The organism is Pseudomonas sp. 32A, assembly GCF_052682255.1.
Genome location: NZ_JBQYLY010000001.1, coordinates 4571074 through 4793976, shown reverse-complemented (window position 1 = coordinate 4793976; position 222903 = coordinate 4571074). Strand labels below are relative to the sequence as shown.

The 222903-nt window shown below is 61.0% G+C and carries 231 protein-coding genes, 2 tRNA genes and 1 pseudogene (1 of these 234 only partly in view); 67 read left to right on the top strand and 167 right to left on the bottom strand.

The genetic code is table 11. From position 1 onward, the window contains the following. Together ACUN0G_RS22230 and ACUN0G_RS22225 are read right to left on the bottom strand one after the other, a co-directional pair. A protein-coding gene (locus ACUN0G_RS22230; RefSeq protein ID WP_445574276.1) for an efflux RND transporter permease subunit crosses the window boundary here: on the bottom strand, positions 1–183 show its 5' portion. It extends 2880 nt beyond the left edge of the window; the window shows 183 of its 3063 coding nt (coding positions 1–183); its start codon is at positions 181–183; its stop codon lies beyond the left edge, outside the window. Positions 184–196: 13 nt separating this feature from the next. Further along, positions 197–1324, bottom strand: coding sequence for an efflux RND transporter periplasmic adaptor subunit (locus tag ACUN0G_RS22225; RefSeq protein ID WP_445575583.1), 1128 nt, complete (start codon positions 1322–1324; stop codon positions 197–199). Between the two features lie 240 nt (positions 1325–1564). Here ACUN0G_RS22225 and ACUN0G_RS22220 point away from each other — a divergent pair, with 240 nt between their 5' ends. Next, on the top strand, positions 1565–2170 hold the full coding sequence (locus ACUN0G_RS22220; protein WP_258347121.1) for a TetR/AcrR family transcriptional regulator: 606 nt from the start codon (positions 1565–1567) through the stop codon (positions 2168–2170). A 206-nt stretch (positions 2171–2376) separates the two neighbouring features. After that, positions 2377–2835: an REP-associated tyrosine transposase gene (locus ACUN0G_RS22215; protein WP_445574275.1), complete on the top strand. Its 459-nt coding sequence runs from the start codon at positions 2377–2379 to the stop codon at positions 2833–2835. 115 nt (positions 2836–2950) lie between these two features. Here the strand turns inward: ACUN0G_RS22215 and ACUN0G_RS22210 are convergent, their stop codons facing one another. Continuing rightward, positions 2951–3391, bottom strand: coding sequence for a GlcG/HbpS family heme-binding protein (locus ACUN0G_RS22210; RefSeq protein ID WP_258347122.1), 441 nt, complete (start codon positions 3389–3391; stop codon positions 2951–2953). Between the two features lie 267 nt (positions 3392–3658). Between ACUN0G_RS22210 and gcl the strand changes: the two genes are divergently transcribed. The 8 genes from gcl to ACUN0G_RS22170 all read left to right on the top strand — a co-directional run bounded on the left by gcl (position 3659) and on the right by ACUN0G_RS22170 (position 13107). Continuing rightward, entirely contained in the window at positions 3659–5434 is a 1776-nt protein-coding gene (gcl, locus tag ACUN0G_RS22205; protein ID WP_063028181.1) for a glyoxylate carboligase, read from the top strand. A gap of 10 nt (positions 5435–5444) precedes the next feature. Beyond that, on the top strand, positions 5445–6227 hold the full coding sequence (gene hyi / locus ACUN0G_RS22200; protein ID WP_093207565.1) for a hydroxypyruvate isomerase: 783 nt from the start codon (positions 5445–5447) through the stop codon (positions 6225–6227). Positions 6228–6390: 163 nt separating this feature from the next. After that, positions 6391–7281, top strand: coding sequence for a 2-hydroxy-3-oxopropionate reductase (locus ACUN0G_RS22195; RefSeq protein WP_017477510.1), 891 nt, complete (start codon positions 6391–6393; stop codon positions 7279–7281). 152 nt (positions 7282–7433) lie between these two features. Then, positions 7434–8729, top strand: coding sequence for a glycerate kinase type-2 family protein (locus ACUN0G_RS22190; protein ID WP_258347124.1), 1296 nt, complete (start codon positions 7434–7436; stop codon positions 8727–8729). Continuing rightward, positions 8719–10134 (top strand): pyruvate kinase, encoded by a 1416-nt coding sequence (gene pyk, locus ACUN0G_RS22185; RefSeq protein WP_445574274.1) that lies wholly within the window; start codon positions 8719–8721, stop codon positions 10132–10134. Before ACUN0G_RS22190 ends, pyk begins: the two co-directional genes overlap by 11 nt. Positions 10135–10265: 131 nt before the next feature. Beyond that, positions 10266–11141, top strand: coding sequence for an urea transporter (locus ACUN0G_RS22180; RefSeq protein ID WP_445574273.1), 876 nt, complete (start codon positions 10266–10268; stop codon positions 11139–11141). Positions 11142–11172: 31 nt separating this feature from the next. Beyond that, the gene (locus ACUN0G_RS22175) at positions 11173–11997 is read left to right on the top strand and encodes an ion transporter (protein ID WP_258347126.1); all 825 of its coding nucleotides are present in this window, start codon (positions 11173–11175) and stop codon (positions 11995–11997) included. Positions 11998–12102: 105 nt separating this feature from the next. Next, entirely contained in the window at positions 12103–13107 is a 1005-nt protein-coding gene (locus tag ACUN0G_RS22170) for a sulfate ABC transporter substrate-binding protein (RefSeq protein WP_445574272.1), read from the top strand. Between the two features lie 157 nt (positions 13108–13264). Here the strand turns inward: ACUN0G_RS22170 and ACUN0G_RS22165 are convergent, their stop codons facing one another. Continuing rightward, positions 13265–13879: a hypothetical protein gene (locus ACUN0G_RS22165; protein WP_445574271.1), complete on the bottom strand. Its 615-nt coding sequence runs from the start codon at positions 13877–13879 to the stop codon at positions 13265–13267. Positions 13880–14057: 178 nt separating this feature from the next. Between ACUN0G_RS22165 and ACUN0G_RS22160 the strand changes: the two genes are divergently transcribed. Then, positions 14058–15254: an MFS transporter gene (locus ACUN0G_RS22160; protein WP_167663625.1), complete on the top strand. Its 1197-nt coding sequence runs from the start codon at positions 14058–14060 to the stop codon at positions 15252–15254. Here the strand turns inward: ACUN0G_RS22160 and ACUN0G_RS22155 are convergent, their stop codons facing one another. Continuing rightward, complete coding sequence (locus tag ACUN0G_RS22155) at positions 15255–15659, bottom strand: type II toxin-antitoxin system HicB family antitoxin (RefSeq protein ID WP_258347129.1); 405 nt, start codon at positions 15657–15659, stop codon at positions 15255–15257. A 21-nt stretch (positions 15660–15680) separates the two neighbouring features. After that, a complete protein-coding gene (locus ACUN0G_RS22150; RefSeq protein WP_026077965.1) occupies positions 15681–15869 on the bottom strand; it encodes a type II toxin-antitoxin system HicA family toxin in 189 nt (62 codons plus the stop codon). Positions 15870–16084: 215 nt separating this feature from the next. Here ACUN0G_RS22150 and ACUN0G_RS22145 point away from each other — a divergent pair, with 215 nt between their 5' ends. Continuing rightward, positions 16085–16966 (top strand): LysR family transcriptional regulator, encoded by an 882-nt coding sequence (locus tag ACUN0G_RS22145; RefSeq protein ID WP_445574270.1) that lies wholly within the window; start codon positions 16085–16087, stop codon positions 16964–16966. Here ACUN0G_RS22145 and phnP read toward each other — a convergent pair. From phnP to phnC, 13 genes are all read right to left on the bottom strand, one after another. Next, a complete protein-coding gene (gene phnP / locus ACUN0G_RS22140; RefSeq protein WP_445574269.1) occupies positions 16963–17712 on the bottom strand; it encodes a phosphonate metabolism protein PhnP in 750 nt (249 codons plus the stop codon). The genes ACUN0G_RS22145 and phnP overlap by 4 nt on opposite strands. Next, positions 17703–18266 carry a phosphonate metabolism protein/1,5-bisphosphokinase (PRPP-forming) PhnN gene (gene phnN, locus ACUN0G_RS22135; RefSeq protein ID WP_445574268.1) on the bottom strand — a complete coding sequence of 188 codons (564 nt, stop codon included), beginning with the start codon at positions 18264–18266 and terminating at the stop codon, positions 17703–17705. The genes phnP and phnN overlap by 10 nt, the downstream gene beginning before the upstream one ends. Continuing rightward, on the bottom strand, positions 18266–19414 hold the full coding sequence (locus ACUN0G_RS22130) for an alpha-D-ribose 1-methylphosphonate 5-triphosphate diphosphatase (RefSeq protein WP_445574267.1): 1149 nt from the start codon (positions 19412–19414) through the stop codon (positions 18266–18268). Before ACUN0G_RS22130 ends, phnN begins: the two co-directional genes overlap by 1 nt. Beyond that, positions 19404–20123 (bottom strand): phosphonate C-P lyase system protein PhnL, encoded by a 720-nt coding sequence (phnL, locus tag ACUN0G_RS22125; RefSeq protein WP_063028155.1) that lies wholly within the window; start codon positions 20121–20123, stop codon positions 19404–19406. Before phnL ends, ACUN0G_RS22130 begins: the two co-directional genes overlap by 11 nt. Then, a complete protein-coding gene (gene phnK, locus ACUN0G_RS22120; RefSeq protein WP_445575582.1) occupies positions 20123–20932 on the bottom strand; it encodes a phosphonate C-P lyase system protein PhnK in 810 nt (269 codons plus the stop codon). The genes phnL and phnK overlap by 1 nt, the downstream gene beginning before the upstream one ends. Continuing rightward, positions 20893–21759 carry an alpha-D-ribose 1-methylphosphonate 5-phosphate C-P-lyase PhnJ gene (locus ACUN0G_RS22115; protein ID WP_445574266.1) on the bottom strand — a complete coding sequence of 289 codons (867 nt, stop codon included), beginning with the start codon at positions 21757–21759 and terminating at the stop codon, positions 20893–20895. The genes phnK and ACUN0G_RS22115 overlap by 40 nt, the downstream gene beginning before the upstream one ends. Next, complete coding sequence (locus ACUN0G_RS22110) at positions 21752–22828, bottom strand: carbon-phosphorus lyase complex subunit PhnI (protein WP_421524299.1); 1077 nt, start codon at positions 22826–22828, stop codon at positions 21752–21754. The genes ACUN0G_RS22115 and ACUN0G_RS22110 overlap by 8 nt, the downstream gene beginning before the upstream one ends. Next, positions 22828–23418, bottom strand: a complete 591-nt coding sequence (gene phnH / locus ACUN0G_RS22105) for a phosphonate C-P lyase system protein PhnH (protein WP_063028147.1) — start codon at positions 23416–23418, stop codon at positions 22828–22830. The genes ACUN0G_RS22110 and phnH overlap by 1 nt, the downstream gene beginning before the upstream one ends. Then, positions 23418–23855 carry a phosphonate C-P lyase system protein PhnG gene (phnG, locus tag ACUN0G_RS22100; RefSeq protein ID WP_167663631.1) on the bottom strand — a complete coding sequence of 146 codons (438 nt, stop codon included), beginning with the start codon at positions 23853–23855 and terminating at the stop codon, positions 23418–23420. The genes phnH and phnG overlap by 1 nt, the downstream gene beginning before the upstream one ends. Before the next feature lie 11 nt (positions 23856–23866). After that, the gene (gene phnF, locus ACUN0G_RS22095) at positions 23867–24571 is read right to left on the bottom strand and encodes a phosphonate metabolism transcriptional regulator PhnF (RefSeq protein ID WP_445574265.1); all 705 of its coding nucleotides are present in this window, start codon (positions 24569–24571) and stop codon (positions 23867–23869) included. A 35-nt stretch (positions 24572–24606) separates the two neighbouring features. After that, positions 24607–25389: a phosphonate ABC transporter, permease protein PhnE gene (gene phnE / locus ACUN0G_RS22090; RefSeq protein ID WP_445574264.1), complete on the bottom strand. Its 783-nt coding sequence runs from the start codon at positions 25387–25389 to the stop codon at positions 24607–24609. 148 nt (positions 25390–25537) lie between these two features. Continuing rightward, positions 25538–26539, bottom strand: coding sequence for a phosphonate ABC transporter substrate-binding protein (gene phnD / locus ACUN0G_RS22085; protein WP_421524301.1), 1002 nt, complete (start codon positions 26537–26539; stop codon positions 25538–25540). 31 nt (positions 26540–26570) lie between these two features. Then, positions 26571–27404 (bottom strand): phosphonate ABC transporter ATP-binding protein, encoded by an 834-nt coding sequence (gene phnC / locus ACUN0G_RS22080; protein WP_258347140.1) that lies wholly within the window; start codon positions 27402–27404, stop codon positions 26571–26573. 795 nt (positions 27405–28199) lie between these two features. Here phnC and ACUN0G_RS22075 point away from each other — a divergent pair. Together ACUN0G_RS22075 and ACUN0G_RS22070 are read left to right on the top strand one after the other, a co-directional pair. Continuing rightward, positions 28200–28535, top strand: a complete 336-nt coding sequence (locus tag ACUN0G_RS22075) for a DUF6124 family protein (protein WP_187601635.1) — start codon at positions 28200–28202, stop codon at positions 28533–28535. Between the two features lie 404 nt (positions 28536–28939). Continuing rightward, on the top strand, positions 28940–29398 hold the full coding sequence (locus ACUN0G_RS22070; protein ID WP_445574263.1) for an HIT family protein: 459 nt from the start codon (positions 28940–28942) through the stop codon (positions 29396–29398). A gap of 37 nt (positions 29399–29435) precedes the next feature. Here ACUN0G_RS22070 and ACUN0G_RS22065 read toward each other — a convergent pair whose 3' ends face one another. The 10 genes from ACUN0G_RS22065 to ccmA all read right to left on the bottom strand — a co-directional run bounded on the left by ACUN0G_RS22065 (position 29436) and on the right by ccmA (position 36749). Then, complete coding sequence (locus tag ACUN0G_RS22065) at positions 29436–29840, bottom strand: hypothetical protein (RefSeq protein ID WP_167663638.1); 405 nt, start codon at positions 29838–29840, stop codon at positions 29436–29438. Positions 29841–29855: 15 nt separating this feature from the next. Continuing rightward, complete coding sequence (gene ccmI, locus ACUN0G_RS22060) at positions 29856–31049, bottom strand: c-type cytochrome biogenesis protein CcmI (RefSeq protein ID WP_445574262.1); 1194 nt, start codon at positions 31047–31049, stop codon at positions 29856–29858. Then, positions 31042–31515: a cytochrome c-type biogenesis protein gene (locus ACUN0G_RS22055; protein ID WP_010166149.1), complete on the bottom strand. Its 474-nt coding sequence runs from the start codon at positions 31513–31515 to the stop codon at positions 31042–31044. The genes ccmI and ACUN0G_RS22055 overlap by 8 nt, the downstream gene beginning before the upstream one ends. Continuing rightward, positions 31512–32048, bottom strand: a complete 537-nt coding sequence (locus ACUN0G_RS22050; protein ID WP_008434782.1) for a DsbE family thiol:disulfide interchange protein — start codon at positions 32046–32048, stop codon at positions 31512–31514. Before ACUN0G_RS22050 ends, ACUN0G_RS22055 begins: the two co-directional genes overlap by 4 nt. After that, positions 32045–34033, bottom strand: coding sequence for a heme lyase CcmF/NrfE family subunit (locus tag ACUN0G_RS22045; RefSeq protein WP_445574261.1), 1989 nt, complete (start codon positions 34031–34033; stop codon positions 32045–32047). The genes ACUN0G_RS22050 and ACUN0G_RS22045 overlap by 4 nt, the downstream gene beginning before the upstream one ends. A gap of 3 nt (positions 34034–34036) precedes the next feature. Continuing rightward, positions 34037–34492, bottom strand: a complete 456-nt coding sequence (ccmE, locus tag ACUN0G_RS22040) for a cytochrome c maturation protein CcmE (protein ID WP_008434786.1) — start codon at positions 34490–34492, stop codon at positions 34037–34039. Continuing rightward, complete coding sequence (gene ccmD / locus ACUN0G_RS22035) at positions 34489–34665, bottom strand: heme exporter protein CcmD (RefSeq protein WP_008434788.1); 177 nt, start codon at positions 34663–34665, stop codon at positions 34489–34491. The genes ccmE and ccmD overlap by 4 nt, the downstream gene beginning before the upstream one ends. Continuing rightward, a complete protein-coding gene (locus tag ACUN0G_RS22030) occupies positions 34662–35417 on the bottom strand; it encodes a heme ABC transporter permease (protein WP_003210634.1) in 756 nt (251 codons plus the stop codon). Before ACUN0G_RS22030 ends, ccmD begins: the two co-directional genes overlap by 4 nt. 85 nt (positions 35418–35502) lie before the next feature. Beyond that, positions 35503–36171, bottom strand: coding sequence for a heme exporter protein CcmB (ccmB, locus tag ACUN0G_RS22025; RefSeq protein WP_093207517.1), 669 nt, complete (start codon positions 36169–36171; stop codon positions 35503–35505). Further along, a complete protein-coding gene (gene ccmA / locus ACUN0G_RS22020; RefSeq protein ID WP_003210636.1) occupies positions 36168–36749 on the bottom strand; it encodes a cytochrome c biogenesis heme-transporting ATPase CcmA in 582 nt (193 codons plus the stop codon). The genes ccmB and ccmA overlap by 4 nt, the downstream gene beginning before the upstream one ends. 252 nt (positions 36750–37001) lie before the next feature. On the opposite strand from ccmA, the gene fliK reads away from it, so the two are divergent. The 3 genes from fliK (at position 37002) to ACUN0G_RS22005 (ending at position 40303) form a co-directional block, all read left to right on the top strand. Continuing rightward, the gene (fliK, locus tag ACUN0G_RS22015; RefSeq protein ID WP_445574260.1) at positions 37002–38585 is read left to right on the top strand and encodes a flagellar hook-length control protein FliK; all 1584 of its coding nucleotides are present in this window, start codon (positions 37002–37004) and stop codon (positions 38583–38585) included. Then, entirely contained in the window at positions 38582–38911 is a 330-nt protein-coding gene (locus ACUN0G_RS22010; protein ID WP_003210638.1) for an EscU/YscU/HrcU family type III secretion system export apparatus switch protein, read from the top strand. The genes fliK and ACUN0G_RS22010 overlap by 4 nt, the downstream gene beginning before the upstream one ends. A 228-nt stretch (positions 38912–39139) precedes the next feature. Further along, on the top strand, positions 39140–40303 hold the full coding sequence (locus ACUN0G_RS22005) for a hypothetical protein (RefSeq protein WP_258347148.1): 1164 nt from the start codon (positions 39140–39142) through the stop codon (positions 40301–40303). Between the two features lie 33 nt (positions 40304–40336). Here ACUN0G_RS22005 and ACUN0G_RS22000 read toward each other — a convergent pair whose 3' ends face one another. The 14 genes from ACUN0G_RS22000 to flhA all read right to left on the bottom strand — a co-directional run bounded on the left by ACUN0G_RS22000 (position 40337) and on the right by flhA (position 54723). Next, a complete protein-coding gene (locus tag ACUN0G_RS22000) occupies positions 40337–40732 on the bottom strand; it encodes a DUF2802 domain-containing protein (RefSeq protein WP_076015167.1) in 396 nt (131 codons plus the stop codon). After that, positions 40733–41218, bottom strand: a complete 486-nt coding sequence (locus tag ACUN0G_RS21995) for a chemotaxis protein CheW (protein WP_003210641.1) — start codon at positions 41216–41218, stop codon at positions 40733–40735. Positions 41219–41291: 73 nt separating this feature from the next. Continuing rightward, the gene (locus ACUN0G_RS21990; RefSeq protein ID WP_258347149.1) at positions 41292–42086 is read right to left on the bottom strand and encodes a CheW domain-containing protein; all 795 of its coding nucleotides are present in this window, start codon (positions 42084–42086) and stop codon (positions 41292–41294) included. Positions 42087–42228: 142 nt separating this feature from the next. Next, a complete protein-coding gene (locus ACUN0G_RS21985) occupies positions 42229–43017 on the bottom strand; it encodes a ParA family protein (RefSeq protein ID WP_076015165.1) in 789 nt (262 codons plus the stop codon). Positions 43018–43068: 51 nt separating this feature from the next. After that, on the bottom strand, positions 43069–43956 hold the full coding sequence (motD, locus tag ACUN0G_RS21980) for a flagellar motor protein MotD (protein WP_003210644.1): 888 nt from the start codon (positions 43954–43956) through the stop codon (positions 43069–43071). 142 nt (positions 43957–44098) lie between these two features. Beyond that, positions 44099–44839: a flagellar motor protein gene (locus tag ACUN0G_RS21975; protein WP_010166125.1), complete on the bottom strand. Its 741-nt coding sequence runs from the start codon at positions 44837–44839 to the stop codon at positions 44099–44101. Continuing rightward, on the bottom strand, positions 44839–45960 hold the full coding sequence (locus ACUN0G_RS21970) for a protein-glutamate methylesterase/protein-glutamine glutaminase (protein WP_258347150.1): 1122 nt from the start codon (positions 45958–45960) through the stop codon (positions 44839–44841). Before ACUN0G_RS21970 ends, ACUN0G_RS21975 begins: the two co-directional genes overlap by 1 nt. A gap of 49 nt (positions 45961–46009) precedes the next feature. Further along, the gene (locus ACUN0G_RS21965; protein WP_445574259.1) at positions 46010–48241 is read right to left on the bottom strand and encodes a chemotaxis protein CheA; all 2232 of its coding nucleotides are present in this window, start codon (positions 48239–48241) and stop codon (positions 46010–46012) included. A gap of 11 nt (positions 48242–48252) precedes the next feature. Next, positions 48253–49041, bottom strand: coding sequence for a protein phosphatase CheZ (locus tag ACUN0G_RS21960; protein ID WP_017477471.1), 789 nt, complete (start codon positions 49039–49041; stop codon positions 48253–48255). A gap of 18 nt (positions 49042–49059) precedes the next feature. Continuing rightward, a complete protein-coding gene (locus tag ACUN0G_RS21955; protein WP_005790040.1) occupies positions 49060–49434 on the bottom strand; it encodes a chemotaxis response regulator CheY in 375 nt (124 codons plus the stop codon). A gap of 170 nt (positions 49435–49604) precedes the next feature. Beyond that, complete coding sequence (gene fliA, locus ACUN0G_RS21950) at positions 49605–50345, bottom strand: RNA polymerase sigma factor FliA (protein WP_003214541.1); 741 nt, start codon at positions 50343–50345, stop codon at positions 49605–49607. Next, the gene (gene fleN, locus ACUN0G_RS21945; RefSeq protein ID WP_003192912.1) at positions 50342–51175 is read right to left on the bottom strand and encodes a flagellar synthesis regulator FleN; all 834 of its coding nucleotides are present in this window, start codon (positions 51173–51175) and stop codon (positions 50342–50344) included. Before fleN ends, fliA begins: the two co-directional genes overlap by 4 nt. Before the next feature lie 105 nt (positions 51176–51280). Next, positions 51281–52597, bottom strand: coding sequence for a flagellar biosynthesis protein FlhF (gene flhF, locus ACUN0G_RS21940; protein WP_017477470.1), 1317 nt, complete (start codon positions 52595–52597; stop codon positions 51281–51283). Between the two features lie 11 nt (positions 52598–52608). Further along, positions 52609–54723, bottom strand: a complete 2115-nt coding sequence (flhA, locus tag ACUN0G_RS21935) for a flagellar biosynthesis protein FlhA (protein ID WP_375378941.1) — start codon at positions 54721–54723, stop codon at positions 52609–52611. 608 nt (positions 54724–55331) lie between these two features. Between flhA and ACUN0G_RS21930 the strand changes: the two genes are divergently transcribed. Beyond that, positions 55332–55604 (top strand): DUF6124 family protein, encoded by a 273-nt coding sequence (locus ACUN0G_RS21930; RefSeq protein WP_445574258.1) that lies wholly within the window; start codon positions 55332–55334, stop codon positions 55602–55604. Positions 55605–55771: 167 nt separating this feature from the next. Here ACUN0G_RS21930 and flhB read toward each other — a convergent pair whose 3' ends face one another. The 9 genes from flhB to ACUN0G_RS21885 form a co-directional block, all read right to left on the bottom strand. Next, complete coding sequence (flhB, locus tag ACUN0G_RS21925) at positions 55772–56908, bottom strand: flagellar biosynthesis protein FlhB (protein WP_258347156.1); 1137 nt, start codon at positions 56906–56908, stop codon at positions 55772–55774. Positions 56909–56911: 3 nt separating this feature from the next. Then, positions 56912–57688 (bottom strand): flagellar biosynthetic protein FliR, encoded by a 777-nt coding sequence (fliR, locus tag ACUN0G_RS21920; RefSeq protein WP_258348578.1) that lies wholly within the window; start codon positions 57686–57688, stop codon positions 56912–56914. Between the two features lie 13 nt (positions 57689–57701). Next, a complete protein-coding gene (fliQ, locus tag ACUN0G_RS21915; RefSeq protein ID WP_003214552.1) occupies positions 57702–57971 on the bottom strand; it encodes a flagellar biosynthesis protein FliQ in 270 nt (89 codons plus the stop codon). Positions 57972–57974: 3 nt separating this feature from the next. Beyond that, positions 57975–58718: a flagellar type III secretion system pore protein FliP gene (fliP, locus tag ACUN0G_RS21910; RefSeq protein WP_003214554.1), complete on the bottom strand. Its 744-nt coding sequence runs from the start codon at positions 58716–58718 to the stop codon at positions 57975–57977. After that, the gene (gene fliO / locus ACUN0G_RS21905; RefSeq protein ID WP_177070635.1) at positions 58718–59152 is read right to left on the bottom strand and encodes a flagellar biosynthetic protein FliO; all 435 of its coding nucleotides are present in this window, start codon (positions 59150–59152) and stop codon (positions 58718–58720) included. The genes fliP and fliO overlap by 1 nt, the downstream gene beginning before the upstream one ends. Position 59153: 1 nt before the next feature. Continuing rightward, the gene (gene fliN, locus ACUN0G_RS21900) at positions 59154–59621 is read right to left on the bottom strand and encodes a flagellar motor switch protein FliN (RefSeq protein ID WP_063028102.1); all 468 of its coding nucleotides are present in this window, start codon (positions 59619–59621) and stop codon (positions 59154–59156) included. A 34-nt stretch (positions 59622–59655) separates the two neighbouring features. Beyond that, positions 59656–60624 (bottom strand): flagellar motor switch protein FliM, encoded by a 969-nt coding sequence (fliM, locus tag ACUN0G_RS21895; protein ID WP_017477464.1) that lies wholly within the window; start codon positions 60622–60624, stop codon positions 59656–59658. Between the two features lie 9 nt (positions 60625–60633). After that, complete coding sequence (gene fliL, locus ACUN0G_RS21890; RefSeq protein WP_258347157.1) at positions 60634–61134, bottom strand: flagellar basal body-associated protein FliL; 501 nt, start codon at positions 61132–61134, stop codon at positions 60634–60636. A 223-nt stretch (positions 61135–61357) separates the two neighbouring features. Then, on the bottom strand, positions 61358–62728 hold the full coding sequence (locus ACUN0G_RS21885; protein ID WP_445574257.1) for a flagellar hook-length control protein FliK: 1371 nt from the start codon (positions 62726–62728) through the stop codon (positions 61358–61360). Between the two features lie 236 nt (positions 62729–62964). Here ACUN0G_RS21885 and ACUN0G_RS21880 point away from each other — a divergent pair. Further along, positions 62965–64076: pseudogene (locus ACUN0G_RS21880) on the top strand (IS481 family transposase). A 303-nt stretch (positions 64077–64379) separates the two neighbouring features. Beyond that, positions 64380–64745, top strand: a complete 366-nt coding sequence (locus tag ACUN0G_RS21875; RefSeq protein WP_445574256.1) for a hypothetical protein — start codon at positions 64380–64382, stop codon at positions 64743–64745. A gap of 150 nt (positions 64746–64895) precedes the next feature. Here the strand turns inward: ACUN0G_RS21875 and ACUN0G_RS21870 are convergent, their stop codons facing one another. The 26 genes from ACUN0G_RS21870 to ACUN0G_RS21745 form a co-directional block, all read right to left on the bottom strand. Beyond that, positions 64896–65243, bottom strand: coding sequence for an Hpt domain-containing protein (locus tag ACUN0G_RS21870; RefSeq protein ID WP_421525340.1), 348 nt, complete (start codon positions 65241–65243; stop codon positions 64896–64898). A gap of 30 nt (positions 65244–65273) precedes the next feature. Beyond that, positions 65274–66992 (bottom strand): ATP-binding SpoIIE family protein phosphatase, encoded by a 1719-nt coding sequence (locus tag ACUN0G_RS21865; RefSeq protein WP_445574255.1) that lies wholly within the window; start codon positions 66990–66992, stop codon positions 65274–65276. Then, the gene (locus ACUN0G_RS21860) at positions 66989–67294 is read right to left on the bottom strand and encodes an STAS domain-containing protein (protein WP_017477460.1); all 306 of its coding nucleotides are present in this window, start codon (positions 67292–67294) and stop codon (positions 66989–66991) included. The genes ACUN0G_RS21865 and ACUN0G_RS21860 overlap by 4 nt, the downstream gene beginning before the upstream one ends. A gap of 186 nt (positions 67295–67480) precedes the next feature. Further along, positions 67481–67930 carry a flagellar export protein FliJ gene (gene fliJ, locus ACUN0G_RS21855; protein ID WP_008434833.1) on the bottom strand — a complete coding sequence of 150 codons (450 nt, stop codon included), beginning with the start codon at positions 67928–67930 and terminating at the stop codon, positions 67481–67483. Positions 67931–67933: 3 nt separating this feature from the next. Then, positions 67934–69292: a flagellar protein export ATPase FliI gene (gene fliI / locus ACUN0G_RS21850; RefSeq protein WP_421553617.1), complete on the bottom strand. Its 1359-nt coding sequence runs from the start codon at positions 69290–69292 to the stop codon at positions 67934–67936. Then, the gene (gene fliH / locus ACUN0G_RS21845) at positions 69282–70046 is read right to left on the bottom strand and encodes a flagellar assembly protein FliH (RefSeq protein ID WP_445574254.1); all 765 of its coding nucleotides are present in this window, start codon (positions 70044–70046) and stop codon (positions 69282–69284) included. The genes fliI and fliH overlap by 11 nt, the downstream gene beginning before the upstream one ends. Positions 70047–70056: 10 nt before the next feature. Continuing rightward, positions 70057–71076, bottom strand: a complete 1020-nt coding sequence (gene fliG / locus ACUN0G_RS21840) for a flagellar motor switch protein FliG (protein WP_017477457.1) — start codon at positions 71074–71076, stop codon at positions 70057–70059. Continuing rightward, positions 71069–72844, bottom strand: coding sequence for a flagellar basal-body MS-ring/collar protein FliF (fliF, locus tag ACUN0G_RS21835; RefSeq protein ID WP_076015147.1), 1776 nt, complete (start codon positions 72842–72844; stop codon positions 71069–71071). The genes fliG and fliF overlap by 8 nt, the downstream gene beginning before the upstream one ends. A gap of 14 nt (positions 72845–72858) precedes the next feature. After that, the gene (fliE, locus tag ACUN0G_RS21830; RefSeq protein ID WP_076015146.1) at positions 72859–73191 is read right to left on the bottom strand and encodes a flagellar hook-basal body complex protein FliE; all 333 of its coding nucleotides are present in this window, start codon (positions 73189–73191) and stop codon (positions 72859–72861) included. A gap of 130 nt (positions 73192–73321) precedes the next feature. Continuing rightward, positions 73322–74704: a sigma-54-dependent transcriptional regulator gene (locus ACUN0G_RS21825; protein WP_076015145.1), complete on the bottom strand. Its 1383-nt coding sequence runs from the start codon at positions 74702–74704 to the stop codon at positions 73322–73324. A gap of 6 nt (positions 74705–74710) precedes the next feature. Further along, complete coding sequence (locus ACUN0G_RS21820; protein WP_421553626.1) at positions 74711–75922, bottom strand: sensor histidine kinase; 1212 nt, start codon at positions 75920–75922, stop codon at positions 74711–74713. A gap of 110 nt (positions 75923–76032) precedes the next feature. Next, a complete protein-coding gene (locus tag ACUN0G_RS21815) occupies positions 76033–77508 on the bottom strand; it encodes a sigma-54 dependent transcriptional regulator (protein WP_258347164.1) in 1476 nt (491 codons plus the stop codon). A gap of 171 nt (positions 77509–77679) precedes the next feature. Beyond that, on the bottom strand, positions 77680–77976 hold the full coding sequence (locus ACUN0G_RS21810; RefSeq protein ID WP_258347165.1) for a flagellar protein FliT: 297 nt from the start codon (positions 77974–77976) through the stop codon (positions 77680–77682). A 24-nt stretch (positions 77977–78000) separates the two neighbouring features. Further along, a complete protein-coding gene (gene fliS / locus ACUN0G_RS21805) occupies positions 78001–78390 on the bottom strand; it encodes a flagellar export chaperone FliS (RefSeq protein WP_076015142.1) in 390 nt (129 codons plus the stop codon). Between the two features lie 143 nt (positions 78391–78533). Continuing rightward, positions 78534–79934: a flagellar filament capping protein FliD gene (gene fliD / locus ACUN0G_RS21800; protein ID WP_445574253.1), complete on the bottom strand. Its 1401-nt coding sequence runs from the start codon at positions 79932–79934 to the stop codon at positions 78534–78536. Positions 79935–80014: 80 nt separating this feature from the next. Next, positions 80015–80377 carry a flagellar protein FlaG gene (locus ACUN0G_RS21795; RefSeq protein WP_445574252.1) on the bottom strand — a complete coding sequence of 121 codons (363 nt, stop codon included), beginning with the start codon at positions 80375–80377 and terminating at the stop codon, positions 80015–80017. Between the two features lie 75 nt (positions 80378–80452). Beyond that, positions 80453–81898, bottom strand: a complete 1446-nt coding sequence (locus ACUN0G_RS21790; RefSeq protein ID WP_445574251.1) for a flagellin N-terminal helical domain-containing protein — start codon at positions 81896–81898, stop codon at positions 80453–80455. 266 nt (positions 81899–82164) lie between these two features. Further along, positions 82165–83094 carry a ketoacyl-ACP synthase III gene (locus tag ACUN0G_RS21785; protein ID WP_063028079.1) on the bottom strand — a complete coding sequence of 310 codons (930 nt, stop codon included), beginning with the start codon at positions 83092–83094 and terminating at the stop codon, positions 82165–82167. 301 nt (positions 83095–83395) lie between these two features. Continuing rightward, on the bottom strand, positions 83396–84979 hold the full coding sequence (locus tag ACUN0G_RS21780) for a flagellar hook-associated protein 3 (protein WP_445574250.1): 1584 nt from the start codon (positions 84977–84979) through the stop codon (positions 83396–83398). 14 nt (positions 84980–84993) lie between these two features. Beyond that, the gene (gene flgK / locus ACUN0G_RS21775; RefSeq protein ID WP_421525348.1) at positions 84994–87027 is read right to left on the bottom strand and encodes a flagellar hook-associated protein FlgK; all 2034 of its coding nucleotides are present in this window, start codon (positions 87025–87027) and stop codon (positions 84994–84996) included. Positions 87028–87037: 10 nt separating this feature from the next. Next, positions 87038–88303 (bottom strand): flagellar assembly peptidoglycan hydrolase FlgJ, encoded by a 1266-nt coding sequence (gene flgJ / locus ACUN0G_RS21770; RefSeq protein WP_445574249.1) that lies wholly within the window; start codon positions 88301–88303, stop codon positions 87038–87040. Positions 88304–88307: 4 nt separating this feature from the next. After that, positions 88308–89396, bottom strand: a complete 1089-nt coding sequence (locus ACUN0G_RS21765) for a flagellar basal body P-ring protein FlgI (protein ID WP_258348581.1) — start codon at positions 89394–89396, stop codon at positions 88308–88310. Positions 89397–89423: 27 nt separating this feature from the next. Then, the gene (flgH, locus tag ACUN0G_RS21760) at positions 89424–90119 is read right to left on the bottom strand and encodes a flagellar basal body L-ring protein FlgH (protein WP_421525350.1); all 696 of its coding nucleotides are present in this window, start codon (positions 90117–90119) and stop codon (positions 89424–89426) included. Between the two features lie 53 nt (positions 90120–90172). Then, on the bottom strand, positions 90173–90958 hold the full coding sequence (flgG, locus tag ACUN0G_RS21755; RefSeq protein ID WP_017477441.1) for a flagellar basal-body rod protein FlgG: 786 nt from the start codon (positions 90956–90958) through the stop codon (positions 90173–90175). 62 nt (positions 90959–91020) lie between these two features. Next, the gene (locus ACUN0G_RS21750) at positions 91021–91761 is read right to left on the bottom strand and encodes a flagellar basal body rod protein FlgF (protein WP_421525351.1); all 741 of its coding nucleotides are present in this window, start codon (positions 91759–91761) and stop codon (positions 91021–91023) included. 307 nt (positions 91762–92068) lie between these two features. Continuing rightward, positions 92069–93634, bottom strand: coding sequence for a sigma-54-dependent transcriptional regulator (locus tag ACUN0G_RS21745; protein ID WP_445574248.1), 1566 nt, complete (start codon positions 93632–93634; stop codon positions 92069–92071). Between the two features lie 266 nt (positions 93635–93900). Between ACUN0G_RS21745 and phhA the strand changes: the two genes are divergently transcribed. From phhA to ACUN0G_RS21730, 3 genes are all read left to right on the top strand, one after another. Further along, positions 93901–94692 (top strand): phenylalanine 4-monooxygenase, encoded by a 792-nt coding sequence (phhA, locus tag ACUN0G_RS21740; RefSeq protein WP_063028067.1) that lies wholly within the window; start codon positions 93901–93903, stop codon positions 94690–94692. A gap of 105 nt (positions 94693–94797) precedes the next feature. Further along, positions 94798–95154 (top strand): 4a-hydroxytetrahydrobiopterin dehydratase, encoded by a 357-nt coding sequence (locus ACUN0G_RS21735; RefSeq protein ID WP_003214616.1) that lies wholly within the window; start codon positions 94798–94800, stop codon positions 95152–95154. Continuing rightward, positions 95154–96350: an amino acid aminotransferase gene (locus ACUN0G_RS21730; protein ID WP_445574247.1), complete on the top strand. Its 1197-nt coding sequence runs from the start codon at positions 95154–95156 to the stop codon at positions 96348–96350. Before ACUN0G_RS21735 ends, ACUN0G_RS21730 begins: the two co-directional genes overlap by 1 nt. 149 nt (positions 96351–96499) lie before the next feature. Here the strand turns inward: ACUN0G_RS21730 and ACUN0G_RS21725 are convergent, their stop codons facing one another. After that, complete coding sequence (locus tag ACUN0G_RS21725) at positions 96500–97309, bottom strand: UDP-2,3-diacylglucosamine diphosphatase (RefSeq protein ID WP_258347175.1); 810 nt, start codon at positions 97307–97309, stop codon at positions 96500–96502. A 133-nt stretch (positions 97310–97442) separates the two neighbouring features. Here ACUN0G_RS21725 and ACUN0G_RS21720 point away from each other — a divergent pair, with 133 nt between their 5' ends. Together ACUN0G_RS21720 and ACUN0G_RS21715 are read left to right on the top strand one after the other, a co-directional pair. Beyond that, positions 97443–98234 carry an AraC family transcriptional regulator gene (locus ACUN0G_RS21720; RefSeq protein WP_445574246.1) on the top strand — a complete coding sequence of 264 codons (792 nt, stop codon included), beginning with the start codon at positions 97443–97445 and terminating at the stop codon, positions 98232–98234. A gap of 154 nt (positions 98235–98388) precedes the next feature. Then, positions 98389–99279 (top strand): DMT family transporter, encoded by an 891-nt coding sequence (locus ACUN0G_RS21715; protein ID WP_421553081.1) that lies wholly within the window; start codon positions 98389–98391, stop codon positions 99277–99279. Here the strand turns inward: ACUN0G_RS21715 and ACUN0G_RS21710 are convergent. Further along, positions 99273–99560 carry a SelT/SelW/SelH family protein gene (locus tag ACUN0G_RS21710; protein WP_003214624.1) on the bottom strand — a complete coding sequence of 96 codons (288 nt, stop codon included), beginning with the start codon at positions 99558–99560 and terminating at the stop codon, positions 99273–99275. The genes ACUN0G_RS21715 and ACUN0G_RS21710 overlap by 7 nt on opposite strands. 83 nt (positions 99561–99643) lie before the next feature. Here ACUN0G_RS21710 and ACUN0G_RS21705 point away from each other — a divergent pair, with 83 nt between their 5' ends. Continuing rightward, entirely contained in the window at positions 99644–101833 is a 2190-nt protein-coding gene (locus ACUN0G_RS21705; RefSeq protein WP_445574245.1) for a patatin-like phospholipase family protein, read from the top strand. 132 nt (positions 101834–101965) lie between these two features. Here ACUN0G_RS21705 and ACUN0G_RS21700 read toward each other — a convergent pair whose 3' ends face one another. Both ACUN0G_RS21700 and recQ read right to left on the bottom strand, forming a co-directional pair. After that, positions 101966–102400, bottom strand: a complete 435-nt coding sequence (locus ACUN0G_RS21700) for a MarR family transcriptional regulator (RefSeq protein WP_017477432.1) — start codon at positions 102398–102400, stop codon at positions 101966–101968. Positions 102401–102521: 121 nt separating this feature from the next. Then, a complete protein-coding gene (recQ, locus tag ACUN0G_RS21695) occupies positions 102522–104648 on the bottom strand; it encodes a DNA helicase RecQ (protein WP_421526235.1) in 2127 nt (708 codons plus the stop codon). Between the two features lie 330 nt (positions 104649–104978). On the opposite strand from recQ, the gene ACUN0G_RS21690 reads away from it, so the two are divergent. Continuing rightward, positions 104979–105566, top strand: a complete 588-nt coding sequence (locus ACUN0G_RS21690; RefSeq protein ID WP_017477430.1) for a UPF0149 family protein — start codon at positions 104979–104981, stop codon at positions 105564–105566. A gap of 20 nt (positions 105567–105586) precedes the next feature. Beyond that, entirely contained in the window at positions 105587–105979 is a 393-nt protein-coding gene (locus ACUN0G_RS21685; protein ID WP_445574244.1) for a YbaN family protein, read from the top strand. 117 nt (positions 105980–106096) lie between these two features. Here the strand turns inward: ACUN0G_RS21685 and ACUN0G_RS21680 are convergent, their stop codons facing one another. Next, positions 106097–106783, bottom strand: a complete 687-nt coding sequence (locus tag ACUN0G_RS21680) for an HAD-IA family hydrolase (RefSeq protein ID WP_177043010.1) — start codon at positions 106781–106783, stop codon at positions 106097–106099. A gap of 104 nt (positions 106784–106887) precedes the next feature. Next, positions 106888–107736, bottom strand: coding sequence for an oxidoreductase (locus tag ACUN0G_RS21675; protein WP_063028048.1), 849 nt, complete (start codon positions 107734–107736; stop codon positions 106888–106890). Positions 107737–107833: 97 nt separating this feature from the next. On the opposite strand from ACUN0G_RS21675, the gene ACUN0G_RS21670 reads away from it, so the two are divergent. Together ACUN0G_RS21670 and ACUN0G_RS21665 are read left to right on the top strand one after the other, a co-directional pair. Further along, positions 107834–108730 carry a LysR family transcriptional regulator gene (locus ACUN0G_RS21670; protein WP_201139731.1) on the top strand — a complete coding sequence of 299 codons (897 nt, stop codon included), beginning with the start codon at positions 107834–107836 and terminating at the stop codon, positions 108728–108730. A gap of 24 nt (positions 108731–108754) precedes the next feature. Next, a complete protein-coding gene (locus ACUN0G_RS21665) occupies positions 108755–109111 on the top strand; it encodes a DUF2784 domain-containing protein (RefSeq protein ID WP_445574243.1) in 357 nt (118 codons plus the stop codon). Here ACUN0G_RS21665 and ACUN0G_RS21660 read toward each other — a convergent pair. Next, positions 109098–110066, bottom strand: coding sequence for an SDR family oxidoreductase (locus tag ACUN0G_RS21660; RefSeq protein ID WP_445574242.1), 969 nt, complete (start codon positions 110064–110066; stop codon positions 109098–109100). The genes ACUN0G_RS21665 and ACUN0G_RS21660 overlap by 14 nt on opposite strands. Before the next feature lie 96 nt (positions 110067–110162). On the opposite strand from ACUN0G_RS21660, the gene ACUN0G_RS21655 reads away from it, so the two are divergent. The 6 genes from ACUN0G_RS21655 to ACUN0G_RS21630 all read left to right on the top strand — a co-directional run bounded on the left by ACUN0G_RS21655 (position 110163) and on the right by ACUN0G_RS21630 (position 114413). Then, entirely contained in the window at positions 110163–111047 is an 885-nt protein-coding gene (locus ACUN0G_RS21655) for a LysR family transcriptional regulator (RefSeq protein ID WP_445574241.1), read from the top strand. A gap of 54 nt (positions 111048–111101) precedes the next feature. Then, positions 111102–111680 carry a DUF4337 domain-containing protein gene (locus ACUN0G_RS21650; RefSeq protein ID WP_102369684.1) on the top strand — a complete coding sequence of 193 codons (579 nt, stop codon included), beginning with the start codon at positions 111102–111104 and terminating at the stop codon, positions 111678–111680. A gap of 186 nt (positions 111681–111866) precedes the next feature. Then, complete coding sequence (locus ACUN0G_RS21645; RefSeq protein ID WP_158660303.1) at positions 111867–112709, top strand: hypothetical protein; 843 nt, start codon at positions 111867–111869, stop codon at positions 112707–112709. 158 nt (positions 112710–112867) lie between these two features. Further along, positions 112868–113530 (top strand): M24 family metallopeptidase, encoded by a 663-nt coding sequence (locus tag ACUN0G_RS21640; RefSeq protein ID WP_445574240.1) that lies wholly within the window; start codon positions 112868–112870, stop codon positions 113528–113530. Between the two features lie 17 nt (positions 113531–113547). Beyond that, positions 113548–113901 carry a gamma-glutamylcyclotransferase family protein gene (locus tag ACUN0G_RS21635; RefSeq protein WP_445574239.1) on the top strand — a complete coding sequence of 118 codons (354 nt, stop codon included), beginning with the start codon at positions 113548–113550 and terminating at the stop codon, positions 113899–113901. Positions 113902–114143: 242 nt separating this feature from the next. Then, entirely contained in the window at positions 114144–114413 is a 270-nt protein-coding gene (locus ACUN0G_RS21630; protein WP_445574238.1) for a short-chain dehydrogenase, read from the top strand. Positions 114414–114488: 75 nt separating this feature from the next. Here the strand turns inward: ACUN0G_RS21630 and ACUN0G_RS21625 are convergent, their stop codons facing one another. The 3 genes from ACUN0G_RS21625 to ACUN0G_RS21615 form a co-directional block, all read right to left on the bottom strand. Beyond that, positions 114489–114947 (bottom strand): DUF2442 domain-containing protein, encoded by a 459-nt coding sequence (locus tag ACUN0G_RS21625; RefSeq protein ID WP_445574237.1) that lies wholly within the window; start codon positions 114945–114947, stop codon positions 114489–114491. 3 nt (positions 114948–114950) lie between these two features. Then, on the bottom strand, positions 114951–115184 hold the full coding sequence (locus ACUN0G_RS21620) for a DUF4160 domain-containing protein (RefSeq protein WP_445574236.1): 234 nt from the start codon (positions 115182–115184) through the stop codon (positions 114951–114953). Positions 115185–115295: 111 nt separating this feature from the next. Beyond that, a tRNA-Ser gene (locus tag ACUN0G_RS21615) sits at positions 115296–115385 on the bottom strand. A gap of 333 nt (positions 115386–115718) precedes the next feature. Here ACUN0G_RS21615 and ACUN0G_RS21610 point away from each other — a divergent pair. The 3 genes from ACUN0G_RS21610 (at position 115719) to ACUN0G_RS21600 (ending at position 118479) form a co-directional block, all read left to right on the top strand. Beyond that, the gene (locus tag ACUN0G_RS21610) at positions 115719–116408 is read left to right on the top strand and encodes a crotonase/enoyl-CoA hydratase family protein (protein WP_445574235.1); all 690 of its coding nucleotides are present in this window, start codon (positions 115719–115721) and stop codon (positions 116406–116408) included. A gap of 215 nt (positions 116409–116623) precedes the next feature. Then, positions 116624–117379, top strand: a complete 756-nt coding sequence (locus ACUN0G_RS21605; RefSeq protein ID WP_445574234.1) for a lysophospholipid acyltransferase family protein — start codon at positions 116624–116626, stop codon at positions 117377–117379. Between the two features lie 128 nt (positions 117380–117507). Beyond that, entirely contained in the window at positions 117508–118479 is a 972-nt protein-coding gene (locus tag ACUN0G_RS21600; RefSeq protein ID WP_017475769.1) for a magnesium and cobalt transport protein CorA, read from the top strand. A 165-nt stretch (positions 118480–118644) separates the two neighbouring features. On the opposite strand, the gene ACUN0G_RS21595 is transcribed toward ACUN0G_RS21600, so the two are convergent. The 3 genes from ACUN0G_RS21595 to ACUN0G_RS21585 all read right to left on the bottom strand — a co-directional run bounded on the left by ACUN0G_RS21595 (position 118645) and on the right by ACUN0G_RS21585 (position 122946). Further along, on the bottom strand, positions 118645–119373 hold the full coding sequence (locus ACUN0G_RS21595; protein WP_445574233.1) for an amidotransferase: 729 nt from the start codon (positions 119371–119373) through the stop codon (positions 118645–118647). A gap of 203 nt (positions 119374–119576) precedes the next feature. Then, positions 119577–121724: a 3-hydroxyacyl-CoA dehydrogenase NAD-binding domain-containing protein gene (locus ACUN0G_RS21590; protein WP_445574232.1), complete on the bottom strand. Its 2148-nt coding sequence runs from the start codon at positions 121722–121724 to the stop codon at positions 119577–119579. A 16-nt stretch (positions 121725–121740) separates the two neighbouring features. Beyond that, positions 121741–122946 carry an acetyl-CoA C-acetyltransferase gene (locus ACUN0G_RS21585; RefSeq protein WP_445574231.1) on the bottom strand — a complete coding sequence of 402 codons (1206 nt, stop codon included), beginning with the start codon at positions 122944–122946 and terminating at the stop codon, positions 121741–121743. Between the two features lie 680 nt (positions 122947–123626). On the opposite strand from ACUN0G_RS21585, the gene ACUN0G_RS21580 reads away from it, so the two are divergent. Beyond that, positions 123627–124430 (top strand): c-type cytochrome, encoded by an 804-nt coding sequence (locus ACUN0G_RS21580; protein WP_445574230.1) that lies wholly within the window; start codon positions 123627–123629, stop codon positions 124428–124430. Positions 124431–124536: 106 nt separating this feature from the next. Here ACUN0G_RS21580 and ACUN0G_RS21575 read toward each other — a convergent pair whose 3' ends face one another. From ACUN0G_RS21575 to ACUN0G_RS21510, 14 genes are all read right to left on the bottom strand, one after another. Beyond that, a complete protein-coding gene (locus ACUN0G_RS21575) occupies positions 124537–125340 on the bottom strand; it encodes a transglutaminase family protein (RefSeq protein ID WP_010165966.1) in 804 nt (267 codons plus the stop codon). Further along, entirely contained in the window at positions 125337–126287 is a 951-nt protein-coding gene (locus ACUN0G_RS21570) for an alpha-E domain-containing protein (protein ID WP_177071199.1), read from the bottom strand. The genes ACUN0G_RS21575 and ACUN0G_RS21570 overlap by 4 nt, the downstream gene beginning before the upstream one ends. Positions 126288–126290: 3 nt before the next feature. Beyond that, positions 126291–127700, bottom strand: coding sequence for a circularly permuted type 2 ATP-grasp protein (locus ACUN0G_RS21565; protein ID WP_017475776.1), 1410 nt, complete (start codon positions 127698–127700; stop codon positions 126291–126293). 436 nt (positions 127701–128136) lie between these two features. After that, a complete protein-coding gene (locus ACUN0G_RS21560) occupies positions 128137–128478 on the bottom strand; it encodes a ribonuclease E inhibitor RraB (protein WP_003193463.1) in 342 nt (113 codons plus the stop codon). Between the two features lie 213 nt (positions 128479–128691). Next, positions 128692–128952 carry a hypothetical protein gene (locus ACUN0G_RS21555; protein ID WP_017475778.1) on the bottom strand — a complete coding sequence of 87 codons (261 nt, stop codon included), beginning with the start codon at positions 128950–128952 and terminating at the stop codon, positions 128692–128694. A gap of 79 nt (positions 128953–129031) precedes the next feature. Beyond that, positions 129032–129637: an START domain-containing protein gene (locus ACUN0G_RS21550; protein ID WP_445574229.1), complete on the bottom strand. Its 606-nt coding sequence runs from the start codon at positions 129635–129637 to the stop codon at positions 129032–129034. Between the two features lie 44 nt (positions 129638–129681). Further along, positions 129682–129936: a YkgJ family cysteine cluster protein gene (locus ACUN0G_RS21545; protein ID WP_445574228.1), complete on the bottom strand. Its 255-nt coding sequence runs from the start codon at positions 129934–129936 to the stop codon at positions 129682–129684. A gap of 162 nt (positions 129937–130098) precedes the next feature. Next, positions 130099–130581, bottom strand: coding sequence for a translation initiation factor 2 (locus ACUN0G_RS21540; RefSeq protein WP_258347192.1), 483 nt, complete (start codon positions 130579–130581; stop codon positions 130099–130101). Between the two features lie 104 nt (positions 130582–130685). After that, positions 130686–132125, bottom strand: a complete 1440-nt coding sequence (locus ACUN0G_RS21535; protein WP_076015100.1) for an aminotransferase-like domain-containing protein — start codon at positions 132123–132125, stop codon at positions 130686–130688. Between the two features lie 314 nt (positions 132126–132439). Next, complete coding sequence (locus ACUN0G_RS21530) at positions 132440–133252, bottom strand: OmpA family protein (RefSeq protein ID WP_258347193.1); 813 nt, start codon at positions 133250–133252, stop codon at positions 132440–132442. Then, complete coding sequence (locus ACUN0G_RS21525) at positions 133249–133611, bottom strand: DUF4398 domain-containing protein (protein ID WP_258347194.1); 363 nt, start codon at positions 133609–133611, stop codon at positions 133249–133251. The genes ACUN0G_RS21530 and ACUN0G_RS21525 overlap by 4 nt, the downstream gene beginning before the upstream one ends. Positions 133612–133620: 9 nt before the next feature. Then, the gene (locus ACUN0G_RS21520; RefSeq protein WP_445574227.1) at positions 133621–134436 is read right to left on the bottom strand and encodes a substrate-binding periplasmic protein; all 816 of its coding nucleotides are present in this window, start codon (positions 134434–134436) and stop codon (positions 133621–133623) included. Positions 134437–134519: 83 nt separating this feature from the next. Then, complete coding sequence (locus ACUN0G_RS21515; protein WP_004371223.1) at positions 134520–135449, bottom strand: electron transfer flavoprotein subunit alpha/FixB family protein; 930 nt, start codon at positions 135447–135449, stop codon at positions 134520–134522. A 2-nt stretch (positions 135450–135451) separates the two neighbouring features. Further along, positions 135452–136201 (bottom strand): electron transfer flavoprotein subunit beta/FixA family protein, encoded by a 750-nt coding sequence (locus ACUN0G_RS21510; RefSeq protein ID WP_004371224.1) that lies wholly within the window; start codon positions 136199–136201, stop codon positions 135452–135454. Between the two features lie 554 nt (positions 136202–136755). Between ACUN0G_RS21510 and ACUN0G_RS21505 the strand changes: the two genes are divergently transcribed. Beyond that, complete coding sequence (locus ACUN0G_RS21505; RefSeq protein ID WP_445574226.1) at positions 136756–138420, top strand: electron transfer flavoprotein-ubiquinone oxidoreductase; 1665 nt, start codon at positions 136756–136758, stop codon at positions 138418–138420. A gap of 173 nt (positions 138421–138593) precedes the next feature. Here the strand turns inward: ACUN0G_RS21505 and ACUN0G_RS21500 are convergent, their stop codons facing one another. Further along, complete coding sequence (locus ACUN0G_RS21500; RefSeq protein ID WP_445574225.1) at positions 138594–139484, bottom strand: AraC family transcriptional regulator N-terminal domain-containing protein; 891 nt, start codon at positions 139482–139484, stop codon at positions 138594–138596. Positions 139485–139665: 181 nt separating this feature from the next. On the opposite strand from ACUN0G_RS21500, the gene ACUN0G_RS21495 reads away from it, so the two are divergent. Then, complete coding sequence (locus ACUN0G_RS21495) at positions 139666–140718, top strand: NAD(P)-dependent alcohol dehydrogenase (protein ID WP_445575581.1); 1053 nt, start codon at positions 139666–139668, stop codon at positions 140716–140718. 153 nt (positions 140719–140871) lie between these two features. Here the strand turns inward: ACUN0G_RS21495 and ACUN0G_RS21490 are convergent, their stop codons facing one another. The 6 genes from ACUN0G_RS21490 to ACUN0G_RS21465 all read right to left on the bottom strand — a co-directional run bounded on the left by ACUN0G_RS21490 (position 140872) and on the right by ACUN0G_RS21465 (position 146870). Next, positions 140872–141675: an IclR family transcriptional regulator gene (locus tag ACUN0G_RS21490; RefSeq protein WP_258347197.1), complete on the bottom strand. Its 804-nt coding sequence runs from the start codon at positions 141673–141675 to the stop codon at positions 140872–140874. 243 nt (positions 141676–141918) lie between these two features. Beyond that, the gene (gene araH / locus ACUN0G_RS21485; RefSeq protein ID WP_026077769.1) at positions 141919–142884 is read right to left on the bottom strand and encodes an L-arabinose ABC transporter permease AraH; all 966 of its coding nucleotides are present in this window, start codon (positions 142882–142884) and stop codon (positions 141919–141921) included. A gap of 18 nt (positions 142885–142902) precedes the next feature. Further along, positions 142903–144411, bottom strand: a complete 1509-nt coding sequence (gene araG / locus ACUN0G_RS21480; RefSeq protein ID WP_445574224.1) for an L-arabinose ABC transporter ATP-binding protein AraG — start codon at positions 144409–144411, stop codon at positions 142903–142905. Next, on the bottom strand, positions 144408–145388 hold the full coding sequence (locus ACUN0G_RS21475; protein ID WP_445574223.1) for a substrate-binding domain-containing protein: 981 nt from the start codon (positions 145386–145388) through the stop codon (positions 144408–144410). Before ACUN0G_RS21475 ends, araG begins: the two co-directional genes overlap by 4 nt. Positions 145389–145419: 31 nt before the next feature. Beyond that, entirely contained in the window at positions 145420–146241 is an 822-nt protein-coding gene (locus ACUN0G_RS21470) for an SDR family oxidoreductase (protein WP_258347199.1), read from the bottom strand. Positions 146242–146390: 149 nt separating this feature from the next. Beyond that, positions 146391–146870, bottom strand: coding sequence for a GNAT family N-acetyltransferase (locus tag ACUN0G_RS21465; protein ID WP_004371239.1), 480 nt, complete (start codon positions 146868–146870; stop codon positions 146391–146393). A 112-nt stretch (positions 146871–146982) separates the two neighbouring features. On the opposite strand from ACUN0G_RS21465, the gene ACUN0G_RS21460 reads away from it, so the two are divergent. The 5 genes from ACUN0G_RS21460 to ACUN0G_RS21440 all read left to right on the top strand — a co-directional run bounded on the left by ACUN0G_RS21460 (position 146983) and on the right by ACUN0G_RS21440 (position 150107). After that, entirely contained in the window at positions 146983–147642 is a 660-nt protein-coding gene (locus tag ACUN0G_RS21460; protein WP_445574222.1) for an HD domain-containing protein, read from the top strand. Between the two features lie 86 nt (positions 147643–147728). Further along, positions 147729–148922 (top strand): MFS transporter, encoded by a 1194-nt coding sequence (locus ACUN0G_RS21455; RefSeq protein ID WP_445574221.1) that lies wholly within the window; start codon positions 147729–147731, stop codon positions 148920–148922. 85 nt (positions 148923–149007) lie between these two features. Then, entirely contained in the window at positions 149008–149355 is a 348-nt protein-coding gene (locus tag ACUN0G_RS21450; RefSeq protein ID WP_063027966.1) for a hypothetical protein, read from the top strand. Positions 149356–149403: 48 nt separating this feature from the next. After that, entirely contained in the window at positions 149404–149670 is a 267-nt protein-coding gene (locus ACUN0G_RS21445; RefSeq protein ID WP_017475797.1) for a hypothetical protein, read from the top strand. 56 nt (positions 149671–149726) lie between these two features. Continuing rightward, a complete protein-coding gene (locus tag ACUN0G_RS21440) occupies positions 149727–150107 on the top strand; it encodes a Rho termination factor N-terminal domain-containing protein (protein ID WP_004371251.1) in 381 nt (126 codons plus the stop codon). A gap of 129 nt (positions 150108–150236) precedes the next feature. On the opposite strand, the gene ACUN0G_RS21435 is transcribed toward ACUN0G_RS21440, so the two are convergent. From ACUN0G_RS21435 to ACUN0G_RS21335, 21 genes are all read right to left on the bottom strand, one after another. Next, on the bottom strand, positions 150237–150965 hold the full coding sequence (locus tag ACUN0G_RS21435; protein WP_445574220.1) for a class I SAM-dependent methyltransferase: 729 nt from the start codon (positions 150963–150965) through the stop codon (positions 150237–150239). 38 nt (positions 150966–151003) lie between these two features. Further along, positions 151004–151924, bottom strand: coding sequence for a PfkB family carbohydrate kinase (locus tag ACUN0G_RS21430; protein WP_445574219.1), 921 nt, complete (start codon positions 151922–151924; stop codon positions 151004–151006). Then, the gene (locus tag ACUN0G_RS21425) at positions 151917–153383 is read right to left on the bottom strand and encodes a purine-cytosine permease family protein (RefSeq protein ID WP_063027958.1); all 1467 of its coding nucleotides are present in this window, start codon (positions 153381–153383) and stop codon (positions 151917–151919) included. Before ACUN0G_RS21425 ends, ACUN0G_RS21430 begins: the two co-directional genes overlap by 8 nt. A 197-nt stretch (positions 153384–153580) precedes the next feature. Further along, a complete protein-coding gene (locus tag ACUN0G_RS21420) occupies positions 153581–154582 on the bottom strand; it encodes an ADP-ribosylglycohydrolase family protein (protein WP_445574218.1) in 1002 nt (333 codons plus the stop codon). After that, positions 154579–155292 carry a GntR family transcriptional regulator gene (locus ACUN0G_RS21415; RefSeq protein ID WP_080673275.1) on the bottom strand — a complete coding sequence of 238 codons (714 nt, stop codon included), beginning with the start codon at positions 155290–155292 and terminating at the stop codon, positions 154579–154581. Before ACUN0G_RS21415 ends, ACUN0G_RS21420 begins: the two co-directional genes overlap by 4 nt. Positions 155293–155362: 70 nt before the next feature. Beyond that, a complete protein-coding gene (locus ACUN0G_RS21410; RefSeq protein ID WP_445574217.1) occupies positions 155363–155923 on the bottom strand; it encodes a DUF1285 domain-containing protein in 561 nt (186 codons plus the stop codon). A gap of 17 nt (positions 155924–155940) precedes the next feature. Next, entirely contained in the window at positions 155941–156546 is a 606-nt protein-coding gene (locus ACUN0G_RS21405) for a DUF4823 domain-containing protein (protein ID WP_063027950.1), read from the bottom strand. 75 nt (positions 156547–156621) lie between these two features. Then, the gene (locus tag ACUN0G_RS21400) at positions 156622–157590 is read right to left on the bottom strand and encodes a GTP 3',8-cyclase MoaA (RefSeq protein ID WP_076015080.1); all 969 of its coding nucleotides are present in this window, start codon (positions 157588–157590) and stop codon (positions 156622–156624) included. Between the two features lie 139 nt (positions 157591–157729). Beyond that, complete coding sequence (locus tag ACUN0G_RS21395) at positions 157730–158383, bottom strand: TetR/AcrR family transcriptional regulator (protein ID WP_004371278.1); 654 nt, start codon at positions 158381–158383, stop codon at positions 157730–157732. Positions 158384–158820: 437 nt separating this feature from the next. Continuing rightward, positions 158821–159606: a TatD family hydrolase gene (locus ACUN0G_RS21390; protein ID WP_445574216.1), complete on the bottom strand. Its 786-nt coding sequence runs from the start codon at positions 159604–159606 to the stop codon at positions 158821–158823. 63 nt (positions 159607–159669) lie between these two features. Further along, positions 159670–160659, bottom strand: coding sequence for a DNA polymerase III subunit delta' (locus ACUN0G_RS21385; protein WP_445574215.1), 990 nt, complete (start codon positions 160657–160659; stop codon positions 159670–159672). After that, a complete protein-coding gene (tmk, locus tag ACUN0G_RS21380; protein ID WP_177027694.1) occupies positions 160652–161284 on the bottom strand; it encodes a dTMP kinase in 633 nt (210 codons plus the stop codon). The genes ACUN0G_RS21385 and tmk overlap by 8 nt, the downstream gene beginning before the upstream one ends. 19 nt (positions 161285–161303) lie before the next feature. Continuing rightward, positions 161304–162434: an endolytic transglycosylase MltG gene (gene mltG / locus ACUN0G_RS21375; protein WP_445574214.1), complete on the bottom strand. Its 1131-nt coding sequence runs from the start codon at positions 162432–162434 to the stop codon at positions 161304–161306. Between the two features lies 1 nt (position 162435). Beyond that, positions 162436–163251, bottom strand: a complete 816-nt coding sequence (gene pabC, locus ACUN0G_RS21370) for an aminodeoxychorismate lyase (RefSeq protein ID WP_445574213.1) — start codon at positions 163249–163251, stop codon at positions 162436–162438. Next, positions 163251–164495, bottom strand: a complete 1245-nt coding sequence (fabF, locus tag ACUN0G_RS21365) for a beta-ketoacyl-ACP synthase II (protein ID WP_258347213.1) — start codon at positions 164493–164495, stop codon at positions 163251–163253. The genes pabC and fabF overlap by 1 nt, the downstream gene beginning before the upstream one ends. A gap of 110 nt (positions 164496–164605) precedes the next feature. Beyond that, positions 164606–164842: an acyl carrier protein gene (acpP, locus tag ACUN0G_RS21360; protein ID WP_010165887.1), complete on the bottom strand. Its 237-nt coding sequence runs from the start codon at positions 164840–164842 to the stop codon at positions 164606–164608. A 192-nt stretch (positions 164843–165034) separates the two neighbouring features. Next, positions 165035–165778 (bottom strand): 3-oxoacyl-ACP reductase FabG, encoded by a 744-nt coding sequence (gene fabG / locus ACUN0G_RS21355; RefSeq protein WP_445574212.1) that lies wholly within the window; start codon positions 165776–165778, stop codon positions 165035–165037. Positions 165779–165809: 31 nt separating this feature from the next. Next, on the bottom strand, positions 165810–166748 hold the full coding sequence (gene fabD / locus ACUN0G_RS21350) for an ACP S-malonyltransferase (RefSeq protein WP_258347214.1): 939 nt from the start codon (positions 166746–166748) through the stop codon (positions 165810–165812). A 126-nt stretch (positions 166749–166874) separates the two neighbouring features. After that, entirely contained in the window at positions 166875–167885 is a 1011-nt protein-coding gene (gene plsX / locus ACUN0G_RS21345) for a phosphate acyltransferase PlsX (protein WP_256124531.1), read from the bottom strand. Positions 167886–167889: 4 nt separating this feature from the next. After that, on the bottom strand, positions 167890–168072 hold the full coding sequence (gene rpmF / locus ACUN0G_RS21340; protein WP_004371305.1) for a 50S ribosomal protein L32: 183 nt from the start codon (positions 168070–168072) through the stop codon (positions 167890–167892). Between the two features lie 13 nt (positions 168073–168085). Beyond that, positions 168086–168613 carry a YceD family protein gene (locus tag ACUN0G_RS21335; RefSeq protein ID WP_017475815.1) on the bottom strand — a complete coding sequence of 176 codons (528 nt, stop codon included), beginning with the start codon at positions 168611–168613 and terminating at the stop codon, positions 168086–168088. Between the two features lie 105 nt (positions 168614–168718). On the opposite strand from ACUN0G_RS21335, the gene ACUN0G_RS21330 reads away from it, so the two are divergent. Beyond that, the gene (locus ACUN0G_RS21330) at positions 168719–169297 is read left to right on the top strand and encodes a Maf family protein (RefSeq protein ID WP_445574211.1); all 579 of its coding nucleotides are present in this window, start codon (positions 168719–168721) and stop codon (positions 169295–169297) included. 129 nt (positions 169298–169426) lie between these two features. Here ACUN0G_RS21330 and ACUN0G_RS21325 read toward each other — a convergent pair whose 3' ends face one another. From ACUN0G_RS21325 to rluC, 3 genes are read right to left on the bottom strand one after another with little or no spacing between them, the layout of a single operon-like run. Beyond that, entirely contained in the window at positions 169427–170419 is a 993-nt protein-coding gene (locus ACUN0G_RS21325; protein ID WP_258347217.1) for a S49 family peptidase, read from the bottom strand. Positions 170420–170440: 21 nt separating this feature from the next. After that, positions 170441–171103 (bottom strand): HAD-IA family hydrolase, encoded by a 663-nt coding sequence (locus tag ACUN0G_RS21320; protein WP_445574210.1) that lies wholly within the window; start codon positions 171101–171103, stop codon positions 170441–170443. After that, the gene (gene rluC / locus ACUN0G_RS21315; RefSeq protein WP_063027926.1) at positions 171090–172049 is read right to left on the bottom strand and encodes a 23S rRNA pseudouridine(955/2504/2580) synthase RluC; all 960 of its coding nucleotides are present in this window, start codon (positions 172047–172049) and stop codon (positions 171090–171092) included. The genes ACUN0G_RS21320 and rluC overlap by 14 nt, the downstream gene beginning before the upstream one ends. A gap of 738 nt (positions 172050–172787) precedes the next feature. Between rluC and rne the strand changes: the two genes are divergently transcribed. After that, positions 172788–176045, top strand: coding sequence for a ribonuclease E (rne, locus tag ACUN0G_RS21310; RefSeq protein ID WP_445574209.1), 3258 nt, complete (start codon positions 172788–172790; stop codon positions 176043–176045). 67 nt (positions 176046–176112) lie between these two features. On the opposite strand, the gene ACUN0G_RS21305 is transcribed toward rne, so the two are convergent. From ACUN0G_RS21305 to ACUN0G_RS21260, 10 genes are all read right to left on the bottom strand, one after another. After that, positions 176113–176700 carry a nucleotidyltransferase family protein gene (locus tag ACUN0G_RS21305; protein ID WP_445574208.1) on the bottom strand — a complete coding sequence of 196 codons (588 nt, stop codon included), beginning with the start codon at positions 176698–176700 and terminating at the stop codon, positions 176113–176115. After that, positions 176697–177683 carry an XdhC family protein gene (locus ACUN0G_RS21300; RefSeq protein ID WP_445574207.1) on the bottom strand — a complete coding sequence of 329 codons (987 nt, stop codon included), beginning with the start codon at positions 177681–177683 and terminating at the stop codon, positions 176697–176699. The genes ACUN0G_RS21305 and ACUN0G_RS21300 overlap by 4 nt, the downstream gene beginning before the upstream one ends. A 150-nt stretch (positions 177684–177833) precedes the next feature. Next, the gene (murB, locus tag ACUN0G_RS21295) at positions 177834–178853 is read right to left on the bottom strand and encodes a UDP-N-acetylmuramate dehydrogenase (protein WP_445574206.1); all 1020 of its coding nucleotides are present in this window, start codon (positions 178851–178853) and stop codon (positions 177834–177836) included. Further along, positions 178850–179314: a low molecular weight protein-tyrosine-phosphatase gene (locus ACUN0G_RS21290; protein WP_421525365.1), complete on the bottom strand. Its 465-nt coding sequence runs from the start codon at positions 179312–179314 to the stop codon at positions 178850–178852. Before ACUN0G_RS21290 ends, murB begins: the two co-directional genes overlap by 4 nt. Beyond that, entirely contained in the window at positions 179314–180078 is a 765-nt protein-coding gene (gene kdsB / locus ACUN0G_RS21285) for a 3-deoxy-manno-octulosonate cytidylyltransferase (protein ID WP_445574205.1), read from the bottom strand. The genes ACUN0G_RS21290 and kdsB overlap by 1 nt, the downstream gene beginning before the upstream one ends. Further along, a complete protein-coding gene (locus ACUN0G_RS21280; RefSeq protein ID WP_003174668.1) occupies positions 180075–180260 on the bottom strand; it encodes a Trm112 family protein in 186 nt (61 codons plus the stop codon). The genes kdsB and ACUN0G_RS21280 overlap by 4 nt, the downstream gene beginning before the upstream one ends. Positions 180261–180284: 24 nt before the next feature. Further along, positions 180285–181295: a tetraacyldisaccharide 4'-kinase gene (gene lpxK / locus ACUN0G_RS21275; protein WP_445574204.1), complete on the bottom strand. Its 1011-nt coding sequence runs from the start codon at positions 181293–181295 to the stop codon at positions 180285–180287. Then, positions 181295–181723, bottom strand: coding sequence for an ExbD/TolR family protein (locus tag ACUN0G_RS21270; protein ID WP_258347225.1), 429 nt, complete (start codon positions 181721–181723; stop codon positions 181295–181297). Before ACUN0G_RS21270 ends, lpxK begins: the two co-directional genes overlap by 1 nt. Next, positions 181720–182355 carry a MotA/TolQ/ExbB proton channel family protein gene (locus ACUN0G_RS21265; protein ID WP_445574203.1) on the bottom strand — a complete coding sequence of 212 codons (636 nt, stop codon included), beginning with the start codon at positions 182353–182355 and terminating at the stop codon, positions 181720–181722. The genes ACUN0G_RS21270 and ACUN0G_RS21265 overlap by 4 nt, the downstream gene beginning before the upstream one ends. A gap of 109 nt (positions 182356–182464) precedes the next feature. Continuing rightward, a complete protein-coding gene (locus ACUN0G_RS21260) occupies positions 182465–184690 on the bottom strand; it encodes a DNA internalization-related competence protein ComEC/Rec2 (RefSeq protein WP_445574202.1) in 2226 nt (741 codons plus the stop codon). Positions 184691–184825: 135 nt separating this feature from the next. Between ACUN0G_RS21260 and ACUN0G_RS21255 the strand changes: the two genes are divergently transcribed. Next, on the top strand, positions 184826–185341 hold the full coding sequence (locus ACUN0G_RS21255) for a DUF2062 domain-containing protein (RefSeq protein WP_258347227.1): 516 nt from the start codon (positions 184826–184828) through the stop codon (positions 185339–185341). Positions 185342–185344: 3 nt separating this feature from the next. Here the strand turns inward: ACUN0G_RS21255 and ACUN0G_RS21250 are convergent, their stop codons facing one another. Together ACUN0G_RS21250 and ACUN0G_RS21245 are read right to left on the bottom strand one after the other, a co-directional pair. Next, positions 185345–186715 carry a histidine kinase sensor domain-containing protein gene (locus ACUN0G_RS21250; protein ID WP_445574201.1) on the bottom strand — a complete coding sequence of 457 codons (1371 nt, stop codon included), beginning with the start codon at positions 186713–186715 and terminating at the stop codon, positions 185345–185347. After that, the gene (locus ACUN0G_RS21245; RefSeq protein WP_421553048.1) at positions 186702–187430 is read right to left on the bottom strand and encodes a response regulator transcription factor; all 729 of its coding nucleotides are present in this window, start codon (positions 187428–187430) and stop codon (positions 186702–186704) included. Before ACUN0G_RS21245 ends, ACUN0G_RS21250 begins: the two co-directional genes overlap by 14 nt. Before the next feature lie 204 nt (positions 187431–187634). On the opposite strand from ACUN0G_RS21245, the gene ACUN0G_RS21240 reads away from it, so the two are divergent. The 4 genes from ACUN0G_RS21240 (at position 187635) to ACUN0G_RS21225 (ending at position 192486) form a co-directional block, all read left to right on the top strand. Then, positions 187635–190388, top strand: coding sequence for a response regulator (locus ACUN0G_RS21240; protein WP_258347230.1), 2754 nt, complete (start codon positions 187635–187637; stop codon positions 190386–190388). A 195-nt stretch (positions 190389–190583) separates the two neighbouring features. Further along, positions 190584–191573, top strand: coding sequence for a 2-hydroxyacid dehydrogenase (locus tag ACUN0G_RS21235; RefSeq protein ID WP_445574200.1), 990 nt, complete (start codon positions 190584–190586; stop codon positions 191571–191573). Positions 191574–191644: 71 nt separating this feature from the next. Continuing rightward, on the top strand, positions 191645–192085 hold the full coding sequence (locus ACUN0G_RS21230; RefSeq protein WP_445574199.1) for a hypothetical protein: 441 nt from the start codon (positions 191645–191647) through the stop codon (positions 192083–192085). Beyond that, the gene (locus tag ACUN0G_RS21225; RefSeq protein WP_445574198.1) at positions 192082–192486 is read left to right on the top strand and encodes an META domain-containing protein; all 405 of its coding nucleotides are present in this window, start codon (positions 192082–192084) and stop codon (positions 192484–192486) included. Before ACUN0G_RS21230 ends, ACUN0G_RS21225 begins: the two co-directional genes overlap by 4 nt. A gap of 115 nt (positions 192487–192601) precedes the next feature. Here ACUN0G_RS21225 and ACUN0G_RS21220 read toward each other — a convergent pair whose 3' ends face one another. Then, positions 192602–193063, bottom strand: coding sequence for a TlpA disulfide reductase family protein (locus ACUN0G_RS21220; protein WP_004371382.1), 462 nt, complete (start codon positions 193061–193063; stop codon positions 192602–192604). Positions 193064–193178: 115 nt separating this feature from the next. Here ACUN0G_RS21220 and arsC point away from each other — a divergent pair, with 115 nt between their 5' ends. The 3 genes from arsC to ACUN0G_RS21205 are packed head-to-tail and all read left to right on the top strand — an operon-like array spanning position 193179 to position 194546. Further along, complete coding sequence (gene arsC, locus ACUN0G_RS21215; protein WP_445574197.1) at positions 193179–193532, top strand: arsenate reductase (glutaredoxin); 354 nt, start codon at positions 193179–193181, stop codon at positions 193530–193532. Continuing rightward, positions 193529–194143, top strand: coding sequence for an NAD(P)H:quinone oxidoreductase (gene wrbA / locus ACUN0G_RS21210; RefSeq protein WP_017475837.1), 615 nt, complete (start codon positions 193529–193531; stop codon positions 194141–194143). The genes arsC and wrbA overlap by 4 nt, the downstream gene beginning before the upstream one ends. After that, on the top strand, positions 194127–194546 hold the full coding sequence (locus tag ACUN0G_RS21205) for a DUF2069 domain-containing protein (protein WP_445574196.1): 420 nt from the start codon (positions 194127–194129) through the stop codon (positions 194544–194546). Before wrbA ends, ACUN0G_RS21205 begins: the two co-directional genes overlap by 17 nt. A 107-nt stretch (positions 194547–194653) precedes the next feature. Here the strand turns inward: ACUN0G_RS21205 and ACUN0G_RS21200 are convergent, their stop codons facing one another. Both ACUN0G_RS21200 and ttcA read right to left on the bottom strand, forming a co-directional pair. After that, complete coding sequence (locus tag ACUN0G_RS21200; RefSeq protein WP_258347234.1) at positions 194654–195325, bottom strand: DNA-3-methyladenine glycosylase I; 672 nt, start codon at positions 195323–195325, stop codon at positions 194654–194656. A gap of 67 nt (positions 195326–195392) precedes the next feature. Then, a complete protein-coding gene (gene ttcA / locus ACUN0G_RS21195; RefSeq protein WP_010165804.1) occupies positions 195393–196217 on the bottom strand; it encodes a tRNA 2-thiocytidine(32) synthetase TtcA in 825 nt (274 codons plus the stop codon). Positions 196218–196579: 362 nt separating this feature from the next. On the opposite strand from ttcA, the gene ACUN0G_RS21190 reads away from it, so the two are divergent. Together ACUN0G_RS21190 and ACUN0G_RS21185 are read left to right on the top strand one after the other, a co-directional pair. After that, positions 196580–197182, top strand: a complete 603-nt coding sequence (locus tag ACUN0G_RS21190; protein WP_445574195.1) for a Yip1 family protein — start codon at positions 196580–196582, stop codon at positions 197180–197182. A gap of 128 nt (positions 197183–197310) precedes the next feature. Then, a complete protein-coding gene (locus ACUN0G_RS21185) occupies positions 197311–197805 on the top strand; it encodes a SprT family zinc-dependent metalloprotease (protein WP_026077778.1) in 495 nt (164 codons plus the stop codon). Between the two features lie 123 nt (positions 197806–197928). Here ACUN0G_RS21185 and ACUN0G_RS21180 read toward each other — a convergent pair whose 3' ends face one another. Then, positions 197929–199110, bottom strand: a complete 1182-nt coding sequence (locus tag ACUN0G_RS21180) for a CaiB/BaiF CoA transferase family protein (protein ID WP_445574194.1) — start codon at positions 199108–199110, stop codon at positions 197929–197931. Between the two features lie 150 nt (positions 199111–199260). Beyond that, positions 199261–200595, bottom strand: coding sequence for a dicarboxylate/amino acid:cation symporter (locus ACUN0G_RS21175; protein ID WP_258347237.1), 1335 nt, complete (start codon positions 200593–200595; stop codon positions 199261–199263). A gap of 338 nt (positions 200596–200933) precedes the next feature. Between ACUN0G_RS21175 and ACUN0G_RS21170 the strand changes: the two genes are divergently transcribed. Then, positions 200934–201932, top strand: a complete 999-nt coding sequence (locus ACUN0G_RS21170; RefSeq protein ID WP_445574193.1) for an AraC family transcriptional regulator — start codon at positions 200934–200936, stop codon at positions 201930–201932. A 129-nt stretch (positions 201933–202061) separates the two neighbouring features. Here ACUN0G_RS21170 and ACUN0G_RS21165 read toward each other — a convergent pair whose 3' ends face one another. The 3 genes from ACUN0G_RS21165 to ACUN0G_RS21155 are packed head-to-tail and all read right to left on the bottom strand — an operon-like array spanning position 202062 to position 204409. Then, entirely contained in the window at positions 202062–203408 is a 1347-nt protein-coding gene (locus ACUN0G_RS21165; protein WP_258347239.1) for an ATP-binding protein, read from the bottom strand. Continuing rightward, the gene (locus ACUN0G_RS21160; RefSeq protein WP_003214228.1) at positions 203405–204082 is read right to left on the bottom strand and encodes a response regulator transcription factor; all 678 of its coding nucleotides are present in this window, start codon (positions 204080–204082) and stop codon (positions 203405–203407) included. Before ACUN0G_RS21160 ends, ACUN0G_RS21165 begins: the two co-directional genes overlap by 4 nt. Positions 204083–204100: 18 nt before the next feature. After that, the gene (locus ACUN0G_RS21155) at positions 204101–204409 is read right to left on the bottom strand and encodes a hypothetical protein (RefSeq protein ID WP_017475848.1); all 309 of its coding nucleotides are present in this window, start codon (positions 204407–204409) and stop codon (positions 204101–204103) included. 179 nt (positions 204410–204588) lie between these two features. Here ACUN0G_RS21155 and ACUN0G_RS21150 point away from each other — a divergent pair, with 179 nt between their 5' ends. Further along, entirely contained in the window at positions 204589–205314 is a 726-nt protein-coding gene (locus tag ACUN0G_RS21150) for a 4'-phosphopantetheinyl transferase family protein (protein WP_445574192.1), read from the top strand. An 87-nt stretch (positions 205315–205401) separates the two neighbouring features. On the opposite strand, the gene ACUN0G_RS21145 is transcribed toward ACUN0G_RS21150, so the two are convergent. Then, the gene (locus ACUN0G_RS21145) at positions 205402–207018 is read right to left on the bottom strand and encodes an ATP-binding protein (protein WP_258347241.1); all 1617 of its coding nucleotides are present in this window, start codon (positions 207016–207018) and stop codon (positions 205402–205404) included. After that, positions 207015–207740 carry a response regulator gene (locus tag ACUN0G_RS21140; RefSeq protein ID WP_445574191.1) on the bottom strand — a complete coding sequence of 242 codons (726 nt, stop codon included), beginning with the start codon at positions 207738–207740 and terminating at the stop codon, positions 207015–207017. The genes ACUN0G_RS21145 and ACUN0G_RS21140 overlap by 4 nt, the downstream gene beginning before the upstream one ends. 805 nt (positions 207741–208545) lie before the next feature. Between ACUN0G_RS21140 and ACUN0G_RS21135 the strand changes: the two genes are divergently transcribed. Beyond that, complete coding sequence (locus tag ACUN0G_RS21135; RefSeq protein ID WP_258347243.1) at positions 208546–211443, top strand: ribonucleoside-diphosphate reductase subunit alpha; 2898 nt, start codon at positions 208546–208548, stop codon at positions 211441–211443. 91 nt (positions 211444–211534) lie between these two features. Here ACUN0G_RS21135 and ACUN0G_RS21130 read toward each other — a convergent pair whose 3' ends face one another. From ACUN0G_RS21130 to ACUN0G_RS21100, 7 genes are all read right to left on the bottom strand, one after another. Next, entirely contained in the window at positions 211535–212629 is a 1095-nt protein-coding gene (locus tag ACUN0G_RS21130) for a hypothetical protein (RefSeq protein WP_445574190.1), read from the bottom strand. A gap of 173 nt (positions 212630–212802) precedes the next feature. Further along, entirely contained in the window at positions 212803–214125 is a 1323-nt protein-coding gene (gene flgE / locus ACUN0G_RS21125) for a flagellar hook protein FlgE (protein ID WP_258347245.1), read from the bottom strand. A 31-nt stretch (positions 214126–214156) separates the two neighbouring features. After that, positions 214157–214885, bottom strand: a complete 729-nt coding sequence (gene flgD, locus ACUN0G_RS21120; RefSeq protein WP_445574189.1) for a flagellar hook assembly protein FlgD — start codon at positions 214883–214885, stop codon at positions 214157–214159. A 16-nt stretch (positions 214886–214901) separates the two neighbouring features. Further along, positions 214902–215354 (bottom strand): flagellar basal body rod protein FlgC, encoded by a 453-nt coding sequence (flgC, locus tag ACUN0G_RS21115; protein WP_003214244.1) that lies wholly within the window; start codon positions 215352–215354, stop codon positions 214902–214904. Between the two features lie 3 nt (positions 215355–215357). After that, on the bottom strand, positions 215358–215765 hold the full coding sequence (gene flgB, locus ACUN0G_RS21110) for a flagellar basal body rod protein FlgB (RefSeq protein WP_003214246.1): 408 nt from the start codon (positions 215763–215765) through the stop codon (positions 215358–215360). 235 nt (positions 215766–216000) lie between these two features. After that, the gene (gene cheR, locus ACUN0G_RS21105; RefSeq protein WP_258347247.1) at positions 216001–216828 is read right to left on the bottom strand and encodes a protein-glutamate O-methyltransferase CheR; all 828 of its coding nucleotides are present in this window, start codon (positions 216826–216828) and stop codon (positions 216001–216003) included. A gap of 43 nt (positions 216829–216871) precedes the next feature. Beyond that, positions 216872–217804 (bottom strand): chemotaxis protein CheV, encoded by a 933-nt coding sequence (locus ACUN0G_RS21100; protein ID WP_063027876.1) that lies wholly within the window; start codon positions 217802–217804, stop codon positions 216872–216874. Positions 217805–217884: 80 nt separating this feature from the next. Between ACUN0G_RS21100 and flgA the strand changes: the two genes are divergently transcribed. The 4 genes from flgA to ACUN0G_RS21080 all read left to right on the top strand — a co-directional run bounded on the left by flgA (position 217885) and on the right by ACUN0G_RS21080 (position 220475). After that, positions 217885–218649, top strand: a complete 765-nt coding sequence (gene flgA / locus ACUN0G_RS21095; protein WP_258347249.1) for a flagellar basal body P-ring formation chaperone FlgA — start codon at positions 217885–217887, stop codon at positions 218647–218649. Positions 218650–218790: 141 nt separating this feature from the next. Beyond that, positions 218791–219114 (top strand): flagellar biosynthesis anti-sigma factor FlgM, encoded by a 324-nt coding sequence (flgM, locus tag ACUN0G_RS21090; RefSeq protein WP_003214254.1) that lies wholly within the window; start codon positions 218791–218793, stop codon positions 219112–219114. Positions 219115–219162: 48 nt separating this feature from the next. Then, positions 219163–219630 carry a flagellar protein FlgN gene (flgN, locus tag ACUN0G_RS21085; RefSeq protein ID WP_258347250.1) on the top strand — a complete coding sequence of 156 codons (468 nt, stop codon included), beginning with the start codon at positions 219163–219165 and terminating at the stop codon, positions 219628–219630. Positions 219631–219725: 95 nt separating this feature from the next. Next, a complete protein-coding gene (locus tag ACUN0G_RS21080; protein ID WP_445574188.1) occupies positions 219726–220475 on the top strand; it encodes a flagellar brake protein in 750 nt (249 codons plus the stop codon). A gap of 61 nt (positions 220476–220536) precedes the next feature. On the opposite strand, the gene ACUN0G_RS21075 is transcribed toward ACUN0G_RS21080, so the two are convergent. Then, complete coding sequence (locus ACUN0G_RS21075; protein WP_258347252.1) at positions 220537–221919, bottom strand: MFS transporter; 1383 nt, start codon at positions 221917–221919, stop codon at positions 220537–220539. 342 nt (positions 221920–222261) lie between these two features. Continuing rightward, positions 222262–222338: transfer RNA gene (locus tag ACUN0G_RS21070), tRNA-Arg, on the bottom strand. A 337-nt stretch (positions 222339–222675) separates the two neighbouring features. On the opposite strand from ACUN0G_RS21070, the gene ACUN0G_RS21065 reads away from it, so the two are divergent. After that, positions 222676–222903 carry a hypothetical protein gene (locus ACUN0G_RS21065; protein ID WP_063027868.1) on the top strand — a complete coding sequence of 76 codons (228 nt, stop codon included), beginning with the start codon at positions 222676–222678 and terminating at the stop codon, positions 222901–222903.

The window sequence follows — 222903 nt, the reverse complement described above, 5'->3', positions numbered from 1 at the left end:
CGAGCTGACCACGTCCGGGCTCGCGCCGGGGTATTGGGTGAAGACCTGGATGGTCGGGTAATCGACTTCGGGCAAGGCCGACACCGACAGCAAGTGATACCCCAACAGGCCGAGCAACAGCACCGCCACCATCATCAAGGTGGTGGCGACGGGTCGTTCGATAAAGGGCCGCGAAATGTTCATGCTCGGCAGCTCCTCACTGGGCGACGACCTTCACAGCCGAACCGTCATCCAGTTTGTCGGCGCCCTCGGTGATCACCTGCTCCCCCGGCTTGACCCCGTTCTCGAGCACCGCCGACACATCGCCCATGGACGGGCCGGTCTTGATAGTACGCAGGCTGGCCTTGTCGCCATTTACCACGAACACGAAATCCCCCTTGCTGCCATGCTGGATCGCCCGGGAGGGCACCACGGCGACCTGGGTCAAGGTATCGGCCTTCAGGCGCGCATTGACGAACTGGTTGGGGAACAGCGCATTGCCCGAATCATCGAACTGCGCCTTGACCTTGATGGTGCCGGTGGTGGTGTCCACCTGGTTATCCAGGGCCAACAGGCTGCCGGTGGCCAGCAAGACTTTCTTGTTGCGGTCGTAGGCCAGCACCGTCACGGCGCCATGGCCCAGGGCCTGGTTGATAGCGCCCAGGTCGTCCTCGGGCACCGCGAACACCACGGTGGCCGGGTTCATCTGGGTTATTACCACTATGCCGGTGGTGCTGGTGGTGGTGACGTAGTTGCCCGGGTCTACCAGGCGCAGGCCCACCACGCCGTCGACCGGCGAGGTGATGGTGCAGTAGCCGACCTGCACTTCAAGGTTCTGCACATTGCCCTGGTCGGCGGCCACGGTGCCCAGCTGTTGCTGGACCAACGAGGCCTGGGTATCGACGGTTTGCTGGCTGGTGGAGCCGGCCTTGACCAGTTCGCGGTAGCGCACCAGATCGCGCTGGGCATTGCTCAATACGGCCTGGTCGTGGGCCAGGTTGCCCTTGGCCACGGCCAGTTGGGCCCTGAGGGCGCGATCATCGATCCGCGCAATCACCTGGCCCTTGCTGACGTGCTGACCTTCCTTGAATTCCACGCTGCTGAGGATGCCATCGACCTGGGTGACCACCGTCACACTGCGGGTGGGGGTGACGGTGCCGAGGGCATCGATGTAGACCGGCACGTCCTGCAAGGCGACCGGCACCACGGCGACCGGTTCGCCGGGTGCGGGTGGCTTGCCTTTGTGCCCACCTGCAAAGAAGTGCAAACCCAGGGCAATCAACAACGCTAGCAGTAACAACGTGCCAACTGCCCAGGCGAACGTACGTCGTCTGCTGTTCTCCACGGTTTCTCTCTCGAACGCCGAAATCAGGATGGGACGAGCCACCTGATCGGCCGCTCGCTGCCCTGAACTCTAGCAGCGCGCCCGGCCTGTGCCTGTACGACCGTGAATGCGTTCAGCATCAAGACAGACAAAGTCAGCTGAGCGCCCGCAGAGCAAGGGCTACAGCGGGATTCTTGAGCCCTGCGCAAAGCCGGTGCTACCATGCCCGACCGCCTGTCTTGGCAAGGAACCTCCTGGTCTATGAGCACCATTCGCGAGCGCAACAAAGAACTGATCCTGCGGGCTGCCAGTGAGGAGTTTGCCGACAAGGGCTTCGCCGCGACCAAAACCAGCGACATCGCCGCCAAGGCCGGGCTGCCCAAGCCCAACGTCTATTACTACTTCAAGTCCAAGGACAACCTCTACCGCGAGGTGCTCGAAAGCATCATCGAGCCGATCCTGGCGGCCTCCACCCCGTTCAATCCCGACGGCGACCCCAAGGAAGTGCTGAGCGGGTACATCCGCTCGAAAATCTGCATTTCCCGGGATCTGCCGTTTGCCTCCAAAGTGTTCGCCAGCGAAATCATGCACGGCGCCCCGCACCTGAGCGCCGAACAGGTGGAACAGCTGAATGCCCAGGCCAAGCACAACATCGACTGCATCCAGAGCTGGGTGGACCGGGGGCTGATTGCAGAGATTGACCCGCATCATTTGATGTTCAGTATCTGGGCGGCGACGCAGACGTATGCGGATTTTGACTGGCAGATTTCAGCGGTGACCGGGAAGGCGAAGCTGGATGAAGCGGATTATGAGGCGGCGGCGCAGACGATTATTCGGTTGGTGCTTAAAGGGTGTGAGCCGGGCTGATAGACCGCGGCGTAGCCATCGCAGGCAAGCCAGCTCCCACACTGGATGTGTGCCAGACACAGAATGTATGAACGACGGAAGTCCCCTGTGGGAGCGGGCTTGCCCGCGATAGCGATCTCCCGGACACATCCCGCCAAAACCTGGAACACCCCTTAAAACATTCCCATCTAGCCTTTCAGAACTCACTTCTGCAAAGGGGCAACGGAATGCCTGATCTACCCGCATCATGTCGTCTACGCACTGGCCGCTATAACGAACCCAACCGAATTTATCTTCTGACCAGCAACACACTGCATCGCGAACCAATATTCAGCGACTTCAAGCTAGGCAGACTGGTTGTTCAGGAATTCAGAATTGCGCAAAACCAGCGACTGGCAACCTCACTCGCCTGGGTAGTGATGCCCGACCATTTCCACTGGTTGATTTCGCTGGAAAGCGGTTCGTTGGCTGACCTGATGCGCCAAGTCAAATCCAAAAGTACTCGAGTCGTGAATGCTGTTTCCGGGCGAAAAGGGCGTCTTTGGCAACCAGGTTTCCATGATCATGCCGTGCGGCGCGAAGAAAACCTTGAGGGCATCGCTCGGTACATCGTGGCCAATCCCTTGAGGGCGGGGCTCGTGAAAAAATATGGCGACTACCCCCTGTGGGATGCAATCTGGCTTTGACTGGAGACCGAGTCGCCGCCATCGCGGGCAAGCCCGCTCCCACATTTTGATTTGTGAATACATTCAACTGTGGGAGCTGGCTTGCCTGCGATGACTATCCATCAGTCACCTCAAATCAAGCACTAACCCCCGCATCCGCCCACAACCCCTGCCCCTCGATCGCACTGATCGCACACTGCTCATCAATATCCGACGTATCCCCGCTGATCCCGATGGCCCCCAGCACCACGCCCGCCTGATCCCGAATCAACACCCCGCCCGGTGCTGGCACCACGCTGCCCTGCCCCAAACTATTCAACGCCGCAATAAACGCCGGCCGCTGCTGCGCATCCAGCGCCAGCAGCCGCGAGCCCTTGCCCAGGGCAATCGCGCCCCAGGCCTTGCCAATCGCAATCTGCGGGCGCAGCAGGCTCGCGCCATCCTCGCGCTGCAACGTAATCAAATGCCCGCCGCTGTCGAGCACCGCAATGGTCAGCGGCGCTGACGAAATAGTTCGGCCTGCCGCGATGGCATGACTGGCCAGGTTGACTGCGACTTTCAAGGTTAAAGCGCTCATGGGTGCCGTCCTTATCTTGTTATGGGAAAGCCGTGGGGCTCTGTTTGATCAGAAGCCGGATCAAACAAATAGAACACAATAGATTTATTTTTTGTATACAATATTTCGAAACATACGCACCACGCGTCGAAATATTCCTGTCCAGAAGCCTTCCGACGAACGCAAAGGCCACCCAAGAAAATGGATTGACCTGCCACGCTCGCCGTGAATACACTTCGGACCAACACCACTTGTATACAATTACAAAACGCAAGAGGCACCAAAACCATGAGCAAAATGAGAGCAATCGAAGCCGCTGTCCTGGTGATGCGCCGTGAAGGGGTCGACACCGCCTTCGGTATCCCGGGCGCCGCGATCAACCCGCTGTATTCGGCCTTGCAGAAGGTCGGTGGCATCGATCACGTCCTTGCTCGCCACGTTGAAGGCGCCTCGCACATGGCCGAGGGCTACACCCGCACCAAGGCCGGCAATATCGGCGTGTGCATCGGCACATCGGGCCCGGCGGGCACCGACATGGTCACCGGCCTGTACAGCGCTTCGGCCGACTCGATCCCGATCCTGTGCATCACCGGCCAGGCGCCCCGTGCACGGATGCACAAGGAAGACTTCCAGGCCGTCGACATCACCAGCATCGTCAAGCCGGTGACCAAGTGGGCCACCACCGTCCTGGAGCCGGGCCAGGTGCCGTATGCCTTCCAGAAAGCCTTCTATGAAATGCGCTCCGGCCGCCCTGGCCCAGTGCTGATCGACCTGCCATTCGACGTACAAATGGCCGAGATCGAATTCGACATCGACGCCTACCAGCCGCTGCCCCTGGCCAAACCGTTGGCAACCCGCATCCAGGTGGAAAAAGCCCTGGCCCTGCTGGACCAGGCCGAACGCCCATTGCTGGTGAGCGGTGGTGGCGTGATCAACGCCGACGCCAGCGAGTTGCTGGTGGAGTTCGCCGAATTGACCGGCATCCCGGTGATCCCGACCCTGATGGGCTGGGGCACAATCCCGGACGATCACCCGCAGATGGTGGGCATGGTCGGCCTGCAAACCTCCCACCGTTATGGCAACGCGACGATGCTGAAATCGGACGTGGTGCTGGGCATCGGTAACCGCTGGGCCAACCGCCACACCGGTTCGGTAGAGGTGTACACCGAGGGCCGAAAATTCATTCACGTGGATATCGAGCCGACGCAAATCGGCCGCGTATTCACCCCGGACCTGGGCATCGTTTCCGACGCTGGTTCTGCCCTGACGATGTTCATAGAAGTGGCCCGTGAGTGGAAAGCCGCCGGCAAGCTCAAGGACCGCAGCGCCTGGCTGCACGACTGCCAGCAACGCAAGGCCACCCTGCACCGCAAGACCCACTTCGACAACGTGCCGGTGAAACCACAACGGGTATACGAAGAGATGAACCAGGTGTTCGGCAAAGACACCTGCTACGTCAGCACCATCGGCCTGTCGCAGATTGCCGGCGCGCAGTTCCTGCACGTCTACAAACCCCGCCATTGGATCAACTGCGGCCAGGCCGGCCCGCTCGGCTGGACCATTCCGGCGGCGCTGGGTGTGGTCAAGGCTGATCCGACCCGCAAAGTCGTGGCGCTGTCGGGCGACTATGACTTCCAGTTCATGATCGAAGAACTGGCGGTGGGTGCGCAGTTCAAGCTGCCGTACATCCACGTGGTGGTGAACAACTCCTACCTGGGGCTGATCCGTCAGGCCCAGCGCGGGTTTGAAATGGACTACTGCGTGCAGCTGTCCTTCGACAACCTCAATGCCCCGGAACTCAACGGTTATGGCGTGGACCACGTGGCCGTGGCCGAAGGCCTGGGTTGCAAGGCCCTGCGCGTGTTCGAACCGGGTCAGATCCAGCCTGCACTGCGCAAGGCTCAGGAGATGATCGAGGAGTTCAAGGTGCCGGTGATCGTTGAAATCATTCTGGAGCGGGTGACCAATATTTCCATGGGCACCGAGATCAACGCCGTCAACGAATTCGAAGATCTGGCACTGGTGGGCAACGACGCACCGACTGCCATTTCACTGCTCGATTAAGGAGAACCCCATGCCGCGTTTTGCCGCCAACCTGTCCATGCTGTTTACCGAACAGGATTTTCTTGCCCGTTTCAAAGCCGCCGCCGACGCGGGGTTCAGTGGTGTGGAATACCTGTTTCCCTATGAATTCAGCTCGGCTGAAATCAAGGCGCAACTCGATGCCCACGGCCTGACCCAAGTGCTGTTCAACCTGCCGGCCGGTGACTGGGCCAAGGGCGAACGCGGACTGGCGTGCCACCCGGACCGGGTCGAGGAATTCCGTGCTGGGGTCAACCTGGCCATCGCCTACGCCCAGGTGCTGGGCAATACCCAGATCAACTGCCTGGCGGGAATTCGTCCTGCCGGTGTGGATGACGCCACGCTGGAAAAAACCTTCGTCGCCAACCTCAAGTACGCCGCCGACAAGCTGCAAGCGGTGGGCATCCGGCTGGTGATGGAGATGATCAACACCCGCGACATTCCGGGCTTCTACCTGAACAACACGGCCCAGGCCCTGTCGATTCGGGAGCAGGTGGGCAGTGCCAACCTGTTCCTGCAATACGACATCTATCACATGCAAATCATGGAAGGCGACCTGGCCCGCACCATGGCCGCGCACCTGGGTGAGATCAACCACATCCAGCTGGCGGACAACCCGGGCCGCAACGAGCCGGGCACCGGTGAGATCAACTACCGCTTCCTGTTCGAACATTTGGACCGCATTGGTTACCAGGGTTGGGTCGGCTGTGAGTACAAGCCGTTGACCACCACTGAAGCCGGGCTGGGATGGCTCAAAAGCCACAACGCGATCTAACCCACAACACAGAACCCAATGTGAAAGCAGGGCTTGTGTGGGAGCTGGCTTGCCTGCGATGCAGGCAACTCGGTCTCTCAGTTAAACCGAGGTGATGCCATCGCAGGCAAGCCAGCTCCCACAAAAAGCAGCTCTCACATCGAATAAAGAGAGGATTTTCGTCATGGCTAAAATCGGATTTATCGGCACCGGCATCATGGGCCAACCCATGGCCGCCAACCTGCAAAAGGCCGGTCACCAACTGTTCCTGTCCGAGCACCACGGCAAGGCGCCGGCTGAATTGATCGACGCTGGCGCGGTGGCCCTGGCCAACCCGCAGCAAGTGGCTCAGGAAGCCGAGTTCATCATCGTCATGGTGCCCGACACCCCGCAGGTCGATGACGTGCTGTTCCGCGCCGACGGCGTTGCCGCAGGCCTGGGCCCGAACAAAGTAGTGATCGACATGAGCTCGATCTCGCCCACTGCCACCAAAGCCTTCGCCGCGAAGATCAACGAGACCGGCGCGCGCTACCTCGATGCTCCAGTGTCCGGTGGTGAAGTCGGGGCCAAGGCCGGCACCCTGAGCATCATGATCGGCGGCGACCCGCACACCTTCGAACGCGCCCTGCCGCTGTTCCAGGCCATGGGCAAGAACATCACCCTGGTGGGCGGCAATGGCGATGGCCAGACCGCCAAAGTGGCGAACCAGATCATCGTTGCCCTGAACATCCAGGCGGTGGCCGAAGCGCTGCTGTTCGCCTCGAAGAACGGCGCCGACCCGGCCAAGGTGCGTGAAGCGCTGATGGGTGGCTTTGCCTCCTCGAAAATCCTCGAAGTGCATGGCGAGCGGATGATCAAGGGCACCTTCGACCCAGGCTTCCGCATCAGCCTGCACCAGAAGGATTTGAACCTGGCGCTGGCCGGTGCCAAGGAGCTGGGGATCAACCTGCCAAACACCGCCGGCACCCAGCAGGTGTTCAGCACCTGCACCGCCATCGGTGGCGGCAACTGGGACCACTCGGCGCTGATCAAGGGCCTGGAACATATGGCGAATTTTTCGATTCGCGATAAATAACGCCCTGATCGTTCCCACGCTCTGCGTGGGAATGCAGCCCGTGACGCTCCGCGTCACACAGCGGACGCAGAGCGTCCAGTGATTCATTCCCACGCGGAGCGTGGGAACGATCTGATGCATACCTAATAACAAGAATCCCCGGGAGCCCGCTTATGTCGGTCGATCCGCAACACCTGCTTCGCGAGCTGTTTGCCACAGCCATCGACGCCGCCCACCCCCGGCAAGTCCTCGAACCTTATCTGCCCGCCGACCGCAGCGGCCGCGTCATCGTAATCGGCGCCGGCAAAGCCGCCGCGGCCATGGCGCTGGTGGTGGAAAACTGCTGGCAAGGCGAAGTCACTGGCCTGGTGGTGACCCGTTACGGCCACGGCGCGCCCTGCAAGAAAATCGAAGTGGTCGAAGCCGCGCACCCGGTGCCGGATGCCGCAGGCCAGGCCGTCGCCAAGCGTGTGCTGGAGCTGATCAGCAACCTCAGCGAAGACGACCGCGTGATCTTCCTGCTCTCCGGCGGCGGCTCTGCGCTGCTCGCCCTTCCGGCCGCCGGCATCACCCTGGCGGACAAGCAAGCGATCAACAAAGCCCTGCTCAAATCCGGCGCCGCCATTGACGAGATGAACTGCGTACGCAAGCACCTCTCGGCGATCAAGGGCGGTCGCCTGGCCAAGGCCAGCTGGCCGGCCACCGTCTACACCTATGCAATTTCCGATGTGCCGGGTGACCAGGCCACCGTCATCGCTTCCGGCCCCACTGTTGGCGATCCGAGCACCTCGCAACAGGCGTTGGCGATCCTCAAGCGCTACCAGATTGAAATCCCGGCGTCCGTACGCACCTGGCTGCAAAGCCCGGAGTCGGAAACCGTCAAGCCCGGCGACCCGGTGCTCGCCCGCAGCCATTTCCAGCTGATCGCGCGCCCGCAGCAATCTCTGGAAGCGGTGGCGGTGAAAGTCCGCCAGGCCGGTTTCAGCCCGCTGATCCTCGGCGACCTGGAAGGCGAAGCCCGAGACGTGGCCAAGGTGCACGCCGGCATAGCCCGGCAGATCATCCAGCACGGCCAACCGCTCGCGGCGCCTTGCGTGATCCTTTCCGGCGGTGAAACCACCGTGACCGTGCGCGGCAATGGCCGTGGCGGGCGCAATGCCGAATTCCTGCTGAGCCTCACCGACAGCCTCAAGGGCCTGCCCGGCGTCTACGCCCTGGCGGGTGACACCGACGGCATCGACGGTTCCGAAGACAACGCCGGCGCAATCATGACACCCACCAGCTACGCCCGCGCCGAAGCGCTGGGCTTGAGCGCCCGTGATGAGCTGGACAACAACAATGGCTACGGCTATTTCGCGGCCCTCGACGGCTTGATCATCACTGAGCCGACCCGCACCAACGTCAACGATTTTCGCGCCATTCTGATTCTTGAGAGCCCTGAAAGAGAGTCCCCTGAACATGACGCCTGACAAGAAGGTCAAGATCCTCGCCACGCTGGGCCCGGCCACCGACAGCATCGACGACATCCGCGAGCTGGTGGAAGCCGGGGTGAACATCTTCCGGCTGAACTTCAGCCATGGCGATCATGCCGACCACGCCCAGCGCTACCAATGGATTCGCCAGGTGGAGCGCCAGCTCAACTATCCCCTCGGCATCCTCATGGACCTGCAAGGCCCGAAGCTGCGGGTCGGGCGTTTCGCCGAAGGCAAGGTGCAACTGATTCGCGGCCAGGCCCTGCGCCTGGACCTCGACCCCACGCCCGGTGACCAGCGGCGGGTCAACCTGCCGCACCCGGAAATCATCGCCGCCCTCAAGCCCGGCATGGACCTGCTGCTGGACGACGGCAAACTGCGCCTGCGGGTGATCACCAAGCACGCCGATGCCATCGACACCACCGTGCTCAATGGCGGCGAACTGTCGGACCGCAAAGGCGTGAACGTGCCCCAGGCGTTGCTGGAACTCAGCCCGCTGACCAACAAGGATCGCCGCGACCTCAGCTTCGGCCTGGAACTGGGCGTGGACTGGGTGGCGCTGTCGTTTGTGCAACGCCCGGAAGATATTCGCGAAGCCCGCGAATTGATCGGCGACAAGGCGTTCCTGATGGCCAAGATCGAGAAACCGTCGGCGGTGCAGCGCCTGCAGGAAATCGCCGAGTTGAGCGACGCGATCATGGTCGCCAGAGGGGACCTGGGGGTGGAAGTGCCGGCGGAGAGCGTGCCGCAAATCCAGAAGGGCATCATTGGCGTCTGCCGTCAGTTGGGTAAACCGGTGGTGGTGGCCACGCAGATGCTCGAGTCCATGCGCTTCTCCCCGGCGCCGACCCGTGCCGAGGTCACTGACGTGGCCAATGCGGTGGCTGAAGGCGCGGATGCGGTGATGCTCTCGGCGGAAACCGCTTCCGGTGAATACCCGCTGGAAGCGGTGTTGATGATGAGCAAGATCATCCGCCAGGTGGAAAACGGCCCGGATTACCAGACGCAACTGGACGTCAGCCGGCCCAAGGCAGATGCCACGGTGTCGGACGCCATCAGCTGCGCGATTCGCCGTATCAGCAGCATATTGCCGGTGGCGGTGCTGGTGAACTACAGCGAGTCGGGCAGCTCCAGCCTGCGGGCGGCGCGGGAACGGCCGGCGGTGCCGATTCTCAACCTGACGCCGAACCTGTCGACGGCACGGCGCTTGAGCGTGGCGTGGGGCGTGCATTCGGTGGTGAATGATCGGCTGCGGCAGGTGGACGAGGTGTGTTCCACGGCGCTGGAAATTGCCCAGGCACAGGGTATGGCACAGCGTGGGGATACATTGGTGATTACTGCGGGGGTGCCGTTTGGGCAGCCGGGGTCGACCAATTCGTTGCGGATCGAGACATTGATCTAGCGCCTGTAAGGGCCCCTTCGCGAGCAAGCCCGCTCCCACATTTTGGTCACTGTTCGACATGACAACTCGGTCGAATGTGGGAGCGGGCTTGCTCGCGAAGGGGGCAACTCGGTCCCTCAGACTCACTCACCATGCCCAACCAATCCTGCCCCGACTGGGCCGAAGCCCTGCTCAACGGTTTCAGCCAGATTTTCCTCCAGCGCCACCCGCTGTGTGGCCTGCTCTGCCTGCTGGCGATCCTGATCGGCGCCCCGACCCTGCTCGGCGGCGCACTGCTGGGCGGTGTCGCCGGTTTGCTGACCGCCCAACGCCGCGGCTATCCCAAGGCCGAACGCCAGGCTGGCCTTTATAGCTATAACGGTGTGCTACTCGGCTTGCTGATCAGCCAGCATTTCACTTGGTCCGCACTGTTGCCGCCGCTGATCCTCGCCTGCGGTGGCCTCAGCGCAATCCTCACCCGCCAGTGGCTCAAACGTGCCGCCAACCCCGACGACCTGCCCGCCTACACCGCACCGTTTGTGGTACTCGGCTGGCTGCTGCTGGGCACCACCGCGCCCGCCGCATTTGCCGTCAGCGAACCCGGCACCTGGGCGCTACTCTGCGCGCCGTTCAGAGGCCTGGCCCAAGTCATCCTGATGGACCAACCCCTTGCCGGCCTGTTGATCGCCCTCGGCCTTTTAACAGCCAGCCGCCGCGCGGCCTCGTGGGCGCTGACCGGTGCGAGCCTCGGCGTGCTGGTCGCCCTGCTGCTGGACGAGCCCGCCAGCGCCCTGCTCGGCCTGCACAGCTACAACCCGGCACTGGCGGCATTAGCCCTCAGCCAGCATAGCCGCCAACCCTGGCTGCCGCTGATCGGCATCCTGCTGGCGATCATCCTCACGCCTGGCTTCACCGGCCTGAACCTGCCCGCGCTGACTGCGCCGTTTATCCTCGCCACCTGGCTGGTGCGCGCCAGCCATCGGGTGATGCACAAAGCCCGCATGGACAGCCCCTTCGAATCCCCCTAGGCTTGCTCGACATTCGATTCAGGCGGGTTTTATGGACAGCAACAACGACTGGCGTCAGCGGCTCTACGTCATGGTATTCCAAAGCGACACCGTCGCCGGGCGGCGCTTCGATGGCATCCTGCTGCTGATCATTCTCGCCAGCCTGGTGATCGTGATGCTCGACAGCATCGATCAGATACACCAGAACTACGCTGATGTGCTGGCCTATATCGAGTGGGGCTTCACGCTGATCTTTCTGATCGAGTACGGGTTGCGTCTGTACTGCTCACCCAAACCCTTGCGCTATGCCTTCAGCTTCTATGGGCTGGTGGACTTGCTGGCCATTGTCCCCGGCATCCTGGCGCTGTATTACAGCGACGCGCAGTACCTGCTGATCATCCGGATCATTCGGATGCTGCGAATTTTCCGCGTGCTCAAGCTCAGCCCGTACCTCAAGCAAGCCAACTACCTGATGGCGGCGCTGCGGGGCAGCAAGCAGAAGATCGTGGTGTTCCTGGTCAGCGTCTGCACCCTGGTCACGGTGTTCGGCACCTTGATGTACGTGATCGAAGGCCCGGAACACGGCTTTACCAGTATTCCCAAGGGCATCTATTGGGCGATCGTCACCCTGACCACCGTGGGGTTTGGCGATATCGTGCCGAAGACCCCGCTGGGCCAGGTGATTTCGTCATTGGTGATGATCACCGGTTACTCGATCATCGCCGTGCCCACCGGGATCTTCACCGCCGAACTGGCCACTGCCATGCGGGGTGAAGTGCTGCAAACCGATTGCCCGGTGTGCAAGAAAAACAGCCACGAGCCAAACGCCGCGTTTTGCTCACGCTGTGGTAACGGGCTTTTCAAAAAACTGGAATAAGCAAAGTTCTTTTTAATCTTTAAGCGACTATGCGCCCCCCGTTATAGTCGCTGGCATATTGCCCCTACATCGTCGACAACCTTCTCGAACAACAAGGAATGAGCAGTGAAAAAACTCGTTAGCGCCTCTCTCCTGGCCGCCGGCCTTGCACTGGCTGGCGTCGTCCAGGCCGCCCCGGTCACCCTGCTCAACGTCTCCTACGACGTGATGCGCGACTTCTACAAAGACTACAACGCCGCCTTCCAGAAGCACTGGGCCGCCGAGCACCCGGACGACAAGCTGACGCTGCAGATGTCTTTCGGTGGTTCGAGCAAACAGGCGCGCTCGGTGATCGACGGCCTGCCGGCTGACGTGATCACCATGAACATGGCCACCGACATCAACGCCCTGGCCGACAACGGCAAGCTGGTGCCGGACAACTGGGTTACCCGCCTGCCGAACAACAGCGCGCCCTTCACCTCGGCCACGGTGTTCATCGTGCGCAAAGGCAACCCGAAAGCCCTGAAAGACTGGCCGGACCTGGTCAAGGACGGCGTACAAGTCATCGTGCCGAACCCGAAGACTTCCGGTAACGGCCGCTACACCTACCTGTCGGCCTGGGGTTATGTGCTGAAGAACGGCGGCGACGAAGAGAAGGCCAAGAAGTTCGTGGGCGACCTGTTCAAACACGCCCCCGTGCTGGACACCGGTGGCCGTGCCGCTACCACCACGTTCATGACCAACCAGATCGGCGACGTGCTGGTGACCTTTGAGAACGAAGCAGAAATGATCGCCCGTGAATTTGGCCGTGATCAGTTCGAAGTGATCTACCCGAGCGTTTCCGCAGAAGCTGAGCCGCCGGTGTCGATCGTCGACAAAGTGGTCGAGAAAAAAGGCACCAAAGAGGCTGCCGAGGAATACCTGAAGTACCTGTGGTCGCCAGAAGGCCAGGAAATTGCCGCCAACAACTACCTGCGTCCACGTGACCCGAAAGTGCTGGCCAAGTACACCGACCGCTTCCCGAAAGTCGACTTCCTGTCGGTCGAGAAGACCTTTGGTGACTGGCGCACCGTGCAGAAGACCCACTTCAATGATGGTGGGGTTTTTGACCAGATCTACTCCGGCCAATAATCCGCACCCTGATCGTTCCCACGCTCCGCGTGGGAATGCCTCATAGGACGCTCCGCGTCCAGGCCGCGCCGCAAGACCTGGACCGTGCGCATTGGTGACGCAGAGCGTCACTGGATGTATTCCCACGCGGAGCGTGGGAACGATCTATCTACAGCGGTTACATCGGCGGTGTCACGCCATCCTTGCCCGCAGAAATCGCCTGGGCCGTCACGCTCCCATCCTCGCCCTCCGCCGCAAACATCACCACTTTCACCCCAGGCTTCAGCAAGCTGCGATCACCCGGCTCCAGGTTGACGATCGGCACATCATCCGGCACCACGATCTTCTGCTCGCCACCCTTGTACTTGACGGTCAACGTCCGGCCCTTGCTCACCACCAGGTCACCCACGGTGCCGTTGGTCATGCTGCTGCCTTCCTTCAGGTCGAACGCCCGATGCCCGTCGCCGGTACCCGCCATGGCCGGTGGAAACACATGCACTTCCAGTGCCGTCAGGGTGCCATCCGCGTTCGGCATGGCCGCCGAGCCGATGTAACTGCCCGGCTTGATGTCTTCGATCTTGGCCAAAGTGACTGCACGCACCAGCGTGTCCTTGGTCAGGTGCACGATGACGTCTTCACCGCTGTTGACCTTGACCTGCATCGCGTCGCCGTCCATCGCGGTAATTGAACCCCGTACGCCGACACGCGGGGCATCGGCGGCCTGGGCGATGCCCACGGTCATCAGCGCGGCCAGGCTTGAGGCCAGGAGCATCTGGTTGAATGTCATCTTCATGGCAGTGGATTTCCTGTTTATGCAGTTGTGACTGAATGTATCATCGACCTCCAGCCCGAAAGTTAACGTTTCAGTCATTAATTCCCGGCATGAGTGTTATCACCGCAGACGGGCTACTCCCGCTCCGGCTCAATCATTATTCTCGCTCGCCTCTTTCCTTCGCTTTTATGAGAACACCATGAACGCCACGCCCCACGCTACAAACACCATGACCCGAGGCATGGTGATGCTGTTTGCGTTCTGTTGCGGCGCCATCGTCGCCAACATCTACTACGCCCAACCGATCATCGAACTGATCGCCCCGGACATCGGCCTCACGCCGGCCATGGCCAGCCTGATCGTATCCCTGACCCAGATCGGCTATGCCCTGGGCCTGTTCTTCCTGGTGCCGTTGGGCGACCTGCTGGAAAACCGCCGGCTGATGATCACCACCACCGTGGTGGCCATCGCCAGCCTGCTGGGTGCGGCGTTCACCGAACAGCCGAATCTGTTCCTGCTGGTGTCGCTGCTGATCGGCTTCAGTTCGGTGTCGGTACAAATCCTGATTCCGCTGGCGGCACACCTGGCACCGGCTGAATCCCGTGGCCGGGTGGTCGGCAGCATCATGGGCGGTTTGCTGCTGGGTATCCTGCTGGCCCGGCCGGTGTCCAGCGTGGTGGCCGACCACTTCGGCTGGCGCGCCATGTTCATGGCCGCCGCGGCCCTGATGGCGTTTATCAGCGTGGTGCTGATGCTCACCATCCCCAAGCGCCAACCCGATCACGCCGCCAGCTATGGCCAGTTGCTGGGCTCGCTGGGCACCCTGCTGCGCCGCCAACCGGTGCTGCGCCAGCGGGCGTTTTACCAGGGCTGCATGTTCGCTACCTTCAGCCTGTTCTGGACCGCCGCCCCGCTGGAACTGTCCCGCAACCATGGCCTGAGCCAGAGCCAGATTGCCCTGTTTGCCCTGGTCGGTGCCCTCGGCGCCATCGCCGCCCCCATCGCCGGGCGCCTGGCGGATGCCGGCCACACCCACCGCGCTTCACTGCTGGCGATGCTGTTTGCCGCGCTGAGTTTCCTGCCGGCCTTCGTGCACCCGTTGTACAGCGTGATTGGCCTGGCGGTGACCGGCGTGGTCCTGGACTTCTGCGTGCAGATGAACATGGTCCTCGGCCAACGTGCCATCTACGCCCTCGACGCCAACAGCCGCAGCCGCCTGAACGCGCTGTACATGACCAGCATCTTCATCGGCGGCGCCTTCGGCTCGGCGATTGCCAGCAGCGTGTACGAACACGGCGGCTGGCTGGGGGTGATGCTGGTGGGCAGCGCCTTCCCGCTGGTGGCGTTGCTGCGGTTCCTGAGTGCATCGCGGCAAGGCGCGGTAGCGACTGCCTAGTTACAACCGCACCAACTTCTCCAAAGCCGCATCGGCCAGAAATGACGAGCGGCTTTTCACTTTGTGCTCCCGCACATAACGGTCGATACGCTGGATCACGTAGCCGGGCAAGGTCACATTGACCTTCTCGGTCTTGCCCAGATACGGCGAGATGTCGAGTTCCAACATTCCCCAGCCCATGCCGGCGTAATCCTCATTATCGTGATGGGCCGCCACCGACGTTGGCATCGGAATCGCCCGGCCTTCTGCGGCGATCTCTTGCAGCATGATGTGCGCCACTTCGACCGCCGCGTTGTAAGCCTCTTCAAAACTGTCCCCGGCGGTTACCGCACCTGGAATGTCGGGGATCTGGATACCGGTGGCGACAAAGTCATCGCCCCATTCGATACAGATTGGGTATTGCATGGAAAATCTCCTTAAACCGTCCTAAAACGAAAACAGCCCGGCACGTTTCCTGATACTTCGCACGGTGCCCATCGGCAGATCCTTCTTGGGATGGGGCACCGGTATCGTGTACGGGTTATAGCGATGGGTGAAAAGATGATGGCTGCCCGTCACCCGATCCAGCACCCAACCTGCCTCTTGCAGCTCTTTGATCAATAGCCTGCTTTGCACCACAGCCTCCTTGCTCAGGCTCGAATAAAGGTAACTCCAGAGTTATCTTTACTCAAGCACAGAATTGATCAGGCTGACTGGCGGCTGTTTTACCGGATGTTGGAAAAACACCGAATCTATTCCCTTAAGGAATAAGTTCTATGCCCCCGAATTGACTTCCACGCATTTCCTAAAGGCCCCATGATTCCCGAAATGCCACGCCACAAGGACACCCGATGGACCGCCTCACTGCCATGGAAACCTTCGTCCACGTCGTCGAGACAGGCTCGTTTTCCGCTGCCGCAAAACGCATGGGAATCGGCCAGCCCGCCGTTTCCAAAGGCATTGCGCAACTGGAAGCCCGGTTGGCGGTCAGCTTGCTGATGCGCTCCACCCGGGGCCTGACGCCCACCGAGGCCGGGCTGGTATTTTTTGAAAAGGCCAAACGCGCGGTCGACGAAGTCAACGGTGCCGACGACGCCGCGCGGGGCGCCGGCAACGGCCTGTCGGGCAACTTGCGTATCAGCGCCGGCGTGACCTTGTCCCGCTTGCACATCATTCCCAACCTGGGCCCGTTCCTTGATCAGCACCCCGGTTTGAATGTGGACGTTGTACTCGACGACCGCCTCCTCAACCTGGTGGAAGAAGGTATCGACGTCGCCCTGCGCATCGGCAACCTGAATGACTCCGGCCTGACTGCCCGCAAGATCGGCCAAAGCCCCAGCCGGGTGTTCGGTACCCCGGCCTACTTCGAACGTTGCGGCGAGCCCCACACTCCGGCAGATCTGCTGCACCACCAGGCGGTGATCTATAGCTTGAGCGAAAGCACCTGCTGGCCGTTCAGCCAAGGTGCTCATCAATACCCCATCGTCGCCGACGGACGCCTGCGCGTTACGTCATCCGAGGGCATTCGCGCAGGCGTCCTCGCCCACCATGGAGTGGCCATGACCGCCGAATGGATGTTCGCCCCGGAGATCGCCAGTGGCGAGGTCAAGGCGGTGCTGACCGACTGGGAACTACCGCCCCGGGACTTGTGGGCAGTAACGCCGACAGGCCGGCTGTCCAGTGCCAAGGCCCGGGCGTTTATCGAGTATGTGGAGGGCGTGTTCAGCCGCTAAACCACCCGCCCATCCCAGCCTACCGTCACATGGCGCGGCAACTCCCGCCGATGCTGCAACAACCACGCATCCAGCGTATGCCCCACATGGGTCAGCACACCCAACTGCGCCTTCACCTCGTCAATGCACTGCAACGCCAACGTCAGGTCATTGTGATTACGCGGTGCCTGGGGTTGCGGCGGCATGGAGCAGTCGAGCACCAGCACATCCAGCGGTTCACGCTGCAGCCAGTCGCGGGTAGCCGGTGGCAGGCCAACGGTGTCGGTGAGGTAAGCGATGCGCCTGCCCTCGCCTTCCAGCAGATAACCCAAGGTGGGTTTGGAATGCACCAACGGCAACGCAGTGACACTCAGCTCACCAAAGCGGCGGGTTTCAAACTCGGCAAACGGCTGGCTGAAATCGAGGATGCCGGGGTGCTTGTACAGGTCGGACAACCCTTCCGGATCCACCGGACCATGCACCGGAATCACCAGCCCTTGCCCCCACCGCAAATGCAGCAGGCCTTGGGCGTGATCGGCATGGTAGTGGGTCTGGAGAATCCCGTTGAAACTGCGGGGCGGGAAGCGTTCAGTGAGGTCGGGCAAACCGCTGTCGATCAACCAACGCTGGTCGCCGCACTCGATCAACGCACTGCATGGGCGACGCCGCAGGCTCTCATCACGGCGGGCCAAATCACAGGCCGCGCACTCACAGCCATACACCGGGACTTGCCGCGCATCGCCGGTGCCCAGCAGGGTCAGGCGCATGCCGGTTGCCCGTCGAGGCAGCCCAGCAGGCGCTCGACCGTGTGCGCCAGTTGGCCGGAGTTGTCGAGCAGGAATACATCCGGTGCCGTGCTCAAACCTTCGGCGAATCGTGCATTGCGTGCCAGCCGCTGATCAATCTCCGCCACGGATTCGCGGCCCCGTGCCAGCAAACGCTGGCGCAAAACGCCTTGATCCACCGTCAGCAATACCACCAGCAGGTTCGGGTAACGCAAGCGGGTTTGCGCCAGGTGGCCGCGAGAGCCGTTGACCAGCACGTCATCTCCCGCCGCCAACCACCCATCGATTTCCCGGGGGATACCGTAGGACAAGCCGTTGGCGTGCCAACTAAGGGCAAAGGCGCCCTCGGCCTCCATCGCGGCGAACTGCGCGGGTCTCACGCCTTGCGCGGCTTCGCCCACCGCTTCCGCCGAGCGGGTGATGACCCGCCGCACAATGCGGCAGCCACGCTCGGCCAAACGCGGTCGTGCGGCATCCAGCAGGCTGTCCTTGCCCGAACCCGATGGTCCGATGAGATAGATCAACCTGCCTGCCATCAAAACACCCTCTTCGCTTGTCGCCAGACTTGTTGGACCACGGGCAGTCCGTCTTGGCTTTTTTTGGCTTGCACCAGGTCGGCCCGCAGACCGATAGCGATTTCACCGCGATCACTCAGGCCCGCCGCGTGTGCGGGCGCCAGGCTGATCATCTTGACCGCCCGGGAAAGGTCGCCGCCGTCCTGTTGATCGGCCAGCACGAACGCCGCCTGCAGCAGGCTGGCCGGGTAGTAGTCACTGGAAAGTATATCCAGCAATCCTTGGGCAGCCAGGCCGGCGGCGGCCACATTACCCGAGTGGGACCCGCCACGCACCACGTTCGGCGCGCCCATCAGAACTTTCATGTTCAGTTGCTGGCAGCCACGCGCCGCTTCCAGGGTGGTGGGGAATTCGGCGATGGTCATGCCATAGCGCGCCGACTCCTCCACATGCGCCAACGTCGCATCGTCATGGCTGGCCACCGACAGCCCGCGCGCCAGGCAATGCTCGACGATCGCGGCGCGGTAGCGGTCGCTGTATTCCTTCGAGTTGGCCATCTGCAGCTTGATGAACGCGTCCATGGTCTCGTCGTTCAGGTGGTACTTGCCCATGTAGTACTCACGGTACTTGGATTCGAGCACGAACTGGCGCTGGCCCGGCGAGTGGTCCATCACCGACACCAACTGCACCAGCGGGTTTTCCACCAGGTCACGGAACACGCTCAAGGTGTCGGGGTGGCACAGCTCGCAGCGCAGGTGCAGGCGGTGTTCGGCGCGGGTCAGGCCGGCGCTTTCTGCCGAGGCGATGGCGTTAAGCATCGCCGGCAGTTTCTGCATGCGGTTGCCCTTGGGGTTCACATCGCCGATGGACACCGCATCGAACACCGTGGTGATGCCGGCCGCGATGATTTGCGCGTCATGGCTGAGCACCGCCGAAGTCGACGGCCAGTCCACGCCGGGGCGCGGGGTCATGTGTTTTTCCAAATTGTCGGTGTGCAGTTCCACCAGCCCCGGCAGCAGGAAATCACCGTCCAGATCCTGGGCCTGGGGCAACCGGCTGCGGCCTTCGGCGATGTCGACGATCAGTCCGTCCCGCAGCACTACGCTGCCAAGGAACATGCGATCAGCCGTCACCAGCCGGGCATTACTGAGGATCTGTTCAGCGGGCATGGGCGTATTCCTCTTGGGCAACAGGCGCGGGGGTCATGTCGAAATGGCGGTCGGCAACCGCTTCACGGGCGGCGCGGTCGTGGAAGATGCCGATCAGTGCGGCACCGCCGGCCTTGGCTTCGTTCATCAGCTCCAGCACCACCTGGCGGTTGCTGTCGTCGAGGGACGCGGTGGGTTCGTCCAGCAGCATCACCGGCCAGTCCACCATGAAACCACGGGCGATGTTGACCCGCTGCTGCTCGCCACCGGAGAACGTGCCGGGTGCCAACTGCCACAGGCGCTGGGGAATATTCAGGCGGGTCAGCAGATGCTCGGCGCGGGACTGTGCATTGGCCTTCGACCAGCCACGGGCCAGGGCCGGTTCCATCACCACATCCAGGCAGGCCACACGCGGAATTACCCGCAGAAACTGGCTGACGTAGCCCAGGGTCTGCTGGCGCACTTGCAGCACCTCCCGAGGCTCGGCACCGACCAGCTCCAGCCATTCGCCGAGATGCTGTACCCGAATGCTGCCGCCTGCCGGTAAATAGTTGCCGTACAAGGTGCGCAGCAACGTACTTTTACCGGCGCCGGACTGGCCATGCAGCACCAGGCACTCACCGCCTTTCACGCTGAACTCCACCCCGCGCAGCACGTTCAGTACCACGCCGTTCTGCTGGTGCAAGGTGAAGGTTTTCGAGAGGTCACGGACCTCGATCAAGGCATTCATCATGGCTGCAATACCGAAGACACCAGCAGTTGAGAGTAAGGGTGCTGTGGATCGTCGAGGATCTGGTCCGTCAGCCCGGTTTCCACCACGCGGGAACGGCGCATCACCATCAGGCGGTCGGCCAGCAGGCGCGCCACGGCGAGGTCGTGGGTCACGATCACCACCGCCAGATCCAGCTCGCGAACGAGGCCGCGCAGCAGGTCGAGCAAGCGCGCCTGTACCGATACATCCAGGCCGCCGGTGGGTTCGTCCATAAACACAAGGCGCGGGCTGGAGACCAGGTTGCGGGCGATTTGCAGGCGCTGTTGCATGCCGCCGGAGAAGGTTCGGGGCAAGTCATCAATGCGCTGCGGGTCGATTTCCACCTGGCCGAGCCAGTCGAGGCCGGCGCCGCGCAGTTGCTGATAATTGCGCACGCCCTGGGCCATCAGGCGCTCGCCGATGTTGGCGCCGGCAGAGACGCCCATGCGCAAACCGTCCCGAGGGTTCTGCTCGACGAAACCCCACTCGGTGCGCAGCAAGGTGCGGCGTTCGGCTTCGCTGGCGCTGTACAAATCCAGCCACTCGCCGTCCTTGCCGCGATAGCCGATGTTCCCGGCCTGTGGCGGCAAACGTCCACTGAGCAACGAGAGCAAGGTGGACTTGCCCGAGCCGGATTCGCCGACAATCCCCAGCACTTCGCCGGGGTACAAATCAAAGCTGACGTCCTGGCAGCCCTTCTCTTCGCCGTATAACAACGACAGATCACGCACTTGCAAAAGAGGCTGGCTCACTGGTTGTTCTCCTTCACCCGTTGGGCGCAGTACCAGGTGTCGGAACACACAAAACTCTGGGTACCGGCATCGTCGAGAATCAGCTCATCGAGGAACGATTCATGGCTGCCGCAGATCGCGCAGTTGTGTGCCCACTTCTGCACTTCGAACGGGTGGTCTTCAAAGTCCAGGCTGGTGACCTGGGTGTACGGCGGCACCGCGTACAAGCGCTTTTCGCGACCGGCACCGAACAGCATCAGCGCCGGGCTCAGGTCGAGTTTCGGGTTGTCGAATTTGGGGATCGGCGACGGGTCCATCACGTAGCGTTCATCCACCATCACCGGGTAGGCATAGCTGGTGGCGATATGGCCGAAGGTCGCGATGTCCTCGTAGAGTTTGACGTGCATCACCCCATAATCATTGAGGGCGTGCATGGTGCGGGTCTCGGTTTCCGACGGTTCGATAAAGCGCAGCGGCTCGGGAATTGGCACCTGGTAGACCATGATCTGATCGGCGTGCAACGGGGTTTCCGGGATGCGGTGGCGGGTCTGGATCACCGTGGCGCCCGGGGTGCTTTCGGTGGTGGCGACGCCGGCGGTGCGCGCGAAAAAGCGCCGGATCGAGACGGCGTTGGTAGTGTCGTCGGCGCCCTGGTCAATGACCTTGAGCACGTCATCGGCCCCCAGAATCGCGGCGGTCAGTTGCATGCCGCCGGTGCCCCAACCGTAAGGCAGCGGCATCTCGCGGCCACCGAATGGCACCTGGTAACCGGGGATCGCCACGGCCTTGAGCAAGGCCCGGCGGATCATGCGTTTGGTCTGCTCGTCGAGGTAGGCGAAGTTGTACGCCGGGTCACGCGCAGGGGTTTGGGTCAGGTCATTCATGGCGCGTGCCCTCGGCCGGTTGGCGCAGTTTGCGGATCAGTTCCAGCTCGGACTGGAAGTCCACGTAGTGAGGCAACTTGAGGTGGGAAACGAAGCCCGCCGCCTCGACGTTGTCGCAGTGGGACAGCACGAATTCTTCCTGCTGGGCCGGCGAGACGATTTCTTCGTTGAACTCATTGGCGCGCAACGAGCGGTCCACCAGCGCCATGCCCATCGCCTTGCGCTCGGCATGCCCGAATGCCAGGCCGTAGCCCCGGGTGAACTGCGCCAGCTCGGTGGCCGAGCCGACGAACTGGTTGACCATCTCGCACTCGGTGACTTCGATGCTGCCCAGGCAGATCGGGAAACCCAGCTCTTGCGGGTCGATCCACACCTCGACGTCGCCGATGCGAATCTCACCAGCAAACGGGTGGTTGCGGCCGTAGCCGCGCTGGGTCGAGTAACCCAGTGCCAGCAGGAAACCTTCATCGCCACGGGCCAGGGCTTGCAGGCGCTGGGCGCGGTTAGCCGGGTATTCCAGCGGGTCGCGGGTGATGTCGGCGACGCTGCCGGTGTCGTCGGATTCGTTCTTGATCAAGCCTTCTTTAGCCAGCAAACCCAAGACTCTCGGGCATGCTTCCAGGGTCGCCTCCGCTGTGGTTTGCGGGCCTGGGTATTCACCTTCGGCCAGCAGCGCGAAGTCCAACAGACGGTGGGTGTAATCGAAGGTCGGGCCCAGCAGTTGCCCGCCCGGCACGTCCTTGAAGGTGGCCGACAACCGCCGGCTCAGTGACATCTGCGCGGTATCGATCGGCAGGCTCGGGCTGAAGCGCGGCAACGTGGTGCGGTAAGCCCGCAGCAGGAAGATCGCTTCCACCAGATCCCCCGCCGCTTGCTTGATCGCCAGCGCGGCCAGCTCCGTGTCGTACAGCGAGCCTTCGCTCATCACTCGCGCGACCGCCAACGGCAGTTGCTCGCGAATCTGCTCCACGCTCAGTTCCGGAATGGAGGTATCGCCCCGGCGTTTTTTCGCCAGCAGACGGTGGGCATTGTCGATGGCCTGTTCGCCACCCTTGACGGCTACGTACATCAGGCATGCTCCTGTGCAATTCGGGTGCTGCGTGGCAAGCCGATCAGGTGATGGCCGGCGGCGAACAACACGTCCAGGCCACGGGGAAACGTCTCGCGGCGTTGACGTTCGAGCCAGAATGCTTGAGGCACCGGCAGGTTGACCTGACGCTGGGTCTTGATCCCCGGACCGCGCCAGTTCAAGGCACGACCGGCTTCCAGGTCGGTCAACTGGACCAGCAAGGTGCAGGACTGATCGGGGTAGCGGTCATTGCCGTGGTCGAAGCCGCTGAGGTCGAGCAAGTCCTGCTCACCGAGCAAGGCGAATGCGGCCTCTTCACGGTTGGCGGTCAGCGGGCAGCCGCAGTGGAACGCCAGGTTGGCGCGAATCAGCGGTGTGTCGAAGCACGGTGCGAGCCACAGCGGCGTGTCCATATCCAGCAGCGCGAGGCACAGCGCGTAGGTGGCCGGCGCCAGGCCTTCAAGGCTGGGGGCGGCGGGCAAGGACTGGATCAGGCCGGGCTCGGCGAGAGCCTTGAGGGCGCCGCGAAAACCGCGCTGGGCATCCAGCACCGGGTCTACAAAGGCCGGTTGCAAGCGTTGGGCATTCATCAGTTTTCTCCTCGAACCAGGGTGAAGAACTCGACCTTGGTGGCGGCGGTGTCGGCCTCTTTGTGCGCCCGGCGTTCGGCCTGGGCGTTGGCCAGTGAGCCGATCAGGTCGCTGAGCCAGGGGCTCGGGTGCGCGCCCTGCAAATGCGCATCCGCCAGGGCCGCCAGTTCGGCATGGACCTTGTCGCGCCCGGCCAGGTAGCTATAGCCGGTGCGCCCGTCCGCCAGGCGCACCACGCAGCGGGTCACGCTCATTTCACCAACGTTGAACGGCGCGCCGTTGCCGCCCATACGGCCGCGTACCAGGGTCATGCCGATTTCCGGGGCGCGGATCAATTGGTAATCCACGTCGCGCAGGGCGTCTTCATGGGGCAGCAATTCACTGCGAAAGGCGCGGGCGAGCACGCCGATCCAGTGTTGACGCGGGGACAGGTTCATCGAGGTATCCATCAGGTCACCACTTGGTACTGGAAGCGATCCGAACGGCTGGTGGACTGCGCCAGCTCCACCGGGCGGCCGTCGCGATCGCGGGAAAGAGTGAATACGGTCAGCGCCGGCAAGTGCCGGGGCATCATCAGCAGTGCGGCTTCCTCGCGGTTGGGCAAACGCGCGCCGATCAGGCTTTGGGTGCGGGTCAACGGCAGGTCGCGTTCACGCAGGTACTGGCGCAGGGAGCCGCCGTTGTAATCCGCCAGCAACGGTGCATGGCTGGCGCAGTAACGATGGCGGATCAGGCTGACCGGCTGGTGGTCGAGCTTGCGCAAGGTCTGCAGCTCGATCATTGGCGCCATCTCGGCGATGCCCAATTGCTGCGCCTCTTCGTGGCTCGCGAAGCAGTAGCGGCGCTTGAGCAGCAACGCTTCCACGCCCACGCCTTGGGCCGACAACGACTGGCTATAGGAGGTCTCGGCGCCCATCGGGTAAATCAGCGGGCGGTCCAGCACTTGGGTGCCCTTGCCCTGGCGGCGCAACAGGCTGCCTTCGAACACCAGCTCATCGATGGCGCGGCGCAGGGTGTGGCGGTTGACACCAAAGCGTTCAGCCAACTGCACCTCGCCCGGCAGGAACTCACCGGCCTGGTAGCTGCTCAGTTCGCGGCGCAGGATATCGGCGAGTTCGCGGTACACCGGCTCATCTTGTCTAGACAACTGCATGCTTAAAAAAAGCGCCCTGGGGCACCCCTCCGACGTCAGATGAACTGCTTGCGCAGGCGTTGGGACAGCACGTCGATACAGCTCACCACCACGATGATCACCAGCAGCACCGCGCAGGTCTGCACGAACTGGAAGGCGCGGATGTTCTCCCAGAGGATCACGCCGATCCCGCCGGCACCGACCATCCCCACCACCGTCGCCGAGCGCACGTTGGCTTCGAAGCGGTAGAGCGCGTAGGACACCCACAGCGGCATCACTTGCGGGATCACGCCGTAGATCACTTCCTGCAAGGCACTCGCGCCGGTGGCTCGCACACCTTCAACGGGGCCCGGGTCGATGGCTTCGACGGCTTCGGCAAACAGCTTGGCGAGGACGCCGGTGGTGCTGATCCACAAGGCCAGGACACCGGCAAAAGGACCGAGGCCGACGGCGACCACGAACAACATGGCGAACACCATTTCGTTGATCGAGCGGAAGGCATCCATCACCCGGCGCAGTGGCTGGTGAATCCACCACGGCGTGATGTTGTCGGCGCACAGAATGCCCAGCGGCACCGAGCAGACAATCGCCAGCACCGTGCCCCAGAGGGCGATTTGCACGGTGACGATCATCTCCTTGAGGTAGGAGCGCCATTCGTGGAAGTCCGGCGGGAAGAAGTCGGCGGCGAAGGTCGCCATGTTTCCGGAATCGCGGTACAGCGCCAGCGGGTTCATCTCGGCGCCGTGCCAGGCCCAGGCCAGCAGGATCAGGAACAGGCCCCAGCCCAGGTATTGCGGCCAAGTCCTTTTGCCTACGGCTTCAGCATGAAAGGTAGTCATGGGTCACTCTCGGTGTAGGGTTGGAACTGGGCTTAATGTGGGAGCGGGCTTGCTCGCGAATGCGGTGACTCAGTCGCCGGATGCGTTGAATGACACACCGTATTCGCGAGCAAGCCCGCTCCCACATGAACCCGATTCCTACAGGGGGTCAGCCGTTGGCTGCGGTCTTCTTGTCCAGTTCGGTGATGCGCTCTTGCAGCTTGGCCAGGTCGGCGTCGATATCCGCGAGCTTCCTGGCCTTGTCAGCCGCTTCCAGCTTGTCGTCGGCGCTGATGGTGGTGCGCTGCTTGAACAGCTCCAGTTGGCGGATCGGCAACAGCTGGTCGTCGCTGGACTTGAGGAACTTGCCCAGTTGCATGTTCTTCAGCACGGCCTTCTCTTCGTCGGTGTCACCGTAGTTGGCGAAGAAGTCGCGGATCTTGGTCTTCTCGCTGTCGCTCAGGGCCTTGCTCCACACCATCGGGTCGGCCGGGATCAGCGGCGACTTCCAGATCACCTTGAGCATCGCGGCTTTGTCCGGCTGGGTAACTTCCAGGCGGTCCCAGCTTTCGGTGTTGAAGGTGGCAACGTCCAACTGCCCTTTGGCCACGCTCAGTGCGTTGACTTCATGGCTGGAGTTGAGGGTGCGCTTGAAGGCGGTGGCGGCGTCGACGTGGTTCTTGGCGAACACGTAGTAGCCGGGTACCAGGTAGCCCGAGGTGGAGTTCGGGTCACCGTTGCCGAAGGTCAGGTTCTTGGCGTTCTTGAGCATGTCTTCAACGTTGTTGATCGGGCTGTCTTTGCGCACGATCAGCACGCTCCAGTAACCGGCAGCCCCGTTGGCAGCGGCGGTCTGGGCGAAGATTTCGCCGTTGGAACGGTCCACCGCTTCCATCGCCGCCTTGTTGCCCAACCAGGCCACGTCGACCTTGTTGAAGCGCATGCCCTGGATCAGGCCGGCGTAGTCGGAGGCGAAGGTGGCGTTGATGGTCAGGCCGGTCTTCTTGTGCATGTCATCCAGAAAGGGCTGCCAGATGCTCTTGAGGTTCTGCGAAGACTCGGTGGACATGATGCCGAAATTGATCGCCTTGTCGGCGGCCTGGGCATTGCCCATGGCCACGCTGGCTAACAGCACGGCGGACAGAAACACATGACCGATACGGTTCAACATGGAGAGGATTCCTGTGGGTCGTTGGAGGGTTTCAAGCGCGGGCCAGGGCCAACCGTGCGGGGACGACGGGTGTGCGGGTCTGGTCGGAAAACATCAGGCTGGTGTCGACATCGGCACCGTACAAATCGTTGAGGAACTGGCTGCTCAGCTCGCTGGCGTGGCCATCGAAGTGAATCCGCCCGCCCTTGAGCGCCACGGCTCGGGGGCAATAACGCATGGCGTAATCCACCTGGTGCAGGGTGACCACCACGGTCTTGCCGTCGCGGCCGTTGATGTCGGCGAGGATCTCCATGACCTTGCGTGCCGACTCCGGGTCCAGGGAGGCGATGGGTTCATCGGCCAGGATCACTTCGGCGCGTTGCGTCAAAGCGCGGGCAATGGCTACGCGTTGCTGCTGGCCGCCGGACAAGGTAGAGGCGCGTTGCGCGGCCAAGTCAGCCAGGCCGACGCGGGCCAGGGATTCCATGGCGAATTGTTTTTCCTCGGCATTGAACAAACCGAGGTTGCCACGCCAGCGCGGCATGCGGCCCAGGCAACCGAGCAGTACGTTGTCGAGCACGCTCAAGCGGTTGACCAGGTTGAACTGCTGGAAGATGTAGCCGATATCGGCGCGCAGGCGCCGCACCTTGCCATTCAACCGCCCGCTGGCCTGCACTTCCCGGCCCAGCACCTTGACGCTGCCGCCGTTGCTCTTGTCGCAACAGGCCAGGCCCGCGAGGTGGCGCAGCAAGGTGGACTTGCCGGAGCCGGAAGCGCCAATCAGCGCGACCATCTCACCGGTGGCGACGGTGAGTTCGAGGTCGACCAATGCGGATTTTTTCGCAAAGGTCTTGTTCAGATGATCGACATGGATAGCTGGAGTCATGGGCTTCTCTGTCTGGTTGAACAGCCGTCCGTGGCTGCGTTTGAGTTCAAACGACAGTAGGCGCGGGCTGTGTCAGCCCTATGACTTGCACATGACTGGAGTAAAACCGTTTGATGAAGGTTTGATGAAAGGTTGGAAGTAGCTGTAGGACGTTGATCGTTCCCACGCTCTGCGTGGGAACGCCGCCTCGGACGCTCTGCGTCCAGCTGGGGATGCAAGGTTGAAGTCTTGCCCAGTGGTGACGCGGAGCGTCACGGGATGCATTCCCACGCAGAGCGTGGGAACGATCCAATGAAAGGTTGGAGCCGGATGCAGGACTTGATCGAGGCAGAAAACCAGCAGGCGACGTAGATCCAGTGTGGGAGCGGGCTTGCTCGCGAAGGCGGTGTATCAGTGCCGGATTTGTTGGCTGACACGCCGCTTTCGCGAGCAAGCCCGCTCCCACATTTTGATCTCGGTTGGTCAGGAGGGTCTGTTTGTGAGCAGGCTTGCGATCTAAAAGGTGGAACTGACCTAAGGACCGTTCCCACAAAGATTTAGGGTTGCTTGTGTCGTATGTCGTCGCTAACCTTCGCGGGTCGCTGCAAATTCAGCGAACGGGTGTGGTAGCCCGGCGATTTCATAGATCCCAAAACGCTCAAGGGCGTTTTTTTGTGCGGGCTGCTTTGTGGCGGCTGTGCATGGGAGGCTTCGGCCTGCCGGGTTTCTATGACCGGTCTACCACCCCGTGTACAGTCGCCTCCCTGATCGTGTGGTAGCGAAAGTGGAGGTGCTTACTCATAGAGGAGCTTCACCATGAAAAAGGTCACGCCCAACCCGCCGTATTACTTGAACGACCAGAAATTCCACGACGCTGCCCAGCGCGCATTCAAGCACTACGACCTGAATTCAGAACCTGCCGCTTCGCCCCCGCCCTCCGACAAACTCTTCTCCGTACGTGCGGGTCTCAGCACTGAAGTCGCGTTGTGCAACGCCAGCGAGATTCTTGAGTCGGCGGCTGTCAGCGCCTATGACTGTGCCGAGCATCTTGATGGGGCCAGCCGCAAGCAGGTGTTGGCAGTGGTGCAACTGGTGGAGATGGCGCAGTTATTGGTGGATGAGGCGCTTAACCGAGAGTGTCCGGTGGCCTGATCAACACCGAAATCCAACTGGCAACATAAATCCAATGTGGGAGCGGGCTTGCTCGCGAATGCAGAGGGTCAGTCAATACATCGGGTGACTGATCCACCGCTTTCGCGAGCAAGCCCGCTCCCACATTTTTGATCCTGTCACCTTGGCATTCCTGCTGCTGGGGTGATCGCCGGGGTAATCCATTGGCTCAGTGCCCCGCACCGCGCAAGGGAACGGGCCTGACGCTATCGCGGGAATAATCCGATAACGACGCATGAAAAACCGCGAACAACAGTAAACACCCGACTTATCCGGTGCCCGTCCTAGGAAACTTCGGAAATTTTCTGTTTATTTTGCCTGGCTAGAACAACCGGGCTATATCTCATCACGAAGTACTATTCCGACCCATGAGAGAGATAGACAGAATGAGCTGTATTTTTTGCGACATCGTTCAAGGAGTATCCCCTTCGCACGTCATATGGGAAGACGACAGGCACATGTCGTTCCTATCAATCTTCCCAAACACGCCGGGCTTTACGGTAGTTATCCCCAAAATTCATCATGACAGTTACGCATTCAAGCAGTCGGACTCGACGCTGTGCGAACTCATTGTCGCAGCCAAGAAAACCGCGCTACTGATAGATAAATCCCTACCAGATGTCGCCCGTACCGGGTTGATGCTGGAGGGATACGGGGTTGACCACCTACACGCGAAGTTATTTCCAATGCATGGCACCGGCCAAAACAGCACATTCAAAAAGATCAGCTCACGGGTGGACAAGTTCTATGAGGTGTATGAGGGTTATATTTCCTCACACGACTCAAACAGGGCAGATGACGGTGAACTCGCTGAACTCGCCGCACATATAAGGTCGTTTAAATAAACGACCTTATAGGATCAGTCCCGATAAACAGCCAAAGTCATTGCGCGTACTGCTTGCTCAACCCCGGCGGTACGCCATGGACATCGGTCTCTTCCCAAGGCCCGTTCGGGCTGATGGAGCGGCTCCAGCCGTTGCTCCAGCGGTAGTAGGTGCGCTGGCGGTAGAACGTATCGGCCTGCTCATCCAGCACGTACACCTGCATCTTGCCGTCCCAGTGGCTGGCCGCACCCGGTGGCGGTGCGAAGGTCGGCGAGGAGCTCGGCACCGGCTTCGACGGTTTGATCACCGGGCCCGAGGGTTGGGTGCCCGGCTGTGTGCTCGGCTGGGTCGACGGCCCTGTCGGTGGAATGGTCGGCCCGGTGGGCGACGGAGGCCGATGGACCGCACAAGCACTCAACCCCAATACCAGGCTGAGCAGGGTGATACGTGCGATAGCGGTCATGGGCATTTCCTCGAATTATTTATCCGGACTGTCGATGGTCAGCTGCTGCAGCGCAGTGGTGCTGCTGGCCAAGGGTTGGCTGCGGCCGATCCACTCGCCAGCTGTCGGAACACCTGCCCGGGATATGCGCGCAACCAGTTGGACTTCGGGAAAGTTGGACAGTTTCAACTGCGGCATCATCGCGTCGGCATCGCCCAGTTCGACGGTGATCGGCAGGTCGGCCACGGTCACGCGCTTGGCCGCCAATGGCGCCGGCGGGCCTTTGACGGCACGGGCGAAGATAAACACGCTGTCGGTCGGCAAGGCCTTGGCCTTCACATCCGCCGCCAGGTCCACACGCACTTGCATCTGCTTTTGTGCTTTCACGGGCGCCACGCTACCGCCGCCCTCTCTGAGCTTCTCGGCCGCCCGGTCAATCCCGCCTTGCAGTGCGACACGGGAGTTGTCTTCCGGCGGCAGTTGCGCCAGCAGGCGGTTCCAGTAGTCGATCGCTTCCTGGTAACGCTGGCCTTCAAAGGCGGCGATGCCCAGCAGGCCGAGGCTGGTGACTTCTTTCGGGTCGAGTTTCAGTGCTTCGTCGGTCAGGGCCTGAACCTTGGGCGACCACTGTTTGTTGTCGGCAAAGTACTGGGCCTGGGCCCACTGGCCGAGCAATTCCGGCTGGCGGCCGGCCAAAGCCACGGTGCGCTCGAAGACTTTGGCCGCATCGGCGGAACGGTCCTGGGCCATGTAGGCGCGACCGAGGAAGTACAGGCCTTCCGGCGAATCCGGTTGGGCGGCAGCGGCGCGCTCCAGGCGGCGGGTCATGTCTTCCATGGACACCGGCGGCTGGGAGAATTCGCGGGTCAGTTCGACCTTGTCGCTGGCCCCGTAATGCAGGTACAGCGCAACGCCCAGCACCGGCACCAGAAAGGCCGCGAGCAACGGCAAGGGTTTGCCGAGGCGCGACTCCCGAGGCTTTTCCACACCTTCGGTATCCGCCAGCAACTCACGGGCCGCTTCAGCGCGCCCGCTGTCCAGTTGGGCCGCATCCAGCACGCCTTCGGACTGCTGGGTTTGCAGTTCCGCCACACGTTCTTGATACAGCGCCACGTTCAGCGCGGTGCGATCCTCTTCACGCTGGGCACGGCGGCCGCGTAACACCGGGATCAGCAGAAAACTCAGGGCAATCAGAAGCAGCAGACCGGCTGCGAGCCAGAAATCAATCATCAGTTTTTTTGTCCAGCAGTTGGTCGAGGCGTTGACGCTCATCGACGGAAAGCGAGTCCGAGCCATCGGCCGGGGCGACACGACGGCGGCGCACAATCACAGCCATCACCACGACACCGGCGAGCAACAAACCGGCCGGGCCGAACCACAGCAACGCGGTCTTGCCGGTGAGCGCCGGCTTGTAGCGCACGAAGTCACCGTAGCGGTCGACCATGAAGTCGATGATCTGCTGATTGTCCTTGCCCTCGCCGAGCATGCGGAAAATCTCTTTGCGCAGGTCGGCAGCGATCGGTGCGTTGGAGTCGGCGATGTCCTGGTTCTGGCACTTGGGGCAGCGCAGTTCCTTGGTCAGTTCGCGAAAACGCTCGCGGTCACCGTCCTTGGCAAATTCGTAAGTGTCGATGGCCGCGTGAGCCACGCCGACCATGCTCAAGCCCAATACAGCGGCGGCTAACCAACGCTTCATGGCTTGGCCTCGTCCACCAGCGCCTGGTACTTGGCGGCCAGTTGCTCGCGCCACACCACTTCGTCGATCACGCCTACGTACTTGTCGCGGATCACGCCCTTGGCGTCGATGAAGAAGGTTTCCGGGGCGCCGTATACGCCGAGGTTCAGGCCGAGGTTGCCGTCTTCGTCGCGGATATCCAGCTGGTATGGGTTGTGGAATTCCGCCAGCCACTTCAGGGCGGCAGCGTTGTCGTCCTTGTAGTTGATGCCGTAGATCACCACGCCCTTCTCCGCCAGCTTGTTCAGCACCGGATGCTCCACGCGGCAGGAAATGCACCAGGTGCCCCACACATTGACCAATGCCGGTTTGCCCAGCAAGTCAGCCTGGGTCAGGGTTTTGTCGCCCTGCACCGTCGGCAGCGAGAACGCCGGGAATGGCTTGCCGATCATGGCCGACGGCAACTCGGCCGGGTCCAGGTACAGCCCGCGATACAGGAACACCGCCACCACCAAAAACGCCGCCAGCGGTAACACCATCAACCAACGCTTCATACCACCGCTCCTTGCAGACCGAGGGCTTCACGCACCCGGCTCTTGACCTTGACCCGGTAGCGCCGGTCCATCGCTGCCAGCAAACCACCGAACCCGGTGAGCAGGCCGCCGAACCAGATCCAGCGAACAAACGGTTTGACGTGGACCCGCACGGCCCAGGCGCCATCGCCCAGTGGTTCACCCAGAGCGACGTAAAGGTCGCGGGTGAAACCGGCGTCGATCCCGGCTTCGGTCATCATCGAGCTTTGCACGGTGTACAAGCGTTTTTCCGGGTGCAACACCGCGATTTCCTTACCGTTGCGCACGACGCGTACAGTGCCTTTGTCGGAGGTGAAGTTCGGCCCTTCGAAGTGCTTGGCGCCTTCGAAAATGAAGTGGTAACCGGCCAGGTCCATGGACTCGCCGGGTGCCAGGCGCAGGTCGCGCTCGGCACTGTTCTGGCTGGACAACACCACGCCCAACGCACACACGGCGATGCCGATGTGGGCGACCTGCATGCCCCAGTAGCTGCGGGTCATGGTCGGCAGGCCTTTGATCAAACCTTTGTGGCGGGTCTTGTCGATCAGGTCACGCACGCCGGCCAGCAATACCCAGGCAGCCAGCATGAAGGTGGCGAGCACGGCCCAGTTGAAGTCGCCGTAGGCAATACCGGCGATCACGGCCAGCGCGGCGCTGCCGAGCAGTACCGGGGTGAGCATGCCCACCAGCCATTTCACCGGGGTGTCTTTCCAGCGCACCAGGACGCCGACCGCCATCACCACCATCAACAGCGCCATCAACGGGATGAACAGTGCGTTGAAGTACGGCGGGCCGACGGACAGTTTGGCGCCGCTCAGGGCATCCAGCACCAGCGGGTACAGGGTGCCGAGCAGGATCATCGAAGCCGCCACCACCAACACCAGGTTATTGCCCAGCAACAGGGTTTCCCGAGACCAGAGGTTGAAGCCCACGTGGCTCTTGACCACTGGCGCGCGCAACGCAAACAACGTCAACGAGCCGCCGACCACGAACAGCAGGAAGATCAGGATGAACACGCCGCGCTCCGGGTCGGAGGCAAACGCGTGAACCGATGTCAGCACGCCGGAACGCACGAGGAACGTACCCAGCAGGCTCAGGGAAAACGCGGCGATGGCCAGCAACACGGTCCAGCTTTTGAACACGCCGCGTTTTTCCGTGACTGCCAGCGAGTGAATCAGCGCCGTGCCCACCAGCCAGGGCATGAAGGAGGCGTTTTCCACCGGGTCCCAGAACCACCAGCCGCCCCAGCCGAGTTCGTAGTAGGCCCACCAAGAGCCCAGGGTGATGCCGATGCCGAGGAACGCCCAGGCGACGATGGTCCACGGCCGCGACCAGCGCGCCCAGGCGGCATCGAGACGCCCGCCGAGCAAGGCGGCGATGGCGAAGGCGAAGGCGACCGAGAAACCGACATACCCCATGTAGAGCATCGGCGGGTGCACGATCAGGCCGATGTCTTGCAGCAGCGGGTTGAGGTCATGGCCGTCTACCGGGATCTGCGGCAGGATGCGGGTGAACGGGTTGGAGGTCATGATCAGGAACAGCAGGAAGCCGATGCTGATCATGCCCATCACCGCCAGCACCCGGGCCAGCATGACTTGCGGCAGTTGGCGGGAGAAGATCGAGACAGCAAAGGTCCAGCCACCGAGGATCAACGCCCACAGCAGCAATGAACCTTCGTGGGCACCCCACACGGCGCTGAACTTGTAGTACCAGGGCAAGGCGCTGTTGGAGTTGTTGGCGACGTAGGCGACGGAAAAGTCGTCGGTCATGAAGGCGTAGGTCAGGCAACCGAAGGCGAACACCAGAAAGGCGAACTGGCCCCAGGCGGCCGGCTGAGCCAGGCTCATCCACAAACGGTCACCACGCCAGGCACCCAATAACGGGACCACAGCCTGGACGATGGCAAAGCACAGGGCGAGGATCATCGCCAACTGGCCCAGCTCTGGAATAAACAATGCGGACGTCATGACTTAGCCCTCCTTGGCGGGGGTCGGGGCGGATTGGCCGCTGTCTTTGAGGGCCTTGGTGACTTCCGGCGGCATGTATTTTTCATCGTGCTTGGCCAGCACTTCGTCGGCCACTACCACGCCGTCGGCGTTGAGCTTGCCGAGGGCGACGATGCCCTGCCCTTCGCGGAACAGGTCCGGGAGGATGCCGCGGTAGGTGATGGTCACGGATTTGTTGAAGTCGGTGACGATGAATTTCACGTCCAGGGAGTCGCCGGAACGTTGCAGCGAGCCCTTCTCGACCATGCCACCGGCGCGGATTCGCGTGTCCAGCGGCGCTTCGCCGTTGGCGATCTGGGTCGGGGTGTAGAACAGGTTGATGTTCTCCCGCAGGGCGCTCAGGGCCAGGGTCACGGCAATGCCGACACCGGCCATGATGGCCAGGATGATCAACAGACGCTTTCTACGCAGCGGATTCACTTTTCGGTCTCCCGGCGCAAACGACGCGCCTCTTGTTGCAGGTAACGCTTGCGGGCCAGGATCGGCGCGGCGACGTTGAGGGCCAGCACCGCCAGGCAGATGCCATAGGCCGTCCAGACATACAGGGCGTGATGGCCCATGGCGAGAAAATCACTGAAAGAGTTGAAGCTCATCCACGGGCTCCCAGGCTGTTTTGCACTTCGGCCTTGACCCAACTGGTGCGGGCTTCACGCTTGAGCACTTCGAGGCGCATGCGCAGCAGCAGCACGGCGCCAAAGAAGCAGTAGAACCCCAGCACCATCAGCAGCAGCGGCGCCCACATTTCCACGGGCATTGCCGGCTTTTCGGTGAGGGTGAAGGTGGCGCCCTGGTGCAGGGTGTTCCACCACTCCACCGAGTATTTGATGATCGGGATGTTGATCACACCGACAATCGCCAGCACCGCGCAGGCCTTGGCGGCGCTGTCGCGGTTGCTGATGGCGTTGCCCAGGGCGATCAGGCCGAAATACAGGAACAGCAGGATCAGCATCGAGGTGAGGCGCGCGTCCCAGACCCACCACGAACCCCAGGTCGGCTTGCCCCAGATCGCGCCGGTGACCAGCGCCACGGCGGTCATCCAGGCACCGATGGGCGCGGCGCATTGCAGGGCGACGTCCGCCAGCTTCATCTTCCACACCAGGCCGACGATGCCGCACACCGCCAGCATCACGTAGCAGGACTGGGCCAGCATCGCGGCAGGCACGTGGATGTAGATGATGCGAAAGCTGTTGCCTTGCTGATAGTCCGGCGGCGCGAAGGCCAGGCCCCAGACCAGGCCGATGCCGATCAGCAATACCGCGGCGATGCTCAACCACGGCAGCAGTTTGCCACTGATGCCGTAAAACCATTTGGGCGAGCCGAGCTTGTGAAACCAGGTCCAGTTCATGCTGTTTCCATCACGGTTGCTTCCCGTCGTTGCGAGAAGCTTAGGGTCTTTACTGGTTAAGGTTCTATCGCTTAACCAGACCTCATTATTCGCCGACGCTGATCTTCAGGCCAGCCGCTATAGCAAAGGGTGTCAGGGTTACCGCCAGGGCGGCCAGGCTGCCAAGCCACAGGAGGTAACCGGTCGCCGGCATGCCCTGGAGCGCGGCTTGCAAAGCACCGCTGCCCAGGATCAACACCGGGATATACAAAGGCAAAATCAGCAGGGCCAACAACAGGCCGCCGCGTTTCAAACCGACCGTCAGCGCCGCACCCACGGCGCCCAGTAGACTGAGTACCGGCGTGCCAAGCAACAAGGAAAGGAGCAACACCGGCAGGCACTCGGTGGGCAATCCCAGCATCATCGCCAGCAACGGCGCGAGCAATACCAGCGCCAGGCCGGAAAACACCCAGTGTGCCAGTACCTTGGCCAATACCAGAAGTGGCAGGGGGTGCGACGAAAGGACCCACTGCTCAAGGGAACCATCTTCAAAATCACTGCGAAACAGCCCGTCCAGCGAGAGCAGGACCGACAAAAGCGCCGCCACCCAGACCAGTCCCGGAGACAAGGTTTGCAACAGTTTAGTCTCGGGGCCCACCGCCAACGGGAACAGCGCGATCACAATTGCGAAGAACACCAGCGGGTTGGCCAGTTCGGCCGGACGGCGACAGAGTAACCGCGCTTCGCGGGCGACCAACAGGGCAAAAACACTCATACCGCCCACCGGCCCAGGTCCAGGTCGCGGTAACCGGCGGGCATGCGCGTCAACGTGTGGTGGGTGGTCAGAACCACCATGCCGCCCTGCTCGCAGTGCGCGGCCAGGTGTTCTTCCAGCTGGGCGACGCCTTGTTTGTCGAGGGCGGTGAAAGGTTCGTCGAGAATCCACAACGGCGGGCCGTCCAGATACAAACGGGCCAGCGCCACGCGGCGCTGCTGGCCGGCGGACAGGGTGTGGCAGGGAACGTCTTCGAAACCTTTCAGGCCAACGGCGGCGAGGGCCTGCCAGATCGCCTCGCGGCTTGCGGGATGATGCAGGGCGCTGAGCCAGCTGAGGTTTTCTTCGGCGGTGAGCACATCCTTGATCCCGGCCGCGTGGCCGATCCAGATCAGGTTGCGCGCCAGCTCGGTGCGTTGCTCGTGCAATGGTTTGCCATTGAGCCGCACTTCCCCCGCCGTCGGCTGCATCAGGCCGGCCAGCAGGCGCAACAGGCTGGTCTTGCCGCTGCCGTTGGGGCCGCTGACCTGCACCATGTCGCCGCCCGCCAGACGCAGTTCGAGGTGTTCGAACAGCATCCGCAGGTCACGTTCACAGGCGAGCGCTACGGCTTCTAGAAGAGGGCTGGTCAAGAGATCGCGGGCCTTTACGGTTCAAGTCGGCGGTGGAACGGCCGTTAAAGAGATGCACATTAACTGCTTTGGCGACCGTTTTTAGAGAGCTGGATCAATCAGTTGTGTTGTTTTTAACGCTCTCTTTGAAGACGGGCGGCATTATACATGTGATGCCCTACTCTAAAGAGGGCAATTTCCCTTGAGACGGCGCGCACGATGACCGGTGAGATCAATCTTCCCACGCTTCCCCCGACGCTGCCGGCCGGGCCTGCGCCCGCGCCTGCGACGGGGGAGTTGCTGAAACTGCTGGAGCCGCAGACCGGCCTGATTGACCCCGGAAAAACCGTGAATGCCGAGGTGCTGGCGCTGAAACAAGGCGGCGATGCCTTTCAGTTGCTGCTCAAGCTGACCCTGGAAGGCGGCCGGCAAACCCTGGTGCAGGCCAGCAGCAGCCAGCCGCTGCCGTTGGGCGCCCAGGTGGAAGTCAGCCAGACGTCGTCGGGCAACTTGTCCATCAGCCTTCAGCAGGCGTTGAGTTCCAGCGTGGCCGCGCTGACACGCATCGACACCGCCCAATTGCCGGTGGGCACGCTGCTGCAAGGCAAGGTGTTGACCACCCAGGCGCTGCCCCAGGGCGCCAACCAGCCGGTGGTGTATCGCTCGCTGGTGTCGGTGCTCAATAACGTCCTCAGCGGCGCGACCCTGACCGTCGAAAGCCCGCAGCCGCTGCGCATCGGCAGCCTGCTCAGCGCCGTGGTGCAAAGTGCCCAGACCTTGAGCTTTGTACCTCTGAGCGGGCGCCAGGACCAACTGGTCGTGGCCCAGCAACTCTCCACCCAACAAAGCCGCCAGGGTTCGCTGGACGTGGTGTTCACCGCGCTGCAAAGCCTGCCGGCGACCAGCAGCGACAGCACCTCGGTCGATTTGCGTGCCGCCGCCGAGCGATTGCTGGCGAGCCTGCCCGACCTGGCCCAAGCCAGTAATCCGAAGGTACTGGCGCAGCTGATCCAGAACAGCGGCACATTCCTCGAAGCCAAGCTGCTCGCCGGGCAAAACCCGCAGATACCGCCGCTGGACATGAAAGGCGCCCTGCTGCGCTTCGTCGCCGACCTGCTGCCGGCCCTGCCCGCCAACACCAATCTCAATGCGATCCTGGCGTCCAACACCCTGGCGCAACTGTTGCCCAGCTTCGTGCGCAGCCCGTTGGGCACCCTCGGCCAGGTCGGCGCCCGCCAAGCGCCCGCAGGCTTTCCGCTGCCGGATCGGCTGATGCAACGCCTGGAAGGTGAGAGCGACCTGGAAAACCTGCTGCGCCTGGCCGCCGGCGCGATTTCCCGCTTGCAAAGCCATCAGCTGTCGAGCCTGGAACAAACCGGCACCACCGCCGATGGCAAGCTCTTGACCACCTGGCAGTTGGAAATCCCGATGCGTACCTTGCAGGACATCGTGCCGTTGCAGGTCAAGTTCCAGCGTGAAGAACCCGCCCCCGACAAGGATCAGCCGGAACGCAAGGACACCAAGGACCCCAAGCAAATGCTCTGGCGCGTGGAGATGGCCCTCGACATGGAGCCCCTGGGCCCGTTGCAGGTCCAGGCGCAACTGAGCCAGGGCAAACTGTCGAGCCAGCTGTGGGCGACCCGTCCGTTCACCGCCAGCCTGATCGAAAGCCACTTGGGCAGCCTGCGCGAGCGCCTGGTGTCGTCGGGGCTCAACGTCGGCGACCTGGACTGCCACCTCGGCACCCCGCCGCGCGGCCCGAAAACCGGACTGGAACAACGCTGGGTGGATGAAACCGCATGAAAAACCCCAACCCACCGCGCCAGGCCATTGCCCTCAAATACGACGGGCAACAAGCACCGACCCTGACAGCCAAGGGCGACGACGCCCTGGCCGAAGCCATCCTCAAGCTGGCCCGGGAAAACGAAGTGCCGATCTACGAAAATGCCGAACTGGTCAAATTACTGGCGCGCATGGAGTTGGGCGATAGCATCCCGGAAGAGCTGTACCGCACCGTCGCCGAAATCATCGCGTTTGCCTGGACGTTGAAGGGCAAGTTCCCGGTGGGATATGACCCGGATGCAGGGCCGGTGGAGCGGGATGTGACGGAAAGAGGCGACGATTATTAAAGTGGGCGCGGGCTGATCGTTCCCACGCTCTGCGTGGGAACGCCGCCTAGGACGCTCCGCGTCCAACTGGCGCTGCAACGTTCAAGTCTTGCGCGGTGGTGACGCGGAGCGTCACGGGATGCATTCCCACCCAGAGCGTGGGAATGATCAGTTGCAGCGGGTGGTGTATAGCAATTATATCTTTCAAGGTATAGATTATCCCGAACTCGATAGTTCAGGATAAAACCCATGAGCCCTACCCGCCCGATCCTCAGTCGAAAGCTACTCGCCGAAGCGCTCGCCCGTGATTTGGCGGGCGAGTCATTTGCCGATTACAGCTCCGGGATGTTCCTCGCGGCCCCTCGTCGTACGGGCAAGAGTACGTTCCTGCGCAACGACCTCATTCCCGAATGCAAGGCCCGAGGCTGGCTGCCGGTGTACGTGGACCTCTGGATGAACCGCGAAATCGACCCCGCCGAGCTGATCTCCGGTGCCATCGGCAAAGCCCTGGGCGAGTTCGAAAGCGCGGTGAGCAAGGCGGCCAAGAAAGCTGGTATCGAGAAGATCAGCCTGCTGCGCACCTTGAGTTGGGATTTCACCAAGCCTCAATTGCCCGCCGGCACCACGCTTACCCATGCGCTGGACGTGCTGCATCAGGTCTCGGGGCAAATGATCGTGCTGATCGTCGACGAAGCCCAGCACGCCCTCAACAGCGAGGGTGGCGTGAACGCAATGTTCGCCCTCAAGGCTGCACGAGACCATCTCAACGGCAGCAGCACCACAGATGGCCTGCGCCTGGTATTCACCGGGTCCAGCCGGGACAAACTGGCCAACCTGGTCCTCAAGAGCAAACAACCGTTTTTCGGCGCCCACATCACGCCATTCCCGTTGCTGAGCCGCGACTTTGTGGAGTTCGTGACGGACCTGTGGAATCAGCGCCTGGCCGCGACCAACCAGTTCAACCTTGAGGATATGGACTACGCGTTCCAGCTCGTCGGCCGTCGCCCGGAAATGCTCAACAAACTGTTGACCGAAGTGAGCGTGGGTCTTGGCGAGGCCAGCAACCTTGGCGAGTTGCTGAGGACCGGAGCACTCAATCACCAGGCCGGAATCTGGAGTGACTACGAGAGCGCCTACAACGACCTGTCACCCTTGCAACAAGCGGTGCTGGAAGTGATGGGCGAACGAACCCTGAGCAAGCAAGCGTTCTCGCCGTTTGCGGAAAAAACCTTCCAGGATGTGAACCGCAAGCTGGAGCAGGCCCAGGTCGAGCCGAATGCGAGCACGCCAAACGTTCAGAAAGCGCTGGAAGTACTGCGGGAGAAGGAGTTGGTCTGGAAAGCCAACCGTGGTGAATATGCGCTCGAAGACTCGACCATGGCCGAATGGCTGAGCAACCGGCACCAGCTATAAGCGGCAAGCCAACCCGCTTGCCGCTCGTAGCCGTCAACTGTCCTTGTGCAACCGGCTCATCAACTGCGCTTCAGCCTGGGTCAACCCACAGGACTGGGTCAACTCATCCACCGTTGCGCCCATGCCCACCAGCTTCGCCGCCTGGGCGAATGACAGGCTCGACGGGTCACGCTGCTCCAGTGCCGACAGCTTGTCCGGCAACGGCGCCAGCACCGAACGCAACTCGTGCACTTCATCCCCTACACGCACCGCGCTCTGCTGGAAGTGGTCGACGCGCTTGACCAGTTCCAGGATGCGCCGGTCGCGCACGGCGTCGCGCTCGGCCTGTTGCATGGCCAATTCCCGTTGCTGGCGCACGTAGCGCAGCAGGAAGCCCAAGGTCCCGGCCCACAAGATGGCCAGGACGATCACCGCTACCTCAAGGAACAATCAGATATTCTCCAGATCCTGCCATTCTTCTTCGCTCATCATCTTGTCCAGCTCAACCAGAATCAGCAGCTCGCCGTTCTTGTTGCAGACACCCTGGATGAACTTGGCCGACTCTTCGTTGCCGACGTTCGGCGCGGTCTCGACTTCAGATTGGCGCAGGTAAACCACTTCCGCCACGCTGTCGACCATGATCCCGACCACTTGCTTGTCGGCTTCGATGATCACGATGCGGGTGTTGTCGTTGACTTCGGTCGGCACCAGGCCAAAACGCTGGCGAGTGTCGATCACGGTCACCACGTTGCCGCGCAGGTTGATGATGCCCAGCACGTAGCTTGGGGCACCCGGCACCGGAGCGATTTCGGTGTAGCGCAGCACTTCCTGCACGCGCATCACGTTGATGCCGTAGGACTCGTTGTCCAGCTTGAAGGTGACCCATTGCAGGATTGGATCATCCACCAGACCTTGTGCGGACACTGACTTGTTCATACTCCAGACCCCTTCAAATACCGTTGGTTACGGTGTGTGTTCTTGGGCAGCGCCGTAGCGCTGCTGCTTGTTATCAAGTGCGTTTGTTGAGCGGCATCGCTTTTACCGCGCCGCTGGCAATCAACTCCGCCAGTTCGGCGACGTCCAGCAATGCGCACATGTGTTCGATCACAGTGCCCGCCAGCCATGGCCGCTGGCCCCGGTGGCTGCGCCATTTGATTTCGTTCGGGTCCAGGCGCAATGAGCGACTGACCTGATGCACTGCCAGCCCCCACTCGTAGCCCTGGACCGAAATAACGTATTGCAGGCCCTGGCGGAAATCATCCCGATAGCGGTCGGGCATCACCCAACGCGCGGTGTCCAATACCTTCAAGTTGCCCTGCTGGCTCGGCAGGATCCCGAGGAACCATTCCGGCTGGCCGAACAGCGGCGTCAACTCCTGGCCTTCCAGGGAGTAGATCGAGCCCAGGCACACCAGCGGCACCGCCAGGGTCAGCCCGGCGACGTCGAACAGCAAACATTCGAACGGCTCGGCGGCCCACGCCGGCCGACCATCGCCCTGTACCGGCGGCGGGGTAATGCTCGGCGGGAGGTGAACCTCAACCACCGGCGCGATCACCACAGGCGCAACTGGCTCCGGCACAGCCACCGGTTCCGGCACCGCTACGGGAACCACCAACGCATCACGGGCCTGCTCTTCCAGGACCGCCAGTTGAAACTCGTCCAGGGCCGCGGGTGTTGGCTCGATGACTTCATCGAGGATCAGAATCGGCTCCGGCATTTCCTCGGTCGCTTCCTGGAGCAAGGCGTCCAGGTAGGACTCCAGCGCCAGTTGCGGCCGGGTCTTGAAATCAACGGGACGGTTCATCTGTATGCCCACGCGCAAGCCCCACCAACCCTGTACTCAAAGGTTATCGGCCTGTAAGTGTCCGGACTTGAATCGAGAGCCGGTTTTGTCGCGAAAACTGCGGCGTCTGCATCGCTGGCAAGCCAGGCTCCTACAATGATCATCACGCCACCTGCGCCACAAGTTGCTGGGACAACAGGTGCTTGAGCAACGCCCGATACGCCAGCACGCCACGGCTCTTGCCGTCGAATTGCGAAGGCGTCAGCCCTGCCCGGCTCGCATCCCGCAGGCGCGTGTCCACCGGGATGTAGCCTTGCCAGATAGTGTCTGGATAAGCGTCGCGCAATACCCGCAAGGTGCCGAGAGACGCCTGGGTACGGCGGTCAAACAGGGTCGGCACGATGCTGAACGGCAACGCCTGTTTGCGCGAGCGGTTGATCATCGCCAGGGTGCTGACCATGCGTTCCAGGCCTTTGACGGCCAGGTGCTCGGTCTGCACCGGAATCACCAGCTGTTGGCTGGCGGCCAGGGCGTTGACCATCAGCACACCCAGCAACGGCGGGCTGTCGATGATCGCGTAGTCGAAGTCCTGCCAGAGCTGCGCCAGGGTCTTGGCAATCACCAGGCCCAGGCCGCTCTGCCCCGGCGACTGGCGCTCAAGGGTGGCCAGGGCGGTGCTCGACGGCAGCAACGAGATCTTTTCATTGCTGGTAGGCAGCATCAGCTGGCCCGGCAAATCCGCCGGCACACTGCCCTTGTGCAGGAACAGGTCGTAGCAACTGTGCTCCAGGGCATCCGGGTCGTAGCCGAAATAGCTGGTCATGGAGCCGTGGGGGTCCAGGTCGACCACGACCACACGCTTGCCGGCCTCGGCCAGCAAGCCGGCCAAGGCGATGGACGTGGTGGTTTTACCGACACCACCCTTTTGATTGGCAACTGCCCAGACTCTCATTCGGATTGTTCCTCCCGGCAGGCACAGGCTCGACCGAGAAATGGCATAGGGTTATAGAGCCGGTGACGGAGAATTGACGGCACTCCCGCGAACCGGCGCCTTTACGGGCGCTGGTGCAGTTTGTGTGCCAGCCCGCTTCAACGCGGCATCCGGTGTTGCATTGGCGGTGCCGGTACCGGTCAGGCTGCGGCGCACATCCAGGTTGCGCGACACCACCAGCACCACCCGACGGTTACGGGCACGGCCTTCCGCCGTGGCGTTATTGGCCACCGGCTGGAACTCGCCATACCCCACCGACGCCAGGCGCCCGGGGTTCACACCCTGCATCGCCAGCATCCGCACAATACTCGCCGCGCGGGCCGAAGACAGCTCCCAGTTGGTCGGATACTGCGCCGTGCTGATCGGCAGGTTATCGGTGAACCCTTCAACGTGGACCGGGTTTTCAAACGGCTTCAGGATCGCCGCCACCTTGTCGATGATGGTGAACGCCTGGTCGCTGGGCATCGCATCGGCGCTGGCGAACAGCAGGCTGGAATTCAGCTCGATTTCCACCCACAACTCATTGCCGCGCACGGTCATCTGGTTGGAGCTGATCAGGTCGCCAAAGGCTGCACTGATGTTATCGGCGATGCTTTTCAGCGGGTCACTGGTGCCACCGATACCGGCGGCGGTTTCATCGCTGTCGTTGACCAGCGGCTTGGCCGGGGTCACGGTCTTGGGGCGTTCTTCGCCGATGGGAATCGGCTTGAGGGCGCGGTCAGCGTCGTTGAACACGCCGATCAGCGCCTGGGAAATGACTTTGTACTTGCCTTCGTTGATCGAGGAAATGGAGTACATCACCACAAAAAACGCGAACAACAGCGTAATGAAGTCGGCGTAGGACACCAGCCAGCGTTCATGGTTGACGTGTTCTTCAGGCTCGCGGCGGCGACGGCTCACAGGCGATTACCTCCGCAAAACAAATCAACTGTAGGAGCGAGCTTGCTCGCGAAAAACCCAAGAGCAACGCGTTCCTCCAGGAAGCCCGCGGTATCGTTGACGATTTTCGCGAGCAAGCTCGCTCCTACACGGTTCATGTACATCAATCCATGAAGCCCTGGAGCTTCAATTCGATGGAGCGCGGGTTTTCACCCTCGGCAATCGAGAGGATGCCTTCCAGCAACATCTCGCGATAACGCGACTGGCGCATGGCGATCGACTTGAGCTTGCTGGCCACCGGCAACAACACCAGGTTGGCACTGGCCACGCCGTAGATGGTGGCGACGAACGCCACGGCGATCCCGCTGCCCAGTTGCGACGGATCGGCCAGGTTGCCCATCACGTGGATCAAGCCCATCACCGCACCGATGATGCCGATGGTCGGCGCGTAGCCGCCCATGCTTTCAAAGACTTTGGCGGCGTTGATGTCGCGGCTTTCCTGGGTGTAGAAATCCACTTCCAGGATGCTGCGAATCGCTTCCGGCTCGGCGCCGTCCACCAGCAATTGCAAGCCTTTGCGCGCGTAGCTGTCGGGCTCGGCATCGGCCACGCCTTCCAGGCCCAGCAGGCCTTCCTTGCGCGCCGTGAGGCTCCAGTTGACCACCCGGTCGATGCCGCCCGGCAAGTCGACACGTGGCGGGAAGATGATCCAGATCAGGATCTGCATCGCGCGTTTGAACGAACTCATGGGCGACTGCAGCAGGGCTGCGCCCACGGTGCCGCCGATCACAATCAACGCTGCCGGGCCGTTGGCCAGGGCACCCAGGTGGCCGCCTTCGAGGTAGTTGCCGCCGATAATCGCGACAAACGCCATGATGATGCCAATCAGGCTCAATACATCCATTACAGGCAGGCCTCCACCAGGTGCTTGCCGATGTCGTCGAGGCTGTAGACGGCGTCGGCCAGGTCGGCTTTGACGATGGCCATGGGCATGCCATAGATCACGCAGCTGGCTTCATCCTGGGCCCAGATCGCGCTGCCGCCCTGCTTGAGCAGGCGTGCGCCTTCGCGGCCGTCGGCGCCCATGCCGGTCAACACCACCGCCAGAACTTTGTCGCCGTAGGACTTGGCCGCTGAACCGAAGGTGATATCCACACACGGTTTGTAGTTCAGGCGCTCGTCACCCGGCAGGATTTTGATCGCACCACGGCCATCGACCATCATCTGCTTGCCGCCAGGGGCCAGCAGCGCGAGGCCCGGGCGCAGGATGTCGCCATCCTCGGCTTCCTTGACGCTGATGCGGCACAGCTTGTCCAGGCGCTCGGCGAAGGCCTTGGTGAACGCGGCCGGCATGTGCTGGATCAACACGATCGGCGCCGGGAAGTTGGCCGGCAACTGGGTCAACACCCGCTGCAAGGCAACCGGGCCGCCGGTGGAGGTACCGATGGCCACCAGCTTGTAGGCTTTGCGCTTGGGTGCTGGCGAATGCGCGGTGGGCGCAGCCGTACGCACAGGCGCAGCGGCCGGGCGCGCAACCGGCGCAGGCGCCGGGCGACCAAAGGTGCTCGGGGCGGCCGGTGGCGGTGTAACAGGTGCCGGTGCCGGCGCACTGAACAGGCTGCGACGGTTACTGCGGGAGATGCTGTGCACCTTCTCGCAGAGCATCTGCTTGACCTTCTCGGGATTGCGCGAGATGTCTTCGAAATTTTTCGGCAGGAAGTCCACCGCGCCGGCGTCCAGCGCATCCAGGGTGACCCGGGCGCCTTCGTGGGTCAGCGAGGAGAACATCAACACCGGAGTCGGGCAGCGCTGCATGATGTGCCGCACCGCCGTGATGCCGTCCATCATCGGCATCTCGTAGTCCATGGTGATCACGTCTGGCTTGAGGGCCATGGCCTGATCGATCGCCTCTTTGCCGTTGGTGGCCGTGCCGACCACCTGGATATTGGAATCCGATGAAAGAATTTCCGAGACGCGGCGGCGGAAGAAACCTGAATCGTCCACCACCAGGACCTTGACTACCATAAACACTCCGTTAGGCCGGGCGAGGGACAACCGCCCTGCCCGGGCCGAATCAAATACGCCGTGCGGCGTAACGCTTGAGCATGCTCGGAACATCCAGAATCAGCGCGATCCGACCGTCACCGGTAATGGTCGCACCCGACATGCCCGGGGTTCCCTGCAGCATTTTGCCCAAAGGCTTGATGACCACTTCCTCCTGGCCCACCAGTTGATCGACCACAAAGCCGATACGCTGGGTGCCCACGGAAAGAATCACCACATGGCCTTCGCGCTGCTCTTCATGCTTGGCCGAAGCCACCAGCCAGCGCTTGAGGTAGAACAGTGGCAGCGCCTTGTCGCGCACGATCACCACTTCCTGGCCGTCCACCACGTTGGTGCGCGACAGGTCGAGGTGGAAGATTTCGTTGACGTTGACCAGCGGGAAGGCAAACGCCTGGTTGCCCAGCATCACCATCAGGGTCGGCATGATCGCCAGGGTCAACGGCACCTTGATGACGATCTTCGAGCCCTGGCCCTTGGTCGAGTAGATGTTGATCGAGCCGTTGAGCTGGCTGATCTTGGTCTTCACCACGTCCATGCCCACGCCACGGCCCGACACGTCGGAAATCTCGGTCTTGGTGGAGAAGCCCGGGGCGAAGATCAGGTTGTAGCACTCGGTGTCGGTGAGACGGTCGGCGGCGTCCTTGTCCATCACACCGCGCTTGACCGCGATGCCCCGCAGGATATTCGGGTCCATGCCTTTGCCGTCATCGGTGATCGACAGCAGGATATGGTCGCCTTCCTGTTCGGCCGCCAGGATCACTTTGCCCAGGCGGTTCTTGCCCGAGGCTTCACGTTCTTCCGGGGACTCGATGCCGTGGTCGACTGCGTTGCGCACCAAGTGGACCAGCGGGTCGGCCAGGGCCTCGACAAGGTTTTTGTCGAGGTCGGTTTCTTCACCCACCAGTTCCAGGTTGATCTCTTTCTTGAGCTGGCGTGCCAGGTCGCGAACCAGACGCGGGAAGCGGCCGAAGACTTTCTTGATCGGCTGCATCCGGGTCTTCATGACAGCGGTTTGCAGGTCGGCGGTGACCACGTCGAGGTTCGACACGGCCTTTTGCATGGCCTCATCGCCGCTGTTCAGGCCCAGGCGCACCAGGCGGTTACGCACCAGCACCAGTTCGCCGACCATGTTCATGATGTCGTCCAGGCGCGCGGTATCAACCCGCACGGTGGTTTCGGCTTCACTGGCCGGTTGCTTGTCTGCGGCCGGAGCAGCAGCGGCACGCGCAGGTGCTGGGGCCGGTGCAGGTTTGGCAGCCACTGGCGCAGCGGCCTTGGCGGCCACCGGGGCTGGCGTTGCCACCGCAGCGGCAGCTGTAGCAGCCGGTGCAGCAGCGCCGACCACTTCGGTGAACTTGCCCTTGCCGTGCAGTTCATCCAGCAGGGCTTCGAATTCGTGATCGGAGATCAGTCCATCGGCAGCCGGTGCAGCGGCAGCAGCAGCAGCGGGTGCTGCAGGGGTGGCAGCGGTTGCGGCGGTCGCGGCGACTTCCGGCAGTGCATCGGCAGCAAACGAGCCTTTGCCATGCAACTGGTCCAGCAGCGCTTCAAATTCGTCGTCGGTGATTTCGTTGCTGGCAGGCGCCGCGGCTTCCGTAGGCGCTGGCGCTGCGGCCACCGCGTCCGGGGCAAACTGGCCCTTGCCGTGCAACTGGTCGAGCAATGACTCGAACTCGGCGTCGGTGATGTCTTCAGTGGTCGGCACCATGGCCGGCGTACTGGCCGCCGGAGCCTCGGCTTCGGCCTTGACGGCGTTCAGCGAGTCCAGCAGTTGTTCAAATTCGCTGTCGGTCACGTCGCCCGCGGGCTCGGCGACAGGCTCAGCCACCGCTTCGACCACCGGCGCATTGGCCGCAGGTTCCGCCAGGCGCGCCAGGGCGGCCAGCAGTTCCGGAGTGGCGGCCGTGATCGGTGCACGTTCGCGCACTTCACTGAACATGCCGTTGACCGCGTCCAGCGCTTCCAGGATCACGTCCATCAGTTCCGAGTCGACGTGTCGCTCACCCTTGCGCAGGATGTCGAACACGTTCTCGGCGATGTGACAGCACTCCACCAGCTCGTGGAGCTGGAGGAAGCCGGCGCCCCCTTTTACAGTGTGAAAACCGCGAAAAATTGCATTGAGCAGGTTCGCATCATCCGGTCGGCTTTCCAGCTCGACCAGTTGTTCCGACAGTTGCTCTAAAATTTCGCCGGCCTCTACAAGGAAATCCTGAAGGATTTCTTCATCGGCGCCGAAGCTCATGGGTGTGCTCCTTAGAAGCCTAAACTGGACAGCAAATCGTCTACGTCGTCTTGCCCGGATACAACGTCTTCACGTTTATCGGCATGAATCTGCGGACCTTCACCCTTGGCGAGGTGTTTTTGTGGATCTTTTTCAGAAAGGATCGCTTCGCGGTCATGTTCGATGCCGGCAAACCGGTCAACTTGACCCGCCATCAACACCAGTTTGAGCAGGTTGCTCTCCACTTCGGTGACCAGTTGGGTCACGCGTTTGATCACCTGACCGGTGAGATCCTGGTAGTCCTGGGCCAGCAGAATGTCATTCAGGTTGCTGGAAACCGTACGGTTTTCCTGCTCGCTGCGGGACAAAAAGCCTTCAACCCGACGCGCCAGTTCACGAAACTCTTCAGCGCCCACTTCCCGACGCATGAACCGGCCCCAGTCAGTGCTCAGGGCCTTGGCTTCACTGGCCATACCGTTGACCAGAGGCGTGGCGTTTTCCACCAGGTCCATGGTGCGGTTGGCCGCCGCCTCAGTCAGCCTGACCACATAGGACAGGCGTTCGGTGGCATCCGTGATCTGCGAGATTTCTTCGGCCTGGGGCATGTGCGGGTCAATCTGAAAATTGACAATCGCACTGTGCAACTCACGCGTGAGCTTGCCCACTTCCTGGTACAGGCCGCGGTCACGGGTCTGGTTGAGCTCATGGATCAACTGCACCGCGTCACCGAAATGGCCTTTTTCAAGGCTTTCGACAAGTTGGTGAGCATGTTTTTTCAGGGTCGACTCAAAGTCGGCCTGCGATGATTCTTTATGCTCCATAGCTCCCCCGTGGCAGCATCAATGACCGATGCGTTCGAAGATCTTTTCGATCTTCTCTTTCAAGGCCAGTGCAGTGAATGGCTTGACCACGTAGCCGTTAACCCCGGCTTGGGCGGCTTCGATGATCTGTTCACGCTTGGCTTCAGCGGTCACCATCAGCACAGGCAGGCTGCGCAGTTTTTCATCAGCGCGCACGTGGCGCAGCAGATCGATACCGGTCATGCCCGGCATGTTCCAGTCTGTTACCAGAAAGTCGATGCTCCCGCTGTTGAGGATCGGAATCGCCGTAATGCCGTCATCCGCCTCGACCGTGTTAGTGAACCCAAGGTCACGCAACAGGTTTTTTATGATCCGCCGCATCGTTGAGAAGTCATCAACGATGAGGATTTTCATGTTCTTGTCCAATTCGACCTCCAAGCAGTCTTAAACGCGCCCAGCACCTGGGCGCGCCATATCAATCAACAGGCGTTACACAAAAAGGACTACCGGGGGCGCACCACGGGCCAAGCCCGTCCGGGCGCAGAGCCCGGACGGTATCGTTCGCAGTGTCCCCACACTGCCTGTCAGCGCGCTCGCCACTCTCCCAAACGCCCCCGCAAGCGGGCCGCGCACTGGCTGTGTAACTGGCTGACTCGCGATTCGCTGACCCCCAGGACCTCACCGATTTCCTTGAGGTTCAGCTCTTCGTCGTAGTACAGCGCCAACACCAGTCGCTCACGCTCCGGCAAATTGGCAATCGCGTCCGCCAGCGCACGCTGGAAGCGTTCATCTTCCAGATCGCGTGACGGTTCGAGATGAGCACTCGCGCCGTCCTCGTGCAGCCCTTCATGTTCGCCGTCCTGCAAAAGGTCGTCGAAACTGAACAGGCGGCTGCCCAAGGTGTCGTTCAAAATCCCGTAATAATCGTCGAGACTCAATTGGAGTTCGGCCGCAACTTCGTGATCTTTAGCGTCGCGACCGGTTTTTGCTTCAATTGAGCGAATCGCGTCACTCACCATCCGCGTATTGCGGTGTACCGAACGCGGCGCCCAATCACCTTTACGCACTTCATCGAGCATGGCTCCACGGATACGAATCCCCGCGTAGGTCTCGAAACTCGCGCCCTTGCTCGCGTCGTATTTGGTCGACACTTCGAGCAAGCCGATCATCCCGGCCTGGATCAAGTCTTCGACCTGGACACTGGCGGGCAAGCGCGCCAGCAAGTGATAGGCAATGCGCTTGACCAGGGGCGCATAGCGCTCGATCAATTCGACCTGACTGTCACGTGCCGACTTCTTGTAAAGGTTGTAGCCGCTGGCTGTCATAGCACCGGTCCTGCGCTCGTCTGATGCACCAATCGCTCGACGAAAAACTCCAGATGCCCCCGAGGGTTGGCGGGCAACGGCCAGGTATCGACCTTCTGGGCAATAGCCTTGAACGCCAATGCGCACTTCGAACGAGGGAACGCTTCATAGACCGCACGCTGCTTTTGCACGGCCTTGCGTACGCACTCGTCGTAGGGAACTGCACCAACGTATTGTAAGGCGACATCGAGGAAGCGATCTGTGACCTTGGTCAACTTGGCGAACAGATTGCGCCCTTCCTGTGGGCTTTGGGCCATGTTGGCCAGCACGCGGAAGCGGTTCATGCCGTAGTCGCGGTTGAGCAGCTTGATCAGGGCGTAGGCGTCGGTGATCGAGGTCGGTTCATCGCACACCACCAGCAATACTTCCTGAGCTGCGCGCACGAAGCTGACCACGGATTCGCCGATCCCGGCGGCGGTGTCGATCACCAGCACGTCGAGGTTGTCGCCGATGTCGCTGAACGCCTGAATCAGGCCGGCATGCTGCGCCGGGCTCAGGTGCACCATGCTCTGGGTGCCGGAAGCGGCCGGCACGATGCGAATCCCGCCAGGGCCTTGCAACAGTACGTCGCGCAGCTCACAGCGGCCTTCGATCACATCGGCCAGGGTATGTTTGGGCGTCAGTCCCAGCAGAACGTCAACGTTCGCCAGACCCAGGTCAGCATCCAGCAGCATGACGCGACGGCCAAGCTCTGCCAGAGCCAGGGACAAATTCACTGACACGTTAGTTTTCCCGACGCCACCTTTGCCGCCGGTCACCGCGATCACCTGTACGGGATGCATGCTGCCCATTTTATTTCTTTACCTTGTCTTGCTTAGACGCAGGCTACATAAGTTGGCCGCGTGAACTGCTGGCAGGCCATCGATGTAGATACTTTGCAATGTGTTCATACTGCCTCAGCCGACACGCTTGTTCGGGCTGTGGTAGAGGTCAGCAAACATGTCAGCCATCGCTTCCTCACTCGGTTCTTCCTGCATTTGCACGCTGACAGCCCGGCTGACCAACTGATGACGGCGCGGCAGATGTAAATCATCCGGGATCCGCGGCCCATCGGTCAGGTAAGCAACCGGTAATTCATGACTGATGGCCAGGCTCAATACTTCGCCCAGGCTCGCCGTCTCATCCAGTTTAGTCAGGATGCAGCCCGCCAGCCCACAGCGCTTGTAGCTGTGATAGGCGGCGGTCAATACCTGCTTCTGGCTGGTAGTGGCCAGTACCAAATAGTTTCGGGATTTGATCCCGCGCCCCGCCAGGCTTTCCAGCTGCATGCGCAGGGCCGGGTCGCTGGCTTGCAGGCCGGCGGTGTCAATCAGCACTACGCGCTTGCGCAGCAGCGGGTCGAGGGCGTTGGCCAGGGACTGGCCCGGGTCGACGTGGGTCACCGGCACATTGAGGATGCGGCCCAGGGTCTTGAGTTGCTCCTGGGCGCCAATGCGGTAGCTGTCCATGCTCACCAGCGCGATGTTCTGTGCGCCGTACTTGAGCACGTAACGTGCGGCCAGCTTGGCCAGGGTGGTGGTCTTGCCCATGCCGGCAGGGCCGACCATGGCAATCACGCCGCCTTCTTCCAGGGGTTCGATTTCCGGGGTGACGATCATCCGCGCCAGGTGAGCCAGGAGCATGCGCCAGGCCTGGCGAGGTTCTTCAATTTGCGTGGTCAGCTGCAGCAGGTCGCGGGACAACGGGCCAGACAGGCCGATGCGTTGCAGGCGACGCCACAGGTTGGCCTGTTGCGGCTGGCTGCCCTGCAACTGGTTCCAGGCCAGCGAGCCCAACTGCACTTCCAGCAGTTCACGCAGGCCGTTGAGTTCGAAACGCATCGAGTCGAATACCCGCTGGTCTACCGCTGCCGCCGGGGCGGGCGCAGCAGGACGCGGCGGTTCAACAAAAGTCGGCTCTACCAGAGGCTCGGACGCCGTCAGCGGCAACCCGGCAAACAGCTGGCGATTGGTGGAGGCGTCGCTGTCGCCACGCATGCTCAGTTCAGCCTGGGCCGAGACAATGCGCGAAGCGGTCTTGCGCAGCTCGTCTTCCAGTTCCATGTTCGGCACACGCGGCGCCAGGGCCGAGGGCTTGTAATCCAGGGCAGCCGTCAGCTCGACACCGCCGGCAATACGACGGTTACCGATAATCGCAGCGTCGGCGCCCAACTCATCACGTACCAGTTTCATGGCCTGACGCATATCGGCGGCGAAAAAACGCTTCACTTGCATATCCCACTACCTCAGCCGTTGGGCCCTACTGTCGCGACGATAGTCACTTGCTTATTGTCAGGAATTTCCTGGTAAGCCAATACATGCAAATTCGGTATAGCCAGGCGTCCAAACCGCGACAACATCGCCCGGACGGGGCCAGCCACCAGCAGGATCACCGGATGGCCTTCCATTTCCTGGCGCTGCGCGGCTTCAATCAACGAACGCTGCAGCTTCTCAGCCATGCTTGGCTCCAGCAACACGCCTTCATCAGCGCCCTGCCCAGCCTTCTGAATACTATTGAGCAATATTTGTTCCAACCTTGGTTCCAAGGTGATCACAGGCAGCTCGGAGTCAAGCCCTACAATGCTTTGGACGATTGCACGCGACAATCCGACGCGCACCGCAGCCACCAGAGCGGCAGTATCTTGACTCTTGGCGGCATTGTTGGCGATAGCTTCGGCAATGCTGCGAATGTCCCGTACCGGCACCTGCTCGGCCAACAGCGCCTGCAGCACCTTGAGCAGTTGCGAAGTAGACAGCACGCCCGGCACCAGCTCTTCGGCCAGCTTTGGCGAGGCTTTGGCCAGCAATTGCAAGAGTTGCTGGACTTCTTCGTGGCCAATCAGCTCGTGGGAGTGCTTGTACAGAATCTGGTTGAGGTGCGTCGCGACCACGGTGCTGGCGTCTACCACGGTGTAGCCGAGCGACTGCGCCTGGCTGCGCTGACTGATTTCGATCCAGACCGCTTCCAGGCCAAAAGCCGGATCTTTGGCGGTAATCCCGTTGAGGGTACCGAACACCTGGCCCGGGTTGATCGCCAGTTCGCGGTCCGGGTAGATCTCGGCTTCGGCCAGGATCACCCCCATCAGGGTCAAGCGGTAGGCGCTGGGCGCCAGGTCGAGGTTGTCGCGGATGTGCACGGTAGGCATCAGGAAGCCCAGGTCCTGGGACAGCTTCTTGCGCACACCCTTGATCCGCGCCAGCAATTGGCCGCCCTGGTTGCGATCCACCAGGGGAATCAGGCGGTAGCCGACTTCCAGGCCGATCATGTCGATCGGGGTCACGTCGTCCCAGCCCAACTCCTTGGTTTCCTGGGCCCGGGCCGGGGATGGCAGCAGTTCCTGCTGGCGTGCCACTTCCTGTTGGGCAATCACTTTGATGTTGTTTTGCTTTTTCCAGAACAGGTAGGCACCACCGGCGGCCATGGCGGCCATGCTCAGGAACGAGACGTGAGGCATGCCCGGCACAATGCCCATGATGGCCATGATGCCCGCCGCCACGGCCAGCGCCTTGGGCGAGGCAAACATCTGCCGGCTGATCTGCTTGCCCATGTCTTCGGAGCCCGAAGCACGGGTCACCATGATCGCCGCTGCTGTAGATAACAACAGTGATGGCAATTGCGCCACTAAACCGTCACCGATGGTCAGCAGGGCGTAAACCTTGCCGGCGTCGCCGAAGGTCATGCCGTGCTGGAAGATGCCGACTGCCATGCCGCCGATCAGGTTGATAAACAGAATCAACAGGCCGGCGATGGCGTCACCGCGCACGAATTTGCTGGCACCGTCCATGGAACCGTAGAACTCGGCTTCCTGGGCGACTTCAAGACGACGGGATTTGGCCTGGTTCTGATCGATGAGTCCGGCGTTGAGGTCGGCGTCGATGGCCATCTGTTTGCCGGGCATCGCGTCGAGGGTGAAACGTGCGCTCACCTCGGAAATCCGCCCGGCGCCCTTGGTCACTACCACGAAGTTGATGATCATCAAGATCGCAAAAACCACGATACCGACCACGTAGTTACCGCCGATCACCACCTCACCGAAGGCCTGGATCACCTTGCCCGCGGCGGCGTGGCCGTCCTGGCCGTGGAGCATCACCACCCGGGTGGAGGCCACGTTAAGCGCCAGCCGCAGCAGCGTGGCGATCAGCAGAATCGTCGGGAATACCGCAAAATCCAGCGGCCGCAGGGCGTACACACACACCAGCAGCACGACCACGGACAGCGCGATGTTGAAAGTGAAGAACACGTCCAGCAGGAACGGCGGCATTGGCAACATCATCATTGCCAGCATCACCAGCAACAACAACGGCACACCCAGATTGCCTCGCGAGAGGTCAGTCAGGGTGCCACGGGCCGTGCTGAGCATTTGAGAACGATCCACCGGTATTCCTCGTTTCCTTGAAGCAAACTTTTGACGCCGGGAGGCGTCCTGGAGGCGGTATTGCAAGAAGCCTTCCAACTTTTGCTTGAGGGAGCAGATCGGTCTCACGGACAGCGAAGGGCTAGCGCCGCACACACATCACCTGTGGCGAGGGAGCTTGCTCCCGTTGGGCTGCGCAGCAGCCCCGGAACGGCTGACGCGTTTTTGCCTGAATAACCGCGATAGCTTCATTGGGGTGCTTCGCACCCCAGCGGGAGCAAGCTCCCTCGCCACACAAGCTCGTTCGCGGGAGATGACTAAACGTCCGACAGGTATTTAGGGTTGCTGGTGGGAAAGTCGATCTCTAGTCTTCGGGCACCGCTGCAAACGCAGCGGGCGGGCGTCGCGGCCCGAGTGAATTCAGGCGCAAAGCGCCATTGTCCGCTTTCAGTTGACGCCTTTTTATCGTCTACTGTGCGGCGCCATGGTGGCTGTGCGCGGGATACCTTCGGGTATGCCGGTTTCCTGATCCCGGTCCGCGAACCTGCGTACAGCTACCACCCCATCGCGTCGCGGCGATAAGTGGCAGCTCCACTTAATTCAGGAGCTTCACCATGATTAAACCCACACCAAACCCTCCACTCGCTTCGGAAACCAACAACGCCCCCGCCGTGCTACTCAGCGTCATCGACGGCATCAGTACCGAAGACCTGCTGGTCAACCTCACCGAAACACTGGCTTCAGCCCATGCGCTGACCTGCGACTTTGCCTTTGAGCTGGAAGGATCGCGACGGGAAGGCGCGCTGGGGATTGCACAGTTAATCGAGGTGGGGCGGTTGCTGGCTGATCGGGTGCTGGATGACATAGCGCCCTTGCCGGCGACTTAAACGTTGCCATAGGCAATTGCGGGAACGCTCAGGAGATTTTTGTTGCCTGGGCGGACGCCATCGCGGGCAAGCCCGGCTCCCACAGTTGACCGAGTTGGCCGGGAGAATGCGATCAAATGTGGGAGCCGGGCTTGCCCGCGACGAGGCCAGGAGAGGCGCTACAACACTCAGGAATCCCGACGCAAATCCGGCGGAATCGGCAGGTCTTTGAGCGGATCCGGACGCTTGCCCTTGCCCGCGCGGTACTGGCGGATCTGATACACGTACGCCAACACCTGCGCCACCGCCAGGTACAGCCCGGCCGGAATCTCCTGGTCCAGGTCGGTGGAGTAAAAGATCGACCGCGCCAACTCCGGCGATTCCAGCAGCAGGATGTCGTTGGCCACGGCAATCTCACGGATTTTCAACGCGGTGAAATCACTGCCCTTGGCCAGCAACATAGGCGCTCCACCCTTCTCCGGGTCGTACTTGAGCGCCACGGCATAGTGAGTCGGGTTGGTGATAACCACGTCGGCGTCGGGAACGGCAGCCATCATCTTGCGCTGGGACATCTCGCGCTGCAGCTGGCGAATCCGCTGTTTGACCTCGGGCCGGCCTTCCTGGTCCTTGTGTTCGTCGCGCACTTCCTGCTTGGTCATCAGCAGTTTCTTGTGGCTTTCCCACAGCTGGATCGGCGCATCCACCGCAGCAATGATGATCAACCCACACGCCATCCACAGCGAACTCCAGCCCACCACTTGCACGCTGTGGATGATCGCCAGTTCGATCGGCTCGTGGGCGATACGCAGCAGGTCGTCGATGTCGGACGACAACACCGTCAACGCCACAAACAGGATCAGGATGAACTTGGCCAAGGCCTTGAGCAGTTCCACCAGGGCCTTGGTGGAAAACATCCGCTTGAGCCCAGGGCCCGGGTTCATCCGGCTGAACTTGGGCGCCATGCTGCCGGCGGCAAACAGCCAGCCACCGAGGGAAATCGGGCCGATCAGTGCGGCCAGCAGCAAGGTAATCAGGATCGGCTGCACCGCCAGGATCGCGATCTTGCCGGAGTGCAGCAGGTACAAGCCCATGGCGCCCGGACTGAGCAGCACCTCACGGGGCAGGGAGAAATTCAGGCGCATCAACTCCATCAGGTCCAGGGCCAGGCCACCGCCGTAGATCAGCAGGGCACCGGAGCCGGCGAGCATGATGGCCAGGGTGTTGAGCTCTTTGGAGCGGGCAATCTCGCCCTTTTCCCGGGAGTCCTTTTTACGTTTCTCCGTGGGGTCTTCTGTTTTGTCCTGGCCACTCTCGCTCTCGGCCATGGCTTACCGCGCCCGCGCCAAGTCACGTAAGAACTGCAAGGCGTCAGTCGCCAGCGGTTGATACTGATTGAGAATGTCAGCCATGCCGACCCAGAAAATCCCCATGCCCAGCACCAGGGTCAACGGGAAACCGATAGAGAAGATGTTCAACTGCGGCGCCGCCCGGGTCATCACGCCAAAGGCGATGTTGACCACCAGCAGCGCGGTGATCGCCGGCAATACCAGCAGCAACGAGGCACCGAGCACCCAGCTCAGGCGCCCCACCAGCTCCCAGAAATGATTGACCACCAACCCGCTGCCCACCGGCAAGGTGGTAAAGCTTTCGGTCATGACCTCGAACACCACCAGGTGGCCGTTCATGGCCAGGAACACCAAGGTCACCAGCATCGTCAGGAACTGCCCGATCACCGCCACCGAGACGCCATTGGTGGGGTCGACCATGGACGCGAAGCCCATGCCCATCTGGATCGAGATGATTTGCCCGGCAATCACGAAGGCCTGGAAGAACAGCGTCAGGGAGAAGCCCATCAAGGCGCCGATGATGATTTGCTCGGCGATCAGCAGCAGCGCACTGAGGTCCAGGGCATTCACCGGCGGCATCGGCGGCAACGCCGGCACAATCACCACGGTAATTGCCACCGCGAAATACAGGCGAATGCGCCGCGGCACCAGGGTGGTACCGAACACCGGCATGGTCATCAGCACCGCCGTGACCCGGAACAACGGCAGGATGAACGAGGCCACCCAGGTGCTGATCTGGGTGTCGGTCAACGCCAGCATCGAATTCACGGGGTCAGCCGATCAACTGCGGAATACTGCCGTACAGCTGCAGGATGTATTCCATGAAGGTTTGCACCAGCCACGGGCCGGCAACGATCAAGGTGATCAGCATCACCAGCAGGCGCGGCAGGAAGCTCAGGGTCTGTTCGTTGATCTGGGTCGCAGCCTGGAACATCGCCACCAGCAGGCCCACCAACAGGCTCGGCACCACCAGCACGGCGACCATCATGGTGGTCAGCCACAGGGCTTCACGAAACAGGTCGACCGCTACTTCTGGCGTCATCGTCTACACCCCACCGAAACTGCCGGCCAGGGTGCCGATAATCAGCGCCCACCCGTCCACCAACACAAACAGCATGATCTTGAACGGCAACGAAATAATCAGCGGCGACAGCATCATCATACCCATGGCCATCAGCACACTCGCCACAACGAGGTCGATGATCAGGAACGGAATGAAGATCATGAAACCGATCTGGAACGCGGTCTTCAGCTCCGAGGTCACGAACGCCGGCACCAGGATGGTCAGCGGCGCCATGTCGGGGCTGGCGATGTCGGTACGCTTGGACAGCCGCACGAACAACTCAAGGTCGCTGGAACGGGTCTGCGACAGCATGAAATCCTTGATCGGGCCCTGGGCTTTGTCGATCGCATCCTGGGCGGTCATTTTCTCCGCCAGGTACGGTTGCAGGGCTTGCTGGTTCACCTTGTCGAACACCGGCGCCATGATGAACAGCGTCAGGAACAGCGCCATGCCGGTCAGGATCTGGTTCGACGGCGTCTGTTGCAGGCCGAGGGCCTGACGCAGGATCGAGAACACGATGATGATCCGGGTGAAACTGGTCATCAGCATCACGAACGCGGGGATGAAGCTCAGCGCGGTCATGATCAGCAGGATCTGCAGACTGACCGAATACTCCTGCGCGCCCGCTGCGTTGGTGCCCAGGGTGATCGCCGGGATCGACAACGGGTCTGCCGCGTACGCCAGCGGCGCTGCCAGCAACAGCATGAGCGTCAATAAAACGCGCATTACTTCTTATCCTTCTGATCCTTGCCCAGCAACTCCATGAGGCGCTGGGCGAATTCCGGCGTGGCCGCTTGGGTCTGGGCCACTTCCACAGGCTGCTTGAGCACGTGCAATGGGGTGATGCGGCCGGGGGTGATGCCCAGCAGAATCTGCTCGTCGCCCACCTGCACCAGCACCAGCCGGTCCCGCGGGCCAAGGGCGCGCGAACCCACCAGCTCAATCACCTGGGCATTGCCCGGGCCAATGCGCTGTACACGGCGCAACACCCAGGCGAGCACGAAGATCAGCCCCACCACCAGCAACAAACCCAACACCAGCTGGGTCAACTGCCCACCCACACCACTGCCGAGCGCCGGTGCGGCCGCCTGGGCGACCGGTTCTGCTGCCATTACGCTCAAGGGCAGCGTCGATAACAGTCCTACCAATGAGCGCTTCATATCAACGCAACTTCTTGATGCGTTCGCTTGGGCTGATCACGTCGGTCAGGCGGATGCCGAACTTCTCGTTGACCACCACCACTTCGCCGTGGGCGATCAGCGTGCCGTTGACCAGCACGTCCAGCGGCTCACCGGCCAGACGGTCCAGCTCGATCACCGAACCCTGGTTGAGTTGCAGCAGGTTGCGGATGTTGATTTCGGTGCTGCCGACTTCCATGGAGATCGACACCGGGATGTCGAGGATCACGTCCAGGTTCGGACCGTCCAGGGTCACCGGCTCGTTGTTCTTCGGCACGCTGCCGAACTCTTCCATGGGAAGGCGGTTGCCCACCGGGGCGGTGGCCGCATCAGCCGCCAGCAGCGCGTCGATATCGTCCTGGCCGACATCGCCGGTTTCTTCCAGGGCAGCCGCCCACTCGTCAGCCAGGGCCTGGTCTTCGGCGGAAGTGTTTTCGTGTTCGGTAGCCATTACATGTCCTCGGCGGAGCAGAAATTAAGGTGGATCAGCGGCGGTTGATCGGTTCAATCACTTGCAACGCGAGGTTGCCTTTGTGAGAACCCAGCTTGACCTTGAACGACGGCACGCCGTTGGCGCGCATGATCAGTTCTTCCGGCAGCTCGACGGGAATCACATCCCCCGGCTGCATGTGCAAAATATCCCGCAAACGCAACTGGCGACGGGCCACGGTGGCGGTCAGGGGTACGTCGACGTCCAGCAGGTCTTCGCGCAGGGCCTTGACCCAGCGTTCGTCCTGGTCGTCGAGGTCGGACTGGAAGCCGGCATCGAGCATTTCGCGCACCGGCTCGATCATCGAGTACGGCATGGTTACGTGCAGGTCGCCGCCACCGCCATCGAGTTCGATGTGGAAGGTGGAGACCACAATGGCTTCGCTGGGGCCGACGATGTTGGCCATGGCCGGGTTCACTTCCGAGTTGATGTACTCGAAATTGACTTCCATGATCGCCTGCCAGGCTTCCTTCAAGTCGATGAAGGCCTGTTCCAGCACCATGCGCACCACGCGCAATTCGGTCGGGGTGAATTCACGGCCTTCGATCTTGGCGTGACGGCCGTCCCCGCCGAAGAAGTTGTCCACCAGCTTGAACACCAGCTTGGCGTCGAGGATGAACAACGCGGTGCCGCGCAGCGGCTTGATCTTCACCAGGTTGAGGCTGGTGGGCACGTACAGCGAGTGCACGTATTCACCGAACTTCATCACCTGCACACCGCCCACCGCCACGTCCGCCGAGCGACGCAGCATGTTGAACATGCTGATACGGGTGTAACGGGCGAAACGCTCGTTGATCATCTCCAGGGTCGGCATACGTCCACGGACGATGCGATCCTGGCTGGTCAGGTCGTAGCTTTTGACGCTGCCGGGCTCGGCAGCCATTTCGGTCTGTACCAGACCATCGTCGACGCCGTGGAGCAGCGCATCGATTTCATCCTGGGACAGCAGGTCCTGCACGGCCATGTCGTGATCCTACTGCAATACGAAATTAGTGAAGAGCACCTGCTCGATCACCGGTTTGCCGACTTCCTTCTGGGCCACTTCCTGCACGCTGGCAGTGACCTTCTGGCGCAGCATTTCCTGGCCCACCGGGGTGGCGAGGGTGTCGAAGGGCTGGGCGGAAAACAGCATCACCAGGTTGTTGCGGATCACTGGCATGTGCACCTTGAGGGCATCCAGGTCTGCCTGGTTACGCGCCAGCAGGGTAATGCTCACCTGCAGGTAGCGTTGACGGCCGTTCTGATTGAAGTTGGCGACAAACGCCGGCAGCATCGGCTCGAAGATTGCCGGTTGCTTGACGTTCGGGTTGACCTCGGCCGTCGCGGCCGGTTTGCTCTGGGCACTGTGCATGAAGTACCAGGTAGCCCCCACGGACAAGCCGATCGCCAGGAACAAGGCCAGGACAATCACCAGGATAAGCTTGAGCTTGCCCTTGCCTGCGGGTGGTGTTGCTACGTCGTCGCTCTTCGCCATGCCAATAATCCGTCACTATTCAGGGATTCATAGTTCTGGGGAAAGGCAAGAGCAAGTGTTATGCCAGAGTTGTCAGTTCAGTCACGGTTTCGCCGACACCGCAAAACCAATGTGGGAGCGGGCTTGCTCGCGAAAGCGGTGGATCAGCACCTGTAACGGTGACTGACACTCCGTATTCGCGAGCAAGCCCGCTCCCACATTTTGATCATCGCCAGGCCTTGGATCAGGCGTAGTAGTCCACGGCACTGGAACCAATGATGGACTGCACCACCGGCGCGGCAACTTCAGCCACCTCACCGATACCGCCGCCATCAACCCCATCACCCCGCCCGCCACTGCCACTGACGCCGCGTGCCTGGTTCTGCTGTTGTGGGTCCTGGCCCTGCTGACCCTGCCAGCCACGGGACTGGTCCGACACGTTGACGTCGACCTGGCCCATGCCCTGCTGGGCAAACATCTCCCGCAGACGGCCCGACTGGCTTTCCAACGCTTCACGAACCACCGCGTGGCCGCTCATGAAGGTGACCTGCGCCTGTTGGTCAGCGGACATTTTCACGCTGATATCCAGGCGGCCCAGTTCAGCGGGTTGCAGCTGGATCTCTGCCGATTTGAGGTTGGCGCTGGACAAGTACATGACCCGGTTCACCACTTCGTCGGTCCAGCCGCTCTGGTGCATGGCCAGTGGTGCGTTGGCCACCGGTGGCAGGGCGTTCGCGGTTTTCGGTGTGGCGGCCTGGGTCAGCGCGGCGAGGCGGTTGGCGAAATCGTCGACACGGGTGTCGCTGCGGGCGTCTTTCAGGTCCTTGAGGCCGCCATCGATCAGGCCGCTGAAAGCTTTGTCGCCGCCCTGGTCGGTGCTGTCTTTGGACGCTTGCTGATCGACCATGCTGGCCAGGCCAGTGGCAAAGTTTTGCGCAGCCGTTGGCTGATCCTGGGTCGGGGCCGGCGTGCCTTTGGCTGGAGTCTGGCTGCTGGCGGACACGTGACCGCCCTGCTCCATGGCCAGGCGTACGGCGGGCATTGCGTCCAGCGGGTCGGCTTCGGGGTCGAAGGCGGGCTTGGCATCGTCGGTGGCAGCCACGGGTGGCGCTACCACGGGCTGGGCCTTGTCGTCTTTCGCCGCGACCGGTGCCGGTGTTTCGACGGGAGCTGGCGTTGCAGGGACGGGAACGGGGACTACCGCGGCCACCAGCGCCGGGTCGACGGCGGGGTCGACCGGGGGTTGCTGGGCCAGGGTGGGGTCGTCTACCGGGGCCGGGTCGTCGGTCTTGGCGGTGGTGTCCGGGGTGTCGGGCTTGGCCGGCGGGGTGGCAGGCAAAGTCTTGCCGTTATCGGCAACCGATGGAGTGCCGGCGGCAGGCTTGTCGTTGTTGGCGGCGGGCTTGGTGCTGGCGTCCGCAGGCTTGTCGCGGGTCGACCGGGTGGTGGTTTCGGAGGGTTTTGCCGCGGGCGCGGGGGCTTGCTTGGCGAACACCTGAGCGAAGCCCGGGGCCTTGTCCCGCGGGTCCGCAGCCACTGCCGGTGGATTGGCAGCGGGCGCTTGAGGCTTGGCCGCGGGGGCCGCCTGAAGAAGCGAATTCGGGGTGATTGCCATAGATAAGAGTCTCCGCCGCACAGGGGTCGAGGGTGCGGTTACAGGAGGTAGAGCAAGAGTTGGGCCAGGTTTTGGTTTTGGGTGTATATCCGTTATTTGGGTGATGGCTTCTATTGGTTCCGCTCTTACAGCGGGTCACTTTTGAAAGGAGCCTGTACGGACCGGACACATGGTTGACGGGTGTGCGGGGACATGGTGGACACTTTTCGGCGAGCTAACTTCGCCGGAAAACCATCATGCCCTGGGACACGAGAGATGCCATGAGCCTGAAAGAAGAGTTTGTCGCCTTGGCGCGGCAACCCGGCAGTAATAAACGAGAACTGTGTCGACGATTCGGTATCAGCCCCCAAACGGCGTACAAGTGGCTCGATCGCTACGAGACGCAAGGCCGGTCGGGGCTGCAAGAGAAGTCCCGCAAACCTGTCACCAGCCCCAAGCTGACCAACACCACTCTAGAGACGGCGGTCATAGCGCTCAGGCAAGAGCATCCAGCGTGGGGTGGGCGCACGATCAGCAGCATTTTGAAAAAACAAATCGCTCCCAGCACCGTTACTAATGTTCTGCACCGACACGGGCTAATTCAGCCTGCTCAGAAGGAACAAGCGGCAAAGTTGAGATTTGAACACGATGCGCCTAACGATCTTTGGCAGATGGACTTCAAAGGGCATTTCCCGACGCAACAAGGCCGATGCCATCCCCTGACCCTGCTGGACGACCACTGGCGATTCAGGCCTGTGATAACGAGCGTGGGACCACGGTGAAAGAGAAAATGATCGAAGTGTTCCAGCGCTTCGGATTACCGGCTCGCATCAACGTCGATAACGGCCCGCCCTGGGGCTCGCCACGCAACCCTGGCGAAATCACAGAGCTGAGTATCTGGTTGATTCGCTTAGGAATTCGGATCAGCTTTAGCCGTCCTTACCACCCCCAAACCAATGGAAAGATTGAGCGTTTCCATCGGTCACTCAAGGCCGAAGTGCTTGATGGGCGTCAGTTTTCCACGATCAAGGAAGCTCAAACAGCATTTGATCAATGGCGTGAGGTTTATAACTTGCAACGGCCTCATCAAGCGTTGGACTACAAGGTGCCGATGGACCGGTATCGAGCCAGCCCATGGGCTTATCCGCAGCAGTTATCGGAGTTTGAATACGGACCGGACGACGTATTGGCCAAGGCTTATCACAGCCGATTCCGCTTTCAGAAACGCTATTTCAGCATCGCTAAGGGTCTGGCTGGGCATCACCTCGCCATACGTCCTAATCCTGAAAGTGATGGGCTTTTTGACGTCTACTTTTGCCATCACTTCCTACGAACAATCGACGTGAGCAAGCCAGACTATGGTCCATAATGTGTCAACCATGTCCCCGCACATGTGTCCACCATGTGTCCGGTCCGTACAAAAGGAGCCCAAAAGTAACCAAAAGGCTCTTGCCCCACCACTCGGCTCCTCGCCTAGGCTCGGAGTGCCCTCACTCCGGCTTTGGACCGTGGGCCGCCGTCATGGGCCATCCCTGGCCCAGGACGGCTAACCTGGCGTCCTGCCAGGTTACCCACGCTCCAAAGCCTGCGTTCGGCCAGCGTGGTTTAACGGGGCGCCTAAGATCAAGATCAAAAGCAGATCAAGAGCACAGCGGCCTCCCGGCCGGCTTGAGTGTTAAAAGCAAAAGCAAAAACCAGAGCGAAAACAAATCTGCTTTTCTGTGGGAGCGGGCTTGCTCGCGAAAAACCTGAGGGCGCCGCGTTCATCCAGAATGCCCGCGTCATCGTTAACGACCTTCGCGAGCAAGCCCGCTCCCACATTTGGACCGTGCCCGCTTTAGCTTTTGATTTTGCTCTTCAACACTCAAGCCGGCCGGGAGGCCGCTGTGCTTTTGCTTTTGATTTTGATCTGACTGCCCCAATAAGCCCGAGGCCGAACGCAGGCAGTGCGGAGCGGGTAAACCGGCAGGACGCCGGTTTAGCCGCGCCGGGCCATGGATGGCCCGTCGCGGCGGCCCGCTTCGCGGTGCCGGAGTGAGGGAACACCGAGCCTAGGCGAGGTGCCGACAGGCGGGGCAGAGCCCTTTGCTTACTTTGGGGCTTTTCCAAAGTGAGCCGCTGTAAGAGCGGAACCATAAGCCGCCGTTACCTAAATAACGGATATACACACCACCTCAGAGCCAAAACGTCAGAGCTGAAACCGCTCCCGCTCATGCTCATACAACGGCCGCACCAGCGCGAATTCATGGTCAATCTCATCCACCAGTCGCCCCAAATCCGTAAAAGCGTGCTTCGCGGACTTATCCTCGAGCAACTGACAAAGCTCAGCCAACCGCACCGCCCCAAGGTTACCGCTACTCCCCTTAAAACTATGCGCAATCCGCCCCAACGCCTTGGCATCATCCCGAGCCCGGCGCAGCGCCTCCACCCGCTTCTGCGAGTCATCAAGAAAAGTGTCGAGCAACTTCGGATACTCGCCCTCCATGACCTCCTGCAAGCCAGTCAGCACATCGGGGTCCAGATGAATCTCTGCCACTTGTTCGCTCCTTGATCAAGAATCGGCGGATTATGCCAGAGCCTTCCATGAAAACTCCACGCGCGCACACCGCCCGCCGTCAGACCAGCCTACATCGCTGCTCAACTGCCGCACCAGGCTCAACCCCCGACCAGACAGACGGTCAACATCCAGCGGCCTGGCCAGCACCTTCTCCACATCAAATCCCGACCCACTGTCCTCGATCCGCAAAGTCAGACACCCACCCTCCCCGGTCGGCACCACATCCAGATGCACCCGCACAAACCCACTGTCCAACCGCGCCAGCCGCTCATTACGCTCGCGGTAATACGCCGCAAACCCCTGGGCATCACGCTTGAGCCGCGAATCCAACCCCAGCACCCCATGCTCCAGGGCGTTGGAATACAACTCCGCCATCACGCTATACAACGCCCCGCTATGCTCCCGCAGCCCATGAACCTCCAACAGCAATTGCAACAAATACGGCAACGGGTTGTAGGACTTGAGCGTCTCGGCACGAAACTCAAAGCTCACCGACCAATCCAGCGGCGACGACTGGCCGCTGTCGGAATACACCATCGACGGCGAACGCAACGCCTCCCCCGCCTGCAAGCTGATCTCCACCATGCTGACGTCATCACGCACTTCGCCGCGAAAAGCCGCCAGGGCCTGCTCGATCTCCTCGAACAACCGGTCCGGCTCGCGGTTGGCCGCAAACACCTGCTGCAAACGCTCGGCGCCAAACAGCTGCTCCTGAGCATCCGCAGTATCCAGCACACCATCCGACAGCAAAAACACCCGGTCGCCCAGCGCCATCGGCCAGACTTCAGTGCGGTCATCAAACGCCTCGGCCGTCAGCACGCCCAATGGCAAATGCCGCGACACCAGCGGCGTGCGCTTGCCGGTGGCGAGGTCATGCACATAACCCTCGGGCATGCCGCCGTTCCACACTTCCACCACCCGGCGTTGGGCGCTGAGGCACAGCAAGGTGGCGCAGCAGAACATGTCCACCGGCAGGATGCGCTTGAGCTTGGCGTTCATCACCCGCAGGGTCTGCGCCAGGCCGTAGCCCTTGGCCGTCATGCCGTAGAACACTTCCGCCAGCGGCATCGCGCCGACCGCCGCCGGCAAACCGTGGCCGGTAAAGTCCCCCAGCAGCACATGCATATCGCCCGATGGCGTGTAGGCCGCCAGCAGCAGGTCACCGTTGAACAGCGCGTAGGGCGATTGCACGTAGCGAATATTCGGCGCGGCGTTGATGCAGCCGGAATGCGCGACCTTGTCGAATACCGCCTTGGCCACCCGCTGCTCCTGCAGCAGGTAGTCGTGGTGCCGGGCGATCAGGTCGCGCTGCTGCAACACCGTGGCCTGCAAGCGGCGCAGGCGGTCCATGGCGTTAATCTTCGCCGCGAGGATCACCTGGTTATAGGGTTTGGCCAGGAAGTCGTCGCCGCCGGCATCCAGGCACTGGGCCAGGGCTTCGCTCTCGCGCAGGGAGGTGAGGAAGATGATCGGCACCAGCGCCTCCCCCGCCAGTTGCTTGATCTGCCGGGCCGCCTCGAAGCCGTCCATGACCGGCATCAGGGCGTCCATCAACACCAATTGCGGCCGCTCGCGGATGAACACGTCCACAGCTTCCTCACCGTTGCTGGCGGTCAGTACCTGGTGGCCCTGACGGCGCACGATGCTCGACAGCAACAAAAGGTCGGCAGCGCTGTCTTCGGCGATCAATACCGTCAGCGCTTCGAGGACCGGGGCCAGGACGCTCAACTGAGGTCGAACAGTTTGTCGAAGTTGGAGATGGCGAGGATCTTGCGCACGTCGGAGTTGCTGTTGACCACCTGCACTTCGGCATCGTCGCCGCCGGCATGGTCCCGCAGCAGCAGGAGCATGCCCAATGCCGAGCTGTCCATGTAGGTGGTTTCCTTCAAGTCCACCACGTAGATCTCGGGCACCTTGTAGAACTTTTCGTAGGCATCACGAAAAGCCTGGTGACTACCGAAATCGAATCGACCCTTGACGGTGATCGTCGCTTTCTTCCCATCCAGGGACACTTCTGATTCGACTGACATTCGACTGCTTCCTTGTCATTGGCAATGTGCAACAAGGTTTAGCAGGTGATGGGCAAGTGGGCAAATCCACGTAGGAGCGAGCTTGCTCGCGAAAAACGCAAGACCAGCGCGTAAATCCTGATTGCCCCGCGTTATCGTTGACGACCTTCGCGAGCAAGCTCGCTCCTACAGGGGGCTGCGGCGTGCTTAATAGGGGTTTTGGCGGGGCAGACGCTGAGACAATTCATCGAGCAACTTCTGCTCGCGCTTGTCTTCCAGTGCCCGGGCTTCGTCGATGTAGCGTTGCACCAGCTTGCGCAGGCCTTCGACCCGGGCGTAGGCCTGTTGCCAGCTGTCGCGGGCCTTGTCGACATTCGCCTGGTGCCAGGCCAGGCTCTGGCGCTGCTGGCCGACGGCGGTTTCCAACTGGTTGAGAAAGCCCTGGTAGCCCATCAGCCATTGGCCGGAGACGCCCTTGCTGCCGCGCTCGATCCACTGTTGCTGGTACTCGCCGCGAAAGCGTTCCAGGTCGCCCAGTTTGCTTTCCGCCAGGCGAACCTGGCCCTGGAAGTAACCCAGGCGCTGGACGGCGGTCTTTTCAGCTTTTTCGGCCATGTCCACCACCGGGGCAAGGCGTGCGGCTCGGGTATTGGCCATGGTTTATCCGCCGGGTGCCGGAGCGAAGATACTACCCAAGTGCGCCTCGCTCTCACCCATGCTGATCTTGTCGTTGAGGCCTTGGCGCAGGTAGGTCACCAGTTGCGGTTGCAGGGCGATCGCCAGGTCGGTCTCGCGATCACCGCCGGCCACGTAGGCGCCCACGCTGATCAGGTCGCGGCTCTGTTGATAACGCGACCACAACTGCTTGAAGTGCTGCGCCCGCATCATGTGCTCGGGCGTGACCACCGAAGGCATCACCCGGCTGATGGAGGCTTCAATGTCGATGGCCGGGTAATGCCCTTCCTCGGCCAAGCGCCGGGACAGCACGATGTGCCCGTCGAGCACGCCCCGCGCCGAGTCGGCAATCGGGTCTTGCTGATCATCGCCCTCGGAAAGCACGGTATAGAACGCGGTGATCGACCCCCCACCGGCTTCAGCGTTACCGGCACGCTCCACCAGCTTGGGCAGCTTGGCGAATACCGACGGCGGATAGCCCTTGGTGGCCGGCGGCTCGCCGATGGCCAGGGCGATTTCCCGCTGGGCCTGGGCGAAACGGGTCAGGGAGTCCATCAGCAACAGGACGTTCTTGCCCTTGTCGCGAAAATATTCGGCGATACGTGTGCAGTACATCGCGGCACGCAGGCGCATCAGCGGCGCGTCATCCGCCGGAGAGGCGACCACCACTGAACGCTTGAGGCCTTCTTCGCCGAGGCTGTGCTCGATGAATTCCTTCACCTCGCGACCCCGCTCGCCGATCAGCCCCACCACAATAATGTCGGCCTCGGTAAAGCGGGTCATCATGCCCAGCAGCACCGACTTACCCACGCCGGTACCGGCGAACAGGCCCAGGCGCTGGCCGCGGCCCACCGTCAATAAACCGTTGATGCTGCGAATGCCCACGTCCAGCGGCACGCTGATGGGGTTGCGCTTGAGCGGGTTGATGGTCGGGCCGTCCATCGGCACCCAGTCTTCGGCCTTCATCCCGCCCTTGCCGTCGAGGGCGCGACCGGCACCATCCAGCACCCGGCCGAGCATGCTCATGCCCATGGGAAGGCGACCGGTATCCGCCAGCGGCACCACTCGGGCGCCGGGGGCGATGCCGGCAACGCTGCCGACGGGCATCAGAAATACTTTGCTGCCGGAAAAGCCCATCACTTCGGCTTCGACCTGCACAGGGTGGTAGCTGTCGTCGTTGATCACCATGCAGCGGCTGCCCATGGCAGCGCGCAGGCCTTCGGCTTCCAGGGTCAGGCCGACCATGCGCAGCAGGCGGCCCTCCAGGATCGGCTGGCCCGGCAACTCGGTGGCTTCGGCATAGGCACCCAGGCGCTTGGCGAAGCTGGTGCGATCAAGGCGCATCGGGGGTGTCCAGCTTGACGCTCAAGTCCGGCTCGGCCGGGTGCAGCGCCTGCTCGTGCAACTGGTCAAACAGCTTGGCCATGATCTGGGTGATGCGCGTCTCCACCGTGGCGTCGATGCGGCTGTGTTCGGTCTCGACCCGGCAACCACCGGGCAGCAGCGCAGCGTCTTCGACGATGCGCCAGGTTTCTTCATGGCGCTCGCGCAGGGCTTTGACCTGTTCGAAATCCTGGGGGTTGATGTACAGCCGCACGTTGCCGACGCCCAGGGGCAGCAGCTTGAGGGCTTCGCGCATCACGCTTTCGATTTGCGTGGAATCCAGGGCCAGTTCGCGCTGAATCACCTGGCGGGTGATGTGCTCCACCAGCCCGACCATGGCTTTTTCGATCTGCGAATCCTGCTCGGCGATGGGCTCGAACAGGCTGCCCATCAGGGTTTCCAGGCTGGCCAGCTTGACGCTCAGCGCCGCCTCGGCTTCCTGACGGACCTTGAGGGTGGTGCTGCGAAAACCGTCTTTCTCACCGGTGGAAAAACCTTCGTTGTAGGCTTCCTGACGAATGCTTTCGAGCTCTTCCAGGGTCAGTGGCTGGACTTCTTCCAGCGGCACTTCTTCCATCTCGGCCGGAGCTTCTTCTACCGGCTCGGGTTCTGGCTCCGGGCGATGCGGGTCGAAACTGGGCAGCGACCAGACGTCGAACCCTCCGACGTCCCGTGCGCGAATCAGATCGCTGGGCGTCTCATCTTTGTTCGACATGCGTGGCGCCTTAAATCATTTCTTCGCCGCCCTTCCCACCGAGAACGATTTCTCCGGCTTCGGCCATACGGCGGGCAATGGTGAGGATTTCTTTCTGCGCTGTTTCCACGTCGCTGACGCGCACTGGGCCCTTGGCCTCGAGGTCGTCGCGCAACAGTTCGGAAGCCCGCTTGGACATGTTCTTGAAGATCTTTTCCTTGACGCCTTCGTCCGAACCCTTGAGGGCCAGCACCAGCACGTCGGAGGAGACTTCACGCAGCAACGCCTGGATGCCACGGTCGTCGACATCGGAGAGGTTGTTGAACACGAACATGAGGTCTTCGATCTGCACCGACAGGGTATCGTCGATCTCGCGGATCGAGTCCATCAACTGGCCTTCCACCGAGCTGTCGAGGAAGTTCATGATGTCGGCCGCACGCTTGATGCCACCCAGGGTGGTACGCGAAGCGTTGGAGTTACCCGAGAACTGCTTCTCGAGAATCGTGTTCAATTCTTTCAGGGCCGCCGGCTGTACGGTGTTCAACGACGAGACGCGCAGGATGATGTCCAGGCGCACCTTGTGGTCGAAATGGCCGAGCACTTCGCCGGCCTGGTCGGGGTCGAGATACGCCACCACGATCGCCTGGATCTGCGGGTGTTCGTAGCGGATCACGTCGGCCACGGCCCGCGGTTCCATCCACTTCAGGCTGTCGAGGCCGCTGGTGTTGCCCCCCAGCAGGATGCGGTCGATCAGGCCGTTGGCCTTGTCTTCGCCCAGGGCCGAGGTGAGCATCTTGCGAATGTAGCTGTCGGAGCCGACGCCCAGGCTGGTCTGGTCGCCGACGATCTCGACGAACTCGCTCATCACCTGCTCGACTTGCTCGCGGTGCACATTGCGCATTTGCGCCATGGCCACGCCGACGCGCTGAACCTCTTTGGGCCCCATGTGGCGCAGCACTTGGGCGGCGTCGGTTTCTCCGAGGGACAGCAACAGCACGGCGGCTTTGTCGACCCGGGAGAGTTTGGCTACTGCAGCTCGGCTATCACTCATCTGCGTTAATCCACTCTTTCACGACCTGGGCCACACGACCCGGGTCTTCGGCCACCAGGCTCTTGATTGCGTTCAACTGAGCGTCATAACCCTCGCTCGGGCTCGGCAACAGAATGCTTTGCGGGCCACCAAGGCTCACGCGGTCGTTGGCCAGTTCGCCATCCAGGCCGCCCATGCCACCCAACTCGACGTCGCCACCGGCCAGGGCCAGTTGTTTTTTGCCGTGGCCGGTGATGTTGTTGAGCACCGGACGCAGCACGCCAAACACCAGCACCAGGATGAACAACACACCCAGCACTTGCTTGACGATGTCCCAGAACCACGGCTGAGTATAGAACGCGGCCTCGGCAATCACCTCGCCCCGCTCGGCGGAAAACGGCATGTTGATCACGCTGACGCTGTCGCCACGGCTGGCATCGAAGCCCACTGCGTCCTGTACCAGGCGGGTGAAGCGCGCCAATTCGTCGGCGCTCCACGGGGCACGGGTGACGGCGCCGTCGGCGGCGTTGATCTTGACCTGGTCATCCACGACCACCGACACCGACAGGCGATTGATCCGGCCCTGCTGCTGCTTGGTGTGGCTGATGGAGCGGTCGAGCTCAAAGTTCTTGGTGGACTGGTTGCGCTTGTCGGCCGGGTACGGCGCGAGCATTGGCTGGCCGGTGGCCGGGTCCATGATCTGCTGACCGTTGGCGTCCAGCAGCGGCTGGCCAGGTTGCACCGCGCCTGCGGTAGCAGCGGCGCCACCGGTGGTTTGCGGAGCGGTGGCCGGGGTTGGCGGCTGGTTGCTCAGGGCACCCGGCACGCCTTGCGGGCCATTGCTGGCGGTGCGTTGTTCAGTGGTCGATTGCTCGCTGCGCAGGGCCGGCTGGTCCGGGTTGAACTGCTCGGAAGTCGATTCGACGGCGCTGAAGTCCACGTCGGCAGACACTTCAGCCTTGTAGCGATCATTGCCCAACACCGGTTGCAGGATGTTGTGCACGCGTTGGGTCAGCATGCTTTCCATGCGACGGCTGTAGTCGAACTGCTTGCCGGCCATGGTCAGCGAAGAGTTTTCCGCGAGGTCCGACAGCAGGTTGCCCTTCTGGTCGACCACGGTGATTTGCGACTTGCTCAATTCGGGAACGCTGGTGGCCACCAGGTTGATGATCGCCAACACCTGGCCAGGCTCCAGGGAGCGGCCAGCAAACAACTCGACCAGCACCGAGGCGCTGGGCTTGCGTTCATCGCGCACAAACACCGAGCTTTTCGGAATCGCCAGGTGCACCCGGGCGCCCTTGACGTTGTTCAACGCGGAAATGGTGCGCGCCAGTTCGCCTTCCAGGCCACGACGGTAGCGGGTGGCTTCCATGAACTGGCTGGTACCCAGGCCTTGGTCCTTGTCGAGGATTTCAAAGCCGATATTGGCGTCGGACGGGGTGACGCCGGCTGCCGCCAGCTTCATCCGTGCACGGGCTACATCATCGGCCTTGACCAACAGGGCGCCGGAATTCGGTTCGACGGTGTAGGCAATGTCTGCCGCCGCCAGGGTTTCCATGATCTGCTTGGAATCCATGCCCGCGAGGCTGCCGTACAGCGGGCGGTAATCCGGTTGCTGGGACCACAGCACCACGGCAAAACCAATCGCCACGCTGGCAGCCAGGCCGACCATCAGGCCCACCTGACGCAGCATGGTCATCTCGGAGAGGTTTTCCAGGAACGACAGGCCGAACAGCGGCGGCTTGCCGTCTGCCTTGGCGGGTGCGTTATCCACGACTGCTTCTGCCATGACTCAAATCGTCCTTAAACCGGCATCTGCATGATGTCTTGATAGGCTTGAACCAGCTTGTTGCGTACCTGAGTCAAGGCCTGGAATGAAACGCTGGCTTTTTGCGAGGCGACCATCACGTCGGTGAGGTCCACGCCGCTTTTGCCGATCTCGAAAGCAGTCGCCAACTGACTGGATGCCTGCTGGGTATCGCTGACTTTGTTGATGGCCTGGCCGAGCATGTCGGCAAAGCTGCTCTGGCCCAATTCCGGCACGGCTTGCGCGGCGGATTTCGGTTGAGCCATGGCATCCATTTGCATGGACCGCATATCCAACATCAACCGATTGAACTCAACACCTTGGCTCATGACCTTCTCTCTCCGACGACCCGCAATTTTTTGACACTACACAGCGATTACAGGGGTGGTAGCAACAAGGGTGCCAGCTCCGTGGCATTCTGTAAGAAAAGGCGACTGGCCCTGTCGGCTTTGAGAATTTTCAGGTGGCGTAGAGGTAGGCTTCCACGTCCATCCCGGCATCGCGCATCTGCGCCAGCTTGTAGCGCAGGGTGCGCGGGCTGATGCCCAAGCGCTCGGCGGCCTCTTTGCGGCGGCCGCGCTCGGAACGCAAGGTGTCGATGATCATCTGGAATTCGCGGCGGCGCAGGTCGTCGCCCAAGGCACCGGCCGACTCGGCAGGCGCCGCTTCGATCTGTGGGGCGGCCGCCAGGCTCGGCAACGGCGCTGCGCCGGTGCCCATGGCCAGGCAGAAGTCCTGGGGCTGGATCAAGCCACCCTGCTGCAAAATCAACGCACGCTGGATCGCATTGTCCAGTTCCCGCACGTTGCCGGGCCATGGGTAGCTGATCAGGCAGGCCTGGGCGTCGGCCGACAGGCGCGCCTGGGCATGCTTCATTTTATTGACGTGCTTGCTCAGCAGGCGCTCGGCCAGCGGGATGATGTCTGCCGGTCGCTCGCGCAACGGGCGCCAGGCCAACGGGAACACCGAGAGGCGGTAGAACAGATCCTCACGGAAGCGCCCCGCCGCCACTTCGCCCGCCAGGTCGCGGTTGGTGGTGGCCACCACGCGGATGTCCAGCTGGATCGGCTTGCGTGCGCCCACCCGCTCCACTTCGCGCTCCTGCAATACCCGCAGCAATTTGGCTTGCAGGCCCAGGGGCATTTCGGAGATTTCGTCCAGCAGGATGGTGCCGCCGTCTGCCTGTTCGAACTTGCCGGCCTGAGCGGCGATGGCGCCGGTGAACGAGCCTTTCTCATGGCCGAACAAGGTGGCTTCGAGCATGTTGTCGGGGATGGCCGCGCAGTTGATCGCAATGAACGGCTGGCTGGCACGATGGGATTGCTGGTGGATGTAGCGCGCCAGTACTTCCTTGCCGGTGCCGGACTCGCCGGAGATCAATACGGTGGAGTCGCTGCGGGCGACCCGGGCCGCCAGTTCCAGCAATTGCGCACTGGCCGGCTCGAAGGCAATCGGGCCTTCGCCGTCGGCGGCGCCCAGAGTGCCGAGGGCATGGCGCGCGACCAATTCGATCAAGGCTTTGGGTTCGAAGGGTTTGACCAGGTAATCCGCAGCGCCCTGGCGCATGGCGTCAACCGCGCGCTCCACCGCACCGTGGGCGGTCATCAACAGCACCGGCAATTGCGGCTGGCGCGCACGCAACAGGCCGAGTAACTGATGGCCGTCCATGCCCGGCATGTTCACGTCGCTGACCACCAGGCTGAAGGACTCCTGCTCCACGGCCTCCAAGGCTTCTTCGGCAGAACCGACCGCACGGTAGTCATGGCCCGCCAGCAACAGCGTGTCAGCCAATGCTTCACGCAGGGCACGATCGTCTTCAACCAATAAAACCTTGATAGCCATGACCTTTTACTCCGCGCTGACGGCGCATGAAAACAGCGGCAGCGTCATCAACGCGCACGTGCCGCGACCCAACCGGGAACGCAGCTGCAATTCTCCCTGATGGGCACGGGCAACTGCCTTGACCACGGTCAGGCCCAGGCCGGTACCGTTGGTTTTGGTGGTGAAAAAAGGTTCGCCGAGGCGTTGCAGCACCACCGGGTCAATCCCGCTGCCGCTGTCGCTGATGCTCAGGCGCAGGGTGTCGCCACGGTTGTACAGGTGAACCTTGAGCCGCGCCCCGGGGCCGCTGGCCTGGGTCGCGTTTTCGATCAGGTTGAGCAGCGCGCCCACCAGCGTGTCGCGGTTGCACAGCAACTCGCCGTGATGGCTGTCGCACTGCCAACGGACTGACGCTTCCTGGATGTGGGTGGCGGCGGCGGCTTGCAGGGACTGCATCAATACCGCCGGGGTGACGCGATCGGTCAGCGGCAATTCGCCGCGGGCGAACACCAGCATGTCGCGCACTTGATGCTCCAGCTCGTGCAAACGCTCCTTGAGCCGCCCGGCAAAACGCTGGTGAGTGGCTGCCGGCAACTGTTCATCAGTCAAATGACTGGCGTAAATCAGCGCAGCGGACAACGGCGTACGAATCTGATGCGCCAGGGAAGCGACCATCCGCCCCAGGGACGACAGGCGCTCGTGGCGTGCCAATTGGTCTTGCAGGTGACGGGTTTCAGTCAGGTCGTTGAGCAACACCAACTGGCCGGGTTCGGCATCCAGGGAACGGGTGGCGATGGACAAGCGGCGCCCGTCCTTGAGAGAGATTTCGTGGCCATCGTCTTCCCGCGGCGCGAAGCAGCGGGTGATGACCTCGCGCCACAGCTCGCCTTCCAGCGGCAGGCCGAGCATGTCGCAGGCCGCCGGGTTGGCTTCGCGCACGCGGCCCTGGTCGTCGATGACGATCACGCCACCGGGCAACAGGTCGAGGAGGTTTTGCAGACGGTTGGCCAGGCGCTCTTTCTCGGCCAGCTCTTCCATGCGCTGGGCGCTGACCACCGCCAACTCGCCTTTAAGCTCGGAAACCCGTGCTTCCAACAGGCTGTAGGAGTCAGTCAATTGGCTCGACATCTGGCTGAACAGGGAAAAGGCCTGTTCAAGCCCGAGACGGCTGATCTGCTCTACGGAGGGGGCAGGCCCCTGAGTGTCAGGGACCGAAGATAATTGGGCGGCGTGGGGCATCATGCTCTCTCGCTTGGCTGACCGTCAGTTAAACGGAACGTTGCGAGTGCTGTAGCAATACCCGTGCCGAAAAAAAACCGCTGATAAATCAGCGGTTTGAAAAACAGGCGTCAATCATCCGCCTGTTCATCACCTTCTTTGCGGCTCATGCCGTACTTGCGCATCTTCTCCACCAGGGTGGTGCGGCGAATGCGCAGGCGTTCGGCGGCACGGGCGACGATGCCGTTGGCGTCGTCGAGGGCCTGCTGGATCAGGCCTTGCTCCAGGCTACCGAGGTAGTCTTTCAAGTCCAGGCCTTCCGGTGGCAGCATGGCCGTGGAACCGAGGTCCGGCGCATGGCCGTTGATGGCCACACGCTCTTCCAGGTCGCTGCGCAGACTGTCTACCAGTTGCTCGTCTTCATCGTCGACGTAGCGGAATTTCTTCGGCAACTCGACCACGCCGATCACCCCGTACGGGTGCATGATCGCCATGCGCTCCACCAGGTTGGCCAGCTCGCGGACGTTGCCCGGCCAGCCGTGGCGGCACAGGGACATGATCGCCGCCGAGTTGAAACGGATCGAACCACGCTTTTCGTGCTCCATGCGCGAGATCAGTTCGTTCATCAGCAACGGGATGTCTTCGACGCGCTCACGCAGGGGCGCCATTTCGATCGGGAATACATTGAGGCGGTAGTACAGGTCTTCGCGGAAGCTGCCGACCTCGATCATGCTTTCGAGGTTCTTGTGGGTGGCGGCAATGATGCGCACGTCGACGCTTTGGGTCTTGTTGCTGCCCACGCGCTCGAAGGTGCGCTCCTGCAGAACCCGCAGCAGCTTGACCTGCATCGGCAGCGGCATGTCGCCGATTTCGTCGAGGAACAGGGTGCCGCCGTTGGCCAGTTCAAAACGCCCGGCACGGCTTGTGATCGCCCCGGTAAAGGCGCCCTTTTCGTGGCCGAACAGTTCGCTTTCCAGCAGCTCTGCCGGGATCGCCCCGCAGTTGACCGGCACAAATGGCCCGTCGCGGCGCTTGGAGTGGTAATGCAGGTTGCGCGCGACCACTTCCTTGCCGGTGCCGGATTCGCCAAGGATCAGTACGCTGGCGTCGGTGTCGGCGACTTGCTGCATCATCTGGCGCACGTGCTGAATCGCACGGCTGGTGCCGACGAGGCTGCGAAACAGGTTGGGTTCGCGGTGACGGCCGCGCTCGCGGGCCTGGTCGTACATCTCGCGGTAAACCTGGGCACGGTGCAGGGAGTCGAGCAATTTGCTGTAGCTGGGTGGCATTTCGAGGGTGGAAAGGACGCGACGGCGCTGGTCTTCCGGAAGGTCCACAGAAGAAATATCGCCCATCAGCAACACAGGAAGGAACTCATCCCAGGTTGACAGTGTCTTTAACAAGCCCAAAACGGCACCAGGAGCATTTACCGTACCGATCAGCACACAAATGACTTCACGGCTCGACGACAAAGAGCTGACCGCCTGCTGCCAGTCGTGGCTGCCGCAGGGTAGATTTTCTTCCCCAAGAAAATTCAGGATCACCGCCAGATCGCGGCGCCGAACGCTATCGTCATCGATCAGCAGGATTTTGGTTTCACGCCACATGCAATAGCAACTTCCCTAGTAAAACTCTAATGCCCTCGAGTTGGGGCAATCTAGATAGCTGTAGGCATTTTCTGCGCTACAGCTTTCTGACGTCTGAAAATAGCACTAGTTAAGTCAAAAATATGTGCACGGTCAAATTAATGACGCGCCTTGTTCGGATTAACTGAGCCTTCAGCCGAACAGATGGTAAACCTTTGACGCACTTTCCGCTCGGTTGATCTGCGACATCTCCTCGAAAATCGCCTGACGCTCCCCGGTCGTCACCTCAAGCAACTGCTGATACACCTCCAGCAAACTCTCCAGTTTTTCCCGCAGGGCATCCTCGTCCACCGGCGCATTGCTCAACGCGTCGTCAATTACCGCACGACATCCCAGGTCCAGTTCGCCAATGGCATCCCAGTTGCGGGCAACCAATGCGTCCATCAAGGCTTCGCGGGTTTCGTCAATCCGTTGCAGGGCGTGACTCATGACATCTTCCTCAGGCCAGCGGGCCTACAGTGTTGCAATACCGTCCCAGCCTTCCTTGAGCGTAATCATCAAGCCTGCCACTTCGTCGATCATCTCGACATCGTTCTTGGTATTGGCTTCAAGCAAACGCGTGGTCATGTAGGCGTACAGGTTATCCAATTGTTGCAAGGCGGCCGGATCATCGGTTTTTTCCGGGTTCAGGCCGTCGCGCAGACCAATCAGGATATCGATCGCCTTGCCCAGCAACAGGCCCTTTTGCGCGATGTCACCACGAGCCATGGCGCCCTTGGCCTGGGCCATGCGGTCCAGCGCGCCTTCCATCAACATCTGGACCAGGCGATGGGGGCTGGCCTCGGAGACCTGGGCATGGGAATTGACCTTCTGGTATTGGCGAAGGGCTCTCATGGGATTCATGTTTCTACCTCGTGACAGGCAACAGCTAAAAAGAATGGGCTCTGACTATTATGTCGACGGTGTCGCAAAAAACTTTAAGCCGGCGGTCTGCTGAAGGGGCGCCCGGGGAAAGTTTTCACGTCACCGGGCGGCTTCATTGAGGATCAATCGGTCTTCGGATTGTTCAGCGCATTGAGCGTAGTCATTACGCTCGACCGTTGAGCGGTGAGCTGTGCCACCAAGCTGTTCATCGTAGTGTACTTGGCAGTCAGGCTCGTCTTGAGTGCAGCCATGCGCGCGGTCAGGCTGTCCTGCTGCACTTGCAGGTCCTTGATGTTCGCCGTCAGCGTCGACGAACGCGAGGCCAGAACCCCGGTACCGCTCAACGCATAGCTGTCGGTCGCCGTTTTCATACGCGCAAGCAGGCCATTATCGCCGTTGAAAATGCCGCCGATGTCAGTGGGGTTGGTGGCAATGGCCGCACCGAACACCTTGTCATCGATGCTCAACTTACCGGTTGTCTGGTCAGTGTTTACACCAAACTGAGCCAGGGACTTCAACGTACCCGAGCCCGCCAATGAGTTCAGCTCGTTACGCAGGGCCGACTGCAAGGAACGCATCGTGGCATCGCCCGTCAGCGCCGCAGACGTGATAGAACCATCGGCGTTAGTGGTGACTTTGGTCTCAGTGCCGATCGCTGTCATCAAGGCGTTATAGGTGTCGACAAACCCCTTTACCGAACTCTTCAGGGTGTCGTTACTGCGGGTGACCGTAATGGTCGAGGCGACTCGCGCAGCACTAGTGTCGGTGACACCCGAGGGCAGTGGCGATACGGCGGTCAACTTGATAGTCACGCCGCTGATCGCATCGCTCAGGGTATTGCTCTTGGACTCCTGAGCGGTACCGTCAATGGTGTATTTCGCATTCACCGGCGGGCCGCCGACAACGGTAGTACCGGTTTCCAGCCCGGTGTTACCACCCAGGGTAATGTCTGTACCGGCGCCGGTATTGGTCGACGTCACCACCAGCCGGGAACCGGTTGCGTCAGTCAGGATGTTGGCACTCAGGCCTGCGCTGCTGTATTGCGCGTTGATCGAGTCGCGCACTTGCTGCAACGTCGCGCCCGGCGCGACGCTGACACCATAGCTCTTACCTGACTGGGAAATCTCCAGGGTCGTAGCCGTAGAGCCACTATTGACGACGCTCTTCGCCCCACCCGGGAAGTTCTGGGTAGCAATCTTCGAGGCGGTCGCCAATTGGTTGACCACCAACAGGTAGCTCCCCGCAGAAGCACCGGAACCGAGGGTGACGGTGGACACGTTGGCATCGGTGGTCGCCGCCGTCAGGCCGCCGATACTGGCGTCCTTGGTCATCGTGTCCATCGCGCCGCGGAACGCATCGAGTGCCGCTTGAATCTTGCCGATCGAGGACAACTGGGCGGTCTGCGTCTGCGACTGCTTGTTGATCTGCGACTGCTTGGGCGCCTGCTCAGCGTTCACCAAGGCCGTAACGATAGACTGGGTATCAATGCCCGTTACCGGGCCGCTGACGGATATATCACCCATGATGTTTCTCCTGATACGGGGCTGGCGCTTTCTTGACGGACGGCGCCTCAAGCAGCTACAGCAACAAAATTCATGCCAGCTCAGACTTTAGCGTCAAACAACACGTTGCTGGCGTCGTGAAGACTTTGTGCGAGTTTCAATGCGGTTTCCGACGGGATCTGACGAATCACCTCGCCACTGTCGGTCGCAATGACCTTGACCACCACCTGATGGGTTGAGTCATCAATGGAAAAATCCAGGTTGCGCTGGGCAGCCTGGACGAATTTGCGAATATCGTTGACGGCCTTTTCCAGGTCGTCGGGTTTCGTTTCTTGCTTGGGTTTTGCTGCTGCGACGGTCGCATCAACCTTGGGGGTCTGCGCGTCGGCAGTCACAGGGGCGGGTGCACTCTGTGGCGCTGGGGCAGCAGGATAAGACAGGTTCAACTTGACGCTCATGTCCATGTCCACTCTCCTCATCACGCAAAAGACAAAAGGGCACGTAAACGCGCCCTTCCGTCAGTCAGCTACCGATGGCTATTACTGAAGCAGCTTCAGTACAGCGGATGGCAGTTGGTTGGCCTGAGACAGGATCGCAGTGGAAGCCTGTTGCAGGGTTTGTTGCTTGGTCAACTGAGCAGTTTCAGCAGCGTAGTCAACGTCCTGGATCTGACCGCGAGCGGCGCTGGAGTTGTCCGAGATGCTCTGCAGGTTGGCAACGGTGTTGTCGAAACGGTTTTGTACAGCACCGAGACCGGCACGCTGGGAGTCGATGTCCGAGATCGCCTGGGTGATCACGTCGATCGAGTTCTGTGCGTTGGCAGCAGTGGTGATGTCAGTGTTGTTGACGGTGGTTTTGGTGGAGTTGGCAGCAGTACCGGTAGCTGCGAACAGACCCGTCACACCAGCGCCGCTCAGCGAGTAGCTGCTGGAGGAGTTCAGGGACACTGCACCCGTGGCGATGATCGCGGTGGCAGCCAGGGCAACGGCAGTGCCGGCAGTACCGGTACCATCCAGGGTGGCAACCTTGACGCCTGCGATAGCACCGGCGTCGCCAGAGTTGAAGGTCAGGTTCTCACCGGTATCGGACTTGACCGACAGCGCTTGAGTGGTCGAATCGTAGTTAACGGTGATGCCCAGCTTGGCAGCGTTGGACTTCAGTTGGTCAGCCAGGTCAGAAGCGCTGGTCACGCCAGTGAACTGGACCGCAGCACCGGAGCCGACTTTCAAGGTGAAGTTGGCGCTGGCAGGGGTTGCAGCAGCGATGGCAGCGGAGTCAATGGTGAACTGGGCAACAGTGCTGGCAGTAGCAGCCAGGCCACCTACAGCGCCGTTCATTTGCGCAGCGATCTGCTGGGCCGAAGCACCGGCAGCGATGGTCAGGCTCTTGGACTGGCCGCCACCGGTAACGGTGAGTGCGCCGCCGGCAACGCCTGTTGCGCTTGGAGCAACGCCTTGGGATTTCAGCTGCTGCGAACCAATGTTGTTGGCTGCAACGTTACCGATGCTCATGTCGATGGTCTGGTTGGCGTTGGCGCCGACCTGGAACGAAGTAGTACCGAAAGAACCGTCCAGCAGGTTCTTGCCACCGAAAGTAGTGGTGGTAGCGATACGGGTCAATTCAGCAGTCAGTGCTGCGTATTGAGCCTGGTTCGACTTACGGTCGTCAGCGCTTGGCGAGCCGTTGGCGGATTGCAGAGCCAGGGTACGCATGCTTTGCAGGATGTTGGTGGACTGCTGCATCGCGCCTTCAGCGGTCTGAGCAATCGAGCTGCCGTCGTTGGCGTTCTTGATTGCAACGCCCAGGCCGTTGATCTGACTGGTCAGACGGTTGGAGATTTGCAGGCCGGCCGCATCGTCTTTGGCGCTGTTGATACGCAGGCCGGAGGACAGACGCTGCATGGAAGTTTGCAGGGCGCCGGAAGCCTTGTTCAGGTTGTTCTGAACGTTCAACGAAGCAAGGTTAGTGTTTACTGTTAATGCCATGACGAAATCCTCGTGGGTTGTTTACTGCGGCTTCCGGCCCTGGCAACCGCCGGGTGTGGCCTAGAGAACCTTCGTAATAGTTATCGTCGTGAAAGCAGGTTGCTTGAGGACTTTTTTGATTTTTTTTACTAGCACGATGCCACCCCTTGTAATTCAAGCATTTACGATAGCCCGAACCCCAGCATTTGCTGGCTTTTTGGCGCCAAATAAAAAACGCCCATGATCTTTCGATCATGGGCGTTTTTTTGTGCAGCGCCTTTAAGGCATCAAGGGCGATGCAAAATCGCCGAGCCCCAGGACAAGCCCACGCCAAAACCACTGATGGCGACGCGCTTCCAGGTGGAGTCGAGCATGTGCTTTTCCAGCAGCAGCGGGATGCTCGAGGACACGGTGTTGCCGGTCTCGACCATGTCCTTGATGAACTTGTCCACCGGCGCATCTTCGAAACGCCGGGCCACGGCGTCGACAATCGCCGCACTGCCCTGGTGAATGCAGAACGCGTCAATCTCGTCAGCCTTGAGGTCCGACTCGTTGAGCAGCTCGTGCAAATGGGCCGGCACCTTGAGCAAGGCGAAGTTGAACACCTGGCGGCCGTTCATGAAGAACACGCCATCGCTGACCTTCAGGTGCGGCGCACCGGAACCGTCAGTGCCGAACTTGGCCTTGCCCAACTGCCAGGGCGCGTCTTCGCCCATCCAGGTGGCCGTCGCGGCATCACCGAACAGCATGGTGGTGTTGCGGTCTTCCGGGTCGACAATCTTCGAGTACGGATCGGCGGTCACCAGCAGGCCGTTTTTCAGGCCGGTGGCTTCCATGAAGCCCTTCATCGCATAGATGCCGTAGACATAGCCCGAGCAGCCCAGGGAAATATCAAAGGCCGCCACGTGAGTCGGCAGGCCCAGTTTGTCCTGGACGATGGCAGCGGTGTGAGGCAAGCCCTCTTCGTCGCCGTTCTGGGTGACGACGATCAGCGCATCAATGGATTCGCGCTTCAAATCCGGGTTGTTGGCAAACAAGGCGTTGACCGCCTCGACGCACAGATCGGAGGTTTCCTGTGCAGCATCCTTGCGCGGCAGGAACGCCGAACCGATCTTGCCAATGATGAATTCTTCATCCTTGGCGAATTTGGCACCCTGGGCGTAGTTATCGATCCCGTCTGCCGGCACGTAACTGGCGATGCTTTTTATGCCAATCATTGTGGCTTCCCAATACTAAATAGCTGGAGAACACCCCGCGGAACACATCGCCGGGTGCTGACAATAATGGGGATAACCCCGCAAAAAACTCGCCGAAAACCGCCTTTAACCCTGGCGGCAGGACCTCGCAGAGACCTGGCGACGACCTATCCTTTTCACACGATACAGTGAAGATGCGCTTTATGACTCACAGGTCACTCAATTTTCTGCGCTTTGTGCGAAACACGGGGACATACAAGCGCCAAAAACAACAACGGCCCACCCCGTTTCCAGGGTGAGCCGCAGGTTTACAGCCGCCGAATCACATCTTGCTGAACAGGCTCAGCTGGGAGATTTTCACGAACGCCAGTTGCGAGGCCTGCAGCATGGTCTGCTGCAAAGTCAGGTCAATCGCCGCCTGCCCCATATCAACGTTGGCCAGGGACGACATGGTGGAGGTATTGGCCAGGCCCAGGCTGGTGTTTTCCGCACTCTGGATATCCATGGCGTTCTGTCGCGCACCAATGGCGCCGCGTACCTGGTCGATCTGCGCCGAAGCGTTGCCCAGGTTGCCAATGCTCGTGGCGACCACGTCCTTGAGGTTATTCAAGGCAACCGTATTGCCTTCCGCCGGGGTTTCCAGGGCCTTGCGCAACTGACCCAAGGTATCCAGGGCATTCATGTTCTTGTTGCTGGTGGCACCAACCGAGAACTGGTCACCGGCTCCGGGTGTACCACTCACACCAAAGGTCAGGCCCGCCGTGGTGATCGACGTCGCGCCGGCGGCCATGGTGCCGCTGGCAATGGCCTTGCTGTCGGCGGAATACGGCTGGGCGAACACCTGGTAATCGGTGCCACTGGTGAACTTGATCACCGCACCCGAATTGGGAAAGGTGCTGGTGTAGGCCGCCGGGTCCGTGACGCTGCCGCCGGTCAACTGCGCGGTGGACGGATTGCTGGCCGTACGGGAAATACTGAAGCTGTCGGGCTTGGTTGCCAGGGAGAATTCCTTGCCCGCCACCAGCGCATCGGATGCCGGGCCCGACGCGACGTCTTTGCCCAGGTTCAGCCGGATGTCGAACGTGACGCCCCGCAGGCTGACGCTGGAGGAGCCTTCCTTGGTGGAGTCAAACGTACCGTTACCGGTGATCTCCGACGTGACGTCATTGCCGTCCTTGTCGGTCACGCTGTATTGGGTGCTGCTGGCGAAGGTCAGCTTGTACGGCTGACCATCGGAAAAGCTGTTGGCAAACTTCGTGCTCGACGTGACCAGGCCCGCCGAGATCCCCACCTTGCCGTCATTCACGGATGGCGGCAGCAACGTGGCCTGAGTGCGACCGGTATTGGACGAGCTTTCCAGCAGCGCCTTGCCGGTGTCACCCATGGAGATGGAAAGGTTGTTCGAAATCTGCAGGCTCAGGGGCGTCTCGTCACCCTGGTAGCTGTAGGTGCCGTCATTGTTGCGGATGTACGGCGGCGTATCGGTCTTGGCACCGGAGAACATGTAGTTGCCGCTGGAGTCCTTGGAGTTGAGCAAGCCCAACACCTGGTCCTCAAGCGCACCCACCTGGGCGGCAATCGCCTTGCGATCGTCATCGCTCTTGGCGATGTTACCGGCCTGCTGCGCCAAGCCCTGGGCCGTCTGCAACGCGGTGTTGATGCTCTGCAGCACGCTCTCTTCGTTGGTCAGGGAGTTTTGCAGGGTGGTGATGTTGGTGTTGTATTGCCCCAACATGTCTTTCTGCTGCTGCAGCATCAGCAACTGGGCAGCGGCCACCGGGTCATCGGAAGCGGTCTGCACCCGGACGCCGGAACTCGCCTGGTCCTGGGCCTTCACCACACCGGAATAGTTGTCCTGGTATTTGGCGGAGCTGGTGTCGAAATACTGCTGTGTAGAAATGCGCATCGTCCCAGACTCCCTTAAAGTGCGTTGATCAGTGTGCTGAAGGTTTCCTGCGCCGCCTTGATGATCTGCGACGACGCGGTGTAGTACTGCTGGAACTTGATCATGTCGCCCGCCTCTTCATCCAGGTTGACCTGGGACACCGAGTTGGCAGCCGCCTTGTTCGCCGTCAGCAGCGCGCCCGTCGCGGTGCTGTCGGTATTGGCCTGGGCGGCCTTGGAACCGACTTGGGACACCAGGCGGCTGTTGGCACTGACCAGGCTCACGCCCCCGTTGCCGTCCGTCACGCCGACGGTTGCCTTGGTTTGCAGCGCCAGCAGCGACTGGGCATTGCGGCCGTCGGAGGTGGCGCCACTGTTGAAGGAGAAGGTGGTGCTGTCGTTGTTGGCCGGCGAGCCGCCAACGGTGGTATCAAAACTGAAGCTCTTGCCGGTGATCACGGCACCGCTGGCATCGCGCATCGGTACATTGATGGTGATCTTGTTGCCCTGGCCCGGAATGATGCTGCCGGTGCCGATCTTGAAGCCTTGGGCGTCGGTGACGGTGTACGGCTGGGTGCCGTCCGCGGCCTTGTCGCCGAATACCATTTTCACTGGCATCGAGTTTTCGATCCCGGTGCGCAATTGGGCGGTATCGGCACCGCCGTGAATATCCAGCGGCACCGTCAATTGCGGCGGCGTGAACGTGCCGGTGCCGGTGTTCTTGCCGGCAACGCCCGCCAATGGGCCGGCGAATGCGAGTTTATTCGGGTCCGTCAGGTCGACGCCGATCCCGCTGGCGCCATTGCTGGTGGGGCTGACCTTGAAGCTGTCGCCGGCCGCCATCGGCCCCTTGCCATCCAGCGCCAGGGTGAAACCGTCAATCACCGGCGGCGGCGTGGTGGTGGTATCGAACGAGCCCATGGCCTTGCCGTCGGAACGCACCACGTTGTACTGGTTGCCGCTGGTGAACGTGACCTTGTAGTCGTAGGTGGTCAGCTTGCTGCTGTCGGCAATCGACACATTCAGGTTGCCGGAGCCGGCGCTGTTACCCGCGGTCCCCTGGCTACGCTGGGAGATCGCCGCCGCACTGTTGATATCACCGAACAGCGAAGAGCCGAAATCACCGTTCAGGTCCAGGCCCTGGCCCAACTGATTGTTGATGGTATCGGCGGTGACAATGGCCAGTCGGCCAAGGTCATTGATTGCGGGCATCAGCACATCACTGCGATAGCGCATCAGGCCGCCGATGCTGCCACCGCTGACCACCGAACCGATGTCCATGGACGTGCTGCCCATGTTGATCTGGATGGTGTACTGGCTGCTGTCGTTCTTGCTCGGCACGGCCGAAATGGTATTGGCGACATCGCCGTCTACCAGCGACTGCCCGGTGCCGGTGGTGATGTTGACCTGGCCGTCCTTTTCAGTGGCCGTGACACCGATCAGCTCATTGAGGGAGCGCACCGCTTCGTTACGCGCATCCAGCAGGTTGGCGGGCGCGTTGCTCGTCGAGCCCTGGACCTGGGAAATCTGCTTGTTCAACGACGCAATCGAGGAGGTCAGCTTGTTGACCTGATCACTCATGGTGCTCAACTGGCCGTTGATGCTTTCTTTCTGTTGGGTCAACTGCGAGGAAATCGCGTTGAACCGGTTGCTCAAAGTCTGGGCACTGGTCACCAGCAATTGCCGGGCGGACACGTCACTGGGGGTGGCCGCCGCCGTCTGCGCTGCCGCGAAAAAAGCGCTGAGCACGGCCGACATGCCGGTGCTCTTGTCCGACAGGGTCTTGTCGATTGCACTGGCCTGGCCCAGGTAAGCGTTGGCGTCGCTATTGAGGGCGGTGCTGTTCTGGTAAGCGGTGTTCAAGAAGTCGTTGTACACCCGGCGCACATCCGCCAGGGTCGTACCGGTGCCGATGAACACGCCGCCGAACGCATTCGACGCACTGGCGTTCTGGGTGGTCTGCTGACGCGAGTATCCCGGGGTGTTGACGTTGGCGATGTTGTTACTTAAGACCGACAACGATCCTTGGGCGGCGTTGAGCCCCGACATCCCGATATTGAGCAAACTCATGATTCAGACCTTATAAATGAGTGGAAGCGCCCGCGGCAGCGTAGTTCTGGTAGCTGTTCATCGTTTTTGCGATCTGCGAAATCTTGCTGGCGTAATCCGGGTCGGTTGCATAACCGGCTTTTTGCAACTCGCGCACAAACTGTTCCGGGTTGTCGGCTGATTTCACAACTTCTTTATAGCGATCATTGCTTTGCAGCAACGTCACCAGGTCATGGAAGCTGTCCTGGTAGGAGTTGTAGGAACGGAACTGCGCCGTCTCCTTGACCATCGCACCATCGCGAAACTCGCTGGTGATCGCCCGGGCCTTTTCGCCCTGCCAACTCTGGCCGGCCTTGATGCCGAACAGGTTGTGGCTGCTGGTGCCGTCTTCGGCACGCATCACCGATTTACCCCAACCGGTTTCCAAAGCGGCCTGGGCCACCAGGTAACGTGGGTCGATGCCAATCCGTGCGGCGGCCTGCTTGGCCATCGGCAACATGGTGGCGACAAATTCGTCCTGCGAGCTGAAGGCTTTTTTCGCTGGCGCCAGCGGCGGTTGGGCCACGGCGCGACCGTAAACCTGCATCTGCCCGCGAGGGGGTAGTGCGGCAAGGCTGCGGGCGGAACTGTTGATCACACCGTCATCGGCGGCGCTGTTACGCAGCGGCGCGGCCTTGGCGACAGTGGTGGAGGCATCGGCACCCGGCACGATGCCGGCCAGCAGACGATCCGTCAGCTTGCTCGGCAACGAGATGCGGCGCTGGTTCATCAGCGCCATGTCGTTGGCGTGGGAATTGGTGCCCTCAGGCACGGCCACGCGGTACGCCCACAATGGCCGCTGACCATTGCTGCGGCCCAGCGGGCCATCGGCCTGGGTGCCGGCGGCAATTTCGGTCGGCACATCCACTTTCTTCGCGGGAGCTGCCGGGCCTTGCAAGGTGGCCGCCTGGGCGTCCACCGGCTTGTTCTTCTGCATCTGGCGCAGCAGCACGTCCGCCAGGCCAATACCACCGCCCTCACGAGACAAGGAGACCGCCAACTGCTGGTCGTACATTTCCTGGTACTGCTTGGCCGCCGGCGTATTCAGCGGGTTGTCCTTGCCCAGGGCTTCGGTGGCCGAGCGCATGGACTTGAGCATCTCGCCGAGAAACAGCGACTCGAATTCCTGCGCGACCTTGCGCATGTTGCCGTCGCTGTTCTTGTCGCCGAACTTCAACTGGTTCAGCCGGTTGAGGTCGGAATAGGAACCCGAGTCCGCCGTGCTGGTCAGGCCGCTTTTGCGCATGTCCATGGCCATGGCGTCAGATCACGATCAGGTCGGCTTGCAAGGCGCCGGCCTGTTTCAATGCTTCGAGGATCGCCATCAAGTCGCCGGGCGCTGCGCCCACCTGGTTCACCGCGCGGACAATCTCGTCCAGGGTGGTACCGGGGCCGAACTTGAACATCGGCTTGGCTTCTTGCTGGGCATTCACCCGCGAACGGGGCACCACGGCAGTCTGGCCGTTGGACAGCGGGCCAGGCTGGCTGACGATCGGGTCTTCGGTGATGGTCACGGTCAGGCTGCCGTGGGTCACGGCCGCTGGCGAAACCTTGACGTTCTGGCCAATCACGATGGTGCCGGTCCGCGAGTTGATGATGACTTTCGCCACCGCCTGGCCCGGGTCAACCTCAAGGTTTTCCAGCAACGACAGGTAGTCCACACGCTGGCTTGGGTCCAGCGGTGCGGTGACACGCACCGAACCGCCGTCGATGGCCTGGGCCACGCCCGGGCCGAGCAGCTCATTGATCTTGTCGACCACGCGCTTGGCAGTGGTGAAGTCGGAACGGTTGAGGTTCAGGGTCAGGCTGTTGCCCTGGTTGAAGCCGCTGGGCACCGTACGCTCCACGGAGGCACCGCCGGGAATCCGGCCGGCCGACGGCACGTTGACGGTGATCTTCGAACCGTCACGGCCTTCGGCGTCAAAGCCGCCCACCACCAGGTTGCCCTGGGCAATCGCGTAGACGTTGCCGTCGATACCTTTGAGCGGGGTCATCAGCAAGGTGCCGCCCCGCAGGCTTTTCGAGTTACCCATGGACGAGACGGTGATGTCGACCACCTGCCCCGGCTTGGCGAACGGCGGCAAGTCAGCACTGATGGACACCGCCGCAACGTTCTTCAACTGCACGTTGCCCGAACCCGGCGGTACCTTGATGCCGAACTGCGAGAGCATGTTGTTGAAGGTCTGCAGGGTGAACGGGGTCTGGGTGGTCTGGTCACCGGTGCCGTTAAGCCCCACCACCAGGCCGTAGCCGATCAACTGGTTGGACCGTACGCCGGAAATGCTCGCGATGTCTTTCAAGCGCTCAGCCTGGGCGCCTGCGCTCAGGGTCAGCAGCAACATCGCAGCCATCAGCTGTTTGAAGTTCAAAGTGATCACCTAGAAAGGGAACAGCGGGCTAAGGAAGAAACGGTCAAACCAGCCCGGCTGACTGGCGTCAGCAAACGAACCCGTACCCGAGTAGGTAATGCGTGCATCGGCAATCCGTGTCGACGGCACGGTGTTGTCGGTGGAGATATCGTCGGCGCGAACCATGCCCGCAATGCGCACCAGTTCGTCACCGGTGTTGAGGGTCATCCACTTCTCGCCACGCACGGCAATGATGCCGTTGGGCAGCACGTCGGCCACGGTCACGGTGATCGAGCCGGTCAGGCTGTTGCCCTGCCCCGCCGCACTTTTGCCGTTGGTGGCGCGGTCGCCGCTGTAGCCGGCGTCGAGGCTCAAGTCACCGCTGCCTACCGGGTTGTTGGTGTTGAGGCCACCGCCAAACAACGAGGTCAGGCCGATGCTGGTCTTGCTGGTCTTGCCGATCTGCGAGTTGGCGTTCTTGCTCGCCTGGGTCCTCTCGTTCAGCGTGATGGTGATGATGTCACCCACCCGGAAGGCCTTGCGGTCGCTGTACAGGTTCTGTTCGAAACCGGCCTGGTAGATCGAGCCATTGTTGGCGGCCGCCGGCAGCGGCGTGCGCGGCAACACCGGCGCATAGTACGGGTCATTGGGTTTTGCCGTCGGGGCGACACAGCCCGCGAGCACAGCAATCCCACTCAATGCCAGAACAGAAACATAGCGATTCATGACCCATACCTCACGGTGTTGCAGGCGCCTTCAAGGAGGCCCCATAGACTTGATTACAGATTCTGCGTTACGAACGAAAGCATCTGGTCGGCGGTGGAAATCACCTTGGAGTTCATCTCGTAGGCGCGTTGAGTGGTGATCATGTTGACCATCTCTTCAACGGTGCTGACGTTGGATGTTTCCAGGGTGCTTTGTAGGGTGGTACCAAAGCCGTTGAGGCCCGGGGTGCCAATTTGCGGCGCGCCGCTGGACGCGGTTTCCAGGAACAGGTTGTTACCAATCGCCTGCAGGCCGGCCGGGTTGATGAAGTCGGCGGTTTGCAGGTTGCCGATCACCTGGGAGGCCGGGTTGCCGGCCACGGTGATCGACACGGTGCCGTCGTTGCCGACGGTGAAGGTCTGGGCGTTGTTCGGCACCACAATCGCCGGCTCCAGCGCGAAGCCGTTGGCCGTCACGACCTGGCCGTTGGCGTCCAGGTGGAACGTACCGTCGCGGGTGTAGGTGGTGGTGCCGTCCGGCTGCAGGATCTGGAAGAAGCCCTTGCCGTTGACCGCCAGGTCCAGTGGCTGACCGGTTTGCTGCAAGTTACCGGCGCTGAAGTTTTTCTGGGTGCCAACAATCGCCACACCGGTACCCAGTTGCAGGCCCGACGGCAATTCGCTGTCCTGGGTGGACTGGGCGCCAGGCTGCTTCTTGATCTGATAGAGCAAGTCCTGGAACTCGGCGCGGTCACGTTTGAAACCCGTGGTCGACACGTTGGCCAGGTTGTTGGAAATGGTGGTCAGGTTGGTGTCCTGGGCGGACAAACCGGTTTTGGCAACGTATAGAGCCGGAAGCATGTTCTTCTCCTTCGTGCGCCTGTTTTATGGCGCCGCGCTACAAAATTAGTGTGTGGCTGCTATCAGCTCATTGCCAGGACGCGGGTCATGGCCTGGTCGTCTTCTTTGGCGCTGTTCATCATCTTGATGTGCAATTCGAACTGCTTGGACAGAGCCAGTACCGCCGTCATTTCTTCAACCGCGTTCACGTTGCTCGCCTGCAGGAAGCCCGACGTCAGCTTGACGTTGGCATTGGCTTGCGCCGGCTGGCCATCCTTGGTGTGGATGGTGCCGTCGAGGCCCTTGGTCATGTTCTTGAGGTCGGGCTGCACCAGCTTGATCCGGTCCACTTCAGCCATCACCCGTGGGCCTTCGCCCATGGCGCGAATGCTGATGGTGCCGTCCTGGCCGACTTCGATCTGTTGCTGGGGCGGCACGGCAATCGGACCGCCGTTGCCCATGATCGGCATCCCGTTGCCGGCCCGCAGCACGCCCAGTGCATCAACGTTCATGCTGGCGCTGCGCACGTAGGACTCACCGCCATCCGGGGTTTGCACGGCCATCCAGCCATCGCCGTTGACGGCCACGTCGAGGTCACGGCCGGTTTCAATCATCGCGCCAGGGGAAAAATCCGTGCCTGGGCGCTCGGTCAAGGCAAAGGCCCGCGCCGGAAAGCTGTCACCGAACACCGGCATCGAACGCGCCTGTTCCAGGTCACGCTGAAAACCATTGGTGGAAACGTTCGCCAAGTTGTTGGCGTGGGCCTTCTGCGCCAGTGCATTCTGGCTGGCGCCGGTCATTGCCACGTAAAGGTACTTATCCACGCTCTTTCCTCTTTCTGACGGACGCTTGCCGTCCACCGCTGTACTGATGAGGCTTAAGCAATTTGCGAACCAACTTTTGCAAATGCGCAAAAGTCCAGGCGGGGCGGGGGTTTGCGGTTTGAGTTGCGCAAATGACGGCTGGAGGAGAGTCGAAAAAACGGCGGACTTATGCCGCTAACGGCAAGTACAGGTATCAAGACCGACAAAGAACCCATGTGGGAGCGGGCTTGCTCGCGAATGCGGTGTGACAGTCACCCTATGTATCGACTGACCTACCGCATTCGCGAGCAAGCCCCCTCCCACAGGTTTAACCGCGTCCGGCTTTGACGACTTCGTAGTCCCGCAACTTGTTGGCGATGGTGGTGTGGGATACACCCAACCGCTTGCCCAACAGTCGGCTGCTGGGATGCTCGGCATACAGCTGCTCCAGCACCGCCTTCTCGAAGCGTCCGACGATCTCCTCCAACCCGCCTTCCAGGGAGAAATCCCCCAGCGGCTGGCGCACGCCATAGTCCGGCAGGCGAATGTGCTCAGCCTTGACGGTGCCGCCCTCACACAGCGAAACCGCCTGGAACAGCACGTTCTCCAACTGCCGCACATTCCCCGGCCAGTGGTAATGGCTGAGGCGATCCATCGCCGCCGGCGCCAGCTTGGGCAGCGGGCAGCCGATCTGCCGGCTGGCCTGATCCAGAAAGTGCTCCACCAGCGGCGGCAAACCATCGAGGCATTCGCGCAGGGGCGGGATATGCAGCGAGAGCACGTTGAGACGATGGTAAAGGTCCTGGCGAAATTCGCCCCGGGCACACAGTTCGGAAAGGTCCACCTGCGTCGCGCAGATCACCCGCACATCCAGGTACACCTCTTCATCACTGCCTACCCGGCGGAAGCAGCCGTCCTGCAGAAAGCGCAGCAACTTCACCTGCAACCGCGCGCTCATTTCGCCGACGCCGTCGAGAAACAACGTGCCGCCCGCCGTCAGCTCCAGCAGCCCCAACTTGCCCTCCGCCCTCGCCCCTTCAAACGCGCCAGGCCCGTAACCAAACAACTCGGTCTCGGCCATGGACTCCGGCAAACCAGCGCAGTTGAGCGCCATCAATGGCGACTGCCCGCGCGGGCTGGCCAGGTGGCAGGCGCGGGCCAGCAACTCTTTACCGGTGCCGGTTTCGCCTTCTATTAATAGAGGGGCATCCAACGGCGCCATACGCCGGGCTTCACGCACCACGGCAGCCATGACTTTGGAGCTTTGGAAAATGCTGTCGAAGCCGCGCAGTTCCTGCTTGCGCACATTGTAGATACGCTCACCCACGCGGTCGGCACGGTGCAAGGTCAGCACGGCGCCGGCCATGGCTTCGCTGTCGTCATGTTCAGAGGATTGCAGCGGGGCGATATCGGCCAGGAACACGTCGCCCTTGACCTTGACCCGCAAGCCATTGATTCGCGACTTGCTGGCCCGTACCAGCTCCGGCAAATCGAAGTCTTCGGCGTAGCGCGACAACGGAATGCCCGGCACCTCATCCACCCGCACCCCGAGCAACTGCGCCGCCGCTCGGTTGGCGGCAACGATGGAGCCGCCCATGTCGATGGACAGCACCGGAAACTCCAGCGCCCCCAGCAGCGCGTTGAGTTCCATATGCCGACGCTCGCTGGGCATCAGCCCTACCCGCTTGACGCCAAACACCCCGGCAATCGCTTCGAACTGCGGGCGCAATGCCTGGAATTGCAGGTTCACCAGATTCGGGCAGAACAGGTAAATGGCGTTGCCGTGTTCGCCACCGACCTCGCCCTTGGCGACGTTCACGCCGTACTCCACCAACAGGTTGAGGATGTCCCGCAAGATGCCGATGCGGTTCTGGCAATGCACTTTGATACGCATGAGAGGGCCCGAAGAGGTGGAGGCGCTGCGTCTATTTGCCGCTGGGCGCAGATAATCGTCAAGATTATGTGACAGTCGCGAGGCGATTCACACCCAAAACACGCCACATACACAACAAGACGCCCCAACCGTAACGAAAACTTTACGAATTCCAGTAACTTTTCCTACAGACCCGTGCCGCAATAGGATGGATTCCTGGCCCAGGCGGCGTATCAATAGGCTCATCCCAGGACATAACAAGAACGAATGCCTAGCAGGAGAGCAGTATGAAGCAGACGCAGTACGTGGCCCGCGAGCCCGACGCGAACGGTTTTATCGACTACCCGCCCGAAGAACATGCGGTGTGGAACACCCTGATCACGCGTCAACTGAAAGTGATCGAGGGCCGCGCCTGCCAGGAATACCTGGACGGCATCGACAAGCTCGGCCTGCCCCATGACCGCATTCCGCAACTGGCGGAAGTCAACAAAGTGTTGGCCGAGACTACCGGCTGGCAAGTCGCCCGGGTGCCGGCGCTGATCCCCTTCCAGACCTTCTTCGAATTGCTCGCCAATAAGCAGTTTCCGGTGGCGACGTTTATTCGTACCCGTGAAGAGCTGGATTACCTGCAGGAACCGGATATTTTTCACGAGATCTTCGGCCACTGCCCACTGCTGACCAACCCCTGGTTCGCGGAATTCACCCACACCTACGGCAAGCTCGGCCTGGCCGCTACCAAGGAACAGCGCGTGTACCTGGCGCGCCTGTACTGGATGACCATCGAGTTCGGCCTGGTGGACACGCCCGAAGGCCGGCGCATCTACGGCGGCGGCATTCTGTCTTCGCCCAAGGAGACCGTGTACTGCCTCTCGGACGAACCCGAGCACCAAGCCTTCGACCCGCTGGAAGCGATGCGCACGCCGTACCGCATCGACATCCTGCAACCGCTGTACTTCGCCCTGCCCAACCTCAAGCGCCTGTTCGAAGTGGCGCAGGAAGACATCATGGGCATGGTTGAACGCGGGATGCAGTTGGGTCTGCACGCACCGAAGTTTCCGCCCAAGCCAAAAGCGGCTTGAGCTGCGGCTTTTCGGGCCAGGTGAGTCTGTTCCCTGGCCCCGCGTTGCTTTAGGGTGACGCCACTGACGACCGTTTTCCAAACACTCGATTTCAGGAATCCCCACATGACCACCTTGAACCAAGCCCACTGCGAAGCCTGCCGCGCCGACGCCCCGCAAGTCAGCGACGAAGAGTTGCCGGTGCTGATCAAACAGATCCCCGACTGGAACATCGAAGTACGCGATGGCGTGATGCAGCTGGAAAAGGTCTTCCTGTTCAAGAATTTCAAATTTGCCCTGGCCTTCACCAACGCCGTGGGCGTGATCTCCGAAGCTGAAGGCCATCACCCGGGCCTGCTCACCGAATGGGGCAAGGTCACCGTGACCTGGTGGAGCCACTCCATCAAGGGCCTGCACCGCAACGACTTCATCATGGCCGCGCGCACCGACGAAGTGGCCAAGGATGCCGAGGGCCGCAAGTAATGCATTTTGACGCGATTGGCCGGGTGCCCGGAGACCCGATCCTCGGGCTGATGGAGTTGTACGCCCAGGATCCAAACCCGAACAAGTTCGACCTCGGCGTGGGCGTGTACAAGGACGACCAGGGCCTGACGCCGATCCCGTACTCGGTGAAACTGGCCGAACAGCGCCTGGTGGAGCAACAAACCACCAAGACTTACATCGGCGGCCATGGCAATGCCGCGTTCGGCACGCTGATCAGTGAGCTGGTGCTGGGCGCCAGTTCGCCGCTGCTGAGTGAACGCCGCGCCGGCGCCACCCAGACACCTGGCGGCACCGGCGCGCTGCGCCTGAGCGCCGACTTTATCGCCCACAGCCTGCCTGGCCGCGGCGTGTGGCTGAGCAACCCGACCTGGCCGATTCACGAAACCATCTTCGCCAAGGCCGGGCTCAAGGTCAGCCATTACCCGTATGTGGGCAGCGACAATCGCCTGGATGTGGCGGCGATGCTGGCCACGCTGTCCACGGTGCCCAAGGGCGATGTGGTGCTGCTGCACGCCTGCTGCCACAACCCCACCGGCTTCGACCTGTCCCAGGATGACTGGCGCCAGGTGCTGAAAATCGTCAAAGAGCGCGAGCTGCTGCCGCTGATCGACTTTGCCTATCAGGGTTTTGGCGATGGCCTGGAACAGGATGCATGGGCGGTGCGGCTGTTTGCCGCTGAGCTGCCTGAAGTGCTGATCACCAGTTCCTGCTCGAAGAACTTCGGCCTGTACAGCGACCGTGTGGGCGCGCTGATTGTGTGCGCCGCGAACGCCGAGAAGCTGACGGATGTGCGCAGCCAACTGGCGTTTATTGCGCGTAACTTGTGGTCGACGCCGCCGGATCATGGTGCGGCAGTCGTGGCGACGATTCTCGGTGATGCTGAGCTGAAAAAGCGCTGGGCTGACGAAGTTGAAGGGATGCGGGCGCGGATTGCGCAGTTGCGTTCCGGGCTGGTGGAGGCGCTGGCGCCCCACGGGTTGTCGGAGCGGTTTGCGCATATTGCGGCGCAACGCGGGATGTTTTCCTATACCGGGTTGAGTGCGGAACAGGTGAAGCAACTGCGGGAAAAGCACAGCGTGTATATGGTCAATTCCGGGCGCGCGAACGTGGCGGGGATTGATGCGACGCGGTTGACGCTGTTGGCCGAAGCCATCGCGGATGTTTCCCACACCTGACTGAAGAAACCGGCTCCAAATGTGGGAGCGGGCTTGCTCGCGAAGGCGGTGGGTCAGTCGAATTATCTGGTGACTGACACTCCGCATTCGCGAGCAAGCCCGCTCCCACATTTAGACTGAGTGAGTCTGTGAGTCTGTGGGTTTGAGGCTCAGCCCGCCACCATTTCGGCCTTTAGTTGCGCCTCTTTCGCTTGGGCATCCGCCAACCGATACAACTCGATATGCCCGTCCCAGTGCTCGATCAGCGCTGTGCACGACTCCACCCAATCCCCGCAATTGAGGTAATCCACCTCGCCCACCTTGCGAATCTCCGCATGGTGAATATGCCCGCACACCACGCCGTGCAATTCGCGCTTGGTCACTTCATGGGCAATTGCTTCTTCAAAATCACTGATAAAGCTGACCGCCGTCTTGACCTTGTGCTTGAGGTACGCCGACAACGACCAATAGCCGTAGCCATATCGCGCCCGCCAGTGGTTCAACCAGCGGTTGAGCGTAAGGGTGAACTCGTAGGCCGAATCGCCGAGGAACGCCAGCCAGCGGTGATAGCGGGTGATCACGTCGAACTGGTCGCCATGGATCACCAGCAGATGCCGGCCATCGGCAGTCACATGCACCGCTTCGTCCACCAGTTGGATATTGCCGAGGATCAGCTTCGAATAGCGCCGCAGAAACTCATCGTGGTTGCCGGTGACGTAGATCACCTCAGTGCCGCGTTTGCTCATGGTCAGCAGTCGGCGGATCACGTTGGTATGGGCCTGGGGCCAATACATGCCGCTACGCAGTTTCCAGCCGTCGATGATATCGCCCACCAGGTAGACCTTGTCGGCGTGGTAGCCCTTGAGGAAGTGCGAGAGGTGTTCCGCCTGACAATCCCGTGTGCCCAAATGCACATCGGAAATCCACAGGGTACGCACGCGTTGCTTGCGGCTGGGTCTGGCGAGTTCGGCGCTGGTCATGGGCATGCCTCACGGGGTTTTCGCGAGCTTGCGCCCACGGGATTAATAGCCCATGACAGTGTTGCGTCAGTCTGATGACAGCGCCCAAGGCGGGCGAAGCGATGTAAACTGCGGGCCTGCCCAGGAGACTGCGATGAGACCCACCCTCACGCTACGCCACTACGTCGAAGAGCCCATCGCCCACAGCCATGACCACGCGCAGCTGGTGTTTGGCCTGTCCGGGCATCTGGACTTCGAGGTGGATGGCCTTGGCAGCCAGGTGCAACACAGCAGCGTGATGGTGCTGCCCTACGCCGCTCATCACGCGTGTATCAGCCGCGATGGCAGCCGCTGCCTGGTGCTGGACGTGCCCGATGAGCACTGGTTGGCGCAGTCCCTGGGGGAGCATGCCGACGCCAGCCGGCGCTTGCTCGACCGATCCGCTCACCTGACCCTCGACAATCGCCAGAGCCAACTGGTGCAGTGGCTGGCGAGCAGCCCGGTGGACGACCCGCTGATCGCCCAGCAAGGCGCCGTATTACTACTGGCCAGCCTGAATTTCGTACAGCCGCTGGCGATCAAGCGCCTGCCGTATGCCGCGTTCGACGCGCACATCCAGCGGCACGCCGCACACCCACTGCAAGTGGCCGACCTGGCGAAGATCGCCGACCTGTCCGTCGCCCGTCTGCATGCGCGGTTTATCGCGGAGTGCGGGCAAACGCCGATGGACTACATCCGTACCCGGCGTTTGCAGATGGCGCGCGGCCTGTTGCGCGACAGCCAATTGCCCATCGGCGAGATTGCCGCGCGGGTTGGCTATGGTTCGCAAAGTGCGTTTGCTGCGGCGATGTTGCGGGAGTTTGGCCTTTCGCCCCGAGCCTTCAGACAAGCACCGTCCAGTGTGGGAGCTGGCTTGCCTGCGATAGCATCATCGCGCGCTATCTGAACGACCGAGTTGTCTGCATCGCAGACAAGCCAGCTCCCACAGGGATCTTCACCAAGCAAGAGCCCTGCGACAAAACCCGCGAGCCCAACGACAGACGCAAATGCCTGCAACCCTCTAGACTGCGATCCTGTAAACCCGTTGTCTAAGGATCGCAATGACTCCCCGCACAGCCCTCGGCGCCCTGCATATCGGCGCATTGATGTTTGGCCTCACTGGCGTGTTCGGCAAGCTGGCGGCCGCCTCGCCGGCAATTATCGTGTTCGGTCGCGCCGCGTTCGCGGTGCTTGCCCTGGCGATCTTTGCGCGTTTCGCCAGCAATACCCCCTGGCAGAAGCTGCAAGCCCGCGACTGGCGCCGCCTGCTGGTCAGCGGCCTGTTGCTGGCCGGGCATTGGGTGAGTTTCTTTATTGCGGTGAAGGTCGCCGGTGTGGCCATCGCCACCTTGGGCTTCGCCACCTTCCCGGCCTTTACGGTGATTCTCGAAGGCCTGATTTTCCGCGAGCGGATTCGCGCCAATGAAATCCTGCTGGTGGTGCTGGTGAGCATCGGTCTGGTGCTGGTCACGCCGGACTTCAATCTCGCCAGCCAGGCCACCAGCGGTCTGTTGTGGGCGGTAGGCTCCGGCTTGCTGTTCTCGCTGCTTTCACTGAACAACCGCGCCAGCGGGCGTATTCCACCGGTGCAGGCGGCCTTGTACCAGAACGTGGTGGTAGCGCTGTGCCTGTTGCCGGTGGCTGCGCCCGGGCTGGCGGAGGTGCGCGCATTGGACTGGCTATGGATCGGCCTGCTGGGTGTGTTTTGCACGGGCCTCGCCCACAGCCTGTTTGTCGCCAGCCTCGCGGTGCTCAAGGCACGCACCGCCGCAGTGGTGTTCGCCATGGAGCCGGTGTACGGCATCACGATGGCCTGGCTGCTGTTTGCCGAAACCCCGACCCTGCGCATGCTGATGGGCGGCGCGCTGATCATCGTCGCCATCGTGGTGTCCGGCCTGATGGGCAGCGCCAAACCGGCCAAGCAGCCGGCCGCCACAGCCGAGGTTCATTGAGTACGGTCGTTGTGCCCCAGGTCCCGCTGCGGGTCGATCTGGTCCCGCACCCGTTGCTTGAGCACCTTGGCTTCCGGGAAGCCGCCGTCCGCTTTGCGCTCCCAGATCTGCACGCCATCGCAAGTGATGCGAAACGCACCGCCAGTGGCTGGCTCCAGGGCCACTTTGCCGAGGTCATCGGCGAAGGTGCTCAACAGCTCCTGGGCCAACCAGGCGGCGCGCAGCAACCACTGACATTGGGTGCAATAAGTGATGACAATCTCGGGTTTGGCCGCTGACATGAATTGACTGGCTCCTGCTTGGCGGATTGAAAGGATCGAGTGGCTATAATACCGGCCTTTATCGTCCAGCCTTGAGATTGATGATGCGCCGCCTGTTGTCCTGCCTGTTGCTGTGCCTGTTCCCTGTCCTCGTCCAAGCCGTCGAAAACCCACGTCCGAAGATCGGCTTGGTGCTCTCCGGCGGCGCCGCCCGTGGCCTGGCGCACATTGGCGTGCTCAAGGCCCTTGAGGAGCAAGGCATCCACATCGATGCGATTGCCGGCACCAGCATGGGCGCGGTGATCGGCGGGCTGTATGCCTCGGGCTACAAGATCGATGAGCTGGAAAAACTCGCACTGAATATCGACTGGAAGCTCGCCCTGTCCGACGCGCCGCCACGGGAAGATGTGCCGTTCCGGCGCAAGCAGGATGACCGGGATTTCCTGGTCAAACAGAAACTCAGCTTCCGCGACGACGGCAGCCTCGGCCTGCCACTGGGGGTGATCCAGGGCCAGAACCTGGCCTTGCTGCTGGAAAGCATGTTTGCCCACACCAGTAACGTACGGGATTTCGACAAGCTGCCCATCCCCTTCCGCGCCGTGGCCACCGACATCACCAGCGGTGAAAAGGTGGTGTTCCGCAAAGGCCACCTGCCCCAGGTGATCCGCGCCAGCATGTCGATCCCGGCGGTATTTGCCCCGGTAGAGCTGGATGGCCGGCTGCTGGTGAACGGCGGCATGACCGATAACATCCCGCTGGATGTGGCGCGGGAAATGGGGGTCGATATTGCCATCGTCGTCGACATCGGCACCCCGCTGCGTTCGCGCAAGCAACTCAACACCGTGGTGGACGTGCTCAACCAGTCCATCACCCTGATGACCCGGCGCAACTCCGAAGAACAACTCAAGGCCCTGGCCCCCCGCGACGTACTGATCCAGCCGTCATTGGCCGCCTACGGGGTGACAGATTTCGGCCGCGCCAAGGACATGATCGACGCCGGCTACCGCGCCACCCGCGCCCTCGACGTCCGCCTGGCACACTTGCGCCCGGCCGAGCCGGTGGATCCGTCACTGGTGGCCGCCCGCACACCCGACGAGCGCAACCCGGTGATCACCGCGATCAAGGTGGAGAACGACTCCAAGGTGGGCGACGAGGTGATCCGCTACTACATCCGCCAGAACCTCGGCGAGCCTCTGGACATGGCCCGCCTGCAGACCGACATGGGCACCCTGTACGGCCTGGATTACTTCGAACAGGTGCAATACCGCGTGGTGAAAAAGGGCAAGGACAACACCCTGGTCATCAGCGCCCGGGGTAAGCGCAGCGGCACCGATTACCTGCGCCTGGGCCTTAACCTGTCGGATGACATGCGCGGCGACAGCGCCTTCAACCTCGGCGCCAGCTACCGCATGAACGGCATCAACCGCCTCGGCGCCGAATGGCTGACGCGGGTGCAGATCGGTGACAAGCAGGAGCTTTACAGCGAGTTCTATCAGCCGATGGACACCGGCTCGCGGTACTTCGTCGCGCCCTATATCAGTGCCCAGGCGCAAAACGTTGAGCTGATCGAAGACAACAACCCGATCTCCGAGTACCGCCTGGAACGCTACGGCTTCGGCTTGAACGTGGGCAGGCAGATAGGCAACAGCGGCGAGATTCGTTTCGGCGTCGGCGAGGCCTGGGGAAAGGCGGATGTGCGCATTGGTGACCGGGATTCGCCGAGCATCAACTTCAGCGAAGGCTTCTATGAGCTGAAGTACTCCTTCGATTCGTTCGACAACGTGTACTTCCCCCACACCGGGGAAGACATCGGCCTGGCCTTCCGGGAGTTCGAACCGGGGCTGGGTTCGGACCAGCGCTATCGCCAGTGGGAATTCAAGCTGGACAAGGCCATGAGCAGCGGGCCGGACACGCTGATCCTCGGCGGGCGTTATGGGCGCACCCTGGATAAGTCGGACGTGGTGATTTCCAGCTTCCTGCTGGGGGGAGCGCGGCAGTTGTCGGGCTTTCGCGAGGATGCGATTGCCGGGCAGAACATCAGCCTGATGAGGGCGGTTTACTACCGCCGGCTGACACCGCGATCTTACTTGCCGCTGGATTTCCCGCTGTACCTGGGCGCGTCACTGGAGCGCGGGCGGGCGTGGAACAACGACAATGAATACGACAGTGGGTACATCAACGCCGCCAGTATTTTCCTGGGGTTTGATACGCCGCTGGGGCCGTTGAATTTCAGTTATGGGTTTAACGATGACAATCAACAGGCGGTGTACCTGAACCTGGGGCAGACGTTCTAACTACGCCGCAAAACCCATGTGGGAGCGGGCTTGCTCGCGAAGGCGGTGTGTCAGTCAGCACATGTATTCACTGACACTCCGCCTTCGCGAGCAAGCCCGCTCCCACATTTTTGATCTTCTGTGTACTGGGGATCAGGACTTCTCGAGATTTCCGAGGATGTGTTCATGCACCCGCATGCACACCCGCAGATCCTCTTCATCGACGCCCACAAACAGCTCATGGCGCAAGGCCGTGGCGATGGTTTCAATCTGTTCGATCAACGGCTTCGCGGTGTCGCACAGCACGATGCGCTTGGCGCGGCGATCTTCCACCACGGCCTGGCGTTGCACCAAGCCTTGGCTTTCCAGGCTATCGAGCAAACGCGCCAATGTGGGCCCTTCTACCCCGACACTTTGCGCCAGCTCACGCTGGGTCGGCGGTTCGGTAAAACGGGCCAGGTGCAGTAGCACCAGCCAGCGTGCCTGGGACAAGCCCAGACCTGCCAGACGACGATCCAGCTCGGCACGCCAACCTCGGGACATCTGCGCCAACTGCATGCCAAAACGGTGTTGATCGGTTAACGGCATAAAAAACTCATGGATTAGACTGAAAATAAAGTGTGGCTAATTATTAGTCAGCTAAGCATGACCCATGCCAGTAGGCAAGACCCGGTATGTACTGATTCGTTACATTGTCGTAATTGGCACATCAAATCTCGAATTCCGACTGCAAAGCGGCCCTGACGCAGTACAAAACGCCTTCAGGCACACGCCCGGTAAACAGCGGCGCAATCTCGGAAACCGGTGGCAATTCGCCTTCTCCATCCAGGAATGCATCCTGGATTTCGCCAAGCAGATCTTCCGGCAAATCAAGGGCCTGCTCCAACGACAACTGCTGCTTGCCGATGGACTCGGCCAGCAAGGTGTAGACGTTTTTTTCCGAGCACTGCAACTGCCCGGCGATCTGGACTGGGGTCATGCCGGCACGGGCCAGGCTGATCAGCTCGTGGCGGATATCGGCGACCTCTTTCGGCGCCTCGACCTGGCCGCCGAGCACTTCGAGGAAGGCCTGGCCGTAACGCTCCAGCTTGCGCGCACCAACGCCGCTGACCCTGGCCATCTCGCCCAAGGTGGTGGGATGCTCGCGGAGCATTTCCAGCAAGGTGGAGTCGGGGAAGATGACGTACGGCGGCACGCTGTGTTCCTGCGCCAGCTTCTTACGCAGCGCACGCAAGGCTTCCCACTGTTCGCGCTCTTCGAAGCGCACCAGTTGGCTGGCCGGGCTGGTGCTGGTTTTGGGGGTGGTTTGCGGCTTGAGGTCGCGGCGCAGCTCCAGGCTGACTTCGCCCTTGAGCAGCGGCCGGCAACTGTCGTTCAAGCGCAGGCCGCCGTAGCCTTCCAGGTCAATGTCCACCAGGCCACGGGCAACCATCTGCCGGAACAGCGAGCGCCATTCGCCTTCGGCGCGGTCCTTGCCCACGCCGTAGACCGAGAGTTTTTCGTGGCCGAAGCTGCGAATCTTTTCGTTGTCCTTGCCCAGCAGCACGTCCACCAGATGGCCGACACCATAACGCTGGCCGGTACGGTAGATCGCCGACAACGCCTGACGCGCCGGTTCGGTGGCGTCCCAGGTCTGCACGCCATCCACGCAGTTGTCGCAGTGGCCGCAAGGTTGGGGCATGTCTTCGTCGAAGTAGGCGAGCAAGGTCTGGCGACGGCAGCGGGTTTCTTCGCACAGCGAGAGCATGGCGTCGAGCTTGTGCTGTTCCAGGCGCTTGTGGCGCTCGTCGCCTTCGGAGTTCTGCAGCATCTGCTTGAGCATCACCACGTCTTGCAGGCCGTAGACCATCCAGGCGTCCGCCGGCAGGCCATCACGGCCGGCACGTCCGGTTTCCTGGTAGTACGCCTCGAGGGATTTGGGCAGGTCCATGTGGGCCACGAAGCGCACGTTGGATTTGTCGATGCCCATGCCGAACGCAATGGTGGCGACCATGATCAAGCCTTCCTCGTTGAGGAAGCGCTTCTGGTGGTACGCCCGCAGTTCGTTGGGCAGGCCCGCGTGATACGGCAGCGCCGGGTAGCCTTGCTCACTGAGGAATGCGGCGACCTCGTCAACCTTCTTGCGCGACAGGCAGTAGACGATGCCGGCGTCACTGCGCCGATCGGAAAGGAACGCCAGCAACTGCTTGCGCGGCTGTTCCTTGGGCACGATGCGGTAAAAAATATTCGGCCGGTCGAAGCTCGAAAGGAACCGTTCGGCGTTTTGCAGGTGCAGGCGTTCGACGATTTCTTCGCGGGTACGTTTGTCGGCGGTGGCGGTCAGGGCGATGCGCGGGACGTTGGGGAACAGCTCCGCCAATTGGCCCAGTTGCAGGTATTCGCGACGGAAATCGTGGCCCCACTGGGACACACAGTGGGCTTCGTCGATGGCGAACAGGGAAATTTCCAGGCTCTGCAGGAACGCCAGCATGCGCGGCTGCACCAGGCGCTCGGGGGCGAGGTAAAGCATCTTCACTTCGCCGCGCTTGATGCGGGCGGCGAGGTCGCGTTGTTGTTCGGCGCTGAGGGTGGAGTTCAACGCGGCGGCCGCCACGCCGAGCTCTTCCAGGGTGGCCACCTGATCGTCCATCAAGGCGATCAACGGCGACACCACCACTGCAAGCCCCTCACGCAGGAGTGCCGGCACCTGGAAACACAGCGACTTGCCGCCGCCGGTAGGCATCAGTACCAGGGCGTCACCGCCGTTGGCCACGCGCTCAATGATTGCACCCTGGCGGCCACGAAAACTGTCGTAGCCGAAGATGTCCTTGAGGACGCGTTGAGCCTGCTCGAGCATGAAAAACTCCAAATATCGCCGAAATCCCTCTGTACAGGCTGGTCGAAAAAGCACGCTTGAGCGGGAAATAATCCGTAAGCGAACTTTTCCCGCGACGGGCGCTTGGCCTGTAGGGGCATCACAAAACGCGGCAGTATACCCGAGGGTCACCCGGCAAAGGGTGCCGTTGGTGAATTGCACAGGCCCATTAAATGGCCCGAAATGCTGGGAATTCATTCCGTCAGGCAGCCCCAATTGTCCCCTTCGCGAGCAAGCCCGCTCCCACAAGCTGGCCTGGGCGCTCAAGAAAGCCTAGAATTGCCCATCGTTTATTCCCAAGGTAGTCCGTCAATGTCCTTCGCTGAGCAACTAACCCGCCTGCAAGCCTTCCTCGATGCCGATGAGCTGCACGACGAGGCGCTGGACTACGTGGCCGCCCACGGCTATCTGACCGCGCTGTCGATCTGCTCCGATGTCGTGCCTGATCGTGAATGGATCGACGCCCTGTTCTCTGAAGAGCCTCACTACAGTGATGCCGCCCAGCGCGAAGAAATCGAATCCACCCTGCTCGCCCTCAAGGCTCACATTGGCCGCCAACTGGCTTCCGATGAAGAGTTCGAACTGCCTTGCGACCTGGACCTCGGTGAAGACCCGGACGACTCCGAACTGCGCGGCTGGTGCATCGGCTTCATGGAAGGCGTGTTCCTGCGTGAAGAGGCCTGGTTCGAAACGGCTGAAGAAGAAGTCAGCGAAATGCTGCTGCCGATCATGGTCGGTTCCGGCCTGTTCGACGAGCAACCTGAGTTCTCCGACATCGCCTCCGACGCCAACCTGATGGACGACATGATCGTTCAGATCCCGGAAGCGCTGACCGCCCTTTACCTGCTGTGCAACGCACCCGACGAAAAGCCGGCGATCCTCAAGCCTCGCCACCACTAAGACCGTTGCCCGTGGCGCCCATGGGCAATCGCTCTGTGATCACGCGCTACGTTCTGCTGGCCATCGGCTGGCTGAGCGTAGTGCTTGGGGTGATCGGCATCTTTTTGCCGGTGCTGCCCACGACCCCCTTCCTTCTGCTGGCTGCCGCCTGCTTCGCCCGTAGCTCCCCGCGCTTCTACCACTGGCTGGTGGAACACCCGCGCCTGGGGCCGTGGATCCGTGACTATCTGGATGGCAACGGGATTCCGCTCAAGGGCAAGGTGTATGCCATTGGGTTGATGTGGGTGAGTATCGGGTTTTCCTGCTACCTGGTGCCACTGATCTGGGCGCGAGGGTTCATGCTGACCAGTGCGGTGTTGGTGACGGTTTATATTTTGCGGCAGAAGACATTGCGCAAGGCACCGCAGGACTAAATGTCGGAGCGGGCTTGCTCGCGAATACGGTGTGTCAGCCGATACATGTGCTGACTGATCCATCGTATTCGCGAGCAAGCCCGCTCCCACATTTTTGATCCAGTGGCTTCAGAGGGATCAACGCATCGGCGGCAACCCATACGCCGCCAGATCAAACTCCGCCAACTTGCGAATAATCTGGTCCGCATGGTGATACTTGCTGTCCGCCATCGCTTCATCCGGCACCGCAATCGCGGTCATGTGCGCAGCCTTGGCCGCCGTCACGCCAAACGGCGAATCCTCAAACACCAGGCAATCCTCCGGTGCCACACCCAAGCGGCGCGCCGCCGTGAGGAAAATATCCGGCGCGGGCTTGGCCGCTCCCACTTCCGGGTCATCCGCGGTCACGATAGTGTCGAACAGCCCAAACCACTCACGGTGCAACGTGGTTTTGTGACCAAACGAATTACGCGACGAACTGGTGCCCACGGCAATCGGAATGTTATGCGCCTTCAAGTGCCGCACCAGCGCTTCAGCACCCGGCATGCCCAAGGCCTTGGGGAAACGCTCGCTCATCAACGGCTCGCGGATCACCAGAAATTCTGCAGGCGTAATCGGCAGGTCCAGGGCCTTGACCACGTAATCCGCCAGGTCCTGGGCGCCGCGACCAATGATGTGCTGCTTGATCCCCCAGTCATAGGTACGGCCGTAGCGTTCGGCGATGATCTGCGTGACTTCGGTGTAGATGCCTTCTGTGTCCAGCAACAACCCGTCCATATCGAAAATGACAGCCTTGATCGGGACAGCGGTACGCGGTGCATTCATCACTACAGATCCGTGGGCAAAAGGACTAAAAGGATTCAGCACAATAACGGCCCGCCTGCGCTGCTAGCAACCGTTACGAGCCTGTCCCGAACCCTGTCAGCGTTTCACTCAGGAAAATCAGCGCCCTCAGTCACCTCAGCCCACGCATCAAAATCAGCGCTCAATGCCTTCACCTTGGTCCGCGCAAAGGTCAACGCCGCCTTGCCCAACAGCAAGCGCAATGGCGGCTGCTCGGCCTCCACCGCCTTGACGATGGCAATCGCTGCACGCACCGGATCACCCGGCTGCTTGCCGCTGTAGTTGCGGACCATGTTGGCACGGGCCACCGCCGTTTCTTTGTAGTCGGCAATCCCGTGAGCCGCCTCGTTGGCCGAACGTCCGGCCCAGTCGGTACGGAACGGGCCCGGCTCGACCAGCAACACCTTGATGCCCAACGGCGCGACTTCCTGGGACAGCGCCTCGGAAAGGCCCTCCACCGCAAACTTGGTCGCATTGTAGAAACTCAGCGACGGGAACGCCGCCACACCGCCCACCGAGGAAATGTTCACGATGCTGCCCGAACGCCGGGCGCGCATGCCGGGCAAGGCCGCGCGAGTCATGGCGCTCAGGCCCCATACGTTGATTTCGAACATGTTGCGCACGTCATCCAGGTCGCTTTCTTCGAAGGAGCCGAAGTAGCCGACACCGGCGTTGTTGACCAGTACGTCAATATGGCCGAAACGTTCTTCAGCCGCTTTGACAGCCGCCTCGACCTGGGCCTGGTCGGTCACGTCCAGCGTCAGAACCAGCGCGTTGTCTTCGTGACCGGCGACGATGTCCTGCACCTGTTGCGTATTACGAGCGGTGACCACGGTCGGGTAGCCGAGGCTCAGGGTGTGCAACGCCAGCTGGCGGCCGAAACCGGTGGAGCAGCCAGTGATGAACCAGACGGGTTTTGCGGTGGAAGTCGTCATAAAGGGCCAATCCTCGTGTATGTAGGAAAAGTATGCGCGCCGCTCTTCTTGCTAAAAAGATGCATAATCTGCAAGGCCCTTTCGGAAATACCACACAATGGAAACGCCCGATTTTCAGCAGTTGCGACTGTTCCTGCAGGTCGCCCGCTCGAAAAGCTTCACCCAGGCGGCCGACGCCAGCAGCCTCTCGGTGTCGACCGTCAGCCATCGCGTGCGCGCCCTGGAGAAACAGTTGGGCGTGCAACTGCTCAACCGCACCACCCGCAGCGTCAGCGTGACCGAGGCCGGCGAGCAATTGATCCAGAAGATCACGCCGCTGCTGGAAGAGCTGCAAACCAGCCTGCACAGCGTAGCAGCGGCTACGGTCGACGCCGCCGGTACCTTGCGCCTGAACATACCCTCCACCGCCAGCCGAATGGTCCTGCAACCGTTGCTCCAGCGCTTCCTGCGCAAATACCCGGGCATCAACCTGGAAGTGGCGGTGGACAACAGCCTCGTGGATATCGTCGCCCAGGGTTTTGACGCGGGCATCCGCTACGACCATGTGCTGGCCGAAGACATGGTGGTGGTGCCGGTGGCGACGCAGTTGCGATTCGTCATCGTCGCCACGCCGGAGTATTTGCAGGGGCGCAAACTGCCCACTCATCCCCACGATTTACTAGAGCATGAGTGCGTCAACTACCGCAGTGCGCAGACCGGCTCGCTGCACCGCTGGGACTTTGAAAAAGCCGGCAAGCAGATGCGGGTTACGGTAAAAGGCCGGCTGGCGACCAACGATGTTGAATTGATGGTGCGCGGTGCGCTGGACGGGTTTGGCTTTGCCTACGTGGCGCGCTCCAGCGTCGAGCAGTACCTGCAACGCGGTGAGTTGGTGGAGGTGCTGGACGACTGGATTGCCCACAGCGCGCTGTATTTGTATTACTTCAACCGTACGAACACGCCGAAGAAATTGCGGGTGTTCATCGAGTTCCTGAAGGAAGAATTCGGGACCTGATCCTTTCAAAAAGCGAACCCAATCATGCTCTACCGCTTCGCCGCCGACGGCCTGGTGCTGTTTCATTTGTCGTTCATTCTGTTCGTGCTGTTTGGCGGTTTGCTCGCCCTCAAATGGCGGCCCGTGATGTGGCTGCATTTGCCCGCTGCTGCCTGGGGCGTTGCGGTGGAAGTATTCCACCTGCCCTGCCCACTGACCCGCTGGGAAAACCTGTTTCGCCACCTTGCCGGGCAGGACGGTTATGGCGGCGGGTTTATCGAGCATTACATCCTGCCCCTGATCTACCCGGCCGGGCTGACGCCGCAGATTCAATTAGGGCTGGGCGCACTGGTGCTGTTGATCAACATCGCGGTGTATGTGCGCCTGATCAGGCGCTCCTAGACAGGCAACCAATACCAACTAACGTCGCCTCAACCGCCTCATCCAACGGTGTGTGGGGTTCGCTGCCCAGCACCTGCACCAGGCGGCGGTTATCCATGCGTACCTCGGTTTGCCACAGGTAGCGCATCTCCTGCATCTCGCGGAAGGTGGTGACAAAGGGCGCGGCCAGTTTCAGCAGCCACCATGGGAAAGCACTGACAGAAGGCTGGCGGCCGGTCCTGCGTGACACCACCCGCTGAATCGCCTGGCTCATCTGCCGACCGTCCGCATCAACATGCCCCGCCATATGAAAGCGTGCGAAGGCATCAAGGCTGTCGCGGCGTGCAATCAACTCGACCATGGTTCTCGCCACGTCAGGCAGGTAAGCCCACTGATGCCCCACGCCTGTCGCCCCTGGATAGCTCACGTTGGCCACCGGCTTTGCGGGTTTGACCAGGCCTTGGGAAAACCAGCTGCTGCCGGCCTTGGCGCCGAAAAAATCGCCTGCCCGCACGATCAACACCCGGGCGCCCTGCTGGGTCGCCTCAAGCAAACGCTGCTCCATCTCCACCCGGATCGCGCCCTTGCGGGTAAGTGGATGCTGCGGCGAATCTTCCTCCAACCGCGCAAATGCATCAGGCCCGAAGTTGTACACCGTGCCTGGCAAGACAATCGTCGCCCCTTCCGCAATTGCCGCCGCGATGCTGTTGTCGATCATCGGCAACACCTGCTCTGCCCAGCGCTGGTAACCAGGCGGGTTGACCGCATGCACGATCACCGAACAGCCCTTGGCCGCCGCGATGACTTCCTCACGGTTCAGCGCATCACCTTTTATCCAGGTGAAATCGGCGCTCTGCTTGTGAGCCTTATCCACGTCCCTCGTCAGGGCGCACACCTGCCAGCCCGCAGCGAACAACTGCCTTGCCACCTCACCACCAATCCCGCCCGTCGCGCCCAATACCAGAACCTTGCTCATGCTTTTTCCCCTGAGGGTTGTTTGATGCAGCGATTCTGTTGGTCGGCGAGCTATAGAGGAATTGCCGAAGATGATCCAGACGCTATACATTTATGCATGGCATCGACTATTGGTTGGGAGCTTTACCGGTCATTCCTCGGGGTACTCAAAGAAGGATCGTTGTCGGGGGCCGCACGGCAGCTCGGCATCACTCAACCCACGGTTGGACGGCACATCGCTGCGCTGGAGAAATCCCTGAACGTGGTGCTGTTCACCCGTTCCGCCAGCGGCCTGCTGCCCACGGCGGTCGCCCTCACCCTGCGCACCCACGCCGAAACCATGGAAACCACCGCCGCCGCCCTCGAGCGCGCCGCCTCTCCACAAGGTCCGGAAGTACGCGGCGTGGTGCGGGTGTCTGCCAGCGAAGTGATCGGCGTGGAAGTCCTGCCGCCGATCATCACCCGCCTGCGCCAGCAGCACCCGCACCTCAAGGTCGAACTGGTGCTGAGCAATCGCCTGCTCGACCTGCTGCAACTGGAGGCCGACATCGCCGTGCGAATGGTCCGACCCAGCCAGGAACAACTGCTGGCAAAGCGCATCGGCGTTATCGAAGTCGGCCTGCACGCACGCAACGACTACCTGCAACAACACGGCACGCCTCAGAGCCTGAATGACCTGACGGTCCACTCAGTCATCGGCTACGACCAGGAAAACGCCTTCATCCGCAGCCTGGCGGTCAAAGGCTTCGAGCGCAGCGCCTTTTCCCTCAGCAGCGACAGCGACCTCGCACAACTGGCCCTGATCCGCGCCGGCGCCGGAATCGGTGGCTGCCAGGTCAAACTGGCCCGGCAAGACACCCGCCTGAGCCGAGTCCTGCCGGACGCCTTTGCCCTGCAACTGGACACCTGGGTCACCATGCACGAAGACCTGCGCAACAGCCCGCGTTGCCGCGTCACCTTTGACGCCCTGGTGGCCGGTTTGCAGCATTACGTACAGGATTGAGACAGCTTCGCTGGTGAAGAATCAGAGTCCCTCAAACCCTTCATAGACGCCCCCATGTCCGAAGCCTTCGAAGTCCCCAGCCCCCACGAAAAACACGTTGAACATGCGACCGAACATGCCCACCGCAGCGGGGACAATTTCGCCAGCCGCATCGCCGTGATGACCGCCATCATGGCCACCGTCGGCGCCATGCTCAGCTACCAGGCCGGCTCCACCGAAAGCGAAGCGGCGATGGACAAAAACAACGCCGCCATCTTCAAGACCGAAGCCGCCAACCAATGGAACTACTACCAGGCCAAATCCAGCCGGCAGAACCTCGCGGAACTGGCGACCCATATTCCGGGCGTTGACGCCAAGCACTACACCGATGAGATCGAGCGTTATAAAACCCAGAAGGAAGACGTGCGCAAACAGGCCGAAAAGCTCGAGGCCACGTCGAAGGAATGGGATGAAAAGTCAGAGCAGGCATTGCATCAACATCACCGCTGGGCACAGGCGATGACCGCGATTCAGATCGCGATTTCGTTGGCGGCGATCACGTTGCTGACAAGGAAGGAATGGTTGAAGCGCATGGCGTATACCGCAGGCAGTGTGAGCGTGGTGCTGGGCGGGATGGCATGGTTGCATATTTGAGAGCTGGATTTTCATCGCCCTTCGGAAGCAGAAATACGGCGTCACGTATCGTCGTATTTCGCTGATAGCTATCACCAAACCAAACCGACTATAAAACTCGCCATCGCTCGCAACCTGGAAAGTTGACTATTGATGGGAGAAAACGAATTCACTCAGTGCGTCCCGGATGCCAGAAGCCCTGTAACGTTGAACACCTCACTGGATGATTACTTCGCGGCAGAATGCCTTCAGATCTTCGCTCAAGTGGAGGACCTGTTTCTCTACCAGACCAGTAGCACCAAATACCTGACTGAGTTAATGCCGGAAGTGAGCCTCGGCACCAAATTTATCGGCTTTGAGGTTGAGAAAATCTATTCCGATACGGAGGTTTATACCTTTCGTACGGAAGGGATGAATGGAAACTACTTCTCCGTGATGGTGAAGCCAAAAAAGGTTTGGATTGATGTAAGTTGGGTTGAGCCAGGCAGAGGTGGTAACGGTATATACGCCGCTGTGGGGGCCTTCGCTGCCAATACAAAGCGCGAGTTTATCGGTGACCCGGACGGACTATCGGACATAGCAACGCGCCGCAGAACCGATGCAATGCTTTCATCCGCCCTCAAACACAAAACAACTGACCATGTCCGACCCCATCTGCGGCAAATTGACGGTGATGAACAGCTGGGCATTCCGTCGCTGAGCTGGGTTGAGGGTGACACGCTTGGCAATATCCAGCGTATGATTAAAACGACCTATGAATCCCTGACCTTCTACGTGCCGGAGGTACGAAATGCTTATTACGACTTCGCAAACAAAACCTTCCGAGACACTGCGGGCCGACAGCTTCTGGATGGAAATCTGGCAAAGTGGAGCTTTGAGCATCCAGGAAGCCGAAAGGCGGGCGCAGGGCTCGCGACGCTTAAAAGAGGCCTACTCGTCGGTACCCTTCTACGCGAAGAAGGCAGCTCGAGACTCTCAATTCTGGAGCAAATTTTACGCGAGCCGCGTGAATTCGTAGAAAAGGGCAATCTTGCGGGAATCTTCTACTGACCATCTGATACCCCCTCCTCCTAGACTCACTTATATTCACCAGCCCCCTCGCGTCAGAAAACATCGGCATATTCCGGCATATCCGCTTGGGGTCCTACACCTACTCGCTATATAGTAAAACGCATAACGCCTGACACTATAAAGCCGAGGAAAAGCCGGTGACCGCACAATCATCCAAGGAAGCTGTGGGCGTCGCCTACAGCATCGAGTCAATGCGTTACGCCCAGGCCATGACCTGGCGCGCCATCGAAGCGCTGTCCAGGCTCATCCGCCCCGGCATGCTCGAATCCGAAGCCCGCGAACTCGGCAAAAAAGTCCTCGCCGACCTCGACATGCAGCGCATCTGGCACCCGCTGCTGGTGCGCTTTGGCGCTAACACCATCAAGACCTTCAAGGAACGCTCCGACGGCGACCCGGTGCTGGGGGAAAACGACATCTACTTCATCGACATGGGCGCCGTGTGGCAAGGCCATGAAGGTGATGCGGGGGCGACATTCAGCACCGGCAACAACCCAGAGATGGCCGCGTGTGCGAGCGCGGCAAAAGCGTTGTTTGATCGGGTTGAGCAGCGCTGGAGGAACGACAAAGTCGTCGGCCTGGAGCTCTATCGTTTTGCCGAAGAACAAGCGAAGGAAATGGGTTGGGTGCTGAACCTGGACATCAAAGGGCACCGCGTCAGCGATTTCCCCCATGCGATTTATCGTGGCGGTGACCTTGGGGATTTTGACCAGTATCCGAATGAAGGGCTGTGGATTCTGGAGATACAGATCGCGCACCCGAGCGGGGCTTATGGTGCGTTTTACGAAGATTTGCTGGCTTAACTTTTCAAGGAATAAAGATGGAACGCTCGACCGAATTTCCCGTGCTGTTGTTTTCCTACGGCACGTTGCAGGACAAGGCTGTGCAGTTGGCCAACTTTGGTCGGGAGTTGGTGGGACAGCAGGATGCGATGCTGGGGTACTCGAAAAGCTGGGTGGAGATTACCGATCCTGAGGTGTTGGCGGCCAGTGGCAAGACCCATCATCCGATTGTTTCGCCGAGCGGGCGGAATGAGGACAGTGTTGAGGGGATGGTGTTTCAGATTACCGAGCAGGAGCTGGCGGCGGCGGATGCGTATGAGGTGTCGGACTATAAGCGGGTTTCGGTGGGGCTGGCTTCGGGGTTGACGGCTTGGGTGTATGTGCAGGCTTGAGGGGGTGCAGTTGGTCAATCGGAGTGTTTTCCTACAGATCAATCGGAAGGCATGCCCTGCCCGCATCGTAATGCCAGGTCTTATAGTCCCTCGGTCGCCGTCATGGCGACCGAGTTTGGCGACTCGAAGACAAATCTGAAAACTAAAACTCTGCGAACCAGTTTTTCAGGCGACGGCATTTTTATGAAGGTCTAACTTGAAAAAGGTTAGCTATTTTCTATTTGTCTCAGATGGACTCCCGTATGAATCAATATATGGCACTCACCAGCAACGACTGCACCACACCCGCCCTTTTCGTAGACACCACAGCACCGCTGGATGTCCTGCTTGATGCTGCAAACTATCGGATTCGCGCCGTAACCCAAGCTCTAGAAAACCTGGCGCGGCGTGCAGAAATCAGTAGTGATACGGTCGTGCTGGGCGACTTTTCCTTGCTCTGCGCAATTCCGTTACGCGATGGATGCGATCTGCTGGATGTCATAGGTCGGAGGATGGCAGCGCAGTATTCCTGAACCCACTGGCTTGACCCCGCAAAAACGAAAAAGGGACGACCTCTCAGTCATCCCTTTTTGCGAACATTACCCAACCTAAACGCAACGTGTGCCACGAGCCTTATGCTCGTACTCCCACCCCTTACACGCCAACCCTACATGCTTGGGAATCAGAGCGGCCCCGCTGCTGTAGGAAGTAATGGTCCTACGAGTGAAGCCCAGTTCCACAGCCGCAGCGGAGAGCGACAGATTGTTGCTGAGCATCCACTTTCTGAAGTCCTGCGTCAGCATGACCTCGCCGGACTGTTCCAGCGCCAAACGATGCAAGGTGACGCAGGACAACTCAAGGTCATTGCCCCAAGTCACGTCAAAGCCCCACTCACCGACTTCAACCCGACCAAATAGAGCCAAGTCCTGAAGGGGTTTTAGAATCGGGAAGGCATTTATGTGATCAGTGAGATCAACGGTATGCCGCTTGCCGTTATTCCACTCAATTTCGATGGCATGCTTGCCGGCAACTGGTTGCACAGCAGAGATGCGAAGCTTGCTGGTCATAAGTCAGTTCCTCCGGTTTTGTTCATTCCATACGCGCCAAAGATCAGTGGTATGGACTCTTGCCCAAAGCAGGGCGGCTTTCAAGGCCTTGGTTTCGGCACCTTTGCCGAGAACCACCAGCCCTTCTATCTGAACCAACGACTCTCCGTCCGGCGTTTGCACGTGAAAGTGCGGCGGCGCGTGGTCGTCGGGGTAGTTTTTTATTTTCCAGTTTCGTTCACTGTGAAGGGTAGCCATGGGGACAGATGCTAGAGAAAATTTTTCTCTAGCACAACCCTGTATTCAAACCCCAGAAACCACAAAACCCCTGACTTCTCTCGAAACCAGGGGTTTTGTTTACATCGAATTTGGCGGTGAAGGAGAGATTCGAACTCTCGATACAATTTCTTGTATACACACTTTCCAGGCGTGCTCCTTAAGCCACTCGGACACTTCACCGTATCTCGTCAAACTGATTCAGTCTGTCGAGGCGCGCTAATGTAGTCGAAAGCTTTTCCGATGGCAAAGGTTTTTTTCAGAATTTTCATGCGCTTAGGCGGTTATGCCGTTCCAGACCTCTCCGGCGCCATGCACACCAAGGCGATTCTGCCATTCTCGGGCACTGGCGGCGCTTGTCTATAGTAGCTGCTGCGCCCTGCCGAAGGCCGCCTGCGGGCGGGCATGGGGGAAAAGTCTGACTGGGTAGTCAGTCACGGCGCTTTACCAGGGCGGGCGCGGTGGGTAACGTCTGCCGTCTGTCCTTCTATTACAAGCATTACAAGGAATCGCGTCATGAGTGAGTTGATTGCCTACCACCTCGAAGACGGTATCGCGACCCTGACCCTGAGCAACGGCAAGGTGAATGCCATTTCGCCGGCAGTGGTCAGTGCGTTTAATGAAGCGCTGGATCAGGCCGAGAAAGATCGGGCGGCGGTGATCATCACGGGCACGCCGGGGATTTTGTCCGGTGGCTATGATTTGAAGGTGATGACCGCCGGCCCCAAAGAAGCGGTGAGCCTGGTGACGTCGGGTTCCACCCTCGCCCGCCGCCTGTTGTCACACCCGTTCCCGGTGATCGTGGCGTGCCCTGGGCACGCGGTGGCCAAGGGCGCATTCCTGTTGCTGTCGGCGGATTACCGGATCGGTGTGGACGGACCTTTCAGCATTGGCCTGAACGAAGTAATGATCGGCATGACCATGCACCACGCCGGGATCGAGCTGGCGCGGGATCGTCTGCGTAAGTCGGCCTTCCACCGTTCGGTGATCAATGCCGAGATGTTTAACCCGCAGGACGCGTTGAGCGCCGGGTTCCTGGATAAGGTGGTCGCGCCGGAAGAATTGCAGGCAGCCGCGCTGGAAGCGGCTCGCCAATTGAAGAAGATCAATATGAACGCCCACAAGCATACCAAGCTGAAGGTGCGTAAGGCGCTGCTGGAAGCCCTGGATGATGCGATCATTCAGGACCAAGGCCACTTGGGTTAATAAAACCTACGCCTGCTGAATCGAAGCCCGACCTTGAGTCGGGCTTTTTCTTACAAAGAATTCCGGTTTGCCTACAACCGCTCTAGACAGTGTCTGTCACGGCACGTTGAAACATGCGCTTAAACATCGCCTATCTTCCGACTCTATAGGGGCAATTGCCGAATACAGTGCACATCCGTACACTGCGCCACCTTTTGTCCCGATGGGCTGTGTCGATGCTTTTTTTGTTACGCATGTTGTTGATGGGCCTGCATTTTATGATCGCCGGCGTGCTGGGCGTGCTACTGGGGATCTGTCGGCCGTTCAATCCGGACAACAGCCGTTACTGCGCGCGCCTGTATGCCGTGCCGGCGATGTGGCTGTTGCGCCTGCGGGTGAAGGCTGAGGTCGACTCGCTGCGCAACAAGCCCAACAGTTGCGTGATCATCGCCAACCATCAGTCCAACTATGACCTGTTTGTGTTCGGCACGGTGGTGCCCTATCGCACGGTGTGTATCGGCAAGAAGAGCCTGAAGTGGGTGCCGTTGTTTGGGCAACTGTTCTGGCTGGCGGGCAATGTGTTGATTGACCGGGGCAATGCGCACAAGGCGCGGCGCTCGATGCTGACCACCACGCATACCTTGCAGCATGCAGACACCTCGATCTGGGTGTTCCCGGAAGGCACGCGCAACTTCGGCGAAACCCTGCTGCCGTTCAAGAAAGGCGCGTTCCAGATGGCTATCGCCGCGGGCGTGCCGATTGTGCAGGTGTGTGTCAGCACTTACGTGAAGCAGATGAAGCTCAACCGCTGGAACAGCGGCAATATTCTGATTCGCTCGCTGCCGCCGATTCCTACGAAGGGGCTGACGATGGATGACATGCCGCTGTTAATGCAGACCTGCCGCGAGCAAATGAAAGATTGTATTGAAGCAATGGACCGAGAGTTGGAGATCGCCTCCTGTAGGAGCGAGCTTGCTCGCGAAGGACGTTAACGATTACGCGCTCATTCTGGATTAACCCGCCGCTCTCAGGTTTTTCGCGAGCAAGCTCGCTCCTACAGAGGGCGCGTTCAGGCTAAGCTGCGCAACAACTGTCATCCAATAAAGAAGCGATCAGCACTATGGGTAGAGTTGTTGCGGCCGCCGTCTATAGCGCCGGAAAGAAAGTCACTGATATCACCCTCGACGAAGGCGCCGCCTGGGCCGCCAAGCCCGACCACTTTGTGTGGATCGGCCTGGAAGAGCCCAGCGCCCTGGAACTGGCCAACCTGCAACGCCAGTTCAACCTGCACGAACTGGCCATCGAAGACGCCCTGGAAAAACACAGCCGCCCCAAGCTTGAAACCTTCGGCGACGCGCTGTTTATCGTGACCTATTCGCCGGTGCGCGATAACGGCAAGCTGGAGTTTATCGAGACCCATATCTTTGCCGGCAGCGGCTATATCATCACCGCCCGCAACGGCCACTCGGCATCCTACGGCTACGTGCGCCAACGTTGTGAGGCGCGGCCACTGTTGCTGGAGCATGGGGAAGATTTCGTACTCTATGCGCTGCTGGACTTTGTTACCGAGAACTACCAGCCGGTGAGCGAGGCGATTCATGCCGAGGTCGATGAGCTGGAACGCAACGTGTTGTGCAACTCCCTGAGTGAAGCGGATATCCAGAAGCTCCACGGCCTGCGCCGCGATGTGCTGCGACTGAAGCGCTACGTGGCGCCGATGGTGGAGATCAGCCAGGAGTTGCAGAAACTGAGCTTCCCGTTTATCGACAAGAACATGCGCCCGTACTTTCGCGATGTGCAGATTCACGTCACGCGGCAGATGGAAGACCTGACCACCCTGCGGGATATCGCCAGCCAGACTATCGAGATAGGGGTGTTGCTGGAAGCGTCGCGCCAGAGCGTGGTGCAACGCAAGTTTGCCGCGTGGGCAGCGATTCTGGCATTCCCGACGGCGGTGGCCGGGATCTACGGGATGAACTTCCAGAACATGCCGGAGCTGCAATGGCACTACGGCTATTTTGCGGTGCTGGGGTTTATTGCGGTGGGGTGTACGAGTTTGTGGGCCAGTTTCAAGCGTTCAGGCTGGCTGTAACAAACCCAGCTCAATTTGCTGGAGATCAACAGTGTGGGAGCTGGCTTGCCTGCGATAGCATCACCTCGGTTTGTCAGTGACACCAAGGTGATGCTATCGCAGGCAAGCCAGCTCCCACATTAATCTGCTTTGCCTTGAAGACCGTGCTTCTTGCCCTGGACGGTTTCAGGCAGCGCCTGCTTCGGGTTTGTGCGCCACAAACCGCATCATCCATTCCGCTACGGTCACACCGTGGTGATCTCGTTCCAGACTGGCCACACCATTGGTGTAGACCTTCTCCCCCAGGGTTGTCTGAAGAATCTCCAGCAGCTCGCGGGAATAGTCGTGGATAAATTCCGGGTGGCCCTGGAAGCACAGCACCTGGTCTTCGATGTGGTACGCCGCAAACGGGCAGAACTCGCTGGAGGCGATCACTGTGGCGTTTTCCGGCAAGGTGGTGACCTGGTCCTGGTGGCTGATTAACAGCGTCAACTCTTCCACCACCGGGCTCATCCAAGGTGCCTTGGCGTTCAGTTTGTAGTCATGGATGCCCATGCCCCAGCCCCTGGTCGCCCGCTCGGTCTTGCCGCCCAACAGCAGCGCCAGCAACTGGTGGCCGAAGCAGATGCCGATCAGTTTGTCGCCGCGGGCATGGCGGTCCAGCAGGTAGGTCTTGAGGGTCTGAATCCACGGATCGGTGCCGAAGGAGTCGGCCTTGCTGCCCGTCACCAGATACGCGTCGAACACCTCTTCATCCGCCGGGTATTCACCCTGCACCACGTTATAGATGACGAATTCGGCGGCAATCGGCTGTTTGGAAAACAGGCGCTTGAACATCTGCCCGTACCCTTGGTACTGATCGATCAGCCCAGGACGCAGGATATCGGTTTCCAGGATGCACACGCGTAACGACATAAAAAATACCTGACACGGCGATGGGAATAATGAACACCCCCAGAGCCTGCCTTGAAATACCCTTCCAAGGCAAGCCCCATCGCCATGTTCAATGTGGGAGCGGGTTTGCTCGCGAATGCGGTGTGTCAGTCACCACACTCATTAGCTGATCCACCGCTTTCGCGAGCAAGTCGAATCGTCGCACCGCCGCTCCCACATTTTGATCACCGAAACGCTTCACCCTGTGCGGCTTTCTCCAACAGCAGCGCCGGTGGTGTGAAGCGCTCACCGTATTGCTCGGCCAGGTAACGGGCGCGGGCGATGAAGTCGTTCAGGCCGTACTGGTTGATGAATTGCAGCGCCCCGCCGCTCCAGGCGGCAAAGCCGATACCGAAGATTGAGCCGACGTTGGCATCCGCCGTCGACATCAGCACGCCCTCCTCCACACAGCGCACGGTTTCAATGGCCTGGATGAACAGCAAGCGGTCACGCACGTCCTGGGCCGAGATCCGTTGCTCAGGCTTTTCAAAGCGGTTTTTCAGCTCCGGCCACAGGTGTTTCGGCCCGCCCGCCGGGTAATCGTAGAAGCCGCCCCCAGCGGCCTTGCCCGGGCGTTTGTATTCGTTGAGCAACAGGTCGATCACGGCAAATGCCGGATGCTGGGGTAACGGCTTGCCCTCGGCCTGTAGGTCTTTGGCCGTCTGCTGGCGGATATGGCTCATCAGGCTAAGGGAAACTTCGTCAGAGACCGCCAGCGGTCCCACAGGCATGCCGGCCTTGCGCGCCTCGGTCTCGATCATCGGCGCCGCCACGCCTTCGCCGAGCATGGCGATGCCTTCGTTGGTGAAGGTGCCGAACACACGCGAGGTGAAGAAGCCGCGGCTGTCGTTGACCACAATCGGGGTTTTCTTGATTTGCAGGACGAAATCGAAGCCCCGGGCCAGGGTTTCGTCGCTGGTACGAGCGCCCTTGATGATTTCCACCAGGGGCATTTTGTCCACCGGGCTGAAGAAATGCAGGCCGATAAACTTGCCCTGGTCGGGCACCGCCGTGGCCAGGCCGCTGATGGGCAAGGTGGAAGTGTTGGAGGCAATGACTGCGTCGGCCCCCACCACGCACTGCGCAGCGGCCGAGACCTTGGCCTTGAGTTCCCGGTCTTCGAAGACGGCTTCGATGATCAGGTCGCAGCCGGCGAGGTCGGCATCGGATTCGCTAGGAATAATCCGCGCGAGGATGGTTTCCCGCTGCTCTGTGGTCAATTGCCCACGGCCGACCTTCTTGTCGAGCAACGCTGCCGAGTGGGCCTTGCCCTTCTCCGCCGCCGCCCGGTTGACGTCCTTCAGCACTACTTCAACGCCCGCCGAGGCGCTGACGTAAGCAATGCCCGCGCCCATCATCCCGGCGCCAAGCACGCCGACCTTGCGTGTCACATACGGCGCAAAGCCCTTGGGTCGCGAGCTACCCGCGTTGATTTCATTGAGCTGGAACCAGAAGGTGCCAATCATGTTTTTCGCCACTTGCCCGGTGACCAGTTCGGTGAAGTAGCGGGTTTCGATCAGGTGCGCAGTGTCGAAATCCACTTGGGCGCCTTCCACGGCGGCGCAGAGGATTTTCTCTGGGGCCGGGAAGCAGCCGTTGGTTTTGGCGCGCAGGATCGATGGCGCAATGGCGAGCATTTGCGCGACCTTAGGATTGGACGGCGTGCCGCCAGGGATCTGATACCCCTTGATGTCCCAACGCTGTTTCGCCTCGGGGTTGGCCAGAATCCACGCCCGGGACTTGGCCAGCAGCTCGTCACGATCTACCGCCAGCTCGTCAATCAATCCAGCTTGCAGCGCCTGTTGCGGCGTAGTCTTTTTGCCTTCCAGCAAGTAAGGCAAGGCCTTTTCCAGCCCGAGCATACGCACCATGCGTACGACACCGCCGCCACCCGGCAGCAGGCCAAGGGTGACTTCCGGCAGGCCGATCTGTACCGACTTGTGGTCCAGCGCCACGCGGTGCTGGCACGCCAGGCAAATCTCCCAGCCACCACCCAATGCCGCGCCGTTGATGGCGGCCACTACCGGTTTGCCGAGGGTTTCCAGGGTGCGCAGTTGCGCCTTCAGCACCAGCACGCTGGCGTAGAAATCCTTGGCGTGGGGCTTGTCGACCTTGATCAATTCATTGAGGTCACCGCCGGCAAAGAAGGTCTTTTTCGCCGAGGTGATGATCACGCCCGCAATCGAATCCTTCTCGGCCTCCAGGCGGGCAACGGTGGCCGCCATGGCCTCGCGGTACACCCCGTTCATGGTGTTGGCGCTCTGGCCGGGCATGTCGATGGTCAGCACCACGATCTGGTCCTGGCCTTTTTCGTAACGAATGGCATCGGTCATGACTGATTCCTTAGGCTCAGAGGCGTTCGATGATGGTGGCGATACCCATGCCGCCGCCGACACACAGGGTGGCCAGGCCATACCGCTGCTGGCGCACCTCCAGTTCGTCGAGCAAGGTGCCGAGAATCGCGCAGCCGGTGGCGCCCAGCGGATGCCCCATGGCGATGGAGCCGCCGTTGACGTTGACCCGGGCGGCGTCGATGCCCATGTCCTTGATGAACTTGAGCACCACCGACGCAAACGCCTCGTTAACCTCGAACAGGTCGATGTCTTCAACCCGCAGGCCAGCCTTGGCCAGGGCCTTGCGGGTGGCCGGTGCGGGGCCGGTGAGCATGATGGTGGGGTCAGTGCTGGTGACCGCCGTGGCGACGATACGCGCCCGGGGTTGCAGGCCGAGTTCGCGGCCTTTTGCTTCAGAACCGATCAGCATCAGCGCCGCGCCATCGACGATCCCGGAACTGTTGCCCGGTGTGTGCACGTGATTGATGCGTTCGACGTGGCTGTAGACCCGCAACGCCGTGGCGTCGAAGCCCATCTGGCCCATCATTTCGAAGCTGGGTTTGAGTTTGCCCAGGCCTTCGAGGGTGGAATCTCCACGGATGAATTCGTCCTGGTCCAGCAGCACGATGCCATTCTGGTCCTGCACTGCGATCAGCGATTTGTTGAAGGAACCGTCTGATCTGGCCCGCGCCGCTTTCTGCTGTGAGTGCAGGGCAAAGGCGTCGACGTCCTGGCGGGTGAAGCCTTCCAGCGTGGCAATCAGGTCGGCGCCGATGCCCTGCGGGGTGAAGTGGCTGTGCATATTGGTTTGCGGGTCCAACACCCAGGCGCCGCCGTCGCTGCCCATGGGCACGCGGGACATGGACTCGACGCCGCCCACCACCACCAGGTCTTCAAAGCCGGAGCGCACTTTCATCGCGCCGAGGTTCACGGCTTCCAGGCCCGACGCGCAAAACCGGTTGATCTGCACACCGGCGACACTGACGTCCCAGTCCGCCACCAATGCGGCGGTCTTGGCGATGTCGGCGCCTTGATCCCCCACCGGCGTGACGCATCCCAGGACGATGTCATCCACTTGCCGGGTATCGAGGTCGGAGCGCTGTTGCAGCGCGGTCAGCAACCCGGCCACCAGGTTCACCGGCTTGACGCTGTGCAAGGCGCCATCCGCCTTGCCTTTGCCACGGGGCGTGCGTATCGCATCAAAGATCAAAGCTTGGGTCATGACGTCCTCGAATCACTGGGCAACGAATCGTGCTCTTACCTTAGGCGCCGGGGCGCCGGATTCAATGACCGAACCGCTCATTGACCTTGACGCACACGCTCAGACGAACGGTAGGAGGCTATGGGATTTGGCTGATTAATCGTTTTAGCTGTCTAGCCCTAGGGCTGGCGTCTGGCTGGCACTTGGCCTCATGCCTTTTTAATAAGTTTTCTTCAGGTAATGAGATGAAATGGATCTAAGCCAAGCAGAACGAGGGCTCTAAGGTTGAATCTGTAGGAGAAGTAAAAGGTTGCTGCCGGGTTTTGCTGGGGCACCTGTAAGAACTGTAAGAAAAGAGTCATGTAGCACCGTCATAGTTGAATCGACCGGCACGCATTTGACGCTCAGGAATAACAACAAAAGGCAGTCAGCCATGTTCAAGCATTCGAAAGTACGTCAGGCGGGACTTATTCTTTTCGCCACCACACTGATTCTGATCTTGCCCAACCTCACCAAGGTTATTGGGTGACCTCTCACACCCCACATTCTGCGCAGACACAGCGCCAGGATCGCAGCCTTTGGCAGCGCCTTTCGGGATATTGCGTACAGCGATCCCGTCAGGGGCTGCCGTTTTGCGCGCCGGTTTCAGGGGATTTTGCGGTATCGTGAACCCGCATTGCCACTCAAACACGGGCCACTCCTTGAAACAGATCATCGTCCTCCTGAGCCTGCTGCTCGCCTTGCCGGCGTCTGCCGCACAGCTGACCATCGAGCTGGACCACACCAGCAAAACCTGGGAAACCGCCGAGCTGCTCAAGCGCCCGGATGCGCAGACGGTGCAGATCGTTGATGACGTTTCCTACAAGCGCAACATGACATATCGCGCGGTACCGTTGGCAGCGCTGTTGCCGGGCATCACGCCGGAAAATCATCTGCAGGCGGTGGCGCTTGACGGCTTTGCCGCAGAACTGACGGCGGCACCGCTGCTATCAAAAAGCGGCGCGCGGGCCTGGCTGGCGGTGGAAGATCCGGCGCATCCGTGGCCGCCACTGGCGGACTGCAAGCCCAGTGCCGGGCCGTTTTATCTGGTGTGGACGGACCCGCAGGCCGGGCCTATCAGCCCTGAGCAGTGGCCGTTTCAGATCTCCGGGATCAAACAAATGAAGACGGTTGCGGAGCGCTTTCCGGCGTTGTTACCAGACCCGAAACTGGCGGCGAATGATCCGGTGAATCAAGGCTTCGCGCTGTTCCAGAAGAACTGCCTGGCGTGTCATCGCCTCAACGGGGCCGGCGATGCGCAGGTGGGGCCGGACCTGAATATTCCTTACAACCCCACTGAATATTTTGCCGGGGATTTCCTCAAGCGCTACATCCGCGACCCGCAAAGCATGCGGCATTGGCCGCAGGCGAAGATGCCAGCGTTTGCCACCAGCGTGCTGCCGGATGCGGACCTGGATCTGCTGGTGGGGTATTTGAAGCATATGGCAGGCAGAAAGCAGCCTTAAGGCTCGGGTAAATCTGTGGAGAGGGAGCTTGCTCCCTCTCCACAAAAAGCTTTCCTGGCACAGAGAGCTTTCCTGCTACACAAAGCTCCCTCTCTCTCCCGGAATCCTACTGCTGCTGCACCGAAATCACCGGTGTCGGCGCCACAAATACCTTGGCATGCATCTGCTCATGCCCTCCCCCACGGCGCATGCCCCGCACCGGGCAGGCGTCGAGATAATCCAGGCCCACCGCCAGCTTCAAATGCCGTTCCGGCCGGGCCAGTTGATTGGTCACGTCAAAGCTGTACCAGGCGTCATCCAGCCAGGCTTCGGCCCAGGCATGACTGGCCAGGTGCTCGCAGTCTTCGCTGTACAAATACCCCGACACATACCGCGCCGGGATACCCAGGCTGCGAGCACAGGCGAGGAAGGCGTGGGTGTGGTCCTGGCACACCCCGGCACGTCCGGCAAATGCCTTGGCCGCACAGGTGTCGACTTCGGTAGAGCCCGGCGAGTAGGTCATGTACTGGTTCAGCGCATGCATTAAATCAATCAACGCACTGCGGTCGCGGCGCTGGTGGCAATGCTTTTCGGCAAAGCTGCGCAGGGCATCGTCCGGCTCGGTCAAACGGGTGCAGCGCAGGAACGGAAACGCCGACTGGCTTTCATGTTCGGCCTCGCGCAACTCATCGATATCCACCTGGCCACGGGCGCCGATGATGATGGCTTCGTGGGGCTCGTCCAGGGTCAGTACGTGCAGGATGTTGCCGAACGGGTCCAGTTGCGCCCGCACCGGCCGGGGCAGGTCCAGTTGCCAGCTAAGGACGTGCTGGCGCTCGCTGTCGTGGGGCGTGAGACGCAGGTACTGGATGCTGGCACGCACCTGGTCTTCGTAGTGGTAGGTGGTTTCGTGGCTGATGGAAAGTCTCATGCCGCCTCCAGGTAGGAACTGTAAATAGCATCGCCCAGCTCGCGTACGAGCGGGATGAAGTCGGTCAGCCAAGCGTGCAGGCCTTCCTCGAGAATTTCGTCGATCGCGGTAAAGCGCAAGCGTGCATCCATTTCAGCCGCCAGGCGCTGGGCCGGGCGACCGTTGATGCCGGGCAGGCTGCCAAGGATCTGGTCGATCTCTTCACTGCACGCCCGCAGCGAACGCGGCACATCGGCGCGGAGCAGCAGCAGCTCGGCGACTTGCCGGGCGCCAGGGGCGTCGCGGTAGATCTCGGTGTAGGCCTCGAAAGAGGACAAGGCCCTTAATAGCGCACTCCACTGATAGTAGGCGTGGGCGGTGCCATCGGTGACCGCTTCGGCCTGGTCACCGGCCATTTCATAGCGGGCATCCAGCAAGCGCAGGGTGTTATCGGCCCGTTCGATAAAGGTACCGAGGCGGATAAAACGGAAAGCGTCGTTACGCATGATGGTGCCGTAGGTGGCGCCACGGAACAGGTGGGAGCGTTCCTTGACCCACTCGCAGAACCGACTCATGCCGTAACGACTCAGGCCTTGCTGGGCGATGTCGCGAATTTCCAGCCAGGTGGCGTTGATGTTTTCCCACATGTCGGCGGTGATTCGCCCACGTACCGCATGAGCACTAGCCCGAGCAGAACCCAGGCAGCTGTAAATGCTCGCCGGGTTGGCCGCATCCAGAGCGAAGAAGTGCAGCAGGCGCTCGGCGTGCAGCTCACCGTGACGCTCGCGGTAATCGTCGAGGGTACCGGTGATCAACAGTGGCATTGCCAGTTCATGCAGGCCGTCGCCGCGTCCGTCCTGGGGCATCAGCGACAGCGAATAACTGACGTCGAGCATCCGTGCAAGGTTTTCCGCACGCTCCAGATAGCGCGACATCCAATACAAATCCGAGGCAGTTCTACTCAACATATTTCAATCCTCGACCACCCAGGTGTCTTTGGTACCGCCGCCCTGGGACGAGTTGACCACCAGCGAACCTTCCCGCAGTGCTACGCGGGTCAGGCCGCCGGGCACCACACGGGTTTCCTTGCCTTGCAGCACAAACGGGCGCAGGTCGATGTGGCGTGGAGCGATGCCGTTTTCGACGAAGGTCGGGCAGGTGGACAGGCACAGGGTTGGCTGCGCGATATAGGCGTGGGGCTTGGCCTTGATGCGTGCGCGGAAGGCTTCGATTTCCGCCGCCGAGGCGGCCGGGCCGACCAACATGCCGTAGCCACCGGAGCCCTGGGTTTCCTTCACCACCAGTTCCGGAAGGTTGGCCAGCACGTGGGACAGTTCACTGGGATTACGGCACTGGAACGTCGGAACATTCTTCAGGATCGGTTCTTCATCCAGGTAAAAACGGATCATCTCGGTGACGAAGGGGTACACCGACTTGTCATCCGCCACCCCGGTGCCGATGGCGTTCGCCAGCACCACATTGCCCGAGCGGTACGCCGCCAGCAGGCCCGGCACGCCGAGCATGGAATCCGGGTTGAAGGCCAGCGGGTCGAGGAACGCGTCGTCGAGGCGGCGGTAAATCACATCCACCGCCTTGGGGCCGTCGGTGGTGCGCATGAACACGCGGTCGTCGCGTACAAACAGGTCGGCACCTTCCACCAGTTCCACGCCCATTTCACGGGCCAGGAACGCATGTTCGAAGAACGCACTGTTAAAACGCCCCGGGGTGAGTACCACCACGCTGGGGTTATCCAGCGGGCTGGAGCTTTTCAGGGTGTCGAGCAACAGGTTGGGGTAATGATCGATGGGCGCGATGCGCTGGGCGGCGAACAGTTCGGGGAACAGGCGCATCATCATCTTGCGGTCTTCGAGCATGTAGCTGACACCGCTGGGGGTGCGCAGGTTGTCTTCGAGGACGTAGTAAGTACCGTCGCCATCGCGTACGAGGTCGACGCCGGAGATGTGGGAATAGATATCGCGGTGCAGGTCCAGGCCCTGCATCGCCAACTGGTATTGCTCGTTGGCCAGCACTTGCTCGGCAGGGATGATCCCGGCCTTGATGATCCGTTGTTCGTGGTACAGGTCGGCGAGAAACATGTTCAGCGCCTTGACCCGCTGGATGCAGCCGCGCTCGACGATCCGCCATTCGCTGGCCGGGATGCTGCGGGGAATCGTGTCGAAGGGAATCAGGCGCTCGGTGCCTTGCTCATCGCCGTACAGCGTGAAGGTGATACCGGCCCGGTGAAACAGCAAATCGGCCTCACGGCGGCGCTGGGCCAGCAGCTCGGCAGGCGTCTCGGCCAACCAGCGGGCGAACTCGCGGTAATGGGGGCGCACCTGCCCTGCCCCGTCGTACATCTCATCATAATAAGTGCGGATCATGCCGTACTCCTTGTCACCCGGACGCCAGAACCTTCGCAAGGCCCGTGCCAGCGGCATAAACACTTAAGTATCAATCAGTTGGAGATAGGCGCAGGTCTCACCGCACCGTCCCGGTGCAGCAAATACCCGCTGTCATGGGCGGCGCCTCATTGCAATGCAGGCCATGACTATCACCAGCATAGTCAGAGTTGATTTCACCGCGCGGCAAACCCTGCGGATAATCACCTCCATCGGCTGAACAGGACATGTCCTACAGCCTGCACCTTTGCTTGATGGGTAACGTGATACGGCATGTACCGATCGGTTCCCCTTCGCTCCGATCTTCCCTTTGGCCACCCTGCTCGGGTGGTTTTTTTTGCGTCGGATTTTTCCTGCACCAGAAACAAAAACGGCCGACCCAAAGGTCAGCCGATACGCTGTGTTATTGCTCATGCCGCTACATGGGTAACCCACGCACCTCCTGTTTCACGCCCCATCCCTCGATGATCCCGCCCAAAGGCTCGACCACCGCCTCAAAGTCCTGCTCGAAGTCTCCTATGCCGTCGTAGGTGGCGAACATGATTTTGCTCAGTTCCAGGTACCAGGCGCCGTCATCCCGCGCGCTGACCTGGGCATTCAGGGATTCCCCACGAAACCGACCCGCAGCCCGGCGCGCACGTTCCTCATCCGGGAAAATGGCGTAGAACTCGATGGGGTGGAAACGTGAGAAGTCAAAGCCGCCCTCTTTCATGCGGCGCAACACGTTGGTGCTGATGTCTTCTTGATAGGCTGTGCTCATGAAACGTCCTCCTCAAACCGATGGATAGACTTTCCGTGCTTCCCAAAGCCCGCACTGTAACGGCGCGGGTGTTACGGCAATGAAGTCGCCGCTGGGAGACAAGCATGTAGCTGACAAGACCAGACCTTAGCGATTCATTCGCTGATCTCGATTGCAGAGTAGCGCGAAGCTTTCAGCTCCACCAGAGTCCATTTAAGGGCATACAGGAAATGTTCAGGCGGCGGGGTCGACCTTGAGGTCTTTAATGCTGTTTTGATCTTTCAGGATCTTCACCGTGGGCTCGGCAACACGCCCTTCAAGATCGTTGAGATCCAATTCCTTCAGCACCGGAGACACGCGAGCGCGAACCAGGCGCGCAGCCTCTTCAAGGGTCGGTTTTTGCTCGCATTCGAATTGCTCGACTACCGACTCACCATGATCATCAGTGAAGGAAACGTTCCACTTTGGCATCAGAGCCTCCTCGATAAAACCCATGAGTGGGCTTACTTCTATCTGGACCTTGAGGGCTTGGAAATCGTTCCACTCAAGGCAGGAGGCACCTGATCAGCTGCAGCTACTTCTCAGCGTGTTCTTTCAGGGCTTTCAAGGTGTTGAACGGCGCGTCCACCACAAACTTGTTGGCCAACCACGACGGCACGCTGCCACCTGGCTCGGTGTGCACCTGGTAGGTCACTTCGGTCAGGTTGTCGCCTTTAGGCACCAGCTTCCAGTAACCGTCAACCTGGGCTACGCGCACATAGCCTTTGACTTCTGGCTGGTAGGTCGGCACTTCCAACAGCTTGCGGGTCACGCTGCCGTCGGCGGCCTTGGTGGTGGTGATTTCCAGGATCGAGTCACGGTCGGAGACCGGGAACGGGGCCTTGAACTGGGTGTAGGTCCAGCTCTTGTCACCTTCTTGCTTAAGCAGCTTTTGCGATTTGCATTCGTGGATCCAGGAACAGGCCCCGGCCACGTCTTCCTGCAATGCCTGGATCTTGGCCAGCGGCGCCTTGATAGTGGTCACACCGCGATAAGCCTTGTATTTGGAGCCGGCAACTTCACTCAACGACACTTTGATGCCGTCTTCATCCTTGGCAGTCTGCCAGTCTTCAGCGTGCGCTGCGGCAGCAAACATCACGGTAAAACCGCACAACGCAGCAATTCGTTTCAGTGAACCCATGGTCTTATTCCTTATTGTTGAAGTTCAGTACTTTGAACAGCCCTCTAAGCTGCGGTCATCTGTTCCCACCAGCCGATCAACTTGATCGCTTCTGCCTGGCTCTCGCCACACACCTCAATATCCGGCTGGAACGAACTGCACACCGCCGGCCGCTCCGGCTGACCAAACAACTGGCACAGTTGTTCGACCGAAAGATGCAGGCAGCGTTCGCCCGCAGGTTTGCCGGCAGGCATTCCCGGCAGCGCAGAACTGATGGAGGGGGCAATGCAGCAAGCGCCACAGCCTTCACGGCATTTCATGACGAACAGATCCTCGACAACTCAGGGTTGATGGCCACGTAAGACTACGCCCTTAAACAGACGTTTTAAATTGGCTTAACAGGGGTTTTTCACCGAAAACAAAGGTGACTGACCAGTCTGCGACAGAAGGTCAGGCGTGCGCGTCACTTTTACTCGTCGGGTTTATTGCTTGAATTCGAAATCCAGCGCTGCGCCTTCCACATCGCGCCGTTCTTCGTTGCGCAGTTGCAGCTGCATTTCATTGCTGAGCAGGCGCCCGTTGATCTGGAACGCACTATTGTCGGTAGGCTTTTCAGCGAACATCGGCGGTAGCAATGGCACGTTCTTCGGCTGCGGCATGGTGCCCAGAGGTTGCAGGTGGCGGACCATGTTAGACGGCAAGCTCAAATCCAGCTGGGCTGGCGGCAGCGGCGTCTTGGCCACTTCATGGGCGGATTTTGATTTGCTCGCGATTGGGGCACGCTTTTTAGCCGGCGCTGCTTTTTTCGCGGGCGCCTTCTTTGCTGGAACCACTTTTTTTGCCGGGGCCTTTTGCTGAGTGCTGGCAGCAGGCGCTGCTCCACCGGCGGGAGCCGCCAGTACAACACCCGCGTTCCCCAGGCTTAACAGGCAAATCAGCAGCGCAGCAGGAAAGGTATAAGTCATATCGCCAGCAGCATTAACGGCAGAAGGCCATATGCTCGCTTGTTGAGGCCTGCATGACAAGCATAGTAATTAGTCAGCTACCCTTCGTGTCCCCTTTCCATGCCTCATAAACCCGCTGCAGTCTCCTGGCATAACTGGCTCGCAAGCATGCCAAGGGTCATCAACGCGCGCTCGGCCTCGCGGTTCCACGGCGTGCCGCAGTTCAGGCGAATACAGTGGTTGAACTGTTCCGTATTACTGAAGATCAGCCCCGGTGCAATGCTGATGCCTTGCTGCAAGGCACGCACGTGCAGTTCCTGGGTATTGACCCTTCCCGGCAAACTGACCCACAGGATAAAGCCGCCGGTCGGCCGGGTCATCTGGGTGCCTTCGGGAAAATACTGCTGCACTGCCAGCTGGAACGCGCTGAGGTTCTTGCGGTATTCCTGGCGGATATAGCGCAAGTGCCGGTCGTAACCGCCGTTTTCCAGGTACGCCGCCGTGCCCATCTGGGTGACGCTGCAGGCCGAATGGGTGCTGAACATTTGCAGGCGCTGGATTTCCTGCTGGTACTTGCCGGCGATCATCCAGCCGATGCGGATGCCCGGTGACAAGGTCTTGGAAAAACTGGAGCAATAGATGACACGGTCCAGGCGATCGTAGGCTTTGAGCGCCTTGGTGCGGCCCAGTTCGAACATCAGTTCGCCGTAGATATCGTCCTCGACCACCTGGATATCGAAATCCGAGGCCAGGCGCAGCAACTGTTTCTGCCGCTCTTCGGGCATGGTGCCGCCCAGCGGATTGCTCAGGCGCGTGGTCAGCACCAGGGCCTTGATCGACCATTGGTTGGCCGCCAGTTGCAGGGCTTCCAGGCTCATGCCGGTGGCCGGGTCGCTGGGGATTTCGATGACCTTCAGGCCGAGCAAATCCGCCAGTTGCAGCAAGCCGTAATAGGTCGGCGATTCGGCGGCGATCAAGTCGCCGGGACGGGTCAGGACCCGCAACGACATCTGCAATGCGTCGACACACCCGTGGGTGATCACCACTTCAGACGGGTCCACCACCACCCCGGCATCCCGCATACGGATTGCCACCTGGCGCCGCAGCGGTTCAAAACCCGGGCTGAACATGTAGCTGAACGCCCGCGGGCTCTGGAAGCGCGTAACCTTGGCCAGTTGCTGATGCAACGCTCGCACCGGCAAGTAGTCGACACTCGGCACGGCGGCCCCCAGCGGGAACACACCTTCGCGGCGGGATTCGACCAACACCTGTTGAATGATGCTGCTGCGGGTGACCAACCCTGGACGCTCGACCCGGGCGATGTCCGGCGTCGGCGCGGTAAGCGCCGGCGTCTGGTGCACGTAATACCCGGACTGCGGCCGCGCGCGAATCAAGCCCTGGTCTTCCAGGTTCGCGTAGGCCTGCAACACGGTGGCGTGGCTGACGTTGAGCTGGGAGCTCATTTTGCGCACCGAAGGCACGCGCTCGCCCGGTTGATAGACACCGCGGCGGATATCCTCAGCCAGTTGCTGGGCGATACGTTGGTAGAGCAACAGATTGGTCATGACGCAGCACTCGATTTCACGGGTATTTTATTTTTGTGTGAAACATACCGGCACAGTTTAGAAGTGTACGGGGACAGTTGCCACAATAGTCGAGCGCGGGCGGCAGTGATAGAAAAAACTGTAAGGGTGGTGAACTGGATGGTGGGTGTAAAAAAGCCCGATCACTGATCGGGCTTTTGTGGGAGCTGTTGAGCTTTAGCGAGGCGGCGATGCAGGCGCTGCGGTCTCGCAGGTCCACCGAGGCGATCCTATCGCAGCCTCGCTGGGGCTCGACAGCTCCTACAGGCATCACCCCTCCATCTACAACAACAGGTTTAGCGAGCAGCGCCCAGTTGGCCTTTCTCGTCGGAGAACACAATCTCTACCCGGCGGTTCTGCGCCCGGCCACGCTCCGAAGCGTTGACGTCAACCGGGTACTGGTCGCCGTAGCCTTCGACCTGGATGCGTTTTTCATCGATACCCAGGTCGCTCAGCACATCCGCCACCGCTTGGGCGCGGTCCCGAGACAGTTTGAGGTTTTCCTGCTCGCCACCGGTATTGTCGGTGTAACCCTCGATACGCACCACGCGCTTGGGGTTCAACTGCAGGAACTGTACGACTTTGAGCACTGTGCGGTTGGCCGAGTTTTGCAGCTCGGCCTCGCCAGTGTCGAACAGCACGTCACCCAGCGTCATCACCAACCCGCGATCAGGCTGGACGGTGGTCAGGCTGGAAATCTGCGCCTCAATCCATTTGCCCTGTTGCTGCACGCTGGCCAGCTTGGCTTCACGCAGGGCCAGTTGCAGGCGCTGGCGCTCCAGCTCCAGCTTGACCCCGCGCTCCTGATTGAGTGCCTGCTCGGTGTGTTCCCGGGCAATCGCGCTGTAGCGCTGGCTCAGGTAGGCGTAATGCGCCACATCGGCGCCGCTGCCCCAGAAGCTGGAGAACCGGTCGGCACGGGCCAGGGACTCACCGGCGCGAATCACGTCCTTGGGCGCGATACGCAGCACGTTCGAGTCTTCCTTGACCTTCTGGAAGTCAGTGCTGGCCTGTTGCAAAGCGAGGTTACTGTCGGGATGGGTCGCACAACCACCGAGCGCACTGCCCAGCAACACCACACAGCTCAACCCACGAATCAACGGGCTCATTGGGCGTCTCCCAACTGCAACTGCTTGCGCAGGCGGGTGATACGGGTGTTGAGCACGTTCAGTTGCTCCTGGCTTTTGCGGGTCAGCACCCGCGCTTCCGCCAGGCGGGCGTCCAGCTCGGCTTCTTCAGCCTGCATCCGGGCGTCCTTGTAGGATTCATCGGCCATGTCGGCCTTGGCCTGGGTGAACTTGTCTTCAGCCAGCTTCAGCTCGGGCGAGTCATCGGCCACGGCGCCCACGGCGTTGGCTTGCTCCAGGGCTTGCTGGGTCAGGCGCATTTGTTCATTCGGCGCAGGATCGGCTGCACATCCCGCCAGAGCTACAACGGCGAGGGCCGCGAAAAGAGGTCGAATAGTCACTGAAAATCCCTACTTTGTTGGGGTGCCGACGGGTTGCTGCAACTGCGCTTTCCAGCGCTCGAGATTGCGCTGCAGCGCGGTTTCCGCCAGACCGGACGCGGGCAATTCTGTCATCTTTTTGGCGAGCTGTCCGCGCAACCACGGATCGTTGCAGGCGGAGTTGTGGGAAATGGCCAGGTACAGGCCCGGTTGGTCGATGGGTATTTCCCGCGCCACCAGGTCGTTGCTCATGCCCAGGGTCTGGGCCATGGCCATGCCGGAATAACGTCCGGCGAGTACGTAGTCCACTTCCCCCAGCAGCAGCTTCTGGAACGCCGGGGTCAGGTTGGGCAAGCGTTGCAAGGTCAGTTGCTCGGCGGCGAAGGTTTCAAAGTCGCGGCTCAGGCGCGCCCTTTCCGACACCGCGCCCTTGTGGCCATGCAGGTCGCTGGGCTGGTGGTAGGCCAGGGTCGAATCCTTGCGGGTCCAGACCAGGTAATCGGTTTGCACCAATGCCGGGTGGATGTAATCGAGGGCGTCCAACGCGTCGAGGGTCAATGGCGCGTCGGCGAGGATGTCCATGCGCCCACTGCGCACTTCGTCCAGGGCCACGGAGCGCTTGCCGCCGTACAGCAGGTCGATTTTCACCCCGATGTCTTTGGCGACTTGCTGCAACATGTCGGCGGTGGCGCCGATCAAGTGCGTGGGGTCCTGGGGATCACGCCACAGATAAGGCGGTGCGTCCGGGCTGCCGGTGATCACCAGGCGATCACATTTGCCAGCCGCCAGCGACACCGTCGGCAGCAGTGACAGGGCCAGCAGTACAGTCCAGGAACGCAATTCCATGGCAGGGTTCTCCCATTCAAAAATTACCGGGCAAAAAAAAGCCCGGTCAAAAGACCGGGCTCTTTATAAGTGAAGCGGCTGGATTAGACCAGCTTCTCCAACTCGGGTACGGCTTCGAACAAGTCCGCCACCAGGCCGTAATCAGCCACCTGGAAGATCGGCGCTTCTTCGTCCTTGTTGATCGCAACGATCACCTTGGAGTCTTTCATACCGGCCAAATGCTGGATTGCGCCGGAGATACCGACGGCGATGTACAGCTGTGGCGCAACGATTTTGCCGGTCTGGCCGACCTGCATGTCGTTCGGTACAAAACCTGCGTCGACGGCAGCGCGGGAAGCGCCGACCGCAGCGCCCAGCTTGTCAGCCAGGGCGTACAGGTGCTTGAAGTTGTCACCGTTCTGCATGCCACGACCGCCGGAAACGACGATCTTGGCAGCGGTCAGTTCCGGACGATCGGACTTGGCCAGCTCTTCGCCAACAAAGCTGGAAGTGCCAGCGTCGTGAGCAGCAGCCACAGCTTCAACCGCAGCCGAACCACCTTCAGCAGCAACCGGGTCGAAACCGGTGGCACGCACGGTGATGACTTTTACCGAGGCAGTGGACTGCACGGTAGCGATGGCGTTACCGGCGTAGATCGGACGCTTGAAGGTGTCGGCGCTTTCAACCGAAACGATCTCGGAGATCTGGTCAACGTCCAGCTGCGCAGCAACGCGCGGCAGGATGTTTTTGCCGTTGGAAGTGGCGGCAGCCAGGATGTGGCTGTAGCCAGCGCCCAGCTCTGCAACCAGCGGGGCAACGTTTTCCGGCAATTGGTGAGCGTAGGCTGCGTTGTCGGCAACCAGTACTTTGCTCACGCCAGCGATTTTTGCAGCGGCTTCAGCCACGGCGCCAACGTTTTGGCCGGCGACCAGCACGTGGATATCACCACCGATTTTGGCGGCGGCGGCAACAGTGTTCAGGGTGGCCGGGGCCACAACCTTGTTGTCGTGTTCTGCGATTACCAAGATAGTCATGGTTAGATTACCTTCGCTTCGTTTTTCAGTTTCTCGACCAGTTCAGCCACCGACTTGACCTTGATGCCCGCGCTGCGTGCAGCCGGCGCTTCGACTTTGACGGTCTTGTTGGTGGAGGCGGTGGAAACGCCCAAAGCGTCCGGAGTCAGCACTTCGAGAGGCTTCTTCTTGGCTTTCATGATGTTTGGCAGGGACGCGTAGCGCGGCTCGTTCAAACGCAGGTCGGTGGTGACGATGGCGGGCAGTTTCAGGGAAACTGTTTGCGCGCCGCCGTCGATTTCGCGGGTCACGGCAACCTTGTCGCCGCTCACTTCGACTTTCGAGGCGAAGGTGCCCTGGCCGTAACCGGTCAGTGCAGCCAGCATCTGGCCAGTCTGGTTGTTGTCGCTGTCGATGGCTTGTTTGCCGAGGATCACCAGCGATGGCTGTTCCTTGTCGACAACAGCTTTCAACAACTTGGCAACGGCCAGGGAAGTCAGCTCTTCAGCGGATTCGACGAGGATGGCGCGATCGGCACCCAGCGCCAGGGCGGTACGCAGCTGCTCTTGAGCAGTGGTCGGACCGATGGAAACGACGACGATTTCAGTCGCAACGCCTTTCTCTTTCAGGCGTACGGCTTCTTCCACGGCGATTTCGCAGAAAGGGTTCATCGACATCTTGACGTTAGCGAGGTCGACGCCGGAATTGTCCGCCTTGACGCGAACTTTCACGTTGTAATCGACAACGCGTTTGACAGCTACAAGAACCTTCATGGATTCCTCGTTACTCTCCGGTGAAAAGAAAGTCGCCTAGGCGAACCTGGCGGTTTGATGCTCATCGGCACACAAGGGCACCTCCAAAAACACCGGCAATCGTCGGCGGGGGACCTTGCTCACGGGAGTGATGACCGTTCGTCAGCGGTGACTGAGAGGTCATTCATTATCGTGGCGTGTAAACTGCGCGCCATCGTGGCTCGCGCGTCACCCTTATTTGCCTTCAGCCTGTCTTTCGAGGTGGCCTTGAAACCCACAGTCTGCCTACGGGATGCGCAAAACCGACCGTATATTGACCGGAACGCCTATTCCGGTCAATACGGCAAAATGGTCAGTTATAAGCCGCGTTGCTTTGATTTACCTAGCTTGCGGGCAATTCAAACAAACGTTTGTATTGGACGCTGAGAGTGGTGTAGATATAATGCGCCACCTAGAGAGAAAGGTGGGTCGTCCCCTGCCCCTTGCATGAGATTGATGCAGGCATTGTGGGACAGATTACCGAACCTCCACCCATTAGAAAAAAAAGCCGTTGAGCCTTGAGTAGGAGATAGCCTGTGGAACGCGAATACATGGAATTCGACGTGGTCATCGTCGGCGCTGGCCCGGCAGGCCTGTCTGCCGCCTGCCGATTGAAGCAGAAGGCCGCCGAAGCCGGTAAGGAAATCAGCGTCTGCGTGGTCGAAAAAGGCTCCGAAGTCGGCGCTCACATCCTGTCCGGTGCCGTGTTTGAACCCCGTGCGCTGAACGAATTGTTCCCGGACTGGAAAGAACTCGGTGCACCGCTCAACACCCCTGTTGTGCGGGATGACATCTATGTACTGCGCTCCAGCGAAGCGGCCACCAAGGTGCCTGACTTCTTTGTGCCCAAGACCATGCACAACGAAGGCAACTACATTATCTCCCTGGGCAACCTGTGCCGCTGGCTCGCCCAGCAGGCCGAGAACCTGGGGGTGGAAGTCTACCCGGGCTTCGCCGCCCAGGAAGCACTGTTCGACGAAAACGGCGTGGTGCGCGGGATCATCACCGGTGACCTCGGCGTCGACCGTGAAGGCCAGCCAAAAGAAGGCGTCTACACCCCTGGCATGGAACTGCGTGGCAAGTACACGCTGTTCGCCGAAGGTTGCCGTGGCCACATCGGCAAGCAACTGATCCAGCGCTTCAACCTGGACAGCGACGCCGACGCCCAGCACTACGGCATCGGCCTGAAAGAAATCTGGGAAATCGACCCGGCCAAACATCAGCCAGGCCTGGTGGTGCACACCGCCGGTTGGCCGCTGGACATCATGAGCAACGAGAACACCGGCGGCTCGTTCCTCTATCACCTGGAAAACAACCAGGTTGTAGTGGGTTTGATCGTCGACCTGTCCTACAGCAACACTTTCCTGTCGCCGTTCGACGAGTTCCAGCGCCTCAAGCATCACCCGGTGCTGGCCCAGTACCTGGAAGGCGGCAAACGCATCAGCTACGGTGCCCGCGCGCTGGCCAAAGGTGGCATCAACTCGCTGCCTAAAATGGTATTCAAGGGTGGCGCCTTGATCGGCTGCGACCTGGGCACCATGAACGTGGCCAAGATCAAGGGCAGCCACACCGCCATGAAGTCGGGCATGCTCGCCGCTGACGCGGTGGCCGAGCGCCTGTTCGCCGAATCCGAAGGCGGCGACGAGCTGACCAACTACGTCGACAGCTTCAAGAACAGCTGGCTCTACGAAGAACTGTTCGCCAGCCGCAACTTCGGCCCGGCGATGCACAAGTTCGGCCCGATCCTGGGTGCCGGCTTCAACTGGTTCGACCAGAACATCCTCGGCGGCAAAATGCCGTTCACCCTGCACGACGCCAAGCCGGACTACGCCTGCCTCAAGCTGGCCAAGGACAGCAAGAAAATCGACTACCCGAAACCCGACGGCAAGCTGAGCTTCGACAAGCTGAGCTCGGTGTTCATCTCCGGTACCAACCACGAAGAAGAACAGCCGTGCCATTTGAAGCTGAAAGACCCGAGCATCCCGATCGGCACCAACCTGCCGCTCTACGATGAGCCGGCGCAGCGCTACTGCCCGGCCGGCGTGTATGAAGTGATCACCAAGGAAGACGGCGAGAAGCGCTTCCAGATCAACGCCCAGAACTGCGTGCACTGCAAGACCTGTGACATCAAGGACCCTTCGCAGAACATTACGTGGGTGACGCCGGAAGGTGCGGGTGGGCCGACTTACCCGAATATGTAAGGCATTGGCTTGAAAAACGAGGCTCCCGAATGGGGGCCTTTTTTGTGGCCCATTGTTCGTAGCAGCTGTCGAGCCCCAGCGAGGCTGCGTCGGGCGCGCCACTGATCTGGAACCGAGTCGCGGCTGACGCAGCCTCGCTAAGGCTCGACAGCTGCTACGGGAATCAACACGAGCTATGCTGCCCGTTCATCACCGGGGCTGCGTTCGAAGTAGCGCTTGTACTCCCGGCTGAACTGCGACGTACTCTGATAGCCCACGCTGTGGGCCGCCTGCGCCACGCTCATGCCCTCCACCAACAGCAACTGCTGCGCCTTGAGCAGCCGCAGACGCTTGAGATACTGCACCGGCGACAACAGCGTGCAGCGCTTGAAGTGTTCGTGGAACGTCGACGCGCTCATGTGCGCATAACCCGCCAGCGTCTCGATATTCAGCGGCTCGGCGTAATGGGCATGCAGGTGATTCAACGAGGTCGCCACTCGGGAAAACTGCCCCTGCTGCTCCACCAGCGCGCGCAACACATCCGCCTGTGGCCCGCGCAACGCGGTGAACAACAATTCCCGAACCCGCGCCGGGCCCATAATCCGACTCTCCAGCGGATCGTGCAGGCACTTCAACAACCGTTCGACGCAGCCACGCATGGCGCCATCCAGCACCACTGAACTCATGGACTCCAACGTCTGCGCCGCCGGCGGTGGCCCGGACTGGATCCCCATCGCCATCACCAACTCACCCAGCACCACCCGATCAATGCCCACCGTCACCCCCAACAGCGGCGCATTGGGCATGGCAAAGGTCTCGCATTCGAACGGCACCGGCATCGCCTGGATCAGGTAATGCCCGGCACCGTACTCCAGGGTTCGCGGGCCCAGATACGCGACCTTGCTGCCCTGGGCGACGATCATCAGGCTCGGCTCATAAATCTGCGGGCCGCGCGCCACATCGCAACTGGCGCGTAATACCTGCACGCCGGGCAGGTTCGTGGGGGAAAAACCATCACGGGGTGTCAGGGGTTCGATCAGGGCAACCAACGTGGCATTGGCGTCGACATGGCGGGTCAACAACATGGCAAAAACTTCGCGAAAAAGGGGATGACACCATCATCGCAGGTCTGGCGCCACAGTGATCCAATCCAGGGGCACTCCCGGACGAATAGGCATGAGACTCGGAGCAATCGCCATGGCCGCCCCAAGCCTCGGCGCGGAGAATGCGCCACCTCACCTGTCACTGCACCTGCGAGGTTTCTCCATGTACACCGCCATCGGTTATGCCGCTCAATCGGCCACCACTCCCCTCGCCCCCATGTCCTTCGAACGCCGCAGCCCGCGCGCCGATGACGTGGCGATTGAAATCCTCTACTGCGGCGTCTGCCACTCCGACATCCACCAGGCACGCAACGAATGGGGCATTGCCGTGTACCCGCTGATGCCGGGCCACGAGATCGTCGGCAAAGTCACCGCCGTCGGCGCCAGCGTCACTGCGCATAAAGTCGGCGACCTGGTGGGTGTTGGCTGCATGGTCGACTCCTGCCGTCACTGCGACGCCTGCCACGCCGACCTCGAGCAATACTGCCTCGAAGGCCCGACCATGACCTACGCCACGCCAGACCGGGTCGATGGCAGCAACACCATGGGCGGCTACTCCGACAGTATCGTGGTCAGCGAGCACTTCGTGGTGAAGATCCCGGCCAAGCTCGACCTGGCCAGCGCCGCGCCGATCCTCTGCGCCGGCATCACCACCTACTCGCCACTCAAGCACTATGGCGTGAAGGCTGGCGACAAGGTTGGCGTTCTGGGCATGGGCGGTCTGGGCCATATGGGCATCAAGTTCGCCAAGGCCATGGGCGCCGAAGTGACGCTGTTCACCCGCTCCGCGAGCAAGGCTGAAGAAGGCCGCCGCCAGGGCGCCGATCACGTGATCGTGTCCACCGACGAAGCACAGATGAAAGCCGCTGCCGGGCATTTCGACTTCCTGCTGGACACCATTCCGGTGCAACACGATCTGAATCCCTACCTCGAAGTGCTGCGCTTTGACGGCGTGCACATCCTGGTAGGTTTGATCGAGCCGGTCGACCCGCCCGTCAATGCCGCCAAGCTGGTGATGGGCCGCAAAGTGCTGGCCGGTTCGTTGATCGGTGGGATTGCCGAAACCCAGGAAGTCCTGGACTTCTGCGCCGAGCACGGCATCACCTGCGACATCGAAATGCTCGACATCCGCCAGATCAACGAAGCCTACACCCGCATGATTGCCGGTGACGTGAAGTACCGCTTCGTGATCGACATGGCGACCCTGAAGGCCTGACAAACCGCCCCCCCCGTGATGATCGTTCCCACGCTCTGCGTGGGAACGCATGCCGTGACGCTCCGCGTCACCGTTGCGCAGGGCTCAAGTCCTGCTGGACGCGGAGCGTCCGAAGCGGCATTCCCACGCGGAGCGCGGGAACGATCACGGCTATCAGGCCTTCGCGCCCAACTCCGCTGACAGCCGCGCTGCGACCTGTTTGATCACAGGGATCAGCTCGGCCATTTTCTCCAGCGGCATGTAGGGCACGGTACTGGCGATGCTGATGCCGGCGACGATTCGCCGGCTGGCATCGCGCACCGGTGCCGCGACACAACGGATCGACGGTTCATTGTCTTCCAGATCAAACGCATAACCGCCCGCCACGTATTCCTGCATGCGCTGTTCAAACTGCGCCCAGGATTGCTCGGGGTGCTGCGGCCACTGCAAGTTTTTCCCGCCCGTGGGCAGGCTGACCTGATACAGGCGCTGCCACTCTTCCACCGTGTCATCCAGCAACAACGCCTTGCCGATCCCGGTGCGCGCCAGCGGCATGCGATGGCCGACGCGCGAGCGCATTTCCGGGCCGTTGCGACCAGGGTTCTTGTGCAGGTACAGCACGTCGTCGTATTCGCGGATTGCCAGATGGATGGTGTCGCCGGTGAGCGCCGACAACTCATCCAGGTACGGCACCGCCAGGCTCACCAGCGGCAATTCCTCGCGCGCCTGAAAACCCAGCTCGATCAACTTGGGACCCAGCAGGTAGCCGACTTGCGGCACCACACGCAGGTAGCGCTCTTCCACCAGGCAACTGGCCAGACGGTGAGTGGTGCTGCGGGTGGTGCCGATGCGCTTGGCGATTTCCTTCAGATCCCGCGCACCGGCCGCCACCGCCTGCACCACGCCCAGGCCACGAAGCAGGGTTTGAGTGCCGGTGGGGGCGGCGTCTTTGACGGGAGTGTGGGCGTTTTCCTGCATATCGGGCCTATTGGGAAGTACGAAAACGGCGAGCATTATGGGCGGTCACGGCTGTTGTGGCGAGGGAGCTCTGTGGCGAGGGGACTTGTCCCCCGTTGGGCTGCGCAGCGGCCCCAAGAGAGTTACCCGATTTCTCCAGACAGATCAGCGTTGCCTGGCTTTGGGGCCGCTTCGCAGCCCAACGGGGGACAAGCCCCCTCGCCACAACAAGCCCGCTCCCACATTAGTCTTGTGGCGCCCTTTTTATCGTTGCTTCATCCTGTCGATGATCACCGCCAACAGCAGGATCGAGCCGCGAATCACGTATTGGTAGAAGGTGTCGATGTTCTTCAGGTTCATCGCGTTCTCGATGATCGCCAGAATCAGCACCCCGGCAATCACATGCCGGATCATCCCGATCCCGCCGCTCAGCGACACCCCGCCCAGCACGCACGCCGAGATCACCGTCAACTCGAACCCCTGGCCAATCATCGGTTGCCCCGAGGTCATCCGCGACGCCAGGATCACCCCGGCCAACGCCCCGATCACCCCGTGCACGGCAAAGATGATGATCTTGGTGCGGTCGACATTCACCCCGGCCAACAGCGCCGCTTCCTGGTTGCCGCCGATGGCCATGGTGTTGCGCCCGTAGGTGGTGTAGTTCAAAAGCCAGCCAAAAAACACAAAGCACAGCACGGTGATGATGATCGGCACCGGCACGCCAAACAGCTGGCCGTTACCAAAGACGAAGAAGTTTTCGTCCATTACGCCCACCGCCTTGCCGTTGGAAAAGATATACGCCAGCCCACGCACGATCTGCATGGTCGCCAGCGTCGTGATCAATGCGTTGATCCGCAGCTTGGCGATCACGATGCCGTTGATCAGCCCCACCACCAGGCCCATAGCCAACGCCGCCGACACGCCGAAGAACACGCTGTCGGTGTCGCGAATCACGATCCCCGCCACCACGCCCGAACAGGCGATTACCGAGCCCACCGACAAGTCGAAGTGCCCCGACGCCAGGCAGAACAGCATGGTGCAGGCTGCAATCCCCACGGTGGAAATCGCCAGCCCCAGGCCGCGCATGTTCAGCGGCGAGAGGAAGTTGTCGATGAAAATGGCACTGAGCACAAAGATGCTCAAGGCCGCCAGCAGCATGACCCAATCATCAAGAAACTTGCGCTGGTTGAACCCCGGCCAGAAGCTTCTTGCAGTTTTTACCTGTGACATACCCACCCCTCGTATTCTTCAGTCCCGCGTACGCGGAAGAGCCAGTTGCAGCAGCCGTGCTTCGTCCGCTTGATCGCGGGTCAATTCGCCGGTCAGGGCGCCTTCGCTCATCACCAGGATGCGGTCGGAGATGCCCATCACTTCCATCAGGTCGCTGGACACCACAATCACCGCAATGCCACTGGCCGCCAGGTTGTGGATGATCTGGTAGATCTCCGACTTGGCACCGATATCGATGCCGCGCGTCGGCTCGTCCAGCAGCAACACTTTCATCGGCATCGACAGCCAGCGACCGAGAATCGCCTTCTGTTGATTGCCGCCCGACAGGAACAAAATCGGTTGGTCGGCAGACGGCGTGCGCACATTCAGCGCGCTGATCTGCCGCTGGGCGTTGGCGCGTTCCCAGCCGCCCTGGATCAGCCAACCGAAGCGTGCATGGTCGCGGCGCGCACTGATGTTGATGTTCTCCGCGACACTGGCGCGGGGCACGATGCCTTCCTTCTTGCGGTCCTCGGGGCAGAGCAACACACCCGCCGCAATCGCATCCCGTGGCGTCTTGAACGTCTGCGCCTGGCCATGCAACACCAATACCCCCTGGGTACTGCGCGACAGCCCGGCGAGCAGGCGCAACAACTCTGTGCGCCCTGCCCCGACCAAACCGAACAGCCCGAGAATCTCGCCCTTGTTCACCTGCAGACTCACCGGTTCCTGCAACCCAGGCCCGAGCAACCCTTCGACTCGCAGCGCTTCACCGGAGTGCTCACGCGGCCGGTAGTCGTAGATGTCCTGGATATCGCGCCCGACCATGCAGTTGACCAACTGGTCGACGTTCAACTGCGCCATGTCCTCGAAGGTGCGCACGAAGCGCCCGTCCTTGAACACCGTGACCGCATCGCAAATCCGGAACACTTCTTCCATGCGGTGCGACACGTAGAGGATCACCCGGCCTTCATCCCGCAGCCGGGCGATGATCACCATCAGCCGCTCGATCTCGCGGGCCGAGAGGCTGCTGGTGGGCTCATCGAACGCAATCACATGGGCATTGCGCGACATGGCCTTGGCGATTTCCACCAGTTGCCGCTGGCCGAGGGACAGGCTGCCCAGGCGCATGTTCGGATCGATTTCATCCGCCAGGCCCTTGAGCAGCTCCCGCGCCTTGCGCACCATCGCGCCGCGATTGACCACGCCAAAGCGCGACGGCATATGCCCCAGCAGCAGGTTCTCGGCGACGGTCATTTCCGGCACCAGTTGCAGCTCCTGGTGAATCACCGCGATGCCGCTGGCGATGCTGTCGGCCGCCGATTTGAAACTCACGCTGCGTTCGCCCAACTGCAAACTGCCGCTGTTGGGCGGATAGAAACCGCCAAGGATTTTCAGCAAGGTCGACTTGCCCGCGCCGTTCTCGCCCATCAGCGCATGCACCGAATGGGGCCGCGCTTCAAAGCTGATCTGCGCCAGGGCCTTCACCCCGGGAAACTCCTTGCCGATGCCGTTGAAGCGCAGGCTCTCTGCGGCAGCGCTGTTCATTTCCACAGACCGATCTTGCTCAACTCTTCCTTGAAGTTGGCGCGGGTGATCAGGGTCACGTTATCCAGGGCGGTGAACTTGGCCGGCTCGGTGCCTTTGGTCACCCACTCGAACATCGCGGTAGCGGTTTTATAGCCGGACGCATCGGGGCTGAGCAGCATCGAGCCGTAGAAACCGGTGTCGGATTTTTTCAGCTCTTCGATGGCGTCGGTGCCGTTGATGCCCACGCCGATGACATTCGGCGCCTTGAAGCCGGCGCTTTCGGTGGCGCGTACGCCGCCCAGTACGGTGCTGTCGTTCATCCCGCCAATCAGCAGGTTTTTCGCGCCGCTGGGCAGTTTCACCAGGGCCGAGTTGGTGGAGTCCATGGCGCCCGGCACGTCGAGGGTTTTCTGCGCGGTGAACAGGATGTGGTCAACCGGCAGGCCGGCGGCCTTGAGGCCTTCTACCGAACCGTCGGTGCGTTTCTTGCCGGTCTCCAGCTCGTCAAACGTATTGATGACGGCGTAGGTGTCCTTCCAGTCCCAGTTGCGATGCTTGGCTTCGGTGGCCATGGCTTCGCCTTGTTTCTGGCCGATTTTGTAGGCGTCCAGGCCGACGTAAGGCACGTCTTCCATGGGCTTGCCCTTGGCGTCGACGAAGCGGTCGTCCACCGCCAGCACTTTCAGGTTATTCAGCTTGGCCTTGGCCATGATCGCCGGGCCCAGGGACACGTCCGGCGGGCAGATGACGAAGCCCTTGGCGCCGTTGGCAGCGAGGGTGTCGATGGCGGAAAGGGTTTTCTCGCCGTCGGGCACGGCGATCTTGATCACGGTGAAACCATGGTCCTTGCCGGCTTTTTCAGCGAACGCCCATTCGGTCTGGAACCAAGGCTCTTCCGCCTGCTTGACCAGAAAGCCGATCTTTACGTCTTCGGCAGAGGCCAGGCCGCTGAGCGCCATCGTCAGTGCAAGGGTGCCTAGTGTCTTCTTGAGCATAAACCACCTCTTCTTGTTATTTGGAAACGTGTTAATCGTGGTACATCACCGACCGCCCGCCATCGATCATCAGGCAGGTGGCATTGATAAAGGGCGCCTCATCGGTCGCAAGAAACAGTGCCGTCATTGCCACTTCAATCGGTTGGCCGATGCGCTTGGGCGGGTGCAGGTCAAAGGCGCGCTGACGCTCGGCGTGGGGGTCGGCAAAGCCGTTCCAGTAATCGACGTTGAGTTGGGTTTCGATATAGCCCGGCGCGATGGCATTTACGCGGATGCCCTTGGGCGCATATTCGATGCCCAGCGCTCGGGTCAGCCCCAGCAGGCCGTGCTTGGCCACCGGGTACGGGAAGCAACCGGGAATGATGTGGCTGGAATGGGTGGAGGCGATGTTGATGATGTTGCCGATGCCCTGCTCGATCATGTGCGGTAACACAGTGCGGCAGCCGTACCAGGCGCCGTCGAGGTCGATGGCGAAACAGCGGCGCCAGTCTTCGTCGGTCATTTCCAGCGGGTCGCGGAACACGTTGACGCCGGCGCAGTTGACCAGCACATCCACGCGGCCAAAGCGTTCGATGGCCACGTCCACCAAGGCGCGCCACTGATCCTTGGACGTGATGTCGACGGCTTGTGCGTAAATCTCGGCGCCGCGTTCACGCCAGTGGGCCGCAACTTTCTCGACCTTCTCACCCTGGATATCACCGATTACCAGGCGCGCCTGCTGGGCCTGGAAGCAAGCGACGATGGCCTCGCCAATGCCTTGGGCGGCGCCGGTAATGACCACGACTTTGTTCTTCAGTCGCTCGCCGTAAGTCGGCTCGGGCACCGGAGGTAAGGACAACGGTTGTGCCTGCATCGCTTCACCTGTTTTGTTTTTGGTAGTGAGTGCTGATGCGCAAGACTATAAACCCAGAAACCAGAACATCTCAATATATAAATTATCATCCCATATAGTGAGAAAACGTATAAAAAAACCGGCCGCGATGGCCGGTTGCTTATGCGCCGTTAACCCTGCGCGAAATCCCTTAACGCATCACCTTCCATACGGTAGCGCACCCACTCTTCCTGGGGCTGGGCGCCGATGGATTTGTAGAACGCAATGGCCGGCTCATTCCAGTCCAGCACGCTCCACTCGAAACGCCCACAGCCATTGTCGCAGGCGATTTTCGCCAGGTGGCGCAGCAACTTCTTGCCCGCCCCGCCGCCGCGTTGCTCGGGGTTGATGTACAGGTCTTCGAGGTACAGGCAGTTGCTGCCGAGCCAGGTGGAGTAGCTGAAAAAGAACACTGCAAAGCCGATCGGCAAACCGTCCCGCAGGCAGATCAAGCCGTGGGCGGTGGCGCCTTCGCTGAACAGGCTGCGCTCGATGTCCACCACGCTGGCGATCACTTCGTGCCGGGCTTTTTCATAGTCGGCCAGCTCGGTGATAAAGGTCAGGATCTGCGCAGCATCGCTGGGCACGGCGGGGCGAATCTCGATGGTCATGGGCAGGCCTTGTCAGGGAAAGAGAGCACACATACTAAGGCGCTTTAATGACCGATTGCAGTGCAATTTCATTCGCGGCTAACCTGCAGGCTATCGACCTTTGAGAATCCCCATGCCCTTCACGCCCTTGACCGACCTCGCCGCGACGTTATTGCCTCACGCCCTTGAGCCCTCGGAAGACGGCGCCCACGACCTGTCCCATTTGCAACGGGTGTGGCACAACGTGCGCTCGATCCAGGCCGAGGAAGGCGGCGAGCTTGAGGTGCTGCTGGCAGCCGTGTTGCTGCATGACTGCGTGGCGGTGGAGAAGAATTCACCGCTGCGGTCCAAGGCGTCGAAACTGGCGGCGGACAAGGCCGGGGAAATTTTGCAGGAGCTGGGCTGGCCGCCCGGAACGATTGCTGCGGTGACCCATGCCATCGAGACCCACAGCTTTTCGGCGGGCCTTACTCCGGTGACGCTTGAAGCAAAGATTATGCAGGATGCCGACCGCCTGGACTCCCTGGGCATGATCGGCGTGGCCCGCACGTTTTATATCGCCGGGCGCATGGGCAGCGGGCTGTATGACCCGGCGGACCCAACGGCTAAGCATCGCGAGTACGACGACAAGCGTTTCTGCCTCGACCATTTCCAGACCAAGCTGCTGCATCTGGCGGGCGGATTTCAGACGCCGACGGGCCAACGCATGGCCCTGGCGCGCCATGAGCGGTTGAAGGGTTTCATGGACCTGCTCATCGAAGAAATAGGCACGCCATACTCCGCTGCGGGCTAACGCAAGCACCGCGAACCACAGAACAATCCCACGTGCCGTGCATGGTAAAAAGTTGGGCATAAATCCAACAGACGCAAGGCTCTTCCATGCACGCCTCACCTGCGGTTGGCGGAAAACTGTTCGCCCTCTTCTGCCTCGCCAGCTATTTGCTTTCCCTGTCCTATGGCTCGACATTCTTGCTGTCGCTGCTGATCCATTCCCGCGGCGGCAACGAACACGACGCCGGCAGCGTGATCTCCATGGCGATGCTCAGCACCTTTGTGGCGGTGCTGGTTTCCGGGCATCTGGCAGACCTGCTGGGAGCCGCCAGATCGATCGCCCTGCTCGGCCTGTTGCTGGTGGTGGCGTGCCTGGGCTTTGCGCTGACACCGGGGTTTGGCGAGGGCTTGATGCTTTTTGGCTTGTCGTTGGGGTTGGGCTGGGGCGTGTTCTATACGCTGGGGCCGATCATCGTCGCGATGCTGGTGGAGCCGGCACAGCGGGCCAAATATTTCGCCCTGCTGTCGGGCAGCATGATGACCGGGATCGGCTCCGGGCCGTTGCTGGGACGGGCGGCAAGTGCGCTGGATTTTTCGCTGACGGCGGCATTTTTTATCGCGGCGCTGGCAAGCCTGGCGGGCGTGTTGATTTTCTGGCGGCTGGGTCGCGCCCTCAGTCAACACACTGCGCCGGCGTCGAAGATTTCCTGGTCGGCCACGCGACAGGTGCTGTCATCGAAAGCGGTGTTCGCGATCATCATGGTGGGCCTCGGCGGTTGCGTGTTTGGCGGGCTGTCGAGTTTCCAGACCAGCTACGCGGCACTGCACGGGCTGGACTATTCGCTGTTCTTCCTGGGCTTCATGAGTGCGGCGATTACCAGCCGCCTGCTGATCGCCGGCATCGTGGTCAAGCGTGATCCGTATTGGGCGGCGTGTGTATTGTCCGGGTTGATGCTGGTGTCGATTTTCCTGTTCGGGTTCAGGGTGAGCGGCAACTACAGCTACCTGCTGGCAGCCGTCACCCTGGGCATCGGTTATGGCCTGACGTATTCGGTGATCAATGGTTTGGCCGCCAACGAGGCACCGGCCGGCACCACCTCCCAGGCGTTGCTGTTGTTCAGCCTGGCGTACTTTATCGGGGTGTTCGGTTTCCCGTTGCTGGCGGGCAAGGTCATCGTCGAATACGGCATGCCGACCCTGTTGATGAGCGTGCTGGCGGTGGCGCTGCTCAATTGGCTGATCACAGTGGCGCGGTTGATCTGGCGCCGAATCGCGTCACACAAAATCTTACAAGCGACCTAAGACCGTTCGTCGGTATCGAGGCACGAATCGCAAACGGGGGCGGACCAATATCAGGTAAGGACATTAATCATATGGAGACACCATCATGACGACTTCCAAATTTGCCGCCCTCGCCCTCACTGGTTTGCTGTCTGCGGTTTCACTGAGCAGCTTTGCCGCCTCCACAGGTTCCAGCACCGGTCCGACCGACCCTGTCGGCAGCCCGCCCAACCCGGCCACTCAAGAGTCGAAAGACTCAATGGGCACCGGCATGGACACCAACGGCGGCGCCATCATCGACAACAGCAGAGACCCACGCACCCAGGGCGACGACACCAATCGCAACAGCGGTGCGGTGCCTAACGGCAAAATGGGCCCTGGCGCCACTTCGCCTTCGATCAATAAAGGCGATGACTCCAACATCCCTGGTGCGCCAAAACAGCCAGCGCCTTAATCCGCAAGAAAGACGAACACCCAACCATTTCCCAGTGAAGAGGTATGCATGAACGTCGATCACAACCTTGAAAAAGAAGTCCTCACCCGTCTGCTCCACGCTCATCCCAGTGGGTTGGGCAAAGAAGTGCTGGACAACTACCGAGGTGAAAAAGTGGTGGCCAGCGCCTTGGCCACCTTGCAGGACCGCGGGTGGATCAAGGAAGGCCATGTGACCTGCAACGATGCCGGGGAACACGCGCTGAACCTGCCGATCAAGCTCACCGCGTCCGGCGTGGAAGCGGCTCGCAAGCTGGAAAGCGAAGCGGGCCAGTAACGCACTTTGTCTGGCCTGGCCCTTCGCGAAGGGCCAGAACCAGGAGGAGTATCGCAATGCCTCGTGGAAGCAAAGCCAAATACACCACCGAACAAAAACGCAAGGCCGCTCATATCGAAGCGAGTTATGAGCACCAGGGCTTGTCGAAAGAAGAAGCCGAGGCCCGGGCCTGGGCCACCGTCAACAAGCAGTCCGGTGGCGGCGAAAAGGCTGGCGGTTCTGGCCAGCGCAAGGCCCCGGCGAAGAAGTCCCAGGACCGGCATGAGTCGGCCAAGCGAGCGGCGGCCAGTCGTGAAGGGCATCCGCGTAACAGCAGGGTTTCGCTGGGTACGCAGACCAAGGAAAGCTTGCTGAAGGAAGCGCGCGCCAGGGACATTCCCGGCCGCTCGACCATGCGCAAGGATGAGTTGATTGAGGCGCTGAAAAAGGCCGGTTAACGCGAATCAAAATGTGGGAGCGGGCTTGCTCGCGAAGGCGGTGTATCAGGGCCAGATTCATTGGCTGACCCACCGCATTCGCGAGCAAGCCCGCTCCCACATTTTTTGATCGGGTTTTCAACCTCGGGATCAGCGGTGGGCGGCCACCAGTAGCATCATTGGGCGCTCAAGCTCTTCTGCCAGTGCGGGACGGGCCTTGAGGTCCGCTTCGCTCGGCCCCCACTCGTCGACATGGCTCAGGGTGAACCCCGCCTGGATCAACAGCGTCAGCAACGTGCCCACGGTGCGATGTTGCTTGATCACACCCTCCGCCAACCAGTTTGTCACCCGTGGTCCTTCCAACTGGTAGCTGTCCACCGGCCAGCTCTTGCGCCCTTGCTCATCAATCAGCCAGCCCGGTTGCCGGGGCGCCATGAAGATCGGGTGCTCGATGGAAAACACCAACCGCCCGCCCGGGACCAATGCTTGATGGATGCGCGCAAACAGGCCTTTCAGATCGACGATGTAATGAAACGCCAATGAGCTGTAGGCCAGGTCGAAAGCGGCATTCGGAAGGTCGAGTTTTTCCAGGTCGGCGATGCCGTAGGTGATGGCCGAAGAGGACGTCATCTCCTTCGCCCGCGCCAGCATCTTTTGCGAGACATCCAGCCCCAGCACCTGTTCGGCGCCCTGCTCCTGGGCCCAGCGACTGAACCAGCCGTAGCCGCAACCCAGGTCCACCACTTTCAACCCCGGCACCGGCGGTAGCATGGCTTGCAAAGCCGGCCACTCCGGAGCGCCGGCGAGGCCTTCCACCGAGCGGCCCATTTTGCTGTAGCCCTCGAAGAAAACCTCGGTGTCGTAGATGTTCTGGGTCATGACGCTGCTCCGTGCTGAATGGCGACTATTCTGCCGAATCAGCCCCCGCTCAACAACGCATCCACTTCAGCCGTGCCCGGTGACGTGGCCGGCCCCCAGCGCGTGACCGCCAATGCCGCCGCCGCATTCGCGCGACGTGCCGCGACAGCTGGCGCCAAACCATTGGCCAGGCCGGCGATAAACACTCCGGCGTGAGCATCACCCGCACCGTTGCTGTCCACCGCATTGACCTTGAATCCCGGCACATGTTCGGCCTGGCCATTACGGCTGACCCAACAGCCATTCGGCCCATCGCGCACCACCAGCAAGGAGTCGGCGGGCAGGTGCTCGTTGAGCTTGAGCAATGCCCCCGCCAGATCGCTCGCGCCGGTGAAGGCCAGCGCTTCCGGACCGTTGCTGGTCCAGATGTCGATACGCGGCAACAGGGCGACCATCAAGGCCGAGTCCGGTGCCTTCACCAGCGGGCCCGGATCGAACACCACCGTGATCTCGCGCGGCAACGCCAACAGCCAATCGAGCAACGCTTGCGCCTTGCCTTCCAGCAGCAGGCTGTAGCCGCTGACGTACACATAGTCGTCGTCCCGTGGTACCGCATTGGCCAGGTCTTGCGCGAGCAAATCACCTTCGGCGCCGATATGGGAGATGAAAGTGCGCTCGGTGGTGGCTTCGGTCAGGGACACACACAGGCCGGTGTCCTTGTCGTCGCTGGCGGCCAGGGCCATTTCAATGCCTTCGGCTTGCATTGCCGCACGTGCCAGGTCGCCGAAGCGGCCGGTGCCATGGCGGCCCAGATAAACCACCGGCAACCCGTTGCGCCGAGCGGCGGCCATCACGTTGAAGCCGCCGCCGGCTTCGAAGCTGGCGGAGTTGGCCAATACATCGCCGCCGGTGGCAGGCAATGTTTCGAGGGACATGACTAGGTCGACGATGACCTGGCCGCTGTGCAGCAATCTAGACATTAGCGCTCTCTACCAAAGCCGGACGACGATCAGCCGCGCCACCCAGTACCGCGTAAATCCCGCCGGCCACCAGGAAGGTGACGATCCAGCCCAGGCCGTTATGGCCCAGCCACGAATCGGACAGCGGCCCGGCGAACCAGATATTTTCGGCCGTGGTGCCGATGGTGGTGAAGCTGAAGCCCAGCACAATCGCAATCGCCCAGGCGCCAAATGCACGCCATTCAACCCCGCCGCGGTACCAGTAGGCGCTGCTTGGCGTCACGTCCAGCAGGTCTTTGGGGCTGTAGTAATGGCGATGGATCAGGTCGACCACAAAGATCCCGACCCAAGCGGTGATTGGCACCGCCAGCAGCGAGATGAAGGTGATGAACGGACCATAGAAACTGTCGGCGATCAGCATGAAGTAGATCGAACCGGCGAAGATCGCGACGATGTCGACGATCACCGCGTGTACGCGCTTGACCTTCAAACCGAGGGTCAAGGTGGTGAGGCCCGCCGAGTACACCGACAGGTTATTCGACAGCAACAGCCCGCCAAACGCGGTGATCAGGTACGGCACCGCCATCCAGGTCGGCAGCATGTCGCGGATCGCGATGATCGGATCAGTGGCCGACGCCAGGTCGTTGTTGCCCACCGACAGCAGGCCGCCGAGGGTGATCAACAGTACCAGCGGAATCCCCGCACCGAAGGCGGCAGAGGCCACCAGGCGCACGGCCTTGACGCTGCGGTGCTGGTAGCGCGACATGTCGGCACCGGCGTTGGCCCAGCCGATACCCGTACCGGCGGCCATGGTGCCAATGCCAATGATCATCGCGCTCAACGGCGCAGGCGTGGCGTTGAACACCGCGCTCCAATCGATGGTGGCGCAGAGGAAACCGCCCACCAGGATATTCAGCGCGCCGAACACGTAGGTGGCCCACTTCTGGATCACCAGCAAGGTGGCGTGGCCCAGGCCCGATACGGCGAGGGTCAGCAGCACGAAGATGCCGATGAACAACAGGGTCAGTACCGGCGCGCTTTTGGCGGCAACCGGCGAGTTGAACAGGATCGAGCACAACGACAGCAACACAAACGCCGCCGTGGTGGTGTTGACGGTTTCCCAGCCCAGGCGCGACATCAGTGACACCAGGGTCGGGCCGATATTGCCGCGTACGCCGAAGATCGCCCGGGACAGGGTCAGGCTCGGCGCACGGCCACGACGGCCGGCGATGGAGATGATACCGACCACCGCAAACGAACCGGCGGCACCGAGGATTGCGACGATGATCGCCTGCCAGATCGCCAGGCCGCGAAACGCCACGAGGGTCGCGCCCAAGGGCAAGCCGAGGATGCTGATGTTGGCCGCAAACCAGACCCAGAACAGTTGCAACGGATGGCCGTTGCACTCGCCTTCCGGGACCGGCTCGATGCCGCGTGTTTCCAATTGCCCGGCGCTTTGGCCGGAAGAGGACGTACTCATGGTGGGGTGCTCCTGATGCCTGTTTTTTTGTGGTTGTGGCAGGTTGGCAAGTGAATCTGTGTTCCGGTCTTCCTGACTCGACTGGATCAATGTGGGAGCGGGCTTGCTCGCGAAAGCGGTGTGTCAGGCAACGCATGTGTCACTGATGCACCGCTTTCGCGAGCAAGCCCGCTCCCACATTTTTTGATCTGCGGTGCTCAGCGCAGATCGAGCAGGCCTTGGACCAAGGGTTCCAGGTCCAGGCCGTTCACCTGTTTGACCTGCTCGATCATCGCCTCAGGCCAGCACTGCATCCCCAGGCATGCACCGAGCATCGCGCCGAGAATCGCGGCGATGGTGTCGGTGTCGCCGCCAAGGCTGGCGGCCATGCACAAGGCTTCGAAGGCATTCACTTCACCCACCGCAACTTGCTGCGCGAGGGCAAACGACACCACCACCGATTCCTGGGACGCCACCGAGGTGCCGATCAATTCATAGAGCAGGTCGGTAAACAGCGCCTTGTCGCCGCTGTCGACGCTCAAGGTGCGCGCCCAACTGATGCGGGTGGCGATGCGCCCACCGGCAATCCAGTGGCCATGGTTTTCCGCCTGCTGGGCGATCTGGGTGCCGATGTTCAGCGCTTCGCCCAGGTCGACACCGCTGATCCCGGCGGAAACCACCGCTGCCACGGCTGCCGCGCTGGAGATGCCGAGGTTGGTGTTGTGGGTGACCTGGCATGCCTGGATCACCGCCTGGATAAACTGCGCAGGGTCATTGACGTTCGCCGCGATGCCCACCGGGGTGATGCGCATGGCGGCACCGTTGGTGGTGCCGTAGCGCCCGGATTCTTCCGGGGTATGGCCCGCCAGGATCATGTCGATCGCACGCTTGGTGGAGGGGCCCAGCAAATCCTGGGAACCTTTGGCGCGCATCACCGCTTCCCAGTCGATCAGGCGCCGGGCCAGTTCGGTGGGTTCGATCTTGCCTTGCCCGTCTACCAGCAACTGGCCGACGAGAATCGCCTGTTCAGTGTCATCGGTGATCGAGCCCTTGGGCATGTTCGGCGCGATCGGCTGATCGGCGTCGGCATCTTCCAGGGCGGTGATCGCGCCGAAACGCGCCTTGACCTGCTCGCGGCTCAGGGACTGGGTGGGCATGCCCAACGCATCGCCCAGGGCCAGGCCGTAGAAGGCGCCGAGGGCGCGGGTGGTGGCGGTCATGTCGGTGTTCCAAATTGAAGGTGCAGGCGAAAGTGCAGAGGGTCGAGCAGGCTTTCGACGGATTCCATGAAGCGGTCTTGCCGGTCGTAGGTGGTGCGCAGAGCCTTGAGGAACACTGTGCCCACCGGGCGACCCAGCAACTGGGCGTCTTCTTCGTTCAATGGCTCGGCACCGATCCATTGGTTGCCGGTAGCGCCGACATAGCCATAGGCGGCCAGGGTGATGGTCAGGGAGTTATCGATCAGGCCAACTTGCGGCAGGCTTTCGAGGCCACCGGAGGCCGGCATCAGCGAGCGCTCCAAGGACACGAACGTGCCGTCGGCGGCGCGACGGCGGCGATCGAGGGCAATGAATTGGTCGCTGCCGTGACGGCTGAGCAGGTCCGGGCGGGTGACCGCTTCCAGACGCAGGATTTCGGAGGTGACCACGGCGCCGGTGTCGGCGAGGGCCTGGGCCCAGCCGCTGCGTTGGTCGAGCACCATGCCGTCGAAGGTGACGATGGAGCCCACACCGCTTTGGGTGGCGATGTAGCTGCGGCGCTTGAGCTCGGCCAGGGCCTCACGCAGGGTGCCGCGGCTGACGGAAAACTCTTCGGCCAGTTGGTGCTCGCCCGGCAACAGGACACCGTCAGCCATCACTCCACCTTCGATACGGCGGATGAGCTCGTCGACGACGCGTTTTTTCTTATCAAATCGGACATGTCTAATCATGTACAAATTGATAACCGAAAGCGCCCGGCTACAGCAAGCGAATTATTTCAGGGGAAAGAAAAAATCAGCCTCAAGGCTCCAGGCCGATGGGGAAAAACACCCCGCCGCTCCAGACGCCAAGCCAGTTCTTACCGTTGATCGGACGGGTCACCGCCAACTCCACCAACTGATAGAACGCATTGCGGTGGACCAGGGCTTCAAGGTTGGTGCGCACCCGCAGGTATGGCGAAGGTTCCTGGGTTTGCGGGTCAATCACCACCCGCAGCGGATGTTCGATACCGGCCTCGACCTGTTCATCGACATTGGTGGTAAAGCGCAACACCTGGCTTTCGCCCTGCCCTTCGACTTCCAGGGTGACGGCGACAAAGGGCGCGTCATCGACCTTGATCCCGACCTTTTCCACCGGGGTGATCAGGAAGTAATCATCACCGTCGCGGCGGATGATATTGGAGAACAGCTTGACCATCGGCTTGCGGCCAATCGGCGTGCCCATATAGAACCAGGTACCGTCGCGGGCAATGCGCATGTCGATATCGCCGCAAAACGCCGGGTTCCACAGATGCACCGGTGCATGTCCCTTGCCCTTGGGCAATTGCGCCAACAGGTCATTGGCCTTGGCCGAATCGGTCATGCTGTACTCCTTGTGTCTTACTGATCGCTCATGCCCAACAGGCTGCGCGCGTAGTGCGCCAGAGGCTTGCCGATCAGATCATCAGGCTTGTTGTCGTGGAACGTCAGTAAACCGCCACGGCTGTGAATCCGCACAGTATCAATCAAATACTGGGTGCTGGTCTCGATCAACATGACCTGAATGGTGCCGGTGTCGATGCCCAGGCGATCCACCGCCTCCTGGTCAGACCATTCATCGGCGTTGCCGATCCGGTCATCCGCCTGGGCAAAGCGGCAGTACAGCAGGTAATGCGCACCAGCCGCGCGGGCTTCAGACATCGCCTGTTCCAGGCCTTCGGGTTTGCGGGCGCGACGGACCATCGGGAAGTATTCGACAAAGCCGTTGAAGGCTTCCTCCGCCACTACGTTAGGCCGTGGATAAGCGCTGCCCGGCGGGGTGAAGGCGCCCTGGGCGATGAAGACGAAGGAGTCCGGCTGTATGCGGACCGAATTGACGCGGCGGGTATCGCTGTGGTCCAGCAGCCCGGCATCGCTCATCTGATAGCGCGTGCCTTCGGCCATATCACTGACGGTCATGCAGCCACCCAGCGCGAGTGACGCCAGCACCAAAACCAGACTACGCATCCTAATTCTCCAAAGGCCGGTGACGGAAAACCGGCGAATGGGCACGAGATGCAGATTTTGCGCCAGCTTGCGGGACTAGCCGCCGATGATCTTCATGATGGTGGCGCCGCCGGAGAATGCCACTTCCTGCTTGTCGCCCAAGGCCTTGACCAACAAGCGCTGCAAGGCCGGCAGAGCCTGGTGGCGGGGTTTGTCCAGCAGGTCGCCGACGTAGTGGCGGTTGCTCGACGACAGGCAGCCATGCAGCCAGCCGGTGGACGACAGGCGCAACCGCGAGCAAGTCCGGCAGAACGGCACGCTTTCATTGGCGATGACACCGAAGAAGCCTTTGCCGGGCACTTCGTAGCGCACGGCAGTGGCGTCCACTGGAGCGTTGGCTTGCAGGTATTCGTGTTGCTCGCCGATCAGGCTGAGCAATTGCTGGAGGCTGACGAATTGCTGCAGGAACGCGTTGGAATCGTTGGCCAGGTGGCCCATGCGCATCAATTCGATAAAGCGCAGCTCGTAGCCACGCTCCAGGCAGTAGTCGAGCAGCGGCATCACCTGGTCGAGGTTCTGGCCGCGCAACGGCACCATGTTGACCTTGATCTTGATTCCCGCGGCACTGGCCTGGTCCATGCCATCAAGCACGGTGGCCAGGTCGCCACCGCGAGCGATGCTGCGGAAGGCGTCGGCGTCCAGGGTATCGAGGGAGACGTTGATCCGGCGAATGCCCGCATCCACCAGCAGCGGCAGTTTGCGCGCCAGCAGTTGGCCGTTGGTGGTCAGGCTGATGTCACTGAGGCCCATCTGCCCCACTGCGCCCATAAAGGCTTCCAGCTTGGGACTGACCAACGGTTCACCACCGGTGATGCGCAGGCGTTCAATGCCAGCAGCCTCGATCAGGTACTCGACGCCACGAGCCATTGCCTCGGCCGACAGTTCGTCCTGCGCAGCCACCAGCCGCTTGCCGTTGGGCACGCAGTAGGTACAGGCGTAATTGCAGGCTGAGGTCAGGCTGATCCGCAAATTGCGGAATCGCCTGCCTTGACGATCAACGATCATGGATCACTCCGGCAGAGGATAATTCGGGCACGCCAAAACCTGACTGAAAAATCAAGTTTTAGCAAGGTCCTTGCCTGAGTATATTCCTGGGTTACTGCGCTGGGCAGGAAATCATATCGCCATCACGCTGGCGAATGATTCAAGTGGCCGGCGTTTCAGCATTCGGCAAATCGGTGCTGTGCTTGCGCTTGTTGCCCATGCGCACGCCGATGTCCATCAGGAACTGGAAGAAACCTTCCTGGTCTTCCAGCACATTGCTCCAGAACGGTGAGTGGTACAGCGCCACGGCGCCGTGCACCAACGCCCAGGCGGCGCAGTAGTGGAAATACGGCGGCACGTCTTCGAGCTTGCCTTCGCTGATGCGGCCCTTGATGAGCAGGGTCAGGCGCTCGAAGTTCGAGGCGCGGATCTTGTGCAGCTCCTCGACCATTTCCGGCACCTGATGGCCTTTCACCACTTTCTCTTCCAGGCGATCAAACAGGCGGTAGCGCTGCGGGTCACGCATGCGGAACTCAAAGTAGGCGCGGGACAGCGCTTCCTTGTCCTTGTCAACATCGGCCGAGTGCAGCAACTCGTTCAAGTCACGCTCGTAGTCGAGCATCAGGCGCAGGTAGATCTCGGCCTTGGACTTGAAGTGCTTGTAGATGGTGCCTTTGCCGATACCCACGGCATCCGCAATCATCTCGACGGTGACGCTGTCTTCACCTTGGTCGAGGAACAGCTTGAGTGCGGTGTCGAGAATTTCCTGCTCGCGGCGGCGAAACTCACGGACCTTGCGGGGTTCTTTGTGCATAAGAAAAAGGTCTGCAGAGGTGGATATTGGGAGGGTGGCGTGCCCCAAGCCGTGCTTGTCGGAACGTTTTACCCGGTGCGCGGGATTATCCCGACTGAACGGTCGTTGGGCAACGCCTATATGAACAACCTTTGCACTTAACTTACAGCGCGCCAACGAATCAACCGATTTGAGTCAGAAATAAAACAGGTGATTGCCACCCGTGCATCGCAACCCATGAGAACTCAACCGAAGCGGGCGTATTCCAAATCTGTTTAAAAAACGATCAGATGCGGCTGGACTGAATCGGATACTGATCAATACTTGAACTGTCGGCGTGGCATCTCCCCCAAGTGACGCGTCGACCTGGGTACCGACGGACTGCGTACCCTTGTTTTACTCCTAATGGTCTTAACCCGGATTCACCCCCCAGAACCCGGGTTTTTTTTGCCTGCGATTCAGTGGCTGACGTGAGCCAGCGGGAACAGACGCTTGAAGTTCTCGGTGGTCTGTTCGGCGAAGCGCTCGTAGGGCTCGCCCCGCAGCGTCGCCAGGTAATCCGCTACATCCCGTACGTATTCCGGCAGGTTGGGTTTGCCGCGATGAGGGATGGGTGCCAGGTACGGCGAATCGGTTTCCACCAGCAGGCGGTCTGCCGGGACCTGGCGCGCGACATCCCGCAGGGCGTCGGCGTTGCGGAAGGTCACGATGCCCGACAAGGAAATGTAGAAGCCGAGGTCGAGGGCGGCCTTGGCCATGTCCCAGTCTTCCGTGAAGCAATGCAGCACACCGGCCTGGGGCAGCGCGGCCTCGCGCAGCAGGGTCAGGGTGTCGGCACGGGCGCCACGGGTGTGGACGATCACGGGTTTGCCAGTCTGCTGGGCGGCTTGCAGGTGCAGACGAAACGACGCCTGCTGCAACTCGGCGGCTTCCGGTTCGTAGTGGTAATCAAGGCCGGTCTCGCCGATGGCCACCACGCGTGGGTGATTGAGTTCGCCGAGCAGCCAGTCGAGGGCCGGGGCTTCGCCGGGCTTCAGGTCCAGCGGGTGAATGCCCACCGAGCAATCGACGTCGGCATAACGATCGGCCAGGGCTTTGACGTCGGCGGCGTTTTCCGCGCTGACGCCGATGCACAGGAAGTGCCCTACCCCGCGCTGGCGCGCAGCTTCGAGGGCGGCGTCGAGGGAGCCGCCGTGCTGGGCCAGGTCGAGGCGATCAAGGTGGCAATGGGAATCTACGAGCATAGGGATCTACAACTTGAGTCACGGAAAGTGTCTGGCCAACGATACACCCGTCGGCCACTGAAATTAACGCCGGCCGAGCAAGCCGACCCATTGCACCAGCAAGGCCTCAAGCAACAGCACGCGGTTGAGGTTGGCCTTGCCCAGGACCTTCTGGCGTTGGGCGAGGATCCAGTCCTGAATGTTCAGGACCTTGTCCTGGGCACTCTTCTGTGCGAGGTATTGCAACACCTTGCGCATGTCCGCCAGGCCCAGGCCGTTTTCGTCCTGGGTCAGCTGGTAGCGCAGGATCAGGCTCGACCAGTCGCAGAACCAGTCGAACAGCAGCAACAAGGGAATGTCTTTCCAGGCGCTTTCGGCCAGTTGCGTGGCGGACATCTCCTGCTTGAGCAGCTTCTTCACGCCATCCACCACCAACGCGCGCTGTTCCCGCACGCCCTGGGCCTGGAGCTTGACCGCCGCCAAGGGCGAGCCGGCCGCCAGGGTCAGCAACTCGACGCGCTCGGCCTCGCCGCAGTCCGGCAACGCCTGGGCCAGCCACTGCAGGCTCATGGCTTCGCTCGGCAACGGGCAGGCCTGTTGCACGCAGCGGCTGCGGATGGTCGGCAGCAGGCGGCTGGACTGGTGGCTGACCAGCAGCAGCACGGTATCGCCGGACGGTTCTTCCAGGCTCTTGAGCAAGGCGTTGGCCGCGTTGATGTTCATCGACTCCACTGGCTCGATCAGCACCACCTTGCGCCCGCCCATCTGCGCGGTCTGCACCACGAAGCTGACCAGATCACGCACCTGGTCGACTTTGATTGCCTTGTCGGCTTCTTCCGGTTCCAGCAGGTAGTTGTCGGGGTGGCTGCCGGCCTTGAGCAGCATGCAGGATTTACATTCCCCACAGGCTTCCAGCCCGTTGGGCCGCTGGCATAACAAGCTGGCCATCAACCGCTCGGCCAAGGCGCGCTTGCCGATGCCCGCCGGGCCATGGAGCAGGTAGGCGTGGGCGTGCTGGGCACGGCCCGCCAGTTGCTGCCAGAGGCTGTCCTGCCACGGATAGGCTTCAGCCACGGACACGCTCCACAAGCTTCGGCAACAGGGCGTCAATGCACTGCTGAACCTGAGTCAGCGGTTGTGCGGCGTCCAACAGGTAGTAACGGGCGGGGTCGGCTTCGGCGCGCTTGAGAAACGCGCCACGCACAGCTTCAAAAAAGACTCGGGTTTCCAGTTCGAAACGATCAAGGCGACCCCGGGCGGTGGCACGGGCCATGCCGACTTCCACCGGGAGATCGAACACCAGGGTCAGGTCGGGCCGCAAATCGCCCTGGACGAAGGTTTCCAGCGTCGCAATGCGCTCAAGGGACAAGCCACGACCGCCGCCCTGATAGGCATAGGTGGAGTCGGTGAACCGGTCGCAAATCACCACCGCGCCACGGGCCAGGGCCGGGCGAATGACTTCGGCCAGGTGCTGGGCGCGCGCGGCAAACACCAGCAGCAGCTCGGTGTCGGGGTTCATCTGTTCGTCGCCCGGGGTCAGCAGCACTTCACGGATACGCTCGGCCAACGGCGTGCCGCCGGGCTCGCGGGTCAGCAGCACCTCGATACCTTCGGCGCGCAGGCGCTCGGCCAGGTATTCGCGGTTGGTGCTTTTGCCGGCGCCTTCCGGGCCTTCCAGGGTAATAAACAAGCCAGTCACAGGCAGTCCTTAGTCAGAGTCATTGCGAGCTTTGCGGCGCGGTGTCATCGGGTGCGGGAGACGGCTCGGCGGGCGTATCAACCGGTGCGTCTTCAGGTTTTACCGCCGGTGCGGGCGCGGGTGCCGGGCTGGAACGGTAATCGGCACGACGCTTCATCTGAAACTCACGCACCGCCGCGTTATGCGCATCCAGGTTATCCGAGAAAATATGGCTGCCGTCGCCTCGGGCAACGAAATACAGGCTGCTGCCCGCCACCGGGTTCAGCGCGGCATGAATAGCCTCACGTCCCACCATGGCAATCGGCGTCGGCGGCAGGCCGGCGATCACGTAGGTGTTGTAGGGCGTGGCTTCCTTGAGGTGCGCGCGGGTCAGCTTGCCGGTGTAGCGCTCGCCGAGGCCGTAGATCACCGTCGGGTCGGTTTGCAGCAGCATGCCGATCTTCATGCGTCGCACGAACACCCCGGCGATCTGGCCGCGCTCTTCCGGCACGCCGGTTTCTTTCTCCACCAGCGAGGCCATGATCAGCGCTTGATAGGGGCCAGTGTACGGCGCATCGGCCGCGCGCTTGCTCCATTCCTGGGCAAGGACATCGTCCAAGCGGTTGTAGGACTTTTTCAGCAATTCGACGTCGCTCATGCCACGCACGAAGCGGTAGGTGTCGGGGAAAAAGCGGCCTTCAGGGAAGACACCAGGGTGGCCGAGTTTTTCCATCACCTCACTGTCACTCAGGCCCGACAGGGTTTGCTCGATCTTTTCATGCTTGGCCAGGGCGGCGCGCACCTGGCGGAAGTTCCAGCCTTCCACCAGCGTGATGCTGTACTGCACCACTTCGCCACGCTGCCACAAACCGATCAGGCCCTCGGCGGTGAGGCCTGGGGTCATGCGGTATTCGCCGCTGTGCAGCGGCTGGCCGTCGAGGTTGAAGCGCCAGTAAAGACGCAACCAGAACGCATCCTTGAGCACGCCGTCGTTTTCCAGACGATTGAAGGTGCCGGTGGGCGTCGCGCCGGCCGGTACGTCCAGCAATTGCTCCTGGGTCAGATTCAGGGGCTGCTCAAGGGCCGAGTTCAGCTTCCAGGCCGAAGCGCCCAGCAGCAAACCCGCCAGGACCAGACCGATCTCCAGCAACAATACAAATTTACGTCTCAAATCAAATATCCAATAGTGCGCGAACAGTGCCCTGCAGTTTACGGGTGAGCGGCCCAACCGACCAGCTCATCGCAGCACATCCGCGCACCGGCCAAATGCCATATACGCTGTTGCACACAAAGACTTCGTCGGCCCGGTGCAGCTGTTCAAGGCTGATATCGGCCACGCTCGTCGGAATGCCCAACACCTGCGCCTGGGCCAACACCTCGGCCCGCATGACGCCGGCGACGCCGCAGCGTTTCAGATCAGCGGTCAGCAACACGCCGTCACACACCAGGAACAGGTTGCTGAACACGCCTTCGATGACTCGACCGGACATATCCAGCATCAAACCTTCAGCGTGATCGGCATCCTGCCACTCGGCGCGGGCGAATACCTGTTCCAGGCGGTTGAGGTGCTTGAGGCCGGCAAGCAAAGGTTGCTCGGACAAACGGGTGGTACACGCAAACAGGCGAATGCCTGACGCTGCATGTTCCGGGGGATAAGTGGCAGGTGGACTGCCTTGCAGGATGCGCCGCGGGGGAGCGCCGGCGCTGATGCCGTAACCGCGCTGGCTGTCGCCACGGGTCAGGATCAATTTGAGTACACCCTCGCCCAAGGCGGTGGCATAGGCCAGCAATTCGCTGCGGATCAACGGCTGATCCGCAACAATCGCCAACCGCCTGCAACCCTCATCGAGGCGCTGCAGGTGGCGGTCGAGCAACACAGGCTGCCCGGCCTTGACGGCAATGGTCTCGAACAGGCCATCACCGTACGCCAGGCCACGGTCTTTCAGGGGCACTGCGCCCGCCGGCTGACCGTCAACCCAGCTTTCCATCACTCGGCGAACCGGCGGAACACCAGGGAACCGTTGGTACCACCAAAACCGAACGAGTTGGACAACACCACGTCGATCGGCATCTTCTGCGCTTCATGCGGTACGAAGTTCAGGTCGCAGCCTTCATCCGGCTCATCGAGGTTGATGGTCGGCGGAGCGACCTGATCCTTGATGGCCAGCACGCTGAAGATCGCCTCGACCGCGCCCGCCGCACCCAACAGGTGGCCGGTCATGGACTTGGTGGAGCTGACCGCCAGCTTGTAGGCGTGCTCGCCGAACACCGACTTGATGGCTTCGGCTTCCGCCAGGTCGCCCGTGGGTGTCGACGTGCCGTGGGCGTTGATGTACTGCACCTGGTCAGCGTTGACCTTGGCATCACGCAACGCATTGGTAATGCAGCGCGCAGCCCCTGCACCGTCAGCCGGCGGCGAGGTCATGTGGTAAGCATCACCGCTCATGCCGAAGCCAATCAGCTCGGCATAGATGGTGGCGCCACGGGCCTTCGCGTGCTCCAGCTCTTCGAGGACCAGCGCACCGGCACCGTCGGCCAGTACAAAGCCATCACGGCCCTTGTCCCATGGACGGCTGGCACGGGTCGGCTCGTCATTGCGGGTCGACAGTGCGCGGGACGCGCCGAAGCCCCCCATGCCCAGGCCGCAGGCAGCCATTTCGGCGCCGCCAGCGATCATCACGTCGGCTTCGTCGTAGGCGATATTGCGCGCCGCCATGCCGATGCAGTGAGTGCCGGTAGTGCACGCAGTGGAAATGGCGTAGTTAGGCCCCTGGGCACCCAAGTGGATGGACAGGAAACCGGAAATCATATTGATGATCGAGCCAGGCACGAAGAACGGTGAAATTCGACGGGGGCCGGACTCGTGCAACGTGCGGCTGGTTTCTTCGATATTGGTCAGACCGCCAATACCCGAACCCATGGCCACGCCGATGCGCTCACGGTTGGCGTCGGTGACTTCCAGGCCGGCATTACGCACCGCCTGAAAACCGGCTGCCAGGCCGTATTGAATGAACAGGTCGAGTTTGCGGGACTCTTTGACCGAGAGATATTCCTCGACATTAAAGTCCTTTACCGAGCCGCCAAAACGGGTGGAATAGGCAGAAAGGTCCGTGTGTTCGATCAGACCAATACCACTGCGGCCAGCCAGAATGCCCTGCCAACTGCTCGGCACATCCGTACCCAGTGGCGACAACATACCCATACCGGTGACTACGACGCGTCTACGCGACACAGCACTCTCCTTTTTCTAATGACGACACTTTGCATCAGGCTTAAAGGAAAAAACCGCACGCCGTAGGGCAGTGCGGTTTTTCCATCACAGCAAGCGACGATTACAAACTATTACGCCTGGTGGCTAGTAACGTAGTCGATGGCAGCTTGAACGGTAGTGATTTTTTCAGCTTCTTCGTCCGGGATTTCGGTCTCGAATTCCTCTTCCAGAGCCATCACCAGCTCAACGGTGTCAAGGGAGTCGGCACCCAGGTCTTCAACGAAGGAAGCAGTGTTGGTCACTTCTTCTTCTTTAACGCCCAGTTGCTCAGCAACGATTTTCTTGACGCGCTCTTCGATGGTGCTCATACCGTGTTTTCACTCCTAATGGACAAATTCAGGCAGCTGGCCAGTGGGTAAGTGTATAGAAAGACTTTTCAGCTTTTCAACTGAAAGCTTCACCCTCGTACCCTATTGGCCATCTGCCTATAAATAGATTGCAGCTTTATAACGGATTTTAGACAGCTCGTATGACATTTTTTTGAAGCGATCCGTCACAATTTAACTCATGTACATCCCGCCGTTCACCGGGATTGTAGCCCCAGTCACGTATGCCGCACCGTCGGATGCCAGGAAAGTGACCACATTCGCGATCTCTTGAGCCTGGCCCAGACGGCCCAGCGGAATCTGCGTCAGCAGCGCTTCACGCTGCGCTTCAGGCAATTCGCGGGTCATATCGGTATCGATGAACCCTGGAGCCACCGAGTTGACCGTAATCGACCGCGAGCCCACTTCACGCGCCAGTGCACGGCTGAAACCTTCCAGACCGGCCTTGGCGGCTGCGTAGTTTACTTGGCCTGCGTTGCCCATGGCACCCACAACAGAGCCAATATTGATAATTCGCCCCCAACGAGCCTTGGTCATGCCACGCAAAACACCCTTGGACAGGCGAAATAGACTGTTCAGGTTGGTATCAACGACGTCATGCCACTCGTCGTCTTTCATGCGCATCACCAGATTATCGCGGGTGATACCGGCATTGTTCACCAGAATAGCCGGCGCACCGAATTTCGCCGTGATTTCAGCCAGGACGGCAGCCACGGACTCATCGCTGGTCACGTTCAGTTCAAGGCCGGTGCCCTGAACGCCGTTTTCCTTCAACGTCGCGGCAATACGCTCGGCGCCGGCGGCGGAGGTTGCGGTACCGATGACCACAGCGCCCAGACGGCCCAGCTCCAGGGCGATCGCCTGGCCAATGCCACGGCTAGCGCCGGTGACCAGTGCAACTTTACCTTGCAGACTCATGCAGGCTTCTCCTAGGTTCGGAAATTAAAGGTCAGGCCAGGGCTGCGCGAGCAGCAGCAAAGGCATCCGGAGTATTGAGGTTGGAAGTCGACACGCCCTCGGCGCAACGCTTGTTCAGGCCAGCCAGGACTTTGCCCGGGCCGCACTCTACCAATTGGGTGACGCCGTTGGCGGCCAGGGTCTGCACCGACTCAACCCAGCGAACCGGCTTGTACAGCTGTTCCAGCAGGTCGCGCTTGAGGGTTTCCAGGTCAGGCGCAACCGCAGCACTGACGTTCTGTACCAGCGGAATCTGAGGCGCCTGCCAGTTGATCGCGGCGATCGACTCGGCAAAACGCTCGGCAGCCGGGCGCATCAGCTCGCAGTGGGACGGCACGCTGACCGGCAGCGGCAATGCACGCTTGGCGCCACGGGCCTTGCAGCCTTCAATGGCGCGCTCTACCGCGGCCTTGGCGCCGGCGATCACCACCTGGCCAGGGGAGTTGAAGTTCACGGCGCTGACCACTTCGCCCTGGGCCGCTTCGGCACAGGCAGCGATCACGTCAGCATCTTCCAGGCCAAGAATGGCGGCCATGCCACCCTGCCCGGCCGGAACGGCTTCCTGCATCAGCTGGCCACGACGCTCGACCAACTTGACTGCTTCACCGAGGGTCAGGCTGCCAGCGGCCACCAGGGCGCTGTATTCGCCCAGGCTATGACCGGCAACGTAAGCCGGGCGCGCACCACCTTCAGCCAACCACAGGCGCCACAGGGCGATGGAGGCGGTCAGGATGGCCGGTTGGGTCTTGTCGGTTTGGTTGAGCAGCGCTTCCGGCCCTTGCTGGGTCAGTGCCCACAGGTCGTAACCCAGGGCATCGGAAGCTTCCTTGAAAGTTTCCAGGACCAGCGGATGTTCCGCGCCCAGCTCGGCCAACATGCCGAGGGACTGCGAACCCTGCCCTGGAAAGACGAATGCGAGGGATGTAGACATGTAACAAGCCCCTAATGATCTGGTCGTCGGAAATTGACGCCCCACAGGTGGGAGCGCAAGAAACTGACAGATTGGATGGTCAATTGAACTGGCCGGTCACATTTAAGCATTTCCGGCCCGATTCGCCTAAGGCAACAGATCCTCAAGGCGGCCGTGCAAGCGTTGCGGCAGGTTTTCCTGGATCTCGATCAAGGCGCGCTGGATGGCACTTTGAAAACCCTGCACCCCCGCCGAGCCGTGACTTTTCACCACGATGCCCTGCAACCCCAGGAAACTCGCGCCATTGTGCCGCGCCGGTGCCAGGTCCGCCTGCAGGCGCCGCATCAAGGGCAGCGCCAGGGCGCCCACCACGCGTGACGCAAGGTTGCGCTTGAACAAGGCCTCGATGCGCGCAGCAATCATCGTCGCCAGGCCTTCGCTGGATTTGAGCAGGATATTGCCGACAAACCCGTCGCACACCACCACATCCGCTTCGCCGCGGTACAACCCGTCACCTTCGACAAAGCCGATGTAGTTCAAGCCTCGCGCGCTTTGCAACAGCGTCGCCGCCAGCTTGACCTGCTGATTACCCTTGATGTCCTCGGTGCCGATATTCAGCAATGCCACCCGAGGCCGGGCCACGCCCAGCGCTTCGGCCGCCACCGAGCCCATCAACGCAAAGTGCAGCAGATGCTCGGCACTGCAATCGACGTTTGCCCCCAGGTCCAGCAACTGGCAATAGCCCTGCTGGGTCGGGATCGCCGCGACCATCGCCGGCCGATCAATGCCCGGCAGGGTTTTCAGCACATGCCGGGACAACGCCATCAACGCCCCGGTATTGCCGGCACTGACACAGGCCTGAGCCTTGCCGTCACGCACCAGCTCCAGGGCCACCCGCATCGAAGAATCAGGCTTGCCGCGCAACGCCTGTGCAGGCTTTTCATCCATGGTGATGGTTTCGCTGGCCGGCGTAATAGTCAGGCGCGCGCGATCCACCGCCGGATGGCTGGCAATCAGTTCTTCAAGTAAGGAGGGTTGACCGACAAGGGTCAGGTGCAGCGAGGGCGTGGCAGACAGGCAAGCAATGCAGGCCTGAACAATGCTGCGGGGACCGAAGTCCCCGCCCATTGCGTCAATCGCGATGACTTGAGCAGACAAGTGATTACTCGTCAGCGCCCTTGTCGATCACTTTACGGCCACGGTATACGCCTTCTGGCGATACGTGGTGACGCAGGTGAACTTCACCGGTGGTTTTTTCTACAGACAGAGTGCTCGCCGTCAGGGCGTCGTGGGAACGACGCATGTCACGGGCAGAGCGGGATTTTTTGTTCTGCTGAACAGCCATAATTGATTAACTCCTAAACGTTTGGGTCACGCTTTAACTGCGCCAATACACTGAACGGGTTGGACCGCGTTACCTCGTCCTCGCTCGGTTCGGGCTCATCGAGACCCGCCGGCTGCTGGCATTCTTCCGGATGATGAGCAGGCACAATGGGCAAGGCGAGCAAAAGCTCCTCCTCGATCAGTGACTGCAGATCCAAAGGATCTTCGCCCAGTTCCAGCACGTCATAACCTTTCGGCAACGACTGGGTATTCGCACCCTCTTTCACCACAGCATAACTGCATTCGCTGTGGATCGGCAGGGTGACCAGCTCAAGACAACGCTGGCAAACCATTTTGACTTCGGTGTCGATAAAGCTGTGGATTACCACAGACTTACGTTCATCTCGTTCAAAAACGAATTTAGCCTGCACCGTACCGACAGTGTCGGAAAGCGGGTCGCAGAGTCTCTCCAAATCGGCCAGCAGCACTTCACCTTGAAGGGTAGTGCCACGATCAGCCAATTTGCGCGGGTCAACGTGAGGTGGAATCGGGTCATTCAACATAGGCGCAGCATTATAGGGATGCACCCGGCCATGTCAAAGGAAATTCAGCCCTGTCCGTCACCGGGCCTCCCCGCTAGAATCCGCGACTGCCTTGAGGAGACGTCCATGCTGCCTTTATTACTCGCTTCCAGCTCGGTTTATCGCCGGGAATTGCTGAACCGCCTGCACCTGCCGTTCATCTGCAGTTCGCCGGATATCGACGAAAGCCACCGCCCGGACGAGTCTGCCGTGGAACTGGTGAAGCGCCTCGCCGAAGAAAAGGCTCGCGCCCTCGCCGGCAGTCATCCAGGGCATCTGATTATCGGCTCGGACCAGGTCGCAGCGCTCGACGGCCAGATCATCGGCAAACCCCACACCTTCGAGAAGGCCCGCGAGCAACTGCTGGCGGCCAGTGGCAAGCGGGTCAGCTTCCTCACCGGCCTGGCCGTGCTGAACAGCACCACCGGCCACTGCCAGGTCGACTGCATCCCCTTCACCGTACATATGCGCACGCTGGACACGGCACGCATCGAACGCTACTTGCGCATCGAGCAGCCCTACGACTGCGCTGGCAGCTTCAAGGCCGAAGGCCTGGGGGTGAGTCTGTTTCAAAGCACTGAAGGACCGGACGCTACCAGCCTGGTCGGCCTGCCATTGATCCGACTGGTGGACATGCTGCTGGCCGAAGGCGTGCAGATTCCCTGAGAACACCACAAACAAATGTGGGAGCTGGCCTGCCTGCGATGCAAACACCTCGGTACATCAGTTGCACCGAGGTGATGCTATCGCAGGCAGGCCAGCTCCCACACGTTGAGCCATGTCGCGCTCAAGGTCTCAGCGCAGAGTCGGCCCCTGGAAGCCCATCCACATCGCCAACTGCTCGGCCACACTGGCGCCGAGTTTTTTCGAGAAGCGGTCGAATGGCGATTCCTGAACGGTGAAATCCACCAGTTCTTTTTCGCCAATCACATCCCGTGCCACCGAACTGGCACTGCCCAGGCCGTCGATCAAGCCCAGCGGCAGTGCTTGCTCACCGGACCAGACCAGGCCGGAGAACAGCTCCGGATGTTCTTTATCCTTGAGCCGGTCACCGCGCCCTTGCTTGACGCTGGCAATAAACTGCCGATGAGTGGTATCGAGCACGCCCTGCCAGAACTGGGTCTCGTCAGCCTTTTGCGGCTGGAATGGATCCAGGAACGACTTGTGCTCGCCAGACGTGTAGGTACGCCGCTCAACCCCAAGCTTCTCCATGGTGCCGACAAAGCCGTAACCGGCCGCCGTCACACCAATGGAACCCACCAGACTGGCCTTGTCGGCATAGATCTGGTCGGCAGCGCTGGCGATGTAATAGGCACCCGAGGCCCCCAGGTCGGAAATCACAGCATAGAGCTTGATGTCCGGGTGCAACGCGCGCAGGCGACGAATCTCGTCATACACATAACCCGATTGCACCGGACTGCCGCCCGGGCTGTTAATGCGCAGAATCACAGCCTTGACCTTGGAATCCTCGAAGGCCGCCCGCAGGCTGCTGACAATATTGTCGGCACTGGCAGACTCCTTGTCGGCAATCACTCCGCGCACTTCGATCAATGCCGTGTAGTTACCGCTTCGGGTGGCGCTCTTCTCCATGTCCATCAGCGGACTGAACAGCGCCAGCATGCCCAGCAGATAAATAAAGGTCAGGAGCTTGAAAAAGATCCCCCAACGCCGGGAGCGACGCTGCTCCTGGACACTGGCCAGCAGGGTCTTCTCCAGCAACTTCCAGCTTCTGTCATCGCCATTGTTATCGGCATTAGCCTTTTCAGGCGCCTTCCACTCATCGGTCATGCCATCTACCCCAGCAAAGACTTAATGGGCCCGGCTGAGCCAGGCCTGCAGTTCAGAAAAACGGTCAATCGTCAGTCTCGGCTCGTACGCTTGCAACGCCTCGGCAGACTGGGCGCCGTAGCTCACTGCCACGGAGTCCATGCCAGCATTGCGCGCCATCATCAGATCAAACGACGCATCCCCCACCATCAACGCTTGCCGAGGCGACACGGCACATTGAGCGAGAATCTGCTCGAGCATCAGAGGATGGGGTTTGCTGGCGGTTTCATCCGCCGCACGGGTGGCGTCGAAATAATTTTCCCAACCGTGGGCTTTGAGCACCCGGTCCAGGCCGCGACGGGCCTTGCCGGTCGCCACCGCGAGGTGATAGCCGTCGGCACGAAACGCTTCCATGGTCTGCGCCACCCCTTCAAACAGCGGCGATGGCTGGGCATCAAGCGCCATGTAGTGATCGGCGTAGTGCTGACGAAACGCTATCAACTCGTCATCGCCAATCTCCGGATACAGGGTACGGATCGCTTCCGGCAGGCCCAGGCCGATAATGCCCTTGACCGCCAAGTCGTCGCACAACGCATAGCCGGCTCGGGTCGACGCGGCGTGCATCGAGTCAACAATCCGACCAATGGAGTTACACAGCGTGCCATCCCAATCAAAGATCAGCAGTTTGTAGTCAAGGTGCGACACTCAGGCGCTCCACGGTCTTGGCCCACATCTCATCGACAGGCGCCTGCAGCTTCAATTCGCCGCCATCCGGCAGCGGCACGGTCAGCATGTAGGCGTGCAGGAACAGGCGTTTGCCGCCCAGGTCGCGAATTTCCTTGGAGAAATCCTCGTCGCCGTATTTGGTATCGCCGGCGATGCAGTGGCCAGCGTGCAGGGTATGCACACGAATCTGGTGGGTACGGCCAGTCACAGGCTTGGCCTCGACCATGGTGGCAAAGTCACCAAAGCGACGCAGCACCTTGAACAGGGTCAGCGCCTCCTTGCCCTCCTCGTCCACCTCAACCATACGTTCGCCGGAGCGCAGATTGCTCTTCTGCAACGGCGCGCGGACGCTCTTGATCGAGGTTGCCCAGTTGCCACGCACCAGGGCCATGTAGCGCTTGTCCACGCCATCACCGCGCAGGGCGGCATGCAGGTGACGCAACATGCTGCGTTTTTTGGCAATCATCAGCAGGCCGGAGGTGTCACGGTCCAGACGGTGGACCAGTTCCAGCTCCTTGGCATCCGGGCGCAACTGACGAAAGGCTTCGATCACCCCGTAGTTCAGGCCACTGCCGCCATGGACGGCGATGCCGCAAGGCTTGTTGATCACGATCAGCTTGTTGTCTTCGAAGACAATCGACGCTTCGAGGCGCTGCAACAGGCCTTGAGCCAGAGGGACCGGCTCGTCTCGCTCAGGCACCCGCACCGGCGGCACACGGACGATATCGCCCGCCTGCAGCTTGTACTCGGGCTTGATCCGGCCCTTGTTCACGCGCACTTCGCCTTTACGCAAAATGCGGTAAATCAAGGTCTTGGGCACGCCTTTGAGCCTGGCAAGAAGAAAGTTGTCGATGCGTTGGCCGGCATATTCCGGCGAGACCTCGAGCAGCTGGACGCTGGGGGTCTGGGGGGCGGTAGTCGTCATGGCGGCGATGATAACAATTTTTTATGGAATTGAAGCACTTAATCATTGCTGCTATAGTCGCGAACGCCGCCAAAAGCGGCCTGGACAGAGGACTAGCGGCAAACTGCCGGCCCTGACCATCGCAATTCATCAGGACGCGAGGCCGTCCTACGGGGCTTTCGCCACCTTGGAAGGCTCGAGATTGTAACAAGCGCAGGTGACATGAGGCCTGAAGCGAGTGCAAAAAGCAGAGTGATTACTCGCCTTTTGCGCCGATATTTACGGCCAGTTCACAAAGTGCAGTCAGTCTTGAGCCAGACCACGGCGAATGCTTCGGAAACAACGCCTGTTACGAGCTGAGTGAGAGCACAGTCGCCCACACCCGGTCTTGTTTAGCCATGAGCGTGTTCTCCCCATTGGAGAACACGGTAAATGCCAACCCGCTGCGGATTCTGCGCGCGGCAGCACCCGAATTATCAGGGATACGTGTAGGGTGGAGATGCACAACCGTCGGACTGTGTAGCACTAGGCTTATATTTAGACGCTTCATCTCGTCCACAGTCGCCGGTTGATTCCTCCTCCTGACTGAGTGCTTAAGTCACCACAGCAAGCAGGAAGCGTACGTCGCGATACCGCCCATTTTGGCGGGTATTGCTGGACACTGGAGTGGCCAACCACTCTTGACGCACCTGACACCGACCGTGAGAAGTCGTGTGTGCCGAACGCCGTTTCCGGCAGCCCGGAAACCGACGGTACAACATGAAAAGAATGCTGATTAACGCAACTCAACCCGAAGAGTTGCGTGTTGCACTGGTAGACGGCCAACGCCTCTACGACCTGGACATCGAGTCCGGTGCACGCGAGCAAAAGAAGGCCAACATCTATAAAGGCCGGATTACTCGTATCGAACCAAGCCTTGAGGCTGCCTTTGTCGATTTTGGCTCCGAGCGCCATGGCTTCCTGCCCCTCAAAGAAATCTCCCGCGAATACTTCAAGAAAGCCCCAGAAGGCCGCGTGAACATCAAGGACGTCCTGAGCGAAGGCCAGGAAGTCATCGTTCAGGTGGAAAAAGAAGAACGTGGCAACAAGGGCGCAGCCCTCACCACCTTCATCAGCCTGGCTGGCCGCTACCTGGTCCTGATGCCGAACAACCCGCGTGCCGGCGGTATTTCCCGTCGCATCGAAGGCGAAGAGCGCAACGAACTGCGTGAAGCGCTGAACGGCCTGATCGCTCCGGCCGACATGGGCCTGATCGTGCGCACTGCCGGCCTGGGCCGCAGCAGCGAAGAAATGCAGTGGGACCTCGACTACCTGCTGCAACTCTGGACCGCCATCAAAGAAGCGTCCCTGGATCGCTCGGCGCCGTTCCTGATCTATCAGGAAAGCAACGTGATCATCCGCGCCATCCGCGACTACCTGCGCCAGGACATCGGCGAAGTGTTGATCGACAGCGTTGAAGCCCAGGACGAAGCCCTGACCTTCATCCGCCAGGTGATGCCGCAGTACGCCAGCAAGATCAAGCTCTACGAAGACAGCGTTCCGCTGTTCAACCGTTTCCAGATCGAAAGCCAGATCGAAACCGCTTTCCAGCGCGTAGTCGAACTGCCTTCCGGCGGCTCCATTGTGATCGACCCGACCGAAGCCCTGGTGTCCATCGACATCAACTCGGCGCGCGCCACGAAGGGTAGCGACATCGAAGAAACCGCCCTGCAGACCAACCTGGAAGCGGCTGAAGAAATCGCCCGCCAGCTGCGCCTGCGTGACATCGGCGGCCTGATCGTGATCGACTTCATCGACATGACCCCCGCCAAGAACCAGCGCGCCGTGGAAGAGAAAGTCCGCGAATGCCTGGAAGCTGACCGTGCCCGCGTACAGGTCGGCCGCATCTCGCGCTTCGGCCTGCTGGAAATGTCCCGTCAGCGCCTGCGTCCATCCCTGGGCGAAAGCAGCGGCATCGTTTGCCCGCGTTGCAACGGCACCGGCATCATCCGTGACGTTGAATCGCTGTCCCTGGCGATCCTGCGCCTGATCGAAGAAGAAGCCCTGAAAGACCGCACTGCCGAAGTGCGCGCTCAGGTGCCGATCCCGGTAGCGGCGTTCCTGCTCAACGAAAAACGCAACTCGATCACCAAGATCGAACTGCGCACCCGTGCCCGCATCGTCATCCTGCCGAACGATCACCTCGAGACGCCGCACTTCGAAGTGCAGCGCCTGCGTGATGACAGCCCGGAAGCCCACGTCAACCAGTCCAGCTACGAAATCGCTGCTGCCGCTGCCGAAGTGGAAGAAGTCCAGCCAGCCGCCGCGACCCGTACCCTGGTTCGCCAGGAAGCCGCCGTCAAGACCGCGCCTGCCCGTGCCAACGCACCGGTTCCGGTTGAAGCCGCTGCTCCGGTTGCCGCGCCTGCCGCCCTGCCTGAGCCAAGCCTGTTCAAGGGCCTGGTGAAGTCGCTGGTCAGCCTGTTCGCCACCAAGGAAGAGCCAGTGGCTCCAGTTGTGGTCGAGAAGCCTGCCGCTGAACGCCCTGCACGCAATGAAGAACGTCGCAACGGTCGCCAGCAGAGCCGTAATCGCAACGGTCGCCGTGACGAAGAGCGCAAGCCTCGTGAAGAACGTGCGCCACGCGAAGATCGCGCCCCACGTGAAGAGCGCCAGCCGCGCGAAGCCCGTGAAGAAACGCCAACCGTAGCCCGTGAAGAGCGTGCACCACGCGAAGAACGTGCGCCGCGCGCTCCACGCGCCCCACGTGAAGATCGCAAGCCACGTGGCGAGCGTGAAGAACGTGTGCGCGAACTGCGCGAGCCGCTGGATGCCGCTCCAGCCGTAGCCGCTGCTGCTGCCACCGCTGCCACTGCTGAAGAGCGTCCAGCTCGTCAGCCCCGTGAAGAACGCGCGCCACGCCCTCCTCGTGAAGAGCGTCAACCACGTGCCGAACAAGCGGCTCCAGCCGGTGAAGAAGAAGAGCTGCTGTCCAACGAAGATCAGCAACAGGAAGACGGTCAGGACAACGCCGAAGGCGATCGTCCACGCCGCCGCTCCCGTGGCCAGCGTCGTCGCAGCAACCGTCGTGAGCGTCAACGTGATGCCAACGGCAATGAAATCGAAGGTTCGGAAGAGACCGGTGAAGCTACCGCGACTGGCGAACCGACTGGTGCCGAACTGGCTGCCGGCCTGGCCGTGACCGCTGCCGTTGCCAGCTCGGTCATCAGCGCACCTGCTGAAGCCCAGGCCAACGAGCAAGCTGAAGCCGCTACCGCTGCCATCCAGGAAACCCCTATTGTAGAGACGCCTGCCGTCGAAGCACCTGTGGTTAAATCGACGACTCCAGTCGAAGCCCCGGTTGTTCCGGAAGTGGAAGTAGCGCCAGCTCGTCACGTGCGTGAAGTTCGCGAAGTTCGCGAGCCTAAGCCTGAAGCTGAAGTGGTTGCCGAGCCTGCCGCTGTTGTTGAACAACAGCCCGTGGTTGAAGCCGCCGTTGAAGCACCGGTTGCCGAGCCAACCCCTGAAGTACGTGAAGTTCGCGAAGAACAGACCGCCTTCCAGTGGACTGCCGAACCTGCCCCAGTGGTTGAAGCGGTTGAAGCACCAGCACCTGCTCCAGTGGTCGAAGAAGCTCCAGCACCAGTCGCTGAAGTGGTTGTCGCCCCTGAACCTGTGGCCGTGGTTGCCGAGCCTGCCCCTGTGGTTGAAGCGCCAGTGGTTGCCGAAGTGGCAGCACCGGTGGTTGAAGCCGCTCCGGCCAGCGCCCTGACCGAAAACGGCCGTGCGCCGAACGACCCGCGTGAAGTGCGTCGTCGTCGCAAGGAAGCTGAAGCGGCCGCCGCTGCTGCCAAGGCCGCTGCCGAAGCCGCTCCAGCCGTCGCTGAAGTGGTCGAAGCAGCCCCTGCTCCGGTCACCGAAGCCGTGGTTGAGCACACTGCCCCTGCTATCGACGAGAACCAACGTTCCGTTGAAGAAGTGGTAGAGCACCACCCCAAGGCCCTGGAAGAAGAACACGAGCCTAAACCTCTCGTCTGATTCCATCGGCCACTCAAAAGCCCCGCCTGAGTGATCAGGCGGGGCTTTTTTATGCCTGCGCTATCCGCTAGCGGAAGTTCAACAACGCCGGCACATCCACATCCCACAACACGCCGGGATCATCGACTGCCACTTCCTGCACCGAAGCCAGGGCAAACAATGGCTTTGCTCCACGATCTCCCGTCAGCGCCATCAAGGCAGGACCGAATGAACGGCCAAACCCCACAGGATGCCCATACTGACCGGCATGCACCGGGACGCTGATACCGTCGATCTCAAGGCCTGCCATCACCTGCTCGATACTCGCAGGCAGGATGAACGGCATATCCCCCAGCACCACCAGCCAGCCATCGGACGTGCCGTTAGCCGCCACTGCCGCCGCGATACTGTCACCCATTCCAGGCGAGCGCAGCAGGAGCACTTCACCGCCATGCAACTGCGCCAGCCGAATGACTTCGGTGCGATTCGGCGACGTCACCACCCAGCGCCTGGCAACCGCCGCTGGCAAATTCACCAATACCTGTTCGATCACTGGCCGTGTGATGCCATCCCGGCCCACGCAGGGCGCCAGCAACTTATCCTGATCCGCCCCGGCCTCAGCCCGAAAACGACTGCCCTGCCCCGCCGCCAGGATGATCGCGGTGATGCCCGTCAACTGACCGCTGCCTGCAACGGCTTTTTCTGCAACAGATCAATCCCGTTCTTGATGGCGACGATTTCCGCCATCAACGACAGGGCGATCTCCGCTGGCGTATGGCTGCCGATATGCAGGCCAATCGGCCCATGCAGCCGCGCAATGGCCTCCGCACTCAACCCCAGCGCCGCGAGGTTTTCCCGGCGCTTCTGGCTGTTGACCCGCGATCCCAGGGCGCCAATGTAGAACGCCTTGGAATTGAGGGCCGTCAGCAGCGCCATGTCATCCAGACGCGGGTCATGGGTGAGCGCGACAATAGCGGTGCGTTCATCGGTCTGGATATTCAGCACGGCTTCATCGGGCATGCCCGGCACAAAGCGCCCGTGCTGCTCTTCCCAGCCGTAGACAAACTCCTGGCGCGGGTCGCAGATCAGCACTTCGAAATCCAGCAACCGGGCCATTTCCGCCACATAGCGTGACAGCTGGCCGGCGCCGATCAACAGCAAGCGCCAGCGCGGACCATAAATCGCCCGCAAGCGCTCGCCGTCAAAACTGACCACATCGGTCTTGCTCGCACCGCTCAACACCACTTCACCGGTGGCCAGGTCCAACTCACGGGCGACAATCTCGTGGGCTTCGCAGCGCGCCAGCAGTTCAGCGACCCAACCTGGATCACCCACCCGCTCTTCGGTCAGACGCAAGGTGCCGCCACACGGCAGACCAAAACGCGCCGCTTCGTCCCGGGTGACGCCGTAGGTGACAAGCTGCACCGGCGGCCCATCTTCAAGCAACCGGCCATCCTGCAAACGGGCGATCAAGTCGTCCTCGATACAGCCACCAGACACCGAGCCAATTACCACGCCGTCGCCGCGCAAGGCCAGCATGGCCCCCGGCGGACGCGGCGCACTGCCCCAGGTCTGGACCACGCTGTAGAGCACCACCCGCTGCCCGGCGCGGCGCCACTCCAGCACGCTGCGCAACACATTCAGATCAACACTGTCCATCAGGCCTTCGCCTCCTGCCAAACACGTAGCTGGTTTTGATAAACAGCATCTATGAGATGATAAAAAATATCGGTAGTCAGCTAAGTTAACTCAGCGACAATAAAAAAGCCCCGCTATGCAGGGCTTGGTGCGTCAAAAAACGAGCTTAGTTCAATAGCGGTTGGGCTCCATTTCCAGCACAACCTTGAAACGCTTTTCGATGTCCTGCTGGATGCGAAGCGCGAGCCCGGCAATCTCCTGGCCGGTGGCCGCGCCATAGTTGACCAACACCAGCGCCTGCAAGCGATGCACACCGGCATCGCCGTCACGAAAGCCTTTCCAGCCCGCCTTGTCGATCAGCCAGCCAGCGGCCAGTTTCATCTGCCCGTCAGCCTGGGGATAAGCCACCAGGTCCGGGTATTGCAGCTGCAACTCAGTGGCCAGCGCCTGGGACACCAGCGGGTTCTTGAAGAAACTGCCGGCATTGCCGAGCACCGCCGGGTCGGGCAGCTTCTCGCTACGGATACTGCAAATCGCCCGACTGACATCGCTGGGAGTGGCCTGCACGATGCCTAGCTCAGTCAGGCGCTGTTGCACCGGCCCGTATTCAAGCTTCAGGTGCACGGCGCGACTCAGGGCAAAACGCACCCGCAGGATCAGCCAGCGCCCGACTTCATGCTTGAACAGGCTGTCGCGGTAGGCAAAGTTGCATTCGGCCAGGCTGAAATCCCGCAGCTCGCCGGTGTGGCGATCAAGGGCGGTCAGGCCGGCGAACACGTCCTTGATCTCCACACCGTAAGCGCCGATGTTCTGCATCGGTGCGGCGCCAACCGTGCCGGGGATCAGGCTGAGGTTCTCCAGTCCGGAAAAGCCCTGGGCCAAGGTCCACAGCACAAACGGATGCCAGGCCTCGCCAGCTTCGGCCTCCACCACCACATTCACGCCATCATCACGCACGACCCGAATGCCCTGGCTGGCCATGCGCAGCACCAGCGCGTCGATGTCCTGGGTCAGCAACAAATTGCTGCCGCCACCAATCACCAGCAACGGCAGTTGTTGCTCGGCGGCGTAGGCCAAGGCCTCACGCACGTCGGCGTCGCTGTGGGCCTCGGCAAACAGCCGGGCTCGCACGTCGATGCCAAAGCTGTTGAACGGTTTGAGCGAAACCTGTGCCTGCACCTGCAAAGTCATAACCGGCCCTTCAATTCAATCACCAACAGGTCACAGGCGCGTTCGATCAGGTCGAGTACAGTTTCAAAGCCCTGGTCGCCTTCGTAGTACGGGTCCGGCACTTCATCCACCACCGAGTCGTAACGGCGCAGGAACAGGTCCAGGTCCGCCTTGCCCTGTGCTGGTTGCATGGCCTTGAGGTTGCGCAGGTTGCTCTGGTCCATGGCGAGGATCAGGTCGTAGCGGGAGAAGTCGGCACGGGACACTTGTTGCGCACGCTGGGCCGACAAGTCGTAACCCCGCTCCAGCGCCGCCCGCTGGCTGCGCTTGTCCGGTGGATTGCCAACGTGCCATTCACCGGTACCCGCGGAGGCTACTTCAACCTGATCAGCCAGGCCGGCTTCACGCAGTTTGTGGCGCAACACCCCTTCTGCGGTCGGTGAGCGGCAGATATTGCCCAGGCAGACGAACAGAACCTGCATCAGGCCCCCAGCAGGCGACGGACGCGCTCGAGGTCTTCAGGCGTGTCGACACCAGCCGGCGGCGCTTCCAGGGCATCGCCCACATGGATGCGCACGCCGTGCCACAGCGCACGCAGCTGTTCCAGGGATTCGGTGTTTTCCAGCCAGCACGGGCCCCAACTGACGAAGTCATGCAGGAACCCGGCGCGGTAGGCGTAGATACCGATATGGCGGCGGTAAGGCACGCCCACCGGCAGCACGTCGGGCTGCTTGGCGAATGCATCCCGTGCCCACGGCAAGGTGGAGCGGCTGAAGGTCAGCGCCAGGCCATTAATGTCACTGACCACTTTCACCACGTTGGGGTTGAACAAGGTCTGGATGTCTTCAATCGGCTCCGCCAGGGTCGCCATGCGGGCTTCGCCATGGGCCGCCAGGTTGGCCGCTACCTGGTCGATCACGCAGGGCGGAATCAACGGCTCGTCACCTTGCACGTTGACCACGATGGCGTCCGCCGCCAGCCCCAGCTTAGTGGCCACTTCAGCAAGGCGGTCGGTGCCGGAATTGTGGTCTTCACGGGTCAGCACCGCTTCGGCGCCAAAGCCTTTGCAGGCCTCGATAATGCGCGGATCATCGGTGGCCACCACCACCCGTTCGGCGCTGCTTTTGCAGGCCTGTTCCCACACCAGCTGGATCATCGGCTTGTTGCCGATCAGCTGCAGCGGTTTGCCGGGCAGACGGGTGGAGGCGTAGCGGGACGGGATGACGACGGTGAAGGCGGTGGTCATTTATCCAGGCGCTCGTCGGTGGTCAGGGTGCGGGCTTCGCTTTCAAGCATTACCGGAATGCCATCACGGATCGGGTACGCCAGGCCGGCGCCCTTGCTGATCAGCTCGGTTTTGTCGGCGCTGAGCTTGAGCGGACCTTTGCAGATCGGGCAAGCGAGGATATCGAGCAGTTTGGTGTCCATGAGTATGTCCTGGAGAGCAGCGTTTTAAGGCAAAAGGCGAGCGGGCAGCAAGCGCATCAACTGCGTGTCGAACCAGGCGGTAAACGCCGGTGACGGTGCCGCGTCCACCGCAAGGTACCACCAGTCGGGCCTGGCAAAGGCGCGGCACTTCACCGCGTCCTTTTCAGTCATGACCAACGGCAGTGCCGGTGTGAAATTCAAGACCTCGGCACTGTAGGGCGCGTGGTCGGCAAAAGCATGGGGTAATGGGCGCCAGTGTAGCGTCTCAAGGGTGCTGAAGAAACGTTGCGGGTTGCCGATGCCTGCCACCGCATGCACCTGCTGACCTACCGGGAAGTGGTCGACAGGCTGGCGCTCGCCGGTGTGCAGATTAACCAATGCGGTGGGCAGCAGACGGAAGGCAAAGCCATCCTCACGGTCTGAACCGGCGCCGTTATAAAGCAGCGCATCGACGCTATGCAAACGCTCGACCGGTTCGCGCAACGGCCCCGCCGGCAGACAGCGGCGGTTGCCAAGCCCTCGGGCAGCATCAATCAATACCAGTTCCAGGTCACGGGCCAGGCGGTAATGTTGCAGGCCGTCGTCGGAGAGAATCAGGTCCAGGGTTTCGCTGGCCAGCAACGCCTTTACGGCGCGGCTACGGTCGGGGTCGATCATCAGCGGCACGCCGCTGCGTTGCACGATCAGCAGAGGTTCATCCCCCGCAACGGCGGCGGTGTGACTGGCTTCGACGCGCCATGGAAACGCTGGCGGCTTGGCGCCATAACCCCGGCTGACCACACCGACGCGCAAACCGCTGCGCTGGCAATGGTCGATCAGCCAGAGAATCAAGGGAGTCTTCCCGGTGCCCCCGACGGTGATGTTACCGACGACCACGACCGGCACCGGCGACTGGTAGATCTCGCCCTCGCCCGCCAGGAACCGCGCGCGTTTGCGCTGCACAACCCGGCGATAGAGGGATTCCAGCGGCTGCAACAACGCGAGCGCCGGATGGCCTTCGTACCAGGCCTTGAGCAAACGATCAGTCATGGCCATCAGGGTTGGCTCGCCGCCTCGACGGTGGTCATGCGCAAATGGCTGAAGCCGAGCTTGCCGGCAGCGTCCATCGCAGTGATGACGGCCTGGTGCTTGGTGTTGCCGTCGGCGCTGATGGACAGTGGCAAGTTAGTGTCGCCACCGGACTCCTTCTGCAGTGCTTCCATCAGGCTGGCCAGGTCGTTTTTCTCCAGCAACTGGTTATTCACCGAGAACACGCCATCGGCGCTGATGGCGATGTCCAACTGCTTGACCTGCTGGTCTTCCGCCGGAGAGCCGCTGACGGCTTCCGGCAAGTCGACCCGCAGCTGGGTTTCCCGGGTAAAGGTGGTGGTGACGACAAAAAACAGCAGCAGGATAAACACCACGTCAATCAACGACGCCAGGTTGATATCGACGTTTTCCCGTTGCTTGCGGCGAAATTTCACGCTTTGCCCTCAACCAGGTCCACGTCACGGTCGCCCTGCACCACTTCCACCAACTTGATGGCTTCCTGCTCCATGCCCACCACCAGCTCGTCGATGCGCCGTTGCAGGAAGCGGTGGAAGAACACCGAAGGAATACCGACCATCAGGCCCGCCGCCGTGGTGATCAAGGCCTTGGAAATACCACCGGCCAACACCGCGGCGTTGGTGGTCATGCCCGAGCCCATGAAGGAGCTGAAGATATCGATCATGCCCAGTACCGTACCGAGCAAACCGAGCAATGGCGCCATGGCGGCAATGGTGCCCAGGGCATTGATGTAGCGCTCCAGCTCATGGATGACCCGGGCAGCGGCCTCCTCGATGCATTCCTTCATGATCTCGCGACCATGCTTGGAGTTGGCGAGGCCGGCGGCGAGGATTTCACCCAGGGGCGAATTGGCGCGCAGCTCCTTGAGTTTTGCCTTGTCCAGTTGCTTGTTCTTGATCCAGCCCCAGACCTGGCCCAGCAGGTGGTCAGGTGTTACACGGCTGGCACGCAGGGTCCACAGGCGTTCGACGATGATGCCGAGTGCGGCGATGGAACTCAAAATGATCGGCAACATCATCCAGCCGCCGGATTTGACCAATTCCCACACAGTGAATGCCCCCTCGAAAAAGTGCGCCACTTTACCATAAGGGTCTGGCGGAAGCGCTGGCCTGCCCCAGAGCATCCTGTCGCAGAGGCCGGTCTTTGGTAACGCTGTTTTACGGCGGGGGCTCGCGCCAGAAGCGTCGCTGGCTGCGCGCGGCCTCCGGTGGCTGGAAAGTGCCCAGTTTCAGGCGGAGCGCGCCGTGTTCGGCACTGTCATAAATCAGGCTGCCCAAAGCCTGGTAACGTTCCAACACCTGGGGATGCGGATGGCCGAAGGCATTGCTGCGGTCTCGGGAAATCAACACAGCCTTGGGGGCGAGGCGCTGTAGAAACGGCCATGACGACGAGCTGCGGCTGCCATGATGGGGCGCTTGCAGCCAATCGACAGGAGCCCCCAGGGGTGTGGCCAGCAATGCCCGCTCGGCTTCACGGTCAATATCACCGGTCAGCAGCAACCGTTCGCCATTCGCCTGCACCAGCAACACACAGGACATCTGGTTACCGTCCGTCGCATCCGGCCATTGCCATAGCTCGAAGGTCACGCCATCCCATTCCCACCACTCGCCACTGACACAGGCTTGAGTACCGAGCGTTGACGGTAGCCGTGCTGTCTCGCCGCCCACCACGCGTTTGATCGGCAACCCTTGAGCAACGGCCAAAGCACCACCAGCATGATCGGCATCGGCATGACTGAGCAGCATCATGTCCAGCCCCGCAACCCCCAACTTGCGCAGCGCAGGCAGCACGACGCGCGCGCCAAGGTCGAACTCCCCGGAGCGCGGCCCGGCGTCATAGAGCAGAACGTGGTTGCGGGTACGCAGGATGGTCGACAAACCCTGGCCTACATCCAGTTGCACCATCTCCACCTGCCCGAGGGGCACCGATTCCCGAGGCGGGAACACCGCCAGCAGCAACATCGGCCAGCCCAGCAGCCGAAAGGGCACGCCCTTGGGCAGCAATAACAGCACCGCCCCCAGCAGGCTCACCAGCCAATAGCCCATGGGCACTTGCGCCGGTATCCAGGCTGGCAAGTATTGCGCCAGCAACGCCAAAGCCTTGAACAGCCAGTCCAGTGCGCCGCCTGCCAGCCATAACAAACCTTCACCTATATAAGGCAGCGGCAATAACACCGTACCCAGCAAGGCCAGGGGCAACACCACCAGGCTGATCCACGGCACCGCGAACAGGTTGGCCAGCGGCCCGCTCAGGCTGATGGGCAAACCGAGCACCAGCAGCAGCGGAAACAGGCCGATGGCAATCAACCACTGGGCCCGGGTCCAGGCCTGCCAGGCACTCCAGGGACCCAGCCGGCCACTGAACGCCAGGATCAGCACCGCCACCGCCCCAAAGGACAACCAGAACCCCGGTTGCAGGCTGGCCAGTGGCTCGAGGATCAGCACGGCGTTCAGCGCCAGCAACAGCGGCCACCAGATCCCGAGGTGACGAAACCGCAGGCGCCACAGCAGGACCAATCCCACCATCACGCAGGCCCGTTGCACCGGCACTTCGAAACCCGCCAGCAAGCCATAGCCCAGCGCCGCAGCAAACCCCAGGCCGCAGGCCCAGGGCAACCACGGCAAGGGTTTCGGCCAACACCCGAAGCGTGCCAGGCCAGCGACCAGGCCATAGATCAACCCTGCCAGTAGCCCGATGTGCTGCCCGGAAATCACCAATAAATGCACGGTGCCGGTGTCTTGCAGAACCCGCCAATCCTCGGCGGCCAGCCCGGAACCATCCCCGAGCACCAGCGCCGCCAGGCCCGCCTCTCGCCCTTGGGCATCCACCGCCAACAGCCGCTGCCGAATCCCGTCGCGCCAGGCATGCCGTGCAGGCGCCAGCTTCTGGCCATCCTTGACCGAACCCGTGGCGCCAATGCGCTGGGCCAGCAGCCAGGCTTCATAGTCAAACCCCTCGGCATTGAGCAAACCGGAGGGACGCTTGAGGGTGACGGCCAACCGCCAGCGCTCACCGCTCTGAACCGCTGGCCCGCCACGCCAGGACACACGGATGCGCTTCGGAAGCAGGTCCTTGCGTGACCGGCTGTCGGTCAGCTCAAAGCGCACACCGTCACCTGTCTGCTGCGGTAACCCGGTAACTCGCCCTTCCACCCAGCGGGTCTGGCCATCCAGACGCGGCGCCAACCGGTCATCCAGCGCCCACTGCGCACTCAGGCACGCCCAGCCCAGGCCAAGCAGGAAAAACGCCAGCGGATAGGTGCGAAAAGGCAGCAGCATCAGGGCCAACACCGGCATCAGCAGCAGCCAGCCGCTGGACGGCAACGCCGGTAAAAGACGCAGGGCGAGCAGCCCCAACGCGAGTGCGAACATCCCTGTTCTCATGGATCGTTCCTTGAAAGCGACCCATTGAGTCTTAGTCGGGCTCCCGATGCGGCCTATTATTATTTGTCACAAAGTCTGAATTTCCCGTTCGTAGAATGCGGGCATACTTGCCCCTCGAACTGACCTGGACCCCTTATGCCACGGCGCTTATTCAAACGGTACATGCCCGATCCAACCAGCATCCGGGAACACAAGTCCTTACGCTTTCTCGGCAAGTTGCTGCATGACCCGAACCTCTGGCACCTCAATCGGCACTCGGTCGCCCGGGCGATGGCCGTTGGTCTGTTCGCGGCATTTATCCCCATTCCCTTGCAGATGCTGCTGGCGGCGATCCTCGCCATCAGCGTGCGCGGCAATATGCCGATTGCCGTCAGCCTGGTGTGGCTGACCAACCCGATCACCATGCCGCCGGTGTTCTTCTGCACTTACATGACCGGCGCCTGGCTGATGAACGTGCCGCCCCGCAGCCTGCCCGACGAGTTGACCTGGGAATGGATCAGCGGGCAGTTGTCGACGTTGTGGCAACCCTTCCTGCTGGGCTCGGTAGTACTGGGGCTGGTGATGGCGGCGCTGGGGTATTGCCTGACCATGGGCTATTGGCGCTGGTGGGTGGCCCGCCAGTGGAAAAAACGCAAACAGCGCCGGTTGTAACCGTTAGCGGGCCAGCAAGCGCATGTGCACGCGCAAACCCTGGCCGGTATTTTCCGCCCACAAGCTGCCGTCCTGACGCTGCACAGCGTTGCGCGCAATGCTCAAGCCCAGGCCAAAACCGCCGTCGCCGGGCCGTGAACCGTCCAGCCGGGTGAATGGCGCAAAGATCCGCTCCAACTCCATCTCATCAATCCCGCCGCCCTGGTCTTCCAGCCACAAGTGCCAGTGATCCCCCTCACGCTGCCCGCCCAATTGCACCGTGCCGTTTTGCGGAGAGTGCCGGATGGCATTGCGCAGGATGTTCTCCAATGCCTGGGCCAGCAGGTTCAGATGCCCGCGTACCCAGCAGTCAGCCCCAAGCTCGCACTGCAAGCGTGAAGCCGGCCAGCCACTTTCAAAACAGGCGTTTTCCCGCAGCATGTCCCACAGTGCCTGCACCTGGATGTCTTCCTTGGGCAGCGGCGCACGTTCAGTGTCGAGCCAGGCCAGTTGCAGGGTGTCTTCCACCAGGCGCTGCATGCCGTCGATTTCCCTCCCCAGGCGCTCGCGCAGTTGGGTCAGGTCTTGCTCGCTGTCGCAGGCGACGCGCAAACGGCTCAGCGGCGTGCGCAGCTCATGGGACAAATCCCGCAGCAGTTGCTGTTGCAGGGCTACGGTGCCTTGCAGGCGTTCCGACATCTGGTCAAACGCTCGGCCCAACTCCCCCAGTTCATCCGGGCGGCTGGTGGTATCACGGGAAAGCCGGGTGCTCAGTTGATCGGCGCGCCAGGCGTTGGCCTGCTCCCGCAGATGATTGAGGGGCATGATCAACAGCCGGTAAAGGCCGATGCAGAGCAACAGGGTGAACAGACCGGGAATCAAGCCATTGGTGACGATGCGCCAGAGCAGCTGGTTTTGCCCAGGCATGAAACGCCGGGGCAATTCGATCACCAGGGAACCCGCGCCCGGGTCGAGCGGGAACGGGATTTTCAACCACGGCAAGCCCTTGGCGTGCCGGCTGACGGGCCAGTCCAGGCCGCGCAGGAAGGTCAGGCGCTGGCTTTCCTTGTCCGTCAGCGGGTAGCTGCTCAGGGATTGCAGGTCGTTACCGATGACACCCACCCAGGTGCGCTCGCGCTGGCCCAGGGTGTGCAGCCATTCGTCCACACCGGCGTTGCCGCCCTTGTTCCACGCCAGTTCCGCACCGGCTGCATAACCGCTCAAGGTGGCGCGAGCCTCGTTGGACAGAAAGGCATTCTGCTCTTCCATGTACCGGCCCCAGGACCAACTGAGCCAGATCATCAGCAAGCAGAACGCAATCAGCAGGCAGGCCAGTTTCCAGAATAACGAATGCTTGCCCGGCAGCCGTGTGAGGGCGGCCTTAAAGCCTGTCATCGTGACCGCTCAACACATAGCCCTTGCCCCACACCGTGCGCACTTCCCGCTCGCTGTAGCCAATGGCCTTGAGCTTGCGACGAATCTGGCTGATGTGCATGTCCAGGCTGCGGTCGTGGGGCGCGTAGCCGCGTTGAAAGACATGCTGATAGAGGAAGGCTTTGCTGAGGACTTCTTCGCCGTTGCGGTGCAGGGTTTCCAGCAGGCGGTATTCGCTGCGGGTCAGGCCGGCCCACTGTCCCCGGTGAAACACATCACACCGCTCATCATCGAAACGCAGGCTACGGGCATCGTCGCGCACCGCCGCCAGGGCCGGCAAAGGCCGCCGGTCCAGGGCGACCCGGCGCAGGATCGCCTCGATGCGCACGCGCAACTCCGCCATGCTGAACGGTTTGGGCAGGTAATCGTCCGCCCCCAGGCGAAAGCCGCTGATGCGGTCGGCTTCAGCACCCAAAGCCGACATCAGGATCACCGGGATCGAATGGCTCTGGCGCAAATGCGTGAGCACCGACAAGCCGTCCATGCCCGGCAACAGGATATCCATCAACACCACGTCGAAACGTTGATCGCGGGCCATTTGCAGGCCCTGCTGGCCGTTCTGGCACCAAGTCACCTCGAAGCCACAGCGGCCCAACTGCTCATGGACATAGGCGCCGAGCACAGGATCGTCTTCAATCGCCAGGATACTGGGTAAGCCAAGTGCTACGGGATTCATTAGCGTCTGCAAGTCATTCTCAATGACTGATTATTCAAGATTGCCCCCCCACGAGCAACTGCCGTCGGGCGTCCAGGGGCCCGAGGTTTGCCTCAGGTCATTAATTTGCAAGATTCCACGCCGCGCAAATGGCTACACTGCGCAGGTGGCGCGGGCCGGATGCCTGCGTGGAATTCGACAACAGTGTGGTAGCAGGAGAGTGGCGTGCTTACGAAAATGGGAATAAAAGGCCGCGTACTGTTGCTGACCTTATTGCCTACCAGCCTGATGGCGTTGCTGCTGGGCGGCTATTTCACCTGGATGCAGCTGTCGGAGTTGCAGTCGCAGTTGCTGCAACGGGGCGAGATGATCGCCGAGCAACTGGCACCATTGGTCGCCCCGGCCCTGGGCACCAAAAACACCGACCTGCTGGAACGCATCGCCACCCAGTCCCTGGAGCAAACCGACGTACGCGCCGTGTCATTCCTGGGGCCTGACCGCACACCGCTGGCCCACGCCGGCCCGACCATGCTCAATCAGCCGCCGATCGGCAACAGTTCGCACCTGTTGCAGCGCACCGGCAATGACGCAACCCGCTATCTGCTGCCGGTATTCGGCCGCCATCGCAACCTTGCGGGCGAACTCATCCCGGACGAATCCGATCGCCTGCTGGGCTGGGTCGAGCTGGAACTGTCCCACAACGGCATGTTGCTGCGGGGCTACCGCAGCCTGTTCGCCAGCCTGCTGCTGATCGCTATCGGCCTGATCTGCACGGCTGCCCTCGCCTTGCGCATCAGCCGTACGATCAATTCGCCGATAGGCCTGATCAAACAGGCCGTGGCGCAGCTCAAGGACGGCAATCTGGAAACCCGCTTGCCACCCCTGGGCAGCCAGGAACTGGATCACCTGGCCTCGGGCATCAACCGCATGGCCGAGACCCTGCAAAACGCCCAGGAAGAATTGCAACACAGCATCGACCAGGCCACCGAAGACGTGCGGCAAAACCTGGAAACCATCGAGATCCAGAACATCGAGTTGGACCTCGCCCGCAAGGAAGCCCTGGAAGCCAGCCGTATCAAGTCGGAGTTTCTGGCCAACATGAGCCATGAGATCCGCACGCCGCTGAACGGCATCCTGGGCTTCACCCATTTGTTGCAGAAAAGCGAGCTGTCGCCCCGGCAGCTGGATTACCTGGGCACCATCGAAAAATCCGCCGACAACCTGTTGGGCATCATCAACGAAATTCTCGACTTCTCGAAAATCGAGGCCGGCAAGCTGGTGCTCGACAGCATCCCGTTCAACCTGCGGGACTTGCTGCAAGACACCCTGACCATCCTCGCCCCGGCCGCCCACGCCAAACAGCTGGAGCTGGTAAGCCTGGTCTACCGCGATACACCGCTGTCCCTGGTGGGTGACCCGCTGCGGCTCAAGCAGATCCTCACGAACCTGGTGAGCAACGCGATCAAGTTCACCCGCGAAGGCACCATCGTTGCCCGCGCCATGATTGAAGACGAACAGGAAGACAGCGTGCAACTGCGCATCAGCGTGCAGGACACCGGCATCGGCCTGTCGAACCAGGATGTGCGGGCGCTGTTCCAGGCCTTCAGCCAGGCGGACAACTCGCTGTCCCGCCAACCCGGTGGCACCGGCCTGGGCCTGGTGATTTCCAAGCGCCTGATCGAACAGATGGGCGGTGAGATTGGTGTCGACAGTACGCCGGGAGAAGGCTCGGAATTCTGGATCAGCCTGAACCTGCCAAAAACCCGTGACGATATCGAAGACCTGCCCTCCGCGCCGCTGCTGGGCCGGCGCGTGGCCGTGCTGGAAAACCACGAGCTGGCGCGCCAGGCCCTGCAACATCAGTTGGAAGACTGCGGCCTGGAAGTCACGCCGTTCAACAGCCTGGAAAGCCTGACCAACGGCATTACCAGCGCCCACCAGACCGAACAGGCCATTGACCTGGCGGTACTGGGCATCACCGCCAACGACATCCCGCCGGAGCGTTTGAACCAACACCTGTGGGACCTCGAACACCTGGGCTGCAAGGTACTGGTGCTGTGCCCGACCACCGAACAGCTGCTGTTCAACCAGTCGGTGCCCAACCCCAACAGTCAGTTGCAGGCCAAACCCGCCTGCACCCGCAAACTGCGCCGCGCCCTGGCCGACCTGATCAGCCCGCGCCCATCGCGCAGCGAACCCGGCGAGCCACTGTCCAGCCGCGCGCCGCGGGTGCTGTGTGTCGACGACAACCCGGCCAACCTGCTGTTGGTGCAAACCCTGCTGGAGGACATGGGCGCCAAGGTCCAGGCGGTGGAAAGCGGTTACTCGGCCGTCGAAGCGGTGAAGCAGGAAGCCTTCGACCTGGTGCTGATGGACGTGCAGATGCCCGGGATGGACGGCCGCCAGAGCACCGAGGCGATCCGCACATGGGAAAGCGAACGCCATGGCACGCCGCTGCCCATCGTCGCGCTGACGGCCCATGCGATGGCCAACGAAAAACGCGCCCTGCTGCAAAGCGGCATGGATGACTACCTGACCAAACCCATCAGCGAACGGCAACTGGCCCAGGTGGTGTTGAAATGGACCGGGCTGGCCCTGCGCAACCAAGGCCCGGACCGTGGCACCGAAAACTTCGGGCACGCCACGCAATTGCCGGTGCTGGACCACGAAGAAGGTCTGCGCCTTGCGGCCGGCAAGGCGGATCTGGCAGCGGACATGCTGGCGATGCTGCTGGCGTCACTTGAAGCCGACCGTGAAGCGATTCGCGTCGCCCGGGACGCCAACGACCGCAACGCCCTGATCGAGCGGGTGCACCGCTTGCACGGCGCCACCCGGTATTGCGGCGTGCCGCAACTGCGCGCGGCCTGCCAACGGGCCGAGACCCTGCTCAAACAGGACGACGCCAAGGCCATGCCGGCCCTGGATGAACTGGACATGGCGATTGCCCGGCTGGCCAGCGAGGCGCGGGTCAGCGCGTAAACTTTCGGGGCAATGTGGCGAGGGAGCTTGCTGTGGCCAGGGCGCTTGTTGTGGCGAGGGAGCTTGCTCCCGCTGGGCTGCGCAGCGGCCCCAAAATCATGGGAGCGCTTCGCACTCCATCGGGAGCAAGCTCCCTCGCCACAACAAGCGCCCTCGCCACAAAAGCAGCTTTCCATCATCAAGAAGGAATATTTGATGCGCATCATCCTCTTCAGCAGCCAGACCTACGACCGCGAGAGCTTTCTCGCCCAACCGTTGCCCGACGGCATGCAGCTGCAATTCCAGCCGGCCCGGCTGAACCTCGACACCGTGGCCCTGGCCGAACACCACGAAGTGGTCTGCGCCTTTATCAACGACGACCTCAGCGCCCCGGTGCTGGAACAACTGGCCAACGGCGGCACCCGCCTGATTGCCCTGCGCTCGGCCGGTTACAACCATGTCGACCTGCCCGCCGCCAAACGCCTGGGCCTGACCATCGTGCGGGTGCCGGCCTATTCGCCCCATGCGGTGGCCGAACATGCGGTCGCGCTGATCCTGGCCCTCAATCGCCGCCTGCACCGCGCCTACAACCGTACCCGCGACGGCGACTTCAGCCTGCATGGCCTGACCGGTTTCGATCTGGTGGGCAAGACCGTCGGCGTGGTCGGTACCGGGCAGATCGGCGCCACGTTCGCCAAGATCATGGCCGGGTTCAGCTGCCAGTTGCTGGCCTACGATCCTTACCCCAACCCGCAGGTCGAGGCCCTTGGTGCCCAGTATGTGAGCCTGCCGCAGTTGCTGGGCGAGTCGCAGATCATCAGCCTGCATTGCCCGCTGACGGCGGACAGCAAACACCTGATCAACGCCCAAAGCCTGGCCCATATGCAGCCCGGCGCGATGCTGATCAATACCGGGCGCGGCGGCCTGGTAGACACCCCGGCGCTGATCGACGCACTCAAGGACGGCCAGCTCGGCTATCTGGGGCTGGATGTGTATGAAGAAGAGGCCCAGCTGTTTTTCGAAGACCGCTCGGACTTGCCCCTGCAAGACGACGTATTGGCGCGCCTGCTGACCTTCCCCAACGTGATCATCACCGCCCACCAGGCCTTCCTGACCCGCGAGGCCCTGGGGGCGATTGCCGGCACGACCCTGGCCAACATCGCGGCGTGGGCCGGCGGGCAGGCGCAAAACCTCGTCGAAGGATGATCAGCGGTCACATAGCCGCGCCATGATGGGTGGCGGCCCGTGATAGGATGCCGCGCCTATTTGGAGGATCCATGGCCGAACACGATTTCCGCTTCAGCTTGCTGAGCCCGCAACACACCCTGATCGAATGCCGCGCCCTGGTGCCGGGCCGTTATCAAGTCACCGGCAACGGTGGCTCGATCAAGAACGGCGACGTTCTGATCGTCACCCTGCGCGGCAGCAAAACCCTGTCGATGCGCCTGACCGTCGAAGGCGATGCACGCTACTCCATCCGCCCGGCGGGCCAGTGGGTCGCCATGGCCCAGGGGCCGAAGTTCGGCGAGTTGGAGATTCACACCTGGAAGGTCAACTGCGACAGCTGCGACACCGTGCTGGAGTTTGAATTCGCGGTGGAAACCAAGCTGACCAAGGAACCGCTGCAACCGGCCGCCACTGCGCGCGTCACCGAGTTGGGCTGGGCCACCCTGGGTGACAAGCACCGTTGCCCGAAATGCCAGCAGGCCGTGCAATGAAAGCCCCGCTGATGCTGGCCGTGCTGGGTGCAGGCCTTGCGGGCTGCGCCAGCGACGAGGTCAAGCTCAAGCAGGATCACAGCTACGTGGTGGAATGGATCGGTGAGCGGCCGCTGATGGATTACGCGCACCTGACCGTGACCCTCGGCGCCGATGGCCGGGCCTACGGCAATGGTGGCTGCAACCATTGGTTCGCGCCCTACACCCTGAATGGCGACAAGCTGAGCTTCGGCAAGGTCGGCAGCACCCGCAAACTCTGCGCCGAAGCGCTGATGGAGCAGGAACACCGCTTCTTCCAGGCCCTGCAAGGCGTGCAGCGCTGGGACATCTCGCCGATCGAACAGACCCGTTTCTGGCCGGCGGATGGCAAGCCGTTGCGATTGTGGCTGGAAGAAGGCTGATTCAGCCGTGTGGCAATCCGGCTCTTCTGTGGGAGCTGGCTTGCCTGCGATTGTATCGCCTCGGTCTGGCTGACAGACCGAGTTGCCCGCATCGCAGGCAAGCCAGCTCCTACATTTATCCGCGCAACGCTTTGAGCTTGGCCAACACCCCTTCCGCCGTCTGCTCACCCATCAGTTGCTCGCGCACCTTGCCCTTGTCATCAATGATGTAGGTCACCGGCAGGGCTTCACTGCGGGGAATGTCGAAGATCCCGTCCGGGTTCTGCGCCAATACGGTGAACTTGATGCCCAGTTTCTCACTGGCGCTCTTGAGTTCTTCACCCTGGACGTTGTCGAAGTTCACGCCGAACACTCCCACCGATTGGCCCTTGAGCTGCTCAGCCAAAGCGTTGAGTTCGGGGATTTCGGTACGGCACGGGCCACACCATTCGGCCCAGTAGTTAACCACCAGCCATTGCTTGTCCAGGCGTTCGGCGGCCACTTTCTGACCGTATTGGTCAACGCCATAATCATTGCCACAGCCGCTGAGCAGCAGTGTGCCGATGATTGCCAATGCGCCTAACAGTCGCCTCGTCATGGGGTAATCCTTCGTAAAAATGAACGTTGGCTGCGGCCTATCGCCTCTCATGGTTTAAGGACGTGGCACAGCGCGGGTAGAATACCCGCCACCTTACGCAAGATGCGACCCGCACATGACCGATCTGACGCTTTATCACAACCCGCGCTGCTCGAAATCCCGCGGTGCGCTCGAATTGCTGGAAGCCCGTGGCCTGACACCGAACGTGGTGCGCTACCTGGAAACCCCGCTCGACGCCGCGCAATTGCAGGCCTTGCTGGGCAAGCTGAACATCAGCGCGCGGCAATTGCTGCGTACCGGCGAGGACGAATACAAAACCCTCAATCTGGCTGACACCAGCCTCAGCGAAGCGCAACTGATTGCCGCCATCGCCGCTCATCCGAAACTGATGGAACGCCCGATCCTCGAAACCGCCGACAAGGCTGTGATTGGCCGCCCGCCAGAGAACATTCTGGAGCTGGTTTCGTGAGTGCGCCGTATGTGCTGGTGTTGTATTACAGCCGCAACGGCTCGGTGAGCGAAATGGCCCGGCAAATTGCCCGGGGCGTCGAGCAAGCCGGGCTTGAGGCGCGCTTGCGCACTGTGCCGGCCATTTCCAGCGAGTGCGAAGCCGTGGCGCCGGACATTCCGGTGGACGGCCCGCTGTACTGCAGCCTCGACGACCTGAAGAACTGCGCCGGCCTGGCACTGGGCAGCCCGACCCGTTTCGGCAACATGGCCGCGCCGCTCAAGTACTTTCTCGATGGCACCAGCAACCTGTGGCTGACCGGCGCCCTGGTCGGCAAGCCGGCGGGCGTGTTCACCTCCACCGCCAGCCTGCACGGTGGCCAGGAGACCACGCTGATGTCGATGCTGCTGCCGCTGCTGCACCACGGCATGCTGATCACCGGCCTGCCCTACAGTGAACAGGCACTGCTTGATACCAAGGGCGGCGGCACGCCTTATGGCGCCAGCCACCATTCCGGTGCCGACGGCAAGCGTGCGCTGGATCAACACGAGATCGCCCTGTGCCGCGCCCTCGGCCTGCGCCTGGCGAAGACTGCCGCGCTGCTGGAGAACGGCCGTGGCCAGGAAGCCTAAGGTACTGCCGCCACAGGCGTGGCTGGAGCCACGGGTCAAAGCGGCGCGGGTGTTGAGCCTGCTGGCGTTTTTGGGATTGGTGGGACTGCTGTGTGCCTACTACCTGGTGTTCGCCGACCTGCACGGCGCGCGACCGTGGGTGATTCTGCTGATCGAGCTGGTGCCGTTGCTGTTGCTGGCGCCGGGGATGATCGTGGGCAGCGCGCGCGGGCATTCGTGGATGTGCTTTGTGGTGAACTTGTACTTCATCAAGGGTGCGCTGGCGGCGTATGACCCGAACCGGCAGTGGTTTGGTGTGCTGGAGATGCTGGCGAGCCTGGCGGTGTTCTGCACGGCGTTGATGTATGTGCGGTACCGGCACCAGTTGAATCGACGGTTGGCGGGGGAAGGTTTGCCTGCCTGATGCTTTTGTAGTGCCTGACCTGCCGCTATCGCAGGCAAGCCAGCTCCCACAGAGGAATGCATTCCAAGTGTGGGAGCTGGCTTGCCTGCGATGGCATCAACCCGGTATCAATGATTCACAGTGTAAGCCAACATCATCGACAACTGGCACATCGGCCGCCCGCTCTCGGCATGCCACTGGTTGAACGCGCCTTGCACCGTGGCCAGGTCCCGCAGGCTGGTGGGTGCCTTGTCGACAATCTTCTGCGCATTCAGCGCCGCCACCACGTCATAGCTCGGCACGAACGTGTCCTTGCCCACCATCCGCAAAAAACGCGGCGCCGACAGCCCGCCCAACTGGTGGCCGTGCTTGCTCAGGTACTTCCACAGGCCGACGATATCGGTCACCGGCCAGTCGGCAATAAATGCGCCGAAGCTGCCTTTTTCCTTCTCGATATCCAGAATCATCTGCGCATTGCGCGGCACGCTCTTGAGCTTGCCCAGGTGGCGGATGATGCGCGTGTCCTGCATCAGTCGCTCCAGGTGCTCGGCGCCCATCAGCACGACTTTTTCCGGGTCAAAGCCGAAGAACACTTGCTCGAACGCCGGCCACTTGGCGTCCACCACGCTGTGTTTGAGCCCGGCGCGAAACACCCGCAGCGACAGGGTCGACAGGTAGCGGTCATCGCTGATCTTGCGCAGTTTCGCCGGGGTCAGGGGCACAGGCAGATGGGCTTCCAGCTCGGCCGCCGAACCAAACCGGTTCAGACAATATTCGTGCAGCCACTTGTAATCGCGCATGCCCTCTCCTAAGGATTGAAATGAAAACGGCGCCCAGGAGCGCCGTCTGTCAGAGCGGTGAAATGGCTCAGAGGTTCACTACGTTGACGAAGCGCGACGCCGCACTTTCGTCGATACGCAGGCTGGTGAAGTCGAACAGGTTACGGTCAGCCAACTGCGACGGCTGCACGTTCTGCAGACTGCGGAAGATGCTGTCGACGCGGCCCGGGGTCTTGCGGTCCCAGTCCTGGAGCATGTCCTTGACCACCTGGCGCTGCAGGTTTTCCTGGGAGCCGCAGAGGTTGCACGGGATGATCGGGAATTGCTTGAGGTCGGAATACGCCTGGATGTCCTTCTCATGGCAGTACGCCAACGGGCGGATCACCACGTTGCGCCCGTCGTCGGCCCGCAGCTTGGGCGGCATGGCCTTGAGGCTGCCGTTGAAGAACATGTTGAGGAAGAAGGTTTCGACGATGTCGTCGCGGTGGTGACCCAGGGCCATCTTGGTCGCGCCGATTTCGTCGGCAAAGGTGTAGAGCGTGCCACGGCGCAGGCGCGAGCACAGTGAGCAGGTGGTCTTGCCTTCCGGGACCAGTTCCTTGACCACCGAGTAAGTGTCTTTCTCGACGATGTGGTACTCGATCCCCAATTCCTTGAGGTAGGCCGGCAGCACATGCTCGGGAAAGCCCGGCTGCTTCTGGTCCATGTTCACGGCGACGATCTCGAACTTGATCGGCGCGACCTTTTGCAGGTGCATCAGCACGTCGAGCATGGTGTAGCTGTCTTTGCCGCCAGACAGGCAGACCATGACCTTGTCGCCCTCTTCGATCATGTTGAAATCGGCGACTGCCTCACCGGCCTGGCGACGCAGGCGTTTTTGCAGCTTGTTCTGGTTGACCGTAAGAGTGCCCATGGCGCTTGGATCCGCGAAAGGTGTGTGACGAAAAGCCGGGTATTTTACCGGGATGGACGACCGAGTTCCAATGTGGGAGCGGGCTTGCTCGCGAATGCGTGGGGTCAGTCGCCAGGCGTTTAGTTGACCCACCGCGTTCGCGAGCAAGCCCGCTCCCACAATTGACCGCATTCCAGTCAACAGACCCCGCCGCGATTAAGCCCAATGTTTACAGCGCAATTTGCTCTAAAGCCCCACAGTTTTTCCGGTCATCACTTCCTATACTGCGACATAAGGTCGCACACATATCCAGACCTTTCAGGCCAATTGGCCCGTGGGCGCTCCACTGGGGGGCGATGGTAATAACGACAGGAGTGACTGGCATGATCCATCACGTCGTGGGACTTTTCACCCACCCCGATCAGGAATGGCGGGAAATTCGTGGCGATAAAGAAGAAAGCATCAGCCACATGTACCTCACCCACACGCTGATTCTCGCGGCGATCCCCGCTGTATCCGCCTTTATCGGTACCACTCAGGTCGGTTGGGTCATCGGCAACCGCGCACCGGTGATGCTGACGGTGGAAAGCGCGCTGTGGATGACCGTCATGTCCTACGCGGCGATGCTCGGCGGCGTGGCGGTGATGGGCGCTTTCATTCACTGGATGGCACGCACCTATGACGCCAACCCCAGCATGGCGCGCTGCGTGGCGTTTGCCACCTATACCGCGACACCGCTGTTTGTCGGCGGGCTGGCGGCCCTGTACCCGCACATGTGGCTGGGGATGGTCGTCGGCACGGCGGCCATCTGCTACACGGTATACCTGCTGTATGTAGGGCTGCCGACCTTCATGAACATCCACCCGGATGAAGGGTTCCTGTTCTCCAGTTCAGTGCTGGCCGTGGGCCTGGTGGTGCTGGTGGCGATCATGGCCTTTACCGTGATCGTCTGGGGGCTGGGCGTAGGCCCGATCTACACCAACTGACGCGGTTTACCCGCAGGAAAAGCCACCGCAAGGTGGCTTTGTGCGTTATGCATGACCATTCGGCGCCTGACAGATTCGGATACACCCTTGTTTGCGGCATACTGGACGTCTCTGGAGATATGTACAGCATGCCCGAGCAACTCAATACCCGCGTCGAAGATTGTTTCCTGCAAGCCGAATCCTTTTTCAAACGAAGCTTCAAACGCCCCCAGGTCAGCCTCAAGCTGCGGGGCCAGAAGGCCGGTGTCGCGCATTTGCACGAGAACCTGCTGCGCTTCAACCCGCAGTTGTACCGTGAAAACAGCCAACACTTCCTTAAACAGACCGTCGCCCATGAAGTGGCGCACCTGATTGCCCACCAATTGTTCGGCGAGCGCATCCAGCCCCATGGCGAGGAATGGCAGTTGATCATGCGTGGGGTTTACGAACTGCCGCCGGATCGCTGCCACACCTATGAAATCCAGCGGCGTCGCGTGACGCGGTATATCTACCGCTGCCCGTGTGCCGACAGTGACTTCCCGTTTTCGCCACAGCGTCATGGGTTGGTGAGCCAGGGGCGGCGGTATTTGTGCCGCAGGTGTCGGCAGACTTTGGTGTTTACCGGGGAAACTCGCGTCGAGTAGGGTTTGTGGTGGATTTAAAGGCCCCTTCGCGAGCAAGCCCGCTACCACATTTGATCGCATTCCAACGACGGAAGTCGGTCGAATGTGGGAGCGGGCTTGCTCGCGAAGGGGCCGGCCCAGGCGCTACTGAATCACCTTGGCACGCCGCAGATCATCTATCTGCTGAGCACTGAAGCCCAACTCCGCCAACACCTCATCGCTGTGAGCGCCCACCGCCGCGCCTATGTGCCTGGCCGCCGGCAAGCCCTCGGAAAACTTCAGCGGACACGCGATTTGCGCCTGGCTGGAACCATCGCCCCGCGGCACCTGGCTGACCAGCTCCCGGGCTTTCAACTGCGGGTGCTCAACGGCCTCGCTCAGGTTCAGCACCGGCTCGACACACGCATCAATCCCGGCAAACAGCTCACACAGCTCATCAAAGCTGCGTTTCTCGAACTCGACCTGCAATGCCAGCTTGAGGGCTTTCTGCTGCTCGGGTTTGGGCGACAAGCCCTGCGCCGCCAACTCGGGGCACCCAAGGGCCGTACACAGTTGCTGCATAAAGGCCGGTTCCAGGCTGCCCACCGATAACCAGCGCCCTTCCCGCGAGCGGTAATAGTCATAGAAGCTGCCACCATTGAGCACCTGGTTCTCCCACGCCGGCTCCACACCGCACGCCAGGTAACCCGCGCCGGCCATGGCATTCAGGCTGAAGGCGCAGTCGGTCATGCTCACGTCGAGGTATTGCCCCACCCCGCTCTGCTGCCGGGCAATCACCGCCGCCAGCAAACCGATCACTGCGTGCAACGAACCTCCGCCCACGTCGGCCAATTGCACGCCCAGGGGCAACGGCCCGCTGTCCTGGCGCCCGGTGTAACTGGCGACACCCGCCAGGGCCAGGTAGTTGATGTCATGGCCGGCGCGGTTCTTGTAGGGACCGGTCTGGCCGTAGCCGGTGATGGAGACGTAGATCAGCTTCGGATTGATCGCCTTCAACGCCTCGTAACCCAGGCCCAGGCGCTCCATCACCCCGGGCCGGAACTGCTCGAGGACGATGTCATGGTCCGCCACCAACTGCCGCACGATCTCCACCGCCTCGGCCTGCTTGAGGTCCAGGGCCAGGCTGCGTTTGTTGCGGTTCAGATAGGCATGGCTGGCCGATACGCCCTGGTCATGGGGCGGCAATACCCGCAGCAGGTCCATGCGCGTGGGGGATTCGATGCGCAATACCTCGGCGCCCATGTCAGCCAGCAGCAACGAGGCGAACGGCCCCGGCAGCAAGGTGGAGAAATCCAGTACTTTGAGGGACGCCAAGGGACCTGACATGGAAACTCCGATTCCGATTCGATTGGCCACAGAGTAGGCAAACCTGGCGGTCAGCAGCAATCACATAAACCATCATCCGGAGTGACTGATGTTTCGCGCAGGCATAAAAAAACCCATCCGAAGATGGGTTTTTTCACAAACGGTACAGCCTTACTTGACGGCGGTTGGAGCTGGGCCTTCGGCCACGCCCAGGTCGTCTTCTTCGCGGGTGTCGGAGATACCACGACCACCGGAAGCCAGTTCGACTTGCAGCTTGTCTTCGTCCAGTTCCTTGACCCACTTGGCCACAACCAGGGTGGCAACCGCGTTGCCTACCAGGTTGGTCAGTGCGCGGGCTTCGGACATGAAGCGGTCGATACCCAGGATCAGCGCCAGGCCGGCAACCGGCAGGTGGCCAACAGCCGACAGGGTAGCGGCCAGTACGATGAAGCCACTACCGGTCACGCCAGCAGCGCCTTTGGAGGACAGCAGCAGTACCAGCAACAGGGTGATCTGGTGGGTAATGTCCATGTGGGTGTCAGTCGCCTGGGCGATGAACACGGCGGCCATGGTCAGGTAGATCGAAGTACCGTCCAGGTTGAAGGAGTAGCCAGTCGGGATAACCAGGCCGACGACCGACTTCTTGGCGCCCAGGCGTTCCATCTTGATCAGCATGCGTGGCAGTGCGGATTCGGACGAGGAAGTACCCAGTACGATCAGCAGTTCTTCACGGATGTAGCGGATCAGTTTCAGGACGCTGAAGCCGTGTGCGCGGCAGATGGCGCCCAGTACCAGGACCACGAACAGGATGCAGGTGATGTAGAAGCAGATCATCAATTGACCGAGCTGCACCAGCGAACCTACACCGTAGGCACCGATGGTGAACGCCATGGCGCCCAGGGCACCGATTGGCGCGAGCTTCATGATCATGTTGATGATGTTGAACATCACGTGGGCGAAGCGATCGATGAAGTCCAGCACCGGCTTGCCGTAGGCACCCAGGCGATGCAGGGCGAAACCGAAGATCACCGAGAACATCAGCACTTGCAGGATGTCACCGGTGGCGAACGCGCCGACGATGGTGTTCGGGATCACGTTCAGCAGGAAGCCAACGATGCTCTGGTCTGCACCGGCAGTCACATAGGCAGCGACTTTAGAGGCGTCCAGAGTAGCCACGTCGATGTGCATGCCGGCGCCCGGTTGCACAACGTTGACCACGATCAGGCCGATCAGCAGGGCGATGGTGGAGACGACTTCGAAGTACAGCAGCGCGTAGCCGCCGGTTTTGCCGACCGATTTCATGTTTTGCATGCCAGCGATACCGCTGACAACGGTGCAGAAGATGATGGGGGCGATGACCATTTTGATCAGCTTGATAAAGCCGTCACCCAGTGGCTTGAGGGCCACGCCGGTCTGCGGGTAGAAGTGGCCGAGCAAAATACCGATAACGATTGCAACGATCACCTGGAAATACAGGGATTTGTACAGTGGCTGACGAGTCGTCATTGCAAAGTTCCTCAATCGTCCCGTGTGGCAAATATCCGCCATTGCCCACGACACTTGAATTGCGAACCCTCCTGCACTGGAGGGATTTGTTGTTTGAGAGCCCGCTCAAGGCCGGTCTCCCTGCGCTCTCTATCGCAAGCGTCGTGCCACTTTTACTGAAAACCGCTGAAGGCCTTTAGACATCAGCTCTTGGGTGGTTTTCGGCTTCAGACACCGCCTACGCAAGGTGGCGGATTTCCGCCTCACCTCCCGATCTCGTCCTACAATTTGGCGGATATCCGCCTTGTTGCCCTCACACAGGATGGCTAACATCCGCCACTCAATGGACGAGGCCCCTCATGCGTGAACGTACCATCGCCAGTCACTACGCCCGGGCCGCTTTAGGCGGTGCTCGTCGAGCTGGCTACGACTATTCGGGCCTGCTGCAGCAAGTGGGCATTACCCCGGAACTGCTGAGCGAACCCCGCGCCCGCATCGCCCCGGAGCAATTCACCCGGCTGCTGCAGATGCTGTGGCTGGCGCTGGATGACGAATACCTGGGTTTCGCCGAAGGCCCGAGCAAGCGCGGCACCTTCGCCATGATGTGCCACGCGCTGATTCACTGCCGCACCCTGGAGAAGGCTCTGGAACGCGGCTTATTATTTTATAGCCTATTCCCGCAAGGTCCGCGCTGGCGTCTGACACGCGAAGGGGAAATGGCCCGCTTGAGCCTGGACGATTCGCAGCTGTGGGACCCGGATCACTTCCTCAGCGAATGCCTGCTGGTGATCTGGCATCGCCTCGGCAGCTGGCTGATCGGCCAGCGCATCCGCCTGGACCAGGCCACCTTCAGTTACCCGATGCCGGCCCATGCCGGTGAGTACGACTTGCTGTTCCCCTGCCCGCAGGTGTTCGCCGCGCCCAGCAGCAGCCTGGTGTTTCCCAGCCGCTACCTGAGCCTGCCGCTGTTGCAGGATGAACGCACCCTCAAGCACTTCCTCGAACGCTCACCGGCCGACCTGCTGTCACGGCCGGATGAGGGCGACAGCCTGAGCAGTCAATTGCGCCGCTTATTGAGCCGCGACCGCACGCCATGGCCCGACCTCGAAGCCGTCGCCCAGCACCTGCATATCAGCCCGCAGACCCTGCGTCGGCATTTGCGGGAGGAAGGCACCAGCTTTCAGGCACTCAAGGATGAATTACGCCGGGACATTGCGATTTATCATTTGGGGCGGGCGGATTTGTCGTTGCAGGAGATCGCCGAACAGCTGGGGTTTTCCGAGCCATCGGCGTTTCATCGGGCGTTCAAGAAGTGGACCGGGCTGACCCCGGGGGCCTATAGAGCACAAGAAACCTAACCGTAGCAGCTGTCGAGCCTTGGCGAGGCTGCGTCGGGAGCGCCGCCAATGTAGGGCCAGGCGCAAAACCGAGTTGGGGCCAACGCAGCCTCGCCAGGGCTCGACAGCTGCTACGGGGAGGTAGCGGAATCAGACCGCCGGGAAATGGATCTTGAACGCCGCGCCACCCAGCGGTGAATCCCCAAGGGTCAACCGTGCGCTGTAGCTTTCGATGATGTCCTTGACCACCGCCAGGCCGATGCCCTGCCCCGGATGCTGGCGGTCCAGCCGCTCACCCCTTTGCAGGATCCGCGCACGCTGGTCCGGTGGCACGCCGGGGCCGTCATCTTCGATACACAACTCAGTGCCTTCCAGGCTTTCATGCAGGGTGATGCGCACTTCGCTCAGGCACAGGCGATAGGCGTTTTCCAGCAGGTTGCCGAGCAGTTCCAGCAAGGCGCCCTTCTCGATCGGCACGTCGCATTCTTCCGGCAAATCGAAGGAGACCTTCACGCCTTTATCGCGATAGACCTTGTTCAGCGTGTCGCACAGGCTTTGCAGCACCGGCTCCAGGCGCACCTGGTGACGCACCAGGCCGCTTTTACGCAGGCTGGCGCGCTGCAATTGGTAGCTGATCTGCTGGCTCATGCGCTCGATCTGCGATTGCAGCACCCGGGCCTGGTCGCGATCTTCGGGGCGCTGGGCCATGTCTTCGCTCACGCCTTGCAGCACTGCCAGCGGGGTTTTCAGGCTGTGGGCCAAGTCATCCAGGGAGTCGCGGTAACGGGTGCGTTGCTCACGTTCACTGTGGAGCAGACGGTTGAGGGAGCCGGTCAGACGCAAAAGTTCGCGAGGATGTTGTTCACTGAGGCTTTCCCGGGTACCGCCTTCGATTTCATCCAGTTCCTGGCTCAGCCGGCGCAGCGCTTGCAGGCCCCAGGTCAGGCCCAGCCACAGCAGAGTCAGCAGCACCAGCAAGGCCGCGCCGAAGCCCAGGTAGAGGTTTTCCCGCAGGCCTTCGAGGGTCAGTTGGTATTCACGCACCGGTTGCAGGGCGACGATACTGAACGCCGCGCTCTTGCCGCCCAGCAGCTTGACCTCGACGTCATAGACGAAAAATTCCTGGCCGTTGGCTTCGCGAATCCGCGCAAACTCGTTGCCGCGCCCGTCATAGCGCGGCTTGTAGTTGATGTTTTCTTCCTGGGTCGCGCGCGAACGCCAGACCAGATGGCCTTCGCGGTCATAGATGTAGCCCAACAGGCGGCTGTCGGTGAGGTTGAAGCGCTCATCCGGCAACTGCGCGGGCATCAGCAGGCGATTGTTTTCAACCCGCGCAGCCGAAATCAGCGTGGTGACATCCGACGCCAGCCGCTGCTCGATGGAATCCTGCAGGGCCAGGCTGAAGGCGCCCTGCATCGCGGGCAACAAGGCCAGCATAAACAGCACGGCCAGGGTGGTGGCCGCGAGCATCAAACGCACACGTAACGAGCGAATCAACGGCAGCGCTCATTAAACAGGTAGCCCAGACCGCGCACGGTGTCGATCGGCTTGAACCCCGCCGGGCCTTCCAGCTTGCGGCGCAGGCGGCCTACCAGCACTTCGATGACGTTCGGATCGCGCTCGTCGTCATCGGGGTAGAGCTGTTCCATCAGGCGGTCCTTGGCAACCACCTGCTGATGGTGACGCATGAGGTATTCGAGGATGCGGTATTCGTAGGCGGTCAGCGCCAGCGGCTGTTCGTCGAGGGAAGCCTGCTTGCGATTGAGGTCCAGCAGCAAGGGCCCGGCGACAATGGTCGACTGGGTGAAACCGCTGGAGCGGCGCAGCAGTGCGTTCATCCGCGCTTCCAGCTCTTCGAACTGGAACGGCTTGACCACATAGTCGTCGGCACCCGCAGCCAGGCCTTCGACCTTGTCCTGCCAGTTGCCGCGAGCGGTCAGGATCAGGATCGGGAACGTCTTGGCCTGGGCGCGCAGTTGGCGGATCAGGTCCAGGCCGCCCATGCCGGGCAGGCCCAGGTCGATGATCGCCAGGTCGTGGTTGAATTGCCCGGTCTGGTACAGCGCCTCTTCGGCGTTGGCGACGGCCTCGACCACGTGACCGCTGTCGGTAAGGCGGGTCAACAGGTGATGACGCAACAACGCCTCATCTTCGACAACCAGCAATTTCATAAAGCTCTCCAAGGCAAATCAACTTTCCAACTGGGGTATATCATAGCGGCCTTGCAGGTCTTGCTGGCGCAGTTTACTGCCGTTGAAGTGACCTGACAGGTTTTCATTGCCTACGCGATAGTCCGACTGCGGGGTGTGCTGGCCCAGGGACTGGCCCCACGGAGCCGCCTGTTCGCCGGCATCTTCGAAGCTCACCCGCTGGAGAAGGCTGTAGGGCTTTTTGCTCTTCTCTTTGGAGAAACCCGCGAAGCTGGCATCAGAGGCCTGGACGCCAGCAGTGGCGCTGAGCATGGTTAACGCCAACATCAGCTTCTTGATCGCAGTCATGGTCTACCTCACACGCTTTGGCTTTGAGTACGGGGCCAGACTACGCAGCCCCCGCTGAACTCCCCCTGAACACTCTCTGAACCTGGGCTGAACCGAGGCCGGCTACCGTGTAAAGAGTTATTTACATATCCCCGGCCACAGGCTATCCAGCGGCCCTTCAACTCGGCAAAATACCCGGCATGAACTCCCTACCCGCCTGCTGCACCCCACTTGATGCCCATTGGCCGTTGCCCGTTGCCTTGCCCGGCACGGTCTTGCTGAGCACCCGTTTTGACCCATCCCTGCTGGCCATCGGCGACTTCCAGCGCAGCGCCGTGCCGCCGCCCGCGAGCATCCAGCGCTCGGTAGCCAAGCGCCAGGCGGAGTTTCTGGCCGGTCGCCTGTGTGCCCGCGCGGCCTTGCAACAGCTGGATGGGCTGGATTGCGTGCCGGCCATTGGCGAGGACCGCGCGCCGGTCTGGCCCGCGCATATCAGCGGCTCGATCACCCACAGCACCGGCCATGCGGCGGCCATCGTCGCCCACAAGGCACAGTGGCGCGGGCTGGGAATGGACCTGGAGAACCTGCTGACACTGGAGCGCGCGGAACGCCTGGCCGGGGAAATCCTGACACCGGATGAATTACAGCGCATGGCTGCCGGGCCGCGGGAGCAGATCGCGCAGTTGGTGACGCTGACGTTTTCGGCGAAAGAGAGCCTGTTCAAGGCGCTCTACCCGATCGTGCAGAAGCGCTTCTATTTTGAGCATGCCGAGTTGCTGGAATGGTCGGATACCGGCCATGCGCGGCTGCGGTTGCTAACGGACCTGTCGGCTGAGTGGTGCCATGGCAAGGAGCTGGAGGCGCAGTTTGCGGTGGATGACGGGCAATTATTGACCCTGGTGGCCGTAGCAGCTGTCGAGCCTTAGCGAGGCTGCGTCGGGAGCGCCGCCGATGTCGAGCCAGGCGCGAAACCGAGTGGGGGCCAACGCAGCCTCGCCAGGGCTCGACAGCTGCTACGGGCGGGGTTTTTCTTGGTCCCGTGGCCAGCTCAGGCTGAAACACGCGCCACCCAGGTTGTTGCTCTTGCTGATCAACGCCCGGCCGCCGTGCCAATAGATGATCCGCCGCACAATCGACAATCCCAACCCGTGCCCGCCCGACGCGCGAGTACGGCTGTCATCCAAGCGCAGGAACGGGGTGAAGATCCGCTCCCAGGCACTTTCCGGCACGCCCGGGCCGTCGTCTTCCACATCGATGCGACACCGCACCTGGCCCACTTGGTAACTGATCAGCACCCGCCCCTGGGCATGGCGCATGGCATTGCTCACCAGGTTTTGCAGCGCTCGATGCAGGTAACGCGGTTCGGCCTCCACCCACGCATCGTCCCAATGGGCAGAAGACAGGCAGATGCCCCGCGCCACGTTGATTTCCGGGCGCAGCGGCGACAGTTCATCAATCACCTGATCGAGCAACGCGCTGAGGTCGACCCGCTGGAAATTCAGCGCCGGCGAACCCTGCTCCAGTCGCGCATAAGTCAGCATTTCGTCCACCAGGCCATCAAGGTCCTGGATGTCGCTGTCCATGCCTTCCATGTACTTGCGCCGCGCCTCAGGCGTGGCCGCGTCGCCAATCATCTCCAGGCCGAACCGCAGGCGCGCCACCGGGGTGCGCAGTTCGTGGGACACCGCACGCACCAGTTCGCGCTGGATCGCCAACAAGCGTTGCAGGTGCTCGGCCATGCCATTGAACGCCGCCGCCAGGCGCCCCACCGAATCGGCACCCCGGGCCGGCACTCGCACTTCCAGGCTGCCCTTGGCGATGCGCGTGGCGGCAGCTTCCAGGCCACTCAAGCGCCGTTCCAGTTGGCGTACCAATAAATAGACGATCAAGCCGATCAGGGTCAGGCTGATCAACGCGATCAGGATCAACCACTGCGGCGGATACGGGTTCATTTGGTACAGCGGGCCGATTTCCAGGACCCACGGGGTGCCGACCATGCCGGCAAACACCCGGATCGAATCACCGCCCTTGCCCAGGGCCATCACCGTATCGCCCTCGGACACGCGGCGGCGCTGGTCTTCGTCCATATCAGCCTGGTCGAGCATCACCAGGTGCATCTCGAATCCAAAGCCCTTGGCCTCTTTCAGGTCGGCGAGTTTTTGCGGTTGCTCGGCCACCGGGAAACGCACCAGCTCATCGGCCAGCAGGTAAATGGTCGCGCGGGCCAGTTGTTCGCTGATTTGCTGCACTTCGCCGGTGAGCAACAGTTGCTCCTGGTCACTGACCAGCCGCAGCACCCTGGCCGCATGGGGGCCGGTTTGCTCCACCAACACCTGGCCGCGTTGCAGGCGGGTGCGCTGGCTCAGGTCCAGATGCGCCTCGGCCACGGTCTGCAATTCCAGCGGGATGCCCAGCAAGCGCTCCCATACCGCCAGGGCGCGGCGGCGTTCGATGGCGCTCATGGGTTGCAGGTTGTCGCCCATCAGCGCGAAGGTGCCATGGGCCAGGCGCTCGCGGTACTGGCCGCTGCGCACTTCATTGAGCAGGTGCAGGGCCAGTACGCCGAGCAACGCCACCAGAATCAGCGCCGCGCACATGCCGCCGTAGATGCGCAGGAAGATCGAGTTCACGGCGTAAGTTCAGCAGCGGCTTCGGGGACGAACAGGTAGCCTTTGCTGCGAATGGTCTTGATCAGCCGTGGGTGGATCGGGTCGTCGCCGATTTTCGGGCGAATCCGCGAGATGCGCACGTCGATGGAGCGGTCCTGGCCGTCGTAGCCAATACCGCGCAAGGCAGTGAAGATTTCTTCCCGGGACAGAATTCGCCCGGCATTCGCCACCAGCAGCCACAGCAGATCGAATTCGGCGCTGGTCAGTTCGATGCCGCCGTCGTGCAGCCAGGCTTCACGCAGGGCGTTGTCCACCACCAGCGGGCCGAATTGCAGGCGCCGCTGTTTTTCGGGGATGGGTGGCTCGACGCTTTCGCTGCGCCGCAGCAGGGCCTGGATGCGCGCCAGCAGCAGGCGTGGGCGTACGGGTTTGCACACGTAGTCGTCGGCGCCCATGTCCAGGCCCAGCACCTGGTCCATGTCGTCGGTGCGTGCAGTCAGCATCAGGATCACCCCGTCGTAGTCCTCGCGCACCTTGCGGCAGATGCTCAGGCCGTCTTCGCCGGGCAACATCAGGTCGAGGATCACCAGGTCCGGCTGTTCGGCAATGATCCGCGCGGCCGCCAGGGCGCCGTTGCCCTCCACCGACACCCGCAGGCCGTTGCTCTCCAGGTAGTCACGGGTCAACTCGGCCAGTCGCTCGTCGTCCTCGACAATCAATACCTGCCAGGCTTCATGCTCCATGCGTTACCTCGGTTCTAATTATTGTAGGAGCGGGCTTGCCCGCGAAAAACTCAAGGGCGCCGCGTTTATTCAGGTTTCCAGCGTTATCGTTGACGTCCTTCGCGGGCGAGCCCGCTCCTACAGTTGTCATGTAGGCGAGGCATAAACTGTATGAATAACTGCCGATTGTAGCAACGGGCCAGCCCTCTGGCACAAGCACGCAAATGCGTTCGGACATCGTGTTTTTTTGTGATAGGGTTCGCGCCCGCAAAAATCCAACCGGATGTTTTTAACTCGGAATATTCGGTGACAAACGGCGCGATGCAGCAGTACTGCGGCCTACACGCCTGTTCCACGTTTCATACACATTTTACCCACAGCGTTATCCACAGGTAGTGCGTTGCCATACCCCCGAAAACGCATTATCTTGTAGGTCGTCGCCAAAAAAACCCTACATGTAGGGTTTTTGAGGGAAAAGACCAAACACAAATCAGACAAGAAACTCAAGTCCTTTCTTGCTCCTGTTTGGTTGAACTTAAGCCTTTTTCAGAAGACCAAACCGCGCACGCGGATGGCAGCCGTTTTTAGCCCCGATCAGGCACAAACGGTACGGGTGTTGCAGTACGAAGCAGTCACCCACCAGGAATACGGTAAAGAGCCCCAAGCTTGTACCGAAGACTTCGGCATGGAAGCGGCGCGAACAGCTCCCTTCCTCCTGTCCCGAAGTTGTTATGCCAGGCCCTTGGCCTGTTGTAAGTGCTTCAGGACGGAACGGTGGGCACCGTGATGGTGCCCAAATAAATATAGAATGTGGAGACAACCCCCCATGCAAACCGACACAACTCGCGAGAACCCGCAGGGCTCCGTGCCGCAGGCCGCTGATTCGAATCTGGATCTGTCCGCCACCGCGCCCGGCCAATTGCGTGTGATCAAGCGTAACGGGACTGTCGTTCCTTACACCGATGACAAAATCACCGTCGCGATCACCAAAGCGTTTCTTGCAGTTGAAGGCGGCACCGCTGCTGCCTCGTCGCGCATCCACGACACCGTTGCGCGCCTGACCGAACAGGTCACCGCAACGTTCAAGCGTCGCATGCCATCGGGCGGCACCATCCACATCGAAGAAATCCAGGACCAGGTCGAACTGGCCCTGATGCGTGCCGGCGAGCAGAAAGTTGCCCGCGACTACGTGATCTACCGTGACTCCCGCGCCAAGGAACGTGCCGTACGCTCCCCGGCCGAAGAAGCGGCTGTACAAGCTCACCCGTCGATCCGCATCACCCTGGCCGACGGTACGTTTGCACCGCTGGACCTGGGCCGCCTGAACACCATCATCACCGAGGCCTGCGAAGGCCTGGAAGAAGTCGATGGTGACCTGATCCAGCGCGAAACCCTGAAGAACCTGTACGACGGCGTGGCCCTGACCGACGTCAACACCGCCCTGGTAATGACCGCCCGTACCCTGGTTGAACGTGAGCCAAACTACTCGTTCGTGACCGCGCGCCTGCTGATGGACACTCTGCGTGCCGAAGGCCTGGGCTTCCTCGGTGTCGCCGACAGCGCCACGCACCACGAAATGGTCGACCTGTACGCCAAGGCCCTGCCTGCCTACATCGCCAAGGGTATCGAATTCGAATTGCTGAACCCGATCCTGGCCACCTTCGACCTGGAAAAACTCGGCAAGGCAATCAACCACGAGCGCGACCAGCAGTTCACCTACCTGGGCCTGCAAACCCTGTACGACCGTTACTTCATCCACAAGGACGGGATCCGCTTCGAACTGCCGCAAGTGTTCTTCATGCGCGTGGCCATGGGCCTGGCGATCGAAGAGAAGCAGAAAGAAGACCGCGCCATCGAGTTCTACAACCTGTTGTCGTCCTTCGACTACATGTCGTCGACCCCGACCCTGTTCAACGCCGGCACCCTGCGTCCACAGCTGTCCAGCTGCTACCTGACCACCGTGCCGGATGACCTGTCGGGCATCTACCACGCGATCCACGACAACGCCATGTTGTCCAAATTCGCGGGCGGCCTGGGTAACGACTGGACGCCGGTGCGTGCACTGGGTTCGTATATCAAGGGCACCAACGGCAAGTCCCAAGGCGTTGTACCGTTCCTCAAAGTAGTGAACGACACCGCTGTAGCCGTGAACCAGGGTGGCAAGCGCAAAGGCGCTGTCTGTGCTTACCTGGAAACTTGGCACATGGACATCGAAGAGTTCATCGAACTGCGCAAGAACACCGGTGATGATCGTCGTCGTACCCACGACATGAACACCGCCAACTGGATCCCTGACCTGTTCATGAAGCGCGTCTTCGATGACGGCCCGTGGACCCTGTTCTCGCCATCCGAAGTACCGGACCTGCACGACCTGACCGGCAAGGCCTTCGAAGAGCGTTACGAGTACTACGAAGCCCTGTCCCAGTACCCGGGCAAGATCAAGCTGTTCAAGACCATCCAGGCCAAAGACCTGTGGCGCAAAATGCTGTCCATGCTGTTTGAAACCGGCCACCCATGGCTGACCTTCAAAGACCCGTGCAACCTGCGCAGCCCGCAGCAGCACGTGGGCGTGGTCCACAGTTCGAACCTGTGCACCGAGATCACCTTGAACACCAACAAGGACGAGATCGCCGTTTGCAACCTGGGCTCGATCAACCTGCCGAACCACATCGTCAACGGCAAGCTGGACACCGCCAAGCTGGAACGCACCGTGAACACCGCCGTTCGCATGCTCGATAACGTTATCGACATCAACTACTACTCGGTACCACAGGCGCAGAACTCCAACTTCAAGCACCGTCCGGTCGGCCTGGGCATCATGGGCTTCCAGGACGCGCTGTACCTGCAGCACATTCCTTACGGTTCGGACGCTGCGGTCGAGTTCGCCGACAAGTCCATGGAAGCGGTCAGCTACTACGCGATCCAGGCTTCCTGCGACCTGGCCGACGAGCGCGGCGCCTACGAGACGTTCCAGGGTTCGCTTTGGTCCAAAGGCATCCTGCCGCTGGACTCGCAACAGATTCTGATCGAGCAGCGTGGCCAGAAGTACATCGACGTTGACCTGAACGAATCCCTGGACTGGGCACCGGTACGTGCCCGTGTGCAGAAAGGCATTCGTAACTCCAACATCATGGCCATCGCACCGACCGCCACCATCGCCAACATCACCGGCGTGTCGCAGTCGATCGAACCGACGTATCAGAACCTGTATGTGAAATCGAACCTGTCGGGCGAATTCACCGTGATCAACCCGTACCTGGTTCGCGACCTGAAAGCCCGCGGCCTGTGGGACTCGGTCATGATCAACGACCTGAAGTACTACGACGGTTCGGTGCAGCAGATCGAGCGCATCCCGCAAGAACTCAAAGAGCTCTACGCGACCGCCTTCGAAGTGGACACCAAGTGGATCGTCGACGCCGCCAGCCGTCGTCAGAAGTGGATCGACCAGGCTCAGTCGCTGAACCTGTACATCGCCGGCGCATCGGGCAAGAAGCTGGACGTGACCTACCGCATGGCTTGGTACCGTGGCCTGAAAACCACTTACTACCTCCGCGCCCTGGCCGCTACCAGCACCGAGAAGTCGACCATCAACACCGGCAAGCTGAACGCTGTTTCCAGCGGCGGCAACCATGGTGATGATTCGGTTCTCGCAGCACCTGCCGGTCCAGCGCCAGTGCCAAAAGCCTGCGCGATCGACGAGCCGGATTGCGAAGCTTGCCAATAAGCTGAGCCGGTCCCGGGCTTGAATGCCCGGGATTGAAAAGCCCGATAAACCCCGACTGCATAGGGTTTATCGGGCTTTTTCGTTTAACGCCCTAGAGGAATGCGTACGCAATACCCTGCTTTGGCGAGCCGCCCCGCCGGCCCCACAACTCGACTTGCCCACCAATCACCGCCATTGAATGACGATCATAGGCCACGACACCCAGCGTGCCGCTCGCCAGCTCACTGCTTGAGGAGTTCCTGTAGAGCCCCTTCAGCCCAAGGCGATCCAGCGCCTCGTGGGGCATTTCGCCGTTGTTCAGGCTCTGCATCGCATGGGCAAAGCTTCTTTGCGCCTCACCTGGCCTGTCGTCCAGACCATTTCCTTCGATCTGTGCACGCCTGGCACTCGCTGCGAACATGAAATTGGCATCCGTCAGCATCGCCGGATCATCGCCTTTAAATTGTGCATATTTGGCCGCATCCTCGAGGTCCTTCTTAGACAGGTCAAGCTCAAAGCCGTCACGCATTTTCACGTGATAGCCATCCGCCGTCTCTTTCACCTCCTTGAAAACGTCCGTGGGTTTCTGACCGTACCGCATCATCGCCCCCTTTATCGCGGAAACGGTGACGCAGTTGCCATCAGGGCCCTGGCTGAAGCCACTCCAGATATTGTCCGGCTTCTTTCCAGTATTGCTGTTGTCGGGCTTGTAGTTGAAATGCCTTGAACCTTCGGTCAGCGGCTTGTTGCTCATGGGCTCGCCGGGGCCAAAATCATTTCTATTAGCCCCGCCACCACCACCACCACCACCACCACCACCACCTGGCGATGGCGATGGTGGTGGTGCCGGGGATGGCGCAGGAGATGGCGGCGTGTCGTCCGAGTCCGGAAACAATATCTTCAGCAATTGCTTGAGAAACTCAAGCCACTGCCCGGAAGCCTCTTCAATCAGCTTGCTGAGGATTTCCTTGAATTTCTCGTCACCGATCTCCCCTCGCACTTCGTTGAGCTTGTCTCGCAGATCCTGCGCGAGCTGGTTCTTGGAGGTTTTCTCGGCATCATCCAACGCCGTGAGCAGTTTTTTGACCGTTTCCTCGTTAGAAACACCTTTGTTTCTTTCATCGCCCAGCGGATCCGACGTCGCAATACCCCGACCTGAAAAAAACGCGCCCCCGATGACACCACCTGAAACCGACACACTCGCCATAGCCTGCTCTCCACCTGTTGACCTCAGCCTTCTTGGCTTCGTAGGTGGAAAAGCAGGCGTAGGGCGTTCCGCCAAAACCATGTCATCCAGTGACTGCCCTGGACAATCGACAGGCAAAAAAAAAGCCCCTCAACCGAGGGGCTTTTCCAGTGATGCGGCTTAAAGCAACAACATCAGGTCATCTGAATGATGGTCTGCATGATGGTGCTTTGGGTGGAGATGGTCTTGGCGTTCGCCTGATAGTTGCTCTGGGCCTTGATCAGGTCCACCAGCTCGTTGGTCAGGTTGACGTTGGAGTTCTCCAGGGAGTTGGCCACGATCGAACCCAGAGTCCCGACTTGCGGGGTATCAAAACCCGGCTGGCCCGACGCGAAGGTTTCTTTCCAGGTGGTGCCGCCGGCTGGCTGCAGGCCCTGCTCGTTGTTGAAGCTGGCCAGGGAGATCTGGCCGATGGCCTTGCTCTGCTGGTTGCTGAAAGTAGCGAACATTACACCGCTGCCGTCGATTTTCAGCCCGGTGATTTGGCCGGTAGCGTAACCGTCGGTGGTGGGCGGGTTGCGGTAGGTAGCCGAGTTGAACTGGGTGATGTTCGCCATGTTGACGGCCACGCCGTCTGTGTTGGCGGCCGCGCCGTTAGACGTCCAGACGCCATTGACCAGGGCGCCCGGCTTCCAGTCGGAAATGGTCAGGGTGGTGTTCGAAGCAGTGGCTGGCGGGGTGATGATGCCCGAGAGCTTGCCGGCGGTGTCAAACGACAGCGTCGAGGCAACAGGCGCCTTCACGTCAGTACCGGTGCCACTGATCGGCGAACCGTCAGGGTTGCGCCCATCGATCAGGGTGTAGGACTTCCAGGTGTTGGAGTCTGTCTTCACCAGGTACTGCACCATCGGATGCGAGTTGCCCTGGGTATCGTAGAGCGTGGTGGAGTATTGAGTGGTGAAGGTCTCCGACTTGGTCGGATCAAACGGGGTCTTGGTCTGGTCGATCACCGGCGAGGACGAGTTCAGGTTACTGGTGGAATCCACCTTGCTCGAAGCCTTCGGCGGGAGGTACGACAGGTTGAGCTGAAGGTCGGTCAAGCCGCCCTTCTGAATGTTGCCATCGGCGTCCGCCGCGTAGCCTTGCAGGCGCGAGGTGCCGGTGTTGTTGGTGATGTAGCCGTCCTTGTCGGCACGGAAGGCACCGTTACGGGTGTACTCCAGCGAACCGTCGCTGCCCTTCTGCACGAAGAAGCCGCCGCCCTGGATCGCCATGTCCAGCGTGCCGCCGCTGTTGTTGACGTCACCCTGGGTGAACTGCTGGGACACTGCCGCCAGGTTCACGCCGTTGCCGATGCTGTTCTGGCCGGTGCCCAGCTTGGACGCCGCGTAGATATCCGAGAATTCGGCACGGGACGACTTGAAGCCGGTGGTCGCGACGTTGGCGATGTTGTTGCCGGTCACGTCCAGTTGTTTGTTGGCCGCATAGAGGCCGCTAAGGCCGATGTTAAAAGACATTGTTCTCTCCTTTTGCCGTATTTAGCCGGCTCTATGTACCGATAGTCTGAATTTGCGACAGCTTGATACTGCCCATGCCGCCCGCCAGGTTGAGCAGCATTTCGCCGCCGGTCTGGCTCAGGGTCACGCTGGTCACCGTTGCCGGCAGCGAGGTGAGCAGGGCAACCGAGTCGCCCTTGTCATTCTTGGTAGTGGCATTGAAGGAGTAGGTGCCGGGTGGCGCCGTCTCGCCCGCCTCGTTCTTGCCGTCCCAGACAAAGCTGGAATTGCCGGCGCTCTGGGCGCCCATGTCGATGGTGCGAACGACGTTGCCGTCCTTGTCGGTGATCTTGACCGAGACGTTGCCCGTCGCCGCCGTCACCGCCACGGAACCGGTCATGCTCTTGCTCGTATCGACCATGGCCTTGTCGGTCTGGGTGATCACCGAGCGGCCCACCAGCGACGACGCCTGCAGTGCCTGCGAGGAGCTGAAGTTGCTGGAGATCGCATTCACCGAGTCGTTCAGGGTGTTGATGCCTTCCAGGCTGCTGAACTGAGCCAGCTGTGCCACGAACGCGCCGTTGTCCTGGGGCGACAGCGGGTTCTGGTTTTTCAGCTGGGTGACCAGCAGCTGCAGGAACGCGTCCTTGCCCAACGACTGGTTGCCCGTCGCCGACTTGGCTGCATCGCCGACGCTGCTGTTATCTGTCGCCGTCTTGACCTTGGAATTGAAAAGGTCCTGGACCGCCGTGTTCGTCGAACTGGTATCAACAATGGCCATTATTTGGCGCCCCTTATCACTGACCCAGGGTCAGGACCTTCTGCATCATGGTTTTGGCGGTGTTCATCATTTCCGCGTTGGTCTGGAACGAGCGGCTGGCGGAAATCATGTCTGCCATTTCCTCGACCACGTTGACGTTGGGGTAGTACACGTACCCTTTTTCGTTCGCAGCGGGATGGTTCGGTTCGTAGCGGGCTTCGAGGTTGCTCTGGTCTTCGACCACACCGAGCACCTGCACGCCCTGGCCTGCGGCATCCTGGTTCTGGAACAGCGAATCGCCGCTACCACTCTGGCCGCCTTGGCCGCCCTGGAACATGGTGGCGAACACCGGGTGCCGGGCACGGTAGGTCTGGTCAATGCTCGAAGACACGGTCTCGGCGTTGGCGATGTTACTGGCGACGGTGTTGAGGCGCGTGGTCTGGGCGCTCATGCCACTACCGGCAATATTGAAAACACTGGCGAGGGACATGGCTTATTCTCCACGCAGGGCTGACATCAGCCCTTTGAATTTGCTGTTGAGCAGGGTGAAGCTGGCCTGGAAGTTCACCGAGTTCTCGGCGTAGGCCGATTGCTCCAGCTGAGCATCCACGGTGTTCTGGTCGATCGACGGTTGCATCGGCGTGCGATACAGCAGCGACTCGTCACCATTGCCCAGGCCTTGCGCTTCGATATGACGGCTGTTGGTCATGTTCAGGGCGAAGGTGCCGTTCTTGGTCTTGTCTTGCTGTGCAGCGAGCACGGCAGAGAAATCCAGATCCCGAGCCTTGTAGTTCGGGGTGTCGGCGTTGGCGATGTTGTTAGCCAGGACTTCGGCACGCTGGGCGCGGAAGCCCAGGGCTTGTTCGTGGATACCGAGCGCTTTATCGAAGCTGATGCTCATGGCGGAGACCTATAGGGGCTGACCTGCTTTTCGTAACTAGGATTTAGCAAGGGCCATGCCAAGTTGCTGGAGCGCCGTAAATCAAGGGTTTGCGGGGCAATTGCCAGCGGCAATGCCAGAAAAGCGGCAAAGGGTTTCCGCGAAACGCCAGTAAAGCGGCAATGAGGGCTTGCCGCTTTGCGGCCATAAAAAAAGGGAGGCCTGTGCAGGCCTCCCTTTTTTGTTCAAGCATTCTTCACTTGGCCTGGTAAATGATCCCAGGGCTGCACTGCACCATCTGGTAATGATCCGGCAAACCGTTCAACGCCTCGGAAGCGCCCAGAAACAGATAACCACCGCGTTTGAGGGTGCCGTGGATGCGCAACAGAATGTCTTTCTTCACCTCGGCCGAGAAGTAGATCAGCACGTTGCGGCAAAACACCATGTCGAACTTGCCCAGGCTGGCATAACTGTCCAGCAGGTTGAACGAGCGAAACTCCACCCGGCTCTTGATCGGCGCCTTGACGGCCCAACGTCCCGCGCCTTTAGGATCGAAAAACCGCTGCAAACGCTCCGGAGACAACCCGCGCCCCAGTGCCAGGCTGTCGTACTCACCGGTCTTGCAGTTGGTGAGCATGGTGCCGGACAAATCCGTGGCCACAATTTGCGCCCCGGCCTTCAACTGGCCCATGTTGGTCCGCTCGAACTCATCGATGGCCATCGAAATCGAATACGGTTCCTGCCCCGACGAACAGGCGGCCGACCAGATGCGCAGGCGCTGGCCCGGTGCGGCCTTGATCGCTTCAGGCAGCACCTTGTTCTTGAGCACTTCAAACGGATAGGTATCGCGAAACCACAAGGTTTCGTTGGTGGTCATGGCATCGACCACCATCTCCTTGAGCCCGCTGCGCGGCTGGCCCTGGATCCGTTGCACCAACTCCCCGAGGGACTTGATGCCCTGCTGCTCCATCAGTTTGTTGAGACGGCTGGATACCAGGTATTGCTTGTTTTCACCGAGCAATATGCCACAGGCTTTTTCCAGGAAGACCCGGAACTGTTCGAAATCCAAATTACCCGTAGACAATGATACCGCCTCTTAAATCGTGTGACCGCCAGGGAAAAGGCCCCTAGCCGTGATCTGCTGCCTTGATCCGGTCGACTACCCGGGATGCCAGGTCATCAGGGCGGAATTTGGCCAGGAAGTCATCGGCACCGACCTTCTTGACCATCGCCTGATTGAATACACCCGACAACGAAGTATGCAGGATGATGTGTAGTTTTTGCATGCGTGGGTCGTTGCGTATCTCGGCCGTGAGGGTGTAGCCGTCCATTTCCGGCATCTCGATATCCGAGATCATCATCAGGAATTCTTCTTCCGGCTTCTTGCCCTCGTCCACCAGCTTGCGCAGGTAATCCAGGGCCTGTCGACCGTCATTGAGCGCCACCACTTCAACGCCAACCGTCTGCAGGCAACGGGACACCTGTTTGCGCGCCACCGAGGAGTCGTCCACCGTCAACACTCGCAGCGAGATCGCCTTGTGCGCGGTTTCGGCGTCTACCACACCCACCGATATCGCCTCCGACGTCGGAGCCACTTCGGCGAGGATTTTCTCCACGTCGATGATTTCCACCAACTGGTTGTCGACCCGCGTCACTGCCGTGAGGTAGTGATCGCGGCCGGTGCCCTTGGGCGGCGGATGAATCTCTTCCCAGTTCATGTTGACGATGCGTTCCACAGAGCGCACCAGGAAACCCTGGGTCTTGGTGTTGTACTCGGTGATGATCACGAACGGACTCTCACGATCCTGCAAACCCGACGAACCGGTGGCCATGGCCAGGTCAAGAATCGGGATGGTCGCGCCACGGATATTGGCCACACCGCAAACCACCGGACTGGATTTGGGCATGATTGTCAGCTTGGGACACTGCAGTACTTCCCGAACCTTGAAGACGTTAATCCCGTAAAGCTGCTTGCCGTCCAGACGAAACAGCAGCAACTCCAGGCGATTCTGCCCCACCAGCTGTGTGCGCTGGTTCACTGAATCCATTACACCGGCCATGCACAGACTCCTACGCTAAAACTTAGGGGTACGACGCGTCCCCAACACTAAACGGCACGAGCTTTGCTTTTTTATTGGCCATGGACATCAAAACGACAGTTTCCCGACGCCTCCGATCCCCACAGTACCGCAGATTGCTCTGCGTCTCGATGGCGTTGCTTGCCTTGGCTACGGGCCAGCCGGCCCGCGCCGATAACGTCACCTTGCCTGATCTACTTATCGGCGTCACTCAAGGCTTTCTTGAGTTCACTGTAGAAGATTATCTGGCAACGACGCAGACACCGGGCCGCTATGAAATCCAGGTCAACCAATTGGATCCGCGCTTGCGCATGCCCATGTGTGACAGAGAATTGACAGCTTCCCTGGAAAGCCCCGCCCAGCCCATCGGGCGCGTGACCGTGAAGGTGCGCTGCGAAGGCGCCTCGCCCTGGACGGTGTTTGTGCCGGCCCAGGTCAAATTGTTCCGCGACGTCGTGGTGGTGACACGCCCGCTGAAACGCACCGGAATCATTGGTGACGAAGACATTGCGATGCGCGAACGGGACATCAGCCTGATCAATCAGGGCTATCTCACTTCCCTGGATCAGGCGCTCGGGCAGAAACTTACCCGACCAATGGTCGCCGACCAGGTGATTACCCTGGTCCATCTTGAACAGGCCGAAGTGGTGCGCAAAGGTGACCAGGTGGTGATCTCCGCCAGCAGCGGCGGCCTGAATGTAAAAATGCCGGGTGAAGCCCTCTCCAATGGCGGCATGAGTGAACAGATTCGCGTGAAGAACCTCAACTCCAACCGCGTGATCAAGGCCCGGGTGACGGCACCGGGGCAAGTTGAGGTGGCTCTATAGATCACTGGCATCGGACGCCGGCTTTTCCTACACTGTGCGCAAAGCGGTATCGCGTATAGGTTTATTGTCAATCGAGCCTAAAGTTTGTCCGGGTATGGCCGAAAACATGGCAAGCGTCCAAATACCCAGAGGTTTTTTAACATGGTCATCGATTTCAGTCGTTTGAATAACGCCCTGCCAACGCCCGGTTCTTCACGCACCAACGGTGCCAAAGACAGCGTTGAAGCCAAGTCCCAGCCTCTGCCTGCCAAGACAGAACAGGCCGGTGCGAGCCAAAGCGGGGAATCGGTACACCTGAGCAATGAGGCTCAACAGTTGCAAAAGGTCACTGACTCGCTGAGCGATCAGCCGGTTGTCAATAAAGCTCGCGTGGCTGAATTGAAGCAGGCGATTGCGGATGGCAGCTATAAGGTCGACAGCAACCGTGTAGCCAGCAAGCTGCTTAACTTCGAAGCCGAGCGCTAGGCAAAGGCCTGCGCCAGGCTTTTGGACGCTTAAAACCCAAGGCCAGCCATGCACGACGAAAACTTGCTACAACTGATCATTGAAGACCTGCCTCCTGCACAGCAGTTGCTGGAGCTACTTCGGGAAGAGTCCCTGGCCCTGTTTGGCCGGGATATGCGCATGCTGGAAGAAATTCTGGCGCGCAAGCAGTCGTTGATCGTCCTGCTGGAACAGCACGGCAAGAAACGCAGCCAGATTCTCCTCAGCCTGGGCCTCTCCGCCGACCATAAAGGCCTGGAGCAACTTGCCAGCCACTCTACGGTGGGCGACCAGTTGCTGGCCCAAAGCAAAGAACTCAACCAGTTACTGACCCTGTGCCAGGAAACCAACCTCCTCAACGGCCAGGCGATCCAGCTGCAACAAGCCACCACCGCCAATCAGTTGCGTATCCTCCACGGCGGCGAGCCTCCGGCCCTCTACAACGCTCAAGGCTCCACCTCACGCCTGGCCAAGCCAAGCACCCGCAGCCAAGCCTGAAACCAGCTGACACGCGCCCTATCCAAGGCGCGTCACATGCTGGCAAAATGAAAGCACTTGCGTGTAGTCGTATTTTGTCTGGAGATGGAAGAACCGTGTTCAACGCCCCTAACGCGGAAGATGCTCCGCAGCCACCCAAGGTACTCACCACGCCGCTGGAAATCGCTGGCACCTTGCGGATGCTACAAGAGAGCCATGATCCGCTGATCATCACCTTCCACGAACGCAACCAGCGCTTTCAAAGCTACCTGGTGGAAATCGACCGGGAAAGCCAGACGCTGGCCCTGGACGAAATGATCCCGCGGGACGGCGAACGCTACCTTGAGAATGGCGAAGCTTTCCGTATCGAAGGTTTCCACGATGGCGTGCGAGTGGCCTGGGAAAGCAACGGCACCCTGACCATCGACGAAGCTGGCGGCCACCGCATCTACCGCGGCAGCATGCCCGACGAAGTGATCTACCATCAGCGTCGCAATGCCTTCCGCGCCGCCCTGAAGCTGGCACAACTGGTCAGCGTCGAACTGGGTGGCGAAAAACTCAAGGCCCCCATCAGCGGCAAGTTGCTGGACATTTCCGCCACCGGCTGCAAATTGCGTTTCGAAGGGGACATCTCCGAGCGTCTGCAACTGGGCCAGGTCTACGACCGCTTTATCGCCGCCCTGCCCTTTGGCAGCATGACCACCGCGGTGGAGCTGCGGTACCTGCACTTCGAAGAAAGGATCAACACCACCTTCGCCGGCGTACGTTTTCATAACATGAGCGGGCTGGTGCAGCGTCAGGTCGAGCGGTTTGTGTATCAACTGCAGCGTGAAGCTCGCCGCTTCGACAAGGACGATGATTTTTAAACACTAAAGATCGCGATAAAAAAAACGGGCAGTTCCTCAAGGGAACTGCCCGTTTTTGCTTTCAGGGGCGCGCCCTGCTCAGGTCATGGGGGTGCTCATCCGGGTCCGGATGCTCCGGGGGCTCGGTGACCGGTGATGGCTCCTGCACCTCGGGATCGACTTCAGGCTCAGGGTCCGGAACGGCGGTCTGCATCTGCTCCTGCACCACCTGCTCGTCCACGCGCGGGTCGAGGCACGCCACCAGCGGCGAGCTGGACATGCTGTCAGGCATCGCCACGTGATGCAGCGGTGCATCGTCCACCTGATGCAGGTTGGTGACGGCCTTGGGCCGGATGCGCCACACCAGGATCAACGCACACAGGCTGAAAAACGCATACAGCATGTGGCTGCCGAACAGCTTCATCACCACACCGGCCAACAGCGGGCCGACACTGGCGCCGATACCGTAGGTCACCAGCAACATCGCGGTAAGCGACACCCGGCGATCACCTTCGACGTGGTCGTTGGAAAACGCCACGGCCAACGGGTACAGGCAGAACTGCACCAGGGAACACAGAAAGCCTGCGACAAACAGCACTTCCAACGGCACCTGGGTCATGATCGCCAACGGCAACGCAGCCACCGCCAGGCACAGGGCAAAGCAGCGAATCAACAGCGCGCGGTCATACCGATCGGACAACCAGCCCAACGGCCACTGCACCAGCAGCCCGGCAAAAATACAACTACCCATGAACAGACCGACCTGCTCGGTAGTCAGCCCCTGCTGGGACGCGTACAGCGGCGCCAAACCGTAGAACGAGCCCACGATCAACCCGGCGCCCAACACCGTACTGAGGGACTGCGGCACCCGCTTGATAAAGAAGCGCGGTTCCATCGGCGCCGGATGCAGCGGTGCCGGGTGAATACGGCGAGTCATGGCCACCGGTACCAGGCACAGCGCAAAACACAGCGCGACCAGCATCAGCAACTCAAGGCCCAACTCAGGGTGCATCACAAGGATCAGCTGGCCCAGCACCAGGCCGAGGTACGAAGCAATCATATAGCCGCTGAACACCGCACCGCGCTGCTTGGCTTCAGCCTGCTCGTTAAGCCAGCTCTCGATGACCATGTACTGGCACATCATGCCCAGGCCGACAATCATCCGCAGCACAATCCAGGCTGGCAGCCAGTTGATCAGCCCGTGGCCCAACACCGCCGCACCGACGATCCCGGCACAGGTGGCGTAGGCCCGGATATGCCCGACGCGGCCAATCAGGCGGTGACCGATCTTGCCCCCCAATACCAGGCCAAAATAGTTGGCGGCCATCAACGCACCCACCCACAGGCTGTCGACGTGATCCGCTGCCAGGCGCAAGGCCAGGTAAGTACTGAGCAGGCCAGAGCCGATCAGCATCATCAGGGAAGCAAAATAAAGGGCTCGAAAAGGTTTCCAGATCTGGCGCATCGGCGTTCCGAGCGGCTCCTTGCTGTGGGTATCAGGACTACCGGAATGATAGTCCCGGGTCGTCGGGTCCGGACAGCCAAAACACGCGGTTGCCGGGGAATATTTTGCTCATGCCAATTGGCTACGTGTCAGACGCTCGACAGTGACCTGCGAGGTACACGATGCAGACGAATACTTGCGCCGCCCCGCTCGTGCCTCCCGTGTGAACCTCAAACGCGGGCAAGGTTCGGTTGGTGTTTGAAAAGACTGCCGGGCTCAAGCGCCCGGGCACAAAAAAGCCCCGCCAGATAAATCTGATCGGGGCTTCCTGACGTTTCGACCGCGTGGGCAGGAACGATTATGTGGTGTCCCAGGGCCGGTTCGAACGGCCAACCTTCCCCTTAGGAGGGGGATGCTCTATCCAATTGAGCTACTGGGACTAATGACAGCCAACCGGCAAGGAGCACGGCGACGGACGGCGTGCATGTTAACGGCGCAGGTCAATTTTGTCATGTCGTCCGTAGGCTTTTTGAGTGTAGGCCTACGCCCGTGACTTTAACCCGTATTCCACTCAACGATTACGGGCAGTTCGACGCCATCGTGCAAAATGCACTCCCCCAAAATACCATCATTGCAAATTGCAACATCAAGACAACACGGGACATATATAACTATTTGATTTTAAAGGATTTATTATCAAATAAAGACTGGCACGACGCCTGCAATCCTTTATCCTACAAATACAGTCCGGCCCTGCCACCTGCGGAGTACATGCCAATGAACAGCGCACTTCTACTAGCCCTCAATACCGTTGCACTGGCTGCGTTGGTGATGTTCCATTTTCAATCCACCACCGCTGATGATGCCGCACAGGTCAGCCAGGCGATCCCCCATCACCTGCAACAACGCCCGCAGCTGGCCGTCATGAAGCCGAACATGCAATCACCGCTGCAACTGACCCAGGGCACCCAGGCCGCACCCGCTACTGAACACTGGGTTTTCTGA

What these genes read in the sequence shown, in the direction of transcription:
- fliQ (WP_003214552.1), bottom strand. Translation starts at nt 57,971, where the DNA reads ATGACGCCAGAAGTAGCGGTCGACCTGTTTCGTGAAGCCCTGTGGCTG.
- ACUN0G_RS22210 (WP_258347122.1), bottom strand. Translation starts at nt 3,391, where the DNA reads ATGAGCGCTTTAACCTTGAAAGTCGCAGTCAACCTGGCCAGTCATGCC.
- ACUN0G_RS21655 (WP_445574241.1), top strand. Translation starts at nt 110,163, where the DNA reads ATGGCATCGACTATTGGTTGGGAGCTTTACCGGTCATTCCTCGGGGTA.
- ACUN0G_RS21405 (WP_063027950.1), bottom strand. Translation starts at nt 156,546, where the DNA reads ATGCGTAGTCTGGTTTTGGTGCTGGCGTCACTCGCGCTGGGTGGCTGC.
- ACUN0G_RS21225 (WP_445574198.1), top strand. Translation starts at nt 192,082, where the DNA reads ATGAAAGCCCCGCTGATGCTGGCCGTGCTGGGTGCAGGCCTTGCGGGC.
- rluC (WP_063027926.1), bottom strand. Translation starts at nt 172,049, where the DNA reads ATGACGACTACCGCCCCCCAGACCCCCAGCGTCCAGCTGCTCGAGGTC.
- ACUN0G_RS21575 (WP_010165966.1), bottom strand. Translation starts at nt 125,340, where the DNA reads ATGAGACTTTCCATCAGCCACGAAACCACCTACCACTACGAAGACCAG.
- ACUN0G_RS21425 (WP_063027958.1), bottom strand. Translation starts at nt 153,383, where the DNA reads ATGAGTACGTCCTCTTCCGGCCAAAGCGCCGGGCAATTGGAAACACGC.
- arsC (WP_445574197.1), top strand. Translation starts at nt 193,179, where the DNA reads ATGACCGATCTGACGCTTTATCACAACCCGCGCTGCTCGAAATCCCGC.
- flgK (WP_421525348.1), bottom strand. Translation starts at nt 87,027, where the DNA reads ATGAGTTTGCTCAATATCGGGATGTCGGGGCTCAACGCCGCCCAAGGA.
- murB (WP_445574206.1), bottom strand. Translation starts at nt 178,853, where the DNA reads ATGACTTTGCAGGTGCAGGCACAGGTTTCGCTCAAACCGTTCAACAGC.
- ACUN0G_RS21330 (WP_445574211.1), top strand. Translation starts at nt 168,719, where the DNA reads ATGCTGCCTTTATTACTCGCTTCCAGCTCGGTTTATCGCCGGGAATTG.
- kdsB (WP_445574205.1), bottom strand. Translation starts at nt 180,078, where the DNA reads ATGACCACCGCCTTCACCGTCGTCATCCCGTCCCGCTACGCCTCCACC.
- ACUN0G_RS21495 (WP_445575581.1), top strand. Translation starts at nt 139,666, where the DNA reads ATGTACACCGCCATCGGTTATGCCGCTCAATCGGCCACCACTCCCCTC.
- gcl (WP_063028181.1), top strand. Translation starts at nt 3,659, where the DNA reads ATGAGCAAAATGAGAGCAATCGAAGCCGCTGTCCTGGTGATGCGCCGT.
- ACUN0G_RS21995 (WP_003210641.1), bottom strand. Translation starts at nt 41,218, where the DNA reads ATGAACAAGTCAGTGTCCGCACAAGGTCTGGTGGATGATCCAATCCTG.
- ACUN0G_RS21930 (WP_445574258.1), top strand. Translation starts at nt 55,332, where the DNA reads ATGATTAAACCCACACCAAACCCTCCACTCGCTTCGGAAACCAACAAC.
- ACUN0G_RS21160 (WP_003214228.1), bottom strand. Translation starts at nt 204,082, where the DNA reads ATGAAATTGCTGGTTGTCGAAGATGAGGCGTTGTTGCGTCATCACCTG.
- ACUN0G_RS21400 (WP_076015080.1), bottom strand. Translation starts at nt 157,590, where the DNA reads ATGATCGTTGATCGTCAAGGCAGGCGATTCCGCAATTTGCGGATCAGC.
- ACUN0G_RS21470 (WP_258347199.1), bottom strand. Translation starts at nt 146,241, where the DNA reads ATGCAGGCACAACCGTTGTCCTTACCTCCGGTGCCCGAGCCGACTTAC.
- ACUN0G_RS21255 (WP_258347227.1), top strand. Translation starts at nt 184,826, where the DNA reads ATGCCACGGCGCTTATTCAAACGGTACATGCCCGATCCAACCAGCATC.
- pabC (WP_445574213.1), bottom strand. Translation starts at nt 163,251, where the DNA reads ATGGAAAGCTGGGTTGACGGTCAGCCGGCGGGCGCAGTGCCCCTGAAA.
- ACUN0G_RS21955 (WP_005790040.1), bottom strand. Translation starts at nt 49,434, where the DNA reads ATGAAAATCCTCATCGTTGATGACTTCTCAACGATGCGGCGGATCATA.
- phnE (WP_445574264.1), bottom strand. Translation starts at nt 25,389, where the DNA reads ATGACTACCTTTCATGCTGAAGCCGTAGGCAAAAGGACTTGGCCGCAA.
- phnH (WP_063028147.1), bottom strand. Translation starts at nt 23,418, where the DNA reads ATGAATGCCCAACGCTTGCAACCGGCCTTTGTAGACCCGGTGCTGGAT.
- ACUN0G_RS22130 (WP_445574267.1), bottom strand. Translation starts at nt 19,414, where the DNA reads ATGCCCGCTGAACAGATCCTCAGTAATGCCCGGCTGGTGACGGCTGAT.
- phnN (WP_445574268.1), bottom strand. Translation starts at nt 18,266, where the DNA reads ATGGCAGGCAGGTTGATCTATCTCATCGGACCATCGGGTTCGGGCAAG.
- acpP (WP_010165887.1), bottom strand. Translation starts at nt 164,842, where the DNA reads ATGAGCACCATCGAAGAGCGCGTCAAGAAAATCGTTGCTGAGCAACTG.
- fabG (WP_445574212.1), bottom strand. Translation starts at nt 165,778, where the DNA reads ATGAGTCTGCAAGGTAAAGTTGCACTGGTCACCGGCGCTAGCCGTGGC.
- ACUN0G_RS22175 (WP_258347126.1), top strand. Translation starts at nt 11,173, where the DNA reads ATGGACAGCAACAACGACTGGCGTCAGCGGCTCTACGTCATGGTATTC.
- ACUN0G_RS21815 (WP_258347164.1), bottom strand. Translation starts at nt 77,508, where the DNA reads ATGTGGCGTGAAACCAAAATCCTGCTGATCGATGACGATAGCGTTCGG.
- ACUN0G_RS21510 (WP_004371224.1), bottom strand. Translation starts at nt 136,201, where the DNA reads ATGAAGGTTCTTGTAGCTGTCAAACGCGTTGTCGATTACAACGTGAAA.
- phnD (WP_421524301.1), bottom strand. Translation starts at nt 26,539, where the DNA reads ATGTTGAACCGTATCGGTCATGTGTTTCTGTCCGCCGTGCTGTTAGCC.
- ACUN0G_RS21185 (WP_026077778.1), top strand. Translation starts at nt 197,311, where the DNA reads ATGCCCGAGCAACTCAATACCCGCGTCGAAGATTGTTTCCTGCAAGCC.
- ACUN0G_RS22190 (WP_258347124.1), top strand. Translation starts at nt 7,434, where the DNA reads ATGTCGGTCGATCCGCAACACCTGCTTCGCGAGCTGTTTGCCACAGCC.
- ACUN0G_RS21705 (WP_445574245.1), top strand. Translation starts at nt 99,644, where the DNA reads ATGCGCCGCCTGTTGTCCTGCCTGTTGCTGTGCCTGTTCCCTGTCCTC.
- ACUN0G_RS22215 (WP_445574275.1), top strand. Translation starts at nt 2,377, where the DNA reads ATGCCTGATCTACCCGCATCATGTCGTCTACGCACTGGCCGCTATAAC.
- ACUN0G_RS21785 (WP_063028079.1), bottom strand. Translation starts at nt 83,094, where the DNA reads ATGATTGGCATAAAAAGCATCGCCAGTTACGTGCCGGCAGACGGGATC.
- flgC (WP_003214244.1), bottom strand. Translation starts at nt 215,354, where the DNA reads ATGTCCCTCGCCAGTGTTTTCAATATTGCCGGTAGTGGCATGAGCGCC.
- ACUN0G_RS21300 (WP_445574207.1), bottom strand. Translation starts at nt 177,683, where the DNA reads ATGGACAGTGTTGATCTGAATGTGTTGCGCAGCGTGCTGGAGTGGCGC.
- ACUN0G_RS21735 (WP_003214616.1), top strand. Translation starts at nt 94,798, where the DNA reads ATGACCACCTTGAACCAAGCCCACTGCGAAGCCTGCCGCGCCGACGCC.
- ACUN0G_RS21440 (WP_004371251.1), top strand. Translation starts at nt 149,727, where the DNA reads ATGCCTCGTGGAAGCAAAGCCAAATACACCACCGAACAAAAACGCAAG.
- ACUN0G_RS22195 (WP_017477510.1), top strand. Translation starts at nt 6,391, where the DNA reads ATGGCTAAAATCGGATTTATCGGCACCGGCATCATGGGCCAACCCATG.
- ACUN0G_RS21745 (WP_445574248.1), bottom strand. Translation starts at nt 93,634, where the DNA reads ATGCGTATCAAAGTGCATTGCCAGAACCGCATCGGCATCTTGCGGGAC.
- ccmA (WP_003210636.1), bottom strand. Translation starts at nt 36,749, where the DNA reads ATGCTGTTCGAACACCTCGAACTGCGTCTGGCGGGCGGCGACATGGTG.
- ACUN0G_RS22050 (WP_008434782.1), bottom strand. Translation starts at nt 32,048, where the DNA reads ATGAAGCGTTGGTTGATGGTGTTACCGCTGGCGGCGTTTTTGGTGGTG.
- ACUN0G_RS21765 (WP_258348581.1), bottom strand. Translation starts at nt 89,396, where the DNA reads ATGGCTGCGATGTTGCTGCTGACCCTGAGCGCAGGCGCCCAGGCTGAG.
- ACUN0G_RS21545 (WP_445574228.1), bottom strand. Translation starts at nt 129,936, where the DNA reads ATGAAATGCCGTGAAGGCTGTGGCGCTTGCTGCATTGCCCCCTCCATC.
- ACUN0G_RS21715 (WP_421553081.1), top strand. Translation starts at nt 98,389, where the DNA reads ATGACTCCCCGCACAGCCCTCGGCGCCCTGCATATCGGCGCATTGATG.
- ACUN0G_RS21435 (WP_445574220.1), bottom strand. Translation starts at nt 150,965, where the DNA reads ATGACCCAGAACATCTACGACACCGAGGTTTTCTTCGAGGGCTACAGC.
- ACUN0G_RS21180 (WP_445574194.1), bottom strand. Translation starts at nt 199,110, where the DNA reads ATGTCAGGTCCCTTGGCGTCCCTCAAAGTACTGGATTTCTCCACCTTG.
- ACUN0G_RS21660 (WP_445574242.1), bottom strand. Translation starts at nt 110,066, where the DNA reads ATGAGCAAGGTTCTGGTATTGGGCGCGACGGGCGGGATTGGTGGTGAG.
- ACUN0G_RS21335 (WP_017475815.1), bottom strand. Translation starts at nt 168,613, where the DNA reads ATGTTGAATGACCCGATTCCACCTCACGTTGACCCGCGCAAATTGGCT.
- phnL (WP_063028155.1), bottom strand. Translation starts at nt 20,123, where the DNA reads ATGAATGCCTTGATCGAGGTCCGTGACCTCTCGAAAACCTTCACCTTG.
- ACUN0G_RS21415 (WP_080673275.1), bottom strand. Translation starts at nt 155,292, where the DNA reads ATGATTAGACATGTCCGATTTGATAAGAAAAAACGCGTCGTCGACGAG.
- fleN (WP_003192912.1), bottom strand. Translation starts at nt 51,175, where the DNA reads ATGGGCAGCATGCATCCCGTACAGGTGATCGCGGTGACCGGCGGCAAA.
- fliF (WP_076015147.1), bottom strand. Translation starts at nt 72,844, where the DNA reads ATGGCAGAAGCAGTCGTGGATAACGCACCCGCCAAGGCAGACGGCAAG.
- ACUN0G_RS22155 (WP_258347129.1), bottom strand. Translation starts at nt 15,659, where the DNA reads ATGCAATACCCAATCTGTATCGAATGGGGCGATGACTTTGTCGCCACC.
- ACUN0G_RS22075 (WP_187601635.1), top strand. Translation starts at nt 28,200, where the DNA reads ATGAAAAAGGTCACGCCCAACCCGCCGTATTACTTGAACGACCAGAAA.
- ACUN0G_RS21390 (WP_445574216.1), bottom strand. Translation starts at nt 159,606, where the DNA reads ATGCTCGTAGATTCCCATTGCCACCTTGATCGCCTCGACCTGGCCCAG.
- ACUN0G_RS21665 (WP_445574243.1), top strand. Translation starts at nt 108,755, where the DNA reads ATGCTCTACCGCTTCGCCGCCGACGGCCTGGTGCTGTTTCATTTGTCG.
- ACUN0G_RS21200 (WP_258347234.1), bottom strand. Translation starts at nt 195,325, where the DNA reads ATGCGCGATTACAAGTGGCTGCACGAATATTGTCTGAACCGGTTTGGT.
- ACUN0G_RS21590 (WP_445574232.1), bottom strand. Translation starts at nt 121,724, where the DNA reads ATGACCGATGCCATTCGTTACGAAAAAGGCCAGGACCAGATCGTGGTG.
- ACUN0G_RS22115 (WP_445574266.1), bottom strand. Translation starts at nt 21,759, where the DNA reads ATGAATGACCTGACCCAAACCCCTGCGCGTGACCCGGCGTACAACTTC.
- flgG (WP_017477441.1), bottom strand. Translation starts at nt 90,958, where the DNA reads ATGCTTCCGGCTCTATACGTTGCCAAAACCGGTTTGTCCGCCCAGGAC.
- ACUN0G_RS21245 (WP_421553048.1), bottom strand. Translation starts at nt 187,430, where the DNA reads ATGAATCCCGTAGCACTTGGCTTACCCAGTATCCTGGCGATTGAAGAC.
- fliI (WP_421553617.1), bottom strand. Translation starts at nt 69,292, where the DNA reads ATGCGCCTTGATCGCACCAGCTTCGCCAAGCGCCTGGGTGCCTATGCC.
- ACUN0G_RS21780 (WP_445574250.1), bottom strand. Translation starts at nt 84,979, where the DNA reads ATGCGCATTTCTACACAGCAGTATTTCGACACCAGCTCCGCCAAATAC.
- ACUN0G_RS21325 (WP_258347217.1), bottom strand. Translation starts at nt 170,419, where the DNA reads ATGACCGATGAGTGGAAGGCGCCTGAAAAGGCTAATGCCGATAACAAT.
- ACUN0G_RS21700 (WP_017477432.1), bottom strand. Translation starts at nt 102,400, where the DNA reads ATGCCGTTAACCGATCAACACCGTTTTGGCATGCAGTTGGCGCAGATG.
- ACUN0G_RS21595 (WP_445574233.1), bottom strand. Translation starts at nt 119,373, where the DNA reads ATGTCGTTACGCGTGTGCATCCTGGAAACCGATATCCTGCGTCCTGGG.
- ACUN0G_RS21960 (WP_017477471.1), bottom strand. Translation starts at nt 49,041, where the DNA reads ATGGAGCATAAAGAATCATCGCAGGCCGACTTTGAGTCGACCCTGAAA.
- ttcA (WP_010165804.1), bottom strand. Translation starts at nt 196,217, where the DNA reads ATGGGCACTCTTACGGTCAACCAGAACAAGCTGCAAAAACGCCTGCGT.
- flgB (WP_003214246.1), bottom strand. Translation starts at nt 215,765, where the DNA reads ATGAGCATCAGCTTCGATAAAGCGCTCGGTATCCACGAACAAGCCCTG.
- flgH (WP_421525350.1), bottom strand. Translation starts at nt 90,119, where the DNA reads ATGAATCGCTATGTTTCTGTTCTGGCATTGAGTGGGATTGCTGTGCTC.
- fliG (WP_017477457.1), bottom strand. Translation starts at nt 71,076, where the DNA reads ATGAGTGATAGCCGAGCTGCAGTAGCCAAACTCTCCCGGGTCGACAAA.
- ACUN0G_RS21810 (WP_258347165.1), bottom strand. Translation starts at nt 77,976, where the DNA reads ATGAGTCACGCCCTGCAACGGATTGACGAAACCCGCGAAGCCTTGATG.
- ACUN0G_RS21630 (WP_445574238.1), top strand. Translation starts at nt 114,144, where the DNA reads ATGAATCAATATATGGCACTCACCAGCAACGACTGCACCACACCCGCC.
- ACUN0G_RS22220 (WP_258347121.1), top strand. Translation starts at nt 1,565, where the DNA reads ATGAGCACCATTCGCGAGCGCAACAAAGAACTGATCCTGCGGGCTGCC.
- ACUN0G_RS22010 (WP_003210638.1), top strand. Translation starts at nt 38,582, where the DNA reads ATGAAAAACCCCAACCCACCGCGCCAGGCCATTGCCCTCAAATACGAC.
- ACUN0G_RS21965 (WP_445574259.1), bottom strand. Translation starts at nt 48,241, where the DNA reads ATGAGCTTCGGCGCCGATGAAGAAATCCTTCAGGATTTCCTTGTAGAG.
- fliE (WP_076015146.1), bottom strand. Translation starts at nt 73,191, where the DNA reads ATGAGCCAAGGTGTTGAGTTCAATCGGTTGATGTTGGATATGCGGTCC.
- ACUN0G_RS21635 (WP_445574239.1), top strand. Translation starts at nt 113,548, where the DNA reads ATGGAACGCTCGACCGAATTTCCCGTGCTGTTGTTTTCCTACGGCACG.
- fliK (WP_445574260.1), top strand. Translation starts at nt 37,002, where the DNA reads ATGACCGGTGAGATCAATCTTCCCACGCTTCCCCCGACGCTGCCGGCC.
- ACUN0G_RS22165 (WP_445574271.1), bottom strand. Translation starts at nt 13,879, where the DNA reads ATGAAGATGACATTCAACCAGATGCTCCTGGCCTCAAGCCTGGCCGCG.
- ACUN0G_RS21170 (WP_445574193.1), top strand. Translation starts at nt 200,934, where the DNA reads ATGCGTGAACGTACCATCGCCAGTCACTACGCCCGGGCCGCTTTAGGC.
- ACUN0G_RS21885 (WP_445574257.1), bottom strand. Translation starts at nt 62,728, where the DNA reads ATGGCAATCACCCCGAATTCGCTTCTTCAGGCGGCCCCCGCGGCCAAG.
- ACUN0G_RS21990 (WP_258347149.1), bottom strand. Translation starts at nt 42,086, where the DNA reads ATGAACCGTCCCGTTGATTTCAAGACCCGGCCGCAACTGGCGCTGGAG.
- fabD (WP_258347214.1), bottom strand. Translation starts at nt 166,748, where the DNA reads ATGTCTACATCCCTCGCATTCGTCTTTCCAGGGCAGGGTTCGCAGTCC.
- ACUN0G_RS21535 (WP_076015100.1), bottom strand. Translation starts at nt 132,125, where the DNA reads ATGACCAATCTGTTGCTCTACCAACGTATCGCCCAGCAACTGGCTGAG.
- ACUN0G_RS22005 (WP_258347148.1), top strand. Translation starts at nt 39,140, where the DNA reads ATGAGCCCTACCCGCCCGATCCTCAGTCGAAAGCTACTCGCCGAAGCG.
- ACUN0G_RS21795 (WP_445574252.1), bottom strand. Translation starts at nt 80,377, where the DNA reads ATGGACATGAGCGTCAAGTTGAACCTGTCTTATCCTGCTGCCCCAGCG.
- ACUN0G_RS21690 (WP_017477430.1), top strand. Translation starts at nt 104,979, where the DNA reads ATGTCCTTCGCTGAGCAACTAACCCGCCTGCAAGCCTTCCTCGATGCC.
- ACUN0G_RS21975 (WP_010166125.1), bottom strand. Translation starts at nt 44,839, where the DNA reads ATGGATGTATTGAGCCTGATTGGCATCATCATGGCGTTTGTCGCGATT.
- hyi (WP_093207565.1), top strand. Translation starts at nt 5,445, where the DNA reads ATGCCGCGTTTTGCCGCCAACCTGTCCATGCTGTTTACCGAACAGGAT.
- fliA (WP_003214541.1), bottom strand. Translation starts at nt 50,345, where the DNA reads ATGACAGCCAGCGGCTACAACCTTTACAAGAAGTCGGCACGTGACAGT.
- ACUN0G_RS21825 (WP_076015145.1), bottom strand. Translation starts at nt 74,704, where the DNA reads ATGGCTATCAAGGTTTTATTGGTTGAAGACGATCGTGCCCTGCGTGAA.
- ACUN0G_RS21555 (WP_017475778.1), bottom strand. Translation starts at nt 128,952, where the DNA reads ATGGGTTTTATCGAGGAGGCTCTGATGCCAAAGTGGAACGTTTCCTTC.
- ACUN0G_RS22070 (WP_445574263.1), top strand. Translation starts at nt 28,940, where the DNA reads ATGAGCTGTATTTTTTGCGACATCGTTCAAGGAGTATCCCCTTCGCAC.
- ACUN0G_RS21490 (WP_258347197.1), bottom strand. Translation starts at nt 141,675, where the DNA reads ATGCAGGAAAACGCCCACACTCCCGTCAAAGACGCCGCCCCCACCGGC.
- phnC (WP_258347140.1), bottom strand. Translation starts at nt 27,404, where the DNA reads ATGACTCCAGCTATCCATGTCGATCATCTGAACAAGACCTTTGCGAAA.
- ACUN0G_RS21420 (WP_445574218.1), bottom strand. Translation starts at nt 154,582, where the DNA reads ATGACCGCCACCACCCGCGCCCTCGGCGCCTTCTACGGCCTGGCCCTG.
- phnF (WP_445574265.1), bottom strand. Translation starts at nt 24,571, where the DNA reads ATGCAGTTGTCTAGACAAGATGAGCCGGTGTACCGCGAACTCGCCGAT.
- ACUN0G_RS21720 (WP_445574246.1), top strand. Translation starts at nt 97,443, where the DNA reads ATGAGACCCACCCTCACGCTACGCCACTACGTCGAAGAGCCCATCGCC.
- ACUN0G_RS21600 (WP_017475769.1), top strand. Translation starts at nt 117,508, where the DNA reads ATGGGTAGAGTTGTTGCGGCCGCCGTCTATAGCGCCGGAAAGAAAGTC.
- ACUN0G_RS21625 (WP_445574237.1), bottom strand. Translation starts at nt 114,947, where the DNA reads ATGACCAGCAAGCTTCGCATCTCTGCTGTGCAACCAGTTGCCGGCAAG.
- ACUN0G_RS21130 (WP_445574190.1), bottom strand. Translation starts at nt 212,629, where the DNA reads ATGGCGAGTGTGTCGGTTTCAGGTGGTGTCATCGGGGGCGCGTTTTTT.
- phnG (WP_167663631.1), bottom strand. Translation starts at nt 23,855, where the DNA reads ATGAACCTGTCCCCGCGTCAACACTGGATCGGCGTGCTCGCCCGCGCC.
- ACUN0G_RS21860 (WP_017477460.1), bottom strand. Translation starts at nt 67,294, where the DNA reads ATGTCAGTCGAATCAGAAGTGTCCCTGGATGGGAAGAAAGCGACGATC.
- ACUN0G_RS21540 (WP_258347192.1), bottom strand. Translation starts at nt 130,581, where the DNA reads ATGACTTATACCTTTCCTGCTGCGCTGCTGATTTGCCTGTTAAGCCTG.
- ACUN0G_RS21675 (WP_063028048.1), bottom strand. Translation starts at nt 107,736, where the DNA reads ATGACGACTTCCACCGCAAAACCCGTCTGGTTCATCACTGGCTGCTCC.
- ACUN0G_RS22180 (WP_445574273.1), top strand. Translation starts at nt 10,266, where the DNA reads ATGCCCAACCAATCCTGCCCCGACTGGGCCGAAGCCCTGCTCAACGGT.
- ACUN0G_RS21460 (WP_445574222.1), top strand. Translation starts at nt 146,983, where the DNA reads ATGCCCTTCACGCCCTTGACCGACCTCGCCGCGACGTTATTGCCTCAC.
- ccmD (WP_008434788.1), bottom strand. Translation starts at nt 34,665, where the DNA reads ATGAGCTTCAACTCTTTCAGTGATTTTCTCGCCATGGGCCATCACGCC.
- ACUN0G_RS21565 (WP_017475776.1), bottom strand. Translation starts at nt 127,700, where the DNA reads ATGATCCGCACTTATTATGATGAGATGTACGACGGGGCAGGGCAGGTG.
- araH (WP_026077769.1), bottom strand. Translation starts at nt 142,884, where the DNA reads ATGTCACAGGTAAAAACTGCAAGAAGCTTCTGGCCGGGGTTCAACCAG.
- ACUN0G_RS21465 (WP_004371239.1), bottom strand. Translation starts at nt 146,870, where the DNA reads ATGACCATCGAGATTCGCCCCGCCGTGCCCAGCGATGCTGCGCAGATC.
- ACUN0G_RS22110 (WP_421524299.1), bottom strand. Translation starts at nt 22,828, where the DNA reads ATGTACGTAGCCGTCAAGGGTGGCGAACAGGCCATCGACAATGCCCAC.
- ACUN0G_RS22045 (WP_445574261.1), bottom strand. Translation starts at nt 34,033, where the DNA reads ATGACGTCCGCATTGTTTATTCCAGAGCTGGGCCAGTTGGCGATGATC.
- ACUN0G_RS21500 (WP_445574225.1), bottom strand. Translation starts at nt 139,484, where the DNA reads ATGTTGTTGACCCGCCATGTCGACGCCAATGCCACGTTGGTTGCCCTG.
- ACUN0G_RS21570 (WP_177071199.1), bottom strand. Translation starts at nt 126,287, where the DNA reads ATGTTGAGTAGAACTGCCTCGGATTTGTATTGGATGTCGCGCTATCTG.
- ACUN0G_RS21190 (WP_445574195.1), top strand. Translation starts at nt 196,580, where the DNA reads ATGATCCATCACGTCGTGGGACTTTTCACCCACCCCGATCAGGAATGG.
- fliH (WP_445574254.1), bottom strand. Translation starts at nt 70,046, where the DNA reads ATGTCGAACAAAGATGAGACGCCCAGCGATCTGATTCGCGCACGGGAC.
- ACUN0G_RS21650 (WP_102369684.1), top strand. Translation starts at nt 111,102, where the DNA reads ATGTCCGAAGCCTTCGAAGTCCCCAGCCCCCACGAAAAACACGTTGAA.
- ACUN0G_RS21280 (WP_003174668.1), bottom strand. Translation starts at nt 180,260, where the DNA reads ATGGACACCAAACTGCTCGATATCCTCGCTTGCCCGATCTGCAAAGGT.
- ACUN0G_RS21475 (WP_445574223.1), bottom strand. Translation starts at nt 145,388, where the DNA reads ATGCTCAAGAAGACACTAGGCACCCTTGCACTGACGATGGCGCTCAGC.
- ccmI (WP_445574262.1), bottom strand. Translation starts at nt 31,049, where the DNA reads ATGATTGATTTCTGGCTCGCAGCCGGTCTGCTGCTTCTGATTGCCCTG.
- ACUN0G_RS21230 (WP_445574199.1), top strand. Translation starts at nt 191,645, where the DNA reads ATGGCCGAACACGATTTCCGCTTCAGCTTGCTGAGCCCGCAACACACC.
- ACUN0G_RS21610 (WP_445574235.1), top strand. Translation starts at nt 115,719, where the DNA reads ATGAGTGAGTTGATTGCCTACCACCTCGAAGACGGTATCGCGACCCTG.
- ACUN0G_RS21520 (WP_445574227.1), bottom strand. Translation starts at nt 134,436, where the DNA reads ATGGAATTGCGTTCCTGGACTGTACTGCTGGCCCTGTCACTGCTGCCG.
- ACUN0G_RS21790 (WP_445574251.1), bottom strand. Translation starts at nt 81,898, where the DNA reads ATGGCATTAACAGTAAACACTAACCTTGCTTCGTTGAACGTTCAGAAC.
- flgN (WP_258347250.1), top strand. Translation starts at nt 219,163, where the DNA reads ATGCACGACGAAAACTTGCTACAACTGATCATTGAAGACCTGCCTCCT.
- fliP (WP_003214554.1), bottom strand. Translation starts at nt 58,718, where the DNA reads ATGCGCGTTTTATTGACGCTCATGCTGTTGCTGGCAGCGCCGCTGGCG.
- pyk (WP_445574274.1), top strand. Translation starts at nt 8,719, where the DNA reads ATGACGCCTGACAAGAAGGTCAAGATCCTCGCCACGCTGGGCCCGGCC.
- phnP (WP_445574269.1), bottom strand. Translation starts at nt 17,712, where the DNA reads ATGCGCCTGACCCTGCTGGGCACCGGCGATGCGCGGCAAGTCCCGGTG.
- ACUN0G_RS21395 (WP_004371278.1), bottom strand. Translation starts at nt 158,383, where the DNA reads ATGCACAAAGAACCCCGCAAGGTCCGTGAGTTTCGCCGCCGCGAGCAG.
- recQ (WP_421526235.1), bottom strand. Translation starts at nt 104,648, where the DNA reads ATGCTCGAGCAGGCTCAACGCGTCCTCAAGGACATCTTCGGCTACGAC.
- ACUN0G_RS21140 (WP_445574191.1), bottom strand. Translation starts at nt 207,740, where the DNA reads ATGGAGCATGAAGCCTGGCAGGTATTGATTGTCGAGGACGACGAGCGA.
- fliM (WP_017477464.1), bottom strand. Translation starts at nt 60,624, where the DNA reads ATGGCCGTGCAGGACCTGCTGTCCCAGGATGAAATCGATGCGCTGCTC.
- ACUN0G_RS21710 (WP_003214624.1), bottom strand. Translation starts at nt 99,560, where the DNA reads ATGTCAGCGGCCAAACCCGAGATTGTCATCACTTATTGCACCCAATGT.
- ACUN0G_RS21150 (WP_445574192.1), top strand. Translation starts at nt 204,589, where the DNA reads ATGAACTCCCTACCCGCCTGCTGCACCCCACTTGATGCCCATTGGCCG.
- ACUN0G_RS21290 (WP_421525365.1), bottom strand. Translation starts at nt 179,314, where the DNA reads ATGCAGGTTCTGTTCGTCTGCCTGGGCAATATCTGCCGCTCACCGACC.
- ACUN0G_RS21985 (WP_076015165.1), bottom strand. Translation starts at nt 43,017, where the DNA reads ATGAGAGTCTGGGCAGTTGCCAATCAAAAGGGTGGTGTCGGTAAAACC.
- ACUN0G_RS21260 (WP_445574202.1), bottom strand. Translation starts at nt 184,690, where the DNA reads ATGAGAACAGGGATGTTCGCACTCGCGTTGGGGCTGCTCGCCCTGCGT.
- ACUN0G_RS21430 (WP_445574219.1), bottom strand. Translation starts at nt 151,924, where the DNA reads ATGTCTAGATTGCTGCACAGCGGCCAGGTCATCGTCGACCTAGTCATG.
- ACUN0G_RS21100 (WP_063027876.1), bottom strand. Translation starts at nt 217,804, where the DNA reads ATGGCCGGTGTAATGGATTCAGTGAACCAGCGCACACAGCTGGTGGGG.
- flgA (WP_258347249.1), top strand. Translation starts at nt 217,885, where the DNA reads ATGGACATCAAAACGACAGTTTCCCGACGCCTCCGATCCCCACAGTAC.
- ACUN0G_RS21685 (WP_445574244.1), top strand. Translation starts at nt 105,587, where the DNA reads ATGGGCAATCGCTCTGTGATCACGCGCTACGTTCTGCTGGCCATCGGC.
- ACUN0G_RS21820 (WP_421553626.1), bottom strand. Translation starts at nt 75,922, where the DNA reads ATGCCCCACGCCGCCCAATTATCTTCGGTCCCTGACACTCAGGGGCCT.
- fliJ (WP_008434833.1), bottom strand. Translation starts at nt 67,930, where the DNA reads ATGGCCAATACCCGAGCCGCACGCCTTGCCCCGGTGGTGGACATGGCC.
- ACUN0G_RS21620 (WP_445574236.1), bottom strand. Translation starts at nt 115,184, where the DNA reads ATGGCTACCCTTCACAGTGAACGAAACTGGAAAATAAAAAACTACCCC.
- ACUN0G_RS21235 (WP_445574200.1), top strand. Translation starts at nt 190,584, where the DNA reads ATGCGCATCATCCTCTTCAGCAGCCAGACCTACGACCGCGAGAGCTTT.
- ACUN0G_RS21075 (WP_258347252.1), bottom strand. Translation starts at nt 221,919, where the DNA reads ATGCGCCAGATCTGGAAACCTTTTCGAGCCCTTTATTTTGCTTCCCTG.
- ACUN0G_RS21970 (WP_258347150.1), bottom strand. Translation starts at nt 45,960, where the DNA reads ATGGTAGTCAAGGTCCTGGTGGTGGACGATTCAGGTTTCTTCCGCCGC.
- ACUN0G_RS21445 (WP_017475797.1), top strand. Translation starts at nt 149,404, where the DNA reads ATGAACGTCGATCACAACCTTGAAAAAGAAGTCCTCACCCGTCTGCTC.
- flhF (WP_017477470.1), bottom strand. Translation starts at nt 52,597, where the DNA reads ATGCAAGTGAAGCGTTTTTTCGCCGCCGATATGCGTCAGGCCATGAAA.
- flgJ (WP_445574249.1), bottom strand. Translation starts at nt 88,303, where the DNA reads ATGGCCATGGACATGCGCAAAAGCGGCCTGACCAGCACGGCGGACTCG.
- ACUN0G_RS21530 (WP_258347193.1), bottom strand. Translation starts at nt 133,252, where the DNA reads ATGAGCCCGTTGATTCGTGGGTTGAGCTGTGTGGTGTTGCTGGGCAGT.
- lpxK (WP_445574204.1), bottom strand. Translation starts at nt 181,295, where the DNA reads ATGGCCATGACTGATCGTTTGCTCAAGGCCTGGTACGAAGGCCATCCG.
- phhA (WP_063028067.1), top strand. Translation starts at nt 93,901, where the DNA reads ATGAAGCAGACGCAGTACGTGGCCCGCGAGCCCGACGCGAACGGTTTT.
- ACUN0G_RS21135 (WP_258347243.1), top strand. Translation starts at nt 208,546, where the DNA reads ATGCAAACCGACACAACTCGCGAGAACCCGCAGGGCTCCGTGCCGCAG.
- fliN (WP_063028102.1), bottom strand. Translation starts at nt 59,621, where the DNA reads ATGGCTACCGAACACGAAAACACTTCCGCCGAAGACCAGGCCCTGGCT.
- ACUN0G_RS21175 (WP_258347237.1), bottom strand. Translation starts at nt 200,595, where the DNA reads ATGACGACTCGTCAGCCACTGTACAAATCCCTGTATTTCCAGGTGATC.
- ACUN0G_RS21515 (WP_004371223.1), bottom strand. Translation starts at nt 135,449, where the DNA reads ATGACTATCTTGGTAATCGCAGAACACGACAACAAGGTTGTGGCCCCG.
- flgM (WP_003214254.1), top strand. Translation starts at nt 218,791, where the DNA reads ATGGTCATCGATTTCAGTCGTTTGAATAACGCCCTGCCAACGCCCGGT.
- ACUN0G_RS21220 (WP_004371382.1), bottom strand. Translation starts at nt 193,063, where the DNA reads ATGACGAGGCGACTGTTAGGCGCATTGGCAATCATCGGCACACTGCTG.
- fliO (WP_177070635.1), bottom strand. Translation starts at nt 59,152, where the DNA reads ATGAAGCGCTCATTGGTAGGACTGTTATCGACGCTGCCCTTGAGCGTA.
- ACUN0G_RS21410 (WP_445574217.1), bottom strand. Translation starts at nt 155,923, where the DNA reads ATGACCGATTCGGCCAAGGCCAATGACCTGTTGGCGCAATTGCCCAAG.
- flhB (WP_258347156.1), bottom strand. Translation starts at nt 56,908, where the DNA reads ATGGCCGAGAGCGAGAGTGGCCAGGACAAAACAGAAGACCCCACGGAG.
- ACUN0G_RS21550 (WP_445574229.1), bottom strand. Translation starts at nt 129,637, where the DNA reads ATGGGTTCACTGAAACGAATTGCTGCGTTGTGCGGTTTTACCGTGATG.
- ACUN0G_RS21730 (WP_445574247.1), top strand. Translation starts at nt 95,154, where the DNA reads ATGCATTTTGACGCGATTGGCCGGGTGCCCGGAGACCCGATCCTCGGG.
- ccmB (WP_093207517.1), bottom strand. Translation starts at nt 36,171, where the DNA reads ATGAGTGTTTTTGCCCTGTTGGTCGCCCGCGAAGCGCGGTTACTCTGT.
- rne (WP_445574209.1), top strand. Translation starts at nt 172,788, where the DNA reads ATGAAAAGAATGCTGATTAACGCAACTCAACCCGAAGAGTTGCGTGTT.
- ACUN0G_RS21605 (WP_445574234.1), top strand. Translation starts at nt 116,624, where the DNA reads ATGCTTTTTTTGTTACGCATGTTGTTGATGGGCCTGCATTTTATGATC.
- ACUN0G_RS21455 (WP_445574221.1), top strand. Translation starts at nt 147,729, where the DNA reads ATGCACGCCTCACCTGCGGTTGGCGGAAAACTGTTCGCCCTCTTCTGC.
- ACUN0G_RS21250 (WP_445574201.1), bottom strand. Translation starts at nt 186,715, where the DNA reads ATGACAGGCTTTAAGGCCGCCCTCACACGGCTGCCGGGCAAGCATTCG.
- flgE (WP_258347245.1), bottom strand. Translation starts at nt 214,125, where the DNA reads ATGTCTTTTAACATCGGCCTTAGCGGCCTCTATGCGGCCAACAAACAA.
- ACUN0G_RS22055 (WP_010166149.1), bottom strand. Translation starts at nt 31,515, where the DNA reads ATGAAGCGTTGGTTAGCCGCCGCTGTATTGGGCTTGAGCATGGTCGGC.
- ACUN0G_RS21670 (WP_201139731.1), top strand. Translation starts at nt 107,834, where the DNA reads ATGGAAACGCCCGATTTTCAGCAGTTGCGACTGTTCCTGCAGGTCGCC.
- fliL (WP_258347157.1), bottom strand. Translation starts at nt 61,134, where the DNA reads ATGGCGAAGAGCGACGACGTAGCAACACCACCCGCAGGCAAGGGCAAG.
- ACUN0G_RS22030 (WP_003210634.1), bottom strand. Translation starts at nt 35,417, where the DNA reads ATGAACTGGACCTGGTTTCACAAGCTCGGCTCGCCCAAATGGTTTTAC.
- ACUN0G_RS21065 (WP_063027868.1), top strand. Translation starts at nt 222,676, where the DNA reads ATGAACAGCGCACTTCTACTAGCCCTCAATACCGTTGCACTGGCTGCG.
- rpmF (WP_004371305.1), bottom strand. Translation starts at nt 168,072, where the DNA reads ATGGCTGTTCAGCAGAACAAAAAATCCCGCTCTGCCCGTGACATGCGT.
- fliS (WP_076015142.1), bottom strand. Translation starts at nt 78,390, where the DNA reads ATGAATCCCATGAGAGCCCTTCGCCAATACCAGAAGGTCAATTCCCAT.
- flgD (WP_445574189.1), bottom strand. Translation starts at nt 214,885, where the DNA reads ATGGCCATTGTTGATACCAGTTCGACGAACACGGCGGTCCAGGACCTT.
- ACUN0G_RS21680 (WP_177043010.1), bottom strand. Translation starts at nt 106,783, where the DNA reads ATGAATGCACCGCGTACCGCTGTCCCGATCAAGGCTGTCATTTTCGAT.
- ACUN0G_RS21560 (WP_003193463.1), bottom strand. Translation starts at nt 128,478, where the DNA reads ATGAGCACAGCCTATCAAGAAGACATCAGCACCAACGTGTTGCGCCGC.
- ACUN0G_RS21450 (WP_063027966.1), top strand. Translation starts at nt 149,008, where the DNA reads ATGACGACTTCCAAATTTGCCGCCCTCGCCCTCACTGGTTTGCTGTCT.
- fliD (WP_445574253.1), bottom strand. Translation starts at nt 79,934, where the DNA reads ATGGGTGATATATCCGTCAGCGGCCCGGTAACGGGCATTGATACCCAG.
- ACUN0G_RS21585 (WP_445574231.1), bottom strand. Translation starts at nt 122,946, where the DNA reads ATGACCCAAGCTTTGATCTTTGATGCGATACGCACGCCCCGTGGCAAA.
- ACUN0G_RS22145 (WP_445574270.1), top strand. Translation starts at nt 16,085, where the DNA reads ATGGACCGCCTCACTGCCATGGAAACCTTCGTCCACGTCGTCGAGACA.
- ACUN0G_RS22065 (WP_167663638.1), bottom strand. Translation starts at nt 29,840, where the DNA reads ATGACCGCTATCGCACGTATCACCCTGCTCAGCCTGGTATTGGGGTTG.
- fliR (WP_258348578.1), bottom strand. Translation starts at nt 57,688, where the DNA reads ATGCTGGCGTTGACCGACACCCAGATCAGCACCTGGGTGGCCTCGTTC.
- ACUN0G_RS21155 (WP_017475848.1), bottom strand. Translation starts at nt 204,409, where the DNA reads ATGACTGCGATCAAGAAGCTGATGTTGGCGTTAACCATGCTCAGCGCC.
- ACUN0G_RS22160 (WP_167663625.1), top strand. Translation starts at nt 14,058, where the DNA reads ATGAACGCCACGCCCCACGCTACAAACACCATGACCCGAGGCATGGTG.
- ACUN0G_RS21725 (WP_258347175.1), bottom strand. Translation starts at nt 97,309, where the DNA reads ATGACCAGCGCCGAACTCGCCAGACCCAGCCGCAAGCAACGCGTGCGT.
- flhA (WP_375378941.1), bottom strand. Translation starts at nt 54,723, where the DNA reads ATGCTCAGCACGGCCCGTGGCACCCTGACTGACCTCTCGCGAGGCAAT.
- araG (WP_445574224.1), bottom strand. Translation starts at nt 144,411, where the DNA reads ATGAACAGCGCTGCCGCAGAGAGCCTGCGCTTCAACGGCATCGGCAAG.